Raw genomic sequence first — 230,686 nt, 5'->3', positions numbered from 1 at the left:
TAGCCGTGCTCATCGGCAGGGCTCACCATAATGAGTGCCGCATCGAGCGGGAGTATTTCATCGGTGAAGAGTGAGGGAATATCCGACATAAACGCCGGCGTATAATCAGCGCGACCTTCAGCCACCGCTTTACGAACTTGCTCACCGCCGATAAAGAGCGTGTTTACCTTAAAATTCCGCAGGTACTTGGGTTCAGCCCATTGGTTATCGCCAAATGCGGCTACTTGCACAATTTCTACATCGTGTAGGTAATTACTGTTGGCAAGTAAGTTATGGATGAGAGCGTGGGGGACAGCAGCATGTGAGCCGATAAAAATACGTTGGCCAGATTTAATTAGGTCGGGCCATTTAGCCGGTTTTCCTTGAAAGCGAAGTTGCCCAGCAACAGCTCGGTTAGGCTTGTGTGGTGAATCTGCTTGCTCGTTTGGCATTGCGGTTCCTTACTGAAAACACCCCTAGGCGAAACAAAAAGTTTCACGTAGGGGTGGATAATATCAGTCAGCGCCGCACTATATCAGCAAAATAGATATTAATGAGCGTGCGCGTCCTCGTCTTCTTCCTCTTCTTCTTCATCACCAGCGGTGCCGTAGGCATATTGGCTAAAGAAGATAGCATTCGCCATTAGTTTTGAGGTTCCCCAGAAGTATCCACGGAAATTCACGTTATCGGCGAAACCTATCACACGACCGCCACCATAACGGTGCGCAAGTACTGTGGTGCGCTCGCTCAGTACTTCCCGGTTGCCTTGTGAAGTATAGCCTGCGAACACGGGTTCTTCTGCGTATTTCGCCACATCTACGAACGGACTTTCGCTGTTCGTGAAGGCAATAGTACTATTTTTGAACATCGGCAACGTTTCCCGAGTGAAACCTACCGTTAAAGGATGGCTTAAATCGAGTGTGCTATTGAAAATAGCACCTGCAATACGTTGTTGGCCGAAGTAATCATTGCGATCACCATAAGTGAGGCCTTCCGTGCTGAATTTTGCGCGGAATTCATCACTAGGAACAACCGTTGTTGATAGCAAGTCATTTTCGCTCATCCATCGAGCGCCGCCTTTCTGCCCTATTAATGTGCCACCGCTACGCACCCACTGTTGCAATTCGCCTTTGAAGCGATCGCTTAAGTTACGGTGATTACCATCAACTAAAACAATGTGGGTATACCGGCTAATATCTGAGCGATCTAAACGTTGGGTTTCGATCATGGTTACTGGGATATTTAAATCTCTATCAAAGTAATACCAAGTTTCACCCGCTTCTTGCAGATTAACGCCATCGCCTATCACCAACATTACTTTTGGTTCGGTGGCGGGACGAATACTTCCGCTACCAACATCCATACCTACGGTAGAGGTCATGCCGCTCGTAATTGTGTGAACGCGAACGCGGTTTGCATCGGCTAATTCTGCGAGTGCCGATTGCACTTCTTGCCATGGTTTTTCTTGATATGCACGCGTTACGATTACTGCGCCACGGCTAAATTGCTCACCGCCATTTGGCGTGTTGACGGTAATATCATCCACTGCTAACCGAGCATGAATCCCTTTTTTCAATAAGTGATTTAATACCCGCGGCGAAAAGTGGGGTTCCCAGCTAAAAATGTAGCCTACGTTGGTTTCAGCAAGCTCATTGGCTTCGAAATCACTGGCGCCATTCCATGCCGTGTCACCAACACGGAAGCGACGATTTTGGCGAACTTCACTGAATTCTACGTTGAATGCCATGGGTAATGTCCATGCAGATACATCGTAAAACGTATTATCTGGAAAATCTTGACGCGTTGTGAAAGCGCCTTTCAACAGACGATAGTTACGCTGGCGAATTGGAACATAGAAGGCTTCACCGGGGTTATAGGTTTCATCATTAACGCTAAAACTTTCAGTAACTGGGTATGCATCAATGTTATGAGCGCGCAGAATATTCAAAAGCTCATGCATACGGCCTTCATCTGCCTCTCTTAATAGGTAGCCATCAAAGTCTTCTTTCCGCGCGAGCTCCATATTTTCTTTAAAGAAGCGTTGTTGGTAATCAAGTAGCCACTCGCGTTCTGCAATCGCACCTTGAATAGTGGATAACGAAGTTACGAACTGATTGCGAATGGTGAACGGGAACGAAACATCACCGTTAATGGATTCTTGCAAATGCCCACGGGAAGACGCTTGTTCAAAGAGAATAGCCACGGTGCCTTGTGCATCAGGATAGCTAGAGCCTTTACCATAATAGAAATCATCAAAGGATTCTTCGGTGTAATACAGACTTTGAATTTCATCTAAAGCATCGCCGTGGAACTCAGCAAGACGTTCAGTTAAACGTACATTTTCATCGGGTGTAAGTGGATTTTTACGTGAAGGAATACCTGGCTGGAAGAAGTAGGTAGAATCCGTGCCCATTTCGTGATGATCGGTAAGTACGTTTGGCATCCACGCTTGATACGTAGCAATACGCGCCTGGGATTCAGGATGCTGCAGTAGTAACCAATCGCGGTTCAAATCGAACCAGTAATGGTTTTGGCGGCCACGTAACCAATCTTGCTGATGTTCGCGATGTTGGCTATCAGCGCCGGGTGTCATACTTTTATATTGGTTTACCCAAGTTGCGAAGCGCGCTAAGCCATCTGGGTTATACATTGGATCGAATAAGATTACGGTGTTATCTAACCAAGCATCTATTTCGGGTCCTTGCGCTGCAGCTAAGTAGTAAGCAGCGAGTACAGCAGCGTTCGAGCCAGATGATTCATCGCCGTGTACGCTATAACCCATATAAATAACCAAAGGCGCTTCTTTTGCATTTACACTTTGGCTTGGGTCAGAAACTGCTAAATGTTGCTGGCGCATTTCCTCTAGCCGATTTTGATTCTCAGGAGCACTGATTTTCAGCACCATCATTGGCCGAAACTCGTGGCTACGCCCCGTTATTTCTAAGGTAATGCGATCAGATTGCTCGGCAAGGATCTCCATGTACCGAGCGATTTGCTCTGGTCGAACGTGCCATTCACCCACCTCGAAGCCCAGCGCTTCAGCTGGTTTAGTGATGCTTTGATCATAGGTAACATTATTTGGAAGATAATAATCTAGGTCTGCCGCCAACGCTGAGCAACTCAGCGCAACGGTGGCCACTACAAATGCCGTGAAACGGCGATAAACTGAAAGGCTTGTGGTTTTCATCAAGTTCAACTCCTGATTTATGTTGCATTGAACTTAACAAATATAAGGGCTACAGCCAATAGAGTTACTATGCAATGACGCTCTGATGCGATAGAATAAACCCTACTAAATTACTCGGGTATCTGAATGCTCGGGAAGTATTGAATAGAAGGTGATGTGCATGATTACAATTTCTGAATCCGCTCAATCTCATTTTCGCGAATTATTAAGCCGCCAAGAAGACGGCACGAATATTCGTGTATTTGTGGTGAATCCGGGTCGGCCAAATGCAGAGTGCGGTGTATCTTATGCGCCACAAGATTCGGTAGAAGAGAGCGATATTCGTTTAAACTTCGAAGGCTTTGATGCGGTAGTAGATGCTGAAAGTGCTCCGTTCTTGCAGGAAGCAGAGATTGATTTTGTGCAGCAGGAACTTGGCTCACAGCTCACATTGAAAGCACCAAACGCAAAGGCTCAAAAAGTATCCGATGATGCAGAGCTGATCGAGCGTGTTGAATATGTAATTCAATCGGAAGTGAACCCGCAGCTTGCTAGCCATGGTGGACAAGTGATGGTGTCTGAAATCACCAGCGATGGCATTGCTATTTTACAATTCGGCGGCGGTTGTAATGGTTGCTCGATGGTTGATGTTACCTTGAAAGAAGGTATCGAAAAGCAATTATTAGAGCGTTTCCCTGGTGAATTGAATGGTGTTCGTGATATTACCGAGCATTCTCGTGGTGAACACTCATACTATTAATTTAACGAACGCTCGCTTTGTAGGTTTACGAAGTGAGCGTTAATTTGCCTCTGTTACTTCTAGCACAACATGGGCGAAATCATAATCTTCCTCGCGAAAAATCCGATATTTCCCGCCGAGCACGTTAATGTTGTCAATTTCTTCATGAATGAGGGTATTCGCGAAAGCTTCCGCTATATCTGCACTTGCACCATACACAAGAACATTGCAGCGAGTGTTGGAACATACAATAGAGATGGGTTGGATACGTTCCGTGCTGTTAATTTTTCGAAGCAAGGTTTGATGGCTTAGAAAAGCCGCTGAACTACCCAGCTTTCCGAGTAGCGAAATATTCGTTTCGATTATATTTGTTAAGTTTGCTTCGCTTTCTAAAAGTACTTCTATTTCTTTCGCAACTTGTTGTTCGGTAATGTCTGAGGGATCTTGAACGGTAGAGTTTTTATTTGATTCATCTGGTTCCGAATTATTTGCGCTTTCTGCTGGTAATGGTTGCTCACTTCGAACCACTATTTCGTCAGTATTTTGGCTATCTAAATGTAAAGATTGTGTATTTTTTGAATGATCTTTCGCAGGAGGATGGGGTTGTAAGCTCGTGCTAATAGCACCTAAAATCAATAGGATAAGAGTTACGCCGACAAAAAATGTTAGAATTGCTCTGAACATATTTGAGATCTTTTGTTAGTGATTTGTGATCCTGCTCATGCGTACCTCCCGTAAATAATCGTTGCTGACAATCAAAACGAGGATACGAACATGAACAGAATCACAAAAACACTGAGTGTTTCTGCTTTAGCATTAGCACTCGCAGCTTGTAACAGTAGCAGTGCACCTGAAGTAGAAACTCCAAACCCGCCAACCCCGGATCCACTTGGGGATTTTCAATTGCGTGTACATCATGCTGCAGCCGATGCTCCAGCCGTTAACATTACAGTAAACGGTGAGAACTTCTTAGAAAACGTAGATTATCAGGTATCTTCTGGTTTAGCTACGGTTGAAGAGGGTGATTATAGCGTCGGTGTTGACGCAATCTTACCTGATGATACGACGGCAACTGTAATTGGTCCACTTGACCTAGAACTTGATGCTGACACTCGTTATGACGTTTTCGCTTTAGGCTCTGTAGCCGAGGAAACACTTGAACCATTAGTAGTGGCAAACCCGATTTCGGATGTGGGTGATGGTAATGCACGTTTACAAGTGCTGCACGGTGTTCCAGTTGACCTAACGGTAGATGTGTTTGTAACCGAATTCGGCGCCGATTTAACAGCGGCACAGCCTACAGCAACGTTGGCATACCAAGATTATACCGACCAAGTAGAAGTAGTTGCTGGCGATTATCAGATTCGCATCACGGTAGCTGGAGATCCAGAAGCACTAGTGTTCGATTCTGGTGAAGTTTCATTGCCAGATGGTGCTGACTTATTTGTAACAGCAACGCCAAATGTTGCAGCCAATAGTTCAGATCGCCCAATCGCGTTGTTGCTTGCAGATGGCGAAGCCTCTTCAGTGCTCTATTCTGCGGATACGGGTGCTGACGTTCGAGTGGTTCACGCAGTTGCAGATGCACCGAACGTGGATGTGTTGGTTAACGATGGTGCTGCACTTACCGATGTGCCGTTCTTAGCATTCTCGGATTATATCAACCTTGCTGCTGATACTTACAACGTTAAAGTAAATGCTGCAGGCACCGATACTACGGTTATCGAAGCTGATTTACCGTTAGAAAACTCACTTCAATACAGTGTGTTGGCAGTTGGTGAATTAACTGAAGAAACTATTACAGCTGCTGTAATTCAAGATTTCAATCGCCGCATCGCTACTGCTGCGCAAGTACGCATCGTACACGCATCACCAGCAGCTGGCCCGGTTGATATCTATGTAACGGCTACAGATGATATTAGCGAAGCTACGCCAGCTTTCGCCGGAGTTGATTTCAACGCTGAAGATATCCAGTTCACAGGCAACGTTGCATTAACTCCGGGCGAGTATTTTGTAACTGTTACCTTAGCGGATACAAAAGACGCAGCGATTGGTCCGGTAATGTTAGATTTAGCCGGTGGCGGTTTGTACACGGCAATTGCTGTTGACGCTACAGGTGGTGGCTTATTACCACAGCTAATTCTAATGGACGACTTCGTTTCAGAAGAGTAATTTCCCCCTGGGCTTAGTTGTATTAGCCTTTTTGCCGCCCGCAAATTATTTGTGGGCGGCATTTTTATATCAGCCGTTTGTTTAATTAAACGAAAGATTCACGGTTTTGCCGTAGCCAAAACCACTGGCTTAACCCGCGGGCAGCCATAAATGCAGAAAGCGCCAACCAAAGCCCATGATTGTTCAGCTCAGTGAACCAGTTTGTTAATGCCCAAATCGGTAGGAACACACCTAAGGATGCTATTAGCATTGTATTTCGCATTGCCTTACTCGCCCCTAAACCAATGAATACGCCATCAAAGAAGTAGCTCCAGTGTGCCAGTAACGGCAGGGCGATTAGCCACGGCAAATATGTGCGGGCGTTTGCGATTACTTCAGGAATATTGGTAATTAACGCAATGATCTGTGAACCGAAACTCCAGAACACCAAACTATAAACACAAGCAAAGAGAATTGACCAAAGCAAGCATAGTCGATACCAACGCTGAATTTGGCTCGTACTTTTTTGTCCTTTGGCTTGACCGATAAGCGCTTCTACCGAATAAGCGATACCATCGAGACCAAGTGAGATTAATACCAAGAACTGCATCAAAACAGCATTCGCAGCAACAATGGTGGTCCCGTAATAGCTGGCATAACCAGTCATCATCACCATGCAAAGTTGCAGCGCCAGAGAGCGAATAAAGATATCTCCGTTCATGCGGGCGAGTAAAGTTAATCCATTCCATTGTAGCTTTGGAAGTCTACCTATATGTAAGTGCTTACTTACAATTAAAAGCCCTATGATCGCAGTGCTCCATTCAGCAGCGAATGAAGCCCAAGCGGCGCCATGAACGTGCATATCAAGGCCAATAATAAGAATTACATCGCCGACTACATTCACTAAATTTGTGAATATCACGAGGAACATTGCTGCTTTTGCTTGTTGCCGCCCGAGCAAAACGCCTAAAACAACTAAGTTGATGAGTGCAGCTGGAGCTGCCCAAACTCGGATTTGAATGTAATCTTGAGTTAACCCTAAAAGCTCTCCTTCTACTGAAAATAAAAACTCCAAAATAAACGGGAGCAGGGGAGATAGAAGGATAATACCGAGACCGATCACAAGCGCAAAAATGATGCCGTGTAGAAAGTGCTTTTGCTGGGCGTTGAGATCGTTTGCTCCGAATGCATTAGCAACCACGGCGGTAGTAGACATGCGCAGAAATACCGCAAGAAGATAGATAAAACTTAGGGTCATTGCGCCAAGGGCTACAGCGCTAAGGTAGATAGCATCCGGTAAATGCCCTATGATTGCGGTATCAATTAATCCCAACATGGGTGCCGAGATATTTGAGATCATCATCGGTAGCGCAATCGCAAAAATGCGCTGATGATCTTGCCAGCGGCCCAGCCATGTTGAGGATGTAGACATTTCTATTGCTCCGGAGATACTCGATGCGTATTGGACGTTTTGCTTTTATCTTAACACTTTTTGCCAGCTTAGTAGGGTGTTCACCAAGCTCAAGTTATGCCAGTGAAAACGCGCATGCATCTATATTGCTTTACCATCATGTAAGCGATAGTACACCGCGTATTACCAGTGTCACTGCCGACGAATTGCGTCAGCATCTAGAATATTTGCGTGATAACGATTTCACTGTAATTGATATTCGTGATGCGATTGCAGCGGCTAGAGGCGAGAAGGATATCCCGGAAAAATCAGTGGTGATTACATTTGATGATGCATATCAAAATATTTTTACCAATGGCAGGCCGATTCTGAATGAGTTTGATGTTCCATGGACTTTGTTCGTAACCACGGATCCAGTTGGCTCTCGGCCCGGGCAATACATGAGTTGGGATCAAATACGGGAATTGCATGAGGAAGGTGTGGTTATTGCGAATCATACCCTTGACCATGGGCATTTACCGCGCCGAGAAGGCGGTGAAAGCGAGCGTGAATGGTTATCGCGAATGCGGGATAATATCCTTTCGGCGGAAGCTAAAATTAAAGAAGAAGTGGGTGTGAGCCATAAATTATTTGCATACCCATACGGTGAGTATGATAACAAATTGGCGGATTTAGTTGCAGAACTGGGTTTCGTTGGTTTTGGTCAACATTCTGGTGGATTTGGCCCTACAAGTGATTTTCGTGCAATTCCTCGGTTTGCGGCGGCAGGTATGTATGCAAATTTAGATACTTTAGGTGCAAAAATGGCCGCACTGTCATTGCCGGTAAAAAAGGCCGATTATCGCGATACATTGCTTCGGCATGATGAAACTAAGCCGAAATTAACGCTTACCGTAGATACCAGTGATTTTAACCGTAACCAGTTAAATTGCTTCATCGGCGGGCAACCGCACGCACCTGATTGGGAAAATGATTCGACGTTTAGCATTGTTGCTAGCGAGCCACTACGGGTGGGCCGCGGCCGATATAACTGTACCGCACCAAGCAAAACGTATTCAGGACGTTTCTATTGGTACTCTATTCAATGGATTCGGCCTGACGCTCAAGGCGGATGGCCAGACTAGCTTATCGGTGAAAGATCAAAAAGGCCCTTTGTGGGCCTTTTTGTTATGCGTTATTTCGCTAAAACACGTGTAACTGAATCGCGAATCGTTTGTTGAATTTGGCTGCCCAGCAAGGCATCAATTTCATCACTGAGCGAAGCGGTGCGTGCATCGGAAGTGAAATCTCCGGTGTCGGTAACATCAATATAACGCTCTGTTTTTAATGTACCTACCAAGGTACTAAATACGCGTTTATCGTAAAACTCAGGTGCATCAATACCGTGCCGAGCGCCAATGCGAGCGCCAATACTCTCACTATGCTGTTCGAGTTCACTACGTGATAAGGCGCTGGATTGTTGCAGGAGTTCAAGCACTATCGCGTAGCGAACAAGCGTTTCTTCTGCGGCATTCGCGAGCAGCGTAAGCTGAACATATTCTGGTTTGTTGCGTTGCGCTAACGTTAATAGTTCGCCTTCCTGAGTTAACCAATTTTGCGTCACAAACTCTTCGCAAAGCGCCGCAACCCACAAATCAAGGCAGCTACTGTGGCGATTTAAAAACAACTCAGCTTCCAGCATCGGGTAAACCTTATGAATAAATGCTGCCGCCTCTGGAGCTGTAAATGGTTTACCTTTGCGTGCAAACCTTGCCAATAATGCTGGCACGATAAACATGTGGAGAATGTTGTTGCGATAGTAAGTAAGAGTTATTGCTTGCGTTTGATCTACGCTCACCACGGATCCGGATGCGCTATCAGTTACAGCAAACTTGTTCATCTTTTGCAGATGCTCCCAGATTGAATCTATAGACCATTCGGGCACATGAATGTCTTTACTGAAAGGCACTTCGCGCTGCAACTTAAGGTAGCACTGAATTTGGTTGAGAAGTTCTTCACGCGTTAAGGTGTTGCGTTCTGCACTAAGCAAAACTAAGCCGGTTAGGTTAATACTGTTTAGCGCGGCACCATCGTTAATACGGCGCATCATAATGTCGGCTAAATCATTTACCATCGGCGTTAACCAACGCGGCTTTGCCGGCTCTTCAGCACCATGAGTTACGGAATCGCGCCAATTTGGTTGCGCGTTATCAAGATATTCAGAAAGCCGCAGTGGTTCACCGAATGTCACGAATCCATGACCAAAATTTCGTAATTTACGCAAAATACCAAACACTTGAAAAACTGACTCTTTTTCTTTGTTGGCACCTTTGAGTTCACCATGATAAGTACTAACTTCCATCACGTGCTCGTAGCCAAGATATACCGGCACAAAGGTGATTGGCCGGGTGACACCCCGTAGCTGACTTTGTAATGTCATGGCCAACATGCCTGTTTTTGGTTGCAGTAAACGACCCGTTCGGCTTCGCCCACCCTCCATGAAATACTCTACGGCGTAGCCTTTTTGAAATAGGCGCGTCAGGTACTCTCGAAATACTGTGGAATAGAGCTTGTTGCCGCGGAAGCTCCGGCGCAAGAAAAACGCACCACCACGCCGGAAAATATTACCCACAGGGAAAAAGTTAAGATTTACACCAGCGGCAATATGGGGTGGAACTAAACCCTCTTTGTAGATTACAAAGCTAAGTAACAAGTAATCCATGTGGCTACGATGGCAAGGCACATAAACAACTTCATGACCATCTTGTGCAAGTTTCCGAATGGTTTCACCATTTTTTACCGTAATCCCATTATAGATTTTGGTCCATAACCAGGTAAAAAAGTGATCGGCAAAGCGTACCAATCCTTCACGATAATCAGCGGCGATTTCATGTAAGTATCCGCGAGCTCGTTTAACGGCTTCTTTTTCTGAGATTTTTCTCGAACGAGCTTCTTCTGTAATGGCAGCCCGAATCGCTGAGGTTTCTAGAAGATCTTGAATCATCGCTTCGCGACCAAGAAGTTTCGGGCCCGCTACTGCATAACGTAACCGAGCGAAATGGGTACGGGCAACGCGCGTGAGCTTGTGGGCTAATTCATGTTCGCTACTATGGCTATCCGCCATGGTTCGTAAACTAACCGGACGAGATACTCGGGCTAAAATATTCCGGCCCGAAAAAAGAACCAGCCAAAATTTCTTAAACTTGCCCGGCACTTCAATATCAGCCGTCATTGCGCGGCCTTCGTTATGTTCGCGGCCGGGCTCCCGGCCCCAGAATAATGCCAGCGGATGCATGTGCACATTGTAACTCTTGTGAACTTGATGCAACTGCATTAACTCTACAAACGCTTCTTGTGGTGTTTGCTCTAGCCGATGCTTTGGGTCTTCTAAATAAAGCACGCGATCATAGTATTTACCATTGATGTACAGTGGCTCTGTAGGATCGGGAAGGCCTAGCTCTAATGCACTCTTTCTGGCCACTACTAAATCGGTAGCCGATGGACCTCGCATAACATAGACAACATGATCGGGAGCTGAGGGAGCCGCATCATGGGCGTCTGCGATTGCTTTTACCTTGGTCATCCAAGTAACCGGCAAACGCAGTAATTTATAGATTAAAGAAGTTGTTCTCATTTCTACTCCGGAAGCATTCGCGATCATTCAACTCAACGGCCACTGAGCTTAATTATCGCATTGTAAGGCGTGTTGCCTCAACGAACTTTATTGTAATCAAAGAATACCATTTTTCAGCCCGTGGTGTTGTTCTGAATATAAATGTTCAAAAAAAGTTGCACAGCAGTAATTACTGTATATACTAACAGTGTACTGTATGAAAACACAGGTGATGATATGCGCCCTTTGACGCCAAGACAGCAACAAATATTGGATATGATTCGAACCAACATAGAAGCAACCGGTATGCCACCAACGCGTGCTGAGATTGCAACTCGATTGGGTTTCCGTTCGGCCAACTCAGCTGAAGAGCATTTGAAAGCGCTTGCTAAAAAAGGCGTTATTGAAATGATGCCTGGTATGTCGCGGGGTATTCGCCTGATTCAAGATGAGGTGGCGATTGCCGAGAGTTTAGGTCTGCCATTGATCGGGCAAGTTGCCGCAGGTGAACCTATTCTAGCGCAACAGCACATTGAATCGCATTATCAAGTAGATCAATCCATGTTTCATCCGCACGCAGATTTTCTTTTGCGAGTGAATGGCATGAGTATGAAAGATATCGGCATCCTTGATAATGATATTTTAGCTGTTCACAAAACGAATGAAGCGCGTAACGGGCAAATAGTAGTTGCACGTGTAGATGATGACGTAACGGTTAAACGCTTTGAGCGCCGCGGTAATATGGTTTTATTACATCCTGAGAATGAAGAGTTTTCTATTATTCAGGTTGATTTAACTCAGCAATTTATGACCATTGAAGGGTTAGCGGTTGGTGTTATTCGAAATGGGGGTTGGTTATGAATCATTCTTCGGTTTCTCGTTGTTACGCACACCCAGGTGTGTGGGGCCACGAAGATATTAATTCGCATCAAAATCTAGGTGCTGAACAGAACTTACATTCGCAATTATGGGTTACGTTGAACACCATGAGCAAGCGCGATGATCAATGGATTACGGTGATTGGTAAAGCGCCTCGTACATTAATTGCGCAGTTGATTGCCTCAGGTGTCCGACCAGATCGTATTCGTCGAGTCAACACAACCAGTAATGAAGCTGCACTTTGGGCGACGGAACAAGCGCTACTGATCAACAATAGCCAGTTAGTAATTGCTTGGTTAAATCCGTGCGCAGGCCGCGAAAAACAAAGGCTTCAGCTCGTGGCAAAAGCAAGCCAAGCGATCAGCTTTTTGTTCACGCCGGATGATTTCCCAACAGCAATTCATTAAATCTCTCTCCACATTCCTTTGATATTTTCAGAGGAGCCCAAGGGGTTGTTAAAAACAACCCCTTTTTTATTAACATTTTTGGTGGTATTTTGTTCCACATCAAAATACCCGCTGTGGTTACGATGTTGTTCACTCAGAAAGCACTTTCTAAGTGATTCGTATCAGCGACTTGATAAACCTAAATAATAAGTGCGCTTAGCGCACAAGAACAATAAACAAAGGGTTATGCAAGAACTGATATTTCGGGGAAAGTTGTTCTGTTCTTGTTGACCTCTTTGTTCTTTTTCACTGTAACGTGTTGCCCCTCAAGGCGTTGCAAGAAAAGACTAAGAGGAGAAGTCGAGTGAAAGTAAGACTAACCAGCCTATTCATTGGTTTGGTAGCGATGTTTACTTCTGCAATCGCTAGCGCCGGTCAAGGCTCTCAGTTAAATCTTACCCGTGGCGTTACCGATATCAGCCAAACTGTGTACAGCCTACACATGCTGGTTTTCTATATCTGTGTTGCTATTGGTGTAATCGTTTTCGGTGCGATGTTTATATCTATTTATCGCCACCGGAAAAGCCGTGGAGTTGAGCCTGCAAAATTTCACGATAATCTACGTGTTGAAATAGCATGGACGGTTATCCCGTTCCTGATTTTGATTGGTATGGCTGTTCCGGCAACGATTACGTTATTGGAAATGGATGATACTGCAGATTCAGATTTGAGCGTATTGATTACTGGTTCACAGTGGCGTTGGCATTACAGTTACTTAGATTATGACGTTGAGTTTCTAAGTAATATGGCTACGCAGCGAGAGCAAATATACGGTCGCCTTCCACAAACTGAAAACTATTTACTTGAAGTAGATCGGCCATTGGTTGTTCCAGTAGGCAAGAAAATTCGGTTTCTGATTACCTCTGATGACGTTATTCACTCATGGTGGGTGCCAGAGTTTGCTGTGAAAAAAGATGCAAACCCTGGTTACATCAATGAAGCATGGACACGGATAGACGAGCCTGGCATTTATCGGGGGCAATGCGCCGAGCTATGTGGTCGAGACCATGGATTTATGCCTATCGTGGTTATTGCGAAAGAGCCTGCGGAGTTTGAGGCTTGGATCCAAGGCGAAGAGCAACGTTTAGCCGATGCCCGAGAAGAAGAAGAACGTTTGCTATCAATGGAAATGAGTGAAGATGAACTCATGTCATTGGGTGAGCAGGTGTATCTTTCTCAGTGTGCAGCATGTCACCAACCAAATGGCCAAGGCGTCCCAGGTGTATTCCCAGGGCTTGCTGGTGTTGGGGTGTCTGTTGGCGATCAAAACGCCCATATTGATATCGTGGTGAACGGTTCTGCCGGAACGGCCATGCAATCGTTCCGTAATAACTTGAGCATGCGTGAGCTTGCAGCGGTTATTACTTACGAGCGAAATGCTTGGGGTAATAATACCGGTGATTTAGTACAAGCGGCGGATATTCATCAGTTCATTCAGGGTAACCAATAAGGGGCATAGCTATGAGCACTACAGTATCTGATACCCATAGCGCCCACGATGCGCATGATGATCATCACGATCATAAACCTACAGGTATAAAACGGTGGCTATTCACCACCAACCATAAAGATATCGGTTCGATGTATTTATGGTTTAGTTTTTTAATGTTCCTCGTTGGCGGCAGTATGGCGCTAATGATTCGAGCAGAATTATTCCAGCCAGGAATGCAGATAATTGATCCGCATTTCTTCAACCAAATGACCACCATGCACGGTGTGATTATGGTGTTCGGTGCCGTTATGCCAGCATTTGTTGGTTTAGCGAACTGGATGATTCCAATGATGATTGGTGCGCCGGATATGGCGTTACCGCGAATGAACAACTGGTCGTTCTGGATACTACCATTTGCATTCTTAATCATGTTGTCGTCATTCTTTATGCCAGGTGGAGCACCTGCTTTCGGCTGGACATTCTACGCACCACTTTCAACCACCTACAGCACGGATTCAACTGCGTTATTTGTGTTTAGTATGCATATCATGGGCATGAGTTCGATTATGGGCGCGATTAACGTAATCGTAACCATTATGAACATGCGTGCGCCGGGTATGAACTACATGAAAATGCCGTTGTTTGTGTGGACCTGGTTTATTACTGCATTCTTACTAATTGCAGTAATGCCGGTGCTCGCTGGCGTGGTAACTATGGTGTTGACCGATAAATACTTTGGAACTAGTTTCTTTGATGCAGCTGGTGGTGGTGATCCGGTGTTGTTCCAGCACTTGTTCTGGTTCTTCGGGCACCCAGAAGTATATATTATGATCTTACCGTCTTTCGGTATCGTTTCTGCGATTATTCCAGCGTTTGCTCGGAAACCGTTATTCGGCTATGCATCCATGGTTTATGCTACGGCTTCTATCGCGGGCTTATCCTTCTTGGTGTGGGCTCACCACATGTTCACAACCGGTATGCCAACCTTCGCTTCGCTCTTCTTCATGTATATGACGATGTTGATCGCGGTACCTACGGGTGTGAAGGTATTTAACTGGGTGAGTACCATGTGGCGAGGGGCAATGACATTTGAAACACCCATGTTGTTTTCTTTGGCCTTTGTAATCCTATTTACCATCGGTGGTTTCTCGGGAATCATGTTGGCGATAACCCCCGTTGATTATCAATATCACGATACCTATTTCGTAGTGGCACATTTCCACTATGTTCTGGTAACGGGTGCGGTGTTCTCTATCATGGCGGCCGCCTACTATTGGTTACCGAAATGGTCGGGCGTTATGTACGATGATTTCCTCAGTAAACTTCATTTCTGGTGCTCGCTGATTTCTGTAAATATCTTGTTCTTCCCAATGCACTTTGTTGGTTTGGCAGGTATGCCTCGGCGAATCCCTGATTACGCAATTCAGTTTGCGGATATCAACCAGATCGTAAGTATTGGTGGTTTCCTATTCGGTTTCTCGCAACTTATTTTCCTTGCCGTAGCGCTAAAATGCGCGTTCAAGAAAGGTAAGCCTGCACCAGCTAAACCATGGGAAGGCGCGGAAGGTTTGGAATGGACTGTGCCGTCGCCAGCGCCTTACCATACCTTCGATGTACCACCTAAGGTGTAATGTTTTATGAGCGAACATGAATCCAACGAGCAAAAGCATGAGCGCGGTAATAGCCGAGTCATTACTCGGCTATTAGCCTCGGTCATGTTGATGTTTGCCTTTGGTTTTGCTCTTGTGCCGCTGTATGAAAAGTTTTGCGAAATAACCGGTTTTAACGGGCGCACAACAAATACAGCTTCACAAACGAACGAAGGCATGAATGTTGATGAAACACGGGTTGTTACGGTGGAGTTTCATACGCGGGTAAGCCGTGGAATTCCATGGGAATTTCACCCGGAAGTTCGTTCTATACGTGTACACCCAGGGGAAGTAAAAACGGTTAATTTCATTATTGAGAATCGAACCGATAAAGCGGTAATCGCACAAGCGTTACCTTCTGTTTCTCCTGGCGAAGCGTCGTTGTACTTAAACAAAACTGAGTGTTTTTGTTTTGAGCAACAACCTTTAGCCGCGGGAGAGCGGGCAGTAATGCCAATGCAGTTTTATCTGGATCCCGATCTACCCGATCGAATCCATCGCTTCACATTGTCTTACATGATGTATGACCTGACCGAGCAAGGGCAGGCAACTGCTAACTTGTCGGAATGAGGGAAATTCAATGAGTACAAAAAAAGAAGAATATTCAAAATATTACGTACCTGATCAGAGTATCTGGCCAATAGTAGGCGCGCTTGCGCTTGGCCTGATTGCATTTGGGGCTGGCCATTTCACCATAGAAGCTTCGAAGCAAGAAGCCGGTTACGGCCACTATATTCTTGGTGCAGGCTTGTTAGTGCTGCTAATTATGCTGGTGGGTTGGTTTGGCGATCAAATTCGCGAATCACGCCAAGGTTTGTATAACGCGCAGCTTGGTCGCTCATACAAACAGGGCATGAGCTGGTTTATCTTTTCTGAAGTAATGTTTTTCTTAGCATTCTTCGGCGCCTTGTTTTATGCACGCATGATCGCTGTGCCATGGCTTGGCGGTGCGAGTAATAACGTTTCTACCGGTGAGATTTTGTGGCCAGCTTTTGAAGCTATTTGGCCTCTAACAACCACACCTGATGGAACAACTACGCAAGCGATGGGTTGGTTTGGATTACCGTTAATGAACACCGCTATCTTGGTGGTTTCTTCAGTAACCTTGCACTTCGCTCATGTGGCTTTAGAAGAAAATAAGCGTAAAGCACTTACTAATTGGTTAATTTTAACCATAGTGTTGGGTTTAATTTTCTTAGGCTTCCAAGGTTACGAGTACGTGCACGCTTATCGTGATCTAGGCCTTACCATGCAATCAGGGATTTACGGTAATACATTCTTCCTGCTTACCGGCTTCCATGGTTTACACGTAACGCTCGGCGCGATTCTACTCATTATTATGTTAGGGCGTGTTCTTGCTGGCCACTTTACCAAAGATGACCAATTTGGTTTCCAAGCTGCGGCTTGGTACTGGCACTTTGTGGATGTGGTGTGGCTACTGTTATTTGTATTCGTTTATATTATTTAAACCCATACAAAACAGTTTAGAGAAGGTGGCGCCCCTGCTTAGTAGGGGCGCTGATTTAGTGACGTAATATCAAATGCAAGCGCTAGGATGATGATTAGGATGATGAGCGCTGAAAAGCCAACCCGCTTCCCAATATAGAACGTCATTGGTGGCGCGTCAGGGTCATTCTTTAAGGCGCTAAATAAGCCTCGAAATAGATTTGCGATGATATAGAGCAGTAATGCAACGAGTAGTATTTTGAGAATTATATCTAACACGGCAGGTCCTCAGAAGTTGTTATGAAAGTACTTCGCCTTGGTTCATTATTATTTCGCATCCATATTGGAGCGATGCTAATTACTTTGCTTGCGATTGCAGTGATGGTCAAGCTCGGTTTTTGGCAAATTGACCGTGGCCAAGAAAAGCAAATGATTATGGATCGCCACGCAGCCGCTGAAAACTACTCATCAATAACGCTAGATTCATTGGATTCTCTAGCTTCTTCGCCGGATGAAAAAGTATCGTTACGAGCAACACTTCATCCGGAATATCTTTTTTATATTGATAATCAAATTCAGCAAGGTCGCGCGGGCTATCATGTACTTGCACTTGCTACCAACGCTGAACTCTCGCCGTGGTTGATTCCGGTTAATTTAGGTTGGATTCCTGCTGGGCAAAATCGAGCTGATATTCCCCAAATAGAAATGGCAACAGATGAAATTGAGGTATTTGGGCGCGTACGTATCCCAGCGGATAGCCCGTTTATATTGCAAGAACAGCAATTCAATGCAGAAGATTGGCCGATGAGAATTCAATACCCTGAGCTGGCAAAAATGAGAGAACAATTACAGTTGCCGTTGGCAGATTTTATCGTTCTACAATCACCAGATGCAGATATTGGGTTTGTAAGAGATTGGCCGGTAGTTGTGATGACACCACATCGCCATTACGCATATGCAGTGCAGTGGTTCGGCTTAGCGTTAGCCGCACTGATAATCTTTTTAGTAGCAAGCCGGCATAAGCCAAAATCAGCTGGCAAGGAAAACTCATGACACCAGAAGAGAAAAAAGTAAAACGTAAAAGCCAACGTGTTCTGATAATTGTGGCTTTAATTTTTATACTGCCGTTAGCTGCTGCAAAGCTTGTGCTTTCCATGGGCTGGTATGAAACCGGGGTAAGCAATAAAGGTAATTTGGTAACGCCAGCAATTCAGCTTAGCGAAGCAGACAACGCTGCGCTGCCGGATAAATGGCGTATCGCCTATCGAATGCCGGCAGAGTGTGGAACCGCTTGTGTAAACAGCCTATATGTAGCGAGTCAGTTGCACCATGCATTAGGCCGCCAACAAGAGCGTGTGCAGCCGATAGCGATAACAGGTAGTGGTTCAGCGCCTGGATTGCCGGAGTTACCGGCCGATAGCACTATGCTGTTAGTCAACGCGGAAGGTGTTCATGAAGCGCTTGAAAATTTGCCAGAGCACGCACTGTTGATTATCGATCCGGTAGGCAGTGTGGTGTTGTGGTATGCGGGTAGCGAAGATAGAAAAGATACGGTTATGAATGGCCGGGATCTGTTAAGTGACCTACAAAAATTACTCAAACTTTCACGAGTAGGGTAAAGTAACAAAATTGTTAATAACGGATGCATAAGAAGGATAAGAATAAATGGTGCAGCGTTTAGTTAAAATAGCCTTGGGGCTGGTGCTGGTGGTCATCATTCTTGGATCGTACACGCGTTTAACGGATGCGGGTTTAGGTTGTCCAGATTGGCCAGGCTGCTACGGTTACCTTACGGTTCCTCACAGTGAGGTAAAAGTTGGTGAAGCTCAGATGCGGTTTCCTGAGCGGCCGGTAGAGCATTTTAAAGCGTGGAACGAGATGGTTCACCGCTATGCAGCGGGAATATTGGGCTTACTCGTGCTTGCTATCGCTATTGCGGCGGTAATGCGTTTTCGCAAGCAAGGTGCGGGTAAGCCGCTAAAACTTCCACTAGCATTGCTCGCGATGATCATTTTTCAAGCCGCGCTTGGTATGTGGACAGTAACCATGAACTTGCAGCCAGTTATTGTTATGGGGCACTTGCTGGGTGGTTTTACAACTTTCAGCCTTTTGGTGCTGCTATACCTGCGAGAAAATCCACCTCGGTTAGCGCAGGAAGCGGCGCTACGCGGTTTGCAAGGATTAGCTGCTTTCGCACTGATTGTAGTGATTGCGCAAATTGCTTCAGGAGGATGGGTAGCGGCAAACTATGCTGCTTTAGCGTGCACTAACTTGCCAATTTGTGAAGGAAGCTGGAGTGAACGGTTAAATTTTGCGGGTGCTTTCTCGTTACCAGAAGCCGACAACTATGAGTTTGGTGTGCATAGCTATAATGAGCGCATGACCATGCATATTGTTCATCGCTTTGGCGCTATTCTAGTGATGGCGGTAATGCTGTGGCTTCTGACCAAGCTATGGCTTAATGCTACCAGTGCTTGGTTCCGTCGGGTGGCATTTTTGCTATCCACGTTGTTAGTTGTTCAAGTGCTACTGGGTATTACCAACGTATTGGCAAGTTTGCCACTCGTAGTAGCCGTTGCACATAACGCCGTGGGTGCGCTGCTAATGGTTACTTTAGTAGCACTTAATTTTGGCCTTTATCGGCTTAATAAAAAGGAGGTGAGCCATGGCTAATCAAGCTGCGCTAACCCAACGCGCCTCGTGGCGTGAATATCTCGAACTTACCAAGCCGCGTGTAGTTGCGTTGCTTTTACTTACCGCGTTAGTGGGCATGGCGCTTGCTACGCCTACGTGGGTAGCCGCTGACATTCTAATTCCAGCTATGCTCGGGATCGGGTTAATGGCAAGCTCAGCAGCGGCTATTAATCATTTGGTTGATCGGCATATCGATGCAAAAATGGCACGGACTTTACGGCGTCCGTTACCGACTGGGGCGCTTTCACCTAAAAAAGTACTCACCTTCGCCATGATTATTGGTGCGCTCGGTTATGTTGTGCTCGATGTGTTTGTGAATCGTATTACGGCTGTTTTAACCTTGGCTAGCTTAGTGGGTTATGCGGTGATTTATACCATGTATCTAAAACGTGCTACGCCACAGAATATCGTGATAGGTGGCCTAGCGGGTGCAGCGCCGCCCTTGTTGGGCTGGACAGCAGTAACAGGCGAAATACATGCTTATCCACTGTTGTTAGTGATGATAGTGTTTACATGGACGCCGCCTCATTTCTGGGCCCTCGCGGTTCATCGCGCGAAAGATTACGCTAAGGCGGAAATACCGATGTTGCCGGTAACGCACGGCATCGAGTTTACTAAAACCTGTATTTTGCTATACACCGTATTACTTGCTGCAGTTTGTGTATTACCGTATTTGATTGGCATGAGCGGATTAATCTATTTAGTAGGCGTATCCGTGCTGAATTTAGGTTTTCTTGCTTACGCACTGAAACTTAAATATAAGCCGAATAAGTTTACTGCTTTTAAGATGTTTAAATTCTCGATTTGGCATTTGATGGGCTTGTTTATTTTATTGTTGGTCGATCACTATTTCATGTACTAAAGGATTAATATCATGAACAAGGCACTTGGATTTATAGCGCTGTTTGCTGTTGCGGTAGTAGGTGCATTTAGTTACATTCAGCTGACGAGTAACAACCCGCCGGAGCTTGAATCAGCGAGAATTTACGATCAGGCGCGGCCGATTTCGCCATTCGTTCTGGAAGGAACGGGTGGCGCTGATGTTGAAAATCAAGCGCTTCTTGGTCAGTGGACTCTGATGTTCACGGGCTATACCTACTGCCCCGATATTTGCCCCACCACCATGGCTCAGTTGAAATCACGCTGGGCGGACATTGATGCGGCTACGGATCTACCCGTGCAAGTATGGATGATAAGCGTTGATCCGAAACGCGATGATATCGAGCGGGTAAGTATGTACATTGATTTTTTCGGTGAGGGGTTCTTCGGTGTTCGGGCGGAACATAAAGAACTTTTCCCGTTTGTTCGTGACATTGGCTTAATGTATTCACTGCCCGATGAAGATGAAACCGATTATTTAGTAAATCACAGTTCAGCAATCATATTGATAGATCCAAATGGCGAACAACAGGCGATCTTCCGGCCATCTCATGAGTTGGGGTCATTAGCTACTGTTAACCCCAATCACTTAGTCGATGATTTCCAGAAAATCGCACGTTATTTGGAACGGGAAAACAATTACTAAGCCCTGAAGTTAGGCGATACCGAAAGGTATCGGCAGCCAGTAATGTAACGCCAAACCGATCGCCACAACCATTCCGGCATAATGATTTTGTCGGAATGCGCGGAAACAAGCATCTGGATTACGCGAGCGAATGGTCCATATCTGCCAAGCAAAAAAGCCCGCCATTACCATAATTGATAGCCAGAACAGTGCCGTTGCCTGAATTAAATAGGCCACCGCAAGTAATAGAACAATAGTGCCGGTTTGTAATAACGCAATAGCTAGGATATCCCGGCTGCCGAACAGCACTGCTGTTGATTTTATTCCCGCCTGCAAATCATCTTCTCTATCGACCATCGCGTACTGGGTATCGTACGCCACTGTCCAAAGAGTGTTTGCTACAAACAAAACCCAACAGATAAGCGGCAAACTGTTTGATTCCGCGGCGAATGCCATGGGTATGGACATACTAAAGGCGGCGCCAAGAACAAACTGCGGTAAATGCGTAAAACGCTTAGCGAACGGATAAACAATAGCTAAGCCAACCGCCACAAAGCTCAGCAAGATGGTTAGGGTGTTCAACGTAAGCACCAGCATGAATGCAAGTGTAATGAGAATAATAAAGATAATAAGTGCTTCGGCAGAAGATACGGCACCAGTAGCCAGCGGTCGGCTGCGAGTGCGCGAAACTTTACCGTCTAGTTTCCGGTCTGCGAAATCGTTGATAACACAACCTGCGGAACGCATTAGAAATACGCCGGCAGCAAAAACGGCCACAAGGCGTACTGAGGGATCACCAACACCAGCAAGTAGCAATGCCCAGAACGTCGGCCAAGCTAAGAGCCAAGTGCCGATTGGTTTGTCCATTCGCATAAGTGCACGGTAATGATCAAAGCGAGTCATCTGAAGTTCTCCCAAACAAATTGCAAAAGCACGGGTTTACGCTAATTCACGATTTAATCTAGCAAGGTTAAGAATAGCAGGGAGCAGGTGAAAGAAACACTTCGGCAACTAAGATTGGTGTTTCCGGCAGGTGAAAACAACGGCGGCGCCCCCACAATGGCATTTGTGTTCCGCTTAATCGGTAATTCAGTTGGGCAACGCTGGAGGTTGCAGGAAACTGCGAAGCTTGAATATCGCCCGCTTCAATATCGGTTCGATTGAACAAGCGCTCCCCAAGCGGGTTGCTGCCCAAATTGATAAACTCGGAGCTTTTTTCAAGCCCTTGAAAGGGCAGAATACTGCGAGCAAACACCATCGGTTTAGCATTGCTGTAAAGCACTACTTCACGAATAGTAACAAGTTGTGGTTCAATATTCAGTGCTGCATATTCAGAAGCTTCAGCCATGGCTTGATACTGACCGAGAACTTCCACTTTAAATTCCCCTGGCAGCGATTTTAGTTTCTCTGTTAAGGAGCCGGCATCGCTAATCCAAGCATATATTGATGTAGGCGCTTGGCATGCATTCACAGGCTGCCAATTTGAGCCTAAGAGAATGGAATTTTGGCGTGTTCTTTCCATTGTTCTATATCGCGAGGGCTTTTTTTGCCTCGCTTTCCTCTTGTTAAAAGCGTCGAGAAATACTGGCTTTTTGTTGGTCGCGGAAGCGGATAATGAAACCAAGGATGATACCGCTGATAAGGCCGACGGCATGTGCTTGGTTCGCCACATTCACCCATAAGATATCGGTGTAACCGAGCAAGAGCCAACCGATCATAAAAATCAGTAAGAATGGCGGCAGCGAAAGTGGATGTGATGGCTTTTTCCAAGCCACCACCATAGCGAACCCGAGCAACCCATATACAACGCCCGAGAGACCGCCAAACAAAGGGCCTGACGAAACCCATTGGAAATAATTAGACACAACTGCAGTGATTAGCGTAACAACGGCTAAAATACCGGAACCGTAAGCTAATTCTGTGCGGCCTCCTAAATACCACCACCAAAATAGGTTAAACACTAAATGGGTTGCCGAAAAATGCAGCAAAATGGGTGTTACAAAGCGCCATGGTTGCCCTAAACTGAGTTCCGGAACCCCCCGAGGTGTAAAAATTAGCTGGGAAATAGTTTCGGTAGGGGCAATCAACCACTGCATCAGGGCTGTAATCAATACCGCTATGAACACGATAAAAGTTACAACGCCGGCCTGCTGAGCAAGAATTTTCCAAAGCGCCGGACCTTGCGCTTGTTTCGGTTGTGATTTTTGTTGGTGAATAAAATCACTGAGATTGGGTGGGTTAGCTTTGAATTCTCGAATAATCTCTTTGGCAACGGATTCGTAACCCGGTTGAATTAACATAAGTTCAAGAGCGCTTCCGCGCTCTACAACAGTAACGGGTACTCCGGCACGATGCAGAATTTGCTGCAACATTGCGATTTGTTGCGGATCGTTACTGCTGTATATTTTTTTCACAAACCGCTTTCCACTTTATCTGGATGCTGCGCGGCCCAAGCTGTCATGCCGCCATCTAAGCTAAACACTTGCTCAAACCCTTGCTCAGCAAGATATTGCCCGGCATTCTGACTGCTAATACCGTGATAGCAAACCACCACAAGCGGTTTCGAGAAATCTGCCGCCGCAACAAAATGCGGCAGATTCGTGTTACTCAATTGAATGGCCCCGGGAATATGCCCATTGGCAAAGGCGTTTGCGTCGCGAATATCAACAACTTGCGTTGATGAATCTGCGAGTAACGGCTCGGCTTGCTCGATTGGCATACATGCAAAGGTTCCCATCACATTAATCCCAATTTAGTATTACTTTGCCAGATTGGCCCGATAACATGGTATCGAATCCTTCCTGGAAATCATCCACAGAAAACTGGTGCGTAAGAATTGGCGATAGATCTAAACCCGATTGCAGAAGTGACGCCATTTTGTACCAAGTTTCAAACATCTCGCGGCCATAAATACCTTTGATCACCAAACCTTTAAAAATCACTTGGTTCCAATCAATCGCCATTTCACCTGGCGGAATACCGAGTAACGCTACTTTGCCACCATGGTTCATGGCACTGAGCATTTGATTAAACGCTACAGGTACACCCGACATTTCCAAACCCACATCAAAGCCTTCCGTCATACCAAGTTCTTTCATAACATCGGTAATTTTGGTGTTCTTTGTATTCACCGCTCGTGTCGCGCCCATTTGCGTGGCTAACTCCAAGCGATAATCGTTGATGTCAGTAATCACCACGTGGCGTGCGCCTGCATGTTTAGCAACCGCGGCCGCCATAATACCAATCGGGCCAGCACCAGTAATAAGTACATCCTCACCCACTAAATCAAACGAAAGGGCAGTGTGAACAGCATTACCGAAAGGGTCAAAAATAGAGGCTAAATCATCCGAAATTTCGTTCGGAATTTTGAATGCGTTATCGGCTGGAATAGATAAATACTCTGCAAACGCGCCCGTACGGTTCACGCCAACACCGGTGGTGTTTCTGCATAAATGGCGGCGGCCTGCGCGGCAGTTGCGGCAGTGCCCACAGGTAATATGGCCTTCGCCAGAAACTCGATCGCCAACACTAAAGCCTCGTACACCTTCGCCTACTTCAGCAACAACACCCACATATTCATGGCCTACCGTCATGCCAAGAGGAATGGTGTTTTGTGACCACTCATCCCATTTGTAAATATGCACATCGGTGCCGCAAATTGCGGTCTTTTTAATTTTGATCAACAGATCGTTGTAGCCACACGCCGGCATTTCAGCGTCGGTGAGCCACAATCCAGGTTCTGCTTTAAGTTTTGCAAGCGCCTTCATATTGAAATCCACTCCAGAAAATTTGTTTTAGTTTATCACACCTAACTCTTTACCTACGCGGATAAAGGCATCGATGGTTTTATCGAGTTGCTCACGGGTATGCGCAGCCGACATTTGGGTGCGAATTCGTGCCTGTCCTTTGGGTACTACCGGGAAGGAGAAACCAACAACGTAAATGCCTTCCTCGAGCATACGGTCGGCCATTTGTGATGCCAATTTAGCATCGCCCAACATAACCGGAATAATGGCATGATCAGCACCTGCGAGGGTAAACCCAGCAGCGCTCATGCGCTCACGGAAGTAGTTACTGTTATCGATTAACCGTTCGCGGAGTTCATCGCCTTCGCTCAGCATTTCGAGCACACGGATAGACGCGGTAACGATTGAAGGTGCTAGTGAGTTTGAGAATAAATACGGACGCGAACGTTGGCGCAGCCAATCAATCACTTCTTTTTTGCCTGAGGTAAAGCCACCAGAGGCACCACCGAGCGCCTTACCGAGTGTGCCGGTAATAATATCAACACGCTCAATCACGTTATGAAACTCATGGCTACCGCGGCCTTTCTTACCCACAAAGCCTACTGCATGAGAATCATCAACCATCACCAATGCGCCGTATTTATCAGCTAAATCACAAATGGCAGTTAGGTTGGCGATAATGCCGTCCATGGAAAACACACCATCGGTAGCGATTAATTTGTGTCGGGCGCCATCCGCATCTGCTTGCTGTAACTGTTTCTCTAAATCAGCCATATCGTTATTAGCGTAACGGAAACGTTTAGCTTTACATAAACGTACACCATCAATAATGCTCGCGTGGTTTAACGCATCAGAAATAATGGCATCTTCTGGGCCTAAAATAGTTTCAAAAAGGCCTGCATTCGCATCAAAACAAGATGAATAAAGAATGGTATCTTCAGTGCCAAGGAATTCACTGAGTTTGCTTTCTAGTGTTTTGTGAATATCTTGCGTGCCACAAATGAAGCGCACAGAGGCTACGCCGAAACCATGGCTATCTAACCCCTGCTTTGCAGCAGCAATAAGCTCAGGATTATTCGCTAAACCCAAGTAATTGTTTGCACAAAAGTTTAGAACCTTATGCCCGTTTACTTCGATTTCGGAATATTGGGAAGAGGCGATAATACGTTCGCTTTTATATAGCCCTTCCGATTTAACCTCGGCGAGCTGTTCACTGAGCTGGGTGTATAATGCGTCTTTCATTAACTTCTCCTAGATTTAAGTACGGGCTCATACGCGTAATGTGGGGTATTTTACGCTTCTCGCGCGTTCATTGCAGCACTCTTTCCATATTCATGGTTGAAAAAACAGGAATAGACGCTATTGTTCGTATCCGATACTCTTTTTACAAACTGATATTTGTAATCCATCTTGCGATGCAGCCATTTAACGAGAGCGCGTGACAGAATCTGCGATCATGCCTCCAAATAGAGAAAACGACACTTATGTACAGACGTGCCATTTATCCAGGAACTTTTGATCCGGTAACCAACGGCCATGTTGATTTAATTGAACGCGCCGCTAAGTTGTTTTCTGAGGTAATTGTTGGCGTAGCCGCAAATACCAGCAAACAACCCTTATTTACTCTTGATGAGCGTGTGGCCATGGTAGAGCAAACCACCGCGCATTTGGAGAATGTACGTGTAATCGGATTTACCGGTTTACTTGCGGAGCTTGCGCGTGAGCACAAAGCACACGTGTTAATTCGCGGGCTTCGTGCAGTGGCTGATTTTGAATATGAATTTCAGTTGGCGAATATGAATCGGCGTTTGAACCCTGATTTAGAAAGTGTGTTTTTAACGCCATCAGAAGAGAATTCATTTATTTCATCTACATTAGTTAAAGAAGTGGCATTACATGGTGGTGCGGTTGAACAATTTACCCATGAAAAAGTAGCGCGTGCCTTACATGAGAAATTTGCAGCTAAGCGTTCTTGAATGCGGCTGAAAGGCATATTCGGACTATCTTTATAAAGCAAAAACCGTTATTATTTCGCCTGAAAAAGCAACAGGTTTAAACCTAGATGATTAGTTCTAGGGCGTTGAAACACTGCTTTTTACTCATTCGCTATTTATTTGATACTTAACTTCGTACCCGCAGGAGCCCTTCGCATGACTGATCTGGATCTGAGCCAATATGGCATTACAGACGTCACCGAAATCGTTTATAACCCATCTTACGAACTACTTTTTACCGAAGAAACACGTGAAGATCTCGAAGGCTATGAACAAGGACGTGTTACCACTACTGGCGCGGTCGCCGTAGATACAGGCATTTTCACTGGCCGCTCTCCGAAAGATAAGTACATTGTGCGGGATGACACTACTCGCGATACAGTGTGGTGGTCGGATCAAGGTAAGAACGATAATAAAGCCATTACTCCGGAAACTTGGAATGAGTTAAAAGCGCTTGTAACTCAACAGTTGTCTGAGAAGCGTTTGTTTGTTGTAGATACCTATTGCGGTGCCAACCCAGATACGCGGCTTGCGGTTCGTTTTATCACTGAAGTGGCATGGCAAGCCCATTTCGTGAAAAACATGTTTATCCGCCCAAGCGATGAAGAATTAAAAACCTTTGTGCCTGATTTTGTAGTAATGAATGGTGCGAAGTGCACGAACCCTGATTTTGCCAAGCAAGGTTTAAACTCAGAAAACTTTGTAGCTTTTAACCTTACCGAGCGTATGCAATTAATTGGCGGTACTTGGTACGGCGGCGAGATGAAGAAAGGCATGTTCTCCATGATGAACTACTTCTTACCGTTGCAAGGTATTGCATCCATGCATTGCTCTGCCAACGTGGGTAAGGATAAAGATGTTGCCATTTTCTTCGGTTTATCGGGTACCGGTAAAACAACACTTTCAACTGATCCGAAGCGTGAATTGATTGGTGATGATGAGCACGGCTGGGACGACGACGGTGTATTCAATTTTGAAGGCGGCTGCTACGCCAAAACCATTAATTTATCAGAAGAAGCAGAGCCGGATATTTATCGTGCTATTCGCCGTGATGCATTATTAGAGAACGTAACGGTTCGTGATGATAACAGCGTTGATTTTGACGACGGTTCGAAAACAGAAAACACCCGAGTTTCATACCCGATTTATCATATCGATAATATCGTTAAGCCAGTTTCAAAGGCCGGCCATGCGAAGAAAGTTATTTTCTTAACCGCGGACGCATTTGGTGTGTTACCGCCGGTATCGAAATTAACTACCGAGCAAGCAAAATATCATTTCCTATCAGGCTTTACCGCTAAATTAGCGGGTACAGAGCGTGGAATTACTGAGCCTACACCAACTTTTTCTGCTTGTTTTGGCGCGGCATTTTTAAGCTTGCACCCAACTAAATATGCGGAAGTACTCGCCAAACGTATGGCGGATTCTGGGGCGGAAGCTTATTTAGTGAACACGGGATGGAACGGCTCGGGTAAGCGGATTTCTATTAAAGCAACGCGCGCTATCATTGATGCTATTTTAGATGGCAGTATTGAAGATGCGGAATTTGTGCAGTTACCATATTTCAATTTAGCGATGCCAACCGCGTTAGCGAATGTTGACGATAACAACATTCTAGATCCGCGTAAGACATATACTGACGCAGCCGAGTGGGATGCGAAAGCGATAGATTTGGCTACTCGTTTTGTGAATAATTTTGAGAAATTCACCGATAACGACGAAGGCAAAGCTTTAGTTGCTGCGGGACCGCAGTTACCTTAAACATTCGTTTTTTTGTAAAGAAGTAGCCGGCGAAAGCCGGCTTTTTTATTTTAATTGAAGAAGTTACCGAGATTCGCCAAGAAATCTAATCTTTGATTTTGAGAACGAAAGCGCATACACTCAAACCAAAATAATAACAAAAAGGTAACTTCCGTTGAAACGCCATGCGATCACGGGAAACAACTCGGCAATTGCTGTTTTTTACACTATTGTGGTGGCAGCTTTAATCACAGGTGTTATTGGCTTAGTCGTTTTTAGTTTGAAAGGCAAAAGCCAACCCTTAACCGAAGTTCTTTCTCCTACAGCTGCTTTTATTTCCCTCGCTACTGGGCTCTCACTTTTGGGTGCTGTTCGTGGCTTGCCTATATTGCGTTTTTGCTTTGGCCTCGTGGTTTTTGTGGGCTCAATCTATTCATCACTAAACAGCTCTCCGTGGGTTGAACTCCTCAACTCCGTAAATGGCCCAGAAACCAGCTTGCGCTGGCCAGTAACTGTATTTTTTATCCTCATCGGCGCGTGCTTAATTTTTGGTATCTCACCAACTAAAAGGCGTGTGCTTTGGCGGTTTGGTGGTTATAGCACCATGCTCGCAGGTTTAACTTATAGCTTAATGTGCTGGTATTCCGATTGGTTCACCTGGTTCGGCTCGCACCCGATGGTTGTTAGTGTGAGTGTGTTTTACTTATTTTTGTTTGGCTTAGCACTATTAATCGGCTCCTATCAAGATTCTGACAAAGGCGTGGTATTAAGCTGGCGGGCAATGGCGATGATGATCGCCAGTGTTACCGTGGTCTGTAGTACTTGGTTTATTCTTTCTGCCGCAGAGGTAAAACGGGTAGAAGAGCAAATTGTAGCCACAATGCAGTTAGCACAAGAAAACCGAGAGCGTGTGTTGTTAAACAATGTAAACATGATGCAGCGGTTAACTCAGCGCTGGCAGAATATATCGGAAGGCAAGCTCGATGCGCTCGTTGAACTCGATGTATCCAGCTATCTATCGGATATGCCACAGATTACTGCGATTATGTTAGTGGATACCGATAATGAAGTTCTTTATGAGCAATCAAAGCAGGATACCAGCAGTTACTGGCTTCTAGGTACGCCGGATGTTGCGAATTATTTTAGGGACACCGCGGGAACCTCAGGTGTTTTGATTCCATTAGAAAGTATTCGCGGGGAAGGAAATCCGGTCGTGCTCATGCGCCTACCCATTTTTCGTGATAACGAGCAAGGGCAACCTGCACTGTATGGATATGTTATTTCTATCTTTGATTTCCCGGCTCTGATTAATCCAGCGAAAGCCGATTATGAAAGTATCCTGCATTCGTACGCTAACATTGGCAGCCAGTATCTCTTGCGCGGTATGGGTGATTCTACCCATATTATTGATTTAAAAACTGAGCAACCGTTGTCCCTTTATCGGCATTCATTAGATATGGAAATACCGCTCGGCGGTGTTGTTGGATTGGTTGGCTTTTATTCCGGAGTGCAGGATTTACGCTCATTAGCGAACCTTTACACCATTGTAATTGCAAGTGGGTTGCTACTTTCCGCGCTTCTTGTGATTAGTATGGAAGCCAGCCAAACGTTGCGTTCACAACGGGGGCAGCTCAGGGTGCAAGCTACCCATGATGGTTTAACTGGGTTAGCAAATAGAGCAGTTTTAGAAGAGCGTTTACACGAGTGGTGCGAGCATACCATTCGTACAGGAAACGGCATTGCAGTAGCCTTTATCGATCTTGATGGGTTCAAGCCAGTAAATGATAGCTTAGGCTTGTTGGTGGGCGATAAGCTTCTGCAAGAAACGGCGCGTCGGCTGCAAGGATGTATGCGAAATGGCTCAATTGTAGGCCGTTTCGGTGGTGATGAGTTTATTGTTTTAATTCCTCGCTTACGCTCTGAACATCCGGTAACTGACCTTATAAATGAAGTCTTAACCAGTATTTCGCAACCCTACCATATTGATCAGTATCGCTTATATTTAACCGCGAGTATCGGTATCACCACGACGTTACAAAGCCCGCCAGATCCTAAGCAACTCATTCAACATGCTGATATGGCGATGTATCAAGCGAAGCGCCAAGGCAGGAACCACTATCAGTTTTATTCTAGTGAAATTAGCGAGCGGTTCCATTCTTCGGTTACGCTACGAAATGAATTGCAGCATGTGCTCGAACAGGGGGCTTTAAAACTTCATTATCAACCGATTATCCGCTGTGGTGATCGCAAAATCATCGGTTGCGAAGCCTTGCTTCGTTGGGAACGAGATGACGGCAGCTTTGTATCTCCGGCAGATTTTATTCCTTTAGCCGAGGATACTGGGCAAATAATTCCGATAAGTGCATGGGTATTGCAACAAGCATGTGAAGATGGCCTGAAGTTACGCGAGCTTGGTGATTTTTCTATGGCGGTGAATTTATCCGCCGTACAATTTAATCGCGCAAACTTTATTGAAGCCCTAACTCACACCTTGAACCTTACGGGTTTTCCAGCAAAAAACTTACATTTAGAACTCACTGAAAGTGTGCTTATGGAGGATTCAGGACGAGCGATTAAGCTTCTTGAATCGCTGAGAGAGCGTAAATTCAGTATCTCTATAGACGATTTTGGAACGGGCTTTTCAAGCCTCTCGTATTTAAAAATGTTACCCATCGATACACTAAAAATAGATCAAACCTTTATCAAAGATGTGTTGAGTGGTGAGCATGATGCAGCGATTACCAAAACAATCATTGGGATGGCGCAACAACTACATCTTACGGTAACCGCTGAAGGCGTAGAAACGCTCGAGCAAGCTGAGTTTGTAGAACAGGCGGGCTGCCACTTTATGCAGGGTTTCTATTTTGCACGGCCAATGCCGATGAATGAACTGATTGCATTAGTGGAGCAACAAAAGAACTTATAGTGCTACGAAATAGGAAGGGGGGTACTGCAACTGCAATACCCCCCTTTTTGCTTAACTAGGTAAAGTTATACTTAGTTTATTTTACAACTGCTCTGCATGCGGCAGTTCATGTTCAGGAATACCTTCTTCTTGATCAACTAAATAGAATTGCATCCAACGCATTAATCGCAGTGCGTAGTCCATTTGCGAAGCAGAACGGCTATTCCCATGGCCTTCACCTGGATATAGCACTAAGCGAACGGGCACGTTGCCATGCACTTTCAAGTAGCGATATAGCTCCATTGATTGACTTGGGTGAACGCGCGTATCTTCAGCGCCGTGCATAATCAGAATTGGCGTTCTGCCTTGCTCGGCCCAGTAAATTGGGCTGCGCTCTAAATACCACTGCCACTTATCCCAAGGATAGCTGCGCGCATGCACGAGGTGCATTTCGTTCGGAATGTCGGTGGTACCAAATTTTGATAGGTTATTTGAAATACCTACAAACATTACGCTCGCCGCAAAGTGCTCAGTTTGCTTGGTAGCGCCCCAAGCAGATGCAAACCCGCCATACGAGCCACCGGTAATGCCAACGCGGTCTGGATCCGCGATACCCATTTCAACTAAATACTCTTTCGCTGAAACGATATCATCGAATTCTTTACCGGCGTAATCGTTTTGTCCGAGTTTACTGAACTCTACACCTCGGCCTGTGCTACCACGGTAATTAGGGAAGAAGGTTGCGAACCCTTGTTGCGCTGCAAACCAAGTTGGGCTTGAGTATCTATCGTTCCAGCCGTTCCGCACGTGCGCTTCAGGACCGCCGTGAACAGACATGATGACCGGAGCACGCTGACCTTCTTCATAATCGTGCGGATATACCAAGATACCTTGTAAATCAACATTATCACTTGTGGTGTGGTTGATCACTTCTTGGCGAGGCTGACGAACTTCTGCTAACCAAGGGTTGGAATCGGTTAAGCGCGTTAGTTCACCGCTATTAAAGCTAAAAGCCTCAGGTGGATGCGCAGGGCTATGGCCAATAAGGGTAAGTTGATTACTGGCACTCGTATCTGCGATTCGGCTAAATACGCCTTCGCCTTGCTCAATCAAAGTGCGCGTACGATTTGAAGAAACATTTGTTACTCGAACCTCAGTTTCCACATTGATATCAGCAAGCCACACAAGCTCATTGTTACTTTGCCATATTAAATCTTGAACGTGGCCCGCAAAACCTGGGAATAGATCACGCACTGAACCAGTTTCAATATCAGCATGGAACAAGCGCCCAGTTGCTGGATCGTGCTGATCTTCACCGCCAATAAATGCAAGCTGTGAACCATCAGCAGAAAACGCCGCACGGCCTAGTTTACCGTTCGTATCAAAACGTACAACTTCTTCGCCACTTGCTGTGATAATCGCATATTTACTCAGCATCAGATCATCATCAACCATGGTGGTTGGTGCTACACGAACGAGTAATTGCTCATGCTCAGGGCGAAATTGCACTGAATGCACATGTTCATCTAAAGCAATTACCGAGGCTTCTTTTTCTTCACTCTCGGTATCTAAAAGCCAAATCTGAGTTTTTAGGCTTTGCTCTTCATAAACTTGTGCGCGGAATCCTTTTTTCGCAAGTTCCTCTGCTTTTTCCGGCCCTTCTTCTCTTGCCGTAAATGCAATCCAGCGACCATCACTGCTTTGGCTAAAACTGCCAATGGCTGTTTCATGTTGGAAGAAGCGTGTTGATTCACCACCCGTTAACGGTACGTGATATAAGCTGGTATGTTTATCATCACCACGGCTGGCTAGATAGAAAATACCTTTATCATCAGCACTAAATGCTATTTGGCCAATGCGAACATCACCGGTGATAAACGGAATGATATTCCCTTCAGCATTACGCACAAACAATTCACTGTATGCTGCACCATCATCATCTTGATAAGGTGTACGAGCGCGGAAGCGAGTAAACGCAGTGTAGTTGCCGTCGCTAGACGTAATAGCTTGGGTTACGCGTTGAATGGTTATGGTTTCTTCGAGGGTGATATCGCGTTGCTGTGCTTGGGCATTGCCCACTAGCAATAACACGATAACACCGAACCAGACTGAGAGTCGGTTCATAGGCTTCTCCTTGGTTAATGCAGATGTTTAGCCTATTAAGGGCTATATTTTTGTCTGCAATATGAATACTACCGAGTTAGGTAGCGTGGTTAATATCGAAATAAGTTTATCAGGAGTGGGGCGTTCACGCATCTTTGTTACTGAATATGGTTACTTTGTATTACTGCTGCCTTTGCTGGCGCTGAAGCTTGCTTGTAGCGCTGTAGCTCCACGAGCAATCATACGTAATTCGAGGATTGTATCTTCCATCAGTTCGGCTCGATCGCTTGCTGGTAAATCGAGCGCGTCGGCGCCAATACTGAACATTACACGAACCATTGCATCAGCTTGTAGCCGCGCTAAATCTTCAGGTAGTTGCCGTTCGTTGTGGAGGTAATCAGCAAGTTCAGATTTAAAATGTTGAATTTCTCGAGCGATGGCCAATCGAAACTCTTTTGAAGTGCCACTATGCTCTTGTAGTAGCAAACGGAAAACACTGCGGTTGTTACTGATGAAATCCATGAAGATATCGACAGAAATACGAATTACGGATCCGCCATCGGCTAAACGTTGGCGCCCTTGCCGTAACAACTGCCGCAAGGTTAACCCACCTTCGTCAACCAAGGTAAGGCCGAGTTCATCCATATTTTGAAAATGACGATAAAACGATGTGGGGGCAATATTTGCTTCGCGAGCAACTTCTCGCAGGCTCAAACTCGAAAAAGCGGTTTGTGGGCTAAGTTGGCTAAGCGCTGCATTAATCAGTGCGCGCCGAGTTTTTTCTTTTTGCTTTGCCCGAATGCCGGTCATATGGCGTTGTCCAAGAGTTGCGATATTAAAATGTAATTTATCAGTGAACAGCTGTTAGATCAATTTTTGCAAAGGCACTTGATTAATTCCGCGATTAAAGATAAATTCGGCGTACAGTTGTTCGCTAAAAAGTTGTATAAAATATGAAAAAACCGCCAATTATTTGGTTAAATGCTAGCCTTTTTACCATTACGTTCCTTGTTGCCGCTGTAGGCACGCCGCTTTATCTCTTTTATCAAGGATTTAGTTGGGGCTTATTTGCAGCCTTCGTAATTTTGGCTGTATATGCTGGCATTTCTATTACCGCGGGATATCACCGTTTGTGGTCGCATAGAGCTTGGGATGGGCATTGGAGTGTGCGCTTAATATTCGCCCTCGGGGGAGCATTGGCGTTGCAGAACAGTATTTTGCATTGGTCTTCAGATCACCGAGAACACCACAAGCACGTTGATCATAAAGATAACGATCCGTATTCGATTTCTCGCGGCTTTTGGTTTGCGCATATCGGCTGGATGCTACGCGAGTATCATGAACACCGCTACAATGATTATTCGAATGTGAAAGACCTGCAGAAAGATAAAATAGTTATGTGGCAGCACAAATACTATTTACCCCTCACCTTATTTATGAATATTGGTGTTCCTTTGCTAATCGGTTTCGCTCTTGGCCAGGTTTGGGGAGCGCTTTTAATTGCGGGCTTCTTGCGTTTGGTTATTGGCCATCACACAACGTTTTTCATTAATTCTCTCGCCCACGTATGGGGCAAGCAAACGTTTACCGATAAGAATTCAGCACGAGATAATGGTTGGATAGCGCTACTCACCTATGGCGAGGGTTATCATAATTTCCACCATATTTTCTCTGGTGATTATCGCAATGGCATTCGTTGGTATCACTTTGATCCGAGTAAATGGCTGATTCGTGCATTTTCATGGGTTGGTTTAGCAAAGAACTTAAAGAAAGCGAACCCTTACCAAATTGAAAAAGCGCGTTTAGAAATGAAGATAAAACGCGTAGTAGCGAAGAAGCCTTGGTTGGCAGAACGGTTACAAGAAGAATACGAAGTGATGTTAGGTGAGATGCAGACCTATTATCAAAGTCAAAAGCAATGGCTTACACGCCGTAAACAGATCCATCGCCAATTACGAGCTTAGGTTTGATATCGGCTTTGAAAAAGGTGCGCTTACGGCGCACCTTTTTCGTTTAAGCGTTTAAGATCCATGCCCAAATCGGCACGGTAATTAATCCTACGAGTATTCCATAACCTACAAGCGATGCCACAAAGCGTGGCTTAAGCCCTGCGCTTATCGCCACTGCACCTGCGGTAATCATGAATGGCATCGAGGCCTCTAGAACGGTTACTTGAGCCGCTAAATCATTTAGATCAAAGATACGAATAATGGCTAATGCCGCAGCAGGGAGGATGAGCAGCTTAATCACCATGGCAATCGAAAATGGCAATAAATCGCTACGTGGAATGCGAAACTGCAATTGGAAACCAACGGCAATCATAACGACCGGCACTAGAGTGGCGGCGAGATTGCTGATCAGCGTCTCAAGAATGCCGGGATAGGTTTGCATGCCAAAAAGTAACGCGACGACAAGCGCAATTACCGGTGGAAATGTAACCAAGCGTTTAGCCATACTCAGCTTACTGAGCTTTTCTTCACTGCCATCATCTCGTTTACCATAAACAGCGGCAAAAAAAGTAGCGAAAAACGCGAGGCCTATAAACGAACCTACTTGATCATAAATTACAGCATAGGGCAGGCCAGCAGTTCCAAAGAAAGTTTCTACCATAGGAAAGCCTAAAAACGACGTGTTCCCTAAAGGCACAACAATCAGAAGCGCGCCGGTAAGCTCGCGCGACCACTTAAATACTTTTGCAGATAAGAGCACTAAGCCGATGGAAATCGGAAATAACACCCAGGGCATAATGGCGGGTGTTAATATCGATCGAGTGATATCAAGATGCGGTAAGTGCAGTAAAATCATGGCCGGAACGGCCACGTTAATCACATACTGATTTAACACTTGGCCAGTGTTTACCGGCATTAAGTGGGTGCGCTTTAGCACGAGGCCAATGGCCAAATAGGCCAGAATTAAAAGCATCGCACTCATACTAAAATATCCTTATACACCCTCAAAAGCTCATATCGCATGGCTCTGCTTAGCCTCAGCGCTTTTTCGCGTTGGCGAAGGCATCGGCAAACGCGCTGTTTACTGGCGCATTGTTTCCCGATGCGCTTCTACCGGAACTATTGTTCCGTTGGGGTGCTGGTTTATTCGTTGTATTTCGCGAGCGTGAAGGTGATTTTTCTCCCGTATTGGTGGAAGCTTTCACCGCACTGCTAGTTTCCGGAGTAACGGGATCGTGCAAACGCATGCTTAAGGCAATACGCTTCCGATCGGCATCAACTTCCATCACTTTCACTTTCACGACTTCGCCAGCTTTTACCACTTCGTGAGGGTCGTTGATAAACTTGTCGGAAATAGCAGAAATATGAACTAAACCATCTTGGTGCACCCCAATATCCACAAATGCACCAAAGTTAGTTACGTTGGTAACCACGCCTTCAAGGGTCATACCGATTTTTAAATCATTAATAGTTTCGACACCATCTTTAAATTCAGCGGTTTTGAATTCTGGGCGAGGATCGCGGCCTGGCTTTTCTAATTCTCGAATAATATCGATCACAGTAGGCACACCAAAGTGGCTATCGGTGTAATCTTGAGCGTTTAAACTCTTTAAGAAACCGGAATCACCAATAATATTAGCGATATCACGCTGGTTCGCTGCGGCGATGCGCTCAGCAACTGGGTAGGCTTCGGGATGCACAGCTGATCCATCAAGTGGGTTCGCTCCCGCCATCACGCGTAAGAAACCGGCGGCTTGCTCGAAGCTTTTCGGCCCCATACGCGGAACTGAAAGTAGATCTTTACGGCTACTAAAGGTGCCGGTTTGCTCGCGATAGTTGACAATGTTTTGTGCTAAATTCCGATTCAATCCGGCCACGCGTGCGAGTAGGGGCACCGATGCAGTATTTACATCTACGCCAACAGCATTCACACAATCCTCAACAACCGCATCTAGGCTCATCGCCAATTGCGATTGGCTTACATCATGTTGATACTGGCCAACACCAATAGCTTTCGGTTCAATTTTTACCAGCTCAGCGAGTGGGTCTTGCAATCGGCGAGCAATAGAAACGGCGCCACGATAGGAAACATCTAAATTAGGAAACTCCAGCGAAGCGAGTTCAGAAGCAGAATAAACCGAGGCGCCGGATTCATTCACCATTACTTTGGTAAGCTTCAATTCTGGATTTGCCGCCATGAGTTCAGCGACTAACTTATCGGTTTCCCGCGAAGCAGTACCGTTACCAATAGCAACAAGCTCAACTTTATGCTGTTTGCATAAAGCAGCCAGCGTGCGGATAGATTTATCCCATTGATTTTGTGGTGCATGGGGAAAAATCGTGGAACTGCCTAAAAGTTTTCCGGTGCCATCAACAACCGTTGCCTTAACGCCCGTGCGTAGGCCGGGATCGAGCCCAAGCGTGGGTCGTAGGCCCGCAGGTGCAGACATTAATAGATCTTTTAGGTTACGGGCAAAGACATCGATAGCTGCGGTTTCGGCAATTTCGCGTAATTGCCCGAGCAAATCCGTTTCCATACGTGGCAAGATTTTCACTCGCCATGTCCATTGTATGGTTTGTTTGCGCCATAAACCGGCAGCGGTATCACTAGTATCGAAATTAAAATGATTGGCGATAATGATTTCGTATTGGCTGGTTCGAACCGCATCATCCTGCTCAGGATCGGGGTTTAATTTTACTTGTAGAACGCTTTCATTACGGCCTCGCAGTAACGCTAAAGCCCGATGCGAAGGAACTTTATGTAAGGGTTCTTGATAAGCAAAATAATCTCTAAATTTAGAACCTTCTTTCTCTTTGCCCGGCACCATTGTTGATTCGATGTTCGCTTCACGCCAAAGTTTGCTGCGAATTGATTTCAGCAATTGAGCATCTTCCGCGAACCGTTCCATCAGGATAAAGCGCGCACCTTCTAAAACAGCTTTGGTATCGGCAAACCCCGCATCGGCATTCAAGAAGGAATGCGCAAGCTGATCGGGATCGTCATTGGCAGTGATTAAGGTTTCGGCAAGAGGCTCTATACCCGCTTCTATTGCAATTTGGCCTTTGGTGCGGCGTTTTGGTTTGAACGGAAGGTATAAATCTTCCAATTCTGTTTTACTTAAACATTGGTGAATAGCCTGCGCCAACTCAGGGGTAAGTTTATCTTGGTCGGCTATACTTTTAGCAATAACTTGGCGGCGCTCATCAAGCTCGCGCAGGTAAGTAAGGCGTTGGGCTAAACTGCGTAGTTGAATGTCATCGAGGCCACCAGTGGCTTCTTTTCGATACCGCGCAATGAATGGAACGGTGGAACCGTCGTCGAGTAAGGCAACAGTTGCGGTAACTTGGTTTTCACGAACATTAAGTTCATCGGCGATAACTTTGGCTATATTTACACGAGCAGCAGACATTCAACTTCTTCCGTTTCTGCGAAAAATAATGCTACTGATACTACCACGAGGGGCCGCCGGGGAGAACTATAACGGGGCTTGTTTGTGGCCAACAGAAACTTTATTTAGGAAACTGGGTGCGCGTATGAGGAATAAATGTTCGCCTCAGTTTTTTGCCTGCTTCTCTGCTTCTATACGTAAGTAAATTTCTTCGCGATGAACCGCAACGTTATTTGGCGCATCAATACCAATTTTAACCTGATTTCCATTAACAGCGAGTACGGTTACTTTGATATCATCATTAATCATGAGCGTTTCGCCAACGCGGCGGGTAAGAATTAGCATTTACAATTTTCCTTAGCGCAGAGGGAGGACCTATATATCTAGGCTCTTGTTGTATAATTTATCTTCTAAAAAGCAAAGCTTAATCTTTGAGCTTTGGTTACTGTAACTATGACTTTTTATCAGCACGATGTTTATCTGTCAAAGATCATACACTACTGTTATAAAGTATCGTACCAAAAATTCTACTTATGCGACAACTGGTGTCGCATGATGGGGATTAATATGCAAACCAACCTGATTACTAGTAAGGGTTACACGGAATTGGAGCGCGAGCTCGATCACTTGTGGCGCACGGAAAGGCCTGAGGTGACCCGGAAAGTTGCGTGGGCAGCGAGCTTAGGAGATCGCTCGGAAAATGCCGATTACAAATACAACAAACAACTTCTTCGACAAATAGACCGACGTATTCGTTATCTACGCAAGCGATTGGAGCAAGTGAACGTTGTACAATATAACCCGCAACAGGCAGGGCGCATTTTCTTTGGTGCTTGGGTAGAGATTGAGAACTCGCAGGGAGAAGTAAAACGGTTGCGAATTGTTGGGCCCGATGAAATATATGGGCGCAGTGATTACATTTCGATTGATTCCCCAATGGCGCGTGCACTGCTGAAAAAGCAAATGGATGACGAGGCGGAGGTGCCAACGCCTTCTGGGATGAAGCAATGGTTTGTAAATAAAATATGGTATGAGCAAGATTAAAAGTTTAAATGTGGGTTAGAAAGCATTTGTTTGCCTTCAGTGCATAAGCCTTTTAAACTGCTTGAATATATTCCCTAGCAATTAAATTAAATAATAAAGTGCAGGAAAGTACATGGCCGAAGTGGACGATAAAATTCTTATTGTGGATGATGATGTTCGCCTGCGGGCTTTGCTTGAGCGGTATCTTCAGGAGCAAGGGTTTTCTGTTCGCGTAGCTGCCGAAGCCGAGCAAATGGACAGATTACTACTTCGAGAAAAATTTCATTTGATGGTTTTAGATCTTATGCTGCCAGGCGAAGATGGCATTTCGATATGTAAGCGTTTGCGCGAAAGCGGGAACAATATACCGATAATTATGCTCACAGCGAAAGGCAGCGAGATGGATCGTATTTACGGCCTAGAAATGGGCGCTGACGATTACCTAGCGAAGCCATTTAATCCTCGCGAGCTGGCGGCAAGAGCGCGTGCCGTGTTGAAGCGGCAACAAAGAGAAGTTCCGGGAGCACCAACATCGAATACTAATGATTTCTGCTTCGGGAAGTTTAGGTTCAATACAGCAACTCGGGAATTATATTCGGGTGACAACATGCTTCCGCTCACTAGTGGGGAATTTGCTGTATTGAAAGCTTTAGTTACGCATCAGCGTGAGCCATTATCACGAGATAAGTTGATGCATTTAGCGCGTGGCCGAGATTATAGTGCGTTGGAACGCAGTATTGATGTTCAAGTTTCGCGTTTACGGCGTATGATTGAAACTGACGCATCCAAGCCCCGGTATATACAAACTGTATGGGGCCTAGGGTATGTGTTTATTCCAGATGGCTCGGTGGAAAACTAACAGCTATGAAAAGGCTGTTTTTGCGCACTGCGTTTGCGCGTACTATGGCGCTCATTGCAGCTGTTCTAGTATTAAACTTAGCACTTACCTATATCGTGCTTACCGTTTATGTTGTTAAGCCAGGTGTTAATCAGCTGAGCTATTTACTCGCTCGACACGTGCTCGTAGCGCAGTGGGCGGAACAGCAAAGCAACGAGCGGGTTAAAATTAATATTAATCAACTTAGTGGCGTTGAATCGTTTAGCTACGCCGAAGCTCAGCAAAACGGCCTATTGCAAGCTACGCCGTATTCCTTTCTCTCTGAATTGTTCTACGAAACGTTGAATGAGTCTGCAGAAATTCGTATAGGTAGCCAAGACCGGTTATATATTTGGGTGCAAACTTCGAGTAATCCGCGATGGTTTCGAGTACCTATGGCCTATCTAGACGATGGCCGCTTTTCTCCGTTGATTGTTTTCCTGCTCCTCATTGGCTTATTCAGCGTTATTGGTGCTGCTTGGTTTGCGCGTTCATTGAACCAACCATTAAAACGCCTTGAATATGCTGCTGAACAAATGGTTCGTGGTGATTACCCTCAGCGCTTACCAGAAAAAGGCGCGAGTGAATTGCAGGCGGTTATTCGCGCTTTTAATCGTATGACGCGCACAATGAGCCAAGTAGAAGATGATCGTGCTTTGCTGTTAGCGGGGATATCGCACGATTTGCGCACACCATTAACCCGTATCCGCTTAGCTGCAGAAATGATGGACGATTCCGATCCTCTCGTAGAGGGCATCATTAGTGATATTGATGATTTGAATGGTATTTTAGCGCAGTTTAGCGATTTCGCTCGAGCGCGGGAGCGGGTAGGTTTTGAATTCTGTAATCTGAACGATTTGCTGAAAGAAGTGGTCACGTCCTCGCAATATATCGAACAAGATTTGATTAACTTGAATCTGCAAAGATTGCCCGATATGGAGTTACAGCCGGTAGCAATCAAGCGCATTATTGCCAACTTGATGGTGAACGCAAAGCGCTATGGTAGCCAACCATTTGAAATTCAAAGCGGCCTTAGTTTTGATGAGGAATATGTGTGGTTTAGTATTCGCGACCACGGTGTGGGCATTCCCGAGGAACAGCTGGAAAGTATGTTCGAGCCATTCACGCGCGGAAATACTGCCCGTAGTGACGAAGGCTCGGGTTTAGGCCTCGCGATTGTGAAGCGCTTTACGCTGATGCATTCAGGTAAAATTGAAGCCCGCAACGAAACTGATGGCGGGCTCAACATCAAGATCTCGCTACCGCGTTACCCTAACTCGCTGGACCAACTCGATTAAGCCCATTTAACGCAGCTACCCGATATGCTTCAGCCATTGTTGGGTAATTGAAGGTAGTGTTCACGAAGTATTCAATCGTGTTGCCACCATTCTCTTGTTCCATAATAGCTTGGCCGATGTGCACAATCTCAGAAGCACGTTCGCCGAAACAATGTACGCCGAGTATCTCTTTCGTTTCGCGATGGAACAACAGCTTCAAGCTACCTACCAAAGTATCGGCGATTTGCGCGCGCGCCAAATGCTTGAATTGAGCTCTACCCACTTCATAAGGCACGTTGGCGGCGGTAAGTTCTTCCTCCGTTGCACCCACAGAACTAATTTCTGGAATGGTGTAAATTCCAGTGGGGATATCGGAAACCAATTTGCTTTCACAACTGCCATCAATTAACGCGGTTGCGGCGAAGCGACCTTGATCGTATGCGGCGCTGGCTAAGCTTGGATAGCCGATGATATCGCCTACAGCATATATGTGATCAACCTCAGTGCGATAATTTTCATCTACTTCAAGTTGACCGCGTTCATTTGGTTCTAACCCTACCGCTTTCAAATTCAACTTTTCTACATTACCGGATCGGCCATTGGCAAACAGTAAACAATCGGCAAAAATACGTTTGCCGGATTTCGTTTCCAAGATCACACCGTCGTCGCGTCCGGTTATCCTTTCGAATTCTTCGTTATGGCGAATAACCACACCGCTATTACGCAAATGGTAGCTAAGCGCGTCGGAAAATTCCGTATCTAGAAATGAGAGCAACCGCTCGCGCATGTTCACCAAATCGACCTTCACACCTAAGCCTCTAAAAATACTGGCGTACTCACAGCCAATAACGCCCGCACCAAAAATGATGATGTTTTTCGGGTCATGCTTCAGCGATAAAACGCTATCCGAATCGTAGATTCGCGGGTGGCTGAAATCGATGCCGGGTGGCCGATATGGGCGAGATCCTGTGGCAATAACAACGTTATCGGTAGTAATAGTATCTATCGAACCATCGGGATGCGTTATCCGCAAACTATGCGCATCAACAAAACTAGCTACGCCATGGATAACGGTTACGGAATTGCGCTCATAAAAGGAGCTGCGTAACTTAACTTGTTTACGAATTGCTGATTCGGCGTATTTCAGTATTTCTGAAAAGGTAAGTTTATGTGGCATTTGCTGGCGTGAAAAAAGCGGGCTGGCATTATATTCGATGAGTCGGCTTACCGCATGACGCAGCGCTTTAGAGGGAATAGTGCCCCAATGGGTACAACCACCCCCTAAGCGCTCTTCCGCTTCGATCATAGCCACATTTTGTCCACGTTTTGCGAGCATCATAGCGGCGCCTTCACCGCCAGGGCCAGAACCAATTACTACTGAATCAAAATGATGTTGTGTGGCCATGAATTATTCCTGTATTCGAAAGCATTAATATCAATAATGGCTGGAAAAAATAGCTTCATCAACCAAGTTTTGGTAACTCAGCAAATGAACTGATTTGCGGGTGGCGTTGAAAGTTGTTTGCAGGTAAACCGCTATCTGGATTTGAAATACCCAAGGTGTAGCGAATACCAAACTGCTTTGCACTATCTAAAATATGCTCGCCGTCATCAACGAATAGTGTTCTTTCCGGATCAAAAGGAAACTCCGATTGCAGGCTCTGCCATAGCTCTTGAAATTCCTTGCAGTAGCCAAATTGATGGGTTGAGAATTGCTGCGGGCACAAGTTTTCGAGCGGGACATGTCGGTTTTTTAATGCCAAAGCATCGGGATGCGCATTGGTAATGATCGCTACTCGTTTGTTGGCTTGTTGCAGATCAGTGAGAAAGTCAGGTGTATCCGGCCGAAACACAATTAACTCTGCGGTTTCTGCTTTTAACTTACGAATTGGCAACTGCAGTGTTTGCTCCCAATAATCTAAGCAGTACCAATTGAGCGTTCCCGCCACTTTCTTGAATTCTTGGCTAATTCGATGATGGGCCTCTTCGACACTAATTTGCTCTTTCTGGGCGTAGTGAAATTTCAGTTGTTCGTTCCAAAAGTTATTATCGTAACGTAAGTCGAGCAGGGTTCCGTCCATATCGAGTAAAACGGTATCAATGGCAGACCAATCAAGCATGGGCTTTTCCCTTCCTTAAGTTCGTAGTATGGTTAATGAGTTCGAAACTACTTTTGGTATCTGCATGTCTTCTAAACCTATGCAAGAAAAGCAAGTTCCCGTCATTCTCTCGCGACAGATTGTAGCGAAAAGTAGGCTGCTGCGCATTGAGGCGATTGATTTAAAGTTTAGTAATGGTGAGTTACGCCAATATGAACGCATGCAGGGCAGTGGCCGCGGCGCTGTTTTAGTTGTGCCGTTACTCGACGAAAATACTATGTTGCTCGTACGTGAGTATGCAGCCGGGCTGCACAACTATCAACTTGGCTTCCCCAAAGGTTTAATTGACCCTGGTGAAACACCGGAACAAGCCGCTCAGCGAGAGTTGAAAGAAGAAATTGGCTACGGAGCGAAGCACTTTACGCTTATGAAATCAGTGAGCATGGCGCCGGCCTTTTTTTCCGCAAACATGACACTGTTCATCGGCGAGGGGCTATTTGCAGAAAAGTTAGAAGGTGATGAACCAGAACCGTTAGAGCTTGTACCTTGGCCAATTGATGCCGTTGATGAATTGCTTGCTCAACCTGATTTTACCGAAGCGCGCAGTGTTGCCGCTTTATTATTGATGCAGCGTTGGCGTTCACAGCAAAGTAAATAGGAACCAAGCGCATGGAATACAGTAAGCTCATAACGCCACTCAGTGATATTGCTTTAGAAACCGCTGAATTGATTTTGCAGTATTACCAGAAGGGTAATTTTAAAACCTACGAAAAACCCGATGATTCACCGGTAACGACGGTAGATTATGCGGCAAGCGATCTGCTCGTAAAGCGATTGCAGCAACTAACGCCGGATTTTCCAGTGCTTTCCGAAGAAGCAATCCAACCATGGCAAGTGCGCCGAAATTGGCAACGTTATTGGCTGGTTGATCCGCTAGATGGTACCCAAGAGTTTGTTGCTGGTAGCGGTGATTTTGCTGTGAGTATTGCTTTAATTGAAAGTGGCGTGCCGGTGTTAGGGATGATTGCTTGGCCGACGGAGCAGCGTTTGTATTATGCGGTACGTGGGCACGGCGCATTCCGGAATGATGGTGCCGGGAGCAACCAAATTCACGTTCGCAAGTTAAAAAATCCAGCAACGGATCCAATCGTAGTAGCATTGAGCCGCAGGCAGCCGAAAGAGAAAATTCTAGATCGTTACCGTTCCAAGCAACCTATTGAAGTGATACATACCGGTAGCTGTGCATTAAAATCAGCGCTTGTTGCTGAGGGCAGTGCTGATGTGTTTATGCGTATTGGGCCAACGGGAGAATGGGATACGGGCGCGGCAGAGGTATTGATCGATGAAGCAGGCGGGACGTTAGTAAATACTCACTTTCAGCCATTGAGTTATAACCAGAGTTCAGACACAGGAAACCCTGATTTTCTGGTGTTAGGTGATCCGGCCATTGATTGGCAGCGAGTGTTTCCAGCGAAAGCAACCGGTTAACCGCTATATCCTAGTTTGTTGCCGGTACGATATTCACCGATTCGTGCAGCTCGGAATAAACTATAATAGCCTCGCCATTCTCAAGTTGTTTCCGCACATCGGCTACTTTTTCTTCCAAACTACGCTCTTCTTCACCGTAATCGGTGCCTTCACGTAAAACGAAAAACTGTATTAATTGCTCTAAGGTTTCTGGATCGATTTCTTGATAAGGAATTTTCATGGTTTACCTAAGGTTCTTATTCGTGCTTTTAAAGGGATGGATCACATTCGTTTACAATTAAAGTGGCTTATACTTGAGCTACGTATTGCTTCTTTCGCTTGAGAGCAGAATAATAACAAATACCTAAGTGTAATGTTTTATATTAACAACAATACAGGAACACCTCATGTTTGTGCGAAATGCAGCTTCTGCTGCTTCTAAAACGGTTCGAGCCCTTGCTATTGTAGCATCGGCCACTATGCTGCTTGCAGCTTGCCAACCTTCGCCAGCGCCAGAGCAAGCCGCTGTTGACCCACTAACCATTCACATTAGTCCGAATGATGCTCGCGAATATCGTGCGTTAGAACTCGATAACGGTTTACGTATCGTGCTCGTTAGCGATTCGGAAGCTGAAAAATCAGGTGCAGCCTTAGCAGTTTATGCCGGTAGCATGCAAAATCCTGATGAACAATTAGGGCTCGCTCATTATCTCGAGCATATGCTGTTTTTGGGTACGGAGAAATACCCAGATCCAGACGAGTATGGCGATTTCATGTCGCGCAACGGCGGTATGCATAATGCTTATACCGCTGATGATCACACCAACTATATGTTGGAAGTGAACAACGATGCGCTACCAGAGGCATTAGATCGCTTCGCTGATTTCTTTAAAGCACCTAAGTTCTATCCTGAATATGCTGAAAAAGAAGTTAACGCGGTGGATTCTGAGTGGTCCATGCGCCGAGCCTCTGATGGTTACATCTTGTTCTCTCTGAACAATATCTTAATGAATCCAGAGCACCCAATTGCGCGTTTCCGTATCGGTAACAACGAAACGTTATCGGATAAAGAAAACAGCAAGTTACACGAAGAAATGCTGGCATTCTATGAGCAGTATTACTCAGCGAATCTGATGACTGCGAGTATTGTAAGCAATCGTTCATTAGATGAACTAGAGATGCTTGCTCGAGAAGCGTTTTCAGAGATTCCAAATCATAATGCTGAAGTACCAGAAATTTCTGTGCCTGCAGCTACGCCTGCGCAGTTACAACAAAAAATCTTCTACAAGCCGCAAATGGAAATGCGTCAAGTAATGCTTGATTTCACAATTGAAAACAACATGGAAGATTACCTCGCAAAACCAAATCGTTTGGTTGCGCACCTGATTAACTCAGAAATGCCGGGCACACCTGCGGCTTTATTTCGTGAGTTAGGCTGGATCGAAGGCCTAGGGGCTGGTGCTAGCGCCAACTCATACGGTAATGCGGGTCGATTCCAAATCGCGGTAACCCTTACGGAAGCTGGTATGGAGCATCGCGATACCATCATTGGTGTGTTGTTGCACTATATCGAACAGATTCGCGCAGAAGGTGTTGATGAGAAATATCACGCTGAATTGGCTACTGTTCTAAACAATGAGTTTACGTTCTTACGCCGTACGGGTGCATTTAATTATGCAACGTCGTTGGCTTCAAACCTTCTTTACTACCCGTTTAATCATGTTATTGATCATGCATATCGTTTAGAAGATTACGACGCTGAAAAAGTAGATCGCGTGCTGGCGCAACTTACCACCGACAACCTTCGCGTATGGTATGTATCGCCGCAAGAAGAAACTGATCAATCAATGTACTACTTCGATGGTAACTATAGCGTGAAGCCAATTACTGACGAAGATTACGCGAATTGGCGTGTAGCCGCGCAAGATTACGTGGTTTCTTTACCTTCAGCGAACACCTTATTTCCTGAAGATTTGAGCTTGGTTGCTGAAGAAGTGCATAGCAAACCGCAGCAACTTCTCGATGAACCTGGGATTTCAGTTTGGTTGAAGCGAAGCGATCGTTTTGCAGAGCCGCGTGCCGAAGTAACCGTTCGCATGTTCCAGCCTACTTTTGAACGTTCAATTCAAGAGCAAGTTGCGGTTCAAGTGTTAATGGATACGTTTGGTTTATCGCAGCAAGCACTCTCGCGTGAAGCATCGATTGCGGGAACCGGATTTGGCTTGTCGGCTGGAAACGGCTTAACGCTTCGCCTTTCTGGTTTTAACGATAAACAAGCGCAACTTGCGGAACGGGTAATTACTAGCTTTGCTGAGTTTGAACCATCAAGCAATGCGATTGCTCAATCGGTTGATCGTTTACGCCGTAGCATCCAGAACCAACGTTTGCAGTTCCCAATGCAGCAATTGTTCCCAGCGTTTAATCAAATCATGCGTTTGCCTTCTGCAAGCTACCAGGACCAGTTGGCCGCTCTAGCAGAAGTAGACCAAGAGTTGGTTATCGCTATGCGTGATCAATTATTGCAAGGTAACGTAATTCGTACCTTTGCATTTGGTAATTACAGCGATGCTGATGCAGTAGCGTTAACACGTAAAGTTGCTGAGTTGGTTGGTGTTGATGCCGAAGCGGAATACCGCAGTGCACCAATCGTAGAACCAACCGATGAGTTGCGTTTAACTTGGAATGATAATCTTACTCTGGAAGACGCAGCCATTTTAGATGTGTGGTTGAGCCCTGAAGATAACCTCGATTCGCGTGCGAAAGCTTGGCTGTTATCAGAGTTAATGCACAATCGCTTCTTCACTGAATTGCGTACTGAAGATCAACTTGGCTATGCCGTGGGTGCTACGCGGATTAACCTAGATGATTACTCAGGTGTAGGTTTCTATATTCAAAGCCCGGTGCGTGGCCCTGCAGGCTTGCTTGAGCGCTTTAATAAGTTCAGTAGTGATTATGCAACGCGCTTAGAAGAGTTAACTGAAGACGAGTTTGCTCAGGTTCGTACCAGTGCGCTTACCGATTTGCTGCAGCCACCGCAAACACTTGGCCAAGAAGCGGGCCGTTACAGTGGTGATTGGGCAAATGAGCGTTATAGCTTTGATACTCAAGAACGTATGGCAGAAGCATTGCGTGCACTTAGCTTGGCTGATGTGCAAGCATTTTATAAATCGCTAATCGTCGATGGTGAAGGTACTCGCGTTTTGATTCAAATGCGTGGCACCAAATTTGCTGAAGAAGATTTCGGTTCTATTGAAAATGAATTAGTAATTGAAGATTTCACTTCTTGGAGTGAATCACAACAGTAATTGCTACTGAGTACGCAAAAGCCCGCTATGTAGCGGGCTTTTTTGTATCTCATGGTGAAGTTATTCTAACTCAGCTAATTGTTCACTGATTTCAAACCATTCACTTTCAACGGTTTCAAGGGTGGCTTTCACTTTTGCTTGCTCTTGCAGAACTTTGGTTAGTTCGTCTTTTTGGCTGGCTTGATACAAATCCGTATCGGCTAACTTCGCTTCCAGTTCACGCAAACGCAGCTCTGCTTTTTCCATCGCTAATTCGGCTTTTTTCAATTTATCGCGAAGCGGTTTAAGCTGCTGCCGTTGTTGCGCCGCAGCTTGGCGTTGCGCTTTCTTATTCTGAGCCGAATCTGGGTTTTCACTGTTATCAGTAGTATCTAACGCTTTTTGTGCGGCGGCTTGTTGCTCCAACCAACGCGAATAATCATCGAGATCACCTTTAAATGCAGCTGATTCTCCATTTGCTACCAAGTAGTAATCATCAACGGTAGCCCGCAGGAAGTGCCGATCATGGGAAACGATAACCATCGCGCCACTAAACTCTTGTAAAGCGCTTACCAAGGCCTCACGCATATCTAAATCAAGGTGGTTTGTGGGCTCATCGAGTAATAGTAAATTCGGCTTTTGGTAAATGAGGAGCGCTAACACCAAGCGAGCTTTTTCGCCACCTGAAAAAGGCCCCACAGGATCGTAGGCGCGATCACCAGTGAAGCCGAAGCGGCCAAGGTAATCGCGCAATGCCTGCTCTGGCGCCTTGCGGTCGATGCGGTATAAATGGGCGATAGCGTGGTCTTGCAAACTCAAGGTATCGAGCTGATGTTGCGCAAAGTAGCCAATTACTAAGCCCGCACTTACTTGCCGCACACCATGCTGTGGGGGCAACTCACCTGCAAGCATTTTCATGAGCGTTGATTTACCTGCGCCATTGCGGCCAAGCAAACCGATACGGCTACCAGGTACTAAGTTAAGGTGGATTTTGCGTAATATCGTAACATCGCCGTAACCTGCTTGAATATTATCAAGCTGAATCAGTGGGTTGGGCAGCTTTGAGGGCTCCGGGAAGCTCAAATCAAAGGGCTCCTGATCACCCAACGGCGCCGTTGCTGTTAGTTTTTCTAGTGCCTTTAACCGGCTTTGCGCTTGCCTTGCCTTAGTTGCTTGTGCGCGAAAGCGGTCTACGAAGCTTTGCAGGTGTGTTCGTTGAGCTTGCTCTTTTGCATATTGCTGCTGCTGTTGAGCTCGCCGTTCACTGCGCTGGCGCTGAAAGCTAGTGTAATCACCACTGTATGAAAATGTTGATTTACGTTCAATATGGATAATGTGCGTAACTACCGCATCAATGAAATCACGGTCATGGGAAATTACAATTACTGTGCCTTCAAATCGTTTTAGCCAGCTTTCTAGCCAAACGATTGCATCAAGATCCAAGTGGTTCGTGGGTTCATCGAGTAGTAATAAATCAGAACGCGCTATCAGTGCTTGCGCTAAATTCAACCGCATTCGCCAACCACCGGAGAAGCTTTTCACTGGCGCATCAAGTTGTTCCTGCGTAAAGCCTAAGCCGGCGAGTAACATCGCCGCTCGCGCTTCTATATGATAACCGCCGATTGCATCAAGGCGGCCGTGCAAGCTAGCAATAGCATTTCCGTCAGCTTTTGCTTCGGCTTCATCCAGTTCCGCTTTAATTTGCGTATACTCTGCATCGCCGCTAATTACATAAGCGCGCGCGGGTATATCAAGTGCAGGTGTTTCTTGCGCTACACTAGAAATACGCCAGCCACTGGGAATATGAATTTGGCCATCATCTTCCTTCAATTCACCACGAATTAACGCAAACAAAGACGATTTTCCAGAGCCATTCGCGCCAACTAAGCCAATACGTTGGCCGGGAAAAATGCTAAACTGTGCTTCTTTGAGCAGTTGTTGGCCGCCACGAATGAGGCTTAGGTTATCGGCTTGAATCATAACTACTAGATATCCAAATTTTGGGGTAAAAAACGCCTGTATGATACCGCAGTTCGGTATTCAACGCAGTAGTAGAAATAGTCACTAAAATAGAGAACAGGAATATTTATGAGCCGCACGAAAAAGCGATTTATCGCAGGTGCTACATGCCCGCATTGCAAAGCCCAAGATTCATTGATGGTGTTTACGGAAGATGGGCAAGAACACGCACAGTGTGTGGAGTGCGATTACAATATGAGCGAAGCGGATATGCAAAGCGAAGAAAAATCTTCGAATGTATCGCGCGATCAGGTTATTGGCGTGTTTAAACCCTAAGCATCACGCGGTAGGCCTTTTTCAACAACACGAATAAGGCGCTCGGTTAAGCGTGAATGCTTATGCTCGGTGTTGTTCTCATTTAAGTGTTGCTCATGTTGTCCCAGAGCCCATTCAATATGTACTTTTACCATCTCGCTGGCAGTTTCTAAACGCGCTGATAGTGCCTCAATAACGGTTGCGTTGGTTGGCGCATTGCCCATGGCAATCGCTAAATTCCGTTGCCACTTTTCATAGCCAATACGGCGAATGGGAGAACCTTCCGTTTCCTGTAAAAATCGCGCTTCATCCCAAGCCCACAATTCGAGCAAATCTGGCGTATGCAGTTCATGCCGCGGGAGAAAATCTGTTTCCGGCGTTGGTTTTGCGTAGCGGTTCCATGGGCAAACAAGTTGGCAATCATCACAGCCGTAAATCCGGTTCCCCATGGGTTTACGAAACTCTTCAGGGATAACACCCGCATGTTCAATCGTGAGATAACTAATACAGCGCCGAGCATCAACTACATAAGGTTCAACGATCGCTTGGGTGGGGCAGATAGTGATACAAGCCGTGCAACTGCCACACTGCTCGGGCTGCGGTTTATCAACGGGTAACGGCAGATTGATTAATAGCTCGCCTAAGAAGAACCAAGAGCCATCTTCACTATCGAGTAGCAATGTATGTTTACCGGTCCACCCGAGCCCAGCCTTCTCGGCAAGTGGGCGCTCTAGAATTGGTGCAGAATCAACGAAAGGGCGGAAATCTGCATCAAGATCGTAATCGTTGCGGTTTTCTTGGATGAATTTGGTGATTTTTTCGCCTAGCTGTTTCAACCGCTTGCGCAGAACTTTATGATAATCGCGGCCTAAGGCGTAGCGGCTTACATAACCTAGCTGTGGCTGTTTCAATACCGCGGCAAAACGCGCGCCTTCGGGAAGATAATCCATGCGCACGCAAATAGCGCGCAAGCTACCGGGGTGCAACTCTGCTGGCCGCGCCCGCAACATGCCGTGGCGCTCCATGTAATCCATGTCGCCGTGATACTTCTTATCAAGCCATTCTTGCAGCTTTTCTTCATGCGCTGACAAATCAAGATCACTAATACCCACCTGCTGGAAACCGAGGTCAATGCCCCATTGTTTAATTTTTTCTGTTAATCCGTGGTAGTCAGGTGTCATTTTGTACTCAATTTATCGTATGCTGTGGATAGAAAGTAGTGTCAGCACAGGTTGTTCGGTTGGCACTTGGCGCTGAACTAAAACGCCGAACTAAAACAAGAAGGAAGTGCATGTGCAAACATCGTTAACCCGCAGCATACCACAGCAACTTTATTTGCCGGAACAGGTGGCTGAGTTCGAAGGCGAAGCCGCAGCTCGGGCGGGGTTAGATCTGTGGCAGTTAATGCAACATGCAGGCGCTGCAGCATGGGAATGCTTGCAACAGCAAATTACGGTAGATGCAGAAATCGCTGTTCTGTGTGGGCCCGGCAATAATGGAGGCGATGGCTATGTATTGGCACAACTGGCGATTGCCGAAGGCTACACCGTGCGTGTGTTTGCTATTGGCGAGCCGAAAAGTGCCGAAGGCCAACGCGCTATTCAAGGTTGGCTAGAAGCGGGAGGCGAAATTGAGCCCTTGGCCGATTGGCTTGAACAAGATCCGGATTATATTGTGGATGCATTGCTGGGAACTGGCTTGAATAGTGAAGTTTCGGGAGATATTCGCGAATGTATTGAAGCGGTGAATGATTCAGCGCTACCGGTGTTAGCGATCGATATTCCGTCCGGTTTAAACGCAAACACGGGTGTGGTGATGGGCGTGGCCGTGGTGGCAAGCCATACGGTTACTATGGTGGCCGTTAAACGTGGCCTAACAACGGCCATGGCGGCCGATTATATTGGCCAGCTGTGGTTTGCTGATCTCGGTATTCAACGTGAATTTAGGTTACTAACCGAGCCTGCGGCTTGGTGGTTGCAAAAAAGCCAATTAGTGCATGATTTATCACCACGGAAAAAGGTTTGTCAAAAAGGTAACTTTGGCCATGTTGTTGTAATTGGGGGTAGCGCAGGGATGGCGGGTGCGGTTCGGTTGGCCGCTACCGCAGCGTTACGAACCGGTGCGGGTAAAGTAACTGTTATCTGCGAGCCGGGCCAAGAGGTTTTGATTGGCATTCAACCCGAGCTTATGGTGCGAGGCTTGCACGCGGATGCGGCAGAAGCTGATGAACTTGTTGAACGCGCGAGTGTCATTGCAATAGGTCCTGGTTTAGGGCAAAGCCATTGGGGGCGGCAGTGGTGGCAACGTTTTTGCCAACGCTCACAAGAAAAACCGATGCCAGCAGTAATTGATGCCGATGCTTTAAATTTACTGGCGATGAACCTGCGTGATGGCGACGATCTGCCTTTATCGGAAGGCAATGTATTTACCCCACATCCGGGCGAAGCAGCTCGATTATTGCAATGCCAAATCGTTGATATTGAACAAAACCGTTGGTTAGCGAGCGATACTTTACAAGAGCTTTTAATCGGAACAGTGGTATTGAAAGGCGCGGGTAGTTTAATATCCGGCACATCGGGAACTGCCGTGTGTACTCATGGAACGCCTGCGATGGCAATTGCTGGCATGGGCGATGTATTAACCGGTATTATTGCCGGGTTGTTAGCGCAAGCACCGGCGCTAGGCTTAAATATCGATTCGGCAGCCAAGGCAGCAGTGTTAGTGCATAGCCTCGCGGCGGAATATGCCGCTCGGGGGCATAGCCGGGGAATGCTAGCAACCGATGTAATTGCGGAAATTCCGCGCTTTGTGAACCCTAGGAATGATGTAGTATGACTAATAGCAATAGTGTTCAAGCGCAAGTGGCGTTGCCACTGGCCGATGAACAAGCCACGGAGGCTTTAGGCGCGAACATTGCGAAGGCTTGTGTAACGCCTGCGGTTATCTATTTACGCGGTGATTTGGGGGCAGGCAAAACTACCTTTAGCCGCGGCTTTATTCAATCACTGGGGCACGAGGGCGCCGTTAAAAGCCCAACATACACACTAATTGAGCCTTATGAGCTGGCGAATTGGCGCGTATATCATTTTGATTTATATCGCTTAGGTGATCCGGAAGAGCTTGAATTTATGGGCATTCGTGATTACTTTGGAGCAGATAGCTTGTGTTTGGTGGAATGGCCTGAGCGCGGTTTCGGAATCCTGCCACAAGCCGATTTAGTGATAACATTAAGACCTGCAGAAAGCGGGCGTTTAGCTGAGCTTGCAGCATACAGCGATATTGGGGAAGCGTTATTAAAACATCTGTTGTAAAACAACGTTGGCAATTTATTTTGCTCAGCTGGCTTTTGGCTAGCTGCGCTTTGTTGTGGTCGTCTGCGAGTATTGCGCAATCCATTGAGAATGTGCGAGTTTGGCCATCAGCAGAAAAAACACGGGTAGTGTTCGATCTTTCGGCGGAACCTACCTATACCTATTTCACCATATTTGATAATCAGCCTTATCGGATCGTGATTGATTTTCAGAACACTGAAAACCGCGTTGATCTGAGCGGTGTGGAAATTGCTTCTGATGTGGTTCGGGTTATTCGGCCGAGTGGCTCCCCGCGGGCTGGTACCTCGCGTGTAGTATTAGAAATTAGCGGTGCTGTTGCACCTGAAGTTTTTCCTTTGGGCCCATCCGGAAACTCCGGACACCGGTTAGTTGTGGATATCGCGGGCGCTACCAATACTTCTCAACAATTACCCGCGGAGCAAACAAGCAGCCCAGCGGCTACTAGCAATGAACCACGAGTACCGCGTACGCTAGATACAGTTCCGATTCGGCCTTTAGTGATCGCTATTGATGCTGGCCATGGCGGGCGAGATCCTGGCTCCATTGGGCCGGCCGGCACGTATGAAAAGATAGTAACGTTAGCGGTTGCTCGCAAACTCGCGGCGCGAATTAATGCTGATCCAGGGATGCGCGCGGTGTTAACACGAACGGGTGACCAATCATTATCGTTGGCGCAACGAACCAGTGTGGTGCGCCGTGAACGTGCTGATTTCTTTGTGTCGTTACACGCTGATGCGTTTACTACACCACAGCCTCGCGGTGCTTCGGTATGGGTGTTATCCAAGCGGCGTTCCGATACGGAACTTGGCCGGGCGCTCGAGAATAAAGAACGTTTGAGTGAAGAATTGATTGATGTTGAGCACATATTGCAAGATGGTGAAGAAGATCCTTATTTGAACAGAGCCTTTTTAGATATGTTTCGCGATAACTCAATGGCCGACGGCCATGAAGCGGCTACCATCATTCTTGATCAATTAGGACGTGTTACTAATTTGCATCGAAATCGCCCAGAAGGTGCGAGCTTTGGCGTATTGAGCGCGCTTCGAACACCTTCGGTGCTGGTTGAACTTGGTTTTATTTCTAATCCGCAAAAAGAACGCCTTTTAATAAACAACAATCATCAAGATCGCTTAGCAAATGCGTTATATGCAGGAATCCGTGAATTTTTTATTCGGAACCCAGTAGCCGGCACGTCGCTGGCTGAATCGCGTATACAAATGCACGTTGTTGCGCGTGGCGAATCGCTATCGGTTATTGCCGCTCGGTATGGTGTTAGGGTAGATACAATAAAGCAGCACAATGGTTTGCGCAGTAATACGATTCGCGTTGGCCAGCAACTTGAAATCCCGCTTGGAAGGTAGATGCTATGGCAATACGATTATTACCGCCGCAGCTTGCCAACCAGATCGCTGCGGGCGAAGTAGTAGAGCGGCCGGCATCGGTTGTAAAAGAACTTGTTGAGAACTGCATTGATGCGGGCGCAACTGAGCTGCGAATCGATATCGAAAAAGGCGGAGCACGGCGAATTCGGATTCGTGATAATGGTTCCGGTATTCCGAAAGATGAGTTAGAACTGGCACTTTCGCGCCATGCCACGAGTAAAATTGCAACGCTTGATGATTTAGAAGCGATTCATAGTTTAGGTTTTCGTGGTGAAGCTCTCGCCAGTATTAGTTCAGTATCGAGGCTGCGGTTAAGTTCGAAACCAGCGGACCAAACGGAGGCATGGCAAGCTTGGTGTGAAGGCCGAGATATGCAAGTTACGCTCGAACCTACCTCGCATCCGAATGGTACTACCGTTGATGTTCAAGATCTTTTCTTTAATACGCCTGCACGGCGCAAATTTTTACGTACCGAAAAAACTGAGTTTGGACATATTGATGAAGTAGTTCGCCGAATCGCTTTAGCGTGTCCGGAAGTTGATATTCAACTCAATCATAATCAACAACTATTGCGCCACTACCCAAGTGCAAATACGGATCAGAAATTGCTTTCGCGTTTGCGGCAAATAGCGGGCAAACGTTTCGCCGATGAAGCTCTTCATATTGAGTGGGCTCCAGAAGCGAATGACGAGCACGCAGTAGCAATACGTGGGTGGATTGCACCACCGCAAGCGTGCCGGCATCAAACTGATGTCCAGTATATGTATGTAAACGGCCGAATGATGAAAGATAAACTCTTAAATCATGCGGTACGCCAAGCTTATGGTGATAGTTTAAGTAACGATCGGCAGGCAACATATATTCTCTATATCACCTTGCCAGCAAATGATGTAGACGTGAACGTGCACCCAGCGAAACATGAAGTTCGTTTTCAGCACGCTCGGCAAGTACATGATTTTGTATTGTTGCAAATTCGGCAAGCGCTGGCGCCATATATCAGTGAACAACAGCATGCCTATGAACACCATTATGAATACACGAAGCTGACGCCGAAACACGAGGTCGCGCCAGAACCAGCAAGCAAAGAATTGCCACAACAAAGTTCTATAACGCCAGCCACAAGTGGCCGCAGTATTCTGCCGGGGGCATTTCGTGGCACGGCAACGAAACCTTCGAGTGAGCAACTGAAAGAACAACAAGCCTATCAAAGCTTGTATGCAACAAGGGTTCCGGAAGTAAGCACAAAAGACGCCGGCGATTCAGCGCTAGAAAGTGTACGAGGAAGCGAATTTAATGAGGCGCATAAACTACTCAGTTTATTAGCTGATCGCTGGGCGTTAATGCAAGCAGGTGATGAGTTAACCCTTTTGGACATTCAGCAAGCGCATTTGCGAGTGCAAACTCAAAGGATTCGGCAACAACTAATCATTGGTTTATCAGGGCAACCATTGTTGGTTCCGGTACAACTTAAGGTTGAACGGGCGGAGATTTTGAATTTCCCCGCTGTGCTCAGCCGTTGTGGGTTGTTATTCGAGCAAAAACGATTGCGTGGTGATCAGTATCAGCTAACCATTAAGCAGGTGCCGGAGGCTCTACGCAAAGGTGATTTGGGCCAAACCATACCTAAGTTATTGGCTATTCTCGCGGATTTAGTGGATAGCCATAAGAACCATGAAAAAGATGCGTTCGCCCAGAAGTTAAGCGATTCGAACCTTGCCGATTGGCTTGCCACCCAAGCATTAAAATCGGAATACTCAATTGCAGAAGCTAAGCAATGGTTGCAGCTCATTCAACAATCCCCAAACTGGCAGAAATTGCTGCGGCCGTTAAATTGGCGCAATAGTTTCGGCGCTGATAAGGAAGTTTAATGAGTATAGATATCGCTGAATTATCGGAACATTTACAGCAAGGCGTGATTTGTTTAAGTGGGCCAACTGCGGCAGGTAAAACTGCGCTCGCCATGGCCTTAGCGAAAAAGCTTCCGGTGGAACTGATAAGTGTTGATTCTGCTCTTATATATCGGGATATGGATATCGGCACTGCGAAGCCCACTTCCGAAGAGTTAGCCGTATGCCCGCATCACCTAATTGATATTCGAGATCCCGCCGAAGTTTATTCGGCGGCTGATTTTCGTTCTGATGCATTAGTATTAATTAAAAAAATTCGCGAGCGAGGGAAAATTCCGCTGCTGGTGGGTGGCACCATGCTGTATTTTCGTGCGTTACTTGCGGGCTTATCGGAGTTACCGGCGGCTGATGCGGCGATCAGAGAAAAATTGCAGTTACGGGCGGAAAGTGAAGGCTGGGCAGTTTTGCACCAAGCGTTATGTGCCATCGACCCGGTAGCTGGCGCGCGCATCCACCCAAATGACCCGCAGCGTCTACTTAGAGCGCTTGAGGTTTATGAAATAACTGGGCAAACAATGACCCAGTTAACGCAAACACAACAGCCGGGCTTAATGCTGCCTACTTGGCAAATTGCAGTAGCACCGGCTGATCGGAAAATCTTACATCAGCGTATTGAACAACGGTTTCAGCTAATGCTAGATGCTGGCTTTGCCGATGAAGTGAAGAAGCTACGAGATCGCGGTGATCTGCATTTAGATTTACCGTCAATGCGCTCTGTGGGGTATCGGCAGATGTGGCTGCACCTACAAGGTGAGTTGAGCGCGGCTGAAATGAAAGATAAAGCGATAATTGCAACTCGCCAATTGGCCAAACGGCAAATTACATGGCTACGTTCTTGGCCGGGCTTAACGTGGGTTGATTCACTCAATGAAGGCTACGAAACAACCGCACTGAATGCCTTACGCAAAGCGCCTTTAGCGCCGCAAGAATGGATAAAATAAAACAGTTCTCATCAAGCGGCCACTACTTATTAATGAAAAGCTCTTGAAAATTAGAAAAAAAAGCCCAAGATCAATTTGGACTAAAATTGAATTTTGTTGCTACACTAAGTTTGTGTTCATATTTACAGAGCAGTTTTTTCGCTCTACAGCACAATTATACACAGGGATAGCGAAGCGTAATATGGCAGTGGCACCCGTAACAATACTAATAAAATAAAGGAGCCAACTATGGCAAAGGGGCAAACCTTGCAAGACCCTTTTTTGAACGCACTGCGTCGTGAAAGAATTCCGGTCTCTATTTATCTCGTGAATGGTATTAAGCTGCAAGGCCAAGTTGAATCATTTGATCAATTTGTGGTGTTGTTAAAAAATACTGTGAGCCAGATGGTTTATAAACATGCGATTTCAACCGTCGTGCCTGCGCGGACACCGAGTCAGTATCCGCCTCAACTTGGGCAGGACGAGAACGAAAACGATTAAATTGTTCATAAAGGAACAATGAAGGAGCGGCTTGCTTGTTTGAGCGGTATGAAGGTGGCGAGCAGGCCGTGTTGGTTCACGTAGAGTTTTCTAATGAATCGGCACGGGAAGATCTCGAAGAATTAAAGTTGTTAGTGTCCTCGGCAGGCGTTGAAGCGGTTTCAGTGATCACCACTTCAAGGCACTCTCCAGATGCACGGCTGTTTATTGGTTCAGGTAAAACTGAGGAAGTTGCCGCCATGGTGGAAGCCACGGGGGCCGAAATTGTGATTTTCAATCACTCACTTTCGCCTTCGCAAGAGCGAAATATTGAGCGCGAGGTGAAATGCCGAGTGCTTGATCGTACGGGCTTGATTCTCGATATATTTGCTCAACGTGCGCGAACGCATGAGGGTAAATTACAGGTGGAATTGGCTCAGTTGCGGCATATTTCTACCCGATTAATTCGCGGCTGGACTCACTTAGAGCGCCAAAAGGGCGGTATAGGCCTGCGCGGTCCAGGTGAAACTCAGCTGGAAACCGACCGTCGATTGATTCGCGGACGGATTAAAAATATTTTAGCGCGGCTCGAAAAGGTATCGAAGCAGCGTGAGCAAGGCCGGCGCTCACGGCAGCGTGCTGAAATCCCTACAATTGCATTGGTTGGATACACCAACGCGGGTAAATCAACGCTATTTAACCGGCTTACTGATTCTGATGTTTATGCGGCGGATCAATTATTTGCAACGCTAGATCCAACATTACGTAAATATGAATTGCCAGATGTCGGTGCACTTATATTTGCCGATACGGTTGGCTTTATTCGGCATCTACCGCACGATCTTGTGGCTGCGTTTAAAGCAACTTTGCAAGAAACTCGGGATGCGGAATTACTGCTTCATGTTATGGATTGTCACGATGAGCGCATGCTCGATAATCAACATGAGGTTGATAAAGTGCTTACCGAAATAGCCGCAAGTGATGTTCCGCAGTTGTTGGTGATGAATAAGCTTGATTTGGTTGCTGATTTGCAACCCCGTATCGTGCGTGATGACGATGGTAAACCGCGAGAGGTTTGGTTATCAGCACAAACGGGTGCAGGAATTGAGCTTTTACGGCAAGCATTACATGAAATTTTAGTGCCGCAATTGATGATTGAAGAGCTGAGATTGGGGCCAAATCAGGGTAAATTGCGTAGTAGTTTATACGCGTTACAATGCGTTACAGATGAACGCCCACAGGACGATGGAGATGTGATAGTATCAGTCCGTGTTCCTGTCGTAGAGTGGCAGCGTTTACTGAAACAATTTGGTGAGCAACTAACACGAAGCTTGTGTTAGTTTTAGTACGTTTTCGATAACAATGTATTTGTTGGAGTAATCAATGGCCTGGAATCAACCGGGAAATGGCGGCAAAGATAAAGATCCTTGGGGCAATAAACCTCAGGGCGGTCGTGATCAGGGCCCACCTGATCTGGATGAAGCTTTGCGTAGCCTTATGGGTAAGTTAGGTCTTGGTGGCGGTAAAGGCGGCCAAGGTAGTGGTGGTGGTTCAGGTGGTATACCGAAAAAAGCGGTAGGAATCGCGTTAGCTTTGGTATTTGTAGTGTGGATTATCGCTGGCTTCTACACGGTGAACGAAGCTGAACGAGGGGTTGTCCTGCGTTTTGGTGCGTATCATTCTGAAGTAGGGTCTGGCTTGCACTGGCGGCCAATGTTTGTTGACGAGGTAGAGAACGTTGATGTTAACAATGTTCGCTCACAGCAAACCGCTGGGTTCATGCTTACGGAAGACGAAAACGTAGTTCGTGTAGAGCTTGCTGTTCAGTATCGAGTGATGAATCCACGGGCTTACTTGTTTAACGTAGAAGCACCCGATTCAAGTTTATCGCAAGTAACGGATAGTGCTTTGCGCTACGTTATTGGTCATAACACGATGGATAATATTTTAACCGTGGGTCGTGAAGAAGTTCGGCAGCAAACGTGGCAAATTATCGATCAGTTAACCCAGCGTTACGATTTAGGCATTACCGTTATTGATGTCAACTTCCAAGGCGCGCGTCCGCCGGAAGAAGTTCGCGATGCGTTTGATGATGCTATTCGCGCACAGGAAGATCAGGAACGTTTCGTTCGCGAAGCGGAAGCTTATGCGCGGGAAATTGAACCTACGGCTCGTGGTCGAGTGCGCCGGTTACAACAACAAGCGCAAGCCTATAAAGAGCAAATGGTTTTACGAGCAGAAGGTGAAGTATCTCGCTTTAACGATTTACTGCCACAGTATCAGGCTGCTCCAGAAGTAACTCGCCAGCGTATTTTCTTGGAAACACTAGAGAAAATATACGCGAATAACGCGAAAATATTTATCGATGTAGATGGTGGTAATCAAATGATGTATCTGCCGCTTGATAAAATTTTAGAGCAACACAATTCGCGTGTGGTGCGTCCGCAAGCGCCAATTTTGCCGGCCAATTCGCAGCAAGATGGCCAAAGCTCATCGAACCAAAGCTCTAGTCAACAAGATAGTGGCCGAACGAGCAATCGATTCACTCCACGGGGAGGGAACTAAGCAATGAGAAACCTAACGATAGTTATCGTCATTATCCTCGCGGTGCTGGGCTACTCTTCGTTGTTCACTGTTGCTGAGGGCGAGCGCGGAATCGTGATTCGATTCGGTAAAGTGGCACAAGATGAGCAGGGCGTTGCCGTTGTTTATAATCCTGGTTTGCACTTCAAGCTCCCGTTCATCGAACGGATTATTAAGCTTGATGCACGGATTAAAACACTAGATGGGCAAGCCGACCGCTTTATCACCAGTGAAAAGAAAGATTTGATCGTTGATGCATTTGTAAAATGGCGCATTGAAGATTTTTCAAAGTACTATCTTTCTACTGGTGGTGGTAATCAAGTTCAAGCAGAAGAACTTCTGATGCGCCGAATCAATGCTGGCTTAAGAGCAGAATTTGGTTCGCGAACCATTCGGGATATCGTTTCTGGTGAGCGTGATGAGTTAATGGAACAAGCATTGATTCAAGCTTCAGAAAGCTCAAATGATTTGGGTATTCAAGTGCTGGATGTGCGCGTTAAGCAAATCAACTTGCCTACAGAAGTAAGCACCGCGATTTACGAACGGATGCGGGCAGAACGTAATGCAGTAGCACGGGAACATCGTTCAGAAGGCCGCGAGCAGGCAGAAATTATTCGTGCTGATATTGATGCGCGTGTAACGGTAATGCTTGCAGATGCAGATCGTGAAGCACGGCAAATACGTGGTGAAGGGGATGCGGAAGCCGCGCGGATTTACGCCGAAACATACGGAAAAGATCCAGAGTTCTTTGCATTTGTGCGTAGCTTAGAAGCGTACACTGCAAGCTTCGGTGAAGGCGATAGCGTGCTTGTGTTAAGCCCTGATAGCGAGTTCTTCAAGTATTTCAACCAGATGGATATTCAGGTTGATTAGAGCTGACGATTAGCTTTGAAGTACGATATTGAAACGGGAGCTTAGGCTCCCGTTTTTACGTTTTACTATTACAAAACGTGGTTAGTTACTTCTTAATCGTTAGCCCATCGGTTACTCTGTTAGCAATGATTGAAGTAGATGCCGCCGCAATGGACATTCACCAAAAAACGAGAAGCTTATGTATCAATATTTATATAAACATTTTCTAAATGCGCGGCCTGGCCTACTGCACTGCGCGCCTCATAGCCATTATTATTGGCCGGATGTAACCCGGGATGCGCAGCTAGCGTATTGGGATGATTCAGCAAAGTTTGCCGATGAAAAATGGGGCTTTCTGTTCACTGAGAAAGTACCCGAGTTACAACAAAACATCGCGAAGGAATTAAATTTAGCGAGCCCTGACCAAATCGTTTTTGCACCGAATACGCATGAGCTTGTATATCGCCTTCTTAGTGTTTTCTCGGCAGCAAAGCCCTTAAGTATACTCACCACCGACGGTGAATTTCACAGCTTCAATCGACAAAGCCGACGTATCCTAGAGCGCGGGAATGTAACCATGGAATGTGTTCCTTGTGAACCTTCCCATAGTTTCGCCGAGCGTTGGCAGGCAGCTGTTGCGAAACAGCCGTGGGATTTAATCTTTATTAGCCAAGTGTTTTATAACAGCGGCATCGTGGCGCCAGAGCCGAATGTGTGGCTAGATTTGGTGCAAGATCAAGATACGCTTATTGTGGTTGATGGCTACCATGGTTTTTGTGCGTTAGAAACGGATTGGGCACCTTACCAGCAGCGTATATTTTACCTCGCCGGAGCCTATAAATATGCGCAAGGGGGTGAGGGAATGTGCTTTGCTGTGGTACCGCAACATTGTAAGTTACGGCCCGAATATACCGGCTGGTTTGCGGATTTTGCCGGGCTAGCAAAAGCGCAAGAGGGAACTGTAAATTACAGTGATGATGGCATGCGTTTTGCTGGTGCCACCATGGATTTCAGCGCTATGTATCGTTTGAACGCGGTGTTTGAATTATGGCGTAGCGAAGGGCTGGATACGGCCACTCGACATGCGTATATTACTAAGCTGCAGAACGCCTTCTTATCCCATATTGATACACTGAACCATCCGCAGTTGAACCGGAATAATTTATTATTAGCGCCGAGTGAAACGGGCGCCAAACATGGCCATTTTTTCACGTTCTTATTGGAATCCGCTGAGGTTGTCGAGCAACTTGCTGGCAGATTGCGTGAGCAAGGTGTGGCTACAGATTATCGCAATAACCGGTTGCGATTTGGCTTCGCGCTTTATCAAAATGTAAATGATTTCCAGAAAATACAGGGATAACCTGTAAATTTTGGCGTTGTGTTTAAAAATCACTCTGCAAAAGCGGGGCTTTCTGCTAGAATCCCCGCTTAATCCACCGCCATACCAGCGTCTATACATCCAACGTGTGAACTAAAACTATCATGAGTAAAAACGTCGTTATTCTTGGCACCCAATGGGGTGACGAAGGCAAGGGAAAAATTGTTGATCTGCTAACTGATAAAGCAACATATGTTGTGCGCTATCAGGGTGGCCATAATGCAGGTCATACACTCGTTATCAATGGTGAAAAAACGGTATTGCATTTGATTCCATCAGGAATTTTACGCGATAACGTAACCTGCGTGATTGGTAATGGCGTAGTGCTTTCACCAGAAGCGTTGATGAAAGAAGTCACTATGCTTGAAGAGCGGGGTATTCCTGTTCGCGAGCGTTTGCTTATCAGCGAAGCTTGCCCGCTAATTTTGCCGTATCACATAGCTTTAGATCAGGCGCGTGAATTAGCGCGTGGCAAGAAAGCTATCGGTACAACTGGGCGTGGTATTGGCCCTGCTTACGAAGACAAGGTTGCCCGCCGTGCAATTCGTATTGGTGATTTATTTCACCCTGAGCGTTTGGCCGAAAAGCTTGCAGAAACGATGGAGCTACACAACTTTGTGCTAACGCAATACTTCAAGCAAGAAGCTGTTTCTGTTGAAGATGTTCTGGCCTATTGCTTAGACGTTGCAAAAATACTGAAGCCTCTGATAGCGGATGTTCCAGGTATGCTTGAGAAAGCTCGCCAGGAAGGAAAAGCGATTATGTTTGAGGGTGCGCAAGGGACTCTGCTTGATATCGATCACGGCACCTATCCTTATGTAACTTCGTCAAATACGACTGCCGGGGGCGTAGCCACTGGTGCAGGCTTTGGTCCGCGTTATCTGGATTACGTTTTGGGAATCGTGAAAGCATACACGACACGTGTTGGTTCAGGCCCGTTCCCAACCGAGCTGGATTGTGAAGTGGGCGAATACCTTGGCGTGAAAGGCCATGAATTTGGTGCTACTACTGGACGTAAACGCCGGACGGGTTGGTTTGATGCGGTTGCCATGCGCCGGGCAGTGCAAATTAACTCTATCAGCGGATTGTGCTTAACGAAGCTTGATGTTCTTGATGGTTTAAAAGAGTTAAAGATCTGCGTAGGTTATAAAATGCCAGATGGCAGCATAGCTGATTTACCGCCAATGGCTGCAGAAGACTATGAATTGGTTGAGCCTGTTTATGAAACCATGTCGGGTTGGGATGAGCGCACAGAGGGAGCTACAGAGCACTCTCAGCTGCCCGCAGCTGCACTTGCCTATATTAAGCGCTTAGAAACGCTCCTAGGCGTTCCTGTTGATATTATTTCCACAGGACCAGACCGGGCAGAAACAATCGTACTTCAGCATCCTTTTGGTGCTTAAGCGATAATTAGTTTGTAGATAGGGAAATCGAGTTCAACCAAAAGCGGACGCAAATAAATTATTGTTTGCGCCCGCTGTTTGCAGAACGCTCGAATTAAGCTGTTTTTTTAAGCTGATGTCTTAAAATTTAAGCAGTCAGATAAAAAAATCAAAAAAAATGCGCATATGTGGTTGCAAGACCCTAATCGATCCCCTAGAATGCGCTCCACCTAAACGGTGGCGCCGGCATAGCTCAGCTGGTAGAGCAACTGACTTGTAATCAGTAGGTCGGGAGTTCGACTCTCTCTGCCGGCACCATTTTTTAGAAAAAAACTCGTGGAGGGGTTCCCGAGTGGCCAAAGGGATCAGACTGTAAATCTGACGGCTCCGCCTTCGCAGGTTCGAATCCTGCCCCCTCCACCATTTTTTCTGATTAGGTCCGAGGTAGCCCTGAATCTGATCGCGGGTGTCGTATAATGGCTATTACCTCAGCCTTCCAAGCTGATGACGCGGGTTCGATTCCCGCCACCCGCTCCATATCAAATTTGTGTTGCTGATATAGCTCAGTCGGTAGAGCGCACCCTTGGTAAGGGTGAGGTCGGCGGTTCAAATCCGCCTATCAGCACCAGTTGATTTGCAGTTTCAGTTTCAACAAAACCTCCCCTAATCGTAAAAAAACACATTTAATTTAAACATCATGAAGCACTGGCGAACATTGTCCGCCGCGCGTTTCGAAAGAGAGGCTGTTATGGCTAAAGCAAAGTTTGAACGTTCTAAGCCGCACGTAAACGTAGGTACTATCGGTCACGTTGACCACGGTAAAACTACTCTGACTGCGGCCATTACATCTGTCCTAGCGAAACACTACGGTGGCTCTGCTCGTGACTTCGCACAAATTGATAACGCGCCAGAAGAAAAAGCGCGTGGTATCACCATCTCTACTTCACACGTAGAGTACGATACTCCATCACGTCACTACGCACACGTAGATTGCCCAGGTCACGCGGATTATGTGAAAAACATGATCACGGGTGCTGCGCAAATGGACGGCGCTATCTTAGTAGTAGCATCTACCGATGGCCCAATGCCACAAACACGTGAGCACATTTTGTTATCACGCCAGGTAGGCGTACCGTTCATCGTAGTATTCATGAACAAGTGCGACATGGTAGACGACGAAGAGTTGTTGGAATTGGTAGAGATGGAAGTTCGTGAACTTTTATCAGAGTACGATTTCCCAGGTGACGACTTGCCAGTAATCCAAGGTTCAGCGTTGAAAGCGTTGGAAGGCGACGAAGCATGGGAACAGAAGATTCTAGAGCTTGCAGAAGCGCTTGATACGTATATCCCAGAGCCAGAGCGTGATATCGATAAGCCATTCTTGATGCCTATCGAAGACGTATTCTCAATCTCAGGCCGTGGTACTGTAGTAACCGGTCGTGTAGAGCGCGGAATCGTGAACACGGGTGATGAAGTAGCTATCGTTGGTTTGAAAGACACCACGAAAACTATCGTAACGGGTGTAGAAATGTTCCGTAAGTTGCTTGACGAAGGTCGTGCAGGTGAGAACATTGGTGCGTTGTTACGTGGTACTAAGCGTGAAGATATTCAACGTGGCCAAGTATTAGCGAAGCCAGGCTCAATCACTCCACACACTAAGTTTGAAGCTGAAGTGTATGTATTGAGCAAAGAAGAAGGTGGTCGTCATACGCCATTCTTTAAAGGTTACCGTCCACAGTTCTACTTCCGTACAACTGACGTAACGGGTGCTGTAGAGCTTCCAGAAGGCGTAGAAATGGTAATGCCTGGTGACAACATCAAATTCGTAGTTGAATTGATTGCACCAATCGCTATGGACGACGGTTTACGCTTCGCAATCCGTGAAGGTGGCCGTACTGTAGGCGCTGGTGTTGTATCTAAGATTCTTGATTAATTTTAGATAACACCACGAAAAGAAGGCGCCTTAGGGCGCCTTTTTTATTGCTTGGCATCCAGAGAAATACCAAGGAAATCGCAGGGCTGAACGCTCTTGCTTCGAGTGATTATTAGCCTATTGCGATTAAGATAGGCTATGCTGGTAGAGTATCGAACAAGCATCGAGGTACATAGCCATGAAAAAAGAAAAAAATCCAGATACCGAATCAGAGCAACGTTTAGAAAACGTTTCCGGTAATAGCTTAGCTCAGGCTCTACCTATTGGTATCGCTATCGGTGTAGCGCTAGGTGTTGCATTTGATAACATGGGTTTAGGCATCGCTTTGGGTATAGCTATCGGCGTAGCTTTTATACCAGCATTTAGTAGTGCTGCGAAAAAGAAAGATTCCAGCGACGAAAGTGAATAGCGAAATACCATGACAACCTGGATAAGCCATAGGGGCTATGCAAAATCAGCTACCGAAAACACCGGCGAGGCTTTTGATGCCGCTATTGATTTAGGCTTCGAGCATCTTGAAACGGATTTGCGTTGTAGCCGCGATGGCCATATCGTGCTTTGTCATGATCCAGATCTTGCGCGTGTTGCTGGATCGTCACTAGCGATTCACCAGTTAACTCGGAAAGAACTTTCACAACAACGTTTACGAGGCGGTGAATTTCTTTTGTTTTTTGATGAGCTGCTTGAACGTTATGCCCACTATCGTTGGATATTAGATATTAAACCAGAACAGGCTCAGCAAACCTTCAATGCACTTGAAAAGTTATCTGCAGATGCTGCGGTAGCACGGTTCTTAAATCAACAAGCGCGATATCTCGTTTGGCAAAATAACCACAAACAAATTTTAACCGACGTCGTAGCAGATGCCTTTTGTCTAGCGCGTGAACCTGAGTGTTATCGAGCGGGAACTGCCGCTCTTCTAGGTTTACCCGGCTTAGGTAAAATCGTAAAGGGGCAGTACTACGCAGTACCACCGAGATTAAAAGGCGTTCCTATCTTAAATAAAAACATGGTAGCGCGGTTCCATCAACATGGCGCCCACGTGATCGGCTATTTGCCCGAAACTGCGGCACAACACGAGCAAGCGTTAGCCGCCGGCGTTGATGAACTACTTACAAATCATGCCCCGGAACTATTGAAAGCAGAAACGCGTAGTGCAAGCGGTTTTTAGTCACTTCATGGCTTGCTTTTAAGCCTTTGATCGGTATAATGACGCGTCCATTCCGATGCCTATCTTCCTCCCAGCTTGCTATCACTTGCTTAAGGTTGGTTTAACATCGGGATTTAGAATAATTTCTAGGGGTGTAGTTCCAATTGGTAGAACAGCGGTCTCCAAAACCGATGGTTGGGGGTTCGAATCCCTCCACCCCTGCCAGTTTCAGCTGAATCAACGCGGGTCCGGCATATAATGAGTGTAAATACAGAAAACCAGGGAAATTCACTGGATATCGTTAAGTGGATTATTGTAGTAGCTCTGCTTGTTGCTGCGGTTATTGGTAACAACATGTATGGCGATATGTCCGTAGCATTGCGGGCATTAGCGGTGGTTGTTCTTGTTGCTATCGCAGGCTTTGTTGCTGCGAAAACAGAGAAAGGTTCCACTTTCTTAACGTTTGCAAAAGAAAGCCGTACTGAAGTTCGCAAAGTAGTGTGGCCAAGCCGTAAAGAAGCCACGCAAACAACCTTAATTGTGTTGGCCGCTACTGTGCTAGTAGCTTTGCTGTTGTGGGGATTAGATGGCATTTTAGTTCGTGTCGTTGGCCTAGCAACTGGTATTCGCATCTAAGGAGTCAGCATCATGACCGAACCAAAGAAAAAACGTTGGTATGTCGTACAAGCATTCTCAGGCTACGAAGGCCGCGTTGCGAAAACCCTAGCTGAGTACATTAAAACGCAAGGCATGGAAGAGAAGTTTGGTCAGATTTTGGTACCAACTGAGCAAGTAGTTGAAATGCGCGGTTCTCAGCGCCGTAATGCTGAGCGCAAATTTTTCCCAGGTTATGTGCTGGTAGAAATGGCGATGGATGAAGATTCATGGCATTTAGTGAAAAGCACGCCTCGCGTATTAGGTTTCATTGGTGGCACCGCAGAGCGCCCAGCGCCAATTTCGCAAAAAGAAGCGGATGCTATTTTAAATCGTTTAACTGAAAACGCTGATCGTCCACGTCCGAAAACCCTGTTTGAACCAGGTGAAATGGTGCGTGTTAACGATGGTCCGTTTGCAGATTTCAACGGTACTGTGGAAGAAGTCGATTACGACAAAAGCCGCATGAAAGTTTCTGTATCTATTTTTGGCCGGTCAACCCCGGTTGATTTAGATTTCAGCCAAGTCGAAAAGGCTTGATCACGTAGGCGGATTACTATACAATCCGCCTCCGTTTTTTACATTTGGGAAGCCGTTTGAGTAAGTCTCCTCTTGGCTTACGAGGCGTATAACCCTTAACACAGAGGTTTTATCATGGCTAAGAAAGTTTCCGCCATCATCAAGCTGCAAGTAGCAGCCGGTGCGGCTAATCCGTCACCACCAGTTGGTCCAGCGTTGGGTCAACATGGTGTGAACATCATGGAATTCTGTAAAGCGTTCAACGCTTCTACTGGCGAGCTTGAAAAAGGCGCTCCAGTACCAGTTGAAATTACAGTATTTGAAGATCGTTCATTTACCTTCATTACTAAAACTCCTCCTGCAGCGTTCTTGTTGAAAAAAGCAGCAGGTGTTAAGAGTGGTTCAGGTCGTCCTAATACTGAGAAAGTAGGTACTGTTACCCGCGCTCAGCTAGAAGAGATTGCTAAAACTAAAGAGCCAGATTTAACGGCAGCTAGCCTTGACGCAGCTGTACGTACTATCGCAGGTTCTGCTCGTTCAATGGGCCTGAAGGTAGAGGGGTAATAGATATGGCACGTTTAACCAAACGTATGCGCACCATCCGTGAAGCAATTGATGGCAACCGTGATTACGATATTAATGAAGCAATTGCTTTACTTAAAAAGTTAGCAACTGCAAAGTTCACTGAAAGCGTAGATGTTGCAGTGAACCTAGGTATTGATGCACGTAAATCAGATCAAAACGTTCGTGGTGCAACTGTACTACCAAACGGTACTGGTCGTGATGTACGCGTAGCTGTATTTACTTCAGGCGCGAATGTTGAGAAAGCCAAAGCTGCTGGTGCAGAACTAGTAGGTATGGAAGATCTTGCTGAGCAAGTGAAGAAAGGCGAAATGAACTTTGATGTTGTTATCGCATCTCCAGACGCAATGCGCGTTGTTGGCCAGTTAGGTCAGATTTTAGGTCCACGTGGCCTAATGCCTAACCCGAAAACTGGTACTGTAACTCCAGACGTAGAAACTGCAGTTAAAAATGCAAAAGCTGGTCAGGTACGTTACCGTAACGATAAGAACGGTATTATTCACTGCACTATCGGTCGTGTAGATTTTGAAGACGGTAAATTGAAAGAGAACTTAGAAGCATTATTGGTAGCTTTGAAAAAAGCAAAACCAGCCAATGCAAAAGGCTCTTACATTGGCCGTGTTAGCATCTCCACAACTATGGGTGCAGGCGTTCGTGTAGATCAATCTACATTGGAAGCGCGCAGCTAATTAGCGAAGGCTAATAGCTTAGGTTTGCCGGCTCATATATTGAACTTGGTAAATACTAAAATCTGTTTCAGTTTTAGGGTTGGAGTCGCCTCTCATTTTTAAATGATGTGGCTCTCATCCAAGACCGCAGGCGCAAATACCGAGAGGTATTTGCTTAATCAATGAAAGCCAGCGCAGATGGTGATATCCGACTCAGACTCTCTGGGTAGAGATTCACCGTGACAAAGCGGTAAGGGCGTTTAGTAATAGACAAACTTGCCAAATTGTAACGTACGAGTGGAAAGCGAAGGCTTGAAACTCTTAACACGAGGTGATGCTAGTGGCACTTGGTTTAGTAGCAAAAAAAGCAATCGTTAAAGAAATTAACGATGTTGCTTCAGAAGCACTATCCGTCGCTGTAGCTGAGTATCGTGGAATGGAAGTTGCGGAACTAACCGTACTTCGCCGCCAAGCTCGTGAACAAGGCGTGTATCTGAAAGTTATTCGGAACACTCTTGCGAAGCGCGCATTGGAAGGTACGAAGTTTGAAGACATTGAATCTGTACTGAAAGGTCCTTTGGTATATGGTTTCTCTATCGATGCACCAGGCAGCGCTGCTCGCCTGTTCAAAGATGCACAGAAATCATCAAAGCATTTGAAAGTAACAGCATTGTCTATCGGTAATGGTTTGATGGGTCCAGAAAAATTGGACGCAGTAGCATCACTTCCGACACGCGACGAAGCATTGGCCAAATTGCTTGCCACCTTCAAAGCTCCGGTTACCAAATTTGTTCGTACTATCAATGAAGTACCTACTAAATTTGTCCGTGTGCTTGGTGCAATCAAAGACGCTAAATAAGCGACAAAATAAATTAAATTTTTTAATCCTTAACCCGGGAGTTTAGAGAAATGGCTCTGACTAAAGAAGATATCTTAAACGCGATCGCTGAAATGCCAGTTATGGAATTGGTTGAATTGATCGAAGCTGCTGAAGAAAAATTCGGTGTTGACGCATCTGCTGCTGTTGCAGTAGCTGCTGGTCCTGCTGCCGCTGGTGAAGCTGCAGAAGAACAAACTGAGTTTACTGTAATGTTGAAATCTGCTGGTGCTAACAAAGTTGGCGCAATCAAAGCAGTTCGTTCAGCTACAGGTTTAGGCTTGAAAGAAGCAAAAGCTTTGGTTGAATCAGCTCCAGTAGCTGTTAAAGAAGGCATCGCGAAAGCGGACGCTGAAGAACTGAAGAAACAGCTTGAAGAAGCTGGTGCAGAAGTTGAGATCAAGTAATACACTTGATCTTCAGCGAGGCCTTTAAGGCTTTGGCCTGGTGACTTAATTGTCACCAGGCTTTTTGCGCTAAAAAGGATACACCCATTTTTCCTGTATTTGTGGGTATATCGACAGTGATAATACAGGCGAACGGATTGTGACGAAATTCGTTGGCAGCTACCAAACTCCTTTGGTGGCTAGGGTCAGAAATCAGCTAGCTGAGGAACCCCATGGCGTACTCCTACTCTGAAAAAAAACGTATTCGTAAGGACTTTGGAAAGCGCCCACAGGTGCTTGAAGTGCCTTACCTGCTCTCGATTCAGCTCGATTCATTTAAGAAATTTATTGATGCCGATCCTGAAGGTGGATATGGACTAGAAGCGGCATTCCGCTCTGTGTTCCCAATCGCCAGTTATTCCGGCAATGCTGAATTGCAGTATGTCAGTTACCGTCTGGGTAACCCGGTATTTGACGTAAAAGAATGTCAAATTCGTGGCGTTACCTACTCTGCTCCTTTGCGGGTTACTTTACGTCTGGTCATGTATGACCGCGACGCGCCTGCAGGTACGATTAAACAAATCAAAGAGCAAGAAGTGTACATGGGCGAAATTCCGCTCATGACCGAGAACGGTACTTTTGTAATTAATGGTACTGAGCGGGTAATCGTTTCTCAGCTACACCGTTCACCAGGCGTATTCTACGATCACGATCGTGGTAAAACGCATTCATCTGGTAAAGTTTTATACAACGCACGCGTGATTCCTTACCGTGGCTCTTGGTTAGATTTCGAGTTCGATCCGAAAGACAACGTATTTGTCCGTATCGATCGCCGTCGTAAATTGCCAGCCACGATTATTCTTCGTGCGCTTGATTATACCGACGAACAAATTCTTGAAATGTTCTTTGAGAACAGCTTCTTTGAAGTTCGCCGCGATAAAATTTTCATGGCTGTGGTACCGGATCGTCTTCGCGGTGAAACTGCGTTGTTCGATATCAAGGCGCCAGACGGCTCTGTTATCGTTGAAAAGGCTCGCCGTGTAACCGCGCGCCATATCAAACAAATTACTGATCTCGAAATTAAAGAGATGGAAGTACCGGTTGACTATTTGGTAGGTAAAGTACTTGCTAAAGATTATGTAGTTAAGAAAACCGGTGAAGTAATTGCGAAAGCAAATGAAATCCTTACGCTTGAATTATTGGCTAAATTACGTGAAGCAGGCTTCAAGAAATTTGAAACGCTTTTCGTTAATGATTTAGACCATGGACCATACATCAGCGAAACCTTACGTGTGGATTCGAGCACGAATCGCTTAGAAGCATTGGTAGAAATTTACCGTATGATGCGTCCAGGCGAGCCACCTACAAAAGAAGCAGCGGAAGGCCTGTTCGAGAACTTATTCTTCTCGGAAGATCGCTATGACCTTTCTACTGTAGGCCGTATGAAGTTCAATCGCCGCTTAGGCCGCGAAGAACTGACTGGCCAAGGCACATTAACGCGCGAAGATATCGTTGCGGTAATGCGTAAACTAATTGAAATCCGTAACGGCCTAGATGTTGTTGATGATATCGACCACTTGGGTAACCGCCGGATACGTTCAGTTGGTGAAATGGCAGAGAACCAATTCCGTGTTGGTTTGGTACGTGTTGAGCGTGCTGTAAAAGAGCGTTTAAGCTTAGGTGATCTTGATGCGATTATGCCGCAAGATTTGATCAACGCTAAACCAATCTCTGCTGCTGTAAAAGAGTTCTTTGGATCAAGCCAATTATCACAGTTCATGGACCAAAATAACCCATTGTCAGAAGTTACGCATAAACGCCGTATTTCTGCTCTAGGTCCAGGCGGTCTTACCCGTGAACGTGCCGGCTTCGAAGTTCGAGATGTACACCCAACGCATTATGGTCGTTTGTGTCCAATCGAAACCCCTGAAGGCCCGAACATAGGCTTGATCAACTCATTAGCAACGTTCTCACGCACGAACGAATATGGCTTCTTAGAAACGCCATATCGTAAAGTAGCCAACGGCGTTGTTACTGATGATGTTGAATATTTATCAGCCATTGAAGAAGGTAAGTATGTAATCGCTCAGGCGAATATCACTTTGAATGAAAAAGGTGAAATTCAAGAAGAGCTCGTACCAAGCCGATTCAATAATGAATTTACACTGACTTCGAAAGAACAAGTGCAATTCATGGACGTTGCGCCGCAGCAGATCGTATCGATCGCAGCGAGCATGATCCCATTCCTAGAACACGATGATGCTAACCGTGCTTTGATGGGCTCAAACATGCAACGTCAAGCTGTGCCAACATTGCGCGCAGATAAGCCACTCGTTGGTACCGGTATCGAACGCACTGTAGCGGTTGATTCAGGTGTAACAGTGGTAGCGAAGCGTGGTGGTGTAATTGATTATGTAGATGCTAGCCGTATCGTAGTTAAGGTTAATGAAGAAGAGTTGATTGCCGGTGAAGCGGGGATCGATATCTATAACCTTACTAAATACACACGTTCAAACCAGAACACCTGTATCAACCAAAAGCCGTGTGTAAAAGATGGCGAACCGGTTATGCGTGGTGATGTGCTTGCCGATGGTCCTTCAACGGATCTTGGTGAACTCGCACTGGGCCAGAACATGCGCGTAGCATTTATGCCTTGGAATGGTTACAACTTCGAGGATTCAATCCTAGTTTCTGAGCGTGTAGTGCAAGAAGATCGCTTAACTACGATTCATATCCAAGAATTGAACTGTGTTGCTCGTGATACCAAACTTGGCGCAGAAGAAATTACTTCTGATATCCCGAACGTTGGTGAATCAGCCCTTGGTAAACTTGATGAATCAGGTGTTGTATATATTGGTGCTGAAGTTAATGGCGGCGATATCCTAGTTGGTAAAGTAACCCCTAAAGGTGAAACTCAGCTAACACCAGAAGAGAAACTCCTCCGTGCAATTTTCGGTGAGAAAGCTTCGGACGTTAAAGATAGTTCACTGCGCGTGCCAAATGGCGTGAACGGTACTGTAATTGATGTTCAGGTATTTACTCGCGATGGCGTGGAAAAAGATAAGCGTGCGCTTGATATCGAAGCGATGCAATTGGCTCAGGTGAAGAAAGATCTTACCGATGAGTTCAAGATTCTTGAAGAAGGCTTGTATGCCCGTGTTCGTAGTTTGTTGTTAGCAAATGGTTTTGATGAATCGAAACTTGCTTCAATGGACCGCAGCCGTTGGTTAACGCAAAGCTTGAACAACGAATCAGCACAGCAAGATCTCGAGCAAATAGCTCAGCAGTATGAAGAGCTGCGCGAAGATTATGATAAGCGTTACGATGAAAAACGCCGCAAAATCACCCAAGGTGATGATTTGCAACCAGGCGTATTGAAAATCGTAAAAGTTTATTTAGCTGTTAAGCGTCGTATTCAGCCAGGCGATAAAATGGCCGGTCGTCACGGTAACAAAGGTGTAATTTCTACCATCGTTCCTGTTGAAGATATGCCTTACGATGAAAACGGTGAAGCAGTTGATATCGTTTTGAACCCGTTAGGTGTTCCATCACGGATGAACGTGGGTCAGATTTTAGAAACCCATTTAGGTGCTGCTGCTCGTGGTATCGGTCGTAAGATCGAGAAAATGATGGTAGCGCAACAGAAAGCCGCTGAGCTACGTGAGTTTATCCAGAAAGCTTACGATATTGGTAAAGGTCGGCAAGATGTTGATTTAAGCACGTTCAGTGATGATGAAGTAATGCGGTTAGCGGAAAACCTGAAGAAAGGTTTACCAATGGCATCACCAGTATTTGATGGTGCTATTGAAACGGAAATCAAAGCGATGCTTAAGCTGGCTGATTTACCAGAATCAGGTCAGGTTACATTATTCGATGGCCGCACCGGTGACACATTTGAGCGTCCGGTAACCGTTGGTTACATGTACATGCTGAAACTTAACCACTTAGTGGATGATAAGATGCATGCGCGTTCAACTGGCTCGTATAGCCTCGTTACTCAGCAGCCGCTGGGTGGTAAGGCGCAATTCGGTGGTCAGCGCTTCGGTGAGATGGAAGTGTGGGCTCTTGAAGCATACGGTGCCGCATATACGCTGCAGGAAATGCTAACGGTTAAATCTGATGACGTGAACGGCCGGACGAAGATGTATAAAAACATCGTCGATGGCAATCATGAAATGGATCCGGGTATGCCTGAATCGTTCAACGTGTTGCTGAAAGAGATTCGCTCGTTAGGTATTAACATCGAGTTAGAAGACGAATAAGCAGCCATTGTTCGCTTAGCGAAAGGCATTGAGTCAGCGCCGCCGAGGGTTTCGGCCCTCGGCCAGCTTAACTCCGACAGGAGATGAAACGTGAAAGATTTACTAAAGTTTCTGAAGCCACAAAAAGATAGCGAAGAATTTGATCGCATCCGTATTGCACTAGCGTCACCGGATCAAATCCGGAGCTGGTCATTTGGTGAAGTAAAGAAACCAGAAACCATTAACTATCGTACGTTCAAACCCGAGCGTGATGGTCTTTTCTGTGCGCGTATTTTCGGGCCAGTAAAAGATTACGAATGTTTGTGTGGCAAATACAAGCGCCTTAAGCACCGTGGCGTTATTTGTGAAAAATGTGGCGTAGAAGTTACCCTCACGAAAGTACGTCGTGAGCGTATGGGCCATATTGAATTAGCAAGCCCGGTTGCCCACATTTGGTTCTTGAAATCATTGCCGTCCCGGATCGGTTTGATGCTGGATATGACATTGCGTGATATCGAGCGCATTTTGTATTTCGAATCTTATGTTGTCATCGATGCAGGTATGACATCGTTAGAAGAAGGTTCACTTCTAGGTGAAGAGGAATACCTCGATTCACTAGAAGAGCATGGTGATGAATTCGTAGCAAAAATGGGTGCGGAAGCAATTTTACACCTATTGCAAAGCATTGATTTAGAAGCTCAAATCAAAATGCTTCGGGAAGAATTGCCAGAAACGAATTCTGAAACTAAGCGCAAGAAAATTAGCAAGCGCTTGAAGCTACTTGAATCTTTCCATCAATCAGGCAACAAGCCTGAGTGGATGATCTTGAAAGTGCTTCCAGTACTACCACCAGATTTGCGTCCGTTGGTACCACTAGATGGTGGCCGTTTCGCAACTTCTGATTTGAACGATTTATATCGTCGTGTAATTAACCGCAACAACCGTTTGAAGCGCCTTTTAGATTTGGCAGCGCCAGATATTATCGTGCGTAACGAGAAACGGATGTTACAAGAAGCGGTAGATGCGCTGTTAGATAACGGTCGTCGTGGCCGTGCTATAACAGGCTCTAACAAGCGTCCATTGAAATCTTTGGCTGATATGATCAAAGGTAAGCAAGGTCGTTTCCGTCAGAACTTGTTAGGTAAGCGTGTTGATTACTCAGGCCGTTCAGTAATTACTGTTGGTCCAAAACTACGCTTGCACCAGTGTGGTTTACCGAAAAAAATGGCGTTGGAATTATTCAAACCATTTATCTACGGTAAATTGGAAGCGCGCGGTTTTGCGACAACGATAAAAGCTGCGAAGAAAATGGTTGAACGCGAGTTACCAGAAGTTTGGGATATCCTTGATGAAGTAATTCGTCAACATCCTGTACTACTTAACCGTGCACCAACACTTCACCGTTTGGGTATTCAAGCATTTGAACCGGTACTGATCGAAGGTAAAGCGATTCAGTTACACCCACTCGTTTGTGCGGCATACAACGCCGACTTCGATGGTGACCAAATGGCAGTACACGTTCCATTAACGCTAGAAGCGCAAATGGAAGCACGTGCACTTATGATGTCAACAAACAACGTGCTATCACCTGCAAGTGGTGAGCCAATCATCGTACCTTCACAGGACGTTGTATTGGGCGTTTACTACATGACCCGTGAGAAAGTAAACGGGCGTGGTGAAGGCATGGTGTTGAAGAGCCCGAAAGAAGCAGAAAAAGCATACCGCACTGGTGCTGCTGAATTGCACGCTCGGGTGAAAGTTCGCATCAACGAAGTTCTGTTCACTGAAGAAGGTGAACGCACTGAAGAAGTTAAGATTGTTGATACTACTATCGGCCGTGCAATTTTCTCATTGATTCTACCTGAAGGCATTCCATACGAAGCCATCAACCAGAATATGGGCAAAAAGCAAATCTCACGCTTACTAAACCGCACTTATCGTGATTGTGGTTTGAAGCCAACGGTTATCTTTGCCGACCAATTGATGTACACCGGTTTCCATTTTGCAATGGTTTCAGGTTCATCTGTAGGTATCAACGATATGGAAATCCCAACAGCGAAAGCAGAAATCATTGAAGATGCTGATAAGCAAGTTGCGGAAATCCAAGACCAGTTCGAGCAAGGCTTGGTAACAGCTGGTGAGAAATACAACAAAGTAATTGATATTTGGTCTACCGCTAACGAGAAAGTATCGAAAGCGATGATGGACAACTTATCGAAAGAAATGGTTACGAACGCCAAAGGTGAGCAGGAAGAGCAACAATCGTTCAACTCTGTTTACATGATGGCCGATTCTGGCGCTCGGGGTTCCCCCGCACAGATTCGTCAGTTAGCCGGTATGCGTGGTCTGATGGCGAAGCCAGATGGCTCAATCATCGAAACGCCAATCGTAGCTAACTTCCGTGAAGGTTTGAACGTACTTCAGTACTTCATCTCAACTCACGGTGCGCGTAAAGGTTTGGCGGATACCGCACTTAAAACTGCGAACTCTGGTTACTTAACACGCCGTTTAGTAGACGTTGCACAAGATCTAGTAATCACTGAAACCGATTGCGGTACCCACGAAGGTTTAATCGTGAAGCCGTTGATCGAAGGTGGTGATGTAGTAGAACCATTGCGTGAGCGTGTACTTGGCCGTGTGGTTTGTGATGATGTAATGCAACCAGGCACTGAAACTGTATTGGTTCCACGAAATACACTTCTCGATGAGAAAATGTGTGATTTGTTGGAAGAACATTCAGTTGATGAAGTTAAAGTTCGTTCAGTAATTACTTGTGATTCAATTCACGGTGTATGTTCTAACTGTTATGGCCGCGATTTGGCTCGTGGTCACTTGGTGAACGATGGTGAATCAGTGGGTGTTATCGCTGCACAATCAATCGGTGAACCAGGTACACAGTTAACCATGCGTACGTTCCACATCGGTGGTGCGGCATCACGAGATTCTGCGGCTAACGCGATTCAAGTGAAGAACCCTGGCCGAGTGAAGTTGCATAACGCGAAGAGCGTAGAAAATAGTGATAAGCACTTAGTTATCACGTCACGCTCTACCGAGTTAACCTTGATCGACCAATACGGTGCTGAGCGCGAGCGTTATAAAGTACCTTACGGCGCAATCTTGAAGAAACGCGATGGCGACGAAGTAACCGCTGGTGAAACGGTAGCAAACTGGGATCCGCATACGCATCCAATTATCACGGAAGTGGCGGGTAACATTAAGTTCGTTGATATGATTGATGGTGTAACGATCACCACTCAAACTGATGAACTTACCGGTTTAACGAGTACGGTTATTCTTGAAACTGGTCAGCGTACAAGCGCTGGTAAAGACATGCGCCCAATGGTGAAGCTAGTTGATGCGAAAGGTAACGACGTAAACATCGTTGGTACCGATATGCCAGCGCAGTACTTCTTGCCAGGTAACGCAATCGTAAGCTTGAACGATGGTTCAACAGTAGGTATCGGTGATACGGTAGCGCGGATTCCGCAAGAAGGTTCGAAAACTCGAGACATCACGGGTGGTCTGCCACGTGTTGCCGATTTATTCGAAGCGCGGAAACCAAAAGAGCCAGCGATTCTTGCAGAAGTTACCGGTACGGTATCTTTCGGTAAAGAAACCAAAGGCAAGCGCCGCTTAATGATTACCCCAGCTGATGGTGGCGATCATTATGAAGAAATGATTCCGAAATGGCGTCAGTTGAACGTGTTCGAAGGTGAGCAGGTAACCCGCGGTGAAGTTATCGCCGATGGTCCTGAAGCGCCACAGGATATCTTGCGCTTACGTGGTGTGTCAGCAGTAGCTAACTACATCGTAAACGAAGTTCAAGAAGTTTACCGTCTCCAGGGTGTAAAAATTAACGATAAGCACATCGAAGTAATTGTTCGTCAGATGCTGCGTAAAGTAATTATTATGAACCCAGGTGAATCTGAGTTACTTGAAGGTGAACAAGCTGAGTTCTCGAAAGTTATCGAAGTAAACCGTGCGCTTGAAGAAGCTGGCAAAATGCCTGCTACTTTCGACCGCCAGTTACTCGGTATTACCAAAGCGTCACTGTCTACGGAATCGTTTATTTCAGCGGCTTCGTTCCAAGAAACAACGCGGGTACTTACGGAAGCTGCAGTGCAGGGCAAAGAAGATCCTCTGCGCGGCCTGAAAGAAAACGTTATCGTGGGTCGTTTGATCCCGGCAGGTACTGGTTTTGCTTACCATCAAGAACGGCAGCGTAAACGCCGCGAGATGTTAGCAGTTCCAACAGTTACTGCTGCTGATGCTGAAGCTGCGTTAAGTGAAGCATTAAATGAAGGTAACGATGATTCAGGCGATACCACTGAATAAGTAGTTTAAGCCTAAATTACCGATTAAAAACCCAGGATATTTCCTGGGTTTTTTGTTTTCTGGATATACGTACCTTATTCAGGTTTCGAAGATCAAAGCCAGATCGCTAGGGGCTTTGGCCGGTTCTGGTTGACAGGGTAATTTATAACCTATAAAATTCCGCCTCCCCATTTCCGGGGATTCAACCTTTTTTATGGTGCAGAATTAGCGACTGATACCATAAAAATAGGCAGTGCGCTTGGGTGGCAAAGGCCACGCGGGCGTTTCGCCTTGTTGTAAAATGTATAATTTGGAGAAACCATGGCAACAGTAAACCAATTAGTGCGCAAAGGTCGCAAGAAGCCGGTTGAAAAGAGTAGCGTACCGGCTCTGCAAGCTTGTCCACAGAAGCGTGGTGTATGTACTCGCGTATATACTACTACCCCTAAAAAACCTAACTCAGCATTGCGTAAAGTATGTCGTGTGCGTTTAACCAACGGTTATGAAGTTACTTCATACATCGGTGGTGAAGGCCATAACTTGCAAGAGCACAGTGTTATCTTGATTCGTGGCGGTCGTGTAAAAGATTTGCCAGGTGTGCGTTATCACACTGTACGCGGTGCACTCGATTGCGCTGGCGTAAATAACCGTAAGCAAGGCCGTTCTAAATACGGCGTGAAGCGGCCTAAATCTTAACGGTTCTCCGTTGCAAGTAAGGCCAAACTAAATAAATTTGAAAGTTTTGGGTAACCCCTGAAGATATCGGAGAATTCCTATGCCTAGAAGACGCGTCGTCGGTCAACGTAAAATCCTACCGGACCCTAAGTTCGGATCAGAGTTGTTGGCAAAATTCATCAATGTTGTCATGGTTGATGGTAAAAAATCAGTCGCTGAAAAAATCGTATATGGTGCGTTAAGCATCGTTGCGGAAAAAGCTGGTAAAGATCATATGTCAGTGTTTGAAGATGCACTTGATAATATTCGCCCTGCGGTAGAGGTTAAATCTCGTCGCGTTGGTGGTTCTACATACCAGGTACCAGTTGAAGTTCGCCCTGTTCGTCGTAACACCCTAGCAATGCGCTGGATGGTTGATGCGTCACGTGGTCGTGGTGAAAAATCTATGGCTCAACGTCTAGCTGGTGAAATGCTAGATGCTTCTCAGAACAAAGGTTCTGCTGTGAAGAAGCGTGAAGACGTACACCGTATGGCTGAAGCGAACAAAGCATTCGCTCACTACCGCTGGTAATTACACGCTCTCAACTCTAATTTAAGAGGAAGCAATTGTGGCAAGAAAAACATCGATCGAACGCTATCGTAATATCGGTATCGTTGCTCACGTAGACGCTGGTAAAACAACTACCACCGAACGTGTACTTTTTTATACTGGTTTGTCACACAAGCTGGGTGAAGTGCATGACGGCGCGGCTACTACTGACTGGATGGAACAGGAACAGGAACGTGGTATCACTATCACTTCAGCAGCTGTAACAAGCTTCTGGGCTGGTATGGATAAGCAGTTCCCTGAACACCGCATTAACATCATTGATACTCCAGGTCACGTTGACTTCACCGTTGAAGTAGAACGTTCTTTACGAGTACTTGATGGTGCTGTTGTTGTATTGTGTGCCTCTTCTGGTGTGCAACCACAAACAGAAACTGTATGGCGCCAAGCTAACAAATATGAAGTTCCACGCATGATATTTGTTAACAAAATGGACCGTATGGGTGCTGATTTCATTAACGTTGTAAAACAGGTGAAAACTCGTTTAGCAGCGGTAGCTGTTCCATTACAAATTCCAATCGGCGCTGAAGAAGATTTCAAAGGCGTTGTGGACTTAGTAAAAATGAAAGCAATTCACTGGAATGAAGAAGACCAAGGTCTTAGCTTCACTTACGGTGAGATCCCAGAAGATTTAGTTGACGAAGCAGAAGAGTTGCACAACGAATTAGTTGAAGCTGCTGCTGAAGCAAATGATGAACTGATGAACAAGTACTTGGAAGAAGGCGAGTTAACCGAAGAAGAAGTTAAATTCGGTATCCGTACCCGTACTCTTGCAAACGAAATTGTTCCAGTATTCTGTGGTTCTGCGTTTAAAAACAAAGGCGTTCAGGCAGTTCTTGATGCGGTAATTGAATATCTTCCTTCTCCAACAGAAGTAAAAGATATCAACGGTATCTTGGAAGACGAAACTGAAGTTATGTGTAAATCAGACGATGCTGAACCGTTTGCTGCACTAGCGTTCAAAATCGCAACTGACCCGTTCGTAGGAACATTAACGTTCTTCCGCGTTTATTCAGGTGTTGTTAATACAGGCGATTCTGTTTACAACTCAGTGAAAATGAAGAAAGAACGTTTTGGTCGTATCGTGCAAATGCACGCAAACGATCGTCAGGAATTGAAAGAAGTTCGTGCCGGTGATATCGCAGCTGCGATCGGTCTGAAAGACGTAACCACGGGTGATACACTATGTTCACACGATCGGATCGTTATTCTAGAACGGATGGAATTCCCTGAGCCAGTAATCTCTGTAGCGGTTGAGCCAAAAACTAAGGCCGACCAAGAGAAGATGGGTATTGCGCTAGGTAAACTAGCAGCAGAAGATCCATCTTTCCGTGTTAAAACTGATGAAGAATCAGGCCAAACGATCATTTCAGGTATGGGTGAACTACACTTGGATATCATCGTTGACCGGATGAAGCGTGAGTTTAAAGTTGAGTGTAACGTTGGTAAACCTCAGGTTGCTTACCGTGAAACTATCCGCCAGAAAGTTGAAGTCGAAGGTAAATTCGTACGTCAATCAGGTGGTCGCGGTCAGTACGGTCATGTTTGGTTGCGTATGGAACCACTTAGTCTTGACCAAGGTGATACTGAAGAAGGTGATGAAGCTGCAACTTACGAATTCGTAAACGAAATCGTAGGTGGTGTTGTTCCTAAGGAATACATCCCAGCAGTAGACAAGGGCTGTCAAGAGCAGATGCAGAACGGTGTTCTCGCTGGCTTCCCAGTACTTGGCGTGAAAGTTACTTTATACGATGGTTCATTCCATGACGTTGACTCTAACGAAATGGCGTTTAAAATTGCTGGTAGCATGGGCTTCAAGAAAGGTGCCCTGCAAGCGAAGCCTGCCCTGCTAGAACCAATTATGCAGGTTGAAGTTGTAACACCAGAAGACTTCATGGGTGACGTAGTTGGTGATTTGAACCGTCGTCGCGGTATGATCGAAGGTATGGACGATGCTCCAGGTGCTTTGAAGCAGGTTCGTGCGTTAGTGCCTCTAGCTGAAATGTTCGGCTACGCTACTGACCTGCGTTCACAAACTCAGGGTCGTGCATCATATGCGATGGAATTCTTGAAGTATCAAGAAGCTCCAAACAACGTTGCAGAAGCAGTAATCGCTGCACGCAACACTAAAGATTAATAGTTGAGTTCTTGTCCCGGCTCTAAAGGGCCGGGCTTCTAACTTTTATTAAGGAAATAGCAATGGCTAAAGCAAAGTTTGAACGTTCTAAGCCGCACGTAAACGTAGGTACTATCGGTCACGTTGACCACGGTAAAACTACTCTTACTGCAGCGATTACATCTGTATTAGCAAAGCACTACGGTGGCTCTGCTCGTGACTTCGCACAAATTGATAACGCGCCAGAAGAAAAAGCGCGTGGTATCACCATCTCTACTTCACACGTAGAGTACGATACTCCATCACGTCACTACGCACACGTAGATTGCCCAGGTCACGCGGATTATGTGAAAAACATGATCACGGGTGCTGCGCAAATGGACGGCGCTATCTTAGTAGTAGCATCTACCGATGGCCCAATGCCACAAACACGTGAGCACATTTTGTTATCACGCCAGGTAGGCGTACCGTTCATCGTAGTATTCATGAACAAGTGCGACATGGTAGACGACGAAGAGTTGTTGGAATTGGTAGAGATGGAAGTTCGTGAACTTTTATCAGAGTACGATTTCCCAGGTGACGACTTGCCAGTAATCCAAGGTTCAGCGTTGAAAGCGTTGGAAGGCGACGAAGCATGGGAACAGAAGATTCTAGAGCTTGCAGAAGCGCTTGATACGTATATCCCAGAGCCAGAGCGTGATATCGATAAGCCATTCTTGATGCCTATCGAAGACGTATTCTCAATCTCAGGCCGTGGTACTGTAGTAACCGGTCGTGTAGAGCGCGGAATCGTGAACACGGGTGATGAAGTAGCTATCGTTGGTTTGAAAGACACCACGAAAACTATCGTAACGGGTGTAGAAATGTTCCGTAAGTTGCTTGACGAAGGTCGTGCAGGTGAGAACATTGGTGCGTTGTTACGTGGTACTAAGCGTGAAGATATTCAACGTGGCCAAGTATTGGCGAAGCCAGGCTCAATCACTCCACACACTAAGTTTGAAGCTGAAGTGTATGTATTGAGCAAAGAAGAAGGTGGCCGTCATACGCCATTCTTCAAAGGTTACCGTCCACAGTTCTACTTCCGTACAACTGACGTAACGGGTGCTGTAGAGCTTCCAGAAGGCGTAGAAATGGTAATGCCTGGTGACAACATCAAATTCGTAGTTGAATTGATTGCACCAATCGCTATGGACGACGGTTTACGCTTCGCAATCCGTGAAGGTGGCCGTACTGTAGGCGCTGGTGTTGTATCTAAGATTCTTGATTAATTTTAGATAACACCACGAAAAGAAGGCGCCTTAGGGCGCCTTTTTTATTGCTTAATTTTTGTATGCGCTTTTTAGAATTTCTTTATACAACCACACGTTATCTTTACAGCAACTTTAAATTTCAGGCGCTTTAACTGAAGCATAATCAAGATATAGTATTTATGCACTCAAGGTTCATAAAAAGGTAAGGTGTTATGAAGTTCAAATTAAATCGTATTATGCAAGCGTCGGCAATTACTGCGCTAAGTGCTTTTATGCTGGCCGCCTGTAATTCTTCTGATAGCGGTGATGATACCGCAGTATTTTCTTTGGGTGTCAGTGACGCAGCTGTCGATCAAGCTGCTCGCGTATTAGTGTGCTTTTCAAGCGTTGAGCTTGTGGGTAACGGTCAACCTGCTCAACGTTTTGAAGTAGGTGGCGAAAATGGCGCAGTGGCCGCTAATGATCTTTGCGTTGATGATTCAGGAAATCCCATTCCAAATACAAAAGGTGTTGACCTGCTCACGTTACAGGGTGCGGCCGCCGAAGATCTAGTTTCCGGTGCCGAGGTTGCAGCGGGAAATTATGGTCAACTTCGTTTAGATATAGCATCCGGTAGTGAGATTGAATTAATGGATGGAACTGTTCACGATCTACGTGTTCCTTCAAATCAGTTGCGTTTAGATGGTGTTACACTAACTGCGAATCAAACGTTTAATTACACGCTAGAGTTTGATTTACGAAAAGCGGTTGTTGCACCTCCGGGCTTACAGCATTATCTACTTAAGCCTCGTGGGCTACGATTGGTCAATAATGCTGAAGTGGGTCATATTGAGAGCCAAGTGTCTGAGACATTACTGCTTGAGAATGGCTGTAACGTAACGCCAGATAATTTAGGTACGCCGGTAGCGGCCGTTTATTTGTATGCAGGTCATGATATTGCACGGGAAGATATGAGTGATAATAGCGACGACGAGAACGGTCCTTACGCAAGCGCAGCCGTTTATTATGACGGGGCGGCAAGTTACGATTTTGCAATCGGCTTTGTTGAGCAAGGCAATTACACAGTCGGTGTAACCTGCGATATCGATGATGATGCCGAGGAAGAAACAGATTTGGCATTTTTCTACGATGAAAATATTGAAGTTGTGGCAGACAGTACTGTTAATATAGTAATTGGCACAACAGATTAAGTATTTATCAATCGAAGTTCATAAGGCCAGCATATCGCTGGCCTTTTTGCTTTTAATTAATGGCGATAACAGAGCGAAATAAGTGGCCAGGTAATTTATGTTTTTAAAATAGCAGGCTAACAAACATTCGGACAGCACCATCTGACTACCATCTAGCTTCATTTCGTGCTAAAAAGAACCCTCCGCATTCGCCCATAAAAACAAATAAATATGCGCTTTAAAGCACTAAAAAATCGCAAAACCCATCGATGGCTAACATTGTTGTTTGGTATCCAGCTTATTATTTGGAGCATTACCGGTGCCTTTATGGTTGTGCTGCAATTGCCATATATTCATGGTGATCATTTGGTTCAGCAAGCTGACCAACGAATATCTGATTTTCAACTTTTAGATAAAATTCCCAACCTTACCAGTACCTTCCCTAATGCAACTGAAGCCCGGTTGGTCAACCGCTATATAGATGGCTCATATACGTATAACTTTGTGATTAGCGATAGCGCGGGAAAGCGGTTAGTAAACGCTCATGATTTTTCTCCAGTATCGCTCACAGAGAACGATATTCGAGAACTAGCCGTTCGATATTACAATGCTCCAAAAGGTAATACGCAATCAGAAATAGCATCCATACAATTGCTCACCGAAGAAGCCCCCTCTGAATTGAGTGCAGCTCACTTACCGGCTTGGCGAGTTGAATTTTCTGATCACCGCGCCACCACCTTATATCTTGCTCACGGTACTGGCGATTTGGTAACAAAACGCCATAGTGCTTGGCGTGTGTTCGATTTTATGTGGATGCTGCACATTATGGATTACGATGAACGTTCTGATATTACCACGCCTTGGATTAAGTTCTTTTCCATAATGACACTATTGATTGCATTGTCGGGAACCGGTTTGTTGGCGCAGAAGTTGCTATCACGGCGCTGGAGGCGGTTATGGCGCGATTAAATCCACTTTCTCGCTCTGAGGTTCCGGTTAACTCAACTCGGCAAAGTTGGCTAAAAAAAAGCTTATCCATCTCGGTTCTGAGCAGCTTGCACCGGCGCGCAGGTTTGATTTTGTTTATTCAGGTAATCATATGGACCGTTTCAGGGTTCTATTTCAGTTGGCAGGGCCGCGAAGCACTCACCGCTAGCCAATATATGCATACCTTACCCGCCAAGCCACTAAGTAGCATGCAAAGTTATACTAATCCCGATATTCAATTGGAGCGGCTTGGTGATGTTCGTTCGGTTTCTATAACACTACTGGATGACACACCGCGTATTGAAGTTTACTACGTGCCTTCGCCTGAACCAGGGCATGAAGTGCATCCTAGCCGGCGGAATGTTCATGGTAATGCAGTTGCTTGGTTCGATGGTGAAACCGGGCATAGATGGCAAACGTCGGCTATCACTGCACAACGCTTAGCGGTAGATTCATACAGTGGCTCAGGCATGTTCAATGGTATACGTGATATTCACCGCAGCTCAGCTTTTCCGGGTTGGGCAGGGCCAGGATTTGAAGTGCATTTTGCCGATGATTTAAATACACGCGTATACGTTGATCAAGCGAGTGGGGAGATGTTGGGACATCGCAACGATCCATGGAAAATAGCCGATTGGATGTACCGCCTTCACTTTATGGATTACAGTGGGGGGCGAGATTTCAATAACCTTCTTATAGCCGCCGCTGGATTGTTTAGCGTTTGGTTTGTGTTAACGGGCGTGGTCATGTTGGTGCGCGTATGGTGGCAAGGGGCATTTGTTGCCAGAGCTAGTTTACCGTACAATACTTCGCTTCGCTCGAAACGCATGCCAATAGATGCATTAGCGTTGAGTAGCAATGAGGCAACAACAGGGCACGAAACGCGAACATCGGAAGATACACATTTAAATGAACCTGCTCTAGATGAATCAGAAGCTGAAACGATGAATTCAGAAGCTCCCGAATCAGAGCCCGAAAAAGATAATAATCCACAACAAGTGGAACCGAAGAATTAAAGGAGAACGGTATGGCCGCTGCGCAACCTAAGCAGAACAAGCAGAATAGCCCAAATAATGGTGAACAACGTGGTTGGTTTACTCGTTTTCTCGATACTGTGGAATGGCTTGGGAATTTATTGCCACATCCCGTAACACTGTTTGCAATGTTTGCTTTATTCGTGGTTATTGCGAGTGGTATCGCGGCATTTTTTGGTGTCAGCGCTGCCGACCCACGGCCGGGTAACGAAGGTGTCATTATCACCGTAAATAGCCTGATGAGCGGTGAAGGCCTACGCTGGATGGTTTCAAACCTCGTTACTAACTTTACCGGTTTTGCTCCGCTTGGAACGGTTCTAGTTGCTATTTTAGGTGTTGGTGTGGCTGAGCGCTCTGGCATGCTTTCTGCGATGATGCGCGGCATGGTCATGGGCGCATCGCCGCGCATGGTTACTATTGTTGTGGTGTTTGCTGGTGTTATTTCCAATACTGCATCTGAGCTTGGTTATGTAGTACTAGTGCCCCTCGCTGCCATGATTTTCCATTCTTTAGGGCGTCACCCTTTAGCTGGCCTAGCCGCGGCATTCGCCGGTGTTTCTGCAGGTTATAGTGCGAATCTATTCATCGGTACGGTGGATCCGTTACTCGCCGGGTTTACCACGGAAGCGGCTAACTTGCTGGATGCAGATTATGTGGTTGGCCCTGAGGCGAACTGGTTTTTCATGATTGCCAGTACCTTCTTGATTGCCGCTTTGGGCGCAATTGTAACCGAGAAGATTGTGGAGCCTAAGCTAGGAAAATATAACCCCTCGGATGCGGATCCTGATTACGAAGACGATGGCAATGTGAAAATGGAAAAGCTAGCACCGCAGGAAAAACGCGGGCTCGCCTTTGCTGGCTTAACCTTCCTTGTATTGGCAGCTTTATTAGTATTAACCATAGTGCCGGAGTGGGGAGTATTGCGAAACCAAGAAACAGGTGGCGTTAAGGGCTCACCATTTTTAAACGGTATTGTGGTGTATATCTTTATTACCTTCGCAATTCCAGGTTATGTATATGGTCGTGTAACGCACACCATGCGCAATGATGTTGATGTTATTCACGCAATGTCGAAAACAATGAGCAGCATGGGGCTATATATTGTGTTGGTATTTTTTGCCGCTCAGTTTGTAGCATTCTTTGGCTGGACCAATTTCGGCACGATAATGGCGGTTAATGGCGCGGCATTCTTAGAAGCGATAAACCTAACTGGGCCGCTGGTATTTGTGCTCTTTATCTTAATGTGTGCATTCGTGAACCTCATGTTAGGCTCAGCTTCTGCGCAGTGGGCTATCACGGCACCAATTTTCGTACCCATGCTTATGCTAATTGGCTACGCGCCAGAATTGATTCAAGCGGCATATCGTATTGGTGATTCCGTAACCAATATTATTACCCCAATGATGAGTTATTTTGGCTTGATATTAGCAGTAGCTGCGCGGTATAAAAAAGATATCGGTATAGGAACCTTAATTTCGGTGATGTTACCTTACACTTTGGTTTTCTTTGTTGGTTGGGTAACCTTATTCTACTTATGGGTATTCGCATTTGGGCTTCCGGTAGGCCCTGGAGCGGCAACCTATTACTCAATAGGGCAATAGCCTAAGGGCATATATAAGAAATGGCTGCGAAGCCTATTGTAAGGTTTCGCAGCTACATTTTTTAGGAATGCAAACATAAAATGAAACGATGGTGGTGGTCTTTTAGTGTTGCTTTCTTACTTGGTTCTGCTTCTGCCGAGGAAGTTTCTGTGGAGGAAGATAACCAAATTGAACCCATCCCCATTTTTGTAGCCGCCTATGAATTCCCACCTTATTACTCATCGCGAATGCCCAAGCACTTTCTTGGCGACCTTGTTCACGAACTAAACGAACGGCAAAGCACCTATCAATTTTTAATTCGCGAAGTACGACCGCAAGAACGCTATGAAGCCATTAGCGATGTAGGTTGTTGTGATGTGATATTTTTTGAATCAGAAATATGGGGTTGGAAGCCTGACATGAACTATGTTGCATCCCCTCCGTTGATTCATGGTTCCGATCGCATGTATTCGCTACAAAACGAATACTGGCAACCGTTACCAGAAGATAGGCTTGGCGGTGTTGTGGGCTATCATTATAACTTTACGCAATACCAAATTGACGCCGGTAAATCGGAACGCGATTACATGATGTACCGAGCGGATTCGCAGCAAACCGTGCTTACCATGTTGCGTAATCAACGCATTAAGTTTGCTATTCTCACTGATGAATATGTAAATTGGTTAAAGGTTGAACAACCGCAATTGATCAGTGGTATTTATGCTGCGCCTGACCCCGATGGTACTTACACAACGCAAATTATTATGCGCGAAAACAGCGCTATTTCTCAGCAGGAGTTGATGGATATTATTTATGCGCTTATTCGCGAGCCCGATATTCAAGAAAGCTTGGCGCGCTACTCATTAACGCTCGCAATCGATGATGTTAATGATACACAGACAGCCCCAAACGCAACGCAAATTGAGTGATCATCTCAACAGCACGAGCCGGGTTACCAAAACGATTTAGCGGTGGGCTCCAAGCGCATATAACGCCATAATCGGGAACCACAGCAATAATACCGCCACCTACACCACTTTTTGCCGGCAAACCAACGGTAAAGGCAAATTCTCCCGATTGATCGTACATACCGCTAGTGGAAAGCAAAGCATTAATGCGATGAGCAGAGCGAGCATCGCAAACACGTTGCTGAGTGCCCGGCTGTATCCCTTTATTTGCTAAAAATCCCAAGCTGCGCGCTAAATCAACGCAGCTCATCGCAATTGAGCACTGAAAGAAATAGTGATCAAGCACTTCCGGAACGCTCGAATCAATGTTGCCGAAGCTCTTCATCAAGTACGCTAGTGCCGCATTGCGATTTCCGTGTTCTTTCTCTGAGTTCCAAACGTCGTGGTCGGCATGAATTGCTTCATTGCTGCACAATTGCCGTACATATTGCACAAATGCCGTTTTACTCGAGGAGTAACGGCTGGTAAGCACATCCGCCACCACAATAGCCCCGGCGTTAATGAAGGGGTTACGCGGAATACCATGCTCCCATTCAAGCTGTACAATTGAATTGAAAGCTTGCCCAGAAGGCTCCATGCGTACACGTTCCCAGAGCGTGTCGTCCATACGATCCATGGCCAATGCCAAACCAAAAATTTTTGAAATACTTTGAATCGAAAAAGGTACGTTGGCATCCCCTGCGGTATGTACCGTGCCATCGAGTTCAACCACCGCAATACCTACACAATCGGCATCAACTTGGGCCAAGGCCGGAATATAATCCGCTACTTGGCCGCCCGGTGATGCTTTACGTGCTTCCGCTACTAACTCTTCAAGTAAGCTTGAACAGTTTTTCGGTTGTTGCGGGGTACCTTCCATAAACTACTCCGGCTTCACTAATAACGGCTTTAAAAAGCGCGCGGTGTGTGAAACTTCTGATTCGCAAACCTGTTCAGGTGTTCCGGTAGTGAGAATTTCGCCACCACCGCTACCGCCTTCAGGGCCGAGATCAACGATCCAATCTGCAGTTTTGATAACATCCAAATTGTGCTCAATGATGACAATGGTGTTGCCGTGATCACGTAGCCTGTGCAATACCGTAAGTAATTGCTGAATATCATGGAAATGCAAACCGGTGGTAGGCTCATCAAGAATATATAATGTTTTACCGGTATCGCGCTTGCTCAGTTCACGCGCCAATTTAACCCGTTGTGCTTCACCGCCTGATAGCGTAGTAGCGGCTTGGCCTAAACGAATATAGGAAAGGCCAACGTCCATTAAGGTTTGTAGCTTGCGTGAAATTGCAGGGATGGCATCGAAAAACTCGCGCGCATCTTCTACAGTGAGTTCCAACACTTCATCAATGGTTTTACCCTTGTATTGGATTTCTAAGGTTTCGCGATTATAGCGCTTACCTTTACACACATCACAAGGTACATACACATCAGGTAAGAAATGCATTTCAACTTTAATAACACCATCGCCTTGGCATGCTTCGCAGCGACCACCTTTCACATTGAAACTAAAGCGGCCTAACTTGTAGCCGCGCGAACGTGATTCGGGCACGCCAGCGAACAACTCGCGGATCGGTGTAAAAATACCGGTGTAGGTAGCCGGGTTCGAGCGCGGTGTGCGGCCGATAGGGCTTTGATCAATATCTACAACTTTATCCAGCAGCTCTAAACCATGCACACTATCGTGTGGGGCTATGGTGCCCGTAGTCGCGCCGTTAAGTTCACGGTGCGCAAGTGGGAACAAGGTATCGTTCACCAAGGTTGATTTCCCAGAACCAGAAACGCCGGTTACACAGGTCATTAAACCGATGGGCAGTTTGAAATTAACATTCTTTAAGTTATTTCCACGTGCACCTTTCAGTTCCAGCCATTCTTTACCGGGTTTATTCCGCTTCTTCGGAATCTCAATACGCTTGCGGCCAGAAAGGTAATCACCGGTTAGTGAACCCTCACTTGCCACTATGTCATCGTAAGTGCCTTGCGCTACAATTTCACCACCATGAACGCCTGCGCCGGGGCCAATATCAATTACATAATCGGCAGCGCGAATTGCATCTTCATCATGCTCAACAACAAGCACCGAATTGCCTAAATCGCGCAAGTGGCAAAGGGTAGTAAGCAAACGTTCGTTATCACGTTGATGTAAACCGATAGAAGGTTCATCAAGCACATACATCACGCCCACTAAACCTGCACCAATTTGGCTGGCCAAACGAATACGTTGAGCCTCACCGCCCGATAACGTTTCTGCGCTCCGAGATAAATTCAAGTAATTCAAGCCAACATTCACTAAGAAACGCAGGCGATCATTGATTTCCTTTAATATCTTTTCAGCAATTTTCTCGCGCTGGCCGGTGAGCTTTATGTCGGTGAAGAACTGCAACGCATCGCCTATCGCTAGCTCTACAATTTCCGGCAGTGTTGTATCATTTACAAACACGTTACGCGCCTCTTGGCGCAACCGTGTGCCATGGCAACTCCGGCAAGGCTTGGTGGTGAGATATTTGGATAAATCATCACGCACGGCGGCCGAATCAGTTTCTCGATAACGGCGCTGGAGGTTTGGAATAATGCCCTCGAAAGGATGCTTGCGCACCACGGTATCGCCGCGATCATTCACGTAATTAAATTTCACTTCAGTGGTGCCGGAACCTTGTAACACCAGCTCGCGGATATCTTCAGGTAACTCTTGAAATGGCACGTTTAAATCAAATTCAAACTGCTTGGCTAACGAGCGCAACATTTGGTAGTAGTAGAAGTTACGTTTATCCCAACCGCGAATTGCGCCGCCGGTTAAGCTTAACTCAGGGTTACCTACTAACTTATCGGCATCAAAATATTGCTCAACACCCAAACCATCACAAGAACCGCAAGCCCCGGCTGGGTTGTTGAAGGAAAATAAACGGGGTTCGAGTTCCTGCATGCTATAGCCACAATGTGGGCAGGCAAAGTTGGCCGAAAATATAATGGGTGGGGTTTTATCCGCGTCGTCCATAGGCACCACTAATGCCGTACCGCCGGACATTTCTAGCGCGGTTTCGAAGGATTCCGCTAAGCGTTGCTCTAATCCTGGGCGCACTTTAAGGCGATCGATAACCACTTCAATATTGTGCTTTTTGTGTAACTCTAGGCTAGGCGGATCGCTAAGATCGCACACATTGCCATCAACACGAGCTCGCAAGTAGCCTTGCGTTGCTAGGTTTTCGAGTGTTTTTTGGTGTTCGCCTTTACGGCCTTGAACAATGGGGGCCAACAACATGATTTTACTGCCTTCAGGCAGTGCCAGCACTTGGTCTACCATCTGCGATACCGTTTGCGCTGCTAATGCCACATCATGGTCCGGGCAGCGTGGTTCGCCGATGCGCGCAAACATAAGGCGCAGGTAATCATAAATTTCGGTGATGGTACCCACGGTTGAGCGCGGGTTATGCGATGTTGATTTCTGCTCAATCGAAATGGCCGGTGAAAGGCCTTCGATAGAATCAACATCCGGCTTTTCCATAAGGCTCAAGAATTGGCGCGCGTAAGCAGAAAGTGATTCTACATAACGGCGTTGGCCTTCCGCATACAAGGTATCAAATGCTAACGATGATTTTCCTGAGCCGGAAAGCCCGGTGATCACCACCAGCTTATCTCGCGGAATTTCCAGGTTGATGTTTTTCAGATTATGGGTGCGAGCACCGCGAACTTCTATTTTATCCATAACATCCTTTCTTGCGAGCAAAGTGTAATCGTGCATTATCGCACAAATCAGCGCGATTTCTAACTGACGTCTTACATCTAATTCTGTTAGACTTGGCCAGATTTTACGAAGTGGACAAACCGCCTGTAATGAAGCAAAACGGATTGAATCGTACAGAGAAAAAAGCCGCAGCAGCATTAGCCTCAATTTTTGGTTTACGCATGTTGGGGCTATTTTTGATCATGCCGGTATTGGCTATTTATGGCCAAAGTTACCCTGATTACAGCCCTTTCCTAGTGGGGATAGCTATTGGTGCCTATGGGCTTACTCAAGCATTCTTACAAATTCCAATGGGCTGGCTTTCTGATCGTATAGGCCGGCGCCCAGTAATTCTGGCTGGCTTAGCGATTTTTGCCATAGGTAGTGTAGTAGCAGCGCTTGCCGATACGATGCAAGGCGTTATTGTTGGCCGCGTGTTACAGGGTGCAGGTGCCATTGCCGGTGCGGTTTTAGCGTTAGCGGCCGATTCCGCCCGTGAAGAACAACGGCCAAAAGTAATGGCCGTCATCGGCATGGGTATTGGTTTATCGTTTGTTTTGGCACTTATTATCGCACCGCTATTGGGTGGTGTGATTGGTATGTCGGGTTTGTTTTGGCTAACGGCTGCCCTTGCCGTAGGTGGTATTTTGCTGATGTGGCGGGGTATGCCAGAAACTTACCAGCAAGTGCCTAGCCGTGATGTGTTACCGGTACCAAAAGAACTTGGCCGATTATTTAAAAACATGCAATTACAACGCTTAAACTTTGGTGTGTTTGTACTGCATTTAGTGTTAACCGCATGGTTTGTTACGTTGCCGTTGCAGTTAGTAGATGCCGGCCTTGCCGCTGAACACCATAGCTGGCTCTACCTGCCAACATTGTTGCTATCGTTCGCGGTAATGATTCCGATGATGATCGCGTTGTTGCGCAAACAGAAGCAAGTATTGGGCATGCGGATTGCGATGCTTATGTTAGTGGTTTCCTTGTCAGCGATTGCTGTTTTTGAAGGCCACTTGTGGGGCTTGGTATTCTCGGTTTGGGTGTTTTTTATTGGGTTTAACTATCTCGAAGCGAGCTTTCCGGCATTGCTTACCCAGCACGCACCCGCCGGAAGTAAAGGCAGTGCCAGCGGTTTATATACCACGTGCCAGTTTTTTGGCGCTTTTGTAGGTGGGGTAGCGGGCGGTTTCTTATTTCAAAGTGCCGGTGCTTTTGCCGTTGTGCTTTTTTGCGTAGCCCTGCTAGTATGTTGGTTGCTGTTTAGTATTGGTTTGCTGCAGGTGTCTGCTACTACGCGCCTCAATTTTGTTACGCGCACGCTTTCGCCGAGCGAAGCTCGCGAGCTCACCAGCGCGCTTACGGAAGCGGCCGGAATTGAGGAAGCCATCGTTATACCTGATGAAGGCGCAACCTATTTGAAAATTAAAAAAGATGAATATGATGCCACCGCGATTAATGGAATCGTGGCGCGTTTTCAGTAAAAGATAACAGGAGAGATTTATGGCCAGTCGTGGGGTTAATAAGGTAATTATTTTGGGTAATCTGGGCCAAGATCCGGAAGTTCGTTACACCCAAAACAGCACCGCTATTGCAAACTTTAGCGTGGCAACGAGCGAATCATGGAAAGATAAGCAAACCGGTGAGCAAAAAGAAATCACCGAATGGCACCGTATTGTGTGCTATCGCCGTTTAGCTGAAATCGCTGGCGAGTACCTGAAAAAAGGTTCAAAAGTATATATTGAAGGCCGTTTGCAAACGCGTAAGTGGCAGGGCCAAGATGGCCAAGATAAATACACCACAGAAATCGTGTGTAATGAAATGCAAATGCTTGATAGCCGCGGAGCCGGCGGTGGTGGCGATTTCGGTGGCCAATCACAGAACTATAACCAAAGCTCGAATCAAGGTTCTGGTCAAGGCTCTAACCAAGGTTACGCAGCGCAAGGTTCTCAAAACCAAGGCGGCCAACAGAATCAGGGTCAGCAAAATCAGGGTTCACAAAATCAAAACCAAAGCCAACAACGCCCAGCACAACCAGCGCCATTGGATAACGATTTTGATGATGATATTCCCTTCTGACTTTTACTAAAGGGCTAGAAAATATGAAAGCGGGGGCATTGTTTAAATGCCCCCGCTTTTTTGTAAGAACTTAGATTTGGCTTAGAACGCTAGCGCTAAACCAACACTAAACGCTGTATTTTTGATTTCTTCGTTTTGATGATTGCTTGCGGTGATATCGGAAAATTCAGCGGCAAGAGTAAAGTGTTGCCAGAACGTACGGTATACGCCCAAGGTTAATTTCTTTTGTTCATCAAGCTGAAGCGGTGTATCGGTTGCTGTGCGATCTACTTGAGAAACACCGTAATTCACACCAAACTTAGTTGCACCTCGAGTATGGGTAGCTTGCGTGAACCAACCGGACGATTTTCTCGGAACTGCGTTCACATCTGCGGCGTCAATAAAAAGGCCGTAGTACCCTAAACCATCGGCGTTAAATGCAGAAATAACCAAACGATTATTGGCGATATTTAGAGTAGCGGTTACATCTACACCGTAGGCACTATAGCTATTTAATGGGGTGGAAATATCCTGCTGTAAGAATGTGCTGGAGATATAGCCACTATCGTGATCATAGCGGAGTTTACCGTGGAATCCGGGTTGCTTACTGCCACTATCACCTACGTAGCCATTTCCACCAAAGGATAGAAAATCGAGTGGCTGAAATATCCCAAACGCTCCGCTAATACCATTGCTGGCGCTATACGAATAGGTGATTTGCGAAAGCCTATCCGTGAAAATATAACCGTAGCCAGCAGCACCTAGTTGAGTGTTTAAAGGGCTTTTAACTAACGCGGGTGCACCAACACCACCAAGCGACATATCTTCAAGTACGATATCGATACCAAATACGCCGTAATCGCGGCCGGCTTTAATGGTTCCGTAGTCATCGTTTCCTACCGTAAAGTAAGCTCGATAAGCTCTGTTATCGCCATTTCCATTAAACGCGGCGTTATCGGTGGTTCCAGGCTCAATTGCAAGCACTGCGCTAATATCGAAGCCGTCCCGCTCAGTGCTGGCGGAGAAATTAAAACTAGCAGGGCTATATCCGTTGGTTACCGAGGCAGCGTCGTCGCCCGTGCAGAGCAAGGCATTCCCTGCAACGGTATTGCCGCTGGTATCGCAATCAACAAATATTGCGTGGGTGTTGATATAGCCGCCGAAACTAAATGTCCAATCGGCGTATTCAATATCGTTCGCCATGGCGGTGTTACTTGCTATGATCGCAGCACTAGAAGCTAATCCTAAAATTAGCTTCTGGTATGAGATTTTTCGAGAATTCACCTTGTTTATTGTTTTCATTATGATTGCTCTCTTTTTATTAAATGTAGGCGGAGGCTCACTCACACAACAAGATGCGCCTCCGCATTGGAAAAGTGCTAAACGAATAAATGAAAGCAAGTTATGTGCCAAACAAGGATTTGCTTTTAATAACTTGATTTATATTGGGTTTTGGTGAAGGGTGAGGTGGTGAGATAGCTTGCTTGAGTGTTTTTCTGCATCAAGGGCGGGAAAAATTTCATCAATATTAACTGAATACATCACCCACTATGATGATTTATTTCATCATAATTGGCAGTTATTGATGAAGTAAATCATCAAAACGATAGCGGTATTTCTCTTTGCTTTGGTTTTTGCAATTAATATCAATGCCTTACCGTTATTTAGCATCTTGGCATAGATGTTGCTATTCTCTTAACTATTGTTATTTCCTTGTTGAACAATCAAGGCGTAGAGAGGAGTAGGAGCATATATGGCGGCAGTAAGCTATTTTAAATCAGCACAGCGATTGATTACGGGGCTTAATGCAAGCTCGGAGCTAATCGTGCAAATGCAGCGCTTAGGCATACGAAACCCTCTTCTAGTTACGGACACCGGCGTTCGCCAATCTGGCACCCTCGATCCGTTAATCACTAAAATCAATTCGGCTTTAAATAATACTGATTTAAATATTTTTGATGCTGTTCCGCCGGAACCTGAGGTTGCGGTAGTTCAACAATGCACCGATATTTTTAATCGCGGCAACCATGATGGCGTAATTGCCATTGGCGGTGGCAGCGCAATGGATATCGCGAAATGTGTTGCGGTGTTTGCCGAAGGTGCGAAGCAGCAAGCGGTAAAAATTCATGATTTCTTTGGCGAAAATAAGGTTCCAGCGCGCACCATTCCACTTATTTGTATGCCCACAACAGCTGGCACTGGCTCTGAAGTAACCAACATTGCTATTTTGGCGGACACTGAAAATCAGGTGAAAAAGGGGATAGTAAGTGATTACTTACTGCCAGATGTCGCGATAGTAGCACCAGAGCTTACGGTTAGCTGTCCACGTAGTGTAACAGCGGCTAGTGGCGTTGATGCGCTGGTTCACGCCATTGAAGCGTATATTTCTAACTTTGCTAGCCCAGTTACCGATGCGCTAGCCATCAAAGCAATGCACATGATTTATCACGCATTACCGAAAGCTTATGCGAAGCCAGATAACTTAGAAGCTCGTGAAGATATGGCCACTGGTAGTCTATTAGCGGGTTTAGCATTTGGTAATGCTGGGGTTGGTGCGGTGCATGCGCTGGCTTATCCGCTTGGTGGCCGTTATCACTTGGCACATGGGGTAAGCAACGCGCTTATGCTGCCTTACGTGATGGAATGGAACAAGCTTGCCTGCCCGGAACGGTTCCGTGATATCGCGCATCAGTTTGGGCTCGATAGTAAAGATTACACCGATATTGAAGCGGCTGATTGGGTGATTGCGCAACTCCATCAACTTTGCACTGATGTACATATTCCAAAAGGGTTGAGCAGTTTTGATATTCCTCAGGATGCACTACCACAGTTAGCCGCAGAAGCGGTGAAGGTAGAACGGTTGTTGCGCAACAACCCTCGAACACTCTCTGAAAACGATATTTTAGCGATTTACCAAGCCGCATATTAAAAACCAAGAACCAAAAATAATTCAATGCTGAATTAACGAATAACAATAAAATTAGGAGCTTGAGTTGAGTTCACCAAAATTTAATCGCTGGCGAAATCGTGCAGCAGGGGCGGAAGCGCCTTATACCCCATTGGGGCCGTTTAAGCTGCGGCTACCATTTGTGCATTATCGCTTTGAGTTGCCTGATTACTTTCAGGGTTTACTCATGTGTGCGGTTGATCTCGCGGCCATTCCGTTAATGACAGAATTACTAGGCATGCCGTTTGAAGCGGCGATTGCTATCGTTATTCTGAATGGCCTACTTTATCTGCTTCACCACATGCTTGGCGATCCAGTAGTACCGGGTTGGATTACACCCGCGATTCCCTTGTTAATTTTGTATGTGTCAGCCTTTCCTGAGGGGGAAGCGCGCGTTCACGCGCTTATCGCGTTCCAGATGATGCTTGGGATTTTAGCCATCGTGCTTGGGCAAACTAAGTTAGCGAGTAAGGTAGTGCGGATGATCCCTGCGGCCATTAAGGCCGGTGTGATCATGGGCGCAGGGCTGGCCGCGATTACCGTAGTGTTCTCAGAAGGGGGCCGGTTTGAGCAATACCCGTTCACCATTACTATTGCCGTTGGTGTGGCTTTTTATCTGATATTTTCCAAGCATTTTGCTGGGCTGCAAAGCCGCGGAAGAGTGTGGGCAACCATTGGGAAACTGGGTATTTTTCCGATTATCGTTTTGGCGATTGTTATTGCGCCACTCTTTGGTGAAGCGCCGTGGCCTGATGTTGAGTGGGGCTTTACTAAACCTGATTTTGTGTTGATGTGGAATGAATACACATTATTTGGGTTAGGCTTTCCACCCTTAATGATGTACCTCACCGCAATTCCAACCGTTTTGGCAGCCTATATTGTGCTTTTTGGGGATGTGCTGCAAAGCAAAGCATTACTCGCCGAAGCGGATGAAGTGCGTAGCGATGAAAAAATCGATTACAACCCGAATAGAGCGCATTTGATTTTTGGTGGCCGCAACTTAGGAATGAGCGTGTTTGGCCCTGATGTGGTGATGTGTGGGCCGTTATGGGCAGCGATGCATGTTGTGGTTGTAGAGCGCTATAAAAAGGGTAAGGCCGCCATGGATTCTATTTTTGGCGGTTCAGGCTCTTTTCGTTGGGGTACCAATACAGGCCTTCTATTATTGCCAATTGTGAGTTTAGTGCAGCCTATTCTGGGTATTGCCTTGGCGTTAACGCTATTGATTCAGGGATACGTAAGCGTTCGAATCGGCATTATGCAAGCCCAAAGCCAACGCGATTTGGGCATCGCCGGCGTTATCGCCGCAGTGTTGGTTATTAAGGGAGCTGCATGGGCGTTTGCTGTTGGTGTGCTGTTGTGTTTATTGATTTATGGTCGGCAGTTCTTTAGTGGCGAAGTTGATGAAACCTTTGTGAAAGACCAACAAAGCTCTGAGAAGCTAGGAAACGAAGATGAATAATCGCGATTTACAACGCATTATCGATGCGCTGCAAGATGGCGTATATATCACCGATGCAAAAGGCATAACGCTAACGGTTAATAAAGCGTATGAGCGTATTACTGGCATCCAGCGCCACAAGGTTGTGGGGCTGCATATGTCGGAGGTAGTGAAGGCGGGCTACATTTCGCGCTCTGTTTCGCTTGAGGTTTTGCGGGAGCTGCAACCGGTTACCTTAGTACAAACCATTCACGATAGCCGGAAAATTGTAGTCAGCGGAACCCCGATGTTTGATAGCACCGGTGACCTCGAATATATCGTAACAACGGTTAGAGATGTTACGGAGTTGCTTAGAGCAAAACATGCACAAGAGCAACTGCAAGAGCTGCTTACCGTTCGTGATACCTATGGGTTAACCCCAAGCACAAATGTTCCCGCTCAAGATTTAATTGTGAGTAAAGCCACTCGCGCAAGTTATGAGCTGGCACGGCGAGTGGCGAGTACCTCAGCTAAGGTGCTTATCGAAGGCGAAACGGGCACCGGTAAAACCATGCTGGCGCGGTTTATCCATCAACACTCGGCAACACCGGAAGGCCCTTTTTTGGAGCTCAATTGTGCAGCGATGCCCGAAGCTTTGCTCGAGGCTGAACTATTCGGCTATGCGCCTGGGGCATTTACCGGCGCTTCTAGCAAAGGGAAGCCTGGTTTGCTTGAGGTAGCGAGTGGCGGCACGTTATTACTTGATGAAATTGGTGATTTGCCATTATCGCTCCAAGCAAAGCTCCTTAAAGTGCTTTCCGAAAACCGCCTACTGCCGGTAGGCGGAACGGAATTTAAACCCACAAACTTTCGGCTTGTTTGCGCAACGCACCGCCAGCTTCGGCAGCAAGTTGAGCAGGGGAAGTTTCGTGAAGATCTTTTCTATCGTATTAGTGTGGTGCCGGTAACCCTGCCATCTTTAAGAGAGCGCCGCGAAGAAATCACGCCGTTGTTGCAACATTACTTAAATGTTTTTAATCAACAGCACGAGCATGATTGTAGCTGGAGCAATGAGTGCTTAACTGTGCTGAAGCGATACGATTGGCCCGGGAATATTCGTGAATTGATGAATCTTACCGAACGCATGGTGGTTACTGCCGAAAGCGCAGTTATTCAATTACAACACCTGCCCAGTGAGGTGTTTCCGGATTGGCAACCACGTGAAGTGGCCGATGATGAGAGCCTGAAAGCGCGCGTGGATAATTTTGAACAACATATTATTGAAATGGCCCTTGCGGAGCATGGAACCACTCGTGCCGCCGCAGCCGTATTGGGTATAGATCAATCAACACTGGTGAAGAAATTAAAGCGTTGGCGTAATCAAGTACCGAAATCTGATACATCAGAGTTAACACCTGTAAAAAATTAATTGGAGTAGTTTATGCCTATAAGTGAAGCAACAAGAGCACTCATCTACGATCGCTGCTATGTAGGTGGCGAATGGGTTGCAAGTGATAGTAACGAATCTTTTGCGGTTACTAATCCGGCTGATGGCAGCGAGATAGCGCAAGTGCCTGCATTCGGGAGTGCCGAAACAGAGCGTGCAATTCAAGCCGCGCACGATGCGCTTCCGGCCTGGCGGCAGAAAACCGCCGCAGAACGCGCCACGATTTTGAAAAAATGGCACGCGTTAGTGATGGAAAAGCAGCAGGAACTCGGCGAATTAATGACCCTTGAGCAAGGCAAGCCGGTTGCTGAGGCTAAGGGCGAAATTGCCTATGCTGCTAGCTATATCGAATGGTTCGCTGAAGAAGCGCGACGCGTTTATGGGGAAACTATTCCAGGGCTACAAACTTCTCAGCGCATTATTGTCACCCGCGAACCGGTAGGGGTTTGTGTCGCTATTACACCATGGAACTTCCCGGCCGCGATGATTACCCGCAAAGTAGCGCCTGCACTTGCAGTAGGCTGCACTATCGTAGTCAAGCCTGCGAGCGAAACGCCGCTAACGGCGCTAGCACTAGCCGCATTGGCTGCCGAAGCTGGTGTTCCGGCTGGCGTTTTTAGCGTAGTTACGGGATCCGCGAAAGCCATTGGAAAAGTGTTCACTGAAAGTGAGCTTGTTCGGAAATTGAGCTTCACAGGCTCTACCGCAATCGGTTCACTGCTCATGGAAGCCTGTGCACCATCCGTAAAGCGTGTATCGCTGGAACTTGGCGGCAACGCACCGTTTTTGGTGTTTGATGATGCGGATATTGAAGCTGCAGTTCAGGGCGTTATGGATAGTAAGTTCCGGAATGCTGGGCAAACATGCGTTTGTGCGAATCGAATCTATGTGCAGAAAGGCGTTTACGCTGATTTTGTGGAAAAACTTACGAAGAAAGTAGAAGCGTTGAAAGTGGGGAATGGGTTCGATGAAGGTGTTGTGATCGGCCCTCTTATTTCGGAATCTGCGGTTGAAAAAGTTGAGGAGCATATTGCTGATGCGCTTGCACACGGTGGCCGAATTGTGTGTGGTGGCTCACGCCATGAGCTAGGTGGCACATGGTTTACCCCGACCGTTATAGCCGATGGAACGCAGAAAATGTTGTGCACGCGCGAAGAAACATTTGGTCCAGTGGCTCCCATTATTGCTTTCGATACCGAAGAACAAGGTATTGAATTTGCCAACGCTACCGAATTTGGTTTGGCGGCCTATTTCTATTCTCGCGATTTAGGCAGAGTACGCCGCGTTTCTGAAGGCATCGAAGCCGGAATGATAGGGATTAATACCGGGCTTATTTCAAACGCAACAGCCCCTTTTGGTGGCATAAAAGCCTCTGGCCTTGGGCGCGAAGGTGCGCGTCAAGGTATTGATGAATACAGTGAATTTAAGTATCTGTGTATCGATAGTTAATCGCTTCGATAGCAGTGTGTGAGTAGAAAATAAATCCAACAATAAGGTGATAGTAATGAAAATAATGACAACGAAACTAGGCCTGCTCATTGGTGCATGTGCTAGCGGATTACTCGGCGTTCAGGCGGTTAGCAACGTAGTCTATGCCGACGACCATGCGCATAAAAGTACCATTGAGCGCTTACAGCAAGATATGCCAAATAACTGGGGGCGCTGGGGTGAAGATGATCAAATCGGCGCACTCAATTATCTAGATGCGGAACAAGCTCGGCGCGGAAATGCGGCGGTAAAATCGGGTAAAGTATTTACCCTACAATTGCCGATGACACACGGTGTTGGGCCGGTATTCCCTGGGCGCGTTCCAACCATGCACTTCATGTCACAAGACGAGGGTTTGTATTCAACGAATAAGCTTGAACCCTTAGCGGGTGGCGTAAAGTACTCTGATGACGCGGTATTTATGTATTTGCAAGGCACCACACACGTTGATGCACTTGGGCATGCGTGGTACGCGGATAAAGTTTACGGTGGTGTAAGTTCGGAGAGCACAGTGCATGGGCACGATCATGTAGATGTTGGGGTGCTAGGTAACCATGGAGTGGTTGGGCGAGGCGTATTGTTAGACGTTGGCAAGCATAAAGGTGGCAGTGTTGGCCGGTTAGCGCCAAGTTCATGTGTTACCTTGGCGGATCTAAAAGCAACCGCCGCTGCTCAGAACGTTACGATTGAGAAGCGCGATATTCTACTAATACGCACAGGCTCGATTGCTCGCTTTTATCAAGAAAATCCAGATGCACCTTGGGATGCAATGACAGAGCCTGGTTTATGCTATAGCCATGATTTGATTGAGTGGATTGATGATATGGAAATTCCTTTCATCGCCTCTGATAATCTTGCAGTAGAGCTGGTGCCGCAAGATATTGATGGTGAAACTCTGGTTATTCCATTGCACGGCGCGTTGATGCGTGATTTGGGCGTGGTGTTGAGCGAGCTATATTGGCTAGATGATCTGGCTGCCGACAGCGCCAGTGATGGGCAGTATTCATTTTTGTTTACCGCAGCACCTTTGAAAATGGCTCGTGGCTCAGGGTCACCAGTAAACCCAATCGTTATAAAATAAATAATTAAGCGGTAGAGAATACTATCTGCTGTATACAAAAAGCCGCTCAGAACATACCTGAGCGGCTTTTGTTTTATTCACGGATAGTGCTTGTAGTAGGTAACCGTTTAGATAAAGCCGTACTTTCGCGCTACAACGTCGAAATATTCAAGCGTATGTTTGGCATACGCACGTTTATCAACATAAGTGCCGGGGAAGAAATTCTTCTTAAACCCGTAGGCCACCATATCTTTTAAACGCTTTAATGGAACTGGGAAGTTATCCAGAGCTAACTTGTATTCATCACTTACGGTGGTATTCGAAACTAAACGGTTATCGGTACATATAACCGTTGCAATACGATGGTCCAACATATGGCGGAAATTGTGGTTTTTGATATCACCAATAGCCGGGTTAGTTTGCAAGTTACTGGTTAAACATACTTCAATCGCAATTCGGCGATCAGCAATATAAGAAGCAAGCGATTGGCTATACGCTTCTTTATCGGTGATTGCAGTATCTTCAATCATATCTGGCGAAAACAAAGAATAACCGTGGCCTAAACGATCGGCGTAACAGGTGGTAAGTGCCTCAAAAATACTTTCAGCGCCATACGCTTCACCCGCGTGAACCGTTTTTAATAAGAAGTTTTGGTGCGCGTACTCATATACTTCTTTGAATTTATGCGCTGGGAAGCCGTTTTCTTGGCCGGCAATATCTAACCCTACTATCGGCAACCCTTCTTCATCACGCATACGCACGCTGGCGCGAATCAACTCCATGGCGGCAGCTTTAATAACGGCCATAGAATCGTGGTCACGTAACAAAGTGAATAGCTGGGTGTAGTATGGCGAGAAGCCCTTTTTACCAAACGAACGCATGGCGCAGTTGATAATGCCATATTCAAAAGGAGGCTTTAAGCCCGCGGTAATACCCACATCAGGGCGGCTGTTATATTCAGCTTTAGCTTTTGCTAAACCATTATTGACCGCGTGCATTACTTCATCAAAGCCGATGCCAACGGTTGGGTCCATTAATAACTGTGGTGCGAAACGAACTTCAATGTAATTAACCCCTTCTTCTAGGTTATCCATTGCCAATTCGTAAGCAGATTGCTCCATGTTTTCTAAATCACGGAGTACTGCGCAGGTGTACTGAAAACCGTTTAAATATTCGCCGAGATTCTGGTATTTGTCTTTGAAAACCAGTTCCTTCAAGCCTTCTACGGTGTATGATGGCAGCTCTATTTTGCTGCGTTTGGCCATTTCAATTAGGCCTTGAGGGCGTAAACTACCATCGAGGTGTAGGTGTATATCCGCTTTCGGAATTTCACGAATGAAATCCAACGAGTAAGTAGTGTGAGCCGGATTTTTAGTGGCTCCCGTTGCATTGGCTGAAGAAGAAGACAATTGCGACATTTTTTGTGACATAGAATAAATACCCCTACACGTGAATTTAACCGTGCATTGTATCGCATTTTTCATGCGTTTGCGCGGTTTTGCGTTGCGCGCTTTCACGCGCTTGATTATTGTCGGTGCCGTTGCTACTGAAATAGGCAAACCATCATGCTGCATATACTGATGGTAAAGTTTACTTAACCTTTTGGTTGGTTTTAAATTGGGTTAGTAACGCACTATTTAACAAGAAGAATGATAGAACATGGCATCTCTATATTTTACGTATTCGGCAATGAACGCTGGAAAAAGCACATCGTTATTGCAAGTAGCTTATAACTACGAAGAACGGGAACAAAAAGTTGTTTTGTTAACACCGGCACTTGATACCCGAGAAGGCGAGGGAAAAATTCATTCCCGCTTGGGGCTGGCGAGAAGTGCCGAAACGTTTACCGGCAAAACGAATTTATTTCAGCGTATTGAGAGCCTTTTAAAACGGCAGGCAATCGATTGTATTTTGCTCGATGAAGCGCAGTTTTTAACGCCAGAACAAGTGTGGCAACTCGCTCGTGTGGTAGATGAATTGAAAGTTCCGGTGATGTGCTATGGCATACGCACCGATGCATTCGGTAATGCATTTCCGGGCAGCGCTACGTTGTTAGCGATTGCCGATAAATTAAATGAAATTAAAACGATTTGCTTCTGCGGCCGCAAGGCCACCATGGTGTATCGCTGTGATGAGAATGGCACAGCATTAAACTCTGGCGAGCAAGTTGCGATTGGTGGCAACGATCGATATGTCTCGTGTTGTCGTAAACACTGGGTTGAAGCTTTAGCGGCTGCTGGAATAGACCAGCAGTCTTTTCCCTTGATTGAGGATGTTTAAGAATGAAGAAAACAGGACGTGGCTGGTTATGGGCCGTAGTTATTATTGTAGTTGTTGCGGCAGCCGCTTGGTATTTTTGGCCAAAGGATAATGGCGAACAACGTGTTAACACAACAAAAGCGCAACTACGCGATATTGAGGTTGTGGTAACTGCAACGGGCCGTTTGCAACCGCTTGATTATGTTGATGTAGGTGCGCAGGTTTCAGGGCAGCTCGAAACGTTACACGTAGAAGTTGGGAATGAAGTTAATGCTGAAGATATCCTTGCCGAAATTGATGCTACGGTATTAGAGGCACGGTTAGATGGTGTGCGTGCTCAGTTACGTTATCAACAGGCACAACTGCGCGAGCGCCAAGCAACGTTAGACCTGTCGGAAATCAACTTAGCTCGGCAAGAAAAACTATTCGTGGATCGGGCAACGTCGGAAGAGCTGGTGCAAAGCGCTGAAGCAACCGCGCGGGCAGAGGCTGCACGGTTAGATGCCGTGCAAGCGCAAATAGAGCAAACAGAATCAAGTTTGCGTGCGGACGAAGCGAACTTAAACTACACCCGAATTTTTGCGCCGATGTCGGGAACGGTAACGAGTATTGCTGCTCGCCGTGGGCAAACGTTGAATGCTGCACAGACGACACCAACCATTATGACCATTGCTGATCTTTCAACCATGTTGGTAGAAGCTCAGGTTTCTGAGGCTGATATAAGCCGCTTACGCAATGGTATGGATGTTTACTTTACAACGCTTGGGAATCGAGGTCAGCGTTGGTACAGCACGCTTGATATTATTGAGCCAACACCCGTAGTTGAAAATAACGTGGTGCTATATAACGCGCTATTTGAAATTCCAAATCCAGACGGCGTCCTATTACCGCAAATGACAACGCAAGTTTTCTTTGTTGTTGAGAGCGCAGAACAAGTGGTTTCGGTTCCGGCTTCAGCGGTACGGCCTACTGGCCGTGGCACCGGTGAAGTTCAAGTAATGCGGAACGGCAGTGTAGAAGCGGTTTCTGTAGAGCTTGGCATCAGTGATCGAGTGCACACGGAAATAAAATCCGGTTTGAGTGCGGGTGATGAGGTTGTTATTCCAACCATGGCAGGTATGCCTGGCGGCCCACGCATGGGGCGAGGCTAAGTAAATGGCTAAGCAGGAACAGCAAACAAACGAGCCGATGATCCGTATTCGTGGGCTTACTAAAAGCTATCAAACGGGGCCAATCAATACCCAAGTGTTGCATGGTATTGATTTAGATATTGATGCCGGTGATTTCGTGGCTATCGTGGGTAGCTCTGGTTCCGGTAAATCAACGCTGATGAATATTTTGGGCTGTTTAGATAAGCCCACATCGGGGGAATACTATTTCCAAGGACAGAAAGTTGCGGAAATGGATACCGATGAATTAGCGAAGTTACGGCGTAGTGCTTTTGGCTTTGTTTTCCAACAATATAATCTGCTGGGTGGGGCTACCGCATTGGCAAACGCTGAGTTGCCTGCCGGTTATACATCAATGCCTAGCGATGAACGGCATGCGCGTGCTGAGCAGCTCCTAACACGGCTTGGCCTCGAAGAGCGTATGCACCATAAGCCTTCTGAGCTTTCTGGTGGTCAGCAACAGCGTGTTTCTATTGCTCGTGCACTCATGAACGGCGGCGAAATTATTTTAGCCGATGAGCCAACCGGTGCATTAGATAGCCAAAGTGGTAAAGAAGTTATGGCGTTGCTTCAAGATCTTTCTAAGCAGGGCCATACCGTTATTCTGATTACCCATGATCATGAAGTAGCGGCGCACGCTGATCGCGTGATCGAATTAAAAGATGGGCATATTCTCAGTGATACGCGCAACCGTGATGTTCGTGCTCACGTAGCACCGGCGAAAGGCCCGGGTTCTGGGCAGCCTAGCCCATTGATGGATGCTGGCCGCTCAGTGATTACAGCATTAACCGCTTTGCGGCAAAACATATTCCGTACGGCATTAACGTTGCTTGGTATCGTGATTGGTGTTGCTGCGGTTATTTCCATGCTGGCTATCGGCCAAGGTGCCCGTCAGGACGTCGTTGATCGTATTAGTGCCATGGGTTCGAACTTGTTAACGGTGTTCCCGGGAGCGCCGAATCAGCGTGGGCGCTGGAGTGTGGCAACCTTGGTGCCCGAGGATGTGGATGCAATCAATGAGTTGCCGAATATTTTGGCGGCAGTGCCAGAATTAACCGGTAACCGCACGCTTCGACGTTCAGGCTTTGATAAAGAAGCACAGGTGAATGCTACTTATCACAAATTCCCGCTGGCGCGCCAATGGGACGTGGAATACGGCAGCTTCTTTACCCAAGAAGATGAAGATTTGTATGCCACCGTAGCCGTAATTGGGAAAACGGTAGCCACACAGCTGTTTCCTGATCGGGATCCGTTGGGCGAAGTGATGCTTATCAATAACGTTTTATTTCGTGTTATTGGTGTAATGAGTGAGCGTGGCGCGTCCCCTTGGGGGCAAGATCAAGATGATGTGGTGTTTGTACCATACAGCACTGGTTCATTACGGTTGTTTGGCCAGCGTTTTTTACGCAATGTAACCGTTGCTGTGGAAAGTAGCGATCCAATCATGATGCAGAATGCGAACGATGAAGTTCATCGGTTGTTGCTTGAACGCCATGGTGTTGAAGATTTTCAAATTCGCAATATGGCCTCGATCATTGAAACTGCCACTGAAACGCAGAACACCATGACACTGTTGCTTGGCGTTATTGCGGTTATTTCGCTTGTAGTGGGTGGTATCGGGGTTATGAATATCATGTTGGTGAGTGTAACCGAACGTACCCGAGAGATTGGTATCCGGATGGCGGTAGGTGCGCGCGCGGCGCAAATCCGCATGCAGTTTCTAGTAGAAGCGGTAACGGTTGCCTTATTAGGTGGCTTGATAGGGGTGAGTTTAGGCCTTGGTATTACCTGGGTTATCTCTACCTTCGGGAGTTCGGTTGTGTTCGCCGCCGGGCCGGTTATTATGGCTTTTGGTTGTGCCTTCTTAACCGGCTTAATTTTCGGTTATATTCCAGCCCGAAAAGCGGCTCAGCTTGATCCTGTGCAAGCACTTGCTAGTGAGTAGCCAAGTTAATAACTAAAAATACGGCGAACAAATAACCAGATTTATTCTGAGTTCGCGGGCTCCGATGGTATGCTATAGGGAATTATTCTCTCAGTGTATATCTTCGGAGCTTTTTTATGGCCAGTACTTCTTCGGCATCAGTTTCCCCTGACACGCTTTGCATCGACCAACCCGACGATTGGCACCTACATTTCCGCGACGGCGATATGTTGGCTATGACGGTGCCAGCCACTGCGCGCGTGTTCAAACGTGCGATTGTAATGCCAAACTTAGCACCGCCGGTAACCACCGTTGCGCAAGCGGAAGCGTATCGGCAACGTATTCTTGCGAATGTGCCATCGGGGATAGAATTTGAGCCGCTTATGGCATTGTATTTAACGCAAGATACAACGGCGCAAGATGTGCGTGAGGCTGCGCAAAATCCAAATATTATCGGCTATAAACTTTATCCAGCGGGCGCCACCACGAACTCAAGCGCCGGAGTACGGGCGGTTGATGCAATGGGTCCGGTACTGGAAACAATGCAAGAATTTGGCGTGCCGTTGCTGGTACATGGCGAAGTAACGGAGCCAGAAATCGATATTTTCGACCGCGAGAAGGTATTTATTGATCGTTATTTGGCACCTATCACCGAACGTTATGGCCGTTTGAAAGTTATTTTAGAGCATATTACTACCAAAGATGCGGTTGATTTTGTTACGAGTGCGCATGATTTAGTAGCGGCAACACTTACGCCACAACACATACTAATGAACCGAAATGATCTGTTGGTGGGGGGCGTGCACGTACACAATTATTGTTTGCCCGTGTTGAAGCGGCGTACCCATCAAGAAGCACTTCAGCAGGCTGCGATTAGCGGAAATAGAAAGTTCTTTTTAGGCACAGATTCGGCACCACATGTGCAAGCGAAGAAAGAAACGGCATGCGGGTGTGCTGGTTGTTTCTCTGCCTTTACTGCTATTGAACTCTATGCCGAAGCATTTGCTCAGCTCGATGCGTTAGATAAATTGGAGGGTTTTGCCAGCCACTTCGGAGCCGATTTTTATGGCCGGCCACGGAACACGCAAAAGCTCGTCTTGCAACGCACGGAATGGCAAGCGCCAGAAACAGTAACTCACAACGGTGAAACGTGGGTGCCATATTGGGCCGGAAAATCACTGCAGTGGCAAGTGCGTGTTTAATTCCAAGTTAATACCAAATTAAAACGCCAAGCGCATGAAATAATGGCCTATATGCGCTGCGAAATTAATATGCAGCGGCTTCGTATATTAAGATACCTATATTCTATTTGTCATACAGAGAAAGTATGATTATCTTGGTAAAAAAGCTTTAAAATATGGTGGCTTAGTGCCATATTTAAAAAATGAATATGGAATTTTTGGCGAGCGTGTAGCTTCCGTTGCAGTTATGTTTTTCTTACTTAATTTGTAGGTGTTTTAAATACTCATTAAGTGATCCGGAATCACCACCAGTACAATCAATAAAAGAGGGATTCGTTTGTTTCAGTTTTTTAAAACAAACAAAAAGAAGCTAATAGTAGCGCTCGGGATTTGCGAATCCTCTGTGCAGCTTGCCATTCTTAAAGTAGTTACTGAAGATCAAGTAAGTGGTTCTGTGCTGATGCATGCCGGAGAGGCGTGGCAATTGGTGGTGAACGATGAAGAACTTATCTCTGACCACAACCCGCTAGCTGCTATTGAAACGCTGATTTCTCGCTATGATAGCTTTGATTTTAAAAAGCATCCCGTACAGTTGGTGTTAGGCTCTAGCCTCGTTGAGCAAGTGGCGGTGGAACGCCCCGATGTACCTGAGCAAGATATTGTCCCTACGCTGCAGTGGACATTGAAAGATTTAGTATCGATTCCTGCCGATGATTTGTTGCTCGATTACTACGATATTCCTGTGCAAGTGGCGGGCGCTAAAAAAATTAATGTCGTTGCTACCAGCCGGAAAAAAATTCAACCGTTAGTTACCTTTTTGGCGAGCCAAGGAATGCAGGTGGCGGGCATTGTGAATCAAGATATGGCGCTTACGCAATGGCTCGAAGAAGAGCTGCGCGGTATGTTAGTAAGCCAATCCGCTGGTGAACGCGCGCAACTGCATATTATTGCCAAACAACAACTTGTTGTAAGTCGGAGATTACCGGCGGCATTCAATTTAGCAACGATCGATCCAGAAGACATTGGTGAGCTAGAAAATCTCTCGATAGAATTGCAGCGCTCACAAGATTTTTATACCGGTCAATTACGGCAAGCGCCACTTGCCGATATTGAGTTGGCGATCGATCATAAAAATGCAAAGGCGATTGCTGAAGTAATTGGCGCTCAGCTGGGTATGCAAGTGAGTATGCTCGCTTATCCGGCGTGGGCGAAAGAGCTCGCTGCCGGTGATTACTCTGATTTGGCAGCTATTTCTGGGCTGCTATGGTTCATGTTCTCTCAAGCTCCTGGCGCCAAGGGAACGAGCTCATGAAGCATACGATAAATCTATTCCAACAAGATCTCATTCCGGAACAGCCCTGGCTGAACTTCACTCGTGTGTTGTTGGGAGTTATCGTTGTATGCGCTGTTTTGGTAGCTTGGAAAGCTACCGTTATGTTTCAAGTACAAGGTTTACAATCGCAAATCAACGTTCAACGTTCGGCGTTGGCTAATGAGCAGCAACAGTTGGCGCAAATAAGTGAGCAGCTTCGAGCACAACAACCAAGTTCAGAATTAAAGGCGGAAGTGAATCGGCTAGAAACTGAGGTGTTGATGCGTCAATTTTTATTGGCTGAGTTTCAACGTCGAGGCCAGATAAAACAACAAGACTATGCAGAGTTGCTTACTGATTTGGCAATTTTGCACCGCGAAGGCGTTTGGCTTACCCGAATACATCAAGATCGCAATCGCTTAAATTTACATGGGCATTCAGTAAATGCCAGTATTTTACCGCAATGGATGCAGAGCTTTAAAACATCAACGGTTTTATCAGAACGGCGCTTCAATATGGTTGAACTCAAACGCGATAGCCGTGATCTGCTTAGTTTTGTATTGCAAGGAAATGCTGGTGATATGGGTGATTTTTCACTGAATAGTATGCCGGCAAGAGATAGTGAGAATTCTAACAACGGTAGTGATTCGAATTCCCAGCAGCGTGATATCGCGGAAGAAGTGCGTGCTGCGCAAGAAGAAAATGCAATTGAGAGAGAGCGAGAGCAAGAAAAACTAGAAGAAGCATTGCGGAAGCTTGAGAGTGTTTCTGGAGGTAACCGATGAAACAATGGTTAGCCAATGCGGAACTCTGGTTTAGCGACCGTGAAAAGCGGGAGCAGTATATTTTAGCTCTCGTTTCTATCTTATTGGTGGCTTGGCTTGGGTACATATTCCTAGTTGAACCGGGCCTAGAAGAACGCGATGGAATGCAACGTCAATTGCAACAAGCTACCGCACAAGCAACAAGCATGCAGCAGCAGGTAGCGGCCGCACAAGCCGAATTGCAGGCCGATCCTGATACTGCGTTGAGTAGTCGGCAACGCCAACTTTCAAGCCGCAATGATCGCTTGAATCAACAACTCGATAACTTAGCCGAATTTATTGAACCCGAGCAGTTATTAGATTGGCTACAAGCTATGTTGATGGATTCAGAAAATATCGGTAGCTCAGCAGAGAACAATAACGATTCGGGGCTAACATTGCGTTCATTCGATACCTACGCACCGGTACCCTTTCTAGAAGACACACCTACAGGCACAGTGTATCAACACAACGTTGAACTGGTGCTTGAGGGAAGCTATTTCTCGATACGAGATTATTTACAACGCTTGCAAGACCTACCTTTTGGCTTTTATTGGCAAGAGCTAGATTATCAAGTAGATGCTTATCCAACAGCGTTTGTACGCTTACGTTTGTATACCTTGAGCCAACAAGCCAGAGTGATACAGCCGGTGGAGGTGAATGATGCAGAAGAATAACCTAGTAGCGCTCTTAATTTTTGCGTTTTGTAGCTGCTATTTCACCGTGAGTGCCAGTGATACTTCCGCGGTACAGCGGGATCCTACCCGGCCAGCGGTAAATACCAACGAGGCTGGTTCCGAAGGCGAGCAATCACGTTTACGTACCGCAAATTTAAAACTTAACCTAATCCGCTACAGCTCGGAAGGCAGCAGTGCAGTGATTAACGGCGATACCTATATGATCGGCGATCGCCTAGGTGGTTGGGATGTGCAAAATATTGAAGTAGATCGTGTAATACTGATTCGCAATAACGAACAGATCGTTTTGTCGGTATTTTCCGGTTTAACGCGCAGTAGCTTTAAGGATAATCCATGAGAGTAAGAAGCAGCCTGAGCATCCTGATCGGATGTATCGTCCTAACGGGGTGTATCAGTAAGCCGCCAGAGCAGTTGGCCGATGAAGCCGATGACGCTTTGCGTGCGGGTGAGCAGCGCTCATCGACAAATCAGCGCTTAAAGGGATTGCCGAGTGATGTGCGTAATGAATTGCGGCAGCCACTGAATAACCGTGAAGAACGTAATCGTTTGTTGGAAGAGCCTCGATTTTCGGTGCAAGCTCGCGATGTAAATGCCGCGGATTTCTTTGGTCAGCTTACGAATGAAAGCCCATATAGCCTTGTAGTTCATCCTGATGTACAAGGCACTATTACTGTTAATCTACGCGATGTTACGCTGCAAGAAGCACTCGATGTTGTGCAAGATATTTATGGTTTCGATATTCGCCGTGAAGGCCGAATTTACCGCGTTTTTCCAGCTGGATTGCGAACTGAAACCTTATCGTTAAATTACCTTTCACTGCGGCGCCAAGGGCAATCACAAACATCCATTACCTCGGGCGGTGTTGCTGAACAGCAGGGTGGTGGTGTTGGCGGTTCTAGTCAAAATCAGGGTAACTTGGGTAATAGTAATCTTGGCGGCTTAGGATCTGGACCGCAGGGTGGCTTACCTGGTGGTGGAACGTCGGGCCTTACCGGGCAGACAGGATCCACTATTTCTTCACAATCAGAAACTGATTTTTGGCAAGATTTAAAAGAAATGCTAGAAGGTGTGGTAGGCACCGGCGATGGCCGCCGTGTGGTCGTATCGCCCCAGGCTGGGTTGGCCACGGTACGTGCATATCCTGCTGAAATTCGGGCTGCACGTGATTTTCTGAAGTCAGCGGAAAGTAGTTTGCAACGCCAAGTGATACTCGAAGCGCGAATCGTCGAGGTGTCGTTAAGTGAAGGATATCAGCAAGGGGTTGATTGGAGCCAAATTACTAGCGGCATAGGCGGTGGTGTTACTGAATTTAGCTTCAGTGGCGGTAGCGTGGATGCAGCATCACTTGGTGGAGTGTTTGGCCTGCAATTTCAAAGCCAATCGTTCAATGGCATGTTAGAGATGCTCTCTACGCAGGGCAACGTGCAAGTACTCTCAAACCCACGAGTAACCGCTACAAATAATCAAAAAGCAGTCATAAAAATTGGTGAAGATGAATATTTTGTAACGGATGTTTCCACTACTACGGTGACGGGTACAGCCACAACATCAACGCCAAATGTGCAGTTAACGCCGTTTTTCTCAGGAATAGCGCTCGATGTTACGCCACAAATTTCTGATGATGGCAGCATTACTTTGCATATTCGCCCTTCGGTTACGGAAACCCAAGAGCAAGAGAAAATCATTAGTTTAAACGGCGAAACCTTGGTACTTCCTCTGGCGCGAAGCAATATTCGTGAATCCGATACTATTATCCGAGCTCGCGATGGTGAAGTAGTGATTATTGGGGGCTTAATGCAAACATCCTACACAGATGAGCTCAGCCAAGTTCCGTTTTTGGGTAATCTTCCATTGCTTGGTGAATTATTCACCAACCGACGCCAACGTGAAGTAAAGAAAGAGCTAGTGATCATGTTGCGTCCTACAGTAGTTGGCGTAGATACTTGGGATACTGAACTTGAATCTTCTCGCGAATTACTTCGCCGTTGGTATGAAAGCCAGTAAATAGCTTGCGCGAGAAATGAACGCGAATCGATAAAAATACAATTCGGAACAGCAAGGATAATAATGTATTTATACCACTTCGGCTTTTCAGAATTGCCGTTTACATTAACACCAAATACCAACTTCTACTGTGGCCTTCGTGGCCACGATGAAGCGTTGCAGGTGTTATTAACGGCTCTGAAAACCGGTGAAGGTTTTATCAAAGTAACCGGCGAAGTAGGCACCGGGAAAACCTTGCTGTGTCGAAAATTGTTGAACGAAATTCCAGATCATTTTGCTACTGCGTATATTCCCAATCCATATCTACCACCGGAAGAGTTGCGCCATGCCGTTGCTTCAGAGTTGGGCATTGAGCACCACGCAAAAATCGACCAGCATCAGCTCACCCGAGAAATCGAAAAAAAACTGTTGAGCTTAAACAAAAGTGGTCGTTCAGTGGTATTAATTATTGATGAAGCCCAAGCTTTACCTAACGAAAGCTTAGAAGCTCTGCGGTTATTATCGAATTTAGAAACCGAAACTCGGAAGCTTGTACAATTGGTGATGTTTGGTCAGCCAGAGCTGGATGAGCGTTTAGCAACCCGGGAGCTTCGGCAACTACGTCAACGAATTAGCTTTTCTTATGAATTAGAAACACTTTCCGAAGAAGATTTGGGGCGTTATGTTCATCACCGTTTGCAGATAGCTGGTTACAAAGGGCCTCCGCTCTTTCAGCCCGATGTAATTTGGTGGTTACATAAAGGTAGCCGAGGTGTTCCGCGTTTGGTTAATGTGTTATGCCATAAAATGTTATTACTCGCATATGGTTCAGGCCAACACACGTTATCGGTGAAAGATGCGAAAACGGCTATCGCGGATACCGAAGATGCCATCATGCCAAAACGGCAAGATATGATCTGGTTTTTTGCTGGGGTTTTGGTGGCGGCTGCAATAGCAGTTAGCCTAGCCTTTTTACTAGGATGGTTGCCGGTATGAGTATTATTAACCAAATGCTGAAAGATATTGATCAGCGTGAGCGGCAGAATCATTCAGGTGCGAAAGCCAATTATGTTTATTCGGGAGCAGCTTTGCGCTCGCGCCGTTGGCTTTGGTCACTTGCAGGTGTGATCTTAGTTGTAGTTGTTTTTGCCATTGTAGCGGTGTTTATGTGGGCAAATGCAACACTAAATCATGATACGAGTGCTCCCCTGCCAACAGCTGAACAATTACGAATTGAGCGAACAAGTCCACGATTAGATGCTCGTGAAGCAGAGTTAGCTGAGCTTGAGCGCGAATTGAATGCTGAAGCCCAGCAAACACTTGCTCAGCAAACAAGTGCCGCGGAACCAGCGAACAGTAGCAGTGCAGAGAACCGTGCTCGGACTCGGCAAGTAGCTGTGCCGGTGGTGCCTGTAGCAACAGCATCGAATGATGCCGAGAGTACAGGAAATGAAAGTGCTAGCATCGAAAACGATGCCGCTGAGAATATTCCTGAAACCGCCAACCAAGTAGAAACTGGGAATCCGCAGGATACCAACAATCAGGCCGATTCTAACGCTGGTGAAATGAGCATTCAACGCAGCGATAGCCGCACAGCAACAGCACCTTCTTTATATCGCCGGGGTATGGAAAGTTTAGATGCGGGTAATGGCCGTGAAGCGATGCAACGATTCCAAGAGGCGTTGCTAGTTGATGCTGAACACCATGAAGCCCGCTTACAATTAGCAGCACTACAATTCGGTCGGGGCTTTGCTGCTGATGCTATCGCGCTTTTGCGAGATGGTTTGCAACTGGCACCAACGAACACGGAATTTTTACTTTTAAAAGCGCGGATTTATGATCGGATTGAACAACCTGGTTTTGCGCTTGAGCTTCTGCGTGATGTGAATGCACAGTTACCGCGTGACGCCGACATTCTCTTGATGCGTGCAAATCTGGCCAGCGATGCCGGTGATTATGCGTTAGCTGTTGCGAGTTATCAGCCGTTGGTGGCTTGGCGGAGCGATCAAGGCACTTGGTGGTTAGGTTATGGTTATGCGTTAGAGCAGTTAGCACAGTTACAAGGTGAAGGTGATGGGGAATATGCAAGCTTGCGCGATTCCGCAGCCGAAGCTTATCGCCGCGCCCTGCAAGACACTCGACTATCGAGCTCCGCGCAAGAATTCGCACTTGATCGGCGGGAGGCGTTAAATAACTAATGGCACGCCGTAATCGATTAAAAATGCGCTTGGGCGATTTGCTCGTTCATGAAAAAGTTATTTCTGAAGAACAACTTAACCAAGCGTTAAAAGCGCAAAAAACATCGGGCCGTAAGCTCGGTGATTTATTGATCGAGCTTGAATATTTAACGGAACAGCAACTGCTTGATTTCCTCGCCCAGCAGCTCAATTTGCCGGTGCTACAGCTCAGTGAACGCCGTTTAGATCCGAACTTAGCGCGGCTTCTACCAGAAGTGCAAGCCCGCCGGCACCGTGCCCTAATCGTTGAAGCCGATGATAATCGCGCGCTTGTTGCCATGAGTGATCCTGCTGACCTTACAGCAATTGATGCAATTACCGCTATCTTAGCGCCTAGAGAAATTGAGCTGGCTGTTGTTGCGGAACGGCAACTCTACGATGCTTTTGATAGTTTATATCGGCGAACACAAGAAATTGAACAATACGCGAGCCAACTGCAAGAAGAATCAAAAGATGAAACAGAACTTGATTTAGGCAGTTCTCTAGAAGGCGATGGCGATGATGTTACCGTTGCCCGGCTATTAAAATCGATTTTTGCCGATGCTGTGCAGGTGCGTGCTTCGGATATCCACTTGGAGCCAGCAGAGAAAGGCTTGCGGATTCGGCAACGGGTGGATGGCCAGTTGCAAGAAACCATGCTCGATGAGAAAGGCATTGCCGCCGCATTGGTGTTGCGTTTGAAGTTAATGGCTAGCCTCGATATTTCGGAAAAGCGTTTACCCCAGGATGGCCGTTTTCAGATGACCGTGCGCGGTCATCAAATTGACGTGCGTTTATCTACTTTGCCAACCCAGTGGGGCGAAGCTTGTGTTATGCGTTTGCTGGATCAATCGCACGGTTTGCTCAGCTTGGAACAAACCGGTATGCCCGCAGCGTTGGCGAAAAAAATTCGTTATCACATTGGCCGCCCCCACGGCATGATTTTGGTAACCGGCCCAACGGGTTCGGGTAAAACCACTACGCTCTATGGTATTTTGAGTGAGCTAAACCAGCCTAATAAGAAGATTATTACGGTAGAAGACCCGGTGGAATATCGTTTACCACGAATTTCGCAAGTGCAGGTAAACAGCAAAATTGGCCTTAACTTTGGCCGCGTGTTGCGCACAACCTTGCGGCAAGATCCGGATATTCTCATGGTGGGTGAGATGCGAGACCAGGAAACCGTAGAAATCGGCCTTCGGGGCGCGATTACCGGCCACTTAGTGCTATCAACCTTGCACACCAACGATGCCATTACCAGTGCTATGCGGTTAATTGATATGGGCGGTGCCCCTTATCTCGTAGCAAGTGCGTTGCGAGCTGTGCTTGCACAGCGGCTAGTGCGGCGTATTTGTGAACATTGTAAAGAAGAAGATGTATTAGATACTCAGCAGAGCACTTTGTTGCGCAGCGTTGTTGCTGATGTGCCGAAGAACGCTAAGTTCTATACAGGCCGTGGTTGCCAACGTTGTAACTTTACCGGTTATCGGGGTCGGGTAGGTGTTTTTGAACTCTTGGAAATGAATGAACCGATGATCGCTGCGTTACGAAATAGTGACACGCAATCTTTTGCTGAAGCTGCACGTGATAGTAAAGATTTCAAAACCCTCGCGGAAGTGGGTTTTGATTATGCGCTCGAAGGTATTACCTCGGTTGATGAAGTTCTAACCCTAGCGGCAGGCACGCCCGTGTTTTCTGATGAAGATATGCAGCTAATGCAAGAAGCTGATGAACTCGATGCGAGTGAAAAGGCTGATCGAGATGGCTGATTTTCTCTATCACGGGCGAAATCGTGCAGGTAAAAATGTAAAAGGCAACCTTAGTGGTGCCAGTGCGAATGCCGTGGCAGAAACTTTGATTCAGCAGGGTATTACCCCGTTAAAAATTCAGCCGCGAGCGGCCAAAACTGCTCAAGCAAAAGCGAAGCCGCAGAATCGTAACGCCAATAAATCGACACGTAGTAATCAAGCGGGCGGTAAAGCAAAAGCAGGCTTGCGCCTACCTGGTTTTTTTAAGCGCAACGTGCCGCTGCCAGATTTAATTATGTTTATTCGGCAAATGTACTCGCTCACGAAAGCGGGTATTTCTATGTTGCGGGCTATTGAAGGCTTGGCAGAAAATGCAACTAACCGCCAACTCGGTGAGGCGCTAAAAGAAATCTGTGAGCAACTCGAGCGAGGCCGTGGGCTCTCAACGGCAATGGCTGAGCACCCGAAAGTGTTTCCGCGCTTAGTAGTGGCGGTAGTACACGTAGGTGAAAATACCGGTCGATTGGAGCAAAGTTTCGCGCAATTAGCGGTGTATTTGGAGGGCGAACTCGATACCCGAAAACGCATAAAAAGCGCCACGCGTTATCCTATGTTCGTTAGTATATTCTTAGTAGCAGCGGTGATTGTTCTAAATATTTTCGTGATCCCCCAGTTTTCATCCATGTTTGCGAGTTTTGATGTTGAGCTACCGTTGATTACGCGCATGCTGTTAGCTAGCTCAAGCTTTTTCCTCAACTATACTTGGGTGTTAATCTTAATCATTGTTGGGGTTATTTTGGGTACGATACGTTGGTTAAAGCAACCCCATGCGCGCGAGCGTTGGGATGGTTGGAAACTGAAAATGCCGGCAGTGGGCGATATTCTTGAACGCTCGTTGCTCGCTCGTTTTTGCCGAAGCTTTTCGGTGATGCTCAATTCTGGTGTACCACTCACACAAGCGTTAGGCCTAGTGAGTGAAACTTTAGATAACCAGTATATGTCGGTTCGCGTGGGTGAGATGCGAAAAGGTATTGAGCGCGGTGAAAGCCTATTGCGAGTAAGTCGAAATAGTGAATTGTTCACACCTTTGGTGTTGCAAATGGTAGCGGTGGGTGAAGAAACCGGTAGTTTAGATGATTTGCTGGTTGAAGCGGCGGAATACTACGAACGCGAAGTCGATTACGATTTGAAAAACATCACTGCACGTATTGAGCCAATTATGATTAGCGTTGTGGCGGTGATGGTGCTTTTCCTAGCGCTGGGTATTTTCTTACCGATGTGGGAAATGATGGGGGCCTACGGGGGTGGTATGTAATGGACGAGGAAAAGCGTAAGCGCTCACGTTCAGCCTCATCTGGCACTGCTTCGGCAAATAAGATAACGCTGCCGGTGAAAGCCGCCAGCGCAGCAGCATCTAGTTCCAGCTCTACTTTAGGTATTGCTCTGATTATTAGCTTAGTCAGTATGGTGGTTGTGGGTGTGTTGATGCGCGGTGCATCAGTAAATATGTTTTCTGAGGATACCGCGGGCTGGCGCGATACGGAATTTGATGCGGCGGCGAGCCGGTTTCAAACTCATGTAATGCTGGCGCATGTGGAGTGGATTCGTTTGAGTGAGCCACGGCAGGTAGCTCTCGAAGTTCGAGGCGATACCTTTACAGAAATCCCTATGGGTGAAAATGGTTGGCCTATTGGCCGCAATGGCGAACGCACTGGCAACGCTATGTGCCAAGATATATGGGAACTATTGGCTGAGCCTGGCGATATGCGCAGAGCCATGAATACGGCATGGGCTCAACACCGCAATCAATGGTTTTGTGAATTTTACTACGATGGCAGCCTACGTTTTCGATATCAGCCTTCGAATGGGCAAATATATCATGAGCCCAAACCGCGTTAGGGGTGTCGAGTAGCGGTTAGCTGAAGTGCAATCTGAAATATTAAATTGCATAAAAGCCAATGCGGGTGGGGTGTGCAAAATGTCGCATATAACATTTAGTATAGAGCAAACTAGGCCTTAGTTGTTATGATCACTGTATAAAGTTTGCTCGCTTCACAACATTGTTTTCAGCACAGACTTTGAAGTTAAGTGCAAATTGTGAAGCGCCAAGGAAAAAGCAGAAAGAGGTAAAGGATAAAATGATAAAGCAGTATCTGAACAATACGAGAAGCCCAAGCGCTTTCCAGCAAAAAGGCTTTACGCTGATCGAACTCATTATTGTTGTGATCATTCTTGGCCTTTTAGCAGCAAGTGCTTTACCGCGCTTTACCGATATTTCTAGCCAAGCGGAAGATGCTTCACTTGAAGGCGTAGCCGGTGGCTTTACCAGTGCTGTGGGTATCGTGCGCGGCCAATGGGAACTCGATGGCCGCCCAGTAGGTGATGACGAAACGACAGGCGCTGGCTCTATTGTATTAATTGATGAAATTCAAGTCTATGTTGATGGTAACCGCGGCTATCCAGTAAGTGGTTTAGATAATCCATCAGCACACGACAACAACATGGATGCAGAAGATTGCCGTAGTTTGTTCGCTGCTATATTGCAGGGCGCGCCTACGGCTAGCACCAATTTCGCCGACCTAGACAGAGTACGATTCTTTGTTGCGGCGGAAAATGACGGCACCAACAATATCTGTGTGTACTACCAGGCCAGAACATTAAGAAGCTTGCTAGATGCGCCCAGTGGTGACGATTATCTAACGGTAGGTAACAATTTCGTGTACAACCCACGTACCGGAGGCGTAAACGTTAACCTCAATAGAAGCAACTAGCAGGCAGTATTACTGCCACGGAACTTTTAAACTTAATTTTTAAACTTAGGCAACATAAAGGTGAATAACATGAAACAGCAAAAAGGTTTTACATTAATCGAATTGATCATCGTGATCATTATCTTAGGTATCTTGGCCGTAACTGCAGCACCACGGTTCTTTAACTTTGCAACAGATGCGCGTATTTCTACGCTTCAAGGTGTTGAAGGAAGTATTAACGGTGCAGCAGGTATCGTTTATGGTAAATCAGTTGTTGCAGGCACAGAGCGCAGTTCAAGCGGAACTGCAGAAGGCGTTACTACAGCATATGGTTATCCAACAGCGGATACTGATGGAATCATCGCGGCCCTTTCTTTGAGTGACGACTGGACTAACGCTGCAGTAACCAATGTAACTGCTGATGGTGATGCTGCAGATGTTCCTGCGATCGCGATTTATAACTCAGCGCTGGATACAACCGATTGGGAATTTGACGCTGACGAAACTTTGAGCGGTTGCTTTGTGGTTTACGTAGAAGGTTATAACAGCGACGCAACACCAGCTGTTGAAATCGAAATCTATGCGACACAGCGTGTAACTGATCTTTGCTAATCTAATTAGCTTATATTTTAAAAAGGGGCTTCGGCCCCTTTTTTATTGGCTTTTATTTAATTTGGTAGCTTTTTCAAGAGTCGAAGCAAGCAAATAACGGTAGTCACCGTAATTATAAAGGATCCAAAACTTTCGATTTCTACTATAACTACTAACTGATTTAACGAGAACATTCGGCTTTACGGGAGCAAGATTATGAAGATGTTTAGTATGTTAGCGGTGATATTAAGTTTTTCTTTTGTTGGCGCTCAATTAGTTAACGTTGCGCACGCGCAGCAGGTTAGTGAAACTGAGCTAACACAAGGTGTGTATATGCTTGAGGGACAGGGCGGCACTATGATGCTGGTAACGACGGAAACTCGAACGGTGTTAGTTGATGCGCAGTATGCGCAAATGGCTGAACGTATTGCAGCAAAAGTTGATGAGCTTGGCCAAGTTCCGCTTACTTACTTGATAAACACGCACTTTCATGGCGATCACGTAGGTGGAAATGGTTATATGGGTGAAGAGCTGGGTGTCCAGATTGTGGCGCATAAAAACGTGCGCACTCGCTTAGCTGAGGATGATGAATTTCCAGAAGCCGGCCTACCTACTATTTTAGCGGATAACTCGCTTACCCTGGAGCTTGGCGGCCATAGCTTAACCTTAGTGCATTACCCAACGGCGCATACCGATGGTGATATGGTGGTGTGGGTTGATGGTGAAAATATTGTGCACCTTGGCGATTTGTTCTTCGTAGCGCGTTTCCCGTTTATTGATTTAGGGGCGGGTGGCACAGTGCAGGGTTATATCGATGCACTAGCGGATTTGCTCGAGCGTCTTGAAGATGACACCCAGATTGTAGCGGGCCATGGTGGCTTAGCAAGCAAACAGCAGTTACAAGACGTGCACGATATGATTATTGAAACGCGGCAACAGGTGCGCGATTGGCACGCAGCTGATGCCAGCGTTGATGATATGGCTGACGCAGGCTTAGGCGAAAAATGGGAAAGCTGGAGCTGGAACTTTATCAATGAAGATCGTTGGATTCGTACGTTATATAACGACATGATGGCGCAGTAAGCTCGACGTGAATGCATAAAGTTGGTTAGTAAATATATTTTGAAAGAAGAAAAAAGCGGCGCTTAAGTAAATCTTAAGCACCGCTTTTTTAATGTTAGAAAAGAACTCAGCGTAGCTCTAGCCAATAGATAATGCGGTCATTTCCGCGATATTGGCCGAAGCTGCCAAAGGCTCTAGGGTTGGCGTAGGGATCACCGGCGTTGTCCACCCATGGGTATTGCAGCCAGGTGGGCGCTTGATACTCGAACTCAAACTCACCGATATCATTTGCGGGCTCCCAGAATAAATCACCGAACACCAATTCGCCATTTTCTAGCGTTCCGCTTATGCCATCGGGCCCTGTTACTAAGTTGTTTGGATTATCGATAATACTTAAATTAACCGCGTTGGTTACCGTACAACTATCGAGGTTGTTTACCATAAAGCGATTTCCATCCCAATATTCGGCGAGCATAATTACGTTCAGATTTTCATCTTCTGGCCCGGCAATATTTTCCAGCACGAGGCGGCCGTAGCGAAGGTTAAGCTCATCAGCAAGGGGAGCTGCGGCGCCCAGCTGAGTTGCTAAGGTTAAATCAGTGCCACTGAACGTTCGGCTATCCTGTTCATTCGCAATTTGCAGCCCTACATTAAGGTTTGCATAAGGCCCATCGGGGCCTTCATCCGCAAGGCGTTGGAACACTGCTTGTGGTTCATTCACCGACATAACCCCATAAGCCCAATCGGCTGACCAGCTAATGCCAAAGCGATTAGGGAAATCATCAGCAGGCGCGTCAGCCGGACCTACATTGGCGGCAACTGCATTAATATCGGCAGAGCCTGGATAGTTGGTGCGGCCGTAGTTTTCGGTGATACCGCCCGCTGTATTCACCGCATGCACAATAGCAGACACGATAATTTCGTTGTGGCCCATATAACTGAAACCATCGCCTGTACACGCATTTACAACGGAAGAATCGTCGACAATGAAACGATCCGGGTAGAATCGGCCAACCGGGCTGGGTGGCTTAGCAATCACATCGCCAGCGCCGAGGTAACTATCGCCCGTTAGGCTCGCTATTAAATTAACAGTACCCGCCTCATCCCAAGTAACGCCGTTTGAACGCTGGGCGCCGGGGTAAACGTTGTCGGGCACAAAGGCGCTGCCGGTAGTTACCGTGCCATCTTCACCATCGGTTGGAAAAGCAACAGAATCAAAAGCGGCTTGTACTCCGGCTGGGGTACTCTCGTTACCAAAGTTCGGTGTTGCATTGCCACTGGCATTCAACGATTGAATGATCACGTTAAAAGGCGAGCCCGCAGCTTGAAAACCATCGCCTGTATTGGTGGTGGCGGTCCATAGGTCGCCGTCACTATCGAGTGCTTGTAACACCAATGTATGCGGCTTTACCACGAATTCGTTTAAGCCCGTTCCATCTAACACTACCGGTGGATCGTTAATATCCGGATTGTTAGCGTTGGGCTCGGCCGGCAATGTAAGCTCTGCATGCAACCGTAGTTCACCTACATCGGTATAGTTGTGGGGCAACAGGGCAATGCCGTTTGCATCGAAGCTAAGCGTTACTGGCTGTTTATTGGCGTTTGAACCTAAATCATTCAGGCCAATATTGGTACCGTCAATACTGTAGTTCTGCCCGGGCATACAAGACGCTGGGTTAACACACTCCACGCCGATATCAACCGTTTGCGTACCTTGTACGCGGGCTTCACACGCACCGGTATTTACATTGGTTTCAACGGCGCGCAAGGCAACCGAGAAATCAACGCCAGCGTGCGTATCGGGTATTGGATCGAAATTGTTCGCACCTACAAAAAGCAGGCCAGCGGTTCTAAAATCAACAGCGCAAGTTCCCGAGGTTGTTCCGGTTGGGTCAAAACACTGGGTAGGATTCACCGCGTTAGGTGTTGAACTTGATACTGAAAAGGGCGTATTCCCGCCAGGAATATTTTGCAGGCCAACAACACCAATACCATTTGATAGGCTCACTGTGCTTACCGTTGTACCGCCGCCGCTGGTAATATCACCATTTGCCCATTCGGCTGTTGCATTTGAAGTCGTCAACTCAACAGACGCAGCATCTTCAAATAGCTCCGTGCAATTCGCATTAGCGCATGCTCTGATCTCAATAGGTGCTGTAAAGCAGCTAACTAGCGAGCCGGGGCGGCGAACCTGAAAGTAAAGTATTTCTCCATCTTCCGGCTCACAGTCGAATGCCTCTAAAACTTGTTGCTGAGTTTGTTGTGAGTAGGTGAAAGTTGTATTACTGCCAACCGAAACCTCTCCCGCACTTACAATTGAGCCTTGAATATTATTGTTGTTACCGAAGTCTACCTCAGTGTTATCGAATGGCGCGTAAATTACCCCATTAAAATTTGTGAACCCGGAGTTTGGTGAATTATTAGTGTTACCTATATCTATTTCCGCGTCTTCGTATAAAAAAATCATGAAATTGGCAGTATTTCCGCCGCTATTTATAAATATATTATTTCCGCCATCCATTTGGTCTTCTATAAATAACCGAACAGGTCCTGAAGGTTGAACGGTCATAGTAACGTTATTACCCATGTCAATTTCTTCAATGAAGTAATCCCCCGGACCAAACTGGATGGTGCTTCCATTTTTCAAATCCAGCTTTTCTATGTAGTAAGTGCCGCCGCCGGTTGTCGATATAAACTCATCATCATCGGCCTCAACGGTATCGTAACTGCCGGGTGCAATGTCTGTTTGATCTTCAACATCCGGGCCACCTACCAAATTACTTGGGAATTGTAACGGCTCAAAAGGAGGGAATTCTGTAGGGACGGTGGTGACACTACCTGAAGGTGTTGGCGTGTTACCATCACCATCTATGGAGTTGCCATTTATAGTGGAGCCACTGCCATATTCGAATTGGGTGTTGCCAATAACACCGTACTCACTAAATCCTGTAACCGCCTCGCAAGAATCATCCTCATCTCCTGGCCCGGCAACACAGCTGTGTGGCGTTTGCCCATCGGAATCATCACAAATGGCATCGCCACCAACATTACCGCCATTATTTGTTATTTCCGGCGCTGTGGCGTTGCCCCCAATCGAACCTTGATTGTTAGTTATAGTCTCGTCTGCAGTTGCATTTTCGGTAACATAAGCGTTTGAATAGTTTAAAGTGATGTTAGTTGCAGTTGCATTCCCGGTAATACCTGAGCCACTTCCGATATCAATCGTATTGGTAGCGGTAACGTTTCCGGTTACATCCGAATTGCTGGCTTGAATATTTACATTGGTAGCGCTGACATTCCCGGTTACGGAGCTATTACTCGCTAGAGTGAAATCGCCACTTGCGGTTACACTCCCATTTATAGTTACCGGTGAGTTTGTGGTAATGTCGGTTCCCGTTACCGGCCCATTAATTGTGGCGGAGCTACCAATAAACACCGTGGTTGATGAGTTCAGAGCCCCGTTTACTGTGGTGTTCGATGATTGAATCGAAATGCTATCACCGGTTATCGTGCCACCTACATTATTCGCAGAACCTACGGTAACCGTTGTACCGGTAATAGTGCCACCAATATCCGTAGCGTTAGCGGTTGTAATACTCCCGCCATCAATAGAGCCAGTAATAGTATTGGTTGAGCCACCGTTAAACGAGTTCGTAACCGTAACGTTACCATCAATTAAAGTGCTGCTTTGAGTTGTTATCGAGTTTGCGCTAATGTCAGCTAAAAACTGCGTGCTACTACCACTATTAATGGTTCCTGCGGTTACCGAAGCATTAAAAGTATTATTGCTGCCGGTGTTTAATACTCCCCCAACATCAAGTGCTGAATTAATATTAAAGCCAAAACCAGTGCTTAGATCACCGGATACAGAAACTGACAAACGGCTCGTGGTCCCGCCAACGTTAATTTGCGCATTCTGTAAATTCGCATTACCAATAATAACTAAAGAGCGATTGTTTCCGCCAACCGAAATTGTATCACCCCAGTTAAGGTTTAACCCATTTGGACAGGTAACGGTGCCACCACTGCGATTACAGCCAGGGGGTGGATCATTTGGGATAGTGTAATCGGCAGCAAAAACTGAAAACGAAATCAGGAATAATAGAATCAAACCTAAAACCTGATTAAAAGCACGGGTACTATTGCAAGGAACCGGCGTTTTTAGCATTTTAACTCCCACCATCGATGGCCTCCAAAATCACTTCCTTTGAATATTCCATATCACCAGCGTCGCAAATACCGCGGGTGATGATACGAAAGTGCGTGCCGGTGTAGGCTGGGTCGATGGCACCAAGATCAAGATAATCACAGGCCACTTCGGCGCTGCAGCCATTTAAACCCGGTACTGCGAAGGCTTGGGTGAGATCCGGGGTAAACGGATTGTTCAACGGAACACTTGTATCCCTTACTGAGCAAACACTAGTATCTACTGGCGCATCAAGCGGGAATAAATCCGTTAAGAATAGTTCCGCGCCGCTACGTGCAGCGGCGTAGGCTCGAGTGCCATATACATCACTTACCGTGGCACGCCCTAGATCACCTAGGATACGCACCATGGCTACGCCAAGAATACTCATTACCACGATAATGAAAATAGCTACGGCAAGCGCTCCGCCGCGTTGCCGAACAAAGCGATGGCGAAAACGATTTTTCTTGTTCTGATCACGGTTATGGAACATTAGGCACATGCACCTCATGAAGAATCTGCAACGGTTCGTTTTCAGCGCTGCGGCGGAATCGTAGATCGATTTGCACTAGGCTACTGCGTTGCAGCGTGGCTTCAAATACGCGGAATGGCAGTTCGTCGTTATTTAAATCATTATCCATGTCAACGGCCATAATTTCACGGCTTCCACTGAATCCACTTTGCAGAGCTGCTTGAGTAAGCTGCGAAACACCTAAACCATAGCCTTGATAACGCTCAAGTGCGTTTGTGTTTGCGTTATAACACCAGCTTACAGGCTGGCCTCCTACATAATATCGCGAGGCTGGGCTATCAGTTGGAAAAAAACTGGGTGTATTGCTGTAATCAATGGTGATTAAGCCATCTTCCGGTACATTATTGCTCACCGCATCGATGGTTTTACGGCGCAATGGCGTATTACCATAGATGAAATTCGCATTGGTGGCATACACAAAGAGATATTCACCGGCTAGAGTGTTCGTGGTTTGCGGCAATACACCAATAAAATCATCACTGGCCGTGGGCCCAGCTTTTGGAATTTGCACGTAACTGCTGCTCGTGAGAATTGGAACAAACTCGATGCAGCGCTGTAAATCGCCAGGTAATACCCGAATGCTTCGTGGCAGGGCGTTGCGCAATTCACGGGTTAAACGCTCAACTGCAAAACGGCTTTGGGAAACTAATTGTTCGCGGCCGGCCACATCACTATATATCCGTGCACCAAAACCGATATAACTAAAAATAAAGGTACTGGTAATGCCGAGTAAAATGATCACGATCACCAGTTCTATCAAAGTGTAGCCATTAACGCGGCGCATTAGTAATTGCCCCGTATAGCGCTAAACTGAAAATCTTGCCCTAGTGATGTGGTTACCGTTACTTCTACGCGCTTAAATAACGAGATCGCGCCTGTGTTCAAACACTCGCCGCTGCTATCGCTGTAACAAACGCTAATGGCATAGCCAAAACCTGAGTATCGGGCGGCAATTTCATCGCCTAAAGCATCTTCAAGCGGTGAAGTTGTATCGTTCAAGCCATCGTAATCATCCACGTCGTTAAAGCGATCGCGAGTTTCGCCCGCGCCATCGGGGCCAAAATCAACCTCAAGAGTACAGGAAGTGGCACCGGTTTCACCGCAACGTTCAGCGCCACCGGACCGATCGCTATTTTCATCGAAAGATTTACTCATGATTTCATCAAGTATTGCTTGACCTAATGTGGCGGCACGAGATTGTAAAATAGGCTCTGCGCTTCGTTGCGCCTGCGGGAAGATAATGACACTTAGTAAAACAATACTGATGCCTAAGGTAACAATACCAACAATAATTTCAATCAAGGTAAAACCCTGCTGCGCACGCGCCGCGTTTTTTCGGGGCTTACTCAGATTGAGGTAGTGTTGGTTTGGCATGAATGATTCCCTTGCTCATGTTGGCTGTGTGCGCTGCTTGCCCGTGCTTTTTCGCTAAAACTAATAGCAGGCAAAGCTTATATTGGTAACAGTTTAACGCGGTGCCTAAACATTGTTTATATATTGTTCTTCATACTACATTTTTTTAAGTTACACTGCATACTTAGATTATTCATTCTAGCGCTTATATCAGGTTTTCCGGATGCAAAGAAAAAAACGCTCTCAACGATTCGAGTGCGCTACCACTCACCGTAGCTTTACGAGCACTGTTTGTATCAACAAGCGTAAGTTGAGCAGTAAGTTGAGCAAATTAGGTGCGAACCAAGCCGCTGGGTTTACCTTGGTAGAACTCGTTATCATTATTGTTGTTTTAGGTATCTTATCGGTAACTGCTGCGCCCCGAATTTTCGGTGACAGGGGTGTGGAAGAGACTACGTTAGAACCTCGTATTTTAAGCATGTTGCGTTTGCAACAACAGCGGGCTATGCAAGATACAATTCGGCCTTGTTATGGTGTTACGCTCACTGCGGCTCAACTTACACCAAAAGATTGCAATGACTCGGTAGCGGCGGAGCGCATTCTATCTTTGCCGAACCCTGCGGTATTAACGGTCGTTTCGGCATTGCCTGGGGCAAACTCGGGCTTTCTATTTAATGGTCTCGGGTGCCCGGTTTCTAACGGACATGAAACTAACGCTGAAGCTTGCGGTCAGAGTTCTGTTGAATTACAGATTGATGGTGTTGAAAACCGCCGAATTTGTGTGCAAAGCGAAGGATATATTCGATCAGGGAGCTGTAACTGATCACAAACTGTATAAATCTTGCAAAAGCTTGTTAACGCGCTTGCTCGCGCGATCACAGCTTGCTAAAGTTAAGCCTTTCGAACCATATAATCATCATAAAGGGAACAACCTCCCATGTTTAAGAAGTTGCGCGGTTTGTTTTCCAACGATTTATCAATCGATTTGGGAACAGCAAATACCCTCATATACGTGAAAGAGAAAGGTATCGTGTTGAACGAACCTTCTGTTGTGGCGATTCGCCAAGACCGTGCGGGCGGAAGCAAAAGTGTTGCCGCAGTGGGTACCGCAGCTAAGCAAATGCTTGGCCGGACTCCAGGCAATATTAAAGCTATTCGGCCAATGAAAGATGGCGTTATCGCTGATTTTCACGTTACTGAAAAAATGCTTCAGCATTTCATCAAACAAGTTCATGAAAATAATTACCTGCGCCCAAGCCCGCGCGTTTTGGTGTGTGTTCCTTATGGTGCAACGCAGGTTGAACGCCGAGCCATTCGCGAATCAGCACTGGGTGCTGGCGCTCGCCAAGTCGTGTTAATCGATGAACCAATGGCTGCAGCAATTGGCGCTGGCTTGCCCGTTTCGGAAGCAACCGGTTCTATGGTTATCGATATCGGTGGCGGTACTACGGAAGTAGCTATTATTTCCTTGAACGGTGTGGTTTATTCCAGCTCAGTTCGTATCGGTGGTGATAAATTTGATGAGGCAATTATCAGCTATGTGCGCCGAAACTTTGGCTCACTAATTGGTGATGCAACTGCAGAGCGCATTAAACATGAAATTGGCACTGCATATCCGGGCGATGAAGTTCGCGAAATTGAAGTTCGTGGCCGGAATTTGGCTGAAGGTGTTCCACGTTCATTCACACTGACCAGCAATGAAATTCTTGAAGCGTTGCAAGAACCATTGATGGGGATTGTTGCGGCCGTAATGACCGCCCTAGAACAATCGCCACCAGAATTAGCATCGGATATATCTGAGCGCGGTATGGTACTCACTGGTGGTGGTGCGCTGTTGCGTGATCTCGATCGCTTACTCATGGAAGAAACAGGCATTCCAGTTATTGTTGCCGACGACCCGTTAACCTGTGTTGCTCGCGGTGGCGGGAAAGCATTGGAGCTGATCGACGAGCATGGCGGCGATTTGTTTAGCGACGAGTAACCGGTGTCTTCTACTTTATTTATCCAAAGGGTCTCTTTAAGAGTCCGCCTAACGCTAGCCTTGTTGCTAGCGTTTTTGCTTATTTTTGCAGACCACAGGCTCGGTATAATGCAGCCTGTGCGTTCTGTTTTAAACTCGTTTGTAAGCCCAGTTCAATACCTTGCCGTAATGCCGGAGCAAGCACTTGATAATCTGATTAGCCAAGTGCAATCGCGCCGTCGGTTAGTGCGCGAAAACGAACAACTCAAAGAAGATGTGTTGAGTTTGCAAGGGCAAATGCAACGATATCAATTTTTAGTTAGCGAAAATGAACGCTTGCGTGGGTTACTTTCGAGTGAATCACGGGAAGAGCGGATGCGCATGGTGGCAGAGGTTATTGCTGTTGATTCCGATCCGTTCTCGCATCAAGTGGTTGTGAACAAAGGTAGCCGAAATGGTGTTTACATTGGGCAACCGGTTATCGATGCGGAAGGCGTGATTGGCCAAGTGGTTGATGTTGGTGTTATTACAGCCCGCGTGATTTTAATTTCCGACCAAAGCCACGCAATTCCTTTGCGCGCTGAATCGAGCGGTATTCGTGTAATAGCGCAAGGCGTGGGTAATACGAACTCGATTGAGTTGATGCACGTTCCACACTCTACGGAACTTGCAGAAGGTGATTTACTCATGACGTCAGGGCTCGGTGGTGTATTTCCGGAAGGTTATCCGGTGGCTCGCATCAGCGCCATTATGCGTGATGAATCGCTACCTTTTGCGCAGGTAAAAGCCGTTCCTGTGGCTAATTTGGATCGTATTCGCATGCTGTTGTTGCTTTGGGATAGCAACAGTGAATATCAGCCAATTCGAACTGAACAAGATGTTGAAGAGGAAAGGGGCTTATGATGATGCACCGAATAGCCCAGCGCAGCATTATCGTTGTCACTATTATTTTATCGCTTATTTTGGCGGTGATGCCGATGTCATTGGCGGTGGCGGTATGGCGCCCAGAATGGCCACTACTGGTCATGATATATTGGATTATAGCGCTACCGCACCGCGTAAACATTGGCTATGCTGCGGTGGTTGGCTTAGCGGTAGATATCTTACTTGGGTCTACCCTAGGCTTTCATGCTGCAGCCTACGCATTAGTAGCCTATCCGGCTGCTAAGTACTACCAGCGAATTCGTAATTTTTCGTTATCTCAGCAGGCACTGTTGGTTGCCGTATTAGTATTTGTTGCGCGCGCTATTGTTTATATGTTTGAGCACTATCTGAATAATGCGCCATTGATGTTCTATTATTTTTGGCCAGCCTTAAGTTCTGCGTTCTTTTGGTTGTGGGTATGCCCGGTATTGCGGAAGCTTCGGCGGCGGTTTCAAGTTACATGAGTGCGCTAATTCTCGCTTCCGCATCGCCACGCCGGCAAGAGCTACTAAAATTACTTGGCTATCCGTTTATAACGCAACCTGCGGATATTCTCGAACAAAAACATCCGCAGGAATCACCCAGCGATTACGTTCAACGTTTGGCCCAAGAAAAAGCAATGGCCGTGCTCATGCAATCAGCGCAACCAGATACGGCGGTGCTTGGCTCTGATACCGTTGTGGTAGTGGCTAACGAAGTGCTTGAAAAACCGGTTAACTTCGAACACTTTCAAGCTATGATGCAACGGCTAAGTGGCCGCAGCCATCAAGTATATACTGCAGTTTGTTTAGCAACTGCAAATCAGCAATGGCAATGCTGCGTGGTAACCGATGTTACCTTCCGGGAACTATCAGCTGAAGATATCGAAACCTATTGGGCGTCCGGCGAACCGAAAGATAAAGCCGGTGGGTACGGAATTCAAGGATTAGCTGGAAAATTTGTAACGCGCGTTAATGGCAGCTATTTCGCTGTGGTTGGCTTACCTTTATATGAAACTGAGCACTTGCTAAAGCAGTGGTTAGCAACAGATTCGGAATAATGTGAAATGAGTGCGGAAATATTAGTTAATGTTACTCCAAGCGAAACGCGTGTAGCTCTTGTGGAAAATGGAATTTTGCAGGAAGTACATATTGAACGGCAAGCTCGACGTGGCTTAGTGGGCAATGTTTATGTTGGAAAAGTAAGCCGTGTTTTGCCTGGTATGCAGGCGGCATTTGTAGATATTGGCTTAGATAAAGCTGCCTTTTTGCATGCCTCGGATATAATCACCCGCATTGATAATGTGGAAGAATTGGATCGTGATCAATTACCGCCTCCAGATATTTCTCGCCTCGTCCGCCAAGGCCAACACATTGTTGTGCAAGTGGTTAAAGATCCATTAGGCACAAAAGGCGCGCGTTTAACCACTGACATTACGATTCCATCACGCTATTTAGTGCTGATGCCACGCTCTAACCATGTGGGTGTTTCCCAGCGTATTGAAAGTGAACCAGAGCGCGATAGGTTACGCAGTGTTGTTACCAAATTTAGTGATGAGAATTTGGGCTTTATCGTGCGTACAGCCGCCGATGGGGCTGGAAAAGAAGAGCTCGAACAAGACGCACTGTTTTTGCGCAAGCTCTGGGAAAAGATTCAAGAACGGAAGAAGAAAAACGCCAAAGGTGGCGTTTTATATGAAGATTTGAATTTAGCCGCACGAATTTTACGTGATTTTGTCGGTGTTGAAATTGAACGAATTCGTGTTGATTCACGTCTAAGTTTTCAGCAGCTGCACGAATTTGTGGAAGAATTTGTTCCACAATTGGCCTCACGCCTTGAATATTATGAAGGCGAACGGCCGATTTTTGATTTGTTTGATGTGGAAAATGAAATTCAGCGGGCGCTCGACCGACGAGTGCAGTTGAAATCGGGTGGCACGTTAGTGATTGATCAAACGGAAGCGATGACCACAATTGATATCAACACCGGTGCTTTTGTTGGCCACCGCAACTTAGAAGAAACAATTTTTAATACCAACACGGAAGCTACACAAGCCATTGCCAGGCAACTGAGGTTAAGAAACTTAGGCGGTATTATTATTGTTGATTTCATCGACATGCAGAATGAAGATCATAAACGCCGAGTACTGCATAGTTTAGAGCTGGCACTTGCTAAAGATCATGCAAAAACCAGTATTTCGGGTTTTACCTCGTTGGGTTTGGTAGAGCTTACCCGAAAAAGAACCCGCGAAAGCCTCGAGCATATATTGAGTTGTGAATGCCCCGTTTGCAAAGGCCGCGGTTCGATGAAAACGGTGGAAACGGTATGTTATGAAATTATGCGTGAGATCGTTCGGGTGAATCGGGCCTACGCTGCTGATAAATTTGTGGTGTATGCCTCTGCCGCGGTAGCTGAGCGGTTGTTAAATGAAGAATCGCATGCGTTAGCTGAATTGGAAGTATTTGTAGGAAAGCAGATAAAGATTCAAATTGAGCCTTTGTATCATCAAGAACAATTTGATGTGGTGATGATGTAGTGAATGTAAGAAGTACCGTAAGTTTTATAATTCGCAAGCTATGGCTTACTGCAGCAGTGCTGCTGGTGGGCTTGGCGGTGCTGATTAGTATTGTTCGATTTAGTTTACCTTACCTCGATCATTTTCGTACCGATATAGAGCAGCAAATTAGTTCGCGTTTTAATCAAGAAGTGCAAATTGGCTCCTTGAGCGCAACCTGGAGTGGAATTGGCCCCGCTTTAGTGCTGAATGACGTTGAACTCGTAGTTAGTGAGGGTACGGAAGCAACCGTTACGGTACGTGATTTACGCCTTGGCATCGATTTTTGGAATAGCTTGTTGCAGCGGCAAGTGCTACTTGATCATTTTGTGCTTACCGGAATGGAACTCGATGTTTACTATCAAGGTAATTCCCAGCAGAACTTACTTCAGGAATTACAGGAACCGCTCGAAACCTTACTTTTTCAACAGCTCGAACGCTTTCAAATGCACGAAAGTATTGTGCGCATGCATATCGGTAATCAAACACCACGGGCGGTGGAAATTGAAGAGCTGCGCTGGTATCGCGATGATGCGCGAAAACAAGCTACGGGATTATTTCGCATTCCCGATATAACCGCGAACTCTTTAGATTTCGTGCTCGATCTTCATGGCAGTTCCTTTGCGGAAATGAGCGGAAGTTTATACGTAGAGGCTCAGCAATTAGATATATCGCCTTGGTTGCAAGAAGTAACACAAACATCGTCGATTGAGCGCGCGGAATTCAACTTACAGGCATGGCTCGATTTCGACGATGGGCAATTTGGTGATGGCCAAGTTCGCTTTGCAGAAAATATTCTTGAGTGGAAAAAAGACGACGACGTTCATCGGTTAGTGACAACGCCAACTGTATGGACACTTTTTCCTGAGACCCGCGGCTGGATCTTAAATTCAAATCCAATGGTAGCTCGCTTAAACGAGCAAGAGTGGCGCCTTGAGCAAGTTACATGGCAATACTCTGAAGGCGCGCACATTTGGAACCTCAATGATATCGAACTGATTGATTTCGGCCCTGTTTGGAATTTATTCGGCGCTCCGGGTGTTGCTATGGGCGATTGGGCCGATGGATTGCAGCTCCAAGGCTGGTTAGATTCGTTACAAATTCAGCTCACAGATGAACGAGAATGGCAGCTTTACGGCCGTGGTAGCGATATCGCGTGGCAACCGCATCGAGGTGTGCCGGGCATCAACGGTTTGCAAATGGAAGTTTGGAGTACGTTAGCGCAAGGTAATTTTTTGATTCAAGGTGATTCGGTAGCCTTAAGCTCACCAGCAACTTACAACGATGCCAAAGTATTAAACGAGGTTTTAGTATCGGGTGGTTGGTCGCAAGAGCAGGGCAGTTGGGAGCTGGATGTTGATGAAGCGTTATTTAGTTTGCCGGGCGCAGATATTAGTCAAGAAGTTCGCTTTAGTGGTACGCAGGGTGAACCGGTAGAAGTTGATTGGCTTTTAAATGGTGGCACACCCGGTATGGATGTGTTGGAAGTGGTGTCGCTATTGCCATTACAGCTCGGAGAAAAGTTAGGCAACTACCTAACAGATTCATTACTCGATGGTGATGTAGATAGCCTAAGTATGGTTTGGCGTGGCCCGATAAATAGCTTTCCGTACACTGAAGGTGAAGGGGTGTTGCAAGCGCAAGCGCTGATAAACAACATGAATTACCGCTTTCAACCCAATTGGCCCGCGGTTATGGGAACACAAGCCGAGCTTACGTTTTCAGGTGATCAGCTAAATATCAGCGCCCGTGGAGGTAGTTTACAGGATATTCCGTTAACCACGGTTGACGCGAAGATCATGAATATAAGCGGTGCAGATCGGCATTTACATATTGCAGCTGATGTTCAGGCCAATGGCACTCAACTGCGCGAGCTGTTTATGGCTAGCCCACTAGAGAAATCAGTGGGTGCAGCGCTTTCGCGGGTGTTGCCTACCGGCGATTTATCGGGCGCGTTTACTTTAGATATTCCGTTGCCGAAAGGCGAAAAACCAGTGGTTCGAGCGCAAGGCCGCGTAGATTTCGCTGAGCAAGATATTCACATTCAACCGGTTAACTTGTGGTTACGCGATGTTGATGGTTACTTAACATTTGATAATGCCGATATTAATTTTGTAACGGAGCGTTCATCAGTGTTTGGTATGCCGGTAAATGTATCGTTAACCGGTGCCCGGGGAGATAATGGATATGAACTTGAAAGCACTATTCAAGCCGATTGGCAAGCCGAGCAACTGCAATCAGAGCAGCCCGATATTCCGCTTATTCAACAACTAGAAGGTAGCCTCAATTGGGAAGCCGATTTCACTATGGAATTAGCGCCTGAAGGTTACCAGTATCGTTGGTTGATGGATGCAAACTTAGAATCGTTAGCCATGCTATTGCCGGAACCCTTTGCAAAAACAGCAGGTGAAGATCGCAGTATCCGTATTGAGGTAGCCGGTAACCAAGAGCAATTGCGAGCTACTGCAAATACGCCTGCTGTATTTGATTTACGCGGTGATATGCGGATTGGCTCCGGGGCATTTCAAGCGCTTGAACTGCAAATTGGCGATAGCCCATATACCGTTGGTGCGCGCCCAGAAAATGGTTTCCGCATTATGGCGGGTATGCAAGAAGCTGAGTTGGGTGATTGGCTACCGGTGATTGTTTCGTTAAGTAGTGCTATTCCAGAACGAGCTGAAACGATTGTTAACACTGATTTGAACAATGTAACCCGCTCACCTATTCCGCCGCTATCACGGGTTGATGCGACCATCGGCAGTTTGCAGTGGTTCGGTCAGGATTTCACGAATACGGAAATTGAGGGTCGTAGCAGTGGTGATGGTTGGTTACTCGATGTGAACGCAAGTAACGGCCGAGCACGCATCGATTGGAGTACGATTGGTGAAGGGCAATTAACAGTTGCAGCCGATTTTTTAGAGTTAACGAGCCCGCCAGAAGTTGATAGTGATAGCCGAGTTATTGAAGATCGCTCATGGCTTGATAACATGCCACCGATTATTTTTACTTGCCGAATCTGCCGCTTTCAAGAACGCGAGTTAGGCGAAGTTGCTATGCGCTTAGAACCGGCGAATAAAGAAGAGCAAGTTCGCCAGTTTGAAATACGGAAAGGCGGCACCGTGTTGCAGGCGCGCGGTGGCTGGTCCGGTGAAGGGGCTGAATTACGCACGTCATTGCAGGGCAGCTTAAAAAGTAACAATATCGGCTCGTATTTAAATGAGCTTGGCTTTAATTCAGTGGTTCGTGATTCTTCTGCCGATTTTCGGTTCCAGCTTGGCTGGGATGGCGCACTGCAAGACTGGAATAAAGAAACATTGCGTGGAGAGGTGAACTGGTCGTTAGGAGCCGGGTATTTACGCGATGTTTCCGATGGTGGCGCGCGCTTACTATCCATTTTGAGTTTGGAGAGTGTGCTGCGCAAACTTACCTTAGATTTTCGCGATATATTCGCGCGCGGCATGTTCTATTCGTCGTTTGGCGGTACGTTAACCTTAGATCAAGGTGTAATTAGTACCGATAACACTCGAATGAACGGCTCTGCTGGTGATATGTCGGTGGCGGGGTACACGAATTTATTGGATGAGAGCTTACATTACCGATTGAGCTACGTACCTAAAGTAACGTCTAGCTTACCTGTGTTACTCGCATTTATGGTGAACCCGCCAAGCGGTATCGCTGCGCTTGTACTCGATAGAATGCTTCATGATGCGGAGGTTATTTCGCGATTGGAGTACGAAGTAACGGGCTCTATGCAAGAACCGGTTGTTACAGAAGTACAACGTGATAGTGCTGAAGTAGAGCTGCCAGAGATGGCCGAAGATGTGCTGCCGCCAGAACTCCCAGAAAATACCGAAGCGAAACGGGAACAAGGAGGCGAACAAAATGAGTGATATAACCGCAGTGCCGCAGATTACGTTATTACAATGGACTTCACGGGCTGATTGGGAAGCGAATAAAGCCTATTTGCTTGCGGCGTTTGAAAAAATTCAAGCAAGTAATGCGCGTACCAATGTAGGTGGGCCTCATCTTGTGATTTTGCCTGAAGCTTTTGCGCGGTTTGGTGCCGGCGAAGCTGCCCAAGGTAAGTATGCGGAAGAATTGGGGCAGGGCCCGATTCAAGATTTTATAGCTGATTGTTGCCGCCGTTTTAACTTCTGGATATTAGCCGGTACTATGGCGATTCGCGGTGGCGAGCGCTACGCTGCGGCGTCGTTGTTATTTGATGCTCACGGCGAGCTTGCTGCACGGTACGATAAAATCCATTTGTTCGATGCGAGCGTAAACGATAATACCAAAAGTTATCGAGAATCAGCCTTCACTAAGCCAGGAAATAAATTGGTTGTAGTGGATACGCCGTTTGGAAAAATGGGCTTAGCGGTTTGCTATGATTTACGTTTTCCGGAGATGTTTCGGGCGTTGCGCGCGCAAGGTGCTGAGTTGATAACATTACCTTCGGCTTTTACCAAAGTTACTGGCGAAGCCCATTGGCAGCCACTTCTGCAAGCTCGCGCCATTGAAAATCAGGTGTATCTCTTGGCGCCCAACCAAACGGGAACCCACGATGATGGTCGTGAAACTTGGGGCCACAGCATGATCGTAGACCCTTGGGGTAGAATATCAGCCACGTTAGCATCGGAACCGGGCTTCATCACATTTACTCCCGATTTTAATGAATTAGAAGAACTGCGCGGGCGAATGCCAGTGCAGCAACACAATCAGTTTGAGGTAACGTTTTTAAATGATTAATACTCAGGTGGCCGACCACTTATTGCATAACGCTGAACTCGATTACAGTGCACTGCAAAACAGCTTGCAAAGTATCTACAGCGGCAGCGTGGATTACGCGGATATATATTTGCAGAGCAGTATCCATGAAGCCTGGGTATTGGAAGATGGCATTGTAAAAAGTGGCAGCTTTAATATTGAGCGGGGCTTGGGTGTTCGTGCAGTTAGCGGCGAGAAAACTGGTTTTGCCTATGCCGATAGTATTGATCCTGCCGCACTCAAACGCGCATCTGCGGCGGCTCGTGGTATTGCCGATCATGGCGAAAGCCGCACTGTTGCTGCGTTAACTGCGGGCAACGCGAAACCTTTGTACGGTGTTGATAATCCATTAGATAGCTTTTCTGAACATAAAAAAATTGAATTGCTCCAAGCCATGGATAAATATGCGCGCAAGCTTGACCCGCGAATTCAAGAAGTTTCAGTTAGCTTAACCGGCACCTATGAGCACATTTTAGTGGCTGCTACCGATGGCACATTGGCAAGCGATGTACGCCCATTAGTGCGCTTGAATTGCAGTGTATTGGCCGAGCAAAATGGCCGCCGTGAGCGTGGTTCTTCAGGGGGTGGTGGCCGCGTTGATTATCACTATTTTATGCAGCCAGTGTTTATTGATTCAGATTCAGTTAAGCAAGCTAGGGGTTCCGATAAGCTGCGATATTTAAGTTATGTTGATGAAGCGGTTCGCCAAGCACTAATCATGTTGGAAGCGAAACCGGCACCCGCTGGAACTATGCCGGTTGTATTAGGCGCAGGCTGGCCTGGTGTGCTGTTGCATGAAGCGGTTGGTCATGGATTAGAAGGTGATTTTAATCGAAAAGGCGCATCATCTTACAGTGGCCGCATCGGCGAGCAAGTTGCTGGGAAAGGCTGCACTATTGTGGATGATGGCACCATTGCGAATCGCCGCGGTTCTCTCAGCGTTGATGATGAGGGCACGCCAAGCCAATATAATGTGCTTATTGAAGATGGCCGCCTAGTGGGCTACATGCAAGATAAATTGAATGCGCGGCTGATGGGCGTAGCGCCCACAGGAAATGGCCGTAGAGAATCATACGCGCACTTGCCGATGCCACGAATGACCAACACCTATATGTTAGGTGGTGATAAAACGCAGGAAGAAATTATTGCTTCGGTGAAACGTGGTATTTTTGCACCGCAGTTTTCTGGCGGGCAAGTTGATATTACATCTGGGAAGTTCGTGTTTTCGGCATCAGAAGCTTATCTCATTGAAGATGGTAAAATTACTGCACCGTTAAAAGGTGCCACACTTATTGGTAACGGGCCGGAAGCAATGGCTGCGGTTTCCATGATAGGGAATGATTTAGCATTAGATACGGGTATTGGTGTGTGTGGTAAAGATGGCCAAAGTTTACCCGTAGGTGTGGGTCAGCCAACGCTGAAGATAGATAACATGACAGTGGGTGGTACGGAATAGATGTACCGTGTGTTTGCGGCAAGTGATTCTTGCCTGCAAACACAGGGTTGGTTAGCTCGCAGATTCGCTCAAGCTACGAATATATTTAAAGAGGGCACGCGAAGCTGCTGGCGGCTTATTCTGCTCTTGTTCTTTCGCGGCTTGGCGCGCATATTGGCGTAGCTGCTGACGATCACCATGTGGGTATACATCAAGCAGGTCTTGAATGGCTTCATCGCCTTGATTTAACACGCGATCACGCCATTTCTCAAGTGCATGAAAATGGGCAGCTTGGTAGAGTGCTTTATTCTCCAGCTCATCGATAGCCGCTAGAATTGGGCCTGTATCGCTATTACGTAAAAGCTTGGCTACAAGCTGCAACTGGCGGCGATAGCCTTCGCGTTTATGTTCAATTTTTTTGGCAAGCTTAACGGCGGCAAGTGTTTCATCATCAAGTGGTATTTGTTTTAGGCCGTTGCTGCCCATTTTAACCAGTTTTACGCCGAGGTCGTGCATATCTTGGGAATGGCGTTTCAGTTGTGTTTTACTGAGTTCGCCATCATCTAAATGTTCATCTTGGTTATCGCGTTGCATGTTCAGGTTCACCTAACTATTCAATGCGCTAAGTTTATCAGGAAGCAGCCTCCGGTGATATACCGGCTGCTCACCATAATATTTGAGGTTTTTTTTGGCTAATTTAAATAACGATACAGGTTTAACATCTCGCGATCAGCTGCAACCCGATCTAGAGCGCGCAATTTCGGCAGTAGAAGCAGCGTTGGCGGCTGCTAAAAAGCGGGGTGCTTCCGCAGCTGAATGTGCACTGGCGCACAGCCGTGGGCTGAGTGTGAGTACCCGATTAGAAGAAATTGAAACGGTTGAATTTAATCAAGATGGTTCGTTAGGTATCACCGTGTACCGTGGCCAAAGTAAAGGCAGTGCGAGTACGTCTGATCTTTCATCAGAAGCGGTGTTAATTGCAGTTGAAAAGGCTGATGCCATAGCCCGCTGGACAGAGGCGGATGCATGTTCAGGGCTAGCGGATAAAGCATTAATGGCCACTGGCTATACTGACCCTGAGTTATTCTATGCTGCAAATCAATCGCCTGATTATGCTGCAGAACAAGCGTTAGCCTGCGAAAAAGTAATGTTGGCTGCGGATCCGCGTATTATCAATTCCGATGGTGCGCATTATTCGAGCCATTGTGGGTTCCGTGTATACGGTAATAGCCACGGTTTTACGGGCCACTATATGAGTTCACGACAGAGCTTGAGCTGTATGCCCATCGCCAAAGAAGGCGAAAAAATGGAGCGCGATTATGCCTATACCATGGCGCGTAATCCTGCTTTATTGAATACGCCAGAAGCAGTTGCTCGGGAAGCCGCGGCAGCTACGGTTGCTCGTTTGGGCGCCCGTTCCATACCCACATGCTCTGCGCCGGTTATTTTTCATAGTGATTTAGCACATGGCATTTTTGGCCAGTTTGCAGGCGCTATTAGTGGCGGAAACCTTTATCGCAAGAGCACATTTTTACTCGATCATCTCGGTAAGCAAATCTTTCCTGATTGGTTGAGTATTCATGAGAATCCTTTACTGCCAGGAGGCTTAGCTACCAGCCCATTTGACCACGAAGGGGTGGCTACAAAAGAACGCGATATTGTTACCGCTGGTGTATTAGATACTTATTTATTGACCAGTTATGCAGCCCGTAAGTTGGGTATGCAAACAACTGGGCATGCAGGTGGTATTCACAATTGGTTCGTGCAAGCGCAAGCACCACAACTTGATGCTGATTTAGCGGCTTTGTGTAAACGTATGGGAACCGGCTTGCTCGTTACCGAGTTAATGGGGCAAGGGATTAACTTGGTTACTGGCGATTACAGCCGTGGTGCTGCTGGTTTCTGGGTTGAGAATGGCGAGATCCAGTTTCCAGTAACCGAAGTAACGATAGCCGGTAACTTGCGGGATATGTTCAGAAATATGGTGGCGATGTCGGCTGATGTTGATCCGCGCCATGGTGTGCAGTGCGGTTCAGTGTTGCTAGCGGATATGAAAATAGCTGGGTCATAAGTATTGAACGCAAGGATAACCTGAAATAGCAAAAAAGGAGCTTTGGCTCCTTTTTTATTGGCTATTTAAACATTCAGCAAGTGGCGTGTGTATTACTCGTCTTCATGAAAACGTTCTTGCACTAGGGTGGTAATCGCTTCCAACGCGGCCTCTGCATCTTTGCCGGTAGCTTTGATTTCAATAACTTTACCTTGCTGGCTGGCCAACAGCATTAACCCCATTACACTGCCGGCATCCACTTCTTTACCATCTTGGGCAATGATCACCTTGGCATCAAACTCGCTGGCTAATCGTGCGAGTTTTGTGGCGGCTCGCGCGTGCAAGCCGAGCTTATTGCGAATTTCTACTCTACGACTCAGATTTGGCATTATTTTTTCTTTCTAGTTCTCTATGCTTTATTCGAATATGTGGATGTTGCGCGGCGATTCCTTCAGCCAGCTTCTCTGTGATATACACAGAACGGTGTTGCCCGCCGGTGCAGCCAACGGCAATAGTAAGGTAACTACGATTACTGCGCTGAAAGTAGGGTAACCAAGTGCTGATAAAATTCTCAGTTTGATAGATAAATTTGGTTACTAATTGCTGTTGGCTTAGATAATGCTGAACGGGTGCATCAAGGCCGGAATACTGGCGCAATTCAGGTTCCCAATGTGGGTTGGGCAGAATTCGCGCATCAAACACGGTATCCGCAGTGGTTGGGATTCCATGTTTAAAACCAAACGACATAAACACTAACATGAGCTTGTTTTGCTTGCGCCCTAATACCCGTTCGGTAACTTGCTCAATAAGTTCGTGCAGGCTTAATTCACTGCTATCAATTCGCCAAGTTGCTTGGTGCGCAAGAGGCTCAAGAATTTGCCCTTCCGCTTGAATGGCATCCGCTAAAGTTAAATCGGATTGTGAAAGTGGATGCAACCGGCGCGTTTCGCCATAACGGCGGATAAGAATGTCGTCGTTTGCATCAAGAAATAAAATATCAGCTTTCACATCGTGTGGAAGAAACTCAAGCGCATCGTTAAGTTCGCTGTTATCACTTGCTAAGTTGCGAACATCGATACTAATCGCAATGGTTTCGTAACGCTCAATTACGGTATGCACAAGCGCAGGTAATAATGCTACGGGCAGGTTATCAACGCAATAATACCCGAGATCCTCTAGTGCTCTCAGCGCTACGGTTTTTCCTGAGCCAGAGCGCCCGCTTACGATGATTAGTTGCATGAATCGGCTGTATCTTCCTTAGTCATTAACTCATAGAGTTCAGAGCTTGAGGTGGAATGGCGTAATGAGCGGCAACAATCTTTTTGATTTAGCTTTGCAGCAACGGCAGATAAGGTTTGTAGATGCAATTCTGGATTATCTTTTGGTACCAAAAGTGCAAAAATGATGTCTACTGGTTGGTTATCAATAGCATCAAAATCAATAGGTTGCGCGAGAGTAATGAGTGCCGCAACCGGTTGGCCGGCATTTTCCAGCCGGCCGTGAGGGATTGCGATACCTAGCCCAATACCCGTGCTACCTAAGCGTTCGCGTTGGAGTAAGCTATCGAAGATATCAGCTTTGCTTACACCAGCAAGTTTAGGTGCAACGAGCTGGCTTATAAGCTCAAGAATTTTCTTTTTGCTGCTCTCTTCAACGGCAACGCGCGTGTTATCTGGGCTAAGGATATCTTTTAGTTCCATGATCCTAATGCTTACTCAACTTTTCTTTATGTTTAATAACTTGGCGATCGAGTTTGTTGATCAGACCATCAATAGCGGTGTACATATCGTGATGCTCCGATGTGGCAAAAACTTCGCCCCCATTTAGATGAAGAGTAGCTTCCGCTTTTTGCATGAGTTTTTCAACATTCAATATCACATGAACGTTATTTATATGATCGAAGTGGCGCTCAAGCTTGGAAAATTTGGTGTCAACATAGGTTCTTAGAGCATCGGTAATATCAACATGGTGACCCGTAAGATTAATTTGCATAGCACATCTTCCTTCTATTGATAGTTAAAGCAGACTCTTCCGTTGACTCGAAGACGGGATATTTAATGATTCCCGGTACTTCGCGATGGTCCGTCTTGCTACTTGAATACCCTGGTCGGCCAACAGCGTTGCTAACTTATTATCGCTCAATGGCTTCCCCGGATTCTCTGCTGCAACCAATTTGCGAATTAACGCACGAATTGCAGTAGATGAATACTCACCCCCTTCATCAGTGCTTACATGGCTCGAGAAAAAATACTTCAGCTCGAAAACACCTTGTGGGGAATGCATGAACTTCTGCGTTGTAACACGCGAAATGGTTGATTCATGCATATCTATACTATCTGCGACATCACTTAGAATCATTGGTTTCATTGATTCTGGACCATACTCAAAGAATGCCTGTTGTCGCTGCACGATACAATGGGCAACCTTAAGTAAAGTTTCATTTCTACTTTCAATACTTTTAATGAACCAGCGCGCCTCTTGCAAGTGTTGTTTTATGTAGTCAGCGTCACCACTACTACAGCCGTTATTGTGTCTATTGCTGTGCATAGCCGCGTAGGTTTCATTTACACGTAATTTAGGCATTGAGGCTGGATGTAATTCAGCAATCCAACGGCCGTTATGTTTTCTTACTTGTATATCGGGAATAATATAATCCGATTCACCACTGGAAAAACTATCACCCGGGCGAGGGTTCAATTGCTGTAGTAGTTCCAATACATTCCGAATCACATTTTCTTTTAAACGTGATTTACGCGCTAAGGTTCGATAATCCCGTTTTCCTAACAGCTCTAAATAATTATCGACTACGTTTTTGGTTGCCGCCAGTGCGGGTGTATCGCTTGGCAGCTGATTTAATTGTAAAAGTAAGCACTCACGTACACTACGTGATGCTACACCTAGCGGTTCAAAGTGTTGTATGCGCTTTAAAACAACCGCTACTTCTTCCGCGGTTATTTCGTCATCTTGCTGTTGCGCGGCGGCAAGCACTTCATCCAATGATTGGGTTAGGTAGCCACTATCATCGATTGCATCAATAATAATGAGTGCTATTTGCTCGTCGGTTTCCGAAAAATGGGAAAGGCGCATTTGCCAAATAAGATAATCTTGTAACGATTCGTTAGTTTCGCCCTGATAAACATAATCATCTTCTGCTGCAACGCCGGCGCTTGAGGATATACTGGCGGAAACGTTTTGTTCCCAGTTTGATACGCTTTCTTCTTCTGGAAGTTCGAGTAATGGATTGTTTTCCAAGGCTTCTTGGATTTCTTGCTGAAGTTCTAATGAAGATAACTGCAGCAACCGAATTGCTTGTTGCAATTGCGGGGTCATGGTTAAGTTTTGGCCAAACTTAAGCTGCAAGCCTTGCTTCATGGAATAATTATCTCTGGTGTCATCTGGGTTTACGCGCCATAAAAACGCTGAACATACTTATATCATGGGTGCCGTAGAATAAATTACAAGGTGAATTGGTCGCCCAAATACACATCTTTTACTTGTTGGTTGGCCAAAACTTCATCAGCAGTGCCTTTCGCAATCAAATTACCCTGGCTCACGATATACGCCGTTTCGCACACAGAAAGGGTTTCCCGAACGTTGTGATCGGTAATAAGTACACCAATACCGCGGTCACTAAGCTGTTGAATGATTTTCTTTATATCGAGCACCGAGATTGGATCAACCCCTGCGAACGGTTCATCTAGAAGAATAAATTTCGGCTCTGCGGCCAAAGCGCGCGCTATTTCTACTCGGCGACGCTCACCGCCCGATAAGCTCATGCCCAAATTCTCAACGATATGGCCAATATGAAACTCATTTACCAGTTCATCGAGTTTATCTTCCCGTTGGCTAGCACTAAGCTCTTTTCGAGTTTGTAGAATTGCCATAATGTTATCGCGAACGCTGAGTTTGCGAAAAACGGATGCTTCTTGCGGTAAATAGCCAATCCCTTTGCGAGCCCGCGCGTGCATTGGAAGTAGGGTGATATCTTCATCATCAAGCCGAATGCTGCCTTTATCATTCGCGACGAGGCCAACGATCATATAAAAAGTGGTGGTTTTACCCGCACCATTTGGGCCTAGAAGCCCAACAATTTGGCCAGCATCGACTTCGATACTGACATCTTTCACTACGGTGCGGCCTTTGTAGGCTTTTGCTAAATGTTCGGCTTTTAGAGTTGTCATGCTTAATTTTGCTCGTCTTCGGTGCGCTGGCGTGGGCGGAAAATCGTTTCTACCTGCTCTTCGCCGCGAGTAGCGCTTACTTGCATCGTTTCAACATAATAAGTGATGGTTTCAGCACGTACTGAATTCCCATCTTGATTGAGTTCTGCAGCGCCAATCAATTTTAATACACGTTCGGTAGCATCGTACTCGATGCGGTTTGCATGCGCATTCACGATAACGTCAGGTTGTATTTCTTGTTCATACGTAGCGGGCGCATCATCGTTGCCTTCAAGAATAAATAGCTCTTGCTCACCTCTGTCGTTTTCAAAGCCGGTAACAGCTAGGGTATGCGCGGTTATTTTTAAGCTTCCTTGGGTTATCCGTACATTGCCAGTCGCGCGGTAAACGTTTTCAGCTAAATCCAACAAATCATTATCAGCAAGAATACGCATCGGCTCAGCAAAATCCCGCGCCAGAGTAGATTCTTGCGCGTTGGTAATGGCGCTCGCACTCAGTGCGTTCGCATTCACCTCGTTCGTAGCGCTCACACCAATACTAAGGGCGAGCAGAGCGAGGGTAGTAAATGGTTTCAACATGATCGATAAGCTCCAATTGCTGTGCTTCTAAATCAACGCGCATTCCATTGCCGTTAACAATAAATCGAATACCCTGAATAGTAACAGGGGAATCTGTGTGCATGGTACGATTTTGTAAATCGATGCTGATGAAATCGGTTTTAATCTCATCAATATAGCCGGTGTTGGAGCGGTTAAGGATAAGCACATTCGATTCTAATTCAAGGCGCTCACCTTCGTAATAACGCCCTTTTTCTGCTGATACTTCCCATACACTGCCGGTTTCGGCACTATCTACCGCAAGCTCATTGAGGTAGGTAATATATACAGGGCTTTCCAACTCGGTGAGGTTCAACGCACTAAAATGAGCCATGTGCTCTGCTCGAATCTGCTGAGCTAAGCGACCATCTGATTCGAATACCCGTGTTTCTAGCCCAGTCGCTGTAAAATCGGGAATGAGCATTTCAGTACGTTCACCGCTTTCAATGGTTTCCTCATCATCAAAGGCGTTCCATAAAATGATAGCAGCAATTAATGCCACTAATAGCGTGATGATGATACTTCGACGGTTCACGTGCTGCTCTCCTGAACTTGATGCAGCAGCCCTTGGCTTAATAATAGTAAATCGGCAATTTCGCGAACCGCTCCGAAGCCACCACGCTGTTGGGTAACGTAATGCGCATGTTGCTGCACTTGTGGGTGGCCATCGAATACGCTAAATGCAAGTTGCGAACCTTGAAAAAGCGCCAAGTCGGGGGTGTCGTCGCCCACACTTGCCGTTTGTTCGAGTGATATACCTGTTTGGCTTTGAATCTCGCGCAACGCCATCAGCTTATCGTGTTGGCCTTGATAAATGTGTTGAACGCCCAAGGCTTGCATGCGTGATTGCACAATGGTTGAAGTTCTTCCGGTGATTACCGCCACTTCAATGCCGGCAGATAGCAGCGCCTTAACACCCAATCCATCGCGCGTATGAAAAGCCTTTAGTTCTTCACCGTTGTTTCCTAGATAAATTCGGCCATCGGAAAATACCCCATCAACATCGCATACCAGCAGCTTTATTGTTTTAAAGCGCGCGAGTAGATCTTCGTGGATATCGCCGTACCAAGTGCTTACATAAGGGTTGTTCGAAGCTTGCATTCCACTTTCCATTACATAACCCCCGCGCGTAAAAGATCGTGCATGTTAAAGGCGCCGATCACGGCTTTATCTGCAGCAAGAACAATTAAGCCATTTATTTTTCGGGTTTCCATTAACTTAAGTGCTTCTGCGGCTAAAGTGTCGGGCGTTGTTGTGATGCAACCTGTGGTCATTACTTCAGAAATTTTGGTGTGATGAATATCGATACGCTGATCTAAAATTCTACGTAAATCACCATCGGTAAAAAGGCCGAGTAGGTGATCTTGCTCATCCACAATGGTTGTCATGCCTAAACCTTTCTGCGAAATCTCCAGTAATGCTTCGGTGATGATGGCATTGCTCGATACTTTCGGAACTCGATCATCGGCGTGCATGATATCGCTTACTCTTAGTAACAAGCGTTTGCCCAAGCTACCGCCCGGATGTGAAAGGGCAAAATCATTGGCCGTAAATCCGCGCGCGTGCAATAAGGCCACGGCTAACGCATCACCCATCACTAAGGTGGCCGTGGTGCTAGCTGTGGGAGCTAGGCCGAGTGGGCAGGCTTCTTCACTGACAGCAACGCTAACGTGGACATCAGCGAGCTTGGCAAGAGTTGATTCTGGCTGCCCCGTGAGCGCAATTAGCGGAACACCTAAACGTTTGATAACCGGAAGGATGCTCAAAACTTCGTTAGTTTCGCCGGAATTTGAAATAGCGATTACGGTATCTTGTGGCGTAATCATGCCTAAATCACCGTGGCTTGCTTCACCGGGATGTACAAAAAAAGCAGGTGTTCCTGTGCTTGCTAGCGTTGCCGCAATTTTTCCACCGATATGACCTGATTTACCCATACCGGTTACCACGACACGGCCTTTACAGCGAATTAGTAGCTGACAGGCCTGGGCAAAATCATCGTTAATAGCAGCTTGCATACCTTGAATGGCCGCAATCTCAATTTCGAGAACGCGCTTACCCTGCCATATATAGCCTTCGGTGGAGGCCGGTGAGATATGTTCAGACATAGATCCCTAATCCTATTTTGGAACGTAACGAAGCATTGAGTGAGTATATCACTGCTGGCGTGTAATTCAGCTTTTCTCTAGTGGTTTATAGTAATCGATTTCATGATTGCGAAAAGCCAGCACCGATGATACTTTACCGGATGGACGGTTTTTATAGTGAGCGTGCAATATGACTAAAGCAACTAAAGCGAGCCGGGGCGGCCGGCCGAGCAAGCGTGATTTTATTTTGCAACAAGCCGAAGTTCTGGTGCAAGAGCAGGGTGCATCACATCTAACCTTCGATGCATTAACCGAGAAAACGGGTATCAGTAAGGGCGGGTTGTTATATCATTTCGCCAGCAAAGAGGCGCTGATTGTTGCCATGCTGGAGCGCTATATCGGCATGCGCGAAGCGCGAACTGAGGAGCTTCTCGCCGAGGGCATTGAAGGCCCAAATGCCGAAATTAAGGCAATTATTTTAGGTGAATTGAGCATACCAAAATCCATGCTTGCGGTAGATAGTGCCATTATCGCTGCGGCCGCAAACAACCCCAGCTTACTCAACCCCGTTCGGCATAAATTCGAAGAGTTATGGACAATGTTAAACTCTAGTTCAATTGGTGGCGCGCGTGCTCGAGCTGTGTGGAAAGCGGCTGTGGGTGACCGTTTGCTGCGTCAATTCGGCCTATTGGATTGTGAAAGCAAGGAACAACGAGAAGCATTTATTGCCGAAATGATGGCGTTGTTAGAAACGCCTGATAACAACAACACCAACGCCGATAGTGTATTTGGCTAACCGATGTTAGTTTTTGGCAGGCAAGTGTGTTGCTTGTGGGCATATTGATTGGAGCTAAAATCAATATGAGTGCTATGATAATGGCGCATGGCAAAATCGCTTTGTTGCAAACGAAAACAAGTTAATACAAACCTTCGCTAAAGTACGGAAATAGCCTAATGCCTTGATATTCAGGCTTGGGATAGGTGATAGAGGCAATAAGTGGATAATTTAGTAGAAGTTAAAGACATTTATTTTAAACGTGGTGAAACGTTAATCTATGAAGATGTTTCGGTGCAGGTGCCACGGGGAAAAGTAACGGCCATTATGGGCCCAAGCGGCTGTGGTAAAACCACGCTTTTGCGCCTTATTGGTGGTCAATTGAAACCGCAAAGAGGCAGCATACGCTTTGCTGACTATGAGATTACCGAACTGGGCCGTAGCCAGCTTTTTGAAGCCCGCAAGCGTATGAGTATGCTGTTTCAAAGTGGTGCTTTATTTAGCGATTTAACGGTGTTTGAAAATGTAGCGTTTCCGCTTCGTGAGCACACCGATTTGCCCGCGAATATAATTGCTACCGTAGTGAAAATGAAACTGGAAGCTGTTGGTTTACGCGGTGCAGGTAGTTTGTTCCCACAGGAACTATCCGGTGGTATGGCTCGGCGAGCGGCATTGGCGCGCTCAATCGCGCTCGACCCTGAATTGATTATGTATGATGAACCTTTCGCTGGCCAAGACCCTATTTCGATGGGGATGCTGGTGAAATTGATTCGCTCACTAAATAGTACATTAGGGCTCACCTCAATCGTAGTTTCTCATGATATTCATGAAGTAATGAGCATTGCTGATCATGTTGTGATCTTGGCGAATAAAACGGTGGTTGGTCAAGGCTCTCCAGAAGAGCTGAAGCGCACTGGCAACGATTTAGTACAACAATTCTTGAATGGTGAACCCGATGGCCCTGTACCTTTCCATTATGCCGCTTCTAAATATGAAAATGATTTACTTGCGGGAGGCCATGGAAAATGAAGTTCTTCATTAATATTGGCCACAACGCCTTAAATACACTCCGCGGTATTGGTGCCGCGTCTATCATGCTATTTCAAGCTTTGGTGGGCAAACCACAACCGCGGAAAATGTTCCCGTTATTAATTCGCCAGCTCTATGTGGTAGGTGTTCAATCGATGCTAATAATCCTGATTTCAGGGTTATTTATTGGCATGGTGTTGGGGTTACAAGGCTATACTATTTTGGTTGATTTTGGCGCTGAGCAAGCGTTAGGCCCGATGGTTGCTTTGTCTTTACTCCGTGAGTTAGGGCCGGTGGTTACAGCGCTGTTGTTCGCGGGCCGCGCGGGCTCTGCGTTAACCGCTGAAATTGGCTTAATGCGCGCTACCGAGCAGCTTTCTAGTTTGGAAATGATGGCGGTAGACCCACTACGCCGGGTTGTTGCGCCACGTTTCTGGGCTGGCTTCATCAGCATGCCATTACTTGCATTGATGTTTAGTGCCATCGGTATTTACGGCGGCTTCCTGGTTGGTGTGGAGTGGCTCGGCGTTGATGACGGTGCATTCTGGTCGGTAATGCAGGCAAGCGTTGAATGGAAAAATGATATTTTTAATGGCGTTATTAAAAGCCTTGTATTCGCAATCGTTGTAACCTGGATCGCACTTTATAAAGGTTACACCGCGGCACCTACCTCACCGGGTATCAGCGCAGCTACCACGCAAACAGTGGTGTATAGCTCGTTGGCCGTGTTGGGTTTGGATTTTATTTTGACAGCAGTGATGTTCGGGTGATTTATGGAAATGCGTAAAATTGAATTATTAGTAGGTGTGTTTATTTCGGTAGCGATTGCTGCTTTGATATTTTTAGCATTACAAGTTGCCAATCAGAGCAGCGCAATGCGAGGTGAAACTTATACCCTGTACGCGAAGTTCGATAATATTGGTGGCTTAAAAGTACGTTCGCCAGTGAAAGTGGGTGGTGTGGTAGTAGGCCGTGTTGCCAGTATTGAACTCGATTCAGAGTATTTTGAACCTGTTGTGGAGATGCGGATTAGCAAATCATTCGCGAAGTTTCCTGAAACTAGCACGGCGTCTATTCTTACTTCAGGGCTGTTGGGCGAGCAATATGTTGGTTTAGAGCCAGGCTTCATGGACGATGATGTTTTCGTTTTAGAAGATGGTGATTCAATTTACAACACGAATTCAGCGATGGTGTTAGAAAACTTGATAGGGCAATTTTTGTTCAGCCAAGGTGATGATTAAGCAATGTCGAATCTAAGCTTTAAAATCGATAATGATTGCGTTCGAGTAGCCGGCAAAATGAACCGTGATAACGTGGGTTCTGCTTGGCGTTCTCGAAGTGATTGGGTTGGTACAAGTGGCGATCTAACACTTGATTTTAGCGATGTAGAGCAAGTTGATTCTTCTGGCATCGCCATGTTGATTCAGTTGATTGCCGAGTTATCGGAATCGAACCGCTCATTATCTTTACGGAATACCAACACTCAGCTTCGGCAATTTGCCGAGGTGAGTGGCGTTACTGAGCTGCTTTCGTTAAGCTATACGGCATCAGAACAGTAACCAACGGACGAGCCAATGAACCCGAATGAAATCGAAGTGCTTTTGCAAGAAGCACTCGACCTTGATGAAGTGCACGTTAGCGGCGAAGGTAGCCATTTTCAAGTGATTGCGGTAAGCGCAACCTTCGCTAACCTTTCGCGTGTAAAGCAACAACAAATGATTTATCGGCCCCTCAACGATAAGATCGCAGATGGCACTATTCATGCGCTAAGTATCAAAGCGTACACTCCAGAAAAATGGCAGCGTGAAAAACTGCTTAATATGCCAAGCTGAGTGTAAAGAAAATGGAAAAATTAGTTGTTCAAGGTGGTGCGCGCTTAGAAGGGGAAGTGCGTATATCAGGCGCCAAAAATGCGGCATTGCCTATTTTGTTGGCGTCGATTCTTGCTGATAGCCCCGTATTAATTCACAACGTTCCACGCTTACAAGATGTGGAAACATCGCTGGATTTGTTAGCTGAGCTTGGTATTCCTCATCAGCGTGAAGCCGCTAATAGTTATCTTATTTCGCCTCCGCAAGATCATCACCATGTAGCGCCCTATGAATTAGTTAAAACGATGCGTGCCTCGATCTTAGTGCTGGGCCCGTTGCTTGCGAAATGTGGCAAAGCTGAAGTGTCGTTACCTGGTGGATGCGCAATTGGCGCGCGGCCTGTGAACCTGCATATCGATGGTATGCGGCAAATGGGCGCCGAGGTTGTGGTTGAAAATGGTTACATCAAAGCGCATGTGCCGGCAACGTTAGGCGGGCGTTTGCAAGGCGCCCATATCATTATGGATATGGTAAGCGTTACGGGCACGGAAAACCTGATGATGGCGGCAGCGTTAGCAAACGGTAAAACCATTATCGAAAATGCCGCACGCGAACCAGAAATTATTGATTTAGCCAACTTCTTAAATGCGTTAGGTGCGGATGTTCGTGATGCCGGTAGCGATACTATTATTATCCATGGTGTTGAACGGTTGCATGGTGGCGAATACACGGTGCTTCCAGATCGAATAGAAACGGGTACATTTTTAGTAGCTGCATTAGCTACTCAAGGGCATATTCGCTGTACCCATACCAACCCAGATTTTCTCGATGCAGTTCTGAAGAAGCTAACGGAAGCCGGCGCTGAAATTCGCAAAGGTAATGATTGGATAGAACTGATCAGCCGAGGGCGGCCAAAAGCGGTTAATGTTGTTACTGCGCCGCACCCAGCCTTTCCAACCGATATGCAGGCTCAGTTTATCGCCCTAAATAGTATTGCCGAGGGTACCTGTTGGGTTCGGGAAACTATTTTTGAGAACCGTTTTATGCATGTTCCAGAGCTGCGGCGAATGGGCGCGAATATCGAGCTCGAGGGCAATACTGCGATATGCACCGGCGTTAGCAAGCTTACTGGTGCGCAAGTGATGTGTACCGATTTACGCGCCTCAGCTTCACTAGTGATTGCCGGCTTGGTGGCGGAAGGTACAACCGAGGTAGAGCGGGTTTATCATATTGATCGTGGGTATGAATCAATTGAAACGAAGCTTGCCGGCCTTGGTGCTAAAATCGAGCGGGCGCAAATGTGCCCAACGCGAATTAAACGCACGCAAGATTAACCGTATGTAAGTCATCACATCGAATAGAATAAAAAAAGCAGCCGTTTTAAAAATGGCTGCTTTTTTTGTTCCGATATTTTGCTTAGGTAACCGCTTGGTTATTGTAGTTGCTCTATAGTTACTACTACAGCCATAGGCCGGCCGCCTCGATAAAATTTAATTTCTAATTCCGTGCCCGGTGTTGCATCGGCCACTAAATCTAGCCCCTGGTTTACTGAAGTAACGGCTCGGCCGCCAATCTCATAGATGAAATCGCCAATCCGTAAACCGGCACGCCACGCAGGACCTTGTTCAACCACATCATCTACCCGTAGCCCACGAGTTGAGACATCGTCACTATAATATTGGCCCGCAGTAATGCCCAAAAACCCACGCGTAACTGCGCCTTCATTAATAAGCTGGCGCATAATTCGTTGAGCTAACGGGTAAGCCAAGGCAAAGTATATCCCCTGTGAACCACGGCTACTAAACTCGGATTGATAAGATGCGCTAGCAATGCCCACTAATTCACCACGACTATTTACTACGGCGCCACCAGAATTACCTTCATTAATAGCGGCATCCATTTGAATAAATTCAGCATACACACTGCCGATACTAATTCGCCCGGTAGCAGAGATAATGCCTTGCGTTACCGTTTGTCCTAAGTTGTAAGGATTTCCAATAGCCAATACGATATCGCCAGCGCGCGGGGCATATTCTTCGTTTACACTAATGGTCGGTAAGTTACTGGCATCGATTCTTAGCACCGCGAGGTCAGTGAGTTCATCACTGCCTACTAACTGAGCGCCAAATATCCGCCCATCTTGCAATGCTACTTCAATCTGATCCACATTTTGCACCACATGCAAAGCCGTTAATATATAGCCACGGGAATCCATGATGATGCCCGATCCTAACCGCATAGCGGTTGCGGGCTGGCTGCGTGCTCTGCCATCGCGAATAGATTGTGCCGTATAGATGTTAACTACCGCTGGCGCTGCACGTTCGAATGCGCTTGAGAACGTCATTAATTCCGCGTTAGCTACTGGTTTTTGCTGTTCGTTTGTAGGTTCACGGGTCATAACCCAGAGCACGATAAGCGCAACAACTACCCCTAAAAGTGCTGGTTTTAGGAAGTATTGCGTAAGAATCTCGGTAAAGGTGCTTTTCTGGCGCTTTTTAGCCGTCATGGGTGCCTACAAATTAGAGTGATATCGCAATAGGCCATTTGCCGAACTATGCTTACCCGCGCTGTGGGTAGCTTCGTTGCAAAGTAAATCGCATATTGGTGAAATATAACACTAAATATAGCAGGAAAGGCAGGCCTCTGATAGAGGCCTGCTTAGATTACAGATGGTTTAGTTAGGTAGCACTAGATACAGCTGTGAGTTCCCTCTACGCAAGTTTAAGGCCACAACACCTTGCGCATTTTGAATCATATTTTGTAATTCACGGGTATTACTTACGGCTTGTCGGTTAACGGCAAGAATAATGTCATCCTGCCGTAGGCCAATGCGTTCCGCAGGAGAATTACTTTCCACGGCTGTTACCACCACACCTCTGCGGTCAACTGTGCTGAGTTCTGCGCCTCGCAGCGCAGGGTGTAAGATATCGGCAGTTATTTGTTGGCTTTCCTGTCTATCTAATTCTACGGTAACGGTAAGTTCCTCACCTTCGCGTAAAATTGTTAGCTCAACAGTTCTGCCTGCGCCAATGGTTCCTACTTTCGCGGCGAGTTCAGCAAAGGAGTACACAGGTGTTCCGTTTAACGCAAGAATCACATCTCCCGCTTCTACGCCCGCTTTCTGAGCCGCGCTATCGTCGAGAACTTCACTTACCCAAGCACCTTGAGCGCGATCGATTTCCAGCGCATCGGCCAGTTCTTGGGTGAGATTACCACCACGCACACCTAGCACGCCCCGGCGTACTTCGCCGAACTCAATAATTTGCTCAACCAAGTTGTTCATCATGTTCGCTGGAATAGCGAAGCCAATACCGATATTACCGCCAGTAGGGCCGAGAATCGCAGTGTTAATACCAATTAAGTTGCCCTCAAGATCAACGAGTGCACCGCCAGAGTTCCCACTGTTAATAGCGGCGTCGGTTTGAATAAAGTTTTCTAAACGATCAACACCTAAACCGCTGCGGCCGAGCGCGGAAACAATCCCTGACGTTACTGTTTGGCCAAGGCCGAAGGGGTTACCGATGGCAACAACAAAATCGCCTACACGTAATTGATCTGAGTTGCCTATTTCCAGAGCTACCAAATCTTTTGGGTTTTCTAATTCAAGTAAGGCAATATCCGATTCCTCATCACGTCCAAGAACTGTTGCATCGAACTGCCGGCCATCGCGCAAGGTAACGGTTATTTCAGTAGCATCGTCGATTACGTGGGCATTTGTAACAACAAGGCCTTCCTCGGCATCAATAATGACACCAGAACCTAACCCTTGGAATGGTTGCTCGCGCACTTCTTCACGAGGTGAGTTCGGACCAAAGAAAAAACGAAAAGCCTCGGGTAAGCGTTGGCGAGTTACCCGCTTGCCTTGCACTGATATATTCACGACCGCAGGCGTTACTTCCTCTAGCATTGGTGCAAGCGTAGGAATACCTCGTTCGTTAGTATGTGCGGCAGGAAAATTGGCATAAGCTTGCGTTGCATTTGCATGGGCGCTCAGAGTGGGTTGAGCAGCAAACACGCCTGCGAGCATGAGTGTGGCAATACACGATGTTAATTTTCTCATCAATATTACTCCGAATAGACATCTATTGTTCAGGGCAAAAACCATTGAAGGTACAAAACAAAGACCATCAAAAACGGAAATAAGTTCGCGGGAAAAAAATTTCAAGAGGTGAAATGCGCAAACAGGGCGCCGAAGCGCCCTGAAAGTAGAAGAGGTTGGTTATTTTTTGTGGTTAATCTTCTTTTACCGCTTTGGGTACCGGTGTAAATAAACCACTTCCTGGCTCTGAGTAGTCGCGCGGAGGCATGTCCGCCAACGCATTATCGTCGCGGCGATCGCGGTTTAGAACATTAGCCTTCCGAATAGAGCGAATCGTTTCTTCAGAGAATAATAAAGGCTGTTGCCAATCTTTATCTTGCTCTAGCAAGTGTTGGCTATCTTGTAAAAATAGATTTAAGCGGTGCTGTATATCGGTAACTTCCGATGCCAACTGGCGAGCTGAGGCGAGTTGCTCTACAACATCTTTGCGATAAGCTTCGAATTGCTGTTGTGAGTTTTCTATTTGTGATTTCAAATCGGCGGTATCACCGGTTTTAGAAGCATAAAAGCGCGCGGCAAAAAAGCCGATAATAACCCCAGCAATCAGTAGTAAAATTCCGATTAACCAATCCATATTGTATTCCTCTTACTCTTATTCAGCTGCTACGTGCGCTTTCACTCAGCGCTCACTACTGTTTGTTATCTCGGAGCTTAATAAAGCTCATATCAAACTACTTAATTATGATTTATAGAACAAGTTTCATATTACTAGATTCTTGCTACATAATCCTTATTACATGATGGTATCATGTAATGATTCAAACAGTCGTCAGATGTCAGGCAAATTTGTGTCGGAAAATGTAAAAACACCGTTAGCAGCGTATCAGCGTGATTTAACACGTTCAGATTTTCACCATGATTCAGCGCAAGAAGAGGCCGTAAAGCACCTTCAGCGCTTGTTTGATGATCTTATTGAAAATAAGCCGGCTAAAGGTTTAAAGAAAATTTCTAGAACGCTACTCGGTAAAAAAAAGCCTCCTATTAAAGGCCTTTATTTCTGGGGTGGTGTAGGCCGTGGCAAAACCTATCTCGTGGATACGTTCTACAATGCACTGCCATTCGAACGCAAATGGCGTGTGCACTTTCATCGTTTTATGCACCGTGTGCATGCGGAACTGAAAGAGCTGAAAGGAAAATCTGATCCGTTACCGTTAATCGCGGCAAAGTTTGCCGATGAAGCGCGTGTGATTTGTTTTGACGAATTTTTTGTCCAAGATATTACTGATGCAATGATTCTAGCTACGCTGCTGGAAGCGCTATTCGATGAGGGTGTTGTGTTAGTAGCAACATCAAATATCGTTCCCGATGACCTGTATAAAAATGGCTTACAGCGCGCGCGATTCATCCCTGCAATTGATCTACTGAATCAGCACTGTGAGGTGGTGAATGTTGATGGTGGGGTTGATTATCGCTTGCGTACCCTCACTCAGGCCGAGATTTATCATTCACCACTCGATAAAGCGGCGGATGAAAACTTAGTGCGCTACTTCCATCAGTTGGCACCAGAACATCAGGCCCATAGATGCGATGAGGCCATCGAGATTAACGGGCGAAATCTGCAAGTTCGGTGTGAAGCCGACGATATCGCGTTTTTTGACTTTAAAGAGTTGTGTGAAGGGCCAAGAAGCCAAAATGATTATATTGAGCTGGCGCGCTTGTACCACGCTATATTAGTGAGCAATGTGCCGCAATTGGGGCGGGATAAAGACGATGCAGCGCGCCGTTTCATAGCATTAGTTGATGAGTTTTATGAGCATAAAGTAAAGCTTATTATGTCGGCTGAAGTTCCCATGCAGGAATTATATAGCGGCGGAACCCTTAGCTTCGAGTTTCGCCGTTGTTTGAGCCGGTTACAAGAAATGCAATCACACGAATATTTAGGTAGCGAACATCTACCATAAATTAATCGGATCTGGGCTTGATCGCCGTTGCGTTTGATCGCTTGCGTGTATATAATACCCGCCGCCCACGTTACCTCCCCCGGTTCAAAGCGGGGTGAAACATAATTGGCATTTCGCGGGGAAGCCCGGAAGGCCCCAGGTAAACTCATGAATTTGGGTAATAGATAACTCATGAAAACATTTGTAGCAAAAGCAGAAACTGTAAAGCGCGACTGGTTCGTAGTTGATGCAGACGGTAAAACTCTTGGTCGTTTGGCCACTGAGATCGCAACTCGTTTGCGTGGCAAGCATAAGCCTGAATATACTCCACACGTGGATACTGGCGATTACATCGTTGTTGTTAATGCTGAAAAAATTACCGTTACTGGTAATAAAGCAAAAGACAAGATCTATCACTCGCACAGTGGTTATCCAGGTGGTTTGAAGTCTATCAGCTTTGAAAAGCTACAGGCGAAGAAGCCAGAAATGATCATCGAAGCAGCCGTAAAAGGCATGTTGCCGCGTGGTCCTTTGGGTCGTGCCATGTTCCGTAAGCTTAAAGTGTTTGCGGGTCCTGAGCATGCACATGTAGCTCAGCAGCCTAAAACTTTAGAGATTTAATACGGAGCATATACAGATGGCAGATAATCAATACTACGGTACAGGTCGTCGCAAAAGCTCTACAGCTCGCGTATTTATGCGTGCTGGCGGCGGTGACATCAAAATTAACAATCGTACGCTCGAAGAATACTTCGGTCGTGAAACTGCACGCATGGTAGTGCGTCAGCCGTTAGAGCTTCTTGAAGTTACTGAGAAGTTCGACCTTTACGTTACCGTTACTGGCGGTGGTACTACGGGTCAAGCGGGTGCAATTCGTCACGGTATTACTCGTGCACTTATGCAGTACGATGAAGCATTACGCGGCGAACTACGTAAAGCGGGTTATGTTACTCGTGATGCGCGTAAAGTTGAGCGTAAGAAAGTTGGTCTACATAAAGCGCGTAAGCGTCCACAATTCTCTAAGCGTTAAGCTGGAAATTGGCAGACCTACGAAAGCCCGGATTATTCCGGGCTTTTTTATGTCAACGGCTCTAACCATAATATAACCCACCTTCCGCTAGCCCTTATTTTTCCTGCTTTTTCCAATATCGTGTATTCAGCCCTGATACACCAAAATAAACCATAGATCTATCTGATTTGATCGTGCGTTTACCTTGTAAAGAGTGTGAATTTTCATTATCATTGGAAAGATTTTTTTCGTGCGAGCATTGAGTTAAATTAGCTGCGTAATTTCGCACAGCGTCCAAATTGGAGAGAGATGGATGAGCAATGCGCCTGTAGATAAAGGCCGCCGTCGGTTTCTGACCGTTGCTACTGCGGTAGTGGGTGGTGCAGGAGTTGTTGGTGCTGCCGTGCCTTTTATAGCTTCATGGAATCCTAGCGCTAAAGCCCGTATAGCGGGTGCGCCGGTAGAAATGAAGATTGATAAAATTGAGCCTGGTCAGTTGGTTCGATCTGAGTGGCGAGGAAGCCCTGTATGGGTTATCCGCCGTACTCAAGCCATGATAGATAGTTTGCCACTTGTGGAAGACAACCTACGTGACCCTGATTCCGAACAACCACAACAGCCTGAGTATGCAAAGAACAAGCACCGTTCAATCGACCCAGAGTGGTTTGTTGCGGTAGGTATCTGCACACATTTAGGCTGCTCGCCGCAGTTTATCCAGCGCGATTTTGGCGCAATGGAAGGTGTTGATGCTGGGTTCTTCTGCCCTTGCCATGGTTCGCGTTTTGATATCGCTGGCCGTGTATTCCAAGGTGTTCCGGCGCCCACTAACCTGATGATCCCACCACATTACTTTGTTGATGATGCAACAATTTTGATTGGTGAAGAAGAGGGAGCTGCCTAATGTCCTTTATGAACTGGATTGATAAACGGATCCCTATTAGCAACTCAATGAAGTTGCATGTAACTGAATACCCGGCACCGAAGAACTTTAACTTCTGGTACCTGATGGGTTCACTCGCTATCGTTGTGTTAGTGAACCAAATCGTTACTGGTATCTGGTTAACGATGAACTATACGCCAAGTGCCGAAGGCGCATTTGCATCAGTTGAATACATCATGCGTGATGTTGAGTTCGGGTGGTTGCTGCGTTACATGCACTCTACCGGTGCTTCTGCATTTTTCGTGGTGGTGTATCTGCATATGTTCCGCGGCATGATGTATGGTTCGTACCAAAAGCCACGTGAACTCTTGTGGATCTTCGGTATGTTAATCTTCCTCGTGTTGATGGCTGAAGCATTTATGGGTTACTTGTTACCTTGGGGACAAATGTCTTACTGGGGTGCTCAGGTAATTATCTCGCTCTTTAGTGCGATACCTATTATTGGTGATGATTTAACAACCTGGATTCGTGGTGATTACGTTATTTCAGGCGCTACCTTAAATCGTTTCTTTGCGTTGCATGTAATTGCATTGCCATTGGTTATCGTAATTCTTGTGTTTTTACACTTGATTGCCTTGCACGAAGTAGGCTCGAATAACCCTGATGGGGTTGATATCAAGAAGCCTAAAGGCACTGTGAAGCCAGAAGATCAAGCACAGTTTAAGTTCCACCCGCGATATGCTGATAAGTACGATATTGTGGATGCAATTCCGTTCCACCCATATTACACAGTGAAAGATATCGTTGGTTTGGTTGGTTTCTTGATTCTTTGCTCATTGGTGATTTTCTATGCACCAACGATGGGCGGTTTCTTCCTAGAGCCACCGAATTTCACTGCAGCTGATCCAATGAAAACACCTGATCACATTGCGCCTGTTTGGTACTTTACGCCGTTCTATGCAATTTTACGTGCTGTACCTGATAAGTTGCTCGGTGTAATTGCGATGGGTGGTGCAATCGTAATGTTGGCACTGTTGCCATGGTTAGATCGTTCTAAAGCGCGGTCAATTCGTTACCGCAGCACGCTGCATAAAGTAAACTTAACTCAGTTCGTAATTTGCTTCATTATTCTAGGTTACCTAGGTGTAATGCCAGCTACTGATTTATACACTTTAATTGCACGTATCTGTACAGCGTTGTACTTCGGATTCTTTATCTTCCTGTTCCTGTACAGTAAGAATGAGAAGATTAAGCCACTTCCTGAGAGGTTGACGAAATGATGAAGCGATTTCTAATGGCTCTGGCATTCCTAATACCTGCTGCCGCAATTGCAGCAGGTTATTCAGGCCCGCTAGATAAAGCGAACATTGATCAATCAGATAAAGCCTCACTGCAAAGCGGTGCTCAGATATACATGAACTATTGCCTTGGTTGCCATAGCATGGAATATCAGCGTTACCAGCGTACATTTGAAGATTTAGATATTCCTCTCGATTTAGGCGAGGAGTTTCTGCAGTTCACAGGTGATGGCGTAGGTTCGCATAAAGTATCAGCAATTGACGCCGATGCATCATCAGAATGGTTTGGCTTAACACCGCCTGATTTAACCATGGTTGCTCGCGTTCGTGGTGCTGATTGGTTATATACCTATTTCCGTAGTTTTTATGTTGATGAAAGCCGCCCGTTTGGCGTGAACAATGAAGTGTTTGAGAATGTGGGTATGCCGCATGTGCTCCAAGAGCTTCAAGGGGTTCCACGCAAAACTTGGGAACGTCGCCTCGTTGATGGTGAAATGAAAGAAGTTTATGTAGGTATTAAATCAGATGGTACTGGCTCAATGAGCGAAGATGAGTTCGACCAAGCAATGCTTGATCTTACCAACTTCCTTGTTTATACCGGTGAACCAATGATTTTAGAGCGTCAGCGCATGGGTATGTTTGTAATCGGTTTCTTACTGGTTCTACTCATACTCAGTATCTTGCTGAAGAAAGAATACTGGCGTGACGTTAAGTAATTAACAGCACTAGGTATTTGAAAGATAAGTTATATTTTCGGGGGCGAAATTTCGCCCCCTTTGCTGTTTTCAGAGAGTGGAGAATCTTATGGCTGTTGCCGCCAATAAGCGTTCAGTAATGACCCTATATTCAGGGAAAGATGATTTATTCAGTCATCAAACACGTATCGTGTTGGCTGAAAAAGGTGTAACGGTTGAAATTGCATTTGTTGAACAGGATAACCAACCTGAAGATTTACTGCAGTTGAACCCGTATGCTGATAATGTGCCTACACTAGTTGATCGTGAATTGGTGTTATACAAAGCACAAATCATCATGGAATACCTTGATGAGCGATTCCCACACCCGCCATTAATGCCTGTATACCCAGTGGCTCGTGGCACAAGCCGTTTAATGATGTATCGGATTGAACGTGATTGGTATGCATTAGCAGATACTATCTTAAAAGGTACTAAGAAAGAGGCTGAAGCAGCGCGCCAAGAATTGAAAGAGAGCCTATTGGCCCTTGCTCCTGTGTTCGCGGAAATGCCTTACTTCATGAGCGAAGAGTTTACTTTGGTAGACTGCTATTTGGCTCCGCTGTTATGGCGTTTACCGGTATACGGTATTGAGCTTGCTGGTGCCGGTGCTAAAGAAGTAAAATCGTATATGTTGCGCGTTTTTGATCGTGAATCGTTCCGCGATTCACTTACTGAAGATGAACGTGAGATTGGCCGTAGCTAATAACGACAGACGTTGATACTCGCCCAGTTTGCAATGCAAACTGTTACTGCGGTTATACTTCATATAAGGAGGCCAGCTCATACTGGCCTTTTTTGTTTTTCAAATTAGGTTATTGCAACAAATGGGAGCACGTAAATGACACCGAAACGTCCCTACATCTTAAGAGCGCTCTATGAGTGGTTGGTTGAGAACGATTTAACGCCTCACCTCGTAGTCGACGCAGAGTACCCATACGTGGAAGTACCACAACAGTTCGTACAAGATGGCCAGATTGTATTGAACGTGCTACCTGGAGCGATTCAGGGGCTTGTAATGGGAAATGATCACGTTACGTTTCGCACTCGTTTCAATGGGCAAGATCAGAAAATTGTTTTACCCATAGGCTCCGTTTTGGCTATCTACGCACGGGAAAACGGAGCAGGAACGATTTTCGAACCTGAAGATGGGCTAATTGTTGATGAAACTGCTGCTGGACAAGAAAACCAGCAAGATGCGAATGAATCAAATGAAGGCGATAAGCAGCCGGAGAAACCAAAGAAAGGCCCTACACTAACCGTAGTAAAATAGTATATTGAATAGGCTAGTTATTTTACTAACTGGCCTATTCAATGGTTAGAACATCAATCACCTTCTGCACGCCACGAACATTCCGAGCAATATCGATAGCGCGATCAGCGCTCGCACGGTCTACGATGCCGAGCAAAAACACTTCGTTGTTCTCGGTTATCACTTTTATACCCGAAATATCAAATTCCTGATCGCGCAGTAATAGCGCTTTTACGCGTGTTGTAATCCATGAATCATCAGCACGAGCAACTAGGTTAGCTGTTTCGCCAATGCGGATTTGGTTGTACACACGCACCACACCCTCTATATCACGGGCTTTTGCCTCGGCGCTGCGAGCTAGTGCATCGGTTTCAGCTTGTCCGTAGAGTAAAATATCGCCATTGTAAGCCACGAATTTTATACGCTGTTCAGCAAAAGTATCACCTTCACGCAAAGCGGCGCCCATCTTCAACCGTAAGCCGGAATCATCGAGCTGTCGATTGACGTCACGATTATCCAGTGCCACAACGGTGCCGCCTACAGTAGCGCCAATCACTGCGGCCGCACACCCTTGCAAAAAGGGTATGGTTAAAACCAGAATAATAATCCACTTATTCAACACCGGAATCTAACCTCCGTGAAATATACGTTGCTCGATTAAATCGCATAACAGCTGGCTTAGGAATAGCTGCTGCTCAACAATGCGCAACGAACTCGTAGTAGGAATGCGAACTTCAATATCGGCTGGCCCAAGGAGACTGGTAATTTCCTGAGCGTCGTCACCAATAACTGCAATAATGGTCATCTCCCTTGAAAGCGCCGCTTCCATAGCTTGATGTACGCGTTCTGATTGCTGTTGGCTTACGAAAGCAATGAGTAAATCGCCGGCAGACCCTAAGGCACTTAACTGCCGCGCTAAACACGTTTCTTGGCCAGGGTGAGTTGAGTTAACGCCGAGTGTTATTGCTGGGAAAGGAGGGCGTTCTAATTGGCTTCCATGTAGCAGCAAATCGGTAAAATGCTGCGCGATGAAACTACTATTACCATCTCCGCAAGAAAATACTCGACGTCCTTCAAGCAATGATGACACCATTAAATCGGTAGCCTGTTGAATAGATACCGTTAACGTATCAGAGGCGGCTACCTGAATTTGGATGCTTTCGTTGAAATAGGCCTTAATCGTATCTTGCATACTTAAAACGCGTCCTTAAACCATTCAATATGAAAGGGCTCACCGGTTATAGTAACTAAATCGAAACGGCACGAAGTTTGATGCTCAACGATATCTTCAATTGTCATCCAAACTTTTGCTGCGTGCTTAATTCGTTCTAATTGGGAAATTCGAAGCTGTTCTAAAATCTGAGAGAAATTTTGATTTCGTCGATATTTTACTTCAACAAAAACTAAATACTCACCATCTTTTAAAATTAAATCTATTTCTGCATAACGTATTCGTTGATTACGAGCTAACGGCAACATCCCTTTTTCTTGCAAAAATTGTTCTGCCAGCAGTTCGTAATTAGTTCCGACCTCGCGAGTTGACATAGCCTTGTACTTCCAGTTTGATCTCATGTCCATCAAACCTAGCCCAATCAAGTTCGCGTTCAACTATTTGCTCCGAAATACGCAATTGCCCAGTTAACCCAGGATATTGATATCCAGGAAAGCGCAACATTATAGAAAATTTAGGTACCATTTCAAAAGCATCAAACCCCATCGCAACCAAACGTTGGCGATTCAGGGTCCAAGGCAACATGGCGTTGCTGAGTTGTTGCTTTAAATCAGGTTCGAGGCTATCGCGTAATGTCCATGGCGCATCCGAAAAATATACGCTATCGAGATCATTTTCGCCTAAGCTCCGTTGTTCTTGATGAACAGCGCTGCTTGCATAAACCGGAATGCGCTTCCCAAAGGCACTCAGGTTTACATCAATGTATGGCTTTAACAAACGCACTTGGTTGGCATCACCTAGCAAATAGATTGCATCTATATCTTGCCGGCTTCGCACCTCGTATTCGAGCTCAGCAGCTTCGCCTCGTGCCGAACGTAAGCTTTGATCGCGAACCAAAACACTTTCTAAACGATCTATTCTTTGCTGGCTCGAATTTACATTCAGTGCTTGTTGAACCGCTTCAGCCATATCACCGCTGGACGAGTAAAAACCCGAACGAATACTCTGTTCGCCGTGCTGTATTTGCCACCAGTTTTGCAATCGCGCTGAAGTGCCTCGGCCACGTTGTGTATCCGGACCAAGAAGAATTATATTTTTATGGCCCTTTGAATCGAGCCACCGTACCGCACTTTCAGCTTCTGATTCTGAATCGAGGGCGAAAAAAGCATGCTCCGATTGCATCGGCATGTCGCTGGGTTGTTGATTCAACCAAAGCTGATTCCAAGGCCCTTGTGCGTATGGTACAAAGGCTTCAATGGCGGCACGGTCAAGCGGGCCAATAACAAAATCCACGTCACTTGTTAGAAGTTGTTGCTGAATGTCTTCCGGGCTTAACGCAGCCGTATCATAAAAACTAACGATCTCAGGGCGGTCGGCGCTCAATGCCCCAAGCACTCCATTGCGCACTGCCATGCCGTGGTCGGCTAATGGCCCGGTTAAAGGTAGCAGCACGGCAATACGCTGGGGCCGATGCGTAAATATTTCAGTTGTCAGCATATCCTCAACAATATTTTGCGCAGGATGCTCGGGATAAGTGCGTTGCCATGCTTCCAACGCCGAAGCGATAGGCCGGTTGTAATCAAGCGCTTGAGTAAGCTGTTCCAGTAAGCTGAACCAACCGCGAGTCAGCTCATCGCTTTGATAGCGCGATTCGCGCCAATATTCAGCGGGTACTCGGGTTAAAATCTGCCAGATGGCTTGATTATCGATGTCATCGGTATAACGCGTACGCAAAATTAGCTGCTGAGCGGCATCAAGCCAGTTCTCTGAGTGCTCGAATGCTTGATAGCGCAGTGTATAAAGCTGTGTTCGGGCTGCTCTTTGGTTGAGTTGCCGCTCAAGGTCGTCGGTAAGTTCTAGCACGCGTTGCCAGTTTTCTAACGCCGCTGCAAATCGAGCCTTTTGTAACTGTAATCGGTTGGCGGCATCCGGGCGTATTTGTTGGGCGTTAATGGTGCTTAACAATACACCTGCTTTTTGCGTTTTACCTTCATCGAGATATTGCGTAGCTGCACTGAGCAATAGCTCTTGTTGTTGATACCCGGGAGCAGCCGCTCGCGCCTCGGCCAAAAGCGTATCGGCAGTAGTTGTTTCAACATCAGGGGCACGAGAATCAGGCACGGGATCACGCTCTGTTCTTGGTTCGGGGGCAGAGCTACATCCAGCAAGCGCAATTACGCTTACCGCGAAAACAAATATGCAACGAGCTAACTTATTTGGCACAATAACCATCTCATCTAACGAGCGATGCTCTACTATAAACTGCGATTCGCAGTGAAACAAATATCGCTGCCATACAACTGCGTAAAGAGAGCGAAAAATGAAAACCGGAACCCTATATATCGTGCCAACGCCGATTGGCAACTTAAATGATATCACGTTACGGGCGTTAGAGGTTCTTCGCAGTGTTGATGTTATCGCAGCGGAAGATACTCGGCATAGTGGTGTGTTACTCAATCACTTTGGGATTGAAAGCAAGTTGTGGGCGGTGCACGAACATAACGAACGGCAAAAATCTGAAGCCATTGTGCAACGCATTCAAGAAGGGCAAAGTATTGCATTGATTAGTGATGCGGGCACACCGTTAATTAGTGATCCTGGTTACCCGTTAGTAAACGCTTGCCGGAGTGCTGGCGTGCCAGTGGTTGCATTACCCGGGGCATGCGCAGCTATTACAGCATTATCAGCCTCAGGCTTGCCCACCGATAGATTTCTATTTTGTGGTTTTCTATCGCCCAAACAACAGGCTCGCTTGAGCGCCTTGGAAGCTTTGCAAGATGAAACCGCCACCATGGTGTTTTATGAAGCGCCGCGGCGAATTCTTGATACCTTAACGGCTGTATTGGACGCGTTCGGACCCGAACGGCAAGTAGTGATTGGCCGCGAGATCACGAAACAGTTTGAAACCTACCTAAGTGGTACGGTAGCTGAAGTACTCGAAAAGGTTGCCGCCGATGCGAATCAACAACGCGGCGAAATAGTGCTAATGATTGCGGGAGCACCCGCGAATGATCACAATATTCCAGCGGAAGCTTTGCAGCTACTAAGCCTTTTGAGCGCAGAATTACCGCCGAAAAAAGCCGCTAAAATAGTAGCTAGCCATTACCATTTAAGGGCAAATGATTTATATAAGCACACGCTTTAATAAGGCCCGGTATTGCGCTTAGGTAACATGCCTTATTCCTTTCCCCGGTAACGACACTGCGGTATACTCCCGCTCGGAGTCAGCCAAGACAATCGCCGCTTGCGTAACTTTCGGGTTAACGCGAGGGGAGGAAAGTCCGGGCTCCATAGGGCAGGGTGCCAGGTAACGCCTGGGCGGCGTGAGCCGACGACAAGTGCAGCAGAGAGCAAACCGCCGATGGCCCGTGTTTTCGCAAGAAAATATGGGATCAGGTAAGGGTGAAAGGGTGCGGTAAGAGCGCACCGCACGGCTGGTAACAGTTCGTGGCTGGGTAAACTCCACTCGGAGCAAGACCAAATAGGGATTCTTGGGGCGGCCCGCCTCGGATCCGGGTAGGTTGCTTGAGGCTATGGGTGACCATAGTCCTAGAAGAATGATTGTCCACGACAAAACCCGGCTTAACGGCTGACTCCAACAAATTCTGTGGTTACTAATGCCGCGATGCGTTTAACGCTCGCGGCATTAACTTTTTAGCTTCGGAGGTTTATTGTCCGTAGCGCTCAACAAGCGCCGCGATAGGCATTGGCCGGGCAAAATAGAAACCTTGAATTAAATCAGCACAGTGTTTGTTCAAAAACTCTACTTGATTCACTTGCTCCACACCTTCAGCTACAACATCAATTTCTAGTGCTCGCGCCATATGGATTAGCGCAGTAAGCAACGCTGTTTGGTGTTTGTCTTCTGGCACTCTATCAACAAAACTCTTATCGATTTTCAGCATGGAAACCGGGAAATGTTGTAAATAGCTGGTAGAGGAGTAACCGGTACCAAAATCATCAATAGCTAGTTGTATACCCTTATGATGGATGCTGAGTAACAGATCGCGCTGCCGCTCGCGGTCCGGTAATAGCATTGATTCTGTAATTTCAAAGGTGAAATTATCAGGGGATATCTCGTGCTTGGCTAAAATTTCAAACCAAGTATCAACTGCCATTTGATCGTAAAACTGATGCGAGGAGAAATTCACGGCTACGCGGCCCATAATATTGGCTTTCCGAAGCTTAGGAATATCTAAACAAGTTTGGTTAAGTACAAAATTACCTAACTCACGAATGGCACCACTTTTCTCGGCTATCGGTATAAAGGCTTTCGGGGGCATTAATCCATGCTGCGGATGTTGCCAACGTACCAAGGCTTCAACACTATGTAAGCTGCCATCTTTGGAGTTCACGACCGGCTGATAATCGATGAAAAACTCACCATTTTTTAATCCCAACATAATTGCATGATGCAATTCTATGTGGGAGGCCGCTTGCTCTCGTAATTCCGCATTAAAGAACGATGTTGTGCCCCTGCCTGTATTTTTTGCGTTATACATCGCTAAATCAGCGGCTTTCAGGAGCTCATTTACGTTTTCACCGTCGCCCGGATAGATAGCAATACCAATCGAGGAATTCACAATTACATCTTGATTTCCAAGTGTTACTGGCTCGTGAATATGCTGTTGTAATTTCTGCGCTTGAATCTGGGCATGCATTGCCTCGGTAATGTTTTTCATTACCACTACGAATTCATCCCCGCCGAGCCGAGCAACAATATCGTCTTTTCGCAAGGAAGCTCGCAACCGGTTAGCGATGGTTACTAATAGTTCGTCACCCGCTGCGTGTCCTAGTGCATCGTTTACTTCTTTGAAATGATCGAGATCGATAAACAATAGTGCACACTTTTCACGACGGCGTTCACAACCATGCAAGTAGTTGGTTAACTGTTCTTGAAAATAGTGACGATTTGGCAACTCAGTGAGGGTATCAAAGCGTGCTTGCCGGGTAATTAAGCTGAATGCTTCACGTAACCGATGTTGATTTAACAGAATCATGCCGGTTAACACAGCTAACAACAGCGATACCAACGTACCTACCAGCCACGATGTGGCGGATGGGTAATCGTCCGGAATCCAAGTGCCGTTGGCAGGAGCTGCAGCTAGCACCCAGGAACCGGTTGGTAAAAGCACGTCTTGAGTTATCGGATCGCTTTGCCATAATTGCTCGTCACCAAAAATTACATCACCGGCTAAGCCTTCACCATCACGGCCACGCAAACCAATTTCTAAAAACGGATGCTCGCCGAGCCCTGCATCTCTAAATAATTTTTCATGATTGATCACTTGCGAAATAATGAGGTGCGCTGGGTTCTCACCATTCGGAACCGGAACTCGGGCAATGAGCGCTTCGCCGCCTTGAACTAAAGGCACAGGCCCGTTAATCGTGATTTCGCCAGTATCGATGGCCGCCATTAACGAATTTAGTTGATCGGGCTGACTACGATAATCGAACCCCATGGCACTCTCGTTACCCTCGAGTGGATAAATCATAGCAATTCGATAATTTTTTCCCACTGCAAGATGGAGAATATGAAGTTCGGCGGTGAGTAAGCTCGAAGAAATTCTTCGAAAACGTTCTTCTTCAATGTCTGGATTCAAGGTGAGTTCGGTGCGAAGTTGCCGAATAGCAATCAGGTTCGCTTGTAACAAACCTTCTAAGCGTGCTCGCACCGTTGATAATTGCTCAAGCCCAACATAGCGGTTCGTTTCCACAACACTGGCGCGATCAGCAGATACAATGCGGGCAACCACTAATTCGCTACATAAAAAAACAGCAATGCTTACACCGAAAATCCACACCTTAGCGCGCACGTTTTAACCCCTCGTTTAATTATTAAACAAATAGTTAACGAAAGTAATGAAATGCGCAAGTAAAAAAGTAAACCGTCATTGTATAAATCTTAACGTATTTTTCCTTGACAGGGGATCAGAGTGACACCTAGACTGTATCATTGTGGGGAAAAGTGGAGAGAAGTGGATCATTCTGTGATCCCGCTAAAAAACTATGTTTCGTGGAGCAACGAGTATAAGTCTTGATGACAAAGGTCGCCTTGCGATACCAGCGCGGTATCGTAACCTTTTGTCGTTGGATTGCGAAGGTAAAATGGTCTGCACTGTTGATAACAAGCAGCCATGCCTTTTGCTATACCCGCTTCCCGAGTGGCAAGTGATTGAACAAAAGTTAGCAAGCCTTTCCTCAATGAACCCAGTAGAACGCCGTTTGCAACGTTTGTTGCTCGGCTATGCAGAAGATTGCGATATGGATAAAAACGGTCGTCTCCTGATTGCGCCGCCATTGCGTCAATTCGCGAACCTCACTAAGAAGCTGATGCTTGTGGGTCAGTTGAACAAGTTTGAGATTTGGGATGAAGAAGTATGGCAGCAGCAAGTTGCGGAAGATATTGCTGCAGAACAGGCTGGCGATTTTACATTAACTGATCGACTACAAGATTTCTCATTATAATGATGCATACACCGCTTCACGTACCGGTGTTGCTAACCGAGTCGATTACAGCGTTAGCGATCCAACCGGACCAAATATACATCGACGCGACCTTCGGGCGCGGCGGTCATAGCCGAGCTATCCTGAAAGAATTAGGACCAGCCGGTAAACTTATTGCTTTTGATCGCGATCCCACCGCGGCGAAGGCGGCTGAAGCCCTTTCTAATGATCCACGTTTTCAGTTTTTCCACACTCCTTTCTCAAAACTCGCTGAGATTATCGCAGCGCAGCAACTCAACGGCCGCGTGGCCGGAATTTTATTCGATCTAGGCGTTTCTTCCCCACAGTTAGATGATGCCGATCGAGGTTTTAGCTTCATGCGTGATGGCCCCTTAGATATGCGGATGGACCCTTCAACGGGGGAATCGGCAGCTGAGTGGTTGGCGCATGCTGATATGGATGCGCTTTGCTATGTGTTCCGCACTTATGGTGAAGAGAAATATGCTGCGCGTATTGCGCGCGCAATTATTGAATATCGTCAAGATAACCAATTTACGCGTACCTCGCAGCTGGCGAACTTAATTGCCAAAGTGAATCCGAGCCGAGAAAAACATAAGCACCCAGCAACGCGGGTGTTTCAAGCGATTCGGATTCATGTAAATAGCGAACTAGATGAAGTGCGCGAAGCACTTGTGGCTGCGCTCGATGCGTTAATGCCAGGGGGCCGCTTAGCGGTGATTAGCTTTCACAGCTTAGAAGACCGCATTGCGAAACAATTTATTCGTGAACAGAGTCGTCGTGCGCAAGTACCAGCAGGCTTGCCGTTAACAGAAGATCAAATTGAAGATAACCGCACCTTGGTATCAATTGGTAAGGCGATTAAACCAAGCCAAGCGGAGCTAAATGAGAATCCACGCGCACGCAGTAGTGTGTTGCGTATAGCCGAACGTTTATCCCATGGGGATGAGGCGTAATTATGAAAAAGCTCGATTTAAAGCGCTTTGATGCTCACCAAGCTTTACTGCAGATTATCCTTGCGGATATCAAGCAGTATCGTGGTCTATTGGTGTGGCTCGTATTGGCTTTAGGGAGCGCTTTATTAACGGTTTATCTCACCCATTTAAATCGTGAGTTGATTGCAGAACGCGAGGAGTTATTGAAGCACCGTGATGCAATCGATGTTGAATATCGGCACTTAGTGATTGAGCAAACAACGTTAAGTTCGCATAACCGCATTGAATCGCTAGCGCAGCGAGAGCTCGGTATGCAGCGGCCCACCGACGAGCAGGAGGTATTAGTACCATGGCGGTAAAACGCAATGAAAAAATACTCCGGCCGGAACCACTACCAGGGCGTTTTATGTTCTTGTTGGTGTGCATTTGTTTAGGTTTTGTTTCGTTGGTTGCACGCGCAGCTTATATTCAAGTGATTGAGCCCGACCGGTTGCGCTATGAAGGTGATTTGCGCTCAATTCGAGTTGCTCAAGATCGGGTTCAGCGTGGCAATATCACTGATCGTAATGGCGTTGAGTTAGCCGTGAGTGTACCGGTACATACTATTTGGGCCGATCCTAAGGTTGTGCATGACCGAGGCGGCTATGAAGACACGCGCCGTTGGCAGGCCATGGCGGATGTGTTGAACACCACGCCAGAGCAATTATTAAGTAAAGTTGAAAATCCAGAACGCCGTTTTGTGTATCTTGAGCGCATGATTACCCCAGCGGTAGCGAATTATATCCGCGATTTACGTATTCCAGGAGTAGGTTTGAAAGAGGAATCACGGCGCTTTTATCCGGGCGGTGAGATTACCGCACATGTTGTGGGCATCACAAACATTGATGCGGAAGGTTTAGATGGCGTGGAATCGGTTTACAACGAATTATTAACGGGTACGCCAGGGCAACGCCGCTACCGCAAAGATGGCCAAGGCCGCCTTATCGAAGAGTTAGAAATAACGGCTTCAGAACAACCGCAAAACTTAACATTGAGTATCGATCAACGTATTCAATCAGTGGCATACCGGGAATTAGCGAAAGCTGTGCGTTACCACCAAGCGAGTTCAGGTTCTGTGGTAGTGGTAGACGTACAAACAGGCGAAGTATTAGCCATGGTCAACAACCCTTCATACAACCCGAACAATCGTACCGGCGTGCAAGCACACCAAATGCGCAACCGGGCGATCACTGATAGCTTTGAACCGGGTTCTACGGTGAAACCTTTAGTTATTTTAGGTGCACTTGCTTCCGGTTCAGTAACCGCGGATAGCGTGTTAAATACTAGCCCAGGCTGGATGCGCGTTGGTGGCCGCCGTGTGCAGGATGCGCGGAATTACGGTGAACTCGATTTATCGGGTGTTCTTGCACATTCAAGTAACGTAGGTACATCACAGCTCGCACTTGATCTCGAACTTGAAGATTTCCTTGATCTATACAGCATGGCTGGATTTGGTTCAGATACAGGTATCAATATGCTAGGCGAAAGCATGGGCATGTTCCAGCACCGGAATCGCTGGTCGGATTTTGAAGTGGCAGCGCTTTCATACGGTTATGGTATTAGCGTTACCACCCTACAACTGGCCCAAATGTATGCCATTCTTGGCAATGGTGGCAACCGCCAACCATTATCAATTTTGAAGCTGGAAGAGCCGCACCAAGGCCGGCAAGTATTCAGTCGTGAGATCTCACGGCAAGTATTGGAACTGATGGAAGCGGTAACGGGTGAAGATGCTACAGGCAGCCGAGCTCGCGTTTCGGGTTATCGTGTTGCGGGTAAAACCGGCACCACCCGTAAAGCTGTTGCTGGCGGCTATGGCGATGAATATGTAGGTTTATTCGCTGGCGTTTTACCAGCGAGCCGGCCACGTGTTGCGATAGCGGTGATGATTAATGAGCCGGCGGGTGATAGCTATCACGGCGGTACCGTGGCAGCGCCCGTATTTTCAGCTATCGCGGAAGAAACCATGCGTATTTTAAATGTGGCGCCAGATAACTTGAATGGACGTGAGTTACGCGTAGCAGGATTTGGAGGTGCGCAATGATGTTATTGGCTGCACTACTTCCTGATTGCCCATTTCCATTGCCGGATTTAGAAATCAGTGGGTTAAAACTCGATAGCCGTAAAATAGCCACAGGCGATGCGTTTATTGCCGTTCCTGGAGCTGAAGTTGATGGCCGAGATTATATTCAGCCGGCAATAGCTGCTGGCGCGAGCGTGGTGTTGGCTGATATGGATCAGTGGACACATGGCGAGCTTGAAGGTGTGCCGCTGATTGGTGTGCCTAATTTGGCCACCGAGATTTCGCACATTGCGGGCCGCTTCTATCAACAACCGGATAGCGAAATTCGCCTTATTGGTGTTACCGGCACGAATGGTAAAACTACGGTAAGCCATTTAGTTGCTCAGTTATGGCAAGCTCTGGAGCCCACCGCGGCGGTATTAGGTACATTGGGTAGCGGCGTGCTGCCGGTATTATTACCCGAAACCAATACCACACCGGATGCGGTAACGGTGCAGCAGCGTTTGGCCAGCTTTGTGGCCGAAGGTGCAAAAACGGTTGCGATGGAAGTTTCTTCACATGCATTGGTACAAGCACGGGTGGAAGCCCTGCATTTCGATACGCTGATAGCCACCAACGTAACGCGTGATCACCTTGATTATCATGGCAACATGGAAAACTACGTTGCCGCCAAAGCACGTTTGTTTACGGATTTCCCAGCTCGAGTACGTATTTTAAATGCTGATGATGCACTCGTTGCCGCTTGGGGTAATGCTGATGATCATTGGTACAGCATGAACAGCAGTAAAATCGGTGAGAAAAATACCTTGGTAGCAAGTGATATTAGCTACACCAATAGCGGCACGAGAATGGTGCTGCACTGGCATGAACAACAAATTTCAGTAGTGAGCCCACTGCTCGGCGATTTTAATGTTGCCAATTTACTGGCTGCGTTGTTAAGCCCGCTGGCGAGTGGCTTTAGTTTAACCTTCGCAGCCGCTTTAGTGCCGCAGTTGCAATCAGTTGCAGGTCGCATGGAAACATTTACGGCCCCGAATAAGCCATTAGTGTTAGTGGATTATGCACACACGCCTGATGCCCTTGAGCAAGTGCTGCTTGCTGCGCGTCGGCATTGTAGTGGCAAGCTTTGGTGTGTGTTCGGTTGCGGTGGTGATCGCGATCGGGGGAAACGCCCGCAAATGGGTGAAGTGGCCTCACGTTTGGCTGATCACGCGGTGGTTACCGATGATAATCCGCGTACAGAAGCACCCGAAACCATTATTAAAGACATCATTAGCGGTATGCCGAATGGCTCGGTTTATACCGCTATGCCCGGCCGAGCAAAAGCGGTTCGGGAAACCATTGTTAACGCAAACGAAAACGACGTAGTGGTATGCGCAGGGAAAGGGCATGAAACTTATCAGGTTATCGGCACCAAAGTACACGATTACGATGAGCGTGCGCTGGTTGCTGAAATTCTTGGAGGTAGCCAATGATTCCGGTATCGCTCGAGTGGGTTGCTGAAAAAACTAATGGGAAATTGCAAGGCTCTAGTGGTGAAGCCCTGCTGCCTGGTTCATGCGTAGCTCAGCATTTAGTAACAGGCAATGTAGTTATTGATAGCCGCCAAGTGCAACCAGAAGATTTGTTTGTAGCACTGAAAGGCCCGAATCATGATGCCCATGATTATGCTGAAGCCGTAGCGGCTGCAGGGGCTATTGCGATTATTTGCTCGCGTCCGCTGGACTGCGAGGTAGCGCAGATTTTAGTGGAAGATACGCATGCGGCGTTGGGTATGTTAGCTGCTGCGGTAAAAGCGGCAGTAGCGCCACGAAGTGTGGCAATTACCGGTAGTAGTGGCAAAACCACGGTAAAAGAAATGGTTGCCGCGATTCTTCGCCAAGCGCCGAGCGTATCAGGCGAAGTATTGGCTACAAAAGGGAATTTCAACAACGATATTGGTGTGCCATTAACGCTACTCTCGCTTACGCATGCACATACTTATGGCGTATTCGAGTTGGGCGCGAACCACCGTGGTGAAATTGCTTACACCACGAGTTTAGTAAAACCCGATGTGGCGCTGATTAACAATATCGCACCGGCCCATGTAGAAGGCTTTGGTGATGTTTGCGGTGTTGCGAAAGCAAAAAGTGAAATTTTTCGAGGCTTACCTTCCGAGGGTATTGCAATTACCAATGCCGATTCAGATTTCCACGAGCATTGGCAGCGTGATTTAGCCGGTATGAAACATCTTACGTTTGGTTTAGATGCGAAAACCGCCGATATTTCTGCCGCCAACATTCGTCTTGATAGCGATGGTTGCGCACAGTTTGATTTGCATATAAACGGGCCGAAGGACAGTGAAGTAGCCGAAGTTAAGTTATCACTACCAGGTAAACATAACGTGAAAAATGCGTTGGCAGCGATTTCTATCTGCCAATCATTTGGGCTACCGGTAAGTGAGATTGTAAGCGGGTTCGCTGGCATGGTGGCAGTGCCCGGACGTATGAATGTGCATAACCCACGCCGTGGCGTGCGGGTAATCGATGATACCTACAATGCCAACGTAGGCTCTGCTAAGGCAGCTATTGATGTGCTTGCGAGCTTACCAGGTAAGCGAATTTTTGTATTCGGCGATATGGGTGAATTGGGCACGCAAGCGCGCGCTTACCACGAAGAGGTAGGTGCGCATGCAATAACCGTAGGTATCGATGGCTTATTTACCCTGGGTGTTTTAAGCCAAAGTGCCAGCGAGATCTTTAACGGCCATGGTGGTCGGCACTTCGATAGTGTTGAAAGTTTAGTAACGGCGTTGCTGGCATTGATTCAGCAAACGTCCGAGGTCACGATTTTAGTGAAAGGATCACGTAGCTCGCGTATGGAACGCATTGTGGAATCTCTTTTAACTGAAGATTTACAACTCCATTCGCGAGGAAAAGCAGCATGTTAGTTTGGCTGGCAGAATACTTACAAGCAAATGTCGCCACAGGCTTCAATGTCTTTTCGTATCTTACGATGCGCACCATCATGGGCGTGCTTACTGCGCTATTTATCTCGCTATGGATGGGGCCTTGGTTAATTCGTAAGTTGCAACTGCTACAAATCGGACAAACCGTTCGTGATGATGGCCCGCAAAGCCACTTGAGCAAATCAGGCACGCCAACGATGGGCGGCATTATGATTTTGTTCAGTATTTTAATCGCGGGGCTACTGTGGGCCGATTTAAGCAACCGGTATGTTTGGGTAACGCTGCTTACACTCGCGGGCTTCGGCATTATTGGTCTGGTCGATGATTATCGCAAGGTCGTGCGCAAAGATCCGAATGGCCTAATTGCACGCTGGAAGTATTTTTGGCAATCGGTGTTAGCGGGAACGGTTGCGGTGTATTTATTTTGGAGCGCGAAGCAGCCAGTGGAAACACAACTGCTGATTCCATTTGTGAAAGATGTGATGCCTCAGCTAGGCGCGATGTACATGCTGCTCGCTTATTTTGTGATTGTAGGCACCAGTAATGCGGTGAACCTAACCGATGGCCTTGATGGCTTAGCGATCATGCCAACAGTAATGGTGGCAGGCGCATTAGGTGTATTTGCTTATGTAACGGGTAACGTGAATTTTTCTAGCTATTTGCAGATTCCATACATCCCCGAAGCGGCCGAACTTACTGTAGTGTGCGCCGCAATAGTGGGTGCAGGGCTAGGTTTCTTATGGTTTAACACCTATCCAGCACAGGTATTCATGGGGGATGTTGGCTCGTTAGCGCTAGGCGCGGTATTGGGTGTAATTGCGATCCTCGTGCGCCAAGAGTTAGTGCTTTTTATTATGGGCGGTGTGTTTGTGATGGAAACCGTTTCGGTACTGCTGCAAGTTGGATCGTACAAAATGCGTGGAAAACGTATTTTCCGAATGGCACCGATTCACCATCATTACGAATTGAAAGGTTGGCCAGAACCACGAGTGATTGTTCGCTTTTGGATCATTTCACTTATTTTAGTGCTGATTGGTTTAGCGACATTAAAACTTCGATAAGGACTATTTGATGCAACGACACTTGCGCGATTTAAACACAATAACGGTATTAGGTTTCGGCCTTACTGGTGTTTCGTGCGCGCGTTATTTGCTCTCGTTAGGCATCAAACCAATAGTTCTGGATACCCGCAAACAGCCGCCGGGATTACTCGATGCTCCCGATGTCGCGGCGCAATGCGAAACCTATTTTGGACCCTTGCAACTTGAGCACTTGTTGCAATCGGATCTGTTGCTGGTAAGCCCGGGCATTGATCGCCGCGATACGATGCTCGATATGGCTGCGGATGCTGGCGTTGAAATGATTTCAGATATTGAGTTGTTTGCATGGCAGGTGAAAGTGCCGGTGGTCGGCGTTACCGGTTCCAATGGCAAATCAACAGTAGTAGAACTCACTACGCATATCCTGCGCCGTTGTGGCATGAATGCAGTAGCGGCTGGCAACATCGGCACACCGGTATTAGATAGCTTATTGCCTGATGCGAAAAAAGCCGATTGCTATGTGCTTGAGCTATCGAGCTTTCAATTGGAACTAGTGAATTCATTGCAGCTCACTGCTGCAACGATTTTAAATATAACTTCCGATCATCTCGACCGCTACGATGACGAACGCGCTTATGAGCGCGCAAAGCACCGTATTTATCAACATACGAAGTTATGTATTTGGAATCGTGATGATAGTAAAACCAAACCGCTATTTCGGCGCAAAGGCATGCAGCTGATTAGTTTTGGTAGCACAGATGCAGCAAAAGATTTTGGTATCACCAGAGCAAAAGGAGAGTTAGCACTTACTTACGCTAACGAGCCTTTTATTAAAGAAAGTGATCTGCCAATTCAAGGCATTCACAATATATTAAACGTTCAAGTTGCTATTGCTTTGGCGCAAGCGCTAGGCGTTACGTTAGTAGAGGCAGTAGCAGGTTTAAAAGGCTATAAATCGTTGCCTCATCGCTGTGAGTTGGTTGGTGAGTTTGAGCACGTGCGCTGGATTGACGACAGCAAAGCTACCAACCCTGGCGCAACGATTGCGGCAATTGAAGGCCTTCGCGCAAGCGTGAAAGGTAAGCTTATTCTGATTGCCGGTGGCGATGCGAAAGGTGCCGATTTGTCGGTGCTGAAAGATTCATTAGAACAAGTGGATGTGCTGATAACTTTAGGTCGTGATGGCGATAAAATTGCGGAACAGAAAGCGAGAAGCCGCAAAGTACACAGCTTAAATGAAGCTGTGGCGTATGCCGCGAAAGAAGCTACAAAAGATAGCGTGGTATTACTTTCTCCAGCATGTGCAAGCTTAGATATGTTTAAGAACTATGCCGAACGTGGGCAGAAGTTCCGAGAAGCGGTGGAGGCTTGGTATGCGCTCAGCTGAACCGCAATTAGAACTTGAGATTAGCGCCCAGAGTAACCTTTGGCAGCAATTTACCGGGTTATTCCAAGGCTCAACCTCCTATCAGCTATATGATCGCCAGTTGTTGTGGTTATCTATTTTGCTAATAGGCTTCGGCTTGGTAATGGTTGCTTCGGCATCGTTACCCGTGGGCGAACGTTTAACCGGTAATCCGTTTCATTTTGTAATTCGTCACAGTGTCTACTTAGTGCTTGGCACTTGTGCGGCGATAATTGTCACCATGATACCAGTGGCCAAATGGCAGCAATTTAGCGGTACGTTATGTTTGTTGGCCTTGTTGCTATTGGTGGTTGTTCTATTTGCTGGGCACACGGTAAATGGTGCAACGCGTTGGATAAAAGTAGGGCCGTTAACGTTACAGGTGGCGGAGCTGGCAAAGCTATTCTTCGTTATCTATTTAGCCAGCTATTTGGATCGTCGTTACGATGAAGTTCGGAAAAACTGGCGCGGGTTTATTAAAGCGTTATTTGTTCTCGGGATCTTAACGATCTTGTTGTTGATGCAACCGGATTTGGGCTCGGTAATCGTGCTTGGGGTAACCGCTGTAGGCATGTTATGGATTGCGGGCGCGAAGATGATTCAGTTCATTTCGTTGGTCATCACCCTGTTAGTTGCGTTTGTGCTGTTGATTATGTTCGAGCCCTATCGGATGGCGCGTGTAGCGAGCTTTATGGATCCGTGGGATGACCCATTTAATAGTGGCTATCAGCTCACACAATCGCTCATGGCATTTGGCCGCGGTGATTGGTTTGGCCAAGGGTTAGGCAACAGCGTACAAAAGCTACAGTATCTGCCTGAGGCGCACACTGATTTTATTTTATCGGTGATCGGCGAAGAACTCGGTTTTATGGGTGTGCTGTCGGTAATCGCCATTAGCTTTGTATTGGTTATTAAAGCGCTTTTGTTGGGGCAACGGGCGTTACGGCAAAAGCGGCCATTCTCTGGTTATATGGCGCAGGGCATTGGTATTTGGTTTGCATTTCAAGTGGGTGTAAACGTGGGGGCGGCTTCGGGCCTAATCCCTACCAAAGGTTTAACACTGCCATTATTAAGTTATGGCGGTAGTAGCTTAATTATTACCATGGCGGCGGTAGCTATATTGTTGCGCATTGATTACGAAGTGCGAACGGGTTATCGCTTAGCACGCTCGGCCGGTGAAGCGGCTCAGCAAGGCCCTAAACGTGTGCGGCGCAAAGCCCGCGGGGGTGCGTGATGAGCCATGTTTTGATTAGTGCCGGCGGAACAGGTGGCCACGTATTTCCTGCACTAGCTGTAGCCAAAGCACTAGCGGCGAAAGGCCATAACATTACTTGGCTGGGCACCAAAGATCGAATGGAATCTGACGTTGTGCCGGCGCATGGTTTTCGTTTTATCGGTATGCAGCAGCAAGGATTACGCGGAAAAAGTAAGCTGAGTTTATTGGCTGCACCATTTCGCTTATGTAAGAGCATTTGGGCATGTCGAAAATTATTAGTAAAGGAAAAGCCAGCGCTGGTTTTAGGGTTCGGTGGCTACACCGCAGGCCCTGCTGGGGTGGCCGCTTGGAGCAAGGGAATTCCGCTTGTTATTCACGAGCAGAACGCAATCCCAGGCTTAACAAATCGGTTGCTTGAGCGCTTCGCAACGCGTACGCTGCTCGGTTTTTCTGGGGCGCAAAAATACCTCGCTAAAGCTGAGGTTGTTGGCAACCCAGTGCGCAGTGAAATAGCGGCGTTGCATGCGGAACCAGTAAAGCAAATGGGTGCCGAATTACAGGTACTCGTAGTAGGCGGAAGTTTGGGTGCAGCGTATTTGAATAAGTTGGTGCCGGAAGCATTAAGCCACTTGCAAAGCGCTCAGCACGGGCGAACCTTAAGCGTTCACCATCAGGTGGGAAAAGGCAATGTTGCTGAAGTGCAACAGGCTTACGGCACTACAGCAGAGAATAATGCTGTAAAGGTAGAAGTAGCCGAATTTATTAGCGATATGGCCGCAGCGTATGCGTGGGCCGATATTGTGATTTGCCGGGCAGGAGCGTTAACCGTTGCCGAATTATGCGCCGCCGGAAAGCCAGCTATTTTGGTGCCATACCCGCATGCGGTAGATGATCATCAAACTGAAAATGCAAAAGCGTTAAGCAGCACAGGTGCTGGCGTATTGGTTCAGCAAACGGATTTAACGGAAGCTTGGTTGATAAACCAACTAGAAAAATTATTGGCAAACCCAGAACAGCTGGAAGTTATGCAGTTGGCCGCAAAAAACAGCGCAAACATTGATGCTGTAGAACGCATTGTTGCGGTTTGTGAAGCATTTTTAGAGCCGTTGAATACGGCTAACGTAGTAGAAGCTAAAGAAACGGAACCAAAAGATCTATGACAGTAGCTAAAGAGCAAGCATTTACCATTGTAACGGTACCGGAAATGCGTCGAGTACGCCGAATCCACTTTGTGGGTATTGGCGGCGCGGGCATGGCGGGTATTGCTGAGGTATTGCTGAATCAAGGTTACCAAGTATCGGGTTCTGATATTGCCGAGAACGCCAGTACTATGCGGTTACGTGGGTTGGGAGCGGAAGTGGCGATCGGTCATAGCGCGCACAATGTAAGTAGCGCCAATGTGATTGTGGTTTCTACGGCGATAAAAGCGAACAACCCAGAGCTTGAGGCGGCGCGCGAGCTTCTCATACCGGTAGTTCGGCGCGCTGAAATGCTTGCTGAATTAATGCGCTTTCGCCATGGCATTGCGATTTCGGGCACGCATGGCAAAACCACAACCACGAGCTTGATTGCGAGTATTTTTGCCGAAGCTGAGCGCGATCCCACCTTTGTGATTGGTGGCTTGTTGAATAGTGCAGGCACAAATGCACGGTTGGGTAGCAGTAAGTATTTAATTGCAGAAGCGGATGAAAGTGATGCGTCGTTCTTGCACTTGCAGCCAATGGTTGCAGTGGTGACCAACATTGAAGCGGACCACATGGACACCTACGAAGGTGATTTCAACCGCATGCAAGATACCTACATCGAGTTTCTGCACAATTTGCCGTTTTACGGTTTGGCAGTGATGTGCGTTGATGATCCAACGATTTCAGGTTTGCTAACGCGCGTGGGTCGGCAAATTACTACGTATGGCTTCTCGGAGCATGCGGATGTTCGCGCAAGTGAGTACCAACAAACTGGAAATCTCAGTAAATTTGTGGTGTTGCGCAAAGGCATGGCACCGCTCCCGATTGAGTTGAACTTACCCGGTAAACACAACGCACTGAATGCGTTAGCGGCAATTGCCGTGGCTACCGACGAAGGGATCGAGGATGCTGCGATTATCGCGGCATTGGCGAAATTTGAGGGCATTGGCCGCCGTTTTCAGCAATACGGTAGTTTTGCTTGTGAAGATGGTGATGTGTTGCTGGTTGATGATTACGGTCATCATCCATCGGAAGTGGCGGCAACGATCCGAGCTACTAAAGCAGGTTGGCCAGAGCGCCGATTGGTAATGTGCTTTCAGCCACATCGTTATAGCCGTACACGGGATCTGTATGAGGATTTCGTCGATGTGCTAAGTGAAGTAGATGCATTGGTAATGCTAGAAGTATATAGCGCGGGTGAGGAGCCGGTGGCAAATGCCGATAGCCGAGCGTTATGCCGCTCAATTCGCCAACGCGGTAAAGTTGATCCCGTGTATGTGAAAGATGTAGAGCAGTTGCCAGAACGGTTAGCAGAATTAATGCAGCCTGGCGATATTGTGCTAACGCAGGGCGCTGGAAATGTTGGTGGTTTGGCCAAGATATTAAACGAATTGCAGTTAGATAAAGAGCGGATGAAGCAGTTTGGAGTAGCATCATGAAAGCATTTGGCAAAGTAGCTGTATTAGCCGGTGGTAACTCTGCAGAACGTGAGGTTTCGTTGCGTTCGGGTGCTGCTATTTTGCAAGCCCTTTGTGATGAGGGCGTGGATGCTTTCTTATTTGATCCGGCTGAGCAGCCTTTGTTTGGGCTCGCCGAATTAGATGTAGATCGTGTATTCATCGCTTTGCATGGCCGTGGCGGCGAAGATGGGCAAGTGCAAGCCGTGCTGGAAGTAATGGATATTCCGTATACCGGTAGTGGTATTTTGGCCTGTGCGCTCACCATGGACAAAAGCAAAACGAAGGCGCTCTGGCATGGGTTAGGTTTACCAACGGCCGCGGCCTCGACCGTATCAGCCAACGACCTTGGTTCGGTAGATTGCGCGGCGCTTTTGGCACGTTTAGGCGGCAAAGTAATGGTGAAGCCAGCCCATGAAGGCAGCAGCATTGGTATGGGCATGGCGCGCACGGCTGATGAACTTGCCGCAGCGTTAAAAGAAGCGGCGCGGTTCGATGGCGATATGTTGGTAGAAACGTGGTTGAGCGGCCCGGAATATACGGTTGCTGTATTAGATGGTGAAGCATTGCCAGCGATTAAGGTGCAAACGCCAAATGCATTTTACGATTACGCGGCGAAATACCAAGACAACAGCACCCAGTATATTTGTCCGGCTGAGCTTCCAGAAGAACAAGAACAGAAAGTGCGAGATTTAGCTGTAGCGGCATTTAACGCCGTTGGCTGCAAAAGCTGGGGCCGGGTGGATATGATGATGAATAGCAATGGCCAATTGCAGTTGCTGGAACTCAACACCGTACCTGGAATGACAACGAAAAGTTTAGTACCCATGGCTGCAAAGCAAGTAGGAATGTCGTTTTCTGCTTTGGTACTAAAGGTTTTGGCAACAACGTTGGACGCTTGATATGGCGGCAGCGGCGGTTACAGAAACCGAGGCGGAAAACACGCCAAGCCGTTGGGAATTCATAGCTGGGATTGCAGTATTTGTTGTAATCGTGCTGGGTTTTTTGATTGGCAGCTATCAGTTGCTTGATTGGATAACCGATGCAGAGCAAGTGCCTTTAGAGGGTGTCATTATTCAAGGTGAGCGGGTGCACACTGCGGATGATGAGGTGTTAAGCGCGATTATAGCTGGCGAAGTAGGTAGTTTTTTTACTGCGGATGTTGATGAAATTCGCAATCGGATTGAGGCCTTACCTTGGGTGTACTCGGCTTCAGTTAGAAAAGAATGGCCACAGCGGCTACGGGTATTTTTAGTTGAACAAGAGCCCGTGGGTATTTGGAACGAAGATTGGGTAATGAATCGTTACGGTGAAGTGTTTGCCGCCGACCCGGATGTGATTCGCGGTAAGGTTCCGCATTTTGCGGGACCGGAAGCGGCAGAAGATGAAGTTTTACGGCAATATCAGCGTATTTCTGAATTGCTGGCGATTCACGATTATGCCATTACCCGGATTGCGTTAAGTGAACGTTTTTCGGTTCGTTTGTGGCTTGATAATGGCATTGAGTTGCAGTTAGGGCGGGAAGCGCGATTAGAAAGAATTCAGCGGTTTTTAGATTTGTACCCGCTAATACAAGAAGAAAGCGACAAGGCGGTGGCCTACGCAGATTTACGTTACGACACCGGTATCGCAATTGGCTGGAAAGAGCAGCCAGATGGCGAATAACTTTTGCAAAATACGTGGTTAAAGGTAAGTGAGAGAGCTGTGATCGCAAAAAATGACAATGACAACATGATCGTGAGCCTCGATGTTGGCACGAGCAAAGTGACAGCACTGATTGGCGAGATTTTGCCGGACGGAGACATCAATGTTATCGGTGTTGGCGTAACGCCTGCCCGTGGCATGGATAAGGGCGGTGTGAACGATTTGAACCTCGTGGTGCAATCGATTCAACGTGCGGTGAATGAAGCGGAATTGATGGCCGATTGCAACGTTTCCACGGTGTATCTAAATATTTCTGGCCGCCATGTAGCCTGCCAGAACGAAGATGGCATGGTGCCAATTAATGATGCCGAAGTAACGCAGGATGATGTTGATAGCGTGATTCATGCCGCGAAATCAGTGCCGATTGCACAAGAACGCCGGATTTTGCACGTGCTACCACAAGAATTTGTTATTGATTCGCAAGAGAGTATTAAAAGCCCTGTAGGTATGTCGGGCGTGCGCATGGAAGCCCGAGTGCACATGATCACATGCGCCAACGATATGGCACGCAACATTGTTAAAGCAGTTGAGCGTTGTGATTTAAAAGTAGAAACCCTAGTGTTTTCGGCTTTGGCTTCAAGCCACGCCGCACTTACAGAAGATGAACGCGAACTCGGTGTAGCTCTTGTTGATATGGGCGCTGGTACGATCGATATCAGCATTTTTAGTGGCGGTGTATTGCGCCATACAGCCGTGATTCCAGTTGCGGGTAACCAAGTAACCAATGATATCGCTAAGATTTTCCGTACGCCGTTAAGCCACGCTGAAGAAATTAAAGTGCAATATGCCTGCGCATTACGGCAAATGGTGAGCATGGAAGACAATATTGATGTGCCTTCCGTGGGTGGCCGACCAGCACGTTCGATGTCACGGCATACGCTGGCGGAAGTGGTTGAGCCACGGTATCAAGAATTGTTTGAACTGATCCGAGATGAGATTTACGGCAGTGGTTTAGAAGAACAAATAGCGGCGGGTGTGGTATTAACCGGCGGCACCGCAAAAATGGAAGGCGCGGTAGAGTTTGCTGAAGAAGTGTTTCAAATGCCAGTACGGCTCGGAACACCAATCGGAATCAAGGGTTTAAGTGATTACGTGAATGATCCTGAATACGCAACGAGCGTAGGATTGCTGCGTTTTGGCCAGATTATGCTCAACGAGCAGCAAGAAGAACGGCAACGTAGCCAAAAGCCTCATTGGGGACAATGGTTCCAGCGTTTGCAAAGCTGGTTCCGAGGCGAATTTTAAAGTAGTAAGAAACTTTGCAATTTTTGGGGTAACAACAGAAAATACGGGTAAGTGGAGAGGTAATTATTATGAATATGTTTGAAATAAAGGACGATTTTGAAGCTGATGCGGTGATTAAGGTCATCGGCGTTGGTGGTGGCGGCGGTAACGCCGTGCAACATATGGTTTCGCAAAAAATCGAAGGCGTTCGTTTTATTGCGGCAAACACAGATGCACAAGCACTGCGCAAGCACGATGCAGATGTGCTCGTGCAATTAGGTAGCGAAGTAACCAAAGGTTTAGGTGCTGGTGCAAACCCAGAAATCGGCCGCATTTCGGCTGAAGAAAACCGCGAAGAGATCGCGCGTCAGCTTGAAGGCGCAGATATGATCTTTATCGCCGCGGGTATGGGCGGTGGTACCGGTACGGGTGCAGCGCCTGTTGTGGCTGAAATTGCCAAAGAGCTTGGCATTCTTACTATCGCGGTAGTAACTAAGCCATTCCCGTTTGAAGGTAAAAAGCGGATGGCGGCTGCCGATGAAGGTATCGCGCAACTGAGCAAACATGTTGATTCATTAATCACCATTCCAAATGAAAAACTGTTGAAAGTTTTAGGTAAAGGTACCTCTTTACTGGATGCCTTTGGTGCCGCTAACAACGTATTGATGGGTGCAGTGCAAGGTATTGCTGACCTAATTACACGCCAAGGCTTAATCAACGTCGATTTCGCCGATGTGCAAGCGGTAATGCGTGAAATGGGTACGGCAATGATGGGTACTGGCGTAGCAAGTGGCCCAGATCGTGCGCAAGAAGCGGCACAAATGGCAATCAACAGCCCATTATTGGAAGATATCGATCTTTCTGGCGCACGTGGCGTATTAGTAAACGTTACTGCTGGTATGGATATGGGCATTGATGAATTCGAAACAGTAGGTAGTGTGATTCGCTCGTTTGCATCTGAGAATGCAACGGTGATCGTGGGTACTGTAATCGATATGGAAATGTCTGATGAAATGCGGGTAACGGTTGTTGCAACGGGTATTGGCGCAGAACGTAAGCCGGATATCTCGCTGGTTGAGAAAAAGGCTGAACAAGCGGCGTCTCGCCCAAGCTCTGGTGGTTATTCACAACGTCAGGCAACAGCGCCAAAAATGGATGAAGAACTTGAATTCGAGTTGGAAGAACGCAGTGCTCGGAAAACAGGTGAACCTGACATTTTAGATATCCCAGCGTTTTTGCGCCGGCAAGCAGATTAATATCGGCGCAAACACAAATAAAAATCGGTATTTAATGTTTGGTATTTTCGTGTTCTGAGAATACCTTGGGTTAAATAGAGGGTTGAATTATCTGGATTGACCAGTGCTTTATCATTTGGTATAGTATTGCCCCTTTACCCGTAGCTAGACGCTGTATGAAATATCAGCAGATAGTGGGGAAATGCAGATTAAATGGTGGGTTTGTAAGCGAAAACGTCGGTTACAGGCCCAAGAAAGAGCATCGTCATCGAGATGATGGAGGATTCAGTTATGATTAAACAGCGCACAATCAAGCAAATGATTGCAACTACTGGTGTTGGCCTGCACAAAGGTAATAAGGTCAATCTAGTGTTGCGGCCTGCTGCGCCAGATACGGGGATCGTATTCCGCCGTTCTGATCTGAATCCTATGGTTGAAATTAAAGCATCACCAGAGTTGGTGAAAGATACGCGTATGTGCACGTGCTTAATTAACGATGACAACGTGCGTATCTCAACTGTAGAGCATTTGCTTGCAGCTATTGCTGGTATGGGTATTGATAACTTGATCGTGGAAGTTGATTCTCACGAGATCCCAATTATGGATGGTAGTTCACATCCGTTTATCTACCTATTGCAATCAGCTGGCGTTCAAGAGCAAGCAAAAGCTAAGCGTTTCATTAAAGTGAAACAGCCAATTCGTGTGGAAGAAGACGATAAATGGGCCGAATTGTTACCCCACAAGGGCTTCAAAATCGACTTCGCTATTGATTTCGATCATCCGGCAATAGCTGGCACAAACCAAGTTGTATCCATGGATTTCAGCAGCCAAAGCTTTATTCGCGATATTAGCCGCGCAAGAACTTTTGGTTTCATGAAAGACATCGAACATTTGCGTGCAAATAACTTAGCGCTTGGCGGCGGTTTTGATAACGCTGTAGTGCTTGATGATTTCCGCATCTTAAATACCGATGGTTTGCGTTACGATGATGAATTCGTAAAGCACAAAATTCTAGATGCAGTAGGCGATTTATACATGGGCGGCCATAGCATTTTAGGCCACCTGCGTGCTTTTAAATCAGGCCATGCACTCAATAACAAACTGCTTGTTGCGTTAATGCAACAGCAAGAGGCTTGGGAATTCGTAACCTTTGAAGAACCAAGTGCAGAGGCACCGATAAGCTATCTCAATCCGGTGTTAGCATAAATTAAAAGGCCGCTACGGTAATGAGCGGCCTTTTTTGCTATTTAAGCGTTGGTTTTATTTGGATATCGAGGCTGCGAATTTGCGCATCTGGATATTCTCGGAATTTATTCATAATATGAGCCTGTAGCAAACGAATACGGGTCGACCAGGAACCATTTCTGGCGTAAATTACAAGTGTTTGCCCCTGTACCGCAAAACAGCGAGAGTTGGCAGCAAGATCAGCCGGAACTGTTTGTACCCAAAGCGCCTGCAAACGAGAACTTTTAGCGTCTTTCTTCTGAAGCTTAGCAAGGCTGCCTTTTGAAAGTAGTTCTTGTACTGATTTGGGTGGTCGGTTTAGCATATATTTCGCACTTTTATTCAGGAATTTGCATGAGTCTAGCCATTATATACCGCGGCAAGAAAATCCGCATGAAACTTCGCTTTAGCCAGCGTCGGCTCTTGTCACTTCTTGGCATTTCATTGTTCTTAGCTATTGCCTATATACAACCATGGCAAGGTTTAAGCAGCAACAAGTTAGTGGTGCAAGAGAAAATACAGCAAGAGCAACGCGCTTTGGCTATGCAAGCCGAAGCGGTGCAAGATGTTCGCTTGCAAGCACAACGCGAACTTACTGCCCTCACGATGAAGCTCGGTGATCTACAAGCGCAAATAATGCGCTTAGAAGCTCTGGGCCAACGTTTAGCGACAGCGGCTCAACTCGATTCTGGAGAATTTGATTTTAGCCAATCTTTACCGGTGGGTGGCCCTGATCAAATTATGGCGGAATGGCCGGTTGTAGCGGAACATCAGCTCCTTGCCGACATTGATTTAGCCTTAGAGCAAATTTCTAGCCGTCAGAAACAACTCAGCCTACTTGAATCTTTGATGTTGAATCACCATATAGAAGATGAGCGCTTCATTGTTGGGCGCCCGGTGCAGGAAGGGTGGTTATCTTCGCAATATGGCGTACGCAAAGATCCCTTCCACGGCAACCCAACCATGCACCGAGGAATTGATTACGCAGCGCCGGAAGGTTCAGCTATCGTGGCTACTGGTGCAGGCATCGTAACTTTTGCAGGTCGGCGTGCAGGGTATGGTAAACTGATTGAAATTGATCACGGTGCAGGTTTACGCACTCGTTATGGCCACATGCGCTCTATCAATGTGCAGGTAGGTGATGTAGTAACACGCGGGCAAGCGATTGCCGAGGTGGGTAACTTAGGCCGCTCAACCGGGCCTCACGTGCACTACGAAATATTGGAAAACGGCAAACACGTTAATCCAGCGCGCTATGTACTTCGGCAAATGCCTGGAGAATAGTAGCGGTTAGGGCGCAATATTCGGCACCCGATTGTGGTGCCGTTTTATTTTTTCGAACTCTGAAAATAAATCTTATAGGAATTTGAATCCACATGTTAGGTAGTCTATTCAAACGTATTTTAGGTAGCCGTAACGACCGAGTTATTCGCGGAACCCGCAAGCTAGTTGATCGTATCAACGGTATGGAAGCTGATTTAGAAAAGCTGAGTGAAGAAGAGCTGCGTGCAAAAACTGGTGAATTCAAGGAGCGCTTAGCGCAAGGCGAAACCATCGAGAGTATGTTGCCAGAAGCCTTTGCGGTGGCTCGTGAAGCGAGCAAGCGGACACTCGAAATGCGGCCGTTTGATGTGCAGCTAATCGGTGGCATTATCTTGAATGAACATCGCATCGCCGAAATGCGTACCGGTGAAGGTAAAACCCTAACTGCGTTGCTACCTGCATACTTAAACGCGTTAACCGGCCGTGGCGTGCACATTATTACTGTGAACGATTATCTTGCGCGCCGTGATGCTGAATCTAGCCGCCCGTTCTTTGAATTCTTAGGTTTAACTGTAGGTGTGAACGTTGCGGGTATGCGCCCGAATGATAAGAAAGACGCCTACGCCTGCGATATTTTGTACGGCACCAACAATGAATTTGGCTTCGATTATTTACGCGATAACATGGCGTTCACGAAAGACGAGCGAGTACAACGCGATTTGTACTATGCGATTGTCGATGAAGTGGATTCTATCTTAATTGATGAAGCGCGCACGCCATTGATTATCTCAGGACCAGCAGAAGATTCTTCAGATCTTTATCGCCGCATCAACGCATTGGTGCCGCAATTGAAGCGTCAGCCAGAAGAGCTAGCCGATGATGCAGAGCCAGGCGATTTCACTATCGATGAGAAAGCACGGCAGTTATACCTTACTGAGCACGGCCAAGAGCACATTGAAGAGATGCTGCAAGAAAATGGCTTGCTTTCCAGTGAAGATTCTTTGTATTCCGCAACCAACATCTCATTATTGCACCACGTGAATGCTGCGTTACGCGCGCATCACTTGTTCCATCGTGATGTTGATTACATCGTAAAAGATGATGAAATTATCATTGTTGATGAGCACACCGGCCGTACGATGGAAGGGCGCCGTTGGTCTGAAGGCTTACACCAAGCGGTTGAAGCAAAAGAAGGCGTAAAAATTCAGAACGAGAACCAAACCCTGGCTTCTATTACCTTTCAGAATTACTTCCGCCTCTACGATAAATTAGCGGGCATGACAGGTACTGCCGATACGGAAGCATTCGAATTCCAATCTATTTATGGTTTGGAAACGGTAGTGGTACCTACTAACAAAACCATGATTCGGGATGATCATCCTGATTTAATCTTCTTAACGGGTGAAGAAAAGTACGCCGCAATTATTGAAGATATCCGCGAACAACGTGATGCAGGCCGGCCTATTTTAGTAGGTACAAGCTCAATTGAAAGCTCTGAGCTGGTAGCCCGTTTATTGAAGAAAGAAAAGATTAAACACAAAGTTCTAAACGCGAAATTCCACGCTCAAGAAGCGGAAATCATCGCCCAAGCTGGTCAGGCAGGTGCGGTTACTATCGCTACGAACATGGCAGGCCGTGGTACCGATATCGTATTGGGCGGTAGCTGGCAGGCTGAAATTGCAGCCATCGAAGAGCCTACCGATGCGCAAATTAGTGATATTCGCAACAAGTGGCAAGAACGCCATAACGCGGTAATCGAGGCAGGCGGCTTGCATATTATTGGTACTGAGCGTCATGAATCACGCCGTATCGATAATCAGCTTCGGGGTCGTGCGGGTCGTCAAGGCGATCCAGGTTCCTCACGTTTCTACTTGTCGTTAGAAGATAGCTTAATGCGCATCTTTGCCACCGAACGCATGGGTACCATGATGAAACGCCTGGGCATGAAACCTGGCGAAGCGATTGAGCATCCATGGGTAACAAAAGCGATTGAGAATGCACAACGTAAAGTTGAAGCGCGCAACTTTGATATTCGTAAGCAATTACTTGAATACGATGATGTAGCGAACGATCAACGGAAAGTGGTATACGAGCAGCGCAACGAATTGCTTGATGGTGATGATATTAAAGATACCATCAGCGTTATTCGTGAAGACGTGATGAATCGCGTTATTGATGAATATATTCCACCGCAATCGCTTGAAGAAATGTGGAACATCGAAGGCTTAGAAGATCGTTTACGTGCTGATTTCGATCTCGATTTGCCAATTCAAAAATGGCTCGATGAAGACGATAAGCTGTTTGAAGAATTACTTCGCGAGAAAATTCTTGAAGAAGTAGTGAACGCATACGATGAGAAAGAGAAGCAAGTTGGCGAAAAAGTACTTCGTCACTTCGAAAAAGCTGTGATGCTACAAAGCTTAGATTCCCATTGGAAAGAACATTTGGCAGCTATGGATCACCTGCGCCAAGGTATTCACTTGCGTGGTTACGCAAACAAGAATCCAAAACAAGAATATAAGCGTGAAGCCTATAACTTGTTCACGGATATGCTCGAAGCGCTAAAAACTGAAGTAATCAGCATTTTAAGTAAAGTGCGCGTACGTGCCGAAGAAGATGTTGAGCAGATGGAAGAGAAGCGCCGGCAAGCTGAGCAATCAGCGCCACGTGAATTCCAGCACGAAAGTGCACCTGGCTCAGCTGATGCAAGCACGAGTAGCGATGGCCAGCAGGTAGTTCGCGATGGTGAGAAAGTTGGCCGTAACGAACCATGTCCATGCGGCTCAGGTAAAAAATACAAGCATTGCCACGGTAAGCTTGCTTAACCCTTTCCGAGAATGTCGGAAATGCTTGAGAGGAGTGGCAGTTGCCAGAAGCAAAGCAAGTTCATGTAGCGGTTGCGGTGGTGATAAACACCACCGCTCAAGTGCTCATTAGTAAGCGTGCAGAACATCAGCATCAAGGTGGTTTGTGGGAGTTTCCCGGCGGCAAAGTTGAAGCGGGTGAAACCTTACTAAGCGCATTGGATCGTGAGCTGCATGAAGAGCTCAATTTACATGTTGATAGCGCTGAGCCGTTATTGAGCGTAAGCCATAATTATGGTGATAAGCAGGTGTTGTTAGATGTGTGGCAGGTAACACGCTTTCACGGCGAGGTGCAGGCCAACGAGGGCCAACAGTGGCTCTGGGCTGATATAACGAAGTTACAATCACTTGATTTTCCGGCCGCGAATGTGCCAATTCTTGAGGTTGTTGAAAAGCTGCTAGCGCGAGGTTAGCAGCTTTTTGTTTTAAAACTCGTCGTCTTGATTTGTGGGTAGCGGCAATTCATCGCCAGGAATACGTTTTTCTTCCGAGGCCCATTCACCTAAATCAATCAGTTTGCACCGTTCACTGCAGAATGGGCGGAACTCAGATTCGGCACCCCAAACCACAGTTTTTTCGCAAGTTGGGCAAGCTACAGTGATAGGTTTTGCTTTCGACATCAAATTACTTCCTTACAAACAACGCGGTTTATAAACAACGCGCCAATTCAAAATTTACAGCTTCTTGGTATGCAGCACGTTCACTCGTTCCGGCATGCATGAAGCGAATATTATACCGTTGCCGGTGCCCACTGATAAGCGGATAAATAGCTAATTCGGCCGGAACACGAACCCGCAGCATCGATAATTTCTCTTCGTTACCTAACCAATTGCCATTTTCAGCAACCAGCGGTGTGAAATTGGTTTGCTCGCGTAGCATGGTCATTTCCATCGCCAAAGCATCACGTAGCACACTGAGTTGTTCGAGCCAGGTGTGCGCATCGTGCCTGCGATCGGCAGCGCTGGTTTGTAGCCAATACTGGAGATCAGGCAATTCGTTATGGCATTGGCCACCCATAATACCCATGCGTTGGCGAATATTGCCGAGTAAACGATGATCACGCAGGGCATAACCAAACTTACGGCCTTCACAAAGCGCCTGTAAAATACCACGAACATCTTGGTGAATTTCTTGCAAGCGCCGTTGATCAACATCGGGGTGGTTAAAAAAGGCTAGTAATTTCGCTTCTCGGCGCTCGAGATCTTTAATTAAATCAGCGCGAGTATCAGTGCGGTCGAGTAAATCTAGAAGGTTAAATAAACCACCAAAAAACAATGGGTAATTTACTGGCGTAACTTGCTCAGCAGCAAGTTCCAGTTGGTCGAGCAGTGCTTCGATACGTAAATATACCCGAACCCGCTCTTCTAACGGATGTTCGTACGTTTTCCAGGCCATTTTCTTCTTCTAATTAGTGAAACAATCCCCATGATAACGAGTCAGTTACCGAGTGCAATGATTTTTCAAAATGTTAACTTGTAATTTAAACATGCAACGGCTTGATCTGGCATTAATTTACCTTAACTTAATGCTAAATATTGCGCATGTAGTTGCTGTACTTTCGGTGCTAATGCCGACGTATCGCCGCTATTATCAATAACATCATCGGCTCGCTTTAACCGCTCTTCCCGGCTCATTTGTGCCGCAATTATAGCTTCTATCTGGCTCTGCGCTACACTATCGCGTTGCTGGGTGCGTTTGAGTTGCAGGGCTTCGGGAATGTCCACCACCAGTACGCGTTGGCATAGCTTATCCAAGCCATTTTCCAGCAGTAGAGGTGCTGAAAGCATAACATAAGGCGATGTTGCCGCTTCTAGTTGATGTAAGATTTCATCTCGAATAGCCGGGTGCATCTGTGCGTTCAGCCATTCCTTTGCAGCGCTATCGGCAAAAATAATTTCCCGTAGCCGAGCGCGAACCAACTGCCCGGAAGCATCAAGAATATCGAGGTTATAATGATCTGCGAAATGGTCAGCAATAGTGGTCAGTAGAGGCGAGCCCGGCGCGATAACCTCGCGGGCAATGACATCGGCATCAACTACAGCAATGCCAAGCTCTTGGAACAGATTAGTAACCGTTGTTTTTCCAGAGCCAATGCCGCCGGTTATGCCGATCACGATCATAGCGCGAAACTCCAATACCAACGATAAATTGGCTCAGCGTAGAACAAGGCAATACCGCCAGCAACGGCGAGGAAGGGGCCAAATGGCATGGGGTTATCTTGGTTATGTTTGCGCAAAGTAATCATCAAGATACCGTACGCGGCGCCCACCAAAGAAGACAGCAAAACAACAATGGGTAGCGCTTGCCAGCCGAGCCAGACACCAAGCACGGCAAGCAACTTGAAATCGCCGTAGCCCATACCTTCTTTGCCGGTAACCAACTTAAATAACCAATACACCGACCATAAAAACAAGTAACCGGCTGCGCCGCCGATAATGGCATCAGTTGGGCCTACCGGCAGAACGTGAATACTTAAAATCAGACCAAGCCATAATAATGGCAGGGTGATCTGGTCTGGCAGCAGCATGGTTTCGGCATCAATAAGCGTAAGCAACAGCAATGCATATAAAAACAAGGCGAAAGCGATAGCTTGGTAAGTGAAGCCAAACTGTGTAACCGCAGCTAATGTGAGCAGTGCAGAAACCGCCTCGGTAATCGGATAACGCAAAGAAATATGAGTATTACAGCTGCGGCAGCGGCCCATTTGTACGAGATAGCTAATAAGCGGAATGTTCTCGAACCAGCGCAAGCCGTGGCCGCATTTTGGGCAGTGTGATGCAGGATAAGCCAAATTAAAGCGTTTCTTCTCGTTTGCGGGCGATTCGTTAGCGTGTTCTTTGCTGGGAAACGCGGCTGCGCATTCATCGCGCCATTGTTGTTCCAGCATACGCGGCAGACGGGCCACGATAACGTTGCCGAAGCTACCAAAAACGAGGCCAAACAATGCGGCAAACAAAAAGCCAACCCATGGATATACCTGAAAAATTTCTGCCACTTTGTTCTCCTTTTAAAGCACTATCTTACCGCACAGTTTGCCCTAGCTGGAAGAGCGGTAAGTAGAGCGCTAGCAATAACACTAAAACCACTACGCTCACCAGAATCAACACAACAGTTGGCAGAATTTGCGTTACTCGTTGCTGTTGATTATCAAGCGTTAGCGTAACCTGTTTCATAGCAAACTGTAACTGTCGTGTAAGCTGGCCACTTTGTTCGCCAGCTGCAATGGCTTGCAATAATAAATCGGGCAAATTGCTTACTGCCAAGGTTTGGCTGAAAGTAAGCCCTTGGCTTAAGCCCGTACTGGCGTGTTGCCATTGTTGCCGCCAATAACCGCTGGCTGAATGTTCGGCCACTAATTCACAGCTTTGTTGCAAAGGAATCGCGCTCTCAGTTGCGAGTATTAGCATATCGAAATCATGCAATAAGTGCTGCTGGCAAAGCCAATTGCCAACAATAGGAAGCTGATAGATATTTAGGCAATGTCTCGGATTACCCACCCAGTGCTGAAACCGATAACGAATAAAAACAAACAGTGTGCCGAATACTGCTAATCCGGCCAATAGCCGTTGTTGTGTTTCGCGCGTTTCAAGTTGCATTAATGTTTGCGTAATTGCCGGTAACGTTACATCGAGTTGCGTATAAATGGCAGCAAAACGAGGCAGTAGAAAAAACACCATAGATAATAACGTTATTGCGGCTACGCCAAGTACAATAAGCGGATAACGTAAGGCATCGCGCATTTGTTTATTTCGCGCCTTTTCCGCTTCCATGGTACTGATTAGCCCCTGCAATACATCGGGCAAGCGTCCGGTGGTTTCTCCTACTTCTATCCATGCACATACTTCAGCCGAAAATAAATGTGGGTATCTGGCCATTGCATCCGCGATACCGCTTCCTTGGGCTAGGGCTTGCATCACGCCCACGCAAGCTTCAGCTTGCGCTTCGGTTTGGCTATTTCGCTGTAAATGTTGCCATGCTAGTTGTTGGTCAAAGCCCGCTTCAAGCAAGCTTTGCCATTGGAATAAAAAGCCCGGCAAGAATTGCCGGGAATGCCGAAACCCGATTTTCTTCGGTAATTTCGACAGGGAACGAACATAAATTTGCTGCAGATAAAGCTGCTGCTTAGCGACCGCTTCCGTTTTCGCTTCAATAATACCTTTTTGCGGGCCTTGCTCTGCGTGCAGCCCTTGCCAGTGAAACCATGCCATAGAAATCCTTTTTTCTGGCTGTTATTACTTATCAGATACGCTCTTGCTATGAGCATGCAGCTCCGTGTTATCGAGGCTGTGTTGCAAGTTTTGCCAATAGTTTTCGTGGCGCGGCCCCATAAGCAGTGCCGAACGCAGCTCATCACGCATAGGTTGTAGGGTAAATATGCCGCGGCGCTGCTGGCCTACGGTAAGTAAGCGCTGATTCACTAAAAGCTGCCAACACGCCGCTAATTGATAATTATCGATACCCAATTGCTGTAACCGAATAATTGCGCTTAATGGTTGGCTGGCGTGCAGAGTTGCGAGCACCAAATGACCTGTTTGTGCGGCTTGCACTGCAATTTGCGCAGTTTCTGCATCACGAATCTCGCCTACCATGAGTACATCAGGATCTTGCCGTAACATTGCGCGTAGTGCCGTTGCAAATGTTAGCCCCACATTAGGTTTAATCGGTACTTGGTTTACGCCGGTAAGCGTTACTTCAACGGGATCTTCAACCGTGGCGATGTTCTTTGCTTGTGCTGCGAGAATTTGCAGCATGGCATAAAGCGTTCGGGTTTTACCACTTCCCGTGGGGCCAGTTACGAGAATTAGGCCTTCGGGGCTTTTTAAAATTTGCTGAATCATTTTTAGTTGTTCAGGCAGTAACCCCAGTGCGTGTAGCGGCAAGGCTTCTTGTTCGCTCAGTTGTAAGCGCAGCACCATTTTTTCGCCGTGCAATGTGTTCAGCGTATTGATGCGGCAATCAACGCCGGTTCCTGTCTTGGTGTTGGGAGCTAAAAGCTGTAATCGACCATCTTGCGGTAAACGGCGTTCGGTTGTATCAAGGCCTGCCGCGGTTTTCAGCGCCGCAATTATTCGAATGCCTTCAGCAACATTGAGGTTTTGAATGGGCTCCAGCAAACCTAAGCGGCGGCCACGCCAGCGATATGCATTGGCTTGCGCTTCTAAATGTAAATCAGAAACGCCCCGTTCGGCATGCTGGCAAATAAATTCGGCAATATCTGCGTTTAACGAATGCACGATATTTACCCCTCGCTATCCGCAACACAGTGCGGAATGCGCATGCCAATACCGTCGTTATCGCCAAAATCAGAGCACGCAACCACCCACTGCAATTGAGTGGCTGTAGCTGCCGGGCGCAGTTCAACCATAAGCGGGTTGCCTTCGCGATCATTTACCATCAGCGTGGCTCGTATCGAACCCGGCACCGAGCCGGGTGAAATAGCACTGATACCTGTGGGTAGAGGTTCTTCTACTGCCGGAATACCGCGTTGCCCAAAGGCGGTGCAGGGGCTTAATGAACCTTCCATTTGCCAACAAATATTAATGGCTGTTTGCCAAGGCTGTAGGCTCATGATCGCAGTGCTCGCTCTGGCGCGCTGGGTGTAATCTGTGTAAGCGGGCACGGCAAACGAACTAAGCACACCAATAATGGCCACCACAATCATTAGTTCGATAAGGTTGAAACCGGATACCCGGTGAAAAGCGTTCATGTGCAACTCCTTTTGCAAAACAAGATGCAAAAGTAATAGCCGCAAATTAAGTTAGGGTAAAGTCACGCCACCCAAATTCAGCAATAGCTGAAAAAGAAATCGGGGTCGTTGACGTGAAGCTCTGGCACCTACAAGGTGCCAGAGCTTCACGTCAACGACCCCATCTTCTTCCCGCAGCCCTGCGGGTGTTAAATGCTGGTAACGCGCAGCGATAAATCCAGTGCGTGTATATGTTTGGTGAGAGCGCCCGACGAAATATAATCGACGCCAGTAGCGGCATATTTGGCGAGTTGATCCGCGGTTACATTGCCTGAAACCTCGAGCTTGGCTCGGCCACGAGTAAGGCCTACCGCGGTTTCAATATCACTCATGCTGAAATTATCCAACATAATAACATCAGCACCGGCCGCTAAAGCTTGCTCAAGCTCCGCTAAACTCTCGGTTTCTACCTCAACCAACAGCCCAGGTTCATTCTGACGCGCAGTAGCTACAGCCTTATCAATCCCGCCACAAGCTGCGATATGGTTTTCTTTAATTAAAAACGCATCGTGCAAGCCAATGCGGTGATTCGCACCGCCGCCACAGGCCACCGCATACTTTTGCGCCAAACGCAGGCCGGGAATGGTTTTGCGGGTATCCAGTAACTGGGTATTGCTACCTTCTAAATGTACTACTGCGTTTGCCACTGCGGTGGCCGTAGCCGATAACGTTTGTAGGAAATTCATAGCCGTACGTTCACCGGTAAGTATCACCCGTGCTGGGCCCGATAACGTGCAAAGTTCCTGATTCGCGTGCACGGCTGAGCCATCGGCAACATGCCACGTAATCGTTACGCTATCACCAAGCTGCGCAAACACCTCGTCTACCCATGCTAAACCGCAAATAACACCGGGCTCACGCGTAATTAATCGTGCCGTAGCTTGCTGATCAGCGGGGATAAGGTTGGCAGTAATATCGGCACTGGCATCAGCAACACCACCTAAATCTTCGGCCAAAGCAGCGGTTACTTGCTGCGGAATCGATTGGCGCAATGAATCGCTCATGTTGGCTGGGTTTTGCATTGGCTACTACTACCTTTATCGTGTGTGAAAAATATTAAGTTATTGCCGAATTGTGAGAATTTGATTCCGTTGGCTGAACTCTAAGCTTCGCAAAGCGCTCATGCCCAGTAAAATATGCTCGCTATCGTAATCCGGAACAATAGTGGCGGCAATATTATACAGGCGAATTTCGCCAAGTTGCAGCTCTGAAACTTCAGTTTGAAATGCATCCGCTATACCATTGGCCGTGCGCACTTGAATGCGCGTGCCTTGCGTAAGCCCAAGTGCCTGCGCCAGTTGCCCCGGAACCGCTACTTGCGTGGCGCCGGTATCCAGTAAAAAGGTAACTTCGCGGCCATTAATGAAACCATTCGCCATATAGTGACCACGCGAGTTCTGTTTTAAGGTAACTACCGCTTCACCGTTTTCTTGATAGCTAACCACTTGTTGATTCGGATTTTCTTTCTTTTGTAGAAAGTTCTCGAACCCCCAATACAACACAAACAGGGCTGCTATCCAGGCAAACCAAGAGAACCATCGGCCTATTTGCCCACTTGAATCGTTTGAACTTGGCATAAGAGTTTGTCCCTCACTTTACCTTTTCACTTTAAATACGGATACTGAGCACCACGAATAGAAGCATAGTAACAAGAGAACCCATTGGAACGGAAACGATAGAGGCTCCCCGTGCTAAATTTGCAAGCGCACCGATTAACACCTGTAACTTGGCAATGCTCACCGCATGCAGATGAGCGGCCCGATAGCCACGATATAAGCCTGCTGGTGGTGCATGGTATCAGTTTGCCTGAGGGCGAATTTGGTGGCCCCTACATCAATGATTTGTTTCTCGGCTGCCTCGATTGTAATGCCCACCCAAACTTTGCCATTCTAGAGGGATTACGAGTTTCGGCGCATTGTTTGATCAGGCGCGATGGCGAAATTATTCAATATGTTGATTTCAACCGCCGAGCTTGGCATGCCGGCGTTTCGAGTTGGCAAGGGCGCGAGCGCTGCAACGATTATTCAATTGGCATTGAACTTGAGGGAACCGATTCCACACCCTACACTAAACAACAGTATCAAGCATTGGCCGAAGTAACCCGAGTTTTACAACAGCATTACCCAGCAATCACGAACGAACGCATTGTTGGGCATGAAGACATCGCGCCAGGCCGGAAAACAGATCCAGGCCCGGCGTTTGATTGGCAACAATACCGCGCCCTTATAACGAAAACAGCGCGCACATAACACGCACTCGAGCAACGTTACCCAATACGTGCAAGTGCAATAGAGGAATAAACAACATGATGGTGTTTTCACTATTTATCGCTTTAATTTTAGAGCGATTACGCATAACTCCAGAAGCTTGGAAGCTTGATCCTATCGCTGAACGTTGGGATACCTGGTTGAATGAAAAAGATGATATCAATCGCTGGCGCAACCACGATTTATTCGGACCATTATTGTTAGTAGCGCCGGCTATTTTGTTAGCCATATTAATGTGGCTCAACTACAGCGTACTTGCAGCGGTATTGGTAAACATTGTGGTGCTTACATTGGTTATCGGTTGCCGTTTGCAACGTACGGCGTTACGTCAATATTTTCTCGCCGCTAAACGGGGCGATAACGAAGAAGTTGCAGTTCATGCGGAAGCACTGAAATATCACCCCGATGAAAGCCTAAGCACTGGCCAACAGCTGGTTTGGCTAAACTTCCGCTTTTATGCGGCGGTATCTATTTGGTTTATCTTGTTGGGTGCGCCAGGCGCTTTAGCGTATGGTTTGTTGCGTTCGCGCGCCGATATGTTTCCAAAAGTGTTGGCGTGGGTGGAATGGTTACCATTGCGTATCTGTGCGTTTGGCTATGTGCTCGTTGGCCATTTCTCAAAAGCGATGCCGGTTTGGTTAAAAGTAGTGCCAGAAGGCATTGAAAACCCACCACAACAATTAATCGAAGTAGCGGTTGCCGCTGAAGAAGTGCCAGAAGATGCTGAAAACAATTGGGCAGAAGCCGAAGTGTTGGTGAACCTAGTGCGCCGAAATATGATTCTAATTCTGGTTATCGTAGCATTTGCTACCTTATTAGGGTGGGTGGTATGACCAATATGGTCACCTATAAATTTGGCTTCAGAGAAAATAAGCGATATAATTAACACTAATGGTAAATTGGTATTACCAATTTATAGGTTTAATTTGGAAGCGAGCGCTAACCTCTAGATATTGGGCTAGTGCTTGAATCGCTTAACGGAAAGTAAATGATTCAACGTGTGGCACAAACTAAGTTATCAGATGTTATCGTTTCGCAAATCGAATCGATGATTGTTGATGGCACTTGGGCGGCCGGTGAACGTTTACCCTCAGAGCGTGATTTAGCCACGAAATTTCATGTGTCGCGGCCATCATTGCGTGAAGCGATTCAAAAACTGGAAGCAAAAGGTTTGGTTTCTCGTCGCCAAGGTGGCGGAACCTTTGTCAGTAATGCGCTGGATCAGCAAGTGCGCGAGCCGTTATTCGAGCTGCTTGCACGGCACCCAGAATCACAGTTTGATTTATTAGAATTTCGCCACGCTATGGAAGGTGTTTCTGCATTTTATGCAGCGATGCGTGGCACCGATTCTGATTTACAACACATTGCCGATAGCTTTGCCGCCATTGCCGCGAAACGCGCGCAACCGGAAGCTGAGCAAGTACATACTATTGCTGAACAAGCTGAAGCGCTGATGGTGTTCTACACCAGCATCGCCGAAGCTTCGCACAATGTAGTGCTACTGCATTTAGTGCGCGGTATGCGCGAATTATTGCAAGAAAATATGCGCCGCAATCTAGAAGTGCTTTCTGAGCGTAGTGATGTACGAGAACAACTTCATATCCATCGGCAAGCAATTGTTGATGCAATTATTGCAAGAAAGCCAGAACAGGCACGCGATGCGTGCCATCAGCATTTGGCGTATATAGAAAAAACTTTGTTACACCTGAATCGGGAACACACCCGGCTGCAACGTTCGTTGCGGCGGAGTGAACCTTTATCGACTCCAATGGAGAAGTAAGGAACCAGTATGGCAGATTTAGATCAGCACGATATCGACCAGCAAGAAACCCAGGAATGGCTAGATTCACTTGAAGCCGTTCTTGATGCTGAAGGCCCTGAGCGGGCGCATTTCATTCTTGAGCAATTGATTGATAAGGCGCGCCGCAGCGGTGCATATCTGCCATATCAGCCAACTACGGCGTATTTAAATACTATTCCGGTAAGCCAAGAGCCAGTAATGCCAGGCGATCACACCATGGAAGCGCGTATTCGTGCCGCTATCCGTTGGAACGCATTGGCCATGGTTTTGCGCGCATCGAAAAAAGATCTTGAACTTGGCGGCCACATTTCGAGCTTTGCTTCTTCAGCCATGCTTTACGATGTTGGTTTTAACCACTTCTTCCGGGCACCCGGCGAAGATGGCGGCGATTTCTTGTTTATCCAAGGCCACGTTTCTCCGGGTATCTATGCGCGTGCTTTCTTAGAAGGCCGTATTACCGAAGATCAAATGAATAAATTCCGCCAAGAAGTAGATGGCGATGGCCTGTCTTCGTATCCGCATCCGAAGTTGATGCCAGATTTCTGGCAATTCCCAACGGTTTCCATGGGCCTAGGCCCAATGCAGGCGATTTATACTGCGCGGTTCTTAAAATACCTTACCGATCGCGGCATTAAAGATTGCTCGAAACAGCGTGTTTATTGCTTCTTAGGCGATGGCGAGGTAGATGAGCCAGAAAGCTTAGGTGCGATTGGCTTAGCCACCCGCGAAGGCCTCGATAACCTAACCTTTATCGTGAACTGTAACTTGCAGCGCCTTGATGGCCCAGTGCGTGGTAACGGTAAAATTATCCAAGAACTGGAAGGCACATTCCGTGGCGCCGGTTGGGAAGTAATTAAAGTAATTTGGGGCCGCTATTGGGATCCATTGTTATATCGCGATACCGAAGGCAAGCTTGCTGAAATTATGCAAACCAGCGTAGATGGTGAATACCAAAACTACAAAGCTAAAGGTGGCGCTTACACCCGGGAAAAATTCTTCGGCAAAACCGAAGAAACCAAAGCGATGGTAGCGAATATCTCTGATGAAGATATTTGGCGCTTAAACCGTGGTGGCCATGATCCAGTGAAAGTTTACGCCGCTTATCATAAAGCCGTAAACACCAAAGGCCGGCCACAGGTTATCTTAGCGAAAACCGTAAAAGGTTACGGTATGGGTGCTGCGGGTGAAGGTAAAAACGTAGCGCACCAAGTGAAGAAAATGGATATCGAAGCAATTAAACACTTCCGCGATCGCTTCAATATTCCAATTAAAGATTCTGATTTGGAAGATATCCCATTCTATCGCTTCCCAGAAGATAGCGATGAAATGAAGTACATGAAGGAACGCCGCGAGAAGCTCGGTGGCTTTATGCCAGTGCGTTTAGCGGAAACCGACAAAGAGCTAGATGTACCAAGCTTGAAAGCTTTCGATTCCGTGTTAAAAGGCAGTGGCGATCGGGAAATTTCTACCACCATGGCGTTTGTACGTGTACTTACCGCCATGCTGAAAGATAAGAAGATTGGTTCGCGTGTAGTGCCAATTATTCCTGATGAAGCCCGTACTTTTGGTATGGAAGGTTTGTTCCGTCAGGTAGGTATTTACTCAAGCCAAGGCCAGAAATATACCCCGCAAGATGCCGATCAAGTGGCTTATTATCGTGAAGATAAGAAAGGCCAGGTATTGCAAGAAGGTATTAACGAATTAGGCGCTATGGCCTCGTTCGTAGCGGCAGGTACTAGCTACTCCACCAATAACGAACCGATGATTCCGGTATACATCTATTACTCGATGTTCGGTTTCCAACGCGTGGGCGATTTAGTTTGGGCCGCAGGCGATAGCCAAACCCGTGGTTTCTTAGTAGGCGGCACCGCCGGCCGAACCACACTGAATGGCGAAGGCTTACAGCACCAAGATGGCCATAGTTTATTGCACTTTGGCACCGTGCCAAACTGCATCAGCTACGATCCAACGTACGGCTATGAAGTAGCTGTTATCGTGCAAGATGGCTTGCGCCGGATGTTCGCTGAGCAAGAGAATGTGTTCTATTACATCACCGTAATGAACGAAAACTACAAACAACCAGAAATGGCTGAAGGCGTTGAAGAAGGCATTCTGCGCGGTATTTACAAGCTGGATCAGGTGAAAGCGAAGAAAGCGAAAGCAAAAGTACGTTTATTGGGTTCAGGCACCATTTTGCAGCAAGTGCGCGCAGCAGCGAGCATTTTGGCTGAGAAATATGATGTTGATGCCAGCGTATTCAGTGCTACCTCGTTTAACGAGCTGGCGCGCGATGGTTTAGATGTTGAACGTTACAACATGCTGAACCCAACCAAGAAAGAGAAGAAAGCATTTATTACATCAGTGCTGGAAAAAGAAGAAGGCCCAGTAATTGCAGCTACCGATTACATGAAACTTTATGCCGATCAGGTTCGCGCATGGGTGCCAGGTAGTTACCGTGTGCTCGGCACCGATGGCTTTGGCCGCTCGGATAGCCGCGAAAACTTGCGCCGTCATTTTGAAGTAAATGCTGAGTATATTGTTGTAGCCGCTCTTAGCGAGTTGGCAAAAGCAGGTGATATCGATAAGAAAATAGTTGCACAAGCAATTAAAGAATTCGGTATCGATGTAGATAAAGCAAACCCACTCTACGCATAAGGAGAACATGATGGCTGATGCAAAAGAAGTTCTAGTTCCCGATGTAGGTGGGGAAAGCGTTGAAGTTATCGAAGTATTGGTAAGTGAAGGCGATAGCATAGAAGCAGAAGATTCGCTGGTAACTGTTGAGAGCGATAAAGCCTCGATGGATATTCCAGCGCCTTTCGGTGGCAAAGTAAAAAGCCTGAAAGTGAAGGTTGGCGATAAAATTAGTGAAGGTGATTTGCTGGCGCTAATGGAAGCGGCTGATGATGCTGGGTCTGACAACGATACTGATGAAAAATCATCCGAAAAGAACTCAAATGAGGATTCAGGATCCTCAAGTGAGGAGAGCAAGAGTTCAGACGAGGAAAAGCCTAAGTCAAATGAAGGTGATGATTCCTCAAATGAGTCTGAGAAAGATGATTCGAAATCTGCCAGCAAAAAGAAATCGTCCGGTGGCACGCAAACTATTGAAGTAAACGTGCCCGATATCGGTGAATCAGGTGAGGTTGAAGTAATTGAAGTGTTAGTTGCCGAAGGCGATGAGATTTCAGAAGAAGATGGCCTGATTACGCTTGAAACCGATAAAGCCACCATGGATGTGCCTAGCCCGAAAGCCGGTAAAGTGAAGAGCTTGAAAGTGAAAGTGGGCGATAAAGTGAAAGAAGGCTCGCTCGTGCTTGAACTAGAAATCGCTGGCGAGGATGATGGTGAGGAAGAAGCTGCTAGTTCTGATTCTAGCTCTGAAAAGAAAGAAGAGAAGAGCTCTAAAAGCGATTCTGATTCTAAAGACGAGAAGAGCGAAAGTGATTCCAGTAGCCGCAGCGAACGCGATTCTGGTAGCAGAAAAGAACCACCAGTGCCTGATCATCCGCTAGGCCGCAAAGGGAAAGACGATGCCTTAGTGCATGCGTCACCTGCTGTGCGCCGCGTAGCGCGTGAGTTTGGCGTAGATCTTAGCCGTGTTTCTGGTACCGGCCCGAAAAACCGCGTGTTGAAAGAAGATGTGCAAGAGTTTGTGAAATACGAACTTTCGCGCCCGAAAGCTTCTTCTGCACCGGCTTCAGGCGGCACTGGAGGCCTGCAAGTCATTGCCCAGCCGAAAGTTGATTTCAGCAAGTTTGGTGAAATTGAAGAAGTAGAAATGTCCCGCATTCAGCGTTTATCGGGGCCAAATCTACATCGCAACTGGGTAACCATTCCGCATGTAACGCAATTTGATGAAGCGGATATCACCGAGCTCGAGAAATTCCGGAAGGGTGAGAACGAACAACTGGCGAAGAAAAAAGCCGATGTGAAGTTCACGCCGCTGGTATTCATCATGAAAGCGGTGGCCAAAGCGTTAGCAGAATTCCCAGAGTTCAATTCTTCGTTGCACGAAGATGGCGAACACTTGATTCTGAAAAAATACATCAATATTGGTATTGCCGTAGATACGCCGAAAGGCCTAGTAGTGCCAGTTATCCGCGACGTGGATAAGAAAGGCATTGTTGAGCTTTCTCGCGATTTGGCTGATGTTAGTATTCGTGCCCGCGATGGCAAGCTAAAATCTGCCGATATGCAGGGCGGCTGTTTCTCAATCTCAAGTTTAGGTGGCATTGGTGGTACGGCGTTTACGCCTATCGTAAATGCACCAGAAGTAGCTATTCTCGGGGTATCGAAAAGCGATATGAAACCGGTATGGAATGGAAAAGAGTTTGAGCCACGGTTAATGCTGCCACTGAGCCTTTCCTATGATCACCGGGTAATTGATGGTGCATTAGCGGCGCGGTTCTCGGTGTATTTGGCCGGTGTGCTTTCCGATATCCGGAAAATTATACTCTAAACAAGACGTACCGAGGATTTCTCGGTACAATACTGCGCAAATTTGAGCGCGAATTTGAATTTTATTTTTGGCGCAGCAGTTAGCGAACAAATAGGGGTTATCATGAGCAACGAAATTAAAACACAGGTTGTAGTTCTTGGCGGAGGCCCAGGTGGTTATTCAGCCGCTTTCCGTGCAGCCGATTTAGGTTTGGAAGTAGTGATTGTTGAACGTTACAACGTGTTAGGCGGTGTTTGTTTGAACGTGGGTTGTATCCCTTCAAAAGCCCTGCTGCACCTTGCCAAGCATATCGATGATGCCAAGCATTTAGGTGATGCGGGTGTTGCTTTCACTGCGCCGAAAATTGATTTAGATAAAATTCGTGCACATAAAGAAAAAGTGGTGAGCCAGCTTACCAACGGCCTTGGCCAAATGTCGAAAATGCGCAAAGTGAAAGTGGTTACCGGTACCGGTGAATTCACGGGCGCGAACGAACTTAAAGTAACTGGCGATGAAGAAACCGTTATCAAATTTGATAACGCCATTATTGCTGCCGGTTCAAAACCTGTTGAATTGCCATTTATCCCACATGAAGATGAGCGTATCTGGGATTCAACCGACGCGTTAGAAATGCCGTTCATTCCAAAGAAAATGTTGCTTTTGGGCGGCGGTATCATTGGTTTAGAAATGGGCTGTGTGTATAGCGCATTAGGCTCGAAGCTAGATGTAGTTGAGTTCATGGACCAGCTAATTCCAGCGGCTGACAAAGATTTGATTAAAGTTTTCACCAAAGCGATGAAATCGAAGTTCGATAACATCATGCTGGAAACGAAAGTAACTAACGTTGAAGCGAAGAAAGATGGCATTCACGTTACCTTCGAAGGCAAAAACGCACCAGAAAAACCAGTGAAATACGATGCGGTGTTAGTGGCTGTTGGCCGTACACCAAATGGCGATAAGCTGGGTGCCGATAAAGCCGGCATTAATGTAACCGATAAAGGTTTCATTGAAGTTGATAAGCAAATGCGCACGAACGTTGACCACATTTTCGCTATCGGCGATATCGTTGGCCAGCCAATGCTTGCGCACAAAGCGGTACACGAAGGCCACGTTGCTGCCGAAGTAATTTCTGGCAAGAAACACTTCTTCGATCCGAAAGTAATTCCTTCAATTGCCTATACCGATCCAGAAGTTGCATGGGCAGGTTTAACCGAGAAAGAAGCGAAAGAGCAAGATATCGCCATTGAAACCGCCGTGTTCCCATGGTCGGCTTCAGGCCGTGCTATTGCTTCTGGCGCAACGGATGGCTTTACGAAACTTATTTTCGATAAAGAAAGCCACCGCATTCTTGGCGGCGCTATTGTAGGTTCGCACGCAGGTGAGCTACTTGGCGAAATCTGCCTAGCCATCGAAATGGGTGCCGATGCCGAAGATATCGCATTAACCGTGCACGCCCACCCAACATTGCACGAATCAATTGGCTTGGCTGCTGAAGTAATGGAAGGCTCTATTACTGATATGCCAAACAAGAAAGCTAAGAAAAAGTAATTTTTAGCTTTTAGCGATAATCAATAGCTGCGGAGGGCAAATGCCAATGCCGCGGCATAGAAGAAAGGCCTATCATGGTGCAAACCTTGATAGGCCTTTTTTATTGCTCCGCGACCCGTTTGTAGCGCTATTCGCGCATGCACAATTAGCCGCAACCCAATTCTCGTTATCAACTTGCCTCGCTACAAAAAAAATCGTAATGTTAAGCAATTGTAAATTAAACAACCCAGATAATGAGCACCGCTGCCGGAGATAATGCGCACGCACATTATCTGCAATCAACAAGCACGCTCACTTTCACATCGAAAAATACAGGGATGCACCTCATTTTATTATTTAATTTCAATGCCTTGTATGTGTTTAAACGACCTGCCATGCGCCGCTAAGTGTTCGGGCGTTATATATAAATGTTATATGTACCTAGAGTATGGTGTTTTAAATTAAATGGAATTACTAAAATCGCTAAAGTTAAACCTTATTGGGTTCTTTGTTATTTCATCAATATGCGCGTTATGGGCTGAAATCTATTTTCAGGTTTCCTTATCTTCATCTTTTTGGGTGTATGCCGCAGAAAAGGGTGAATTAATACCAATGCTCAAGATGTTGTTTTACCCGTGGGTAGGCTTCCCTTTTTTATTTTTAGCGTTTTATTTAAAATTCAGAAAAGACAATGGCAAAAAATACATATAACAAACAATTCAACAGGACAAAAAACAATTGGTTTTGCTCCTGCGTCGCCAATTTTAACCAACTATTTTTTGCCTGTTAATGTGGGCGTTATACCTAGAGAGGGCTCATGCAGACTATTTACGACATGATACAAGAAAGCCCTGCGTTTTATGCTTGGGCTTTTGGATTGGTCAATCTGGCATGGGGCCTCTTTACCTATTTTAATAAGCAGCGTCATGACCGAGAACTAAGGCACCTAGAACAAGATCTTCGGTTCAATGCTGACCGGAGACTCAAGCTATTTGATCTAAAAGCTACGCAATACAGCCAGTACGTTACGGATCTTGATTCATTAGGAAAGAAGAACCAGGTCGAGATACCCAGTCGAATGCAGCCTATTTTCGATAAGTATTTTCAGGATTATTTAGCTGCATCGGAAGCTGCTGACGAAGAGCAACAAAGAAAGACAATAGGGTGGCTTGGATCTCAGGTGTCAGAAATTATGCAAGAGAGCCTACAAGACGTGATGAAGCTGAAGTATGAGTCCAACAGGCTGAAACTGATCGCAACTGATCAAATGCTGACCACGTTTGAAATTATCGAAAAACTAAATCAAGAAATATTCGATATAACAAATACCTATATGTCTCAGTTTACTGAAATAGTAAAACACCAAAAGACAGAGGAAACTGAGCTTTTCCAGAAAGAGGCAACTAGACTGGGTGAAGAGCTGCAAACGCAGTCTCGTAAACTATTGAGTCAAATGCGGCAAGAAATCAACGAAATTTAGTATAACAATGCAATGCACTCGACAAGCGCGTGATTGCGGCGTTAGGCTTTCATGTTAGTAACAGGTATTACGCAAGGAAGTAGATGAATAAAACAACATATCTCGGCGTAACATTAGCCTATAGAAGATTTTCGATGTCTACTTGGAAAACGGAAAGTCTTCTTGATCTTGGTGTGGTTGGAATCAATGAGAAAGTTGATGGAACCTATACCGACCTGCTTGGAAAGCTTGAAGACGTTAAAGGCATTCCAGGCCCAAAGCCCAAGTCGTTTGAGCCTCAACTTGAAACAAAGAAATCAAAGGATGGAAATATTGAGCTCACAATGGACGCAAGATCTGCAAATTTTATTAAAAAAGCTATCGAAGCTGACAGAAAGCGCCATGATGATCTCAGGTTCTTTTTATATTCAAATATATTTGTCAGTGTATGGGGCGCCTTTGAAACTTATAGCCAAATGCTATTTGAGGAGATCTTGACCAGTAAGCCGGAAATGCTCAAGAGTAATGAGGTCATTACACTAAATGATGTGATTTCGAATAGAAGCTCTATTGTAGAGATGTTGGTTGAGAAACAGGTTGAAACAATCGGTCACTTTAAGATTGATGAGTTGCTTAAATACTATAAAAATAAGGTTAACTATTCTCCAACACCTGTTCAAACTCGTAAAATTAAAGATTACTACTTTGTGAGAAATGTTATTGCTCACAAATCAGGAATAATTAGGGAGTCCCAGCGAGGAAAGTTGCCTTCAGGTATTAAAATTTCAAGTGATGAAATACAGCTATCAGAGGCATTTCTCAAGAGAGCTATTAAAGACATCGAGAAAATTGTCAAAGATATAGAGCTTGTTATCGAAGATAAATTCTTCAAAAAGCCTAACAAGTCAAGCAAGAAGGACGCGCAAAAAGCGCGCGCCTCTTCTTGAGGCGTTAGATGCCCTTAGACCGAGAGGCCAATCATGGATGTAACAAAGAAAAAATTAGAAGATGCTGCTGCGAAAAATATAATTTCACTGCAGCAAGCAGATGCTCTCTACGAGTTTTTGGGTGCTCAATATCAAGATGTTCCAAGATTTACTTTTACTCACGTTCTCTATTATCTTGGTGGGCTTATCGCTATAGGGGCCATGACTCTCTTCATGAATCTTGGTTGGGAATCCTTTGGTGGCGCAGGAATATTTTTTATATCTCTTCTTTATGCTGGTGTAGGTTTTAGATTTTCTAGCTCGTTTGCAGCGAAGAGCATGGCTATTCCAGCCGGCATTTGCGCAACATTTGTCGTTTGTTTAACGCCATTAGCAATCTATGGCCTGCAGCAATGGTTAGGGGTCTGGCCTGACGAAAGTGTATATAGAGATTACCACAGATATATAAAGTGGCATTGGCTATATATGGAGTTGGGTACGCTAGCCGTGGGAGCTGTTTTTGCCTGGAAGTACAAGTATCCTTTTTTGATCATGCCAATTGCCGTAACTTTTTGGTACATGACAATGGACATAACAGCGATGATTTCTGGTGGGGATATTACATGGGAATTAAGGAAGTTGGTTTCCCTGTATTCGGGGGTACTAATGATAAGCCTAGCGTTTTGGATTGATGTTCGCTCACATAAAAAAGCCGACTACGCTTTCTGGGTTTATATTTTCGGTGTGATTGCCTTCTGGGGCGGCTTATCTTCTCAACACTCAGATAGCGAACTGTCAAAATTCATATATTTCTGTATTAATCTATTAATGATAGGTATAGGCGTGTTGTTGATTCGTAGGGTGTTCGTTATTTTTGGTGCTCTCGGAAGTTGTGGTTATCTGGGGTATCTGGCGTCTGACGTTTTTAAAGATAGCTGGTTGTTTCCTGTCGCTTTAACGGCTATTGGGCTCGGCATTATCTATTTTGGAGTACTTTGGCAAAAGCATGAAAAATCTATCACTGAAAAGTCGCGGCTACTACTTCCAGATCCGTTAAGAGAACTACTGGAGGCAAAGTAGTGAGACCGCGTCTAACAAGTGCGTCAATTAGGACGCTCGCAGGCTCGCGCCTATTACGCAGGCGTTATGTTCGCTGAGGAGAGTCAGTGTTACGAGGAATAAATCATATTACTATTGCAGTAAGTGACCTTGAACGTTCGTTGGAGTTCTATACGCGTCTATTAGGAATGAAGGCACATGTCAGCTGGGATAGTGGGGCATATCTGAGCTTGGGGGCTACTTGGATTTGCTTGTCTTGTGACGAAGTGCATCCGAGCCAAGATTACTGTCACATCGCGTTTGATGTTTCCGAAGAGAATTTCGAACCAGTTACTAAAAAGCTTCGGGAAGCACATGTCGTTGAATGGAAACAAAATAGAAGCGAAGGACTTTCTTTATACTTGCTCGATCCTGACGGCCATAAATTGGAAATCCATAGCGGTAGCCTACAAAGTCGTTTGGAATCGTTGAAGTCTAAACCCTATCAAGGGTTAGTATGGCTATAAGCAAACATTACAAGTCAATTAACTGTGCGCCTGCGGCGCCGGACGCGCTAAAGCACGCCGGTTATTTCGGGCGTTATGCATTCGAAGGGTATTTGATGAAATTTCTGTTATTGATTGCTTTACTCTTATCAAGCGTGGTGGCTAGGGCTGAAAATTTGTGTCCCGTTAACGAGGATGTTGCGCCAGATATGCGTATAGCTGAGTCTGATCTTACGAAGGAACGTGCGGAGAAGGCTGCCGAAAAAGTGCAGGGCATAGTTTCAGGGGCGGACTCAAAATATGAATGGATTACCGTTCCAAATTCATTAAAGATAATTGAAGGGTATATATTGAAGCGCGACGCTCTTAATGCAGAAGGGGTAATGGCTCAATATCACAAATCTCAGTTTTGTGAGTTTATGAAAACTCAGGCGTGGTGGTACGACTAAATGCATAACCAAGCCATAAAATACGCTCCCTTCGGTCGCCGGACCTCGTTTCACTCGGCCGTTTATGGCGGGCGTTGATTTTTCAGTAATGCGTTACTGGAAGAGGTAGAAATAGATTCTTGGAATTACCTTAATGTTCAAAAGTAATAAGCTCCGCGTACTGGTAATCGCTATGTTCTTTATCGCGTTGGTCGTAGCTGCGATTTTCTGGAATTCCGCTCGTGAAGAGATTTATTTCCTGTGCGGTAATTTCTCTCAGGGCGTTGAAAAAACCAGTGTGGTGCGCCAATTAGATACCGCAAACTTATCAAGCTACGGGCAGGTTGCTACGGAAGATGGCTCGCGGATTGTATTTACCAGTAAGCTTAATCTTGGGGCCCACCAGTGCATCATTGAGTTTGATGGCAACGATCGGGTATTACGAGCTAGATACATGTAGAGTAGTGTTCTTAGCCGCAGAAATATTTGCTGCAGTTACTGTTATTCTTTTCTTATTGTGTAAACCCCGCATAGTAACAAAAAACAGCCCGACTCCTTTGCTGGGTATGCCGGGCTACCTTCCAAAATTTACAAACCAAAAATCTGAATCACACCAATTGCAATCAGATAAATAGCTACAACATAGTTCAAAAGCTTGGGCTTAATCAGTATCAAAACGCCGGCAATGATAGAGATCACGGGAATAAGCGTAATATGTAAGTTCATAATCCTTTCCTTCGATTGTTGTACTTCTTAGGGTTTACTTTATTAGTTACCTAGATCAGTGTATTCCTCCGATGAAACTGTAGCAGGCATTATCGAGCTAGCGCAAGCTGGCCTTGGAATAATCAATGCTCCATTCAATACCAGAACAATTCAAGATCCTTTATTTGGATTCAACGCGCGTTTCAGTAATCCTTTCTTGGCTCATCTGCAAAACGGCTAGGGCTTTGTCCGAACCTCTTTTTAAAGGCAACGCTGAACGCGCTAGACGATCCATACCCTACCAAAACAGCGATTTCTGAAATAGCCTTATCTTTCTGCAAAAGTTCCTTTGCTAGTTCCATGCGCCAATTAACGATGTAATCCATTGGGGTTATACCTATGGTTTTAGAAAAGCGTTCAAAGAATGCCGATCGCGATAGCGCAGCAATTTTAGCAAGCTTTATAATTGTCCAAGGGTAGGCGATATCATTGTGGAATGCTTTGAGTGCTTGAGCTAATCGCTCATCCCCTAAACCTCTGAGCAGGCCCGGCGGAGCGGTGCCTGTAGTTGTTGACCGCATCGATTCGATTAACAGCATTTCCGCCAACCGAGAAAGTATATATTCGCTGCCGGGGTGTTCGTATATCGATTCATCAGCCACCAATTGCACAAGTTGCGAGAGCCTCTCTGAACCTCGTACATGAATTACGCGGGGAAGCATGGACACCAACAAATCTGGGTTGGTGCAATTAAACTGAAACGAGCCTCCTAACGAGCGCATATCAGCAGGACCTTCTTGCTCACCGTATCGCAATTCTTCTTTCCTACCGGCCACAGTGTTCGGATCAAAGCAAACCGGGGTTGTCTGGGTGAAACTGGAAATCGTAAAACTTGGCGTTGTGGGCAGTAATATAAAATCACCGGCTGTAATGGTCGTTGGTTCTTGCCCTTCGATAGCCAACAGGCAGCTTCCTTCGAGCATGATGCAAAAGCTGGGTAAGCCGAATTCTGAGTAGCGAATGGCCCAATTGCCGCGGCCGCTAATTAAATTAGCTAACAACGCTTGCGGCTGCAGAAACTTTACTACTTCTGATAATGGATCAGACATAATCATACTAACTCTAAAATTATAAGGATTCTAGATTATTTTGCGTCCAGAAAGATTGTCTTATAGTTCACTCCGAGTCAATTACTTATAACGGAGTTACTTATGAACACTGTACTTATCACAGGCTGCTCTTCAGGCTATGGCTTAGAGATTGCGAAATATTTTCTTGCTCAAGGCTGGAAGGTTATCGCCACCATGCGAACGCCTCGACACGATATATTGCCGGAATCTGATCACCTTCAAATCCTTGCGCTCGATGTTACCCAGCCAGATAGTATAGCCCAGGCGTTGAACGCATGCGGCCCTATTGATGTGTTGGTAAACAACGCGGGCATTGGCTTGTTTGGTGCGTTTGAGGCAACACCAATGCGTACGGTGCGGGAAGTATTCGAAACTAATACATTTGGTGTAATGAACATGTGTCATGCGGTGATCCCGCATTTTCGTGCGAAATGTGCCGGAACCATTGTAAATGTCACCTCCAGTACAACATTAGCGCCGTTCCCACTCGTGGCGAGCTACACGGCTAGTAAAACGGCGGTTCAAGGGTTTACGGAATCTCTAGAGCATGAATTAAAGTTTTTAGGTATTCGCGTAAAACTGGTTGAACCCGGTTACGGGCCTTCAACTAATTTTACTGCAAATGGGGAAGAGCGAATGCGCGGGCTAATTCCTGAAGAATACGCTCCTTTTGCGAATGAGGTTTTCAGTGGCATGGGAAGTTTAAGTGCTATTACTACACCAGCCGATGTAGCTGAAGTGGTGTGGCGGGCGGCAAACGATGAATCTGATCAGCTACATTTTCCTGCCGGAGCCGATGCAGTAGCTTTAGCTCAGAGCATGTAGTTATCGGGAACGAGTTATTCAGGCAGCCTCGCTCTTAAGTAGTATTTCAAACCCTGAGAGAGAGGCCGCTCTTAAATATACTGGTGTGTATAATGCACTCACTTCATCAACTCATTAAGCGCCCACGTATCTAAAAACGCAGTAACTTCTGTGATTTTGCCGTCGGCAAAAACTAAATGCCAAGCGTAGCTATTCACGTATTGGCTGCCTTCGTGCGTTTGCGCATAGCCATCCCACAACACTACAACTTGGTTGCCTTGTGCAATAATTTGCTTCACTTCGGGCCGAATGGACGTTGCAAGGCGATTATGAATTGGCTCTACAGCGCTTTCGATTAGTTCTTGTCGTGTGTGATAAACACCCGAAACCGGGCTTGAACCTGCAACTGTCCAAACTGCATCATCTGCCAGTAGCTCAAACACGCTACCACGGCCATCAGCCCAATCGTCAAAAGCTTTCTGAACGAGTGCTGTATTCGTAAATTCAGCTCTATCCTTTGCATTTGTTTCGTCAACTGTAGCCACAGCAGAAAAACTAGCTACAACGAGTAGCCATGAAGTAGCCGCAACTAATTTAATTAAATTCTGAATATTCATTATGCTTCTCCTTACTTAAAACGGGCTGGCGGTTGGGCGAACAATTATTTCGCTAACATCAACATCATTTGGCTGGTCGATGGCGTAACCGATAGCGCGGGCGATTGCGTGCGGTTGAATTGCGATTTGTCGGAATGATTTCATCGCTTCGCGGGCGCTTTCGTCGGAAATTGAATCAGCCAATTCTGATTCAACTACCCCAGGGCTAATTACGGTAACTCTAATCTGATCACTTTCCTGGCGTAGTCCATCGGAAATGGCGCGCACGGCATATTTGGTTGCACAATAAACCGCAGCAGTTGGCGAAACACTATGCCCACCAATAGAGGAAACGTTGATGATTTGGCCACATCCTCTGGCTTCCATATTGGGTAACACAGCGGCGATGCCGTTTAGTACGCCCCGAATATTCACATCAATCATGTGGTTCCATTCATCTACCTTAAGGGCGTTCAAAGGTGATAACGGCATTACGCCCGCATTATTAACGATTACATCTACTGGCCCGTAGGTTGCTTCTGCAAATTCTACAAATTTCTGCATATCGGCTAAATCGGTAACATCTAGTTTTTGGCAGGAAGCTTGGTGCCCTTCAGAGCGAAGCTCATCAACTAAAGCTTCTAACAACTCAGTTCGCCGAGCACCAAGTACTACATAGTGTCCGGCTGCTGCTAAATGCACAGCCACAGCTTTGCCAATTCCGCTACTCGCACCAGTAACTAAAATAACTTTGCGTGATTTTGAATTGCTCATGTTGATTCTCCATTAGTATTCATTGCGGCATAAGGGTAATGACGCTACGAGAACTAGTTTAAGGAGTTGGAAGCTGAAGAATAAGGTGGAATTATATGCTTTGATTGCCTAAAACTATTGAATGGAAGCTGAAAATAGATTTTATATGTTTTAATATGAGCTAATTCTATTTGCCGGTTTTAAGAGAGTGATTTTCAGCAATGATAGCGGGCACACCAAATTCTAATATTCAGCAGGCGCGCCTGGTTGAGCTAATCAAGCACCTAGCTCCTAACGAGGGCTATACGCAATCGATTCTAGACGACGTAACCTTGATGCGCTCGAATCGTTCGCTGGAAATTACACCAGCACTTTATGAACCAAGCATTGTTATTGTTGTGCAGGGGCGAAAACGTGGGTTTCATGGGGGGAAAGTGTATGTATATGATGCGAATCACTACTTGGTGCTTTCTATTCCACTGCCCTTTATTGTGGAAACCGAGGCCAGTGAAACCGAGCCCATGCTTGGGGTTGCCTTGCGCATTGATCAAGCCGCTATTGCAGAGATTGCGGTGGCACTTGATGATGAAAACGCGCAACTAGACGAACCCCCCGTTAGCCTTTATGCAAGCCCGATAAAACCAAAGCTCGCAGATGTAGTTTTAAGGCTACTCGAGGCTTTGGCTGTGCCTGAAGAAGCGAAATTGCTCGGGCCGATGATTATTCGCGAGATATTTTACCGGGTGTTAAAGGGAGAGCAGGGCGCGCAGCTTCGTGCTTCGCTGCAGTTTGGTGGACACTATGGACGAATAGCGCAGGTGTTACGGTTCATTCATAGCAACTATGCGAGTAGCTTAACGGTAGCGATGTTAGCCGACATGGCGCATATGAGTGTTCCGGCATTTCATGTTCACTTTAAGGAGGTTAGCCAAACGTCGCCAAACCAATATATTAAAGCTATACGGCTGCATAACGCGCGTTTGCTGATGATTCGCCACGGCGTAAATGCGGTTACGGCAGCAGATACGGTGGGTTATCAGAGTGCCTCGCAGTTTAGCCGCGAGTTCAAGCGCTTGTTTGGGTACACGCCGAAAGAAGAAGTGCGGCGGCTCAAAAAGGTATTGGCACTCACAGCGCAGTATGATTGCTCTACGACCCCCTCTTAATTACAATGCACTAAATTATTTATGTATAAAGGCTTTTACCATGAGTGTTACTACGGTTCGTTTACAGGCTGAGCAGCTATGAAAAATGCGTTACAAGAGCAACTGCTGAAAGCGGGCTTGGCAGATGAGAAAAAGCTCAAGAAGATGAAAAAAGAGAAGCATTTGCAGCGCAAGCAAGTGGGCAAGAAGCAGAAGATTGTGAATGAAGCTACGCTTTCAGTTGCCGAGCAGCGGCGTGAGCAGGTGGCGCGTGATCAAGAGCTGAATCGCCAGCGCAAAGCCGAAGCGGAAGAAAAAGCGATTGCGGCGCAGGTGCGGCAGTTAATTAACGTGAACCGAATATCTCACCAAGGTGAAGTGGCGTTTAACTTTGCTGATGGTAACTTGGTGAAGCGGTTATATGTGAATCAGAAGATTCATAATGAGCTCACCAAAGGCAAGCTTGCCATTGCTCGCGATAATAATGGTTATGCCCTGATTCCAGCGCAGGTTGCGGATAAAATTCAGCAGCGCATTCCAACGGCAATTGTTTTATTGAATGTGAATGATGTGGTTGAGAATGATGCCGATGAAGAAGATCCGTATGCGGATTACAAAATTCCTGACGATTTGATGTGGTGATTGTTTCACATAAAAAGCGCTTAACCCCGCTAGCAAACGTTAGTTTGCCAACTTCGGCAAGGTTAAGCGCTTAACCAACCCTTAAGCTTTCCCGCGCAACATGCCCCATAGCTTTTTGCGGGCATCTACAACGGCAAGCCCAAGCAATGCGGCGCTTAACCAAATAGCCCCTTCGGTAATCACCGCTGCGGCGGTGAGTGCTACTACTGCAACGGTATTGTTCTCAGTAACAAAGAATGTGGTTCCAAGAATGACCAAACTTACCGCTACAAACGACCAGATTGAGCCTAGTACAACTTTTTTGTTGAGGTTTCGAATGTGTTCCATGAGCGTTTCCTTATAAAGTGATAAACAAGTTCAGCTCTATGAGTCGCTTAAAATAAAAATTCCTTACATAAAATTATTTTGTAAGATTATGGCTTTGCCTTCGACTATAAGTACCGAATATAAATTATGTTGGTAGAACCGAATCTAGGAAAAACAACTTGAGCACATCTCCTTCCTCATCGCTTTCAGAATCGCTGGCGCGTGACAATACAATTCAACAGTATTGGCCACGGATGTTTCGGGCCGCTTCAGGTTATGAAGTTAACCCGGCGCTTCGCGATGAATTGGCGCAAGAAATGGCGTTTGAAGTTTGGCGGGCGCTCGAGAACTTCAACCAGCAATGCGCGTTAAATACTTACATTTACCGAGTGATTCATAACGTAGCCGTTGATCACATACGCCGCTCTAAGCGGCAGTTAGCTACTGTTTCTGATGAAGAGGTGGTTTCCGATGCTTTCAATCCAGAGCAGGGGGTTGTGCAAGCGCAGGAATCGAAGCAGCTGATACGTGCTATTCAACGGTTACCGCTAAGCTTGCGCCAAGTAATGTTGTTGAAACTCGAAGATTTGAGCAACATTGAAATTGCCGAAACCTTGGGGCTTAGCGAATCAAATGTGGGTGTACGGGTAAACCGCGGCAAACAGCAGCTTATTGAGTTGCTTCAAAAGCAGGATAAAAAGTAATGAGTAACGATAATTTCAACGATCTAAGCCAGCTCTGGCAGGCCGAAACGCCGAGTAAAAAGGTGGATATTGCAGCACTACAGCGGCGATACAAAAAACAACGCCGGGTAATGGGTTTCAATCTATTGCTGGAAATCTGTATTTTGTTACTCGTTACTGCGTTCGCGGTTACCACCCTAATACAAAAAAGTGATGTGATCGTGCAAGTGTGGACAATATTCATGGTGGTATGGGGCTGGAGCCTTTTTATTCCCCTTTGTTTCAGCCGCTGGCGCAGCTTTAATCTCATGAAAAGTAAATCGCTTGATGAATCATTGCAGGAGCATATTCAACTAGTGAAGCAAGAAATTTGGCGCTGGCGCCTAAGCTTCTATGCCACGGTATTTGTGGGCATTGTTACACTCGTATATTTAGGTGCTGCACTGGTGTTAAACGGCGTTGGTGGCGCTGGCACCGGATTTTTTCGGGTTGATTTGCTTATTGATCTTGTTTTGATAACCGGTATTACAGGCGCGGCTATTTGGTTTCATCGTTGTAAAAAGGCGAGTGAACAGGTGCTCGAAACGCTGTTGCAATAAATTTAGTAATAAGTTTTGTAAGAAAAAAAGCACCACCACGACTAACCCCTCTGTATTGATATTAAACAGAGGAATTTACAATGAAACACCTTCTATCACTTTCGTTCTGGTGCCTGCTTGGGCAGGCACTTTTTTTCACCCCCGCCACTTTCGCTGAATCGCCGAAGCCATCTTCCATTCTTTACGAGAATGCCAATCTATTGCACACCAGCCGTGGTGAGCAAACGGCTAATGCTTACATGTTAGTTACCGATGGCCGCTTTACCTACGTTGGCACCGAGCGGCCGGATGTATCTGAAGATACCGAGGTTGTTAACCTTGCGGGTGGTTATGTTACGCCTGGGTTTATTGATACCCATGCGCACATAAGCTTGGGGGCTGTATCCTTCACCATTGAGGGCAATAACGTTGAAATGTTCGCCGATAATCAGCTGGAAATTGCAAAGTGGAATGCGCAAAAAATGCTTGAATTTGGGATAACATCGATTCGTAATCCTGGCGGCGATACACGTGCAAATCTGGCGTATAAAAATGCCCAGAAATCAGGCACTGTCATTGGCCCACGCGCATTTGTAGCGGGTTCGATTATCAACACCATTCCTTTCACTGGGTTGGCGGTTGGGGTAGATAACGCGGTTTCAATTCGCGAAGCGGTGGGCTATCAAGCTGAGCAGGGCGTTGATTTTATCAAGCTTTATACCGGCCTAGATGCAGAGCAAATCTCGTTGGCTGCAGCAGAAGCCAAACGTTGGGAGTTGCCGGTAATAGGGCATTTAGAATCAGTGAGTTGGCAGGTGGGCGCAGAACGGGGTGTTAACCATCTTGTGCACGCTATGCCGGTATCGCCCGATTTGCTACCAGCGGAAACTCGTGAAGAGTATCTCGCGCAACTTCGGCCCGGTAATTTCAATTGGTTTGAGTGGTATGCGGCAGCTGACTTTGAAAGTGCGGAAGTTGAATCGATGATTGCTGCGCTGGTGGAGCACAATACCTCGGTTGATCCTACCCTGATTGTTTTTTATAACGCGTTTTATGGCAATCAGCCGGGCGTAACCGAACACCCAGAATTGATGCATGCGCATCCAGAGCTGGTAGAGAATTGGCGCACCTTTTTCCATTTTAATATTGGTTGGGAAGCTAGTGATTTCGATAAGGCGCAACAGGTATGGCCGAATGTTCAGGCTTTTGTGAAGCGTTTGCATGATGAAGGAGTGTTGCTCACTGTGGGCACTGATCTTGGGAACCCATGGGTGATTCCTGGTGTAAGTTATTTTCAGGAAATGGAGCTGCTCGCCGATTCTGGTATTTCTGCGTTTGAAGTGTTGAAACTGGCAACAAGCAATGGTGCCCAAGTGCTTGAACGTGATCACGAGCTAGGGCATTTAGCTGAAGGTTACATTGCGGATTTCGTGGTGTTTTCCGAAAACCCGGCGCAGGATATCAGCAACCTGCACAGTATTCAGAAGGTAATACAGAACGGCACGGTTAACGCGCCCGCTGCAATATCTCCATAGCTACATCTTGCGGCTCAAAACGCACATTGGTTATTGAGCCGCGTTCGCCCTTGTAGTTTTCGAACCACAATTGCAATATTTTCGGAATCGCGGGGTGGGTTTCGGTGAGCACGGCAATATCGGTAACCGCACCGAAAACTGGGTGGTTGGGGTCTACCGCGATAAGCTTATCATCTTGTTCACCATTATCGCGCATGGTCATGACGCCGATAATTCTTACTGCGATGAGTTCGCCTTGTGGTAGTGGTGAGCCTAAAACGAGTACATCGAGAGGGTCGCCATCGCCGCCCTCTGATTTTTCCAGCAATGTATTCGGAATAATGCCGTAGTTTGCTGGATAACCAAGAAACTGAACCCAACGTGGGCTGCCGTCTTGCAGTTCCCACTCTAGCCAATTCTCATTGCTGTGATTTTGTTGCCATTTCTGTTGGCTGCCGCTGGTAATTTCAATCATGGCCAGCACAAGCCCTTCGGCAACTTCGAGCTCTGTATTCGCAATAGGCTGTTGGTTCAAAATACAGCGCCGCAATTCCGCAGCATTGGTATTCAGCAGCGCATAAGCAAGCTTCCCGAGCGCTTGTTCATCGCAAATCAGAGCTTCAAGCTCACGTTCTTCGCCTGAGTTAAATTTGCCCAAGTTAGCGGCCGTTTGTTGCCCTCGGGCACCGCTTTCGTTGATAACAATGCCGCCATCCATACCACCGATGTAACCGGCTAGCTTACTCAACCAACGCATATAATGTTGTATATTTTCCAAGTTTGCTGGCGGTTGCAGCATGTCTTGTTCGCGCAAATGATTTGCCCAATAAAATTCAACGAACGGAACCGCAGGATCTGGCTTGTTCCAGGCTAACCCACGCAAAAAGTACATGGCAGCACGAAAATCATCGTTCGCTAAATTCGCACGGCCAACTGAGGTTGGCAATTGTTGTGGGCTGAGCGGTTCACCTTCTGCGTTTCGCAACCATGTGAGTTGATTCTGCTGCATCCAACGCCAGAATTCGGTTTCGCTAAGCTCCGATTGATTATGGGTAATTACCACGTTCACTTTAAAACCGGCACCGCCTTCAGGCATTTCATAAAAAGTAGAAAATGTATGGTGGCCATCGGTGAGGTAAAGCTGCCCGCCGGGGCCTACCACCGCTGTTTTCATATCATTAAGCTTGGGGGCTTTGCCATCGCGTGTGCAACTGGGTTGCTCAAGGCTGGCCTCGGGTGGTTGCGTTTGGGTAGCGCGGCCTAACCCACGCGCTTCGCAGATATCATCTAATTGTTTTTGTGGTTCGAAACGATAGCGGTTGAGTTTATAAGCCACCTGCGCATGCGCAATTACCCCTTGGGTAGGGTGCAATTCGTTTAGGGCTACTTCCACAATTTGGTTTTTGCGTAGTTGTTCTCGTGCCGGTTCTGCGTGATTTGTGGCTGCCGCTAAAGGTGCAGAGAGCAGGGTTAGCGTTATCAAAAGAGCAGCAAATCGAGTAAAAAGCGGCATAAGAAAATTCCGTAGTGTGGCAGTTTATCCATCGAATATAACAAAGTTTAATGACGATTCGGTGACAAACCTAGCCTTCAAATGTGTTTTGTCATTGAAATGTCGCGTACCTGTAACATGGTTCGCACAAAAGCGTCATGTGAGTGATATACCGTCTAGCGGTCTTTCAAACTATAACTATTTCAAAGGTACTCACAATGTCGCTAAAGCAACGTTTCTCACGAAAAGTTACTGCCCAAGCTGTGCTCTTGGCTTTGGCTCTGCCCATGGCTGGCGTAGTACAAGCTGCTACAACAGTTCAGGGTGAAGTAAAAAATGCCAATGGCCAACCATTGAGTGGTGTGCAAGTTGAGGTTATGGGTACCTCGCGCAGCGTATTCACCGACCAAGATGGCCGTTTTGTGTTACGCCAAGTAGAAGATGGCAACGTTACCTTGCGCTTCCAATATCTTGGTTTACCGAGTGTTGAACAAGCGGTTGAGGTGGCAGGTGAAAGCACGGAAATGCTTGAAATTGTATTGGCACCAGCGTCTGCCAACATTGAACGAATTCAAGTTACCGGTCAGCGTGAAGCGCAAAACCGCGCGTTAAATGCTTACCGCGCTTCTGATGCGGTAGCAAACTTCATCGAAGCCGATGATATGGGCCAATTTGTTGACCAAAACGTGGCAGAATCATTGCAACGCATTCCCGGCGCATCCATTTCTCGTGACCAAGGCGAAGGCCGTTTTGTTAGCGTACGCGGTATCGATGCAGGTTTGAGCACGGTAACGGTAAATGGGATGCGCATTGGTACCCCAGAAAGTGGCTCACGCGCTGTGCCATTAGATGTAATTCCAACAGGTTCGGTAGAGGGCATTTCGGTAGTGAAAGCACCTACGCCAAATATGCCAGGTGATGCGATTGGTGGTTCGGTAGATGTGCGCTCAGCCTCTCCTTTTGATCGTGAAGGCCGCAACATACGCTATCGTGCAGAAGCTTCTTACAATGAGTTAAGCGGCGAAACTAGCCCAAAACTTCAGTTTAATTTTAGCGACGTATTGAATGAACACTTCGGTGTTTCCTTCGGTGTGAACTTCCTCGATCGCAAACTTGAATCAGATAACATCGAAGCTGAATACGATATGGTTGATTTCGGCGATGATGAAGTATTCTCGGTGATTGAAGCGCAGCAGCGTAAATACTACGTGAATCGCGAGCGTTTAGGCACGAACTTGAACTTAGAGTATCGCCCAGATGCGAACACCAAGTTCTTTGCAAATACGGTTTACAGTGTGTTTAAAGATGCAGAAACGCGTCAGCGTAGCATTTACGTATTTGAAGATGGCGATTTAACAGCATTTGATGGTGAGCAAGGTGTTATTTCTGAAATGCCAGAAGATGCGTTCCGCCGCCGTATTCGTTTCCGCACCAAAGAACAAGATACGCTAGCGTTCACAGCTGGTGGTGAGCATACATTTGAAACGTGGGATTTGAGCTACCGCGCGGGTATTTCTACCACGAAAGAGCGGGTTCTCGATGAAAACGAAGGCCGTTACGAGTTTGATCAAGGCGATTTAGATGCTACTTATCGCATTGGTTCAGGTATTCCTACGTTCAGCATATTAAAAGATGGCGTTGCGGATACTACGCATCTTGATAACGCAAACTATGTGCTTGATCGGGCGGTATTAGAGCCTAAAATCATTGATGATAATGAATATAATGTTGGCTTTGATGCAACCTTCCCGTATGCGCTTGATAATCAAGCACTAACCTTGCAAGCCGGGGTAGATTTACGGTGGAAGAACAAAGATGTTGATGTAAATGAAATTGAACTTCGCAACGTACCTGATGCACGCCTTGATGCGCTTACTATAGCTGCGCCAAGTTACGGCTTAGGAAACCTTGGCCAAGGAATTAGTTCAGGTCGATACATTGATTTCTTCAATGCGAACCGTGGCGATTTCAACCTGCGTCCACAAGACGAGCAGGAGGCGATTGAACTGCAAATCGCAGAAGATTTCATCGCTGATGAAGATGTTGCTTCAGGTTACTTGATGGCAACGTGGGATTTAGATCGCACGCGTGTTATCGCTGGTGCTCGGGTTGAGCGCACGAGTTACTCTGCAACAGGTAACCAACTTGAGTTTTTGGAAGATGGTTCCTTACAAGTAAGTGAGCGTTCTGTTTCTTCAGATTACACTAACTTCTTACCGGGCTTGCACGTAGCTTATGAATTAGCCCCTGATATGGTATTGCGCGGTGCTTGGACAAATACCATTGCACGTCCGAGCTTTTCAGATATTTCGCCACGAGCTTCGGTTGACCGTGAAGATAATGAAGTTGATTTGGGCAACCCAGATCTGAAGCCTTACGAAGCGATGAACTTTGATTTGGTTTACGATTGGTACTACAGCGAAGGTAGCGTGTTCTCGGTAGGTGCATTCTACAAGGATATCGATAACTATGTTGTTGAGCTTACTTCGAACAACGTACCTGAGTTTGCGGGCTTTGATGTTACTCGCCCAACCAATAGTACTGAAGCTTCTGTAGCGGGTATGGAGTTGAACTTACAGCACAGCTTTACCGCTGATAATTTGCAAGGGCTCTTGGTGGGTGCGAACTTAACCGTGCTTGATACCAACCTTGAATTATTTGAGCGTGCGGGTGAGAACTTTGCGCTTCCGGATGCTGCGGAATTATCGGGCAACTTGTATGTGGGTTACGAGCGCGAACGCTTTGGTACGCGTGTGAGCCTTTCACACCGCGATAAGATGCTTACTGAAGTGGGTGATGATGCGCGTTACGATATATATGTTACTGACCATACGCAGTTAGATTGGACAGCTTCATATAAGGTGAACAAGCAGGTTGAAATCGTGTTTGAAATAACAAACATCACCGATGAGCCATTAGAACTTTATCAAGGTAGCTCGAACTATACGCTACAATTTGAAGAGTATGGCCGCACCTTTGCGATTGGTTTTAAAGGTCGGTTCTAAACGAGTAAGTTGAACGATGAAGAAAGCTGCCAAATATTGGCAGCTTTTTTTTTGGTGAGTCGAAAGTTGCTTGCTGCCTGCTTTATCGTTGTGTGCTTTGCGCCATTTCTGGTATATGCTTTCGGAAGAATATAAAACATCTTTACTTGCCCATGTTATTTTTTACGTAGGGAAAACGGAACTTTATAATATGCCCGTCAATATAGAAGCGCTTGCCCCGAAACTGATCAACTTGATGCTCGATACAGTTTTTGTTGTGGATTCTGAAAATCATATTGTTTTTGTAAGTGATTCTTGCGAAAAATTACTCGGCTATTCTCCTGCGGAGCTTATCGGTACCGTGATCACCGATTACATGCACCCGGAAGATCTGGCGATATCCAAAGCCTCGATTGAGCGCGTAATGAAAGGCCAGCCGCATATTGATTTTCGCAATCGCTACCTGCGTAAAGATGGCGAAGTTGTTTATATTCTTTGGTCGGCCCGGTGGTATGAAGAAGAGCAAGTACGCATTGGTGTTGCGCGCGATGTAAGTGCGCTTAAGCAGGCAGAAGATGAGCTGCGTTTCCTTGCACATCATGATCCACTCACCGGTTTAACCAACCGTTCGTTATTTAATGATCGGTTGAAATCGGCGTTGAACTCGGCTCGCCGCCATAAATCGCATTTTGCTTTGTTATTCATTGATGTAAATAACTTTAAAAATATTAATGATGAATATGGGCATTCGATGGGAGACCGTGTACTGCGCGCAGTTGCTCAACGCTTGCAAAATCATCTTCGTGAAACCGATACCGTGGCGCGTATGGGAGGCGATGAATTTACGGTGTTGTTAACCGATATCCAATCTGTTGATGCAGTTACCAACGTAGTTCAGCAGATCATGACGGTAATGTCGGAGCCTTTAGGGACTGAGTTTAAAGGGCTCGAGATGCCCTCATGCAGCATTGGTGTGGCCTGCTACCCAGATGATGGTGAAGATATCGATACGCTTTTGAGTGTTGCAGATAGCAACATGTATGATATTAAACGAAGATGTTTAGAAGAAGAACGGCAATAATAGTGTTTGGCGAAAGGGAGCCTTAAATGATTATCAACCTGTTGCTGGTTGCGTTGGGTGTGGTGCTGTTAACTACGGGTGGCGAAGCGTTGATCCGTGGTTCTCTGGCAGCAGCCAATAAAATGGGTGTTTCACCATTGCTGAGCGGCCTACTTATCGTTGGTTTTGGTACTTCGGCCCCTGAGTTAGTGGTTTCCATTGATGCCGCCATGAATGCGCGGCCGGATATTGCTATCGGCAACGTTGTTGGCAGTAATATCAGTAATATCCTTCTGATTCTAGGCTTGTGTGCGGTGATTACGCCTTTGGCCGTAAAGCCTTTAGTGCTGCGGCGGGATGCCGTAACGGTGGTGGCCGCAACCGTGCTATTTTTGGTGTTGGTGGGCGGTAGTGCGTTGGCGCGT

The 230,686-nt window shown here is 46.5% G+C and carries 212 protein-coding genes, 5 tRNA genes and 1 other RNA gene (2 of these 218 only partly in view); 153 read left to right on the top strand and 65 right to left on the bottom strand.

Features of this window, described 5'->3' with window-relative positions:
• Positions 1 to 431, bottom strand: partial view of a GNAT family N-acetyltransferase gene (locus CWE13_RS06985; protein ID WP_241973648.1) — the beginning only. The gene continues 1,462 nt to the left of window position 1, outside the view; only the first 431 of its 1,893 coding nucleotides appear in the window; it begins with the start codon at positions 429 to 431; its stop codon lies beyond the left edge, outside the window.
• Positions 432 to 529: 98 nt separating this feature from the next.
• Positions 530 to 3,166: a M14 family metallopeptidase gene (locus tag CWE13_RS06980; RefSeq protein WP_126807157.1), complete on the bottom strand. Its 2,637-nt coding sequence runs from the start codon at positions 3,164 to 3,166 to the stop codon at positions 530 to 532.
• Between the two features lie 160 nt (positions 3,167 to 3,326).
• On the opposite strand from CWE13_RS06980, the gene nfuA reads away from it, so the two are divergent.
• A complete protein-coding gene (gene nfuA / locus CWE13_RS06975; RefSeq protein ID WP_126807156.1) occupies positions 3,327 to 3,905 on the top strand; it encodes a Fe-S biogenesis protein NfuA in 579 nt (192 codons plus the stop codon).
• Between the two features lie 39 nt (positions 3,906 to 3,944).
• Here the strand turns inward: nfuA and CWE13_RS06970 are convergent, their stop codons facing one another.
• Positions 3,945 to 4,568, bottom strand: coding sequence for a hypothetical protein (locus CWE13_RS06970; RefSeq protein ID WP_126807154.1), 624 nt, complete (start codon positions 4,566 to 4,568; stop codon positions 3,945 to 3,947).
• 90 nt (positions 4,569 to 4,658) lie between these two features.
• On the opposite strand from CWE13_RS06970, the gene CWE13_RS06965 reads away from it, so the two are divergent.
• On the top strand, positions 4,659 to 6,056 hold the full coding sequence (locus tag CWE13_RS06965; RefSeq protein ID WP_126807152.1) for a DUF4397 domain-containing protein: 1,398 nt from the start codon (positions 4,659 to 4,661) through the stop codon (positions 6,054 to 6,056).
• A gap of 85 nt (positions 6,057 to 6,141) precedes the next feature.
• Here the strand turns inward: CWE13_RS06965 and CWE13_RS06960 are convergent, their stop codons facing one another.
• Complete coding sequence (locus CWE13_RS06960; RefSeq protein WP_126807150.1) at positions 6,142 to 7,467, bottom strand: MATE family efflux transporter; 1,326 nt, start codon at positions 7,465 to 7,467, stop codon at positions 6,142 to 6,144.
• A 23-nt stretch (positions 7,468 to 7,490) separates the two neighbouring features.
• On the opposite strand from CWE13_RS06960, the gene CWE13_RS06955 reads away from it, so the two are divergent.
• On the top strand, positions 7,491 to 8,570 hold the full coding sequence (locus CWE13_RS06955; protein ID WP_126807148.1) for a polysaccharide deacetylase family protein: 1,080 nt from the start codon (positions 7,491 to 7,493) through the stop codon (positions 8,568 to 8,570).
• Positions 8,571 to 8,620: 50 nt separating this feature from the next.
• Here CWE13_RS06955 and plsB read toward each other — a convergent pair whose 3' ends face one another.
• Positions 8,621 to 11,059, bottom strand: a complete 2,439-nt coding sequence (gene plsB / locus CWE13_RS06950) for a glycerol-3-phosphate 1-O-acyltransferase PlsB (protein ID WP_126807146.1) — start codon at positions 11,057 to 11,059, stop codon at positions 8,621 to 8,623.
• Between the two features lie 216 nt (positions 11,060 to 11,275).
• Between plsB and lexA the strand changes: the two genes are divergently transcribed.
• The 6 genes from lexA to CWE13_RS06920 all read left to right on the top strand — a co-directional run bounded on the left by lexA (position 11,276) and on the right by CWE13_RS06920 (position 16,912).
• Positions 11,276 to 11,899 carry a transcriptional repressor LexA gene (gene lexA, locus CWE13_RS06945; protein WP_126807144.1) on the top strand — a complete coding sequence of 208 codons (624 nt, stop codon included), beginning with the start codon at positions 11,276 to 11,278 and terminating at the stop codon, positions 11,897 to 11,899.
• The gene (locus CWE13_RS06940; protein ID WP_126807142.1) at positions 11,896 to 12,324 is read left to right on the top strand and encodes a hypothetical protein; all 429 of its coding nucleotides are present in this window, start codon (positions 11,896 to 11,898) and stop codon (positions 12,322 to 12,324) included. Before lexA ends, CWE13_RS06940 begins: the two co-directional genes overlap by 4 nt.
• A gap of 385 nt (positions 12,325 to 12,709) precedes the next feature.
• Complete coding sequence (gene coxB / locus CWE13_RS06935; RefSeq protein ID WP_198677919.1) at positions 12,710 to 13,813, top strand: cytochrome c oxidase subunit II; 1,104 nt, start codon at positions 12,710 to 12,712, stop codon at positions 13,811 to 13,813.
• 11 nt (positions 13,814 to 13,824) lie between these two features.
• Entirely contained in the window at positions 13,825 to 15,426 is a 1,602-nt protein-coding gene (gene ctaD / locus CWE13_RS06930; protein ID WP_126807138.1) for a cytochrome c oxidase subunit I, read from the top strand.
• Between the two features lie 6 nt (positions 15,427 to 15,432).
• Positions 15,433 to 16,014 carry a cytochrome c oxidase assembly protein gene (locus CWE13_RS06925; protein ID WP_126807136.1) on the top strand — a complete coding sequence of 194 codons (582 nt, stop codon included), beginning with the start codon at positions 15,433 to 15,435 and terminating at the stop codon, positions 16,012 to 16,014.
• Positions 16,015 to 16,024: 10 nt separating this feature from the next.
• A complete protein-coding gene (locus CWE13_RS06920; protein WP_126807135.1) occupies positions 16,025 to 16,912 on the top strand; it encodes a cytochrome c oxidase subunit 3 in 888 nt (295 codons plus the stop codon).
• Positions 16,913 to 16,950: 38 nt separating this feature from the next.
• Here CWE13_RS06920 and CWE13_RS06915 read toward each other — a convergent pair whose 3' ends face one another.
• Positions 16,951 to 17,169: a DUF2909 domain-containing protein gene (locus CWE13_RS06915; RefSeq protein ID WP_126807133.1), complete on the bottom strand. Its 219-nt coding sequence runs from the start codon at positions 17,167 to 17,169 to the stop codon at positions 16,951 to 16,953.
• Positions 17,170 to 17,190: 21 nt separating this feature from the next.
• On the opposite strand from CWE13_RS06915, the gene CWE13_RS06910 reads away from it, so the two are divergent.
• The 5 genes from CWE13_RS06910 to CWE13_RS06890 are packed head-to-tail and all read left to right on the top strand — an operon-like array spanning position 17,191 to position 21,109.
• On the top strand, positions 17,191 to 17,943 hold the full coding sequence (locus tag CWE13_RS06910; RefSeq protein WP_126807131.1) for an SURF1 family protein: 753 nt from the start codon (positions 17,191 to 17,193) through the stop codon (positions 17,941 to 17,943).
• Positions 17,940 to 18,509 (top strand): hypothetical protein, encoded by a 570-nt coding sequence (locus CWE13_RS06905; protein WP_126807129.1) that lies wholly within the window; start codon positions 17,940 to 17,942, stop codon positions 18,507 to 18,509. The genes CWE13_RS06910 and CWE13_RS06905 overlap by 4 nt, the downstream gene beginning before the upstream one ends.
• Before the next feature lie 46 nt (positions 18,510 to 18,555).
• Positions 18,556 to 19,563 (top strand): COX15/CtaA family protein, encoded by a 1,008-nt coding sequence (locus tag CWE13_RS06900; RefSeq protein WP_420837036.1) that lies wholly within the window; start codon positions 18,556 to 18,558, stop codon positions 19,561 to 19,563.
• Positions 19,556 to 20,446 carry a heme o synthase gene (cyoE, locus tag CWE13_RS06895; protein WP_126807127.1) on the top strand — a complete coding sequence of 297 codons (891 nt, stop codon included), beginning with the start codon at positions 19,556 to 19,558 and terminating at the stop codon, positions 20,444 to 20,446. The genes CWE13_RS06900 and cyoE overlap by 8 nt, the downstream gene beginning before the upstream one ends.
• A 12-nt stretch (positions 20,447 to 20,458) precedes the next feature.
• Positions 20,459 to 21,109 carry an SCO family protein gene (locus tag CWE13_RS06890; RefSeq protein ID WP_126807125.1) on the top strand — a complete coding sequence of 217 codons (651 nt, stop codon included), beginning with the start codon at positions 20,459 to 20,461 and terminating at the stop codon, positions 21,107 to 21,109.
• 9 nt (positions 21,110 to 21,118) lie between these two features.
• Here CWE13_RS06890 and ubiA read toward each other — a convergent pair whose 3' ends face one another.
• The 6 genes from ubiA to CWE13_RS06860 form a co-directional block, all read right to left on the bottom strand.
• Positions 21,119 to 21,991, bottom strand: coding sequence for a 4-hydroxybenzoate octaprenyltransferase (gene ubiA / locus CWE13_RS06885; protein ID WP_126807123.1), 873 nt, complete (start codon positions 21,989 to 21,991; stop codon positions 21,119 to 21,121).
• 67 nt (positions 21,992 to 22,058) lie between these two features.
• Positions 22,059 to 22,610 carry a chorismate--pyruvate lyase family protein gene (locus tag CWE13_RS06880; RefSeq protein ID WP_157980943.1) on the bottom strand — a complete coding sequence of 184 codons (552 nt, stop codon included), beginning with the start codon at positions 22,608 to 22,610 and terminating at the stop codon, positions 22,059 to 22,061.
• 43 nt (positions 22,611 to 22,653) lie between these two features.
• Positions 22,654 to 23,502 (bottom strand): rhomboid family intramembrane serine protease, encoded by an 849-nt coding sequence (locus tag CWE13_RS06875; protein ID WP_126807119.1) that lies wholly within the window; start codon positions 23,500 to 23,502, stop codon positions 22,654 to 22,656.
• Positions 23,499 to 23,825, bottom strand: a complete 327-nt coding sequence (glpE, locus tag CWE13_RS06870) for a thiosulfate sulfurtransferase GlpE (protein WP_126807117.1) — start codon at positions 23,823 to 23,825, stop codon at positions 23,499 to 23,501. Before glpE ends, CWE13_RS06875 begins: the two co-directional genes overlap by 4 nt.
• Positions 23,826 to 23,829: 4 nt before the next feature.
• Positions 23,830 to 24,855, bottom strand: a complete 1,026-nt coding sequence (gene tdh, locus CWE13_RS06865; protein WP_126807115.1) for an L-threonine 3-dehydrogenase — start codon at positions 24,853 to 24,855, stop codon at positions 23,830 to 23,832.
• A gap of 27 nt (positions 24,856 to 24,882) precedes the next feature.
• The gene (locus CWE13_RS06860; RefSeq protein WP_126807114.1) at positions 24,883 to 26,076 is read right to left on the bottom strand and encodes a glycine C-acetyltransferase; all 1,194 of its coding nucleotides are present in this window, start codon (positions 26,074 to 26,076) and stop codon (positions 24,883 to 24,885) included.
• Positions 26,077 to 26,318: 242 nt separating this feature from the next.
• On the opposite strand from CWE13_RS06860, the gene coaD reads away from it, so the two are divergent.
• The 3 genes from coaD (at position 26,319) to CWE13_RS06845 (ending at position 31,494) form a co-directional block, all read left to right on the top strand.
• Positions 26,319 to 26,810, top strand: coding sequence for a pantetheine-phosphate adenylyltransferase (gene coaD / locus CWE13_RS06855; RefSeq protein ID WP_126807112.1), 492 nt, complete (start codon positions 26,319 to 26,321; stop codon positions 26,808 to 26,810).
• A 174-nt stretch (positions 26,811 to 26,984) separates the two neighbouring features.
• On the top strand, positions 26,985 to 28,589 hold the full coding sequence (pckA, locus tag CWE13_RS06850) for a phosphoenolpyruvate carboxykinase (ATP) (RefSeq protein WP_126807110.1): 1,605 nt from the start codon (positions 26,985 to 26,987) through the stop codon (positions 28,587 to 28,589).
• Positions 28,590 to 28,743: 154 nt separating this feature from the next.
• On the top strand, positions 28,744 to 31,494 hold the full coding sequence (locus tag CWE13_RS06845; protein WP_126807108.1) for a putative bifunctional diguanylate cyclase/phosphodiesterase: 2,751 nt from the start codon (positions 28,744 to 28,746) through the stop codon (positions 31,492 to 31,494).
• An 81-nt stretch (positions 31,495 to 31,575) separates the two neighbouring features.
• Here the strand turns inward: CWE13_RS06845 and CWE13_RS06840 are convergent, their stop codons facing one another.
• Positions 31,576 to 33,597 (bottom strand): S9 family peptidase, encoded by a 2,022-nt coding sequence (locus CWE13_RS06840; protein WP_126807106.1) that lies wholly within the window; start codon positions 33,595 to 33,597, stop codon positions 31,576 to 31,578.
• Between the two features lie 150 nt (positions 33,598 to 33,747).
• Positions 33,748 to 34,386 (bottom strand): HTH-type transcriptional repressor FabR, encoded by a 639-nt coding sequence (fabR, locus tag CWE13_RS06835; protein ID WP_126807104.1) that lies wholly within the window; start codon positions 34,384 to 34,386, stop codon positions 33,748 to 33,750.
• Positions 34,387 to 34,529: 143 nt separating this feature from the next.
• On the opposite strand from fabR, the gene CWE13_RS06830 reads away from it, so the two are divergent.
• A complete protein-coding gene (locus CWE13_RS06830; RefSeq protein ID WP_126807103.1) occupies positions 34,530 to 35,540 on the top strand; it encodes an acyl-CoA desaturase in 1,011 nt (336 codons plus the stop codon).
• Positions 35,541 to 35,589: 49 nt separating this feature from the next.
• On the opposite strand, the gene CWE13_RS06825 is transcribed toward CWE13_RS06830, so the two are convergent.
• From CWE13_RS06825 to csrA, 3 genes are all read right to left on the bottom strand, one after another.
• Positions 35,590 to 36,507 (bottom strand): AEC family transporter, encoded by a 918-nt coding sequence (locus CWE13_RS06825; protein ID WP_126807101.1) that lies wholly within the window; start codon positions 36,505 to 36,507, stop codon positions 35,590 to 35,592.
• A 55-nt stretch (positions 36,508 to 36,562) separates the two neighbouring features.
• On the bottom strand, positions 36,563 to 38,935 hold the full coding sequence (locus tag CWE13_RS06820; RefSeq protein WP_126807099.1) for a Tex family protein: 2,373 nt from the start codon (positions 38,933 to 38,935) through the stop codon (positions 36,563 to 36,565).
• Positions 38,936 to 39,079: 144 nt separating this feature from the next.
• Positions 39,080 to 39,259, bottom strand: a complete 180-nt coding sequence (gene csrA, locus CWE13_RS06815) for a carbon storage regulator CsrA (protein ID WP_126807097.1) — start codon at positions 39,257 to 39,259, stop codon at positions 39,080 to 39,082.
• 222 nt (positions 39,260 to 39,481) lie between these two features.
• Between csrA and greB the strand changes: the two genes are divergently transcribed.
• The 3 genes from greB (at position 39,482) to envZ (ending at position 42,112) form a co-directional block, all read left to right on the top strand.
• On the top strand, positions 39,482 to 39,958 hold the full coding sequence (gene greB / locus CWE13_RS06810) for a transcription elongation factor GreB (protein ID WP_126807350.1): 477 nt from the start codon (positions 39,482 to 39,484) through the stop codon (positions 39,956 to 39,958).
• A 112-nt stretch (positions 39,959 to 40,070) separates the two neighbouring features.
• A complete protein-coding gene (gene ompR, locus CWE13_RS06805; RefSeq protein WP_126807095.1) occupies positions 40,071 to 40,796 on the top strand; it encodes an osmolarity response regulator transcription factor OmpR in 726 nt (241 codons plus the stop codon).
• Between the two features lie 5 nt (positions 40,797 to 40,801).
• On the top strand, positions 40,802 to 42,112 hold the full coding sequence (gene envZ, locus CWE13_RS06800; protein WP_157980942.1) for a two-component system sensor histidine kinase EnvZ: 1,311 nt from the start codon (positions 40,802 to 40,804) through the stop codon (positions 42,110 to 42,112).
• Here envZ and sthA read toward each other — a convergent pair.
• Positions 42,087 to 43,496: a Si-specific NAD(P)(+) transhydrogenase gene (gene sthA, locus CWE13_RS06795; protein WP_126807091.1), complete on the bottom strand. Its 1,410-nt coding sequence runs from the start codon at positions 43,494 to 43,496 to the stop codon at positions 42,087 to 42,089. The genes envZ and sthA overlap by 26 nt on opposite strands.
• A 58-nt stretch (positions 43,497 to 43,554) precedes the next feature.
• A complete protein-coding gene (gene yrfG, locus CWE13_RS06790; RefSeq protein WP_126807089.1) occupies positions 43,555 to 44,211 on the bottom strand; it encodes a GMP/IMP nucleotidase in 657 nt (218 codons plus the stop codon).
• A 64-nt stretch (positions 44,212 to 44,275) separates the two neighbouring features.
• On the opposite strand from yrfG, the gene nudE reads away from it, so the two are divergent.
• Together nudE and cysQ are read left to right on the top strand one after the other, a co-directional pair.
• Positions 44,276 to 44,848, top strand: coding sequence for an ADP compounds hydrolase NudE (nudE, locus tag CWE13_RS06785; protein ID WP_126807087.1), 573 nt, complete (start codon positions 44,276 to 44,278; stop codon positions 44,846 to 44,848).
• A gap of 11 nt (positions 44,849 to 44,859) precedes the next feature.
• Positions 44,860 to 45,678 (top strand): 3'(2'),5'-bisphosphate nucleotidase CysQ, encoded by an 819-nt coding sequence (gene cysQ / locus CWE13_RS06780; RefSeq protein ID WP_126807085.1) that lies wholly within the window; start codon positions 44,860 to 44,862, stop codon positions 45,676 to 45,678.
• Positions 45,679 to 45,688: 10 nt separating this feature from the next.
• Here the strand turns inward: cysQ and CWE13_RS06775 are convergent, their stop codons facing one another.
• Positions 45,689 to 45,898, bottom strand: a complete 210-nt coding sequence (locus tag CWE13_RS06775; RefSeq protein WP_126807083.1) for a YheU family protein — start codon at positions 45,896 to 45,898, stop codon at positions 45,689 to 45,691.
• A gap of 166 nt (positions 45,899 to 46,064) precedes the next feature.
• On the opposite strand from CWE13_RS06775, the gene ptrA reads away from it, so the two are divergent.
• Positions 46,065 to 48,962 carry a pitrilysin gene (ptrA, locus tag CWE13_RS06770; RefSeq protein ID WP_126807082.1) on the top strand — a complete coding sequence of 966 codons (2,898 nt, stop codon included), beginning with the start codon at positions 46,065 to 46,067 and terminating at the stop codon, positions 48,960 to 48,962.
• 60 nt (positions 48,963 to 49,022) lie between these two features.
• On the opposite strand, the gene CWE13_RS06765 is transcribed toward ptrA, so the two are convergent.
• On the bottom strand, positions 49,023 to 50,921 hold the full coding sequence (locus CWE13_RS06765) for an ATP-binding cassette domain-containing protein (protein WP_126807080.1): 1,899 nt from the start codon (positions 50,919 to 50,921) through the stop codon (positions 49,023 to 49,025).
• 108 nt (positions 50,922 to 51,029) lie between these two features.
• On the opposite strand from CWE13_RS06765, the gene CWE13_RS06760 reads away from it, so the two are divergent.
• Positions 51,030 to 51,236, top strand: coding sequence for a YheV family putative zinc ribbon protein (locus tag CWE13_RS06760; protein WP_126807078.1), 207 nt, complete (start codon positions 51,030 to 51,032; stop codon positions 51,234 to 51,236).
• Here CWE13_RS06760 and queG read toward each other — a convergent pair.
• Positions 51,233 to 52,396 (bottom strand): tRNA epoxyqueuosine(34) reductase QueG, encoded by a 1,164-nt coding sequence (gene queG, locus CWE13_RS06755; RefSeq protein WP_126807076.1) that lies wholly within the window; start codon positions 52,394 to 52,396, stop codon positions 51,233 to 51,235. The two genes, CWE13_RS06760 and queG, sit on opposite strands and share 4 nt — an antisense overlap.
• 112 nt (positions 52,397 to 52,508) lie before the next feature.
• Between queG and CWE13_RS06750 the strand changes: the two genes are divergently transcribed.
• From CWE13_RS06750 to CWE13_RS06575, 36 genes are all read left to right on the top strand, one after another.
• Positions 52,509 to 54,050 carry an NAD(P)H-hydrate dehydratase gene (locus CWE13_RS06750; protein ID WP_198677904.1) on the top strand — a complete coding sequence of 514 codons (1,542 nt, stop codon included), beginning with the start codon at positions 52,509 to 52,511 and terminating at the stop codon, positions 54,048 to 54,050.
• Entirely contained in the window at positions 54,047 to 54,526 is a 480-nt protein-coding gene (tsaE, locus tag CWE13_RS06745) for a tRNA (adenosine(37)-N6)-threonylcarbamoyltransferase complex ATPase subunit type 1 TsaE (protein ID WP_126807072.1), read from the top strand. The genes CWE13_RS06750 and tsaE overlap by 4 nt, the downstream gene beginning before the upstream one ends.
• A 20-nt stretch (positions 54,527 to 54,546) precedes the next feature.
• The gene (locus CWE13_RS06740; protein WP_241973647.1) at positions 54,547 to 55,908 is read left to right on the top strand and encodes an N-acetylmuramoyl-L-alanine amidase; all 1,362 of its coding nucleotides are present in this window, start codon (positions 54,547 to 54,549) and stop codon (positions 55,906 to 55,908) included.
• A 5-nt stretch (positions 55,909 to 55,913) separates the two neighbouring features.
• Positions 55,914 to 57,797: a DNA mismatch repair endonuclease MutL gene (gene mutL / locus CWE13_RS06735; protein WP_126807068.1), complete on the top strand. Its 1,884-nt coding sequence runs from the start codon at positions 55,914 to 55,916 to the stop codon at positions 57,795 to 57,797.
• Positions 57,797 to 58,777: a tRNA (adenosine(37)-N6)-dimethylallyltransferase MiaA gene (miaA, locus tag CWE13_RS06730; protein WP_126807066.1), complete on the top strand. Its 981-nt coding sequence runs from the start codon at positions 57,797 to 57,799 to the stop codon at positions 58,775 to 58,777. The genes mutL and miaA overlap by 1 nt, the downstream gene beginning before the upstream one ends.
• A gap of 228 nt (positions 58,778 to 59,005) precedes the next feature.
• Positions 59,006 to 59,257, top strand: coding sequence for an RNA chaperone Hfq (gene hfq / locus CWE13_RS06725; protein WP_126807064.1), 252 nt, complete (start codon positions 59,006 to 59,008; stop codon positions 59,255 to 59,257).
• Between the two features lie 35 nt (positions 59,258 to 59,292).
• The gene (gene hflX, locus CWE13_RS06720) at positions 59,293 to 60,576 is read left to right on the top strand and encodes a ribosome rescue GTPase HflX (protein WP_126807062.1); all 1,284 of its coding nucleotides are present in this window, start codon (positions 59,293 to 59,295) and stop codon (positions 60,574 to 60,576) included.
• Between the two features lie 43 nt (positions 60,577 to 60,619).
• The gene (gene hflK / locus CWE13_RS06715; protein WP_126807060.1) at positions 60,620 to 61,801 is read left to right on the top strand and encodes an FtsH protease activity modulator HflK; all 1,182 of its coding nucleotides are present in this window, start codon (positions 60,620 to 60,622) and stop codon (positions 61,799 to 61,801) included.
• 3 nt (positions 61,802 to 61,804) lie between these two features.
• Positions 61,805 to 62,692, top strand: coding sequence for a protease modulator HflC (gene hflC, locus CWE13_RS06710; protein WP_126807058.1), 888 nt, complete (start codon positions 61,805 to 61,807; stop codon positions 62,690 to 62,692).
• Positions 62,693 to 62,870: 178 nt separating this feature from the next.
• Positions 62,871 to 64,031: an aminotransferase class V-fold PLP-dependent enzyme gene (locus tag CWE13_RS06705; RefSeq protein ID WP_126807056.1), complete on the top strand. Its 1,161-nt coding sequence runs from the start codon at positions 62,871 to 62,873 to the stop codon at positions 64,029 to 64,031.
• A gap of 122 nt (positions 64,032 to 64,153) precedes the next feature.
• On the top strand, positions 64,154 to 65,452 hold the full coding sequence (locus tag CWE13_RS06700; RefSeq protein WP_126807054.1) for an adenylosuccinate synthase: 1,299 nt from the start codon (positions 64,154 to 64,156) through the stop codon (positions 65,450 to 65,452).
• A 221-nt stretch (positions 65,453 to 65,673) separates the two neighbouring features.
• A tRNA-Thr gene (locus CWE13_RS06695) sits at positions 65,674 to 65,749 on the top strand.
• Positions 65,750 to 65,769: 20 nt separating this feature from the next.
• Positions 65,770 to 65,854, top strand: a tRNA-Tyr gene (locus CWE13_RS06690).
• A gap of 39 nt (positions 65,855 to 65,893) precedes the next feature.
• A tRNA-Gly gene (locus CWE13_RS06685) sits at positions 65,894 to 65,968 on the top strand.
• A 15-nt stretch (positions 65,969 to 65,983) separates the two neighbouring features.
• Positions 65,984 to 66,059: transfer RNA gene (locus CWE13_RS06680), tRNA-Thr, on the top strand.
• A gap of 120 nt (positions 66,060 to 66,179) precedes the next feature.
• Positions 66,180 to 67,364 (top strand): elongation factor Tu, encoded by a 1,185-nt coding sequence (tuf, locus tag CWE13_RS06675; protein ID WP_126807031.1) that lies wholly within the window; start codon positions 66,180 to 66,182, stop codon positions 67,362 to 67,364.
• A 178-nt stretch (positions 67,365 to 67,542) separates the two neighbouring features.
• Positions 67,543 to 67,773 (top strand): glycine zipper domain-containing protein, encoded by a 231-nt coding sequence (locus CWE13_RS06670; protein WP_126807052.1) that lies wholly within the window; start codon positions 67,543 to 67,545, stop codon positions 67,771 to 67,773.
• 9 nt (positions 67,774 to 67,782) lie between these two features.
• Positions 67,783 to 68,535 carry a glycerophosphodiester phosphodiesterase gene (locus tag CWE13_RS06665; RefSeq protein ID WP_126807050.1) on the top strand — a complete coding sequence of 251 codons (753 nt, stop codon included), beginning with the start codon at positions 67,783 to 67,785 and terminating at the stop codon, positions 68,533 to 68,535.
• A gap of 127 nt (positions 68,536 to 68,662) precedes the next feature.
• Positions 68,663 to 68,739: transfer RNA gene (locus tag CWE13_RS06660), tRNA-Trp, on the top strand.
• Positions 68,740 to 68,772: 33 nt separating this feature from the next.
• Positions 68,773 to 69,150, top strand: a complete 378-nt coding sequence (gene secE, locus CWE13_RS06655) for a preprotein translocase subunit SecE (protein ID WP_126807048.1) — start codon at positions 68,773 to 68,775, stop codon at positions 69,148 to 69,150.
• 12 nt (positions 69,151 to 69,162) lie between these two features.
• Positions 69,163 to 69,708 carry a transcription termination/antitermination protein NusG gene (gene nusG / locus CWE13_RS06650; protein WP_126807046.1) on the top strand — a complete coding sequence of 182 codons (546 nt, stop codon included), beginning with the start codon at positions 69,163 to 69,165 and terminating at the stop codon, positions 69,706 to 69,708.
• A 114-nt stretch (positions 69,709 to 69,822) separates the two neighbouring features.
• A complete protein-coding gene (rplK, locus tag CWE13_RS06645; protein ID WP_126807044.1) occupies positions 69,823 to 70,251 on the top strand; it encodes a 50S ribosomal protein L11 in 429 nt (142 codons plus the stop codon).
• A 5-nt stretch (positions 70,252 to 70,256) separates the two neighbouring features.
• A complete protein-coding gene (gene rplA, locus CWE13_RS06640; protein ID WP_126807042.1) occupies positions 70,257 to 70,958 on the top strand; it encodes a 50S ribosomal protein L1 in 702 nt (233 codons plus the stop codon).
• A gap of 319 nt (positions 70,959 to 71,277) precedes the next feature.
• Positions 71,278 to 71,796, top strand: a complete 519-nt coding sequence (gene rplJ, locus CWE13_RS06635; protein WP_007420313.1) for a 50S ribosomal protein L10 — start codon at positions 71,278 to 71,280, stop codon at positions 71,794 to 71,796.
• Between the two features lie 50 nt (positions 71,797 to 71,846).
• Entirely contained in the window at positions 71,847 to 72,221 is a 375-nt protein-coding gene (gene rplL / locus CWE13_RS06630; protein WP_126807040.1) for a 50S ribosomal protein L7/L12, read from the top strand.
• A gap of 212 nt (positions 72,222 to 72,433) precedes the next feature.
• Complete coding sequence (gene rpoB / locus CWE13_RS06625) at positions 72,434 to 76,462, top strand: DNA-directed RNA polymerase subunit beta (protein ID WP_126807038.1); 4,029 nt, start codon at positions 72,434 to 72,436, stop codon at positions 76,460 to 76,462.
• A gap of 90 nt (positions 76,463 to 76,552) precedes the next feature.
• The gene (rpoC, locus tag CWE13_RS06620; protein WP_126807037.1) at positions 76,553 to 80,776 is read left to right on the top strand and encodes a DNA-directed RNA polymerase subunit beta'; all 4,224 of its coding nucleotides are present in this window, start codon (positions 76,553 to 76,555) and stop codon (positions 80,774 to 80,776) included.
• A 300-nt stretch (positions 80,777 to 81,076) separates the two neighbouring features.
• Positions 81,077 to 81,451 carry a 30S ribosomal protein S12 gene (gene rpsL, locus CWE13_RS06615; protein ID WP_007420308.1) on the top strand — a complete coding sequence of 125 codons (375 nt, stop codon included), beginning with the start codon at positions 81,077 to 81,079 and terminating at the stop codon, positions 81,449 to 81,451.
• A gap of 79 nt (positions 81,452 to 81,530) precedes the next feature.
• Positions 81,531 to 82,001 carry a 30S ribosomal protein S7 gene (rpsG, locus tag CWE13_RS06610; protein WP_126807035.1) on the top strand — a complete coding sequence of 157 codons (471 nt, stop codon included), beginning with the start codon at positions 81,531 to 81,533 and terminating at the stop codon, positions 81,999 to 82,001.
• A gap of 37 nt (positions 82,002 to 82,038) precedes the next feature.
• Positions 82,039 to 84,174 (top strand): elongation factor G, encoded by a 2,136-nt coding sequence (fusA, locus tag CWE13_RS06605; RefSeq protein ID WP_126807033.1) that lies wholly within the window; start codon positions 82,039 to 82,041, stop codon positions 84,172 to 84,174.
• A 62-nt stretch (positions 84,175 to 84,236) separates the two neighbouring features.
• Complete coding sequence (gene tuf, locus CWE13_RS06600; RefSeq protein WP_126807031.1) at positions 84,237 to 85,421, top strand: elongation factor Tu; 1,185 nt, start codon at positions 84,237 to 84,239, stop codon at positions 85,419 to 85,421.
• 194 nt (positions 85,422 to 85,615) lie between these two features.
• Positions 85,616 to 86,593 (top strand): DUF4382 domain-containing protein, encoded by a 978-nt coding sequence (locus CWE13_RS06595; protein ID WP_126807029.1) that lies wholly within the window; start codon positions 85,616 to 85,618, stop codon positions 86,591 to 86,593.
• A gap of 210 nt (positions 86,594 to 86,803) precedes the next feature.
• Positions 86,804 to 87,541: a hypothetical protein gene (locus CWE13_RS06590; RefSeq protein ID WP_126807027.1), complete on the top strand. Its 738-nt coding sequence runs from the start codon at positions 86,804 to 86,806 to the stop codon at positions 87,539 to 87,541.
• Positions 87,529 to 88,575: a PepSY-associated TM helix domain-containing protein gene (locus CWE13_RS06585; RefSeq protein ID WP_126807025.1), complete on the top strand. Its 1,047-nt coding sequence runs from the start codon at positions 87,529 to 87,531 to the stop codon at positions 88,573 to 88,575. Before CWE13_RS06590 ends, CWE13_RS06585 begins: the two co-directional genes overlap by 13 nt.
• Positions 88,576 to 88,586: 11 nt before the next feature.
• On the top strand, positions 88,587 to 90,194 hold the full coding sequence (locus CWE13_RS06580; protein WP_126807023.1) for an AbgT family transporter: 1,608 nt from the start codon (positions 88,587 to 88,589) through the stop codon (positions 90,192 to 90,194).
• 80 nt (positions 90,195 to 90,274) lie between these two features.
• The gene (locus CWE13_RS06575) at positions 90,275 to 91,102 is read left to right on the top strand and encodes a hypothetical protein (RefSeq protein WP_126807021.1); all 828 of its coding nucleotides are present in this window, start codon (positions 90,275 to 90,277) and stop codon (positions 91,100 to 91,102) included.
• Here CWE13_RS06575 and CWE13_RS06570 read toward each other — a convergent pair.
• Together CWE13_RS06570 and uvrA are read right to left on the bottom strand one after the other, a co-directional pair.
• Positions 91,059 to 92,000, bottom strand: a complete 942-nt coding sequence (locus tag CWE13_RS06570; protein WP_126807019.1) for a glutaminase — start codon at positions 91,998 to 92,000, stop codon at positions 91,059 to 91,061. The genes CWE13_RS06575 and CWE13_RS06570 overlap by 44 nt on opposite strands.
• 3 nt (positions 92,001 to 92,003) lie before the next feature.
• A complete protein-coding gene (uvrA, locus tag CWE13_RS06565) occupies positions 92,004 to 94,838 on the bottom strand; it encodes an excinuclease ABC subunit UvrA (protein ID WP_126807017.1) in 2,835 nt (944 codons plus the stop codon).
• Between the two features lie 128 nt (positions 94,839 to 94,966).
• Here uvrA and CWE13_RS06560 point away from each other — a divergent pair, with 128 nt between their 5' ends.
• A complete protein-coding gene (locus CWE13_RS06560; RefSeq protein WP_126807015.1) occupies positions 94,967 to 96,337 on the top strand; it encodes an MFS transporter in 1,371 nt (456 codons plus the stop codon).
• Between the two features lie 19 nt (positions 96,338 to 96,356).
• On the top strand, positions 96,357 to 96,932 hold the full coding sequence (gene ssb / locus CWE13_RS06555; protein ID WP_126807013.1) for a single-stranded DNA-binding protein: 576 nt from the start codon (positions 96,357 to 96,359) through the stop codon (positions 96,930 to 96,932).
• An 81-nt stretch (positions 96,933 to 97,013) separates the two neighbouring features.
• Here the strand turns inward: ssb and CWE13_RS06550 are convergent, their stop codons facing one another.
• Positions 97,014 to 98,114 (bottom strand): porin, encoded by a 1,101-nt coding sequence (locus CWE13_RS06550; protein WP_241973646.1) that lies wholly within the window; start codon positions 98,112 to 98,114, stop codon positions 97,014 to 97,016.
• A 16-nt stretch (positions 98,115 to 98,130) separates the two neighbouring features.
• On the opposite strand from CWE13_RS06550, the gene CWE13_RS12565 reads away from it, so the two are divergent.
• From CWE13_RS12565 to CWE13_RS06525, 6 genes are all read left to right on the top strand, one after another.
• Positions 98,131 to 98,370: a hypothetical protein gene (locus tag CWE13_RS12565; RefSeq protein WP_198677922.1), complete on the top strand. Its 240-nt coding sequence runs from the start codon at positions 98,131 to 98,133 to the stop codon at positions 98,368 to 98,370.
• Positions 98,371 to 98,664: 294 nt separating this feature from the next.
• Positions 98,665 to 99,840, top strand: coding sequence for an iron-containing alcohol dehydrogenase (locus tag CWE13_RS06545; RefSeq protein ID WP_126807011.1), 1,176 nt, complete (start codon positions 98,665 to 98,667; stop codon positions 99,838 to 99,840).
• Between the two features lie 64 nt (positions 99,841 to 99,904).
• Positions 99,905 to 101,320, top strand: coding sequence for a hypothetical protein (locus tag CWE13_RS06540; RefSeq protein ID WP_126807009.1), 1,416 nt, complete (start codon positions 99,905 to 99,907; stop codon positions 101,318 to 101,320).
• Complete coding sequence (locus tag CWE13_RS06535; protein ID WP_126807007.1) at positions 101,313 to 102,707, top strand: sigma-54 interaction domain-containing protein; 1,395 nt, start codon at positions 101,313 to 101,315, stop codon at positions 102,705 to 102,707. Before CWE13_RS06540 ends, CWE13_RS06535 begins: the two co-directional genes overlap by 8 nt.
• A gap of 12 nt (positions 102,708 to 102,719) precedes the next feature.
• Complete coding sequence (locus CWE13_RS06530; protein WP_126807005.1) at positions 102,720 to 104,174, top strand: NAD-dependent succinate-semialdehyde dehydrogenase; 1,455 nt, start codon at positions 102,720 to 102,722, stop codon at positions 104,172 to 104,174.
• A 55-nt stretch (positions 104,175 to 104,229) separates the two neighbouring features.
• The gene (locus tag CWE13_RS06525; RefSeq protein WP_126807003.1) at positions 104,230 to 105,294 is read left to right on the top strand and encodes a cyclase family protein; all 1,065 of its coding nucleotides are present in this window, start codon (positions 104,230 to 104,232) and stop codon (positions 105,292 to 105,294) included.
• A gap of 107 nt (positions 105,295 to 105,401) precedes the next feature.
• On the opposite strand, the gene CWE13_RS06520 is transcribed toward CWE13_RS06525, so the two are convergent.
• A complete protein-coding gene (locus tag CWE13_RS06520) occupies positions 105,402 to 106,703 on the bottom strand; it encodes an adenosine deaminase family protein (protein ID WP_241973645.1) in 1,302 nt (433 codons plus the stop codon).
• 229 nt (positions 106,704 to 106,932) lie between these two features.
• On the opposite strand from CWE13_RS06520, the gene CWE13_RS06515 reads away from it, so the two are divergent.
• The 17 genes from CWE13_RS06515 (at position 106,933) to CWE13_RS06435 (ending at position 124,990) form a co-directional block, all read left to right on the top strand.
• A complete protein-coding gene (locus CWE13_RS06515; protein WP_126807001.1) occupies positions 106,933 to 107,553 on the top strand; it encodes a thymidine kinase in 621 nt (206 codons plus the stop codon).
• 2 nt (positions 107,554 to 107,555) lie between these two features.
• Positions 107,556 to 108,683, top strand: coding sequence for an efflux RND transporter periplasmic adaptor subunit (locus CWE13_RS06510; protein ID WP_126806999.1), 1,128 nt, complete (start codon positions 107,556 to 107,558; stop codon positions 108,681 to 108,683).
• 4 nt (positions 108,684 to 108,687) lie between these two features.
• Positions 108,688 to 110,646, top strand: coding sequence for a MacB family efflux pump subunit (locus CWE13_RS06505; protein WP_126806998.1), 1,959 nt, complete (start codon positions 108,688 to 108,690; stop codon positions 110,644 to 110,646).
• A gap of 116 nt (positions 110,647 to 110,762) precedes the next feature.
• A complete protein-coding gene (gene pyrC / locus CWE13_RS06500) occupies positions 110,763 to 111,827 on the top strand; it encodes a dihydroorotase (protein ID WP_126806996.1) in 1,065 nt (354 codons plus the stop codon).
• 316 nt (positions 111,828 to 112,143) lie between these two features.
• Positions 112,144 to 113,118: a type IV pilus biogenesis protein PilM gene (locus tag CWE13_RS06495; RefSeq protein ID WP_126806994.1), complete on the top strand. Its 975-nt coding sequence runs from the start codon at positions 112,144 to 112,146 to the stop codon at positions 113,116 to 113,118.
• A complete protein-coding gene (locus CWE13_RS06490; protein ID WP_157980941.1) occupies positions 113,115 to 113,903 on the top strand; it encodes a PilN domain-containing protein in 789 nt (262 codons plus the stop codon). The genes CWE13_RS06495 and CWE13_RS06490 overlap by 4 nt, the downstream gene beginning before the upstream one ends.
• A complete protein-coding gene (gene gspM, locus CWE13_RS06485; RefSeq protein ID WP_126806990.1) occupies positions 113,900 to 114,598 on the top strand; it encodes a type II secretion system protein GspM in 699 nt (232 codons plus the stop codon). Before CWE13_RS06490 ends, gspM begins: the two co-directional genes overlap by 4 nt.
• The gene (locus CWE13_RS06480) at positions 114,582 to 114,956 is read left to right on the top strand and encodes a hypothetical protein (RefSeq protein ID WP_126806988.1); all 375 of its coding nucleotides are present in this window, start codon (positions 114,582 to 114,584) and stop codon (positions 114,954 to 114,956) included. The genes gspM and CWE13_RS06480 overlap by 17 nt, the downstream gene beginning before the upstream one ends.
• Entirely contained in the window at positions 114,953 to 116,623 is a 1,671-nt protein-coding gene (gene mshL, locus CWE13_RS06475; protein WP_126806986.1) for a pilus (MSHA type) biogenesis protein MshL, read from the top strand. The genes CWE13_RS06480 and mshL overlap by 4 nt, the downstream gene beginning before the upstream one ends.
• 63 nt (positions 116,624 to 116,686) lie before the next feature.
• Positions 116,687 to 117,598: an ExeA family protein gene (locus CWE13_RS06470; protein WP_126806984.1), complete on the top strand. Its 912-nt coding sequence runs from the start codon at positions 116,687 to 116,689 to the stop codon at positions 117,596 to 117,598.
• Positions 117,595 to 118,800 carry a tetratricopeptide repeat protein gene (locus CWE13_RS06465; protein WP_157980940.1) on the top strand — a complete coding sequence of 402 codons (1,206 nt, stop codon included), beginning with the start codon at positions 117,595 to 117,597 and terminating at the stop codon, positions 118,798 to 118,800. The genes CWE13_RS06470 and CWE13_RS06465 overlap by 4 nt, the downstream gene beginning before the upstream one ends.
• Positions 118,800 to 120,587, top strand: coding sequence for a GspE/PulE family protein (locus tag CWE13_RS06460; protein WP_126806981.1), 1,788 nt, complete (start codon positions 118,800 to 118,802; stop codon positions 120,585 to 120,587). Before CWE13_RS06465 ends, CWE13_RS06460 begins: the two co-directional genes overlap by 1 nt.
• Positions 120,580 to 121,881: a type II secretion system F family protein gene (locus tag CWE13_RS06455; RefSeq protein WP_126806979.1), complete on the top strand. Its 1,302-nt coding sequence runs from the start codon at positions 120,580 to 120,582 to the stop codon at positions 121,879 to 121,881. Before CWE13_RS06460 ends, CWE13_RS06455 begins: the two co-directional genes overlap by 8 nt.
• The gene (locus tag CWE13_RS06450; protein WP_126806977.1) at positions 121,881 to 122,465 is read left to right on the top strand and encodes a hypothetical protein; all 585 of its coding nucleotides are present in this window, start codon (positions 121,881 to 121,883) and stop codon (positions 122,463 to 122,465) included. Before CWE13_RS06455 ends, CWE13_RS06450 begins: the two co-directional genes overlap by 1 nt.
• 239 nt (positions 122,466 to 122,704) lie before the next feature.
• Complete coding sequence (locus CWE13_RS06445; RefSeq protein ID WP_126806975.1) at positions 122,705 to 123,337, top strand: prepilin-type N-terminal cleavage/methylation domain-containing protein; 633 nt, start codon at positions 122,705 to 122,707, stop codon at positions 123,335 to 123,337.
• A 69-nt stretch (positions 123,338 to 123,406) separates the two neighbouring features.
• Positions 123,407 to 123,928 carry a prepilin-type N-terminal cleavage/methylation domain-containing protein gene (locus CWE13_RS12685; protein WP_126806973.1) on the top strand — a complete coding sequence of 174 codons (522 nt, stop codon included), beginning with the start codon at positions 123,407 to 123,409 and terminating at the stop codon, positions 123,926 to 123,928.
• Between the two features lie 195 nt (positions 123,929 to 124,123).
• Positions 124,124 to 124,990, top strand: a complete 867-nt coding sequence (locus tag CWE13_RS06435; protein ID WP_126806971.1) for an MBL fold metallo-hydrolase — start codon at positions 124,124 to 124,126, stop codon at positions 124,988 to 124,990.
• A gap of 106 nt (positions 124,991 to 125,096) precedes the next feature.
• Here CWE13_RS06435 and CWE13_RS06430 read toward each other — a convergent pair whose 3' ends face one another.
• The 4 genes from CWE13_RS06430 to CWE13_RS06415 are packed head-to-tail and all read right to left on the bottom strand — an operon-like array spanning position 125,097 to position 131,061.
• Positions 125,097 to 129,137: a polymer-forming cytoskeletal protein gene (locus CWE13_RS06430; RefSeq protein WP_126806969.1), complete on the bottom strand. Its 4,041-nt coding sequence runs from the start codon at positions 129,135 to 129,137 to the stop codon at positions 125,097 to 125,099.
• Between the two features lies 1 nt (position 129,138).
• Positions 129,139 to 129,648, bottom strand: a complete 510-nt coding sequence (locus tag CWE13_RS06425; protein ID WP_126806967.1) for a pilus assembly PilX family protein — start codon at positions 129,646 to 129,648, stop codon at positions 129,139 to 129,141.
• Positions 129,638 to 130,471, bottom strand: coding sequence for a PilW family protein (locus CWE13_RS06420; protein WP_126806965.1), 834 nt, complete (start codon positions 130,469 to 130,471; stop codon positions 129,638 to 129,640). The genes CWE13_RS06425 and CWE13_RS06420 overlap by 11 nt, the downstream gene beginning before the upstream one ends.
• A complete protein-coding gene (locus CWE13_RS06415; RefSeq protein WP_126806963.1) occupies positions 130,471 to 131,061 on the bottom strand; it encodes a type IV pilus modification PilV family protein in 591 nt (196 codons plus the stop codon). The genes CWE13_RS06420 and CWE13_RS06415 overlap by 1 nt, the downstream gene beginning before the upstream one ends.
• Before the next feature lie 301 nt (positions 131,062 to 131,362).
• Between CWE13_RS06415 and CWE13_RS06410 the strand changes: the two genes are divergently transcribed.
• The 9 genes from CWE13_RS06410 (at position 131,363) to tldD (ending at position 142,677) form a co-directional block, all read left to right on the top strand.
• The gene (locus tag CWE13_RS06410) at positions 131,363 to 131,863 is read left to right on the top strand and encodes a type IV pilin protein (RefSeq protein WP_198677903.1); all 501 of its coding nucleotides are present in this window, start codon (positions 131,363 to 131,365) and stop codon (positions 131,861 to 131,863) included.
• A 114-nt stretch (positions 131,864 to 131,977) separates the two neighbouring features.
• The gene (locus CWE13_RS06405; protein WP_126765152.1) at positions 131,978 to 133,021 is read left to right on the top strand and encodes a rod shape-determining protein; all 1,044 of its coding nucleotides are present in this window, start codon (positions 131,978 to 131,980) and stop codon (positions 133,019 to 133,021) included.
• A 3-nt stretch (positions 133,022 to 133,024) separates the two neighbouring features.
• A complete protein-coding gene (mreC, locus tag CWE13_RS06400) occupies positions 133,025 to 133,903 on the top strand; it encodes a rod shape-determining protein MreC (RefSeq protein WP_126806959.1) in 879 nt (292 codons plus the stop codon).
• Positions 133,900 to 134,388 carry a rod shape-determining protein MreD gene (gene mreD, locus CWE13_RS06395; protein WP_126806957.1) on the top strand — a complete coding sequence of 163 codons (489 nt, stop codon included), beginning with the start codon at positions 133,900 to 133,902 and terminating at the stop codon, positions 134,386 to 134,388. The genes mreC and mreD overlap by 4 nt, the downstream gene beginning before the upstream one ends.
• The gene (locus CWE13_RS06390; RefSeq protein WP_275540852.1) at positions 134,343 to 134,963 is read left to right on the top strand and encodes a Maf family protein; all 621 of its coding nucleotides are present in this window, start codon (positions 134,343 to 134,345) and stop codon (positions 134,961 to 134,963) included. Before mreD ends, CWE13_RS06390 begins: the two co-directional genes overlap by 46 nt.
• A 6-nt stretch (positions 134,964 to 134,969) precedes the next feature.
• Positions 134,970 to 136,439, top strand: a complete 1,470-nt coding sequence (gene rng / locus CWE13_RS06385) for a ribonuclease G (protein WP_126806953.1) — start codon at positions 134,970 to 134,972, stop codon at positions 136,437 to 136,439.
• Positions 136,439 to 140,347, top strand: coding sequence for a YhdP family protein (locus tag CWE13_RS06380; protein WP_126806951.1), 3,909 nt, complete (start codon positions 136,439 to 136,441; stop codon positions 140,345 to 140,347). The genes rng and CWE13_RS06380 overlap by 1 nt, the downstream gene beginning before the upstream one ends.
• A complete protein-coding gene (locus CWE13_RS06375) occupies positions 140,340 to 141,203 on the top strand; it encodes a carbon-nitrogen hydrolase family protein (RefSeq protein WP_126806949.1) in 864 nt (287 codons plus the stop codon). Before CWE13_RS06380 ends, CWE13_RS06375 begins: the two co-directional genes overlap by 8 nt.
• A complete protein-coding gene (gene tldD, locus CWE13_RS06370) occupies positions 141,196 to 142,677 on the top strand; it encodes a metalloprotease TldD (RefSeq protein WP_126806947.1) in 1,482 nt (493 codons plus the stop codon). The genes CWE13_RS06375 and tldD overlap by 8 nt, the downstream gene beginning before the upstream one ends.
• Positions 142,678 to 142,728: 51 nt before the next feature.
• Here tldD and yjgA read toward each other — a convergent pair whose 3' ends face one another.
• On the bottom strand, positions 142,729 to 143,250 hold the full coding sequence (gene yjgA / locus CWE13_RS06365) for a ribosome biogenesis factor YjgA (protein WP_126806945.1): 522 nt from the start codon (positions 143,248 to 143,250) through the stop codon (positions 142,729 to 142,731).
• 139 nt (positions 143,251 to 143,389) lie between these two features.
• Here yjgA and pmbA point away from each other — a divergent pair, with 139 nt between their 5' ends.
• Positions 143,390 to 144,727: a metalloprotease PmbA gene (pmbA, locus tag CWE13_RS06360; RefSeq protein WP_126807345.1), complete on the top strand. Its 1,338-nt coding sequence runs from the start codon at positions 143,390 to 143,392 to the stop codon at positions 144,725 to 144,727.
• A gap of 92 nt (positions 144,728 to 144,819) precedes the next feature.
• On the opposite strand, the gene CWE13_RS06355 is transcribed toward pmbA, so the two are convergent.
• The 10 genes from CWE13_RS06355 to CWE13_RS06310 form a co-directional block, all read right to left on the bottom strand.
• Positions 144,820 to 145,095: an HPr family phosphocarrier protein gene (locus CWE13_RS06355; protein ID WP_126806943.1), complete on the bottom strand. Its 276-nt coding sequence runs from the start codon at positions 145,093 to 145,095 to the stop codon at positions 144,820 to 144,822.
• Positions 145,076 to 145,945, bottom strand: coding sequence for an RNase adapter RapZ (gene rapZ / locus CWE13_RS06350; protein ID WP_126806941.1), 870 nt, complete (start codon positions 145,943 to 145,945; stop codon positions 145,076 to 145,078). The genes CWE13_RS06355 and rapZ overlap by 20 nt, the downstream gene beginning before the upstream one ends.
• Positions 145,936 to 146,406, bottom strand: coding sequence for a PTS IIA-like nitrogen regulatory protein PtsN (gene ptsN, locus CWE13_RS06345; RefSeq protein WP_126806939.1), 471 nt, complete (start codon positions 146,404 to 146,406; stop codon positions 145,936 to 145,938). Before ptsN ends, rapZ begins: the two co-directional genes overlap by 10 nt.
• A gap of 4 nt (positions 146,407 to 146,410) precedes the next feature.
• A complete protein-coding gene (gene hpf / locus CWE13_RS06340) occupies positions 146,411 to 146,698 on the bottom strand; it encodes a ribosome hibernation promoting factor (RefSeq protein WP_126806937.1) in 288 nt (95 codons plus the stop codon).
• A 24-nt stretch (positions 146,699 to 146,722) separates the two neighbouring features.
• Positions 146,723 to 148,078 (bottom strand): RNA polymerase factor sigma-54, encoded by a 1,356-nt coding sequence (locus tag CWE13_RS06335; RefSeq protein WP_126806935.1) that lies wholly within the window; start codon positions 148,076 to 148,078, stop codon positions 146,723 to 146,725.
• An 83-nt stretch (positions 148,079 to 148,161) separates the two neighbouring features.
• Positions 148,162 to 148,887, bottom strand: a complete 726-nt coding sequence (gene lptB, locus CWE13_RS06330) for an LPS export ABC transporter ATP-binding protein (RefSeq protein ID WP_126806933.1) — start codon at positions 148,885 to 148,887, stop codon at positions 148,162 to 148,164.
• A 2-nt stretch (positions 148,888 to 148,889) separates the two neighbouring features.
• Entirely contained in the window at positions 148,890 to 149,465 is a 576-nt protein-coding gene (gene lptA, locus CWE13_RS06325; protein ID WP_126806931.1) for a lipopolysaccharide transport periplasmic protein LptA, read from the bottom strand.
• Entirely contained in the window at positions 149,425 to 150,018 is a 594-nt protein-coding gene (gene lptC, locus CWE13_RS06320; RefSeq protein ID WP_157980939.1) for an LPS export ABC transporter periplasmic protein LptC, read from the bottom strand. Before lptC ends, lptA begins: the two co-directional genes overlap by 41 nt.
• A complete protein-coding gene (gene kdsC, locus CWE13_RS06315; RefSeq protein ID WP_126806927.1) occupies positions 150,015 to 150,584 on the bottom strand; it encodes a 3-deoxy-manno-octulosonate-8-phosphatase KdsC in 570 nt (189 codons plus the stop codon). The genes lptC and kdsC overlap by 4 nt, the downstream gene beginning before the upstream one ends.
• A gap of 11 nt (positions 150,585 to 150,595) precedes the next feature.
• The gene (locus CWE13_RS06310; RefSeq protein WP_126806919.1) at positions 150,596 to 151,588 is read right to left on the bottom strand and encodes a KpsF/GutQ family sugar-phosphate isomerase; all 993 of its coding nucleotides are present in this window, start codon (positions 151,586 to 151,588) and stop codon (positions 150,596 to 150,598) included.
• 169 nt (positions 151,589 to 151,757) lie between these two features.
• Here CWE13_RS06310 and CWE13_RS06305 point away from each other — a divergent pair, with 169 nt between their 5' ends.
• The 7 genes from CWE13_RS06305 to murA all read left to right on the top strand — a co-directional run bounded on the left by CWE13_RS06305 (position 151,758) and on the right by murA (position 156,516).
• A complete protein-coding gene (locus tag CWE13_RS06305) occupies positions 151,758 to 152,363 on the top strand; it encodes a TetR/AcrR family transcriptional regulator (protein WP_126806917.1) in 606 nt (201 codons plus the stop codon).
• Between the two features lie 201 nt (positions 152,364 to 152,564).
• Entirely contained in the window at positions 152,565 to 153,371 is an 807-nt protein-coding gene (locus tag CWE13_RS06300; protein WP_126806915.1) for an ATP-binding cassette domain-containing protein, read from the top strand.
• Positions 153,368 to 154,141: a lipid asymmetry maintenance ABC transporter permease subunit MlaE gene (mlaE, locus tag CWE13_RS06295; protein WP_126806914.1), complete on the top strand. Its 774-nt coding sequence runs from the start codon at positions 153,368 to 153,370 to the stop codon at positions 154,139 to 154,141. Before CWE13_RS06300 ends, mlaE begins: the two co-directional genes overlap by 4 nt.
• A 3-nt stretch (positions 154,142 to 154,144) precedes the next feature.
• Positions 154,145 to 154,612 carry an outer membrane lipid asymmetry maintenance protein MlaD gene (mlaD, locus tag CWE13_RS06290; protein ID WP_126806912.1) on the top strand — a complete coding sequence of 156 codons (468 nt, stop codon included), beginning with the start codon at positions 154,145 to 154,147 and terminating at the stop codon, positions 154,610 to 154,612.
• Positions 154,613 to 154,615: 3 nt separating this feature from the next.
• Positions 154,616 to 154,930, top strand: coding sequence for an STAS domain-containing protein (locus CWE13_RS06285; RefSeq protein WP_126806910.1), 315 nt, complete (start codon positions 154,616 to 154,618; stop codon positions 154,928 to 154,930).
• A gap of 15 nt (positions 154,931 to 154,945) precedes the next feature.
• Positions 154,946 to 155,203 (top strand): BolA family protein, encoded by a 258-nt coding sequence (locus CWE13_RS06280; RefSeq protein WP_126806909.1) that lies wholly within the window; start codon positions 154,946 to 154,948, stop codon positions 155,201 to 155,203.
• Positions 155,204 to 155,214: 11 nt separating this feature from the next.
• Positions 155,215 to 156,516 carry a UDP-N-acetylglucosamine 1-carboxyvinyltransferase gene (gene murA, locus CWE13_RS06275; RefSeq protein WP_126806907.1) on the top strand — a complete coding sequence of 434 codons (1,302 nt, stop codon included), beginning with the start codon at positions 155,215 to 155,217 and terminating at the stop codon, positions 156,514 to 156,516.
• A gap of 98 nt (positions 156,517 to 156,614) precedes the next feature.
• Here the strand turns inward: murA and CWE13_RS06270 are convergent, their stop codons facing one another.
• The 3 genes from CWE13_RS06270 to CWE13_RS06260 form a co-directional block, all read right to left on the bottom strand.
• On the bottom strand, positions 156,615 to 157,688 hold the full coding sequence (locus CWE13_RS06270) for a trypsin-like peptidase domain-containing protein (RefSeq protein WP_126806905.1): 1,074 nt from the start codon (positions 157,686 to 157,688) through the stop codon (positions 156,615 to 156,617).
• 168 nt (positions 157,689 to 157,856) lie between these two features.
• Positions 157,857 to 159,242 (bottom strand): DegQ family serine endoprotease, encoded by a 1,386-nt coding sequence (locus tag CWE13_RS06265; protein ID WP_126806903.1) that lies wholly within the window; start codon positions 159,240 to 159,242, stop codon positions 157,857 to 157,859.
• A gap of 172 nt (positions 159,243 to 159,414) precedes the next feature.
• Positions 159,415 to 159,855 (bottom strand): Z-ring associated ZapG family protein, encoded by a 441-nt coding sequence (locus CWE13_RS06260; RefSeq protein ID WP_126806902.1) that lies wholly within the window; start codon positions 159,853 to 159,855, stop codon positions 159,415 to 159,417.
• 199 nt (positions 159,856 to 160,054) lie between these two features.
• On the opposite strand from CWE13_RS06260, the gene zapE reads away from it, so the two are divergent.
• The 8 genes from zapE (at position 160,055) to CWE13_RS06220 (ending at position 166,355) form a co-directional block, all read left to right on the top strand.
• Entirely contained in the window at positions 160,055 to 161,182 is a 1,128-nt protein-coding gene (gene zapE, locus CWE13_RS06255) for a cell division protein ZapE (protein WP_126806901.1), read from the top strand.
• Between the two features lie 171 nt (positions 161,183 to 161,353).
• A complete protein-coding gene (gene rplM, locus CWE13_RS06250; protein WP_126806900.1) occupies positions 161,354 to 161,782 on the top strand; it encodes a 50S ribosomal protein L13 in 429 nt (142 codons plus the stop codon).
• Between the two features lie 16 nt (positions 161,783 to 161,798).
• A complete protein-coding gene (gene rpsI, locus CWE13_RS06245; RefSeq protein ID WP_007420843.1) occupies positions 161,799 to 162,191 on the top strand; it encodes a 30S ribosomal protein S9 in 393 nt (130 codons plus the stop codon).
• A 292-nt stretch (positions 162,192 to 162,483) separates the two neighbouring features.
• Positions 162,484 to 163,071 carry a ubiquinol-cytochrome c reductase iron-sulfur subunit gene (petA, locus tag CWE13_RS06240; protein WP_126806899.1) on the top strand — a complete coding sequence of 196 codons (588 nt, stop codon included), beginning with the start codon at positions 162,484 to 162,486 and terminating at the stop codon, positions 163,069 to 163,071.
• Positions 163,071 to 164,330, top strand: a complete 1,260-nt coding sequence (locus tag CWE13_RS06235; RefSeq protein WP_126806898.1) for a cytochrome b — start codon at positions 163,071 to 163,073, stop codon at positions 164,328 to 164,330. Before petA ends, CWE13_RS06235 begins: the two co-directional genes overlap by 1 nt.
• Positions 164,330 to 165,064 carry a cytochrome c1 gene (locus CWE13_RS06230; protein ID WP_126807343.1) on the top strand — a complete coding sequence of 245 codons (735 nt, stop codon included), beginning with the start codon at positions 164,330 to 164,332 and terminating at the stop codon, positions 165,062 to 165,064. Before CWE13_RS06235 ends, CWE13_RS06230 begins: the two co-directional genes overlap by 1 nt.
• Before the next feature lie 88 nt (positions 165,065 to 165,152).
• Complete coding sequence (sspA, locus tag CWE13_RS06225; RefSeq protein ID WP_007420839.1) at positions 165,153 to 165,788, top strand: stringent starvation protein SspA; 636 nt, start codon at positions 165,153 to 165,155, stop codon at positions 165,786 to 165,788.
• Positions 165,789 to 165,923: 135 nt separating this feature from the next.
• On the top strand, positions 165,924 to 166,355 hold the full coding sequence (locus tag CWE13_RS06220) for a ClpXP protease specificity-enhancing factor (protein WP_126806897.1): 432 nt from the start codon (positions 165,924 to 165,926) through the stop codon (positions 166,353 to 166,355).
• A 34-nt stretch (positions 166,356 to 166,389) separates the two neighbouring features.
• Here the strand turns inward: CWE13_RS06220 and CWE13_RS06215 are convergent, their stop codons facing one another.
• Genes CWE13_RS06215 through CWE13_RS06200 form a run of 4 tightly spaced genes read right to left on the bottom strand, consistent with a single transcriptional unit; the run spans position 166,390 to position 169,728 of the window.
• Complete coding sequence (locus CWE13_RS06215; protein ID WP_126806895.1) at positions 166,390 to 166,953, bottom strand: BON domain-containing protein; 564 nt, start codon at positions 166,951 to 166,953, stop codon at positions 166,390 to 166,392.
• A gap of 9 nt (positions 166,954 to 166,962) precedes the next feature.
• Positions 166,963 to 167,526 (bottom strand): D-sedoheptulose-7-phosphate isomerase, encoded by a 564-nt coding sequence (locus CWE13_RS06210; protein ID WP_126806893.1) that lies wholly within the window; start codon positions 167,524 to 167,526, stop codon positions 166,963 to 166,965.
• 2 nt (positions 167,527 to 167,528) lie between these two features.
• On the bottom strand, positions 167,529 to 167,879 hold the full coding sequence (locus tag CWE13_RS06205) for a YraN family protein (RefSeq protein WP_157980938.1): 351 nt from the start codon (positions 167,877 to 167,879) through the stop codon (positions 167,529 to 167,531).
• Positions 167,854 to 169,728 carry a penicillin-binding protein activator gene (locus tag CWE13_RS06200; RefSeq protein WP_157980937.1) on the bottom strand — a complete coding sequence of 625 codons (1,875 nt, stop codon included), beginning with the start codon at positions 169,726 to 169,728 and terminating at the stop codon, positions 167,854 to 167,856. Before CWE13_RS06200 ends, CWE13_RS06205 begins: the two co-directional genes overlap by 26 nt.
• Positions 169,729 to 169,825: 97 nt before the next feature.
• Between CWE13_RS06200 and rsmI the strand changes: the two genes are divergently transcribed.
• Together rsmI and rnpB are read left to right on the top strand one after the other, a co-directional pair.
• Positions 169,826 to 170,650 (top strand): 16S rRNA (cytidine(1402)-2'-O)-methyltransferase, encoded by an 825-nt coding sequence (gene rsmI / locus CWE13_RS06195; RefSeq protein WP_126806888.1) that lies wholly within the window; start codon positions 169,826 to 169,828, stop codon positions 170,648 to 170,650.
• 75 nt (positions 170,651 to 170,725) lie between these two features.
• An RNA gene (gene rnpB, locus CWE13_RS06190) (RNase P RNA component class A) lies at positions 170,726 to 171,106 on the top strand.
• A 67-nt stretch (positions 171,107 to 171,173) separates the two neighbouring features.
• Here the strand turns inward: rnpB and CWE13_RS06185 are convergent.
• Positions 171,174 to 173,321 (bottom strand): putative bifunctional diguanylate cyclase/phosphodiesterase, encoded by a 2,148-nt coding sequence (locus CWE13_RS06185; RefSeq protein ID WP_126806887.1) that lies wholly within the window; start codon positions 173,319 to 173,321, stop codon positions 171,174 to 171,176.
• Positions 173,322 to 173,514: 193 nt separating this feature from the next.
• Here CWE13_RS06185 and mraZ point away from each other — a divergent pair, with 193 nt between their 5' ends.
• From mraZ to lpxC, 16 genes are all read left to right on the top strand, one after another.
• The gene (gene mraZ, locus CWE13_RS06180; RefSeq protein ID WP_126806885.1) at positions 173,515 to 173,973 is read left to right on the top strand and encodes a division/cell wall cluster transcriptional repressor MraZ; all 459 of its coding nucleotides are present in this window, start codon (positions 173,515 to 173,517) and stop codon (positions 173,971 to 173,973) included.
• Positions 173,970 to 174,926, top strand: coding sequence for a 16S rRNA (cytosine(1402)-N(4))-methyltransferase RsmH (gene rsmH, locus CWE13_RS06175; RefSeq protein WP_198677914.1), 957 nt, complete (start codon positions 173,970 to 173,972; stop codon positions 174,924 to 174,926). Before mraZ ends, rsmH begins: the two co-directional genes overlap by 4 nt.
• A gap of 2 nt (positions 174,927 to 174,928) precedes the next feature.
• Positions 174,929 to 175,264 (top strand): cell division protein FtsL, encoded by a 336-nt coding sequence (gene ftsL, locus CWE13_RS06170; protein WP_241973644.1) that lies wholly within the window; start codon positions 174,929 to 174,931, stop codon positions 175,262 to 175,264.
• Positions 175,255 to 176,988, top strand: a complete 1,734-nt coding sequence (locus CWE13_RS06165; protein ID WP_126806880.1) for a penicillin-binding transpeptidase domain-containing protein — start codon at positions 175,255 to 175,257, stop codon at positions 176,986 to 176,988. The genes ftsL and CWE13_RS06165 overlap by 10 nt, the downstream gene beginning before the upstream one ends.
• Positions 176,985 to 178,442, top strand: a complete 1,458-nt coding sequence (murE, locus tag CWE13_RS06160; protein ID WP_198677902.1) for a UDP-N-acetylmuramoyl-L-alanyl-D-glutamate--2,6-diaminopimelate ligase — start codon at positions 176,985 to 176,987, stop codon at positions 178,440 to 178,442. Before CWE13_RS06165 ends, murE begins: the two co-directional genes overlap by 4 nt.
• Positions 178,439 to 179,896, top strand: coding sequence for a UDP-N-acetylmuramoyl-tripeptide--D-alanyl-D-alanine ligase (locus CWE13_RS06155; RefSeq protein WP_126806878.1), 1,458 nt, complete (start codon positions 178,439 to 178,441; stop codon positions 179,894 to 179,896). The genes murE and CWE13_RS06155 overlap by 4 nt, the downstream gene beginning before the upstream one ends.
• The gene (mraY, locus tag CWE13_RS06150; protein WP_126806876.1) at positions 179,890 to 180,975 is read left to right on the top strand and encodes a phospho-N-acetylmuramoyl-pentapeptide-transferase; all 1,086 of its coding nucleotides are present in this window, start codon (positions 179,890 to 179,892) and stop codon (positions 180,973 to 180,975) included. The genes CWE13_RS06155 and mraY overlap by 7 nt, the downstream gene beginning before the upstream one ends.
• A 10-nt stretch (positions 180,976 to 180,985) precedes the next feature.
• On the top strand, positions 180,986 to 182,341 hold the full coding sequence (murD, locus tag CWE13_RS06145) for a UDP-N-acetylmuramoyl-L-alanine--D-glutamate ligase (protein WP_126806874.1): 1,356 nt from the start codon (positions 180,986 to 180,988) through the stop codon (positions 182,339 to 182,341).
• The gene (ftsW, locus tag CWE13_RS06140) at positions 182,328 to 183,593 is read left to right on the top strand and encodes a cell division protein FtsW (RefSeq protein WP_126806872.1); all 1,266 of its coding nucleotides are present in this window, start codon (positions 182,328 to 182,330) and stop codon (positions 183,591 to 183,593) included. The genes murD and ftsW overlap by 14 nt, the downstream gene beginning before the upstream one ends.
• A complete protein-coding gene (gene murG, locus CWE13_RS06135; protein WP_126806870.1) occupies positions 183,593 to 184,735 on the top strand; it encodes an undecaprenyldiphospho-muramoylpentapeptide beta-N-acetylglucosaminyltransferase in 1,143 nt (380 codons plus the stop codon). Before ftsW ends, murG begins: the two co-directional genes overlap by 1 nt.
• Positions 184,732 to 186,198 (top strand): UDP-N-acetylmuramate--L-alanine ligase, encoded by a 1,467-nt coding sequence (murC, locus tag CWE13_RS06130; RefSeq protein ID WP_126806868.1) that lies wholly within the window; start codon positions 184,732 to 184,734, stop codon positions 186,196 to 186,198. The genes murG and murC overlap by 4 nt, the downstream gene beginning before the upstream one ends.
• Positions 186,195 to 187,118 carry a D-alanine--D-alanine ligase gene (locus tag CWE13_RS06125; protein ID WP_126806866.1) on the top strand — a complete coding sequence of 308 codons (924 nt, stop codon included), beginning with the start codon at positions 186,195 to 186,197 and terminating at the stop codon, positions 187,116 to 187,118. Before murC ends, CWE13_RS06125 begins: the two co-directional genes overlap by 4 nt.
• A 1-nt stretch (position 187,119) precedes the next feature.
• A complete protein-coding gene (locus tag CWE13_RS06120; RefSeq protein WP_126806864.1) occupies positions 187,120 to 187,881 on the top strand; it encodes a cell division protein FtsQ/DivIB in 762 nt (253 codons plus the stop codon).
• Positions 187,882 to 187,947: 66 nt separating this feature from the next.
• Positions 187,948 to 189,165, top strand: a complete 1,218-nt coding sequence (gene ftsA / locus CWE13_RS06115; protein ID WP_241973653.1) for a cell division protein FtsA — start codon at positions 187,948 to 187,950, stop codon at positions 189,163 to 189,165.
• A gap of 74 nt (positions 189,166 to 189,239) precedes the next feature.
• Positions 189,240 to 190,400 (top strand): cell division protein FtsZ, encoded by a 1,161-nt coding sequence (ftsZ, locus tag CWE13_RS06110; protein WP_126807338.1) that lies wholly within the window; start codon positions 189,240 to 189,242, stop codon positions 190,398 to 190,400.
• Between the two features lie 270 nt (positions 190,401 to 190,670).
• On the top strand, positions 190,671 to 191,585 hold the full coding sequence (lpxC, locus tag CWE13_RS06105; protein ID WP_126806863.1) for a UDP-3-O-acyl-N-acetylglucosamine deacetylase: 915 nt from the start codon (positions 190,671 to 190,673) through the stop codon (positions 191,583 to 191,585).
• 37 nt (positions 191,586 to 191,622) lie between these two features.
• Here the strand turns inward: lpxC and CWE13_RS06100 are convergent, their stop codons facing one another.
• Positions 191,623 to 191,928: a DciA family protein gene (locus CWE13_RS06100; protein ID WP_126806861.1), complete on the bottom strand. Its 306-nt coding sequence runs from the start codon at positions 191,926 to 191,928 to the stop codon at positions 191,623 to 191,625.
• A gap of 29 nt (positions 191,929 to 191,957) precedes the next feature.
• On the opposite strand from CWE13_RS06100, the gene CWE13_RS06095 reads away from it, so the two are divergent.
• The 3 genes from CWE13_RS06095 (at position 191,958) to mutT (ending at position 196,143) form a co-directional block, all read left to right on the top strand.
• A complete protein-coding gene (locus CWE13_RS06095) occupies positions 191,958 to 192,887 on the top strand; it encodes a M23 family metallopeptidase (RefSeq protein ID WP_126806859.1) in 930 nt (309 codons plus the stop codon).
• A 92-nt stretch (positions 192,888 to 192,979) separates the two neighbouring features.
• Positions 192,980 to 195,691 (top strand): preprotein translocase subunit SecA, encoded by a 2,712-nt coding sequence (gene secA / locus CWE13_RS06090; protein ID WP_126806857.1) that lies wholly within the window; start codon positions 192,980 to 192,982, stop codon positions 195,689 to 195,691.
• 41 nt (positions 195,692 to 195,732) lie between these two features.
• Positions 195,733 to 196,143: an 8-oxo-dGTP diphosphatase MutT gene (gene mutT, locus CWE13_RS06085; protein ID WP_126806856.1), complete on the top strand. Its 411-nt coding sequence runs from the start codon at positions 195,733 to 195,735 to the stop codon at positions 196,141 to 196,143.
• A gap of 12 nt (positions 196,144 to 196,155) precedes the next feature.
• On the opposite strand, the gene yacG is transcribed toward mutT, so the two are convergent.
• From yacG to CWE13_RS06040, 9 genes are all read right to left on the bottom strand, one after another.
• Positions 196,156 to 196,350, bottom strand: a complete 195-nt coding sequence (gene yacG, locus CWE13_RS06080) for a DNA gyrase inhibitor YacG (RefSeq protein ID WP_126806854.1) — start codon at positions 196,348 to 196,350, stop codon at positions 196,156 to 196,158.
• Between the two features lie 28 nt (positions 196,351 to 196,378).
• Positions 196,379 to 197,125: a cell division protein ZapD gene (locus tag CWE13_RS06075; RefSeq protein WP_126806852.1), complete on the bottom strand. Its 747-nt coding sequence runs from the start codon at positions 197,123 to 197,125 to the stop codon at positions 196,379 to 196,381.
• Between the two features lie 122 nt (positions 197,126 to 197,247).
• Complete coding sequence (gene coaE / locus CWE13_RS06070) at positions 197,248 to 197,850, bottom strand: dephospho-CoA kinase (protein WP_126806850.1); 603 nt, start codon at positions 197,848 to 197,850, stop codon at positions 197,248 to 197,250.
• The gene (locus CWE13_RS06065) at positions 197,847 to 198,725 is read right to left on the bottom strand and encodes a prepilin peptidase (RefSeq protein WP_126806848.1); all 879 of its coding nucleotides are present in this window, start codon (positions 198,723 to 198,725) and stop codon (positions 197,847 to 197,849) included. Before CWE13_RS06065 ends, coaE begins: the two co-directional genes overlap by 4 nt.
• Positions 198,726 to 198,750: 25 nt before the next feature.
• The gene (locus CWE13_RS06060) at positions 198,751 to 199,938 is read right to left on the bottom strand and encodes a type II secretion system F family protein (protein ID WP_126806846.1); all 1,188 of its coding nucleotides are present in this window, start codon (positions 199,936 to 199,938) and stop codon (positions 198,751 to 198,753) included.
• A gap of 24 nt (positions 199,939 to 199,962) precedes the next feature.
• Complete coding sequence (locus CWE13_RS06055; RefSeq protein ID WP_157980936.1) at positions 199,963 to 200,964, bottom strand: GspE/PulE family protein; 1,002 nt, start codon at positions 200,962 to 200,964, stop codon at positions 199,963 to 199,965.
• Between the two features lie 5 nt (positions 200,965 to 200,969).
• Positions 200,970 to 201,437 (bottom strand): pilin, encoded by a 468-nt coding sequence (locus CWE13_RS12680; RefSeq protein WP_126806843.1) that lies wholly within the window; start codon positions 201,435 to 201,437, stop codon positions 200,970 to 200,972.
• Positions 201,438 to 201,625: 188 nt separating this feature from the next.
• Positions 201,626 to 202,498: a carboxylating nicotinate-nucleotide diphosphorylase gene (nadC, locus tag CWE13_RS06045; RefSeq protein WP_126806841.1), complete on the bottom strand. Its 873-nt coding sequence runs from the start codon at positions 202,496 to 202,498 to the stop codon at positions 201,626 to 201,628.
• 39 nt (positions 202,499 to 202,537) lie between these two features.
• Positions 202,538 to 203,053 (bottom strand): retropepsin-like aspartic protease family protein, encoded by a 516-nt coding sequence (locus CWE13_RS06040; protein WP_126806840.1) that lies wholly within the window; start codon positions 203,051 to 203,053, stop codon positions 202,538 to 202,540.
• A 111-nt stretch (positions 203,054 to 203,164) separates the two neighbouring features.
• Here CWE13_RS06040 and ampD point away from each other — a divergent pair, with 111 nt between their 5' ends.
• From ampD to CWE13_RS05980, 12 genes are all read left to right on the top strand, one after another.
• Entirely contained in the window at positions 203,165 to 203,725 is a 561-nt protein-coding gene (gene ampD, locus CWE13_RS06035) for a 1,6-anhydro-N-acetylmuramyl-L-alanine amidase AmpD (RefSeq protein ID WP_126806838.1), read from the top strand.
• A 56-nt stretch (positions 203,726 to 203,781) separates the two neighbouring features.
• Positions 203,782 to 204,576 carry a regulatory signaling modulator protein AmpE gene (gene ampE, locus CWE13_RS06030; RefSeq protein WP_126806836.1) on the top strand — a complete coding sequence of 265 codons (795 nt, stop codon included), beginning with the start codon at positions 203,782 to 203,784 and terminating at the stop codon, positions 204,574 to 204,576.
• 155 nt (positions 204,577 to 204,731) lie between these two features.
• On the top strand, positions 204,732 to 205,523 hold the full coding sequence (gene pdhR, locus CWE13_RS06025) for a pyruvate dehydrogenase complex transcriptional repressor PdhR (protein ID WP_126806835.1): 792 nt from the start codon (positions 204,732 to 204,734) through the stop codon (positions 205,521 to 205,523).
• Between the two features lie 9 nt (positions 205,524 to 205,532).
• Entirely contained in the window at positions 205,533 to 208,199 is a 2,667-nt protein-coding gene (gene aceE / locus CWE13_RS06020; protein WP_126806833.1) for a pyruvate dehydrogenase (acetyl-transferring), homodimeric type, read from the top strand.
• A 10-nt stretch (positions 208,200 to 208,209) separates the two neighbouring features.
• Positions 208,210 to 210,006 carry a dihydrolipoyllysine-residue acetyltransferase gene (gene aceF, locus CWE13_RS06015; RefSeq protein WP_126807336.1) on the top strand — a complete coding sequence of 599 codons (1,797 nt, stop codon included), beginning with the start codon at positions 208,210 to 208,212 and terminating at the stop codon, positions 210,004 to 210,006.
• 102 nt (positions 210,007 to 210,108) lie between these two features.
• Entirely contained in the window at positions 210,109 to 211,533 is a 1,425-nt protein-coding gene (gene lpdA / locus CWE13_RS06010; RefSeq protein ID WP_126806831.1) for a dihydrolipoyl dehydrogenase, read from the top strand.
• A gap of 796 nt (positions 211,534 to 212,329) precedes the next feature.
• On the top strand, positions 212,330 to 212,992 hold the full coding sequence (locus tag CWE13_RS06005) for a hypothetical protein (RefSeq protein ID WP_126806830.1): 663 nt from the start codon (positions 212,330 to 212,332) through the stop codon (positions 212,990 to 212,992).
• Between the two features lie 83 nt (positions 212,993 to 213,075).
• Positions 213,076 to 213,918 (top strand): hypothetical protein, encoded by an 843-nt coding sequence (locus CWE13_RS06000; RefSeq protein WP_126806828.1) that lies wholly within the window; start codon positions 213,076 to 213,078, stop codon positions 213,916 to 213,918.
• A gap of 33 nt (positions 213,919 to 213,951) precedes the next feature.
• Positions 213,952 to 214,977: a DUF2157 domain-containing protein gene (locus CWE13_RS05995; RefSeq protein WP_126806826.1), complete on the top strand. Its 1,026-nt coding sequence runs from the start codon at positions 213,952 to 213,954 to the stop codon at positions 214,975 to 214,977.
• Between the two features lie 86 nt (positions 214,978 to 215,063).
• On the top strand, positions 215,064 to 215,462 hold the full coding sequence (locus CWE13_RS05990) for a FosC2 family fosfomycin resistance glutathione transferase (protein WP_126806824.1): 399 nt from the start codon (positions 215,064 to 215,066) through the stop codon (positions 215,460 to 215,462).
• Positions 215,453 to 215,890 (top strand): hypothetical protein, encoded by a 438-nt coding sequence (locus CWE13_RS05985; RefSeq protein ID WP_126806822.1) that lies wholly within the window; start codon positions 215,453 to 215,455, stop codon positions 215,888 to 215,890. Before CWE13_RS05990 ends, CWE13_RS05985 begins: the two co-directional genes overlap by 10 nt.
• A 133-nt stretch (positions 215,891 to 216,023) precedes the next feature.
• A complete protein-coding gene (locus CWE13_RS05980) occupies positions 216,024 to 216,329 on the top strand; it encodes a hypothetical protein (protein ID WP_126806821.1) in 306 nt (101 codons plus the stop codon).
• A 128-nt stretch (positions 216,330 to 216,457) separates the two neighbouring features.
• Here CWE13_RS05980 and CWE13_RS05975 read toward each other — a convergent pair whose 3' ends face one another.
• Together CWE13_RS05975 and CWE13_RS05970 are read right to left on the bottom strand one after the other, a co-directional pair.
• Positions 216,458 to 216,595, bottom strand: coding sequence for a DUF3096 domain-containing protein (locus CWE13_RS05975; protein ID WP_126806819.1), 138 nt, complete (start codon positions 216,593 to 216,595; stop codon positions 216,458 to 216,460).
• Between the two features lie 182 nt (positions 216,596 to 216,777).
• Positions 216,778 to 217,683, bottom strand: a complete 906-nt coding sequence (locus tag CWE13_RS05970; protein WP_126806817.1) for an AraC family transcriptional regulator — start codon at positions 217,681 to 217,683, stop codon at positions 216,778 to 216,780.
• Between the two features lie 102 nt (positions 217,684 to 217,785).
• Between CWE13_RS05970 and CWE13_RS05965 the strand changes: the two genes are divergently transcribed.
• Positions 217,786 to 218,529: an SDR family oxidoreductase gene (locus tag CWE13_RS05965; RefSeq protein ID WP_126806815.1), complete on the top strand. Its 744-nt coding sequence runs from the start codon at positions 217,786 to 217,788 to the stop codon at positions 218,527 to 218,529.
• Positions 218,530 to 218,627: 98 nt separating this feature from the next.
• Here CWE13_RS05965 and CWE13_RS05960 read toward each other — a convergent pair whose 3' ends face one another.
• A complete protein-coding gene (locus CWE13_RS05960; RefSeq protein ID WP_126806813.1) occupies positions 218,628 to 219,125 on the bottom strand; it encodes a nuclear transport factor 2 family protein in 498 nt (165 codons plus the stop codon).
• Positions 219,126 to 219,140: 15 nt separating this feature from the next.
• The gene (locus CWE13_RS05955) at positions 219,141 to 219,878 is read right to left on the bottom strand and encodes an SDR family oxidoreductase (protein ID WP_126806811.1); all 738 of its coding nucleotides are present in this window, start codon (positions 219,876 to 219,878) and stop codon (positions 219,141 to 219,143) included.
• A gap of 200 nt (positions 219,879 to 220,078) precedes the next feature.
• Between CWE13_RS05955 and CWE13_RS05950 the strand changes: the two genes are divergently transcribed.
• Entirely contained in the window at positions 220,079 to 221,023 is a 945-nt protein-coding gene (locus CWE13_RS05950) for an AraC family transcriptional regulator (RefSeq protein ID WP_198677901.1), read from the top strand.
• Positions 221,024 to 221,101: 78 nt separating this feature from the next.
• Entirely contained in the window at positions 221,102 to 221,644 is a 543-nt protein-coding gene (locus CWE13_RS05945; RefSeq protein ID WP_126806809.1) for a DUF2058 domain-containing protein, read from the top strand.
• An 81-nt stretch (positions 221,645 to 221,725) separates the two neighbouring features.
• Here CWE13_RS05945 and CWE13_RS05940 read toward each other — a convergent pair whose 3' ends face one another.
• Positions 221,726 to 221,971: a hypothetical protein gene (locus tag CWE13_RS05940; RefSeq protein WP_126806807.1), complete on the bottom strand. Its 246-nt coding sequence runs from the start codon at positions 221,969 to 221,971 to the stop codon at positions 221,726 to 221,728.
• 158 nt (positions 221,972 to 222,129) lie between these two features.
• On the opposite strand from CWE13_RS05940, the gene CWE13_RS05935 reads away from it, so the two are divergent.
• The 3 genes from CWE13_RS05935 (at position 222,130) to CWE13_RS05925 (ending at position 224,746) form a co-directional block, all read left to right on the top strand.
• Positions 222,130 to 222,654, top strand: coding sequence for an RNA polymerase sigma factor (locus tag CWE13_RS05935; RefSeq protein ID WP_126806805.1), 525 nt, complete (start codon positions 222,130 to 222,132; stop codon positions 222,652 to 222,654).
• Positions 222,654 to 223,232: a hypothetical protein gene (locus CWE13_RS05930; RefSeq protein WP_126806803.1), complete on the top strand. Its 579-nt coding sequence runs from the start codon at positions 222,654 to 222,656 to the stop codon at positions 223,230 to 223,232. The genes CWE13_RS05935 and CWE13_RS05930 overlap by 1 nt, the downstream gene beginning before the upstream one ends.
• 80 nt (positions 223,233 to 223,312) lie before the next feature.
• On the top strand, positions 223,313 to 224,746 hold the full coding sequence (locus tag CWE13_RS05925) for an amidohydrolase family protein (protein ID WP_126806801.1): 1,434 nt from the start codon (positions 223,313 to 223,315) through the stop codon (positions 224,744 to 224,746).
• Here CWE13_RS05925 and CWE13_RS05920 read toward each other — a convergent pair.
• Positions 224,718 to 226,238, bottom strand: a complete 1,521-nt coding sequence (locus CWE13_RS05920) for a ParB-like protein (protein WP_126806799.1) — start codon at positions 226,236 to 226,238, stop codon at positions 224,718 to 224,720. The genes CWE13_RS05925 and CWE13_RS05920 overlap by 29 nt on opposite strands.
• 197 nt (positions 226,239 to 226,435) lie before the next feature.
• Between CWE13_RS05920 and CWE13_RS05915 the strand changes: the two genes are divergently transcribed.
• The 3 genes from CWE13_RS05915 to CWE13_RS05905 all read left to right on the top strand — a co-directional run.
• Positions 226,436 to 229,222 (top strand): TonB-dependent receptor, encoded by a 2,787-nt coding sequence (locus tag CWE13_RS05915; RefSeq protein WP_126806797.1) that lies wholly within the window; start codon positions 226,436 to 226,438, stop codon positions 229,220 to 229,222.
• Positions 229,223 to 229,412: 190 nt separating this feature from the next.
• Entirely contained in the window at positions 229,413 to 230,282 is an 870-nt protein-coding gene (locus CWE13_RS05910; protein ID WP_126806795.1) for a GGDEF domain-containing protein, read from the top strand.
• Between the two features lie 26 nt (positions 230,283 to 230,308).
• A protein-coding gene (locus tag CWE13_RS05905; protein ID WP_126806793.1) for a calcium/sodium antiporter crosses the window boundary here: on the top strand, positions 230,309 to 230,686 show its beginning. 588 nt of this gene lie beyond the right edge of the window; only the first 378 of its 966 coding nucleotides appear in the window; its start codon is at positions 230,309 to 230,311; the stop codon falls past the right edge of the window.

The organism is Aliidiomarina shirensis (genome assembly GCF_003987345.1).
GTDB classification, from domain to species: Bacteria; Pseudomonadota; Gammaproteobacteria; order Enterobacterales; family Alteromonadaceae; genus Aliidiomarina; species Aliidiomarina shirensis.
This window is presented reverse-complemented; position numbering and strand designations above follow the sequence as displayed.

What these genes read in the sequence shown, in the direction of transcription:
- CWE13_RS06405 (WP_126765152.1), top strand. Translation starts at nt 131,978, where the DNA reads ATGTTTAAGAAGTTGCGCGGTTTGTTTTCCAACGATTTATCAATCGAT.
- rpsL (WP_007420308.1), top strand. Translation starts at nt 81,077, where the DNA reads ATGGCAACAGTAAACCAATTAGTGCGCAAAGGTCGCAAGAAGCCGGTT.
- CWE13_RS06775 (WP_126807083.1), bottom strand. Translation starts at nt 45,898, where the DNA reads ATGAAAATTCCTTATCAAGAAATCGATCCAGAAACCTTAGAGCAATTA.
- CWE13_RS06570 (WP_126807019.1), bottom strand. Translation starts at nt 92,000, where the DNA reads ATGGAAGGTACCCCGCAACAACCGAAAAACTGTTCAAGCTTACTTGAA.
- CWE13_RS06040 (WP_126806840.1), bottom strand. Translation starts at nt 203,053, where the DNA reads ATGCCAAGTTCAAACGATTCAAGTGGGCAAATAGGCCGATGGTTCTCT.
- CWE13_RS06270 (WP_126806905.1), bottom strand. Translation starts at nt 157,688, where the DNA reads ATGACGGCTAAAAAGCGCCAGAAAAGCACCTTTACCGAGATTCTTACG.
- petA (WP_126806899.1), top strand. Translation starts at nt 162,484, where the DNA reads ATGAGCAATGCGCCTGTAGATAAAGGCCGCCGTCGGTTTCTGACCGTT.
- hflC (WP_126807058.1), top strand. Translation starts at nt 61,805, where the DNA reads ATGAGAAACCTAACGATAGTTATCGTCATTATCCTCGCGGTGCTGGGC.
- CWE13_RS06480 (WP_126806988.1), top strand. Translation starts at nt 114,582, where the DNA reads ATGATGCAGAAGAATAACCTAGTAGCGCTCTTAATTTTTGCGTTTTGT.
- coxB (WP_198677919.1), top strand. Translation starts at nt 12,710, where the DNA reads ATGTTTACTTCTGCAATCGCTAGCGCCGGTCAAGGCTCTCAGTTAAAT.
- gspM (WP_126806990.1), top strand. Translation starts at nt 113,900, where the DNA reads ATGAAACAATGGTTAGCCAATGCGGAACTCTGGTTTAGCGACCGTGAA.
- CWE13_RS05920 (WP_126806799.1), bottom strand. Translation starts at nt 226,238, where the DNA reads ATGCCGCTTTTTACTCGATTTGCTGCTCTTTTGATAACGCTAACCCTG.
- CWE13_RS06960 (WP_126807150.1), bottom strand. Translation starts at nt 7,467, where the DNA reads ATGTCTACATCCTCAACATGGCTGGGCCGCTGGCAAGATCATCAGCGC.
- rplM (WP_126806900.1), top strand. Translation starts at nt 161,354, where the DNA reads ATGAAAACATTTGTAGCAAAAGCAGAAACTGTAAAGCGCGACTGGTTC.
- hfq (WP_126807064.1), top strand. Translation starts at nt 59,006, where the DNA reads ATGGCAAAGGGGCAAACCTTGCAAGACCCTTTTTTGAACGCACTGCGT.
- CWE13_RS06100 (WP_126806861.1), bottom strand. Translation starts at nt 191,928, where the DNA reads ATGCTAAACCGACCACCCAAATCAGTACAAGAACTACTTTCAAAAGGC.
- CWE13_RS06940 (WP_126807142.1), top strand. Translation starts at nt 11,896, where the DNA reads ATGAATCATTCTTCGGTTTCTCGTTGTTACGCACACCCAGGTGTGTGG.
- CWE13_RS06510 (WP_126806999.1), top strand. Translation starts at nt 107,556, where the DNA reads ATGAAGAAAACAGGACGTGGCTGGTTATGGGCCGTAGTTATTATTGTA.
- lexA (WP_126807144.1), top strand. Translation starts at nt 11,276, where the DNA reads ATGCGCCCTTTGACGCCAAGACAGCAACAAATATTGGATATGATTCGA.
- ssb (WP_126807013.1), top strand. Translation starts at nt 96,357, where the DNA reads ATGGCCAGTCGTGGGGTTAATAAGGTAATTATTTTGGGTAATCTGGGC.
- CWE13_RS06700 (WP_126807054.1), top strand. Translation starts at nt 64,154, where the DNA reads ATGAGTAAAAACGTCGTTATTCTTGGCACCCAATGGGGTGACGAAGGC.
- nudE (WP_126807087.1), top strand. Translation starts at nt 44,276, where the DNA reads ATGTCTTCTAAACCTATGCAAGAAAAGCAAGTTCCCGTCATTCTCTCG.
- tldD (WP_126806947.1), top strand. Translation starts at nt 141,196, where the DNA reads ATGATTAATACTCAGGTGGCCGACCACTTATTGCATAACGCTGAACTC.
- tuf (WP_126807031.1), top strand. Translation starts at nt 66,180, where the DNA reads ATGGCTAAAGCAAAGTTTGAACGTTCTAAGCCGCACGTAAACGTAGGT.
- CWE13_RS06465 (WP_157980940.1), top strand. Translation starts at nt 117,595, where the DNA reads ATGAGTATTATTAACCAAATGCTGAAAGATATTGATCAGCGTGAGCGG.
- CWE13_RS06005 (WP_126806830.1), top strand. Translation starts at nt 212,330, where the DNA reads ATGCAGACTATTTACGACATGATACAAGAAAGCCCTGCGTTTTATGCT.
- tsaE (WP_126807072.1), top strand. Translation starts at nt 54,047, where the DNA reads ATGACTAATAGCAATAGTGTTCAAGCGCAAGTGGCGTTGCCACTGGCC.
- CWE13_RS05960 (WP_126806813.1), bottom strand. Translation starts at nt 219,125, where the DNA reads ATGAATATTCAGAATTTAATTAAATTAGTTGCGGCTACTTCATGGCTA.
- rpsG (WP_126807035.1), top strand. Translation starts at nt 81,531, where the DNA reads ATGCCTAGAAGACGCGTCGTCGGTCAACGTAAAATCCTACCGGACCCT.
- ftsZ (WP_126807338.1), top strand. Translation starts at nt 189,240, where the DNA reads ATGTTTGAAATAAAGGACGATTTTGAAGCTGATGCGGTGATTAAGGTC.
- envZ (WP_157980942.1), top strand. Translation starts at nt 40,802, where the DNA reads ATGAAAAGGCTGTTTTTGCGCACTGCGTTTGCGCGTACTATGGCGCTC.
- cysQ (WP_126807085.1), top strand. Translation starts at nt 44,860, where the DNA reads ATGGAATACAGTAAGCTCATAACGCCACTCAGTGATATTGCTTTAGAA.
- ptrA (WP_126807082.1), top strand. Translation starts at nt 46,065, where the DNA reads ATGTTTGTGCGAAATGCAGCTTCTGCTGCTTCTAAAACGGTTCGAGCC.
- uvrA (WP_126807017.1), bottom strand. Translation starts at nt 94,838, where the DNA reads ATGGATAAAATAGAAGTTCGCGGTGCTCGCACCCATAATCTGAAAAAC.
- ftsL (WP_241973644.1), top strand. Translation starts at nt 174,929, where the DNA reads ATGAAAAAGCTCGATTTAAAGCGCTTTGATGCTCACCAAGCTTTACTG.
- hpf (WP_126806937.1), bottom strand. Translation starts at nt 146,698, where the DNA reads ATGCAAATTAATCTTACGGGTCACCATGTTGATATTACCGATGCTCTA.
- ftsW (WP_126806872.1), top strand. Translation starts at nt 182,328, where the DNA reads ATGCGCTCAGCTGAACCGCAATTAGAACTTGAGATTAGCGCCCAGAGT.
- ctaD (WP_126807138.1), top strand. Translation starts at nt 13,825, where the DNA reads ATGAGCACTACAGTATCTGATACCCATAGCGCCCACGATGCGCATGAT.
- CWE13_RS05970 (WP_126806817.1), bottom strand. Translation starts at nt 217,683, where the DNA reads ATGTCTGATCCATTATCAGAAGTAGTAAAGTTTCTGCAGCCGCAAGCG.
- CWE13_RS06925 (WP_126807136.1), top strand. Translation starts at nt 15,433, where the DNA reads ATGAGCGAACATGAATCCAACGAGCAAAAGCATGAGCGCGGTAATAGC.
- CWE13_RS05950 (WP_198677901.1), top strand. Translation starts at nt 220,079, where the DNA reads ATGATAGCGGGCACACCAAATTCTAATATTCAGCAGGCGCGCCTGGTT.
- rng (WP_126806953.1), top strand. Translation starts at nt 134,970, where the DNA reads ATGAGTGCGGAAATATTAGTTAATGTTACTCCAAGCGAAACGCGTGTA.
- nfuA (WP_126807156.1), top strand. Translation starts at nt 3,327, where the DNA reads ATGATTACAATTTCTGAATCCGCTCAATCTCATTTTCGCGAATTATTA.
- CWE13_RS06210 (WP_126806893.1), bottom strand. Translation starts at nt 167,526, where the DNA reads ATGCAAGATACGATTAAGGCCTATTTCAACGAAAGCATCCAAATTCAG.
- cyoE (WP_126807127.1), top strand. Translation starts at nt 19,556, where the DNA reads ATGGCTAATCAAGCTGCGCTAACCCAACGCGCCTCGTGGCGTGAATAT.
- CWE13_RS06505 (WP_126806998.1), top strand. Translation starts at nt 108,688, where the DNA reads ATGGCTAAGCAGGAACAGCAAACAAACGAGCCGATGATCCGTATTCGT.
- CWE13_RS06390 (WP_275540852.1), top strand. Translation starts at nt 134,343, where the DNA reads ATGCCCGGTATTGCGGAAGCTTCGGCGGCGGTTTCAAGTTACATGAGT.
- CWE13_RS06520 (WP_241973645.1), bottom strand. Translation starts at nt 106,703, where the DNA reads ATGTCACAAAAAATGTCGCAATTGTCTTCTTCTTCAGCCAATGCAACG.
- CWE13_RS05940 (WP_126806807.1), bottom strand. Translation starts at nt 221,971, where the DNA reads ATGGAACACATTCGAAACCTCAACAAAAAAGTTGTACTAGGCTCAATC.
- csrA (WP_126807097.1), bottom strand. Translation starts at nt 39,259, where the DNA reads ATGCTAATTCTTACCCGCCGCGTTGGCGAAACGCTCATGATTAATGAT.
- CWE13_RS06525 (WP_126807003.1), top strand. Translation starts at nt 104,230, where the DNA reads ATGAAAATAATGACAACGAAACTAGGCCTGCTCATTGGTGCATGTGCT.
- CWE13_RS06420 (WP_126806965.1), bottom strand. Translation starts at nt 130,471, where the DNA reads ATGCGCCGCGTTAATGGCTACACTTTGATAGAACTGGTGATCGTGATC.
- CWE13_RS06280 (WP_126806909.1), top strand. Translation starts at nt 154,946, where the DNA reads ATGAACCCGAATGAAATCGAAGTGCTTTTGCAAGAAGCACTCGACCTT.
- rplA (WP_126807042.1), top strand. Translation starts at nt 70,257, where the DNA reads ATGGCACGTTTAACCAAACGTATGCGCACCATCCGTGAAGCAATTGAT.
- lptB (WP_126806933.1), bottom strand. Translation starts at nt 148,887, where the DNA reads ATGACAACTCTAAAAGCCGAACATTTAGCAAAAGCCTACAAAGGCCGC.
- ompR (WP_126807095.1), top strand. Translation starts at nt 40,071, where the DNA reads ATGGCCGAAGTGGACGATAAAATTCTTATTGTGGATGATGATGTTCGC.
- rpsI (WP_007420843.1), top strand. Translation starts at nt 161,799, where the DNA reads ATGGCAGATAATCAATACTACGGTACAGGTCGTCGCAAAAGCTCTACA.
- CWE13_RS05980 (WP_126806821.1), top strand. Translation starts at nt 216,024, where the DNA reads ATGTTCAAAAGTAATAAGCTCCGCGTACTGGTAATCGCTATGTTCTTT.
- CWE13_RS06375 (WP_126806949.1), top strand. Translation starts at nt 140,340, where the DNA reads ATGAGTGATATAACCGCAGTGCCGCAGATTACGTTATTACAATGGACT.
- tdh (WP_126807115.1), bottom strand. Translation starts at nt 24,855, where the DNA reads ATGAAGGCGCTTGCAAAACTTAAAGCAGAACCTGGATTGTGGCTCACC.
- coaD (WP_126807112.1), top strand. Translation starts at nt 26,319, where the DNA reads ATGTACAGACGTGCCATTTATCCAGGAACTTTTGATCCGGTAACCAAC.
- yacG (WP_126806854.1), bottom strand. Translation starts at nt 196,350, where the DNA reads ATGTCGAAAGCAAAACCTATCACTGTAGCTTGCCCAACTTGCGAAAAA.
- CWE13_RS05975 (WP_126806819.1), bottom strand. Translation starts at nt 216,595, where the DNA reads ATGAACTTACATATTACGCTTATTCCCGTGATCTCTATCATTGCCGGC.
- nadC (WP_126806841.1), bottom strand. Translation starts at nt 202,498, where the DNA reads ATGCAAAACCCAGCCAACATGAGCGATTCATTGCGCCAATCGATTCCG.
- rapZ (WP_126806941.1), bottom strand. Translation starts at nt 145,945, where the DNA reads ATGCAACTAATCATCGTAAGCGGGCGCTCTGGCTCAGGAAAAACCGTA.
- CWE13_RS06235 (WP_126806898.1), top strand. Translation starts at nt 163,071, where the DNA reads ATGTCCTTTATGAACTGGATTGATAAACGGATCCCTATTAGCAACTCA.
- CWE13_RS06820 (WP_126807099.1), bottom strand. Translation starts at nt 38,935, where the DNA reads ATGTCTGCTGCTCGTGTAAATATAGCCAAAGTTATCGCCGATGAACTT.
- CWE13_RS06965 (WP_126807152.1), top strand. Translation starts at nt 4,659, where the DNA reads ATGAACAGAATCACAAAAACACTGAGTGTTTCTGCTTTAGCATTAGCA.
- CWE13_RS06595 (WP_126807029.1), top strand. Translation starts at nt 85,616, where the DNA reads ATGAAGTTCAAATTAAATCGTATTATGCAAGCGTCGGCAATTACTGCG.
- CWE13_RS06910 (WP_126807131.1), top strand. Translation starts at nt 17,191, where the DNA reads ATGAAAGTACTTCGCCTTGGTTCATTATTATTTCGCATCCATATTGGA.
- CWE13_RS06205 (WP_157980938.1), bottom strand. Translation starts at nt 167,879, where the DNA reads ATGTCAACTCGCGAGGTCGGAACTAATTACGAACTGCTGGCAGAACAA.
- CWE13_RS06310 (WP_126806919.1), bottom strand. Translation starts at nt 151,588, where the DNA reads ATGTCTGAACATATCTCACCGGCCTCCACCGAAGGCTATATATGGCAG.
- CWE13_RS06980 (WP_126807157.1), bottom strand. Translation starts at nt 3,166, where the DNA reads ATGAAAACCACAAGCCTTTCAGTTTATCGCCGTTTCACGGCATTTGTA.
- CWE13_RS06550 (WP_241973646.1), bottom strand. Translation starts at nt 98,114, where the DNA reads ATGGCGAACGATATTGAATACGCCGATTGGACATTTAGTTTCGGCGGC.
- CWE13_RS06860 (WP_126807114.1), bottom strand. Translation starts at nt 26,076, where the DNA reads ATGAAAGACGCATTATACACCCAGCTCAGTGAACAGCTCGCCGAGGTT.
- CWE13_RS06705 (WP_126807056.1), top strand. Translation starts at nt 62,871, where the DNA reads ATGTATCAATATTTATATAAACATTTTCTAAATGCGCGGCCTGGCCTA.
- murD (WP_126806874.1), top strand. Translation starts at nt 180,986, where the DNA reads ATGCAACGACACTTGCGCGATTTAAACACAATAACGGTATTAGGTTTC.
- CWE13_RS06450 (WP_126806977.1), top strand. Translation starts at nt 121,881, where the DNA reads ATGGACGAGGAAAAGCGTAAGCGCTCACGTTCAGCCTCATCTGGCACT.
- CWE13_RS05915 (WP_126806797.1), top strand. Translation starts at nt 226,436, where the DNA reads ATGTCGCTAAAGCAACGTTTCTCACGAAAAGTTACTGCCCAAGCTGTG.
- CWE13_RS06445 (WP_126806975.1), top strand. Translation starts at nt 122,705, where the DNA reads ATGATAAAGCAGTATCTGAACAATACGAGAAGCCCAAGCGCTTTCCAG.
- CWE13_RS05945 (WP_126806809.1), top strand. Translation starts at nt 221,102, where the DNA reads ATGAAAAATGCGTTACAAGAGCAACTGCTGAAAGCGGGCTTGGCAGAT.
- mlaE (WP_126806914.1), top strand. Translation starts at nt 153,368, where the DNA reads ATGAAGTTCTTCATTAATATTGGCCACAACGCCTTAAATACACTCCGC.
- lpdA (WP_126806831.1), top strand. Translation starts at nt 210,109, where the DNA reads ATGAGCAACGAAATTAAAACACAGGTTGTAGTTCTTGGCGGAGGCCCA.
- pdhR (WP_126806835.1), top strand. Translation starts at nt 204,732, where the DNA reads ATGATTCAACGTGTGGCACAAACTAAGTTATCAGATGTTATCGTTTCG.
- CWE13_RS06155 (WP_126806878.1), top strand. Translation starts at nt 178,439, where the DNA reads ATGATTCCGGTATCGCTCGAGTGGGTTGCTGAAAAAACTAATGGGAAA.
- coaE (WP_126806850.1), bottom strand. Translation starts at nt 197,850, where the DNA reads ATGATCGTGATCGGCATAACCGGCGGCATTGGCTCTGGAAAAACAACG.
- murE (WP_198677902.1), top strand. Translation starts at nt 176,985, where the DNA reads ATGATGTTATTGGCTGCACTACTTCCTGATTGCCCATTTCCATTGCCG.
- mutL (WP_126807068.1), top strand. Translation starts at nt 55,914, where the DNA reads ATGGCAATACGATTATTACCGCCGCAGCTTGCCAACCAGATCGCTGCG.
- CWE13_RS05995 (WP_126806826.1), top strand. Translation starts at nt 213,952, where the DNA reads ATGGATGTAACAAAGAAAAAATTAGAAGATGCTGCTGCGAAAAATATA.
- CWE13_RS06470 (WP_126806984.1), top strand. Translation starts at nt 116,687, where the DNA reads ATGTATTTATACCACTTCGGCTTTTCAGAATTGCCGTTTACATTAACA.
- CWE13_RS06355 (WP_126806943.1), bottom strand. Translation starts at nt 145,095, where the DNA reads ATGCCAAATCTGAGTCGTAGAGTAGAAATTCGCAATAAGCTCGGCTTG.
- queG (WP_126807076.1), bottom strand. Translation starts at nt 52,396, where the DNA reads ATGACACCTGACTACCACGGATTAACAGAAAAAATTAAACAATGGGGC.
- rsmI (WP_126806888.1), top strand. Translation starts at nt 169,826, where the DNA reads ATGAAAACCGGAACCCTATATATCGTGCCAACGCCGATTGGCAACTTA.
- CWE13_RS06490 (WP_157980941.1), top strand. Translation starts at nt 113,115, where the DNA reads ATGAAGCATACGATAAATCTATTCCAACAAGATCTCATTCCGGAACAG.
- mlaD (WP_126806912.1), top strand. Translation starts at nt 154,145, where the DNA reads ATGGAAATGCGTAAAATTGAATTATTAGTAGGTGTGTTTATTTCGGTA.
- mshL (WP_126806986.1), top strand. Translation starts at nt 114,953, where the DNA reads ATGAGAGTAAGAAGCAGCCTGAGCATCCTGATCGGATGTATCGTCCTA.
- murC (WP_126806868.1), top strand. Translation starts at nt 184,732, where the DNA reads ATGACAGTAGCTAAAGAGCAAGCATTTACCATTGTAACGGTACCGGAA.
- murG (WP_126806870.1), top strand. Translation starts at nt 183,593, where the DNA reads ATGAGCCATGTTTTGATTAGTGCCGGCGGAACAGGTGGCCACGTATTT.
- fabR (WP_126807104.1), bottom strand. Translation starts at nt 34,386, where the DNA reads ATGACCGGCATTCGGGCAAAGCAAAAAGAAAAAACTCGGCGCGCACTG.
- CWE13_RS06580 (WP_126807023.1), top strand. Translation starts at nt 88,587, where the DNA reads ATGGCCGCTGCGCAACCTAAGCAGAACAAGCAGAATAGCCCAAATAAT.
- CWE13_RS06220 (WP_126806897.1), top strand. Translation starts at nt 165,924, where the DNA reads ATGACACCGAAACGTCCCTACATCTTAAGAGCGCTCTATGAGTGGTTG.
- mraZ (WP_126806885.1), top strand. Translation starts at nt 173,515, where the DNA reads ATGTTTCGTGGAGCAACGAGTATAAGTCTTGATGACAAAGGTCGCCTT.
- CWE13_RS05955 (WP_126806811.1), bottom strand. Translation starts at nt 219,878, where the DNA reads ATGAGCAATTCAAAATCACGCAAAGTTATTTTAGTTACTGGTGCGAGT.
- CWE13_RS06515 (WP_126807001.1), top strand. Translation starts at nt 106,933, where the DNA reads ATGGCATCTCTATATTTTACGTATTCGGCAATGAACGCTGGAAAAAGC.
- CWE13_RS06920 (WP_126807135.1), top strand. Translation starts at nt 16,025, where the DNA reads ATGAGTACAAAAAAAGAAGAATATTCAAAATATTACGTACCTGATCAG.
- yrfG (WP_126807089.1), bottom strand. Translation starts at nt 44,211, where the DNA reads ATGCTTGATTGGTCTGCCATTGATACCGTTTTACTCGATATGGACGGA.
- CWE13_RS06095 (WP_126806859.1), top strand. Translation starts at nt 191,958, where the DNA reads ATGAGTCTAGCCATTATATACCGCGGCAAGAAAATCCGCATGAAACTT.
- CWE13_RS06230 (WP_126807343.1), top strand. Translation starts at nt 164,330, where the DNA reads ATGAAGCGATTTCTAATGGCTCTGGCATTCCTAATACCTGCTGCCGCA.
- zapE (WP_126806901.1), top strand. Translation starts at nt 160,055, where the DNA reads ATGTCAGGCAAATTTGTGTCGGAAAATGTAAAAACACCGTTAGCAGCG.
- CWE13_RS06305 (WP_126806917.1), top strand. Translation starts at nt 151,758, where the DNA reads ATGACTAAAGCAACTAAAGCGAGCCGGGGCGGCCGGCCGAGCAAGCGT.
- CWE13_RS06765 (WP_126807080.1), bottom strand. Translation starts at nt 50,921, where the DNA reads ATGATTCAAGCCGATAACCTAAGCCTCATTCGTGGCGGCCAACAACTG.
- CWE13_RS06000 (WP_126806828.1), top strand. Translation starts at nt 213,076, where the DNA reads ATGAATAAAACAACATATCTCGGCGTAACATTAGCCTATAGAAGATTT.
- CWE13_RS06545 (WP_126807011.1), top strand. Translation starts at nt 98,665, where the DNA reads ATGGCGGCAGTAAGCTATTTTAAATCAGCACAGCGATTGATTACGGGG.
- CWE13_RS06285 (WP_126806910.1), top strand. Translation starts at nt 154,616, where the DNA reads ATGTCGAATCTAAGCTTTAAAATCGATAATGATTGCGTTCGAGTAGCC.
- pckA (WP_126807110.1), top strand. Translation starts at nt 26,985, where the DNA reads ATGACTGATCTGGATCTGAGCCAATATGGCATTACAGACGTCACCGAA.
- CWE13_RS06670 (WP_126807052.1), top strand. Translation starts at nt 67,543, where the DNA reads ATGAAAAAAGAAAAAAATCCAGATACCGAATCAGAGCAACGTTTAGAA.
- CWE13_RS06060 (WP_126806846.1), bottom strand. Translation starts at nt 199,938, where the DNA reads ATGGCATGGTTTCACTGGCAAGGGCTGCACGCAGAGCAAGGCCCGCAA.
- CWE13_RS06970 (WP_126807154.1), bottom strand. Translation starts at nt 4,568, where the DNA reads ATGTTCAGAGCAATTCTAACATTTTTTGTCGGCGTAACTCTTATCCTA.
- CWE13_RS06825 (WP_126807101.1), bottom strand. Translation starts at nt 36,507, where the DNA reads ATGAGTGCGATGCTTTTAATTCTGGCCTATTTGGCCATTGGCCTCGTG.
- CWE13_RS06590 (WP_126807027.1), top strand. Translation starts at nt 86,804, where the DNA reads ATGCGCTTTAAAGCACTAAAAAATCGCAAAACCCATCGATGGCTAACA.
- aceE (WP_126806833.1), top strand. Translation starts at nt 205,533, where the DNA reads ATGGCAGATTTAGATCAGCACGATATCGACCAGCAAGAAACCCAGGAA.
- lpxC (WP_126806863.1), top strand. Translation starts at nt 190,671, where the DNA reads ATGATTAAACAGCGCACAATCAAGCAAATGATTGCAACTACTGGTGTT.
- CWE13_RS06455 (WP_126806979.1), top strand. Translation starts at nt 120,580, where the DNA reads ATGGCTGATTTTCTCTATCACGGGCGAAATCGTGCAGGTAAAAATGTA.
- CWE13_RS06905 (WP_126807129.1), top strand. Translation starts at nt 17,940, where the DNA reads ATGACACCAGAAGAGAAAAAAGTAAAACGTAAAAGCCAACGTGTTCTG.
- lptA (WP_126806931.1), bottom strand. Translation starts at nt 149,465, where the DNA reads ATGTTGAAACCATTTACTACCCTCGCTCTGCTCGCCCTTAGTATTGGT.
- CWE13_RS06260 (WP_126806902.1), bottom strand. Translation starts at nt 159,855, where the DNA reads ATGGATTGGTTAATCGGAATTTTACTACTGATTGCTGGGGTTATTATC.
- mreD (WP_126806957.1), top strand. Translation starts at nt 133,900, where the DNA reads ATGATGATGCACCGAATAGCCCAGCGCAGCATTATCGTTGTCACTATT.
- CWE13_RS05930 (WP_126806803.1), top strand. Translation starts at nt 222,654, where the DNA reads ATGAGTAACGATAATTTCAACGATCTAAGCCAGCTCTGGCAGGCCGAA.
- pyrC (WP_126806996.1), top strand. Translation starts at nt 110,763, where the DNA reads ATGGCCAGTACTTCTTCGGCATCAGTTTCCCCTGACACGCTTTGCATC.
- CWE13_RS06165 (WP_126806880.1), top strand. Translation starts at nt 175,255, where the DNA reads ATGGCGGTAAAACGCAATGAAAAAATACTCCGGCCGGAACCACTACCA.
- CWE13_RS05925 (WP_126806801.1), top strand. Translation starts at nt 223,313, where the DNA reads ATGAAACACCTTCTATCACTTTCGTTCTGGTGCCTGCTTGGGCAGGCA.
- CWE13_RS06955 (WP_126807148.1), top strand. Translation starts at nt 7,491, where the DNA reads ATGCGTATTGGACGTTTTGCTTTTATCTTAACACTTTTTGCCAGCTTA.
- CWE13_RS06760 (WP_126807078.1), top strand. Translation starts at nt 51,030, where the DNA reads ATGAGCCGCACGAAAAAGCGATTTATCGCAGGTGCTACATGCCCGCAT.
- secA (WP_126806857.1), top strand. Translation starts at nt 192,980, where the DNA reads ATGTTAGGTAGTCTATTCAAACGTATTTTAGGTAGCCGTAACGACCGA.
- CWE13_RS06665 (WP_126807050.1), top strand. Translation starts at nt 67,783, where the DNA reads ATGACAACCTGGATAAGCCATAGGGGCTATGCAAAATCAGCTACCGAA.
- CWE13_RS06335 (WP_126806935.1), bottom strand. Translation starts at nt 148,078, where the DNA reads ATGAAGCAAGGCTTGCAGCTTAAGTTTGGCCAAAACTTAACCATGACC.
- CWE13_RS06585 (WP_126807025.1), top strand. Translation starts at nt 87,529, where the DNA reads ATGGCGCGATTAAATCCACTTTCTCGCTCTGAGGTTCCGGTTAACTCA.
- CWE13_RS06265 (WP_126806903.1), bottom strand. Translation starts at nt 159,242, where the DNA reads ATGAGAAAATTAACATCGTGTATTGCCACACTCATGCTCGCAGGCGTG.
- tuf (WP_126807031.1), top strand. Translation starts at nt 84,237, where the DNA reads ATGGCTAAAGCAAAGTTTGAACGTTCTAAGCCGCACGTAAACGTAGGT.
- greB (WP_126807350.1), top strand. Translation starts at nt 39,482, where the DNA reads ATGCAAACCAACCTGATTACTAGTAAGGGTTACACGGAATTGGAGCGC.
- miaA (WP_126807066.1), top strand. Translation starts at nt 57,797, where the DNA reads ATGAGTATAGATATCGCTGAATTATCGGAACATTTACAGCAAGGCGTG.
- CWE13_RS06575 (WP_126807021.1), top strand. Translation starts at nt 90,275, where the DNA reads ATGAAACGATGGTGGTGGTCTTTTAGTGTTGCTTTCTTACTTGGTTCT.
- CWE13_RS06840 (WP_126807106.1), bottom strand. Translation starts at nt 33,597, where the DNA reads ATGAACCGACTCTCAGTCTGGTTCGGTGTTATCGTGTTATTGCTAGTG.
- CWE13_RS05985 (WP_126806822.1), top strand. Translation starts at nt 215,453, where the DNA reads ATGGCTATAAGCAAACATTACAAGTCAATTAACTGTGCGCCTGCGGCG.
- rplK (WP_126807044.1), top strand. Translation starts at nt 69,823, where the DNA reads ATGGCTAAGAAAGTTTCCGCCATCATCAAGCTGCAAGTAGCAGCCGGT.
- CWE13_RS05910 (WP_126806795.1), top strand. Translation starts at nt 229,413, where the DNA reads ATGCCCGTCAATATAGAAGCGCTTGCCCCGAAACTGATCAACTTGATG.
- CWE13_RS06900 (WP_420837036.1), top strand. Translation starts at nt 18,556, where the DNA reads ATGGTGCAGCGTTTAGTTAAAATAGCCTTGGGGCTGGTGCTGGTGGTC.
- sspA (WP_007420839.1), top strand. Translation starts at nt 165,153, where the DNA reads ATGGCTGTTGCCGCCAATAAGCGTTCAGTAATGACCCTATATTCAGGG.
- CWE13_RS06415 (WP_126806963.1), bottom strand. Translation starts at nt 131,061, where the DNA reads ATGCCAAACCAACACTACCTCAATCTGAGTAAGCCCCGAAAAAACGCG.
- yjgA (WP_126806945.1), bottom strand. Translation starts at nt 143,250, where the DNA reads ATGCAACGCGATAACCAAGATGAACATTTAGATGATGGCGAACTCAGT.
- nusG (WP_126807046.1), top strand. Translation starts at nt 69,163, where the DNA reads ATGACCGAACCAAAGAAAAAACGTTGGTATGTCGTACAAGCATTCTCA.
- CWE13_RS05965 (WP_126806815.1), top strand. Translation starts at nt 217,786, where the DNA reads ATGAACACTGTACTTATCACAGGCTGCTCTTCAGGCTATGGCTTAGAG.
- kdsC (WP_126806927.1), bottom strand. Translation starts at nt 150,584, where the DNA reads ATGCAAGCTTCGAACAACCCTTATGTAAGCACTTGGTACGGCGATATC.
- sthA (WP_126807091.1), bottom strand. Translation starts at nt 43,496, where the DNA reads ATGGCCACACAACATCATTTTGATTCAGTAGTAATTGGTTCTGGCCCT.
- CWE13_RS06890 (WP_126807125.1), top strand. Translation starts at nt 20,459, where the DNA reads ATGAACAAGGCACTTGGATTTATAGCGCTGTTTGCTGTTGCGGTAGTA.
- CWE13_RS12685 (WP_126806973.1), top strand. Translation starts at nt 123,407, where the DNA reads ATGAAACAGCAAAAAGGTTTTACATTAATCGAATTGATCATCGTGATC.
- aceF (WP_126807336.1), top strand. Translation starts at nt 208,210, where the DNA reads ATGGCTGATGCAAAAGAAGTTCTAGTTCCCGATGTAGGTGGGGAAAGC.
- CWE13_RS06880 (WP_157980943.1), bottom strand. Translation starts at nt 22,610, where the DNA reads ATGGAAAGAACACGCCAAAATTCCATTCTCTTAGGCTCAAATTGGCAG.
- CWE13_RS06830 (WP_126807103.1), top strand. Translation starts at nt 34,530, where the DNA reads ATGAAAAAACCGCCAATTATTTGGTTAAATGCTAGCCTTTTTACCATT.
- CWE13_RS06435 (WP_126806971.1), top strand. Translation starts at nt 124,124, where the DNA reads ATGAAGATGTTTAGTATGTTAGCGGTGATATTAAGTTTTTCTTTTGTT.
- CWE13_RS06535 (WP_126807007.1), top strand. Translation starts at nt 101,313, where the DNA reads ATGAATAATCGCGATTTACAACGCATTATCGATGCGCTGCAAGATGGC.
- CWE13_RS06460 (WP_126806981.1), top strand. Translation starts at nt 118,800, where the DNA reads ATGGCACGCCGTAATCGATTAAAAATGCGCTTGGGCGATTTGCTCGTT.
- glpE (WP_126807117.1), bottom strand. Translation starts at nt 23,825, where the DNA reads ATGGGAACCTTTGCATGTATGCCAATCGAGCAAGCCGAGCCGTTACTC.
- rplL (WP_126807040.1), top strand. Translation starts at nt 71,847, where the DNA reads ATGGCTCTGACTAAAGAAGATATCTTAAACGCGATCGCTGAAATGCCA.
- CWE13_RS12680 (WP_126806843.1), bottom strand. Translation starts at nt 201,437, where the DNA reads ATGAACGCTTTTCACCGGGTATCCGGTTTCAACCTTATCGAACTAATG.
- ampE (WP_126806836.1), top strand. Translation starts at nt 203,782, where the DNA reads ATGATGGTGTTTTCACTATTTATCGCTTTAATTTTAGAGCGATTACGC.
- CWE13_RS06120 (WP_126806864.1), top strand. Translation starts at nt 187,120, where the DNA reads ATGGCGGCAGCGGCGGTTACAGAAACCGAGGCGGAAAACACGCCAAGC.
- CWE13_RS12565 (WP_198677922.1), top strand. Translation starts at nt 98,131, where the DNA reads ATGATCGCAGCACTAGAAGCTAATCCTAAAATTAGCTTCTGGTATGAG.
- plsB (WP_126807146.1), bottom strand. Translation starts at nt 11,059, where the DNA reads ATGAGAACAACTTCTTTAATCTATAAATTACTGCGTTTGCCGGTTACT.
- CWE13_RS06530 (WP_126807005.1), top strand. Translation starts at nt 102,720, where the DNA reads ATGCCTATAAGTGAAGCAACAAGAGCACTCATCTACGATCGCTGCTAT.
- CWE13_RS06075 (WP_126806852.1), bottom strand. Translation starts at nt 197,125, where the DNA reads ATGGCCTGGAAAACGTACGAACATCCGTTAGAAGAGCGGGTTCGGGTA.
- ftsA (WP_241973653.1), top strand. Translation starts at nt 187,948, where the DNA reads ATGATCGTGAGCCTCGATGTTGGCACGAGCAAAGTGACAGCACTGATT.
- mraY (WP_126806876.1), top strand. Translation starts at nt 179,890, where the DNA reads ATGTTAGTTTGGCTGGCAGAATACTTACAAGCAAATGTCGCCACAGGC.
- secE (WP_126807048.1), top strand. Translation starts at nt 68,773, where the DNA reads ATGAGTGTAAATACAGAAAACCAGGGAAATTCACTGGATATCGTTAAG.
- ubiA (WP_126807123.1), bottom strand. Translation starts at nt 21,991, where the DNA reads ATGACTCGCTTTGATCATTACCGTGCACTTATGCGAATGGACAAACCA.
- CWE13_RS06430 (WP_126806969.1), bottom strand. Translation starts at nt 129,137, where the DNA reads ATGCTAAAAACGCCGGTTCCTTGCAATAGTACCCGTGCTTTTAATCAG.
- murA (WP_126806907.1), top strand. Translation starts at nt 155,215, where the DNA reads ATGGAAAAATTAGTTGTTCAAGGTGGTGCGCGCTTAGAAGGGGAAGTG.
- CWE13_RS06125 (WP_126806866.1), top strand. Translation starts at nt 186,195, where the DNA reads ATGAAAGCATTTGGCAAAGTAGCTGTATTAGCCGGTGGTAACTCTGCA.
- CWE13_RS06425 (WP_126806967.1), bottom strand. Translation starts at nt 129,648, where the DNA reads ATGTTCCATAACCGTGATCAGAACAAGAAAAATCGTTTTCGCCATCGC.
- hflK (WP_126807060.1), top strand. Translation starts at nt 60,620, where the DNA reads ATGGCCTGGAATCAACCGGGAAATGGCGGCAAAGATAAAGATCCTTGG.
- rpoB (WP_126807038.1), top strand. Translation starts at nt 72,434, where the DNA reads ATGGCGTACTCCTACTCTGAAAAAAAACGTATTCGTAAGGACTTTGGA.
- CWE13_RS06560 (WP_126807015.1), top strand. Translation starts at nt 94,967, where the DNA reads ATGAAGCAAAACGGATTGAATCGTACAGAGAAAAAAGCCGCAGCAGCA.
- ptsN (WP_126806939.1), bottom strand. Translation starts at nt 146,406, where the DNA reads ATGGAACTAAAAGATATCCTTAGCCCAGATAACACGCGCGTTGCCGTT.